138 protein-coding genes, 1 other RNA gene and 1 pseudogene are annotated in these 176,317 nt (G+C 41.2%); 46 read left to right on the top strand and 94 right to left on the bottom strand.

Going from position 1 to position 176,317, the window contains the following annotated elements; all coding sequences use genetic code 11:
* Positions 1–257: 257 nt before the first annotated feature.
* Positions 258–615: a transfer-messenger RNA gene (gene ssrA, locus N475_RS06710) on the top strand.
* Positions 616–840: 225 nt separating this feature from the next.
* Here the strand turns inward: ssrA and N475_RS06705 are convergent.
* From N475_RS06705 to N475_RS06635, 15 genes and pseudogenes are all read right to left on the bottom strand, one after another.
* On the bottom strand, positions 841–1,284 hold the full coding sequence (locus N475_RS06705) for a hypothetical protein (RefSeq protein WP_155732552.1): 444 nt from the start codon (positions 1,282–1,284) through the stop codon (positions 841–843).
* The gene (locus N475_RS06700) at positions 1,256–1,762 is read right to left on the bottom strand and encodes a hypothetical protein (protein ID WP_063364915.1); all 507 of its coding nucleotides are present in this window, start codon (positions 1,760–1,762) and stop codon (positions 1,256–1,258) included. The genes N475_RS06705 and N475_RS06700 overlap by 29 nt, the downstream gene beginning before the upstream one ends.
* Before the next feature lie 61 nt (positions 1,763–1,823).
* Positions 1,824–2,909: a 5-methylcytosine restriction system specificity protein McrC gene (locus N475_RS06695; RefSeq protein WP_063364914.1), complete on the bottom strand. Its 1,086-nt coding sequence runs from the start codon at positions 2,907–2,909 to the stop codon at positions 1,824–1,826.
* On the bottom strand, positions 2,906–5,524 hold the full coding sequence (locus N475_RS26025) for an McrB family protein (protein WP_227008416.1): 2,619 nt from the start codon (positions 5,522–5,524) through the stop codon (positions 2,906–2,908). The genes N475_RS06695 and N475_RS26025 overlap by 4 nt, the downstream gene beginning before the upstream one ends.
* A gap of 25 nt (positions 5,525–5,549) precedes the next feature.
* Complete coding sequence (locus N475_RS06685) at positions 5,550–8,792, bottom strand: type I restriction endonuclease subunit R (RefSeq protein ID WP_063364913.1); 3,243 nt, start codon at positions 8,790–8,792, stop codon at positions 5,550–5,552.
* A 64-nt stretch (positions 8,793–8,856) separates the two neighbouring features.
* Positions 8,857–10,299, bottom strand: coding sequence for a restriction endonuclease subunit S (locus N475_RS06680; RefSeq protein ID WP_063364912.1), 1,443 nt, complete (start codon positions 10,297–10,299; stop codon positions 8,857–8,859).
* Complete coding sequence (locus N475_RS06675) at positions 10,289–11,881, bottom strand: type I restriction-modification system subunit M (protein ID WP_063364911.1); 1,593 nt, start codon at positions 11,879–11,881, stop codon at positions 10,289–10,291. Before N475_RS06675 ends, N475_RS06680 begins: the two co-directional genes overlap by 11 nt.
* Positions 11,882–12,054: 173 nt before the next feature.
* On the bottom strand, positions 12,055–13,194 hold the full coding sequence (locus N475_RS25940; protein WP_063364910.1) for an HNH endonuclease: 1,140 nt from the start codon (positions 13,192–13,194) through the stop codon (positions 12,055–12,057).
* Positions 13,194–13,898, bottom strand: a complete 705-nt coding sequence (locus N475_RS06665) for an OmpA family protein (RefSeq protein WP_063364909.1) — start codon at positions 13,896–13,898, stop codon at positions 13,194–13,196. Before N475_RS06665 ends, N475_RS25940 begins: the two co-directional genes overlap by 1 nt.
* Positions 13,898–15,664: a MotA/TolQ/ExbB proton channel family protein gene (locus N475_RS06660; RefSeq protein ID WP_063364908.1), complete on the bottom strand. Its 1,767-nt coding sequence runs from the start codon at positions 15,662–15,664 to the stop codon at positions 13,898–13,900. Before N475_RS06660 ends, N475_RS06665 begins: the two co-directional genes overlap by 1 nt.
* A 269-nt stretch (positions 15,665–15,933) precedes the next feature.
* A complete protein-coding gene (locus N475_RS06655; RefSeq protein WP_063364907.1) occupies positions 15,934–17,646 on the bottom strand; it encodes an SWIM zinc finger family protein in 1,713 nt (570 codons plus the stop codon).
* A gap of 67 nt (positions 17,647–17,713) precedes the next feature.
* The gene (locus tag N475_RS06650) at positions 17,714–19,240 is read right to left on the bottom strand and encodes an alpha/beta hydrolase (RefSeq protein ID WP_063364906.1); all 1,527 of its coding nucleotides are present in this window, start codon (positions 19,238–19,240) and stop codon (positions 17,714–17,716) included.
* 620 nt (positions 19,241–19,860) lie between these two features.
* A pseudogene (locus N475_RS06645) lies at positions 19,861–20,807 on the bottom strand (IS30 family transposase).
* 242 nt (positions 20,808–21,049) lie between these two features.
* The gene (locus N475_RS06640) at positions 21,050–21,802 is read right to left on the bottom strand and encodes a hypothetical protein (protein ID WP_063356471.1); all 753 of its coding nucleotides are present in this window, start codon (positions 21,800–21,802) and stop codon (positions 21,050–21,052) included.
* A 707-nt stretch (positions 21,803–22,509) separates the two neighbouring features.
* Complete coding sequence (locus tag N475_RS06635; RefSeq protein ID WP_063356593.1) at positions 22,510–22,821, bottom strand: hypothetical protein; 312 nt, start codon at positions 22,819–22,821, stop codon at positions 22,510–22,512.
* An 847-nt stretch (positions 22,822–23,668) separates the two neighbouring features.
* Here N475_RS06635 and N475_RS06630 point away from each other — a divergent pair.
* On the top strand, positions 23,669–24,175 hold the full coding sequence (locus N475_RS06630) for a GNAT family N-acetyltransferase (protein ID WP_063356472.1): 507 nt from the start codon (positions 23,669–23,671) through the stop codon (positions 24,173–24,175).
* A gap of 80 nt (positions 24,176–24,255) precedes the next feature.
* Here the strand turns inward: N475_RS06630 and N475_RS06625 are convergent, their stop codons facing one another.
* The 5 genes from N475_RS06625 to N475_RS06605 form a co-directional block, all read right to left on the bottom strand.
* Entirely contained in the window at positions 24,256–24,819 is a 564-nt protein-coding gene (locus N475_RS06625; RefSeq protein ID WP_063356473.1) for a DM9 repeat-containing protein, read from the bottom strand.
* Between the two features lie 356 nt (positions 24,820–25,175).
* Complete coding sequence (gene rdrB / locus N475_RS06620) at positions 25,176–27,749, bottom strand: antiviral RADAR system adenosine deaminase RdrB (RefSeq protein ID WP_063364905.1); 2,574 nt, start codon at positions 27,747–27,749, stop codon at positions 25,176–25,178.
* A gap of 3 nt (positions 27,750–27,752) precedes the next feature.
* Entirely contained in the window at positions 27,753–30,401 is a 2,649-nt protein-coding gene (gene rdrA / locus N475_RS06615) for an antiviral RADAR system adenosine triphosphatase RdrA (RefSeq protein ID WP_063364904.1), read from the bottom strand.
* Positions 30,402–31,169, bottom strand: coding sequence for a hypothetical protein (locus N475_RS06610; protein WP_063356476.1), 768 nt, complete (start codon positions 31,167–31,169; stop codon positions 30,402–30,404).
* Positions 31,170–31,403: 234 nt separating this feature from the next.
* Positions 31,404–35,378 (bottom strand): hybrid sensor histidine kinase/response regulator transcription factor, encoded by a 3,975-nt coding sequence (locus N475_RS06605; protein ID WP_162269587.1) that lies wholly within the window; start codon positions 35,376–35,378, stop codon positions 31,404–31,406.
* Between the two features lie 368 nt (positions 35,379–35,746).
* Between N475_RS06605 and N475_RS06600 the strand changes: the two genes are divergently transcribed.
* The 3 genes from N475_RS06600 (at position 35,747) to N475_RS06585 (ending at position 39,698) form a co-directional block, all read left to right on the top strand.
* Positions 35,747–37,228 (top strand): hypothetical protein, encoded by a 1,482-nt coding sequence (locus N475_RS06600; protein ID WP_063364902.1) that lies wholly within the window; start codon positions 35,747–35,749, stop codon positions 37,226–37,228.
* A gap of 722 nt (positions 37,229–37,950) precedes the next feature.
* Complete coding sequence (locus N475_RS06595; RefSeq protein WP_063356480.1) at positions 37,951–38,232, top strand: helix-turn-helix domain-containing protein; 282 nt, start codon at positions 37,951–37,953, stop codon at positions 38,230–38,232.
* Positions 38,233–39,098: 866 nt separating this feature from the next.
* Positions 39,099–39,698 (top strand): hypothetical protein, encoded by a 600-nt coding sequence (locus tag N475_RS06585; RefSeq protein ID WP_155730868.1) that lies wholly within the window; start codon positions 39,099–39,101, stop codon positions 39,696–39,698.
* A gap of 318 nt (positions 39,699–40,016) precedes the next feature.
* On the opposite strand, the gene N475_RS06580 is transcribed toward N475_RS06585, so the two are convergent.
* Both N475_RS06580 and N475_RS06575 read right to left on the bottom strand, forming a co-directional pair.
* The gene (locus tag N475_RS06580; RefSeq protein ID WP_155730869.1) at positions 40,017–40,778 is read right to left on the bottom strand and encodes a substrate-binding periplasmic protein; all 762 of its coding nucleotides are present in this window, start codon (positions 40,776–40,778) and stop codon (positions 40,017–40,019) included.
* Between the two features lie 117 nt (positions 40,779–40,895).
* On the bottom strand, positions 40,896–42,395 hold the full coding sequence (locus N475_RS06575; RefSeq protein WP_063356484.1) for a DUF3612 domain-containing protein: 1,500 nt from the start codon (positions 42,393–42,395) through the stop codon (positions 40,896–40,898).
* Between the two features lie 245 nt (positions 42,396–42,640).
* Between N475_RS06575 and N475_RS06570 the strand changes: the two genes are divergently transcribed.
* Positions 42,641–43,135 carry an aldolase/citrate lyase/malate synthase family protein gene (locus N475_RS06570; protein WP_063356485.1) on the top strand — a complete coding sequence of 165 codons (495 nt, stop codon included), beginning with the start codon at positions 42,641–42,643 and terminating at the stop codon, positions 43,133–43,135.
* A 249-nt stretch (positions 43,136–43,384) separates the two neighbouring features.
* Entirely contained in the window at positions 43,385–45,526 is a 2,142-nt protein-coding gene (locus N475_RS06565) for a cation:dicarboxylate symporter family transporter (RefSeq protein ID WP_185843649.1), read from the top strand.
* 40 nt (positions 45,527–45,566) lie between these two features.
* On the opposite strand, the gene N475_RS06560 is transcribed toward N475_RS06565, so the two are convergent.
* The 9 genes from N475_RS06560 to norR form a co-directional block, all read right to left on the bottom strand.
* On the bottom strand, positions 45,567–45,950 hold the full coding sequence (locus tag N475_RS06560) for a DUF1294 domain-containing protein (RefSeq protein WP_155732551.1): 384 nt from the start codon (positions 45,948–45,950) through the stop codon (positions 45,567–45,569).
* A 43-nt stretch (positions 45,951–45,993) separates the two neighbouring features.
* Positions 45,994–48,165, bottom strand: a complete 2,172-nt coding sequence (locus N475_RS06555; RefSeq protein WP_063364899.1) for an exonuclease domain-containing protein — start codon at positions 48,163–48,165, stop codon at positions 45,994–45,996.
* A 53-nt stretch (positions 48,166–48,218) separates the two neighbouring features.
* Positions 48,219–51,542, bottom strand: coding sequence for a response regulator (locus N475_RS06550; RefSeq protein WP_063356489.1), 3,324 nt, complete (start codon positions 51,540–51,542; stop codon positions 48,219–48,221).
* Complete coding sequence (locus N475_RS06545) at positions 51,539–52,756, bottom strand: ABC transporter substrate-binding protein (protein ID WP_063356490.1); 1,218 nt, start codon at positions 52,754–52,756, stop codon at positions 51,539–51,541. Before N475_RS06545 ends, N475_RS06550 begins: the two co-directional genes overlap by 4 nt.
* Positions 52,757–52,840: 84 nt before the next feature.
* Positions 52,841–53,686, bottom strand: coding sequence for an alpha/beta fold hydrolase (locus N475_RS06540; protein ID WP_063356491.1), 846 nt, complete (start codon positions 53,684–53,686; stop codon positions 52,841–52,843).
* The gene (locus tag N475_RS06535; protein WP_063356492.1) at positions 53,686–54,276 is read right to left on the bottom strand and encodes a TetR/AcrR family transcriptional regulator; all 591 of its coding nucleotides are present in this window, start codon (positions 54,274–54,276) and stop codon (positions 53,686–53,688) included. The genes N475_RS06540 and N475_RS06535 overlap by 1 nt, the downstream gene beginning before the upstream one ends.
* 215 nt (positions 54,277–54,491) lie before the next feature.
* Positions 54,492–54,983 carry a bacterioferritin gene (gene bfr, locus N475_RS06530; protein WP_063356493.1) on the bottom strand — a complete coding sequence of 164 codons (492 nt, stop codon included), beginning with the start codon at positions 54,981–54,983 and terminating at the stop codon, positions 54,492–54,494.
* Positions 54,984–54,986: 3 nt separating this feature from the next.
* Positions 54,987–55,457, bottom strand: coding sequence for a bacterioferritin (bfr, locus tag N475_RS06525; RefSeq protein WP_063356494.1), 471 nt, complete (start codon positions 55,455–55,457; stop codon positions 54,987–54,989).
* 213 nt (positions 55,458–55,670) lie between these two features.
* Entirely contained in the window at positions 55,671–57,245 is a 1,575-nt protein-coding gene (gene norR, locus N475_RS06520; protein ID WP_063356495.1) for a nitric oxide reductase transcriptional regulator NorR, read from the bottom strand.
* 412 nt (positions 57,246–57,657) lie between these two features.
* Here norR and N475_RS06510 point away from each other — a divergent pair, with 412 nt between their 5' ends.
* Together N475_RS06510 and hmpA are read left to right on the top strand one after the other, a co-directional pair.
* Positions 57,658–58,872, top strand: coding sequence for an NnrS family protein (locus N475_RS06510; protein WP_063364897.1), 1,215 nt, complete (start codon positions 57,658–57,660; stop codon positions 58,870–58,872).
* A gap of 14 nt (positions 58,873–58,886) precedes the next feature.
* Complete coding sequence (gene hmpA / locus N475_RS06505; protein ID WP_063364896.1) at positions 58,887–60,050, top strand: NO-inducible flavohemoprotein; 1,164 nt, start codon at positions 58,887–58,889, stop codon at positions 60,048–60,050.
* Positions 60,051–60,129: 79 nt separating this feature from the next.
* Here hmpA and N475_RS06500 read toward each other — a convergent pair whose 3' ends face one another.
* The 4 genes from N475_RS06500 to N475_RS06485 form a co-directional block, all read right to left on the bottom strand.
* Positions 60,130–62,289 (bottom strand): alkaline phosphatase family protein, encoded by a 2,160-nt coding sequence (locus N475_RS06500; RefSeq protein ID WP_063364895.1) that lies wholly within the window; start codon positions 62,287–62,289, stop codon positions 60,130–60,132.
* Positions 62,290–62,451: 162 nt separating this feature from the next.
* Positions 62,452–62,970 (bottom strand): hypothetical protein, encoded by a 519-nt coding sequence (locus N475_RS06495; RefSeq protein WP_063364894.1) that lies wholly within the window; start codon positions 62,968–62,970, stop codon positions 62,452–62,454.
* Between the two features lie 26 nt (positions 62,971–62,996).
* Positions 62,997–64,112 carry a YHYH protein gene (locus N475_RS06490; RefSeq protein ID WP_063364893.1) on the bottom strand — a complete coding sequence of 372 codons (1,116 nt, stop codon included), beginning with the start codon at positions 64,110–64,112 and terminating at the stop codon, positions 62,997–62,999.
* Positions 64,113–64,261: 149 nt separating this feature from the next.
* On the bottom strand, positions 64,262–64,675 hold the full coding sequence (locus tag N475_RS06485) for a nucleotide triphosphate diphosphatase NUDT15 (RefSeq protein WP_063356501.1): 414 nt from the start codon (positions 64,673–64,675) through the stop codon (positions 64,262–64,264).
* A gap of 354 nt (positions 64,676–65,029) precedes the next feature.
* Here N475_RS06485 and N475_RS06480 point away from each other — a divergent pair, with 354 nt between their 5' ends.
* A complete protein-coding gene (locus tag N475_RS06480; protein ID WP_063364892.1) occupies positions 65,030–65,503 on the top strand; it encodes a hypothetical protein in 474 nt (157 codons plus the stop codon).
* A 41-nt stretch (positions 65,504–65,544) separates the two neighbouring features.
* On the opposite strand, the gene N475_RS06475 is transcribed toward N475_RS06480, so the two are convergent.
* A complete protein-coding gene (locus N475_RS06475) occupies positions 65,545–66,021 on the bottom strand; it encodes a hypothetical protein (protein ID WP_063356503.1) in 477 nt (158 codons plus the stop codon).
* A 175-nt stretch (positions 66,022–66,196) separates the two neighbouring features.
* Positions 66,197–67,063, bottom strand: coding sequence for a serine hydrolase domain-containing protein (locus N475_RS06470; RefSeq protein ID WP_063356504.1), 867 nt, complete (start codon positions 67,061–67,063; stop codon positions 66,197–66,199).
* Positions 67,064–67,300: 237 nt separating this feature from the next.
* Between N475_RS06470 and N475_RS06465 the strand changes: the two genes are divergently transcribed.
* The 4 genes from N475_RS06465 (at position 67,301) to N475_RS06450 (ending at position 69,774) form a co-directional block, all read left to right on the top strand.
* Positions 67,301–67,771 carry a low molecular weight protein-tyrosine-phosphatase gene (locus N475_RS06465; RefSeq protein WP_063356505.1) on the top strand — a complete coding sequence of 157 codons (471 nt, stop codon included), beginning with the start codon at positions 67,301–67,303 and terminating at the stop codon, positions 67,769–67,771.
* A 122-nt stretch (positions 67,772–67,893) separates the two neighbouring features.
* A complete protein-coding gene (locus tag N475_RS06460; protein WP_063356506.1) occupies positions 67,894–68,595 on the top strand; it encodes a CTP synthase C-terminal region-related (seleno)protein in 702 nt (233 codons plus the stop codon).
* A gap of 84 nt (positions 68,596–68,679) precedes the next feature.
* A complete protein-coding gene (locus N475_RS06455; RefSeq protein ID WP_063364891.1) occupies positions 68,680–69,324 on the top strand; it encodes a 2OG-Fe(II) oxygenase in 645 nt (214 codons plus the stop codon).
* Between the two features lie 120 nt (positions 69,325–69,444).
* Entirely contained in the window at positions 69,445–69,774 is a 330-nt protein-coding gene (locus N475_RS06450; RefSeq protein ID WP_063356508.1) for a hypothetical protein, read from the top strand.
* Here N475_RS06450 and N475_RS06445 read toward each other — a convergent pair whose 3' ends face one another.
* The 6 genes from N475_RS06445 to N475_RS06420 are packed head-to-tail and all read right to left on the bottom strand — an operon-like array spanning position 69,775 to position 76,992.
* A complete protein-coding gene (locus N475_RS06445; protein ID WP_063364890.1) occupies positions 69,775–71,067 on the bottom strand; it encodes a sensor histidine kinase in 1,293 nt (430 codons plus the stop codon). It abuts the gene before it with no gap.
* The gene (locus N475_RS06440) at positions 71,067–72,401 is read right to left on the bottom strand and encodes a sigma-54-dependent transcriptional regulator (RefSeq protein ID WP_063356595.1); all 1,335 of its coding nucleotides are present in this window, start codon (positions 72,399–72,401) and stop codon (positions 71,067–71,069) included. The genes N475_RS06445 and N475_RS06440 overlap by 1 nt, the downstream gene beginning before the upstream one ends.
* A gap of 59 nt (positions 72,402–72,460) precedes the next feature.
* The gene (locus N475_RS06435) at positions 72,461–73,663 is read right to left on the bottom strand and encodes an ABC transporter permease (protein ID WP_063364889.1); all 1,203 of its coding nucleotides are present in this window, start codon (positions 73,661–73,663) and stop codon (positions 72,461–72,463) included.
* Between the two features lie 13 nt (positions 73,664–73,676).
* On the bottom strand, positions 73,677–74,990 hold the full coding sequence (locus tag N475_RS06430; RefSeq protein WP_063364888.1) for an ABC transporter permease: 1,314 nt from the start codon (positions 74,988–74,990) through the stop codon (positions 73,677–73,679).
* Between the two features lies 1 nt (position 74,991).
* Entirely contained in the window at positions 74,992–75,714 is a 723-nt protein-coding gene (locus N475_RS06425; protein WP_063356512.1) for an ABC transporter ATP-binding protein, read from the bottom strand.
* 18 nt (positions 75,715–75,732) lie between these two features.
* Positions 75,733–76,992, bottom strand: a complete 1,260-nt coding sequence (locus N475_RS06420; RefSeq protein WP_063356513.1) for an efflux RND transporter periplasmic adaptor subunit — start codon at positions 76,990–76,992, stop codon at positions 75,733–75,735.
* Positions 76,993–77,226: 234 nt separating this feature from the next.
* On the opposite strand from N475_RS06420, the gene N475_RS06415 reads away from it, so the two are divergent.
* Positions 77,227–77,700 (top strand): SixA phosphatase family protein, encoded by a 474-nt coding sequence (locus N475_RS06415; protein ID WP_063364887.1) that lies wholly within the window; start codon positions 77,227–77,229, stop codon positions 77,698–77,700.
* Positions 77,701–77,846: 146 nt separating this feature from the next.
* Complete coding sequence (locus N475_RS06410; protein ID WP_063356515.1) at positions 77,847–78,041, top strand: hypothetical protein; 195 nt, start codon at positions 77,847–77,849, stop codon at positions 78,039–78,041.
* Between the two features lie 70 nt (positions 78,042–78,111).
* Here N475_RS06410 and N475_RS26250 read toward each other — a convergent pair whose 3' ends face one another.
* Positions 78,112–78,555, bottom strand: a complete 444-nt coding sequence (locus N475_RS26250) for an aminotransferase class I/II-fold pyridoxal phosphate-dependent enzyme (protein WP_319609853.1) — start codon at positions 78,553–78,555, stop codon at positions 78,112–78,114.
* A complete protein-coding gene (locus tag N475_RS06405; protein WP_319609854.1) occupies positions 78,479–79,552 on the bottom strand; it encodes an aminotransferase-like domain-containing protein in 1,074 nt (357 codons plus the stop codon). The genes N475_RS26250 and N475_RS06405 overlap by 77 nt, the downstream gene beginning before the upstream one ends.
* Positions 79,553–79,738: 186 nt before the next feature.
* Here N475_RS06405 and N475_RS06400 point away from each other — a divergent pair, with 186 nt between their 5' ends.
* From N475_RS06400 to N475_RS06390, 3 genes are all read left to right on the top strand, one after another.
* Positions 79,739–80,314 (top strand): GNAT family N-acetyltransferase, encoded by a 576-nt coding sequence (locus N475_RS06400; protein ID WP_063356517.1) that lies wholly within the window; start codon positions 79,739–79,741, stop codon positions 80,312–80,314.
* Positions 80,311–80,892 (top strand): FMN-binding negative transcriptional regulator, encoded by a 582-nt coding sequence (locus N475_RS06395; protein ID WP_063356518.1) that lies wholly within the window; start codon positions 80,311–80,313, stop codon positions 80,890–80,892. Before N475_RS06400 ends, N475_RS06395 begins: the two co-directional genes overlap by 4 nt.
* A 114-nt stretch (positions 80,893–81,006) precedes the next feature.
* On the top strand, positions 81,007–81,300 hold the full coding sequence (locus tag N475_RS06390; protein WP_063356519.1) for a hypothetical protein: 294 nt from the start codon (positions 81,007–81,009) through the stop codon (positions 81,298–81,300).
* Between the two features lie 66 nt (positions 81,301–81,366).
* Here N475_RS06390 and N475_RS06385 read toward each other — a convergent pair whose 3' ends face one another.
* The 4 genes from N475_RS06385 to N475_RS06370 form a co-directional block, all read right to left on the bottom strand.
* Positions 81,367–81,816 carry an Hsp20 family protein gene (locus N475_RS06385; protein ID WP_063356520.1) on the bottom strand — a complete coding sequence of 150 codons (450 nt, stop codon included), beginning with the start codon at positions 81,814–81,816 and terminating at the stop codon, positions 81,367–81,369.
* 284 nt (positions 81,817–82,100) lie between these two features.
* On the bottom strand, positions 82,101–83,213 hold the full coding sequence (locus tag N475_RS06380) for a response regulator (protein ID WP_063356521.1): 1,113 nt from the start codon (positions 83,211–83,213) through the stop codon (positions 82,101–82,103).
* Positions 83,214–83,284: 71 nt separating this feature from the next.
* Positions 83,285–84,880 carry a hybrid sensor histidine kinase/response regulator gene (locus N475_RS06375; protein ID WP_063356522.1) on the bottom strand — a complete coding sequence of 532 codons (1,596 nt, stop codon included), beginning with the start codon at positions 84,878–84,880 and terminating at the stop codon, positions 83,285–83,287.
* 181 nt (positions 84,881–85,061) lie between these two features.
* Positions 85,062–87,638, bottom strand: coding sequence for a TonB-dependent receptor (locus tag N475_RS06370; protein WP_063356523.1), 2,577 nt, complete (start codon positions 87,636–87,638; stop codon positions 85,062–85,064).
* Positions 87,639–88,135: 497 nt separating this feature from the next.
* On the opposite strand from N475_RS06370, the gene N475_RS06365 reads away from it, so the two are divergent.
* On the top strand, positions 88,136–89,179 hold the full coding sequence (locus tag N475_RS06365; protein ID WP_063364886.1) for a type III polyketide synthase: 1,044 nt from the start codon (positions 88,136–88,138) through the stop codon (positions 89,177–89,179).
* Between the two features lie 79 nt (positions 89,180–89,258).
* Here N475_RS06365 and N475_RS06360 read toward each other — a convergent pair whose 3' ends face one another.
* From N475_RS06360 to N475_RS06345, 4 genes are all read right to left on the bottom strand, one after another.
* Entirely contained in the window at positions 89,259–89,924 is a 666-nt protein-coding gene (locus tag N475_RS06360) for a GntR family transcriptional regulator (protein WP_063356525.1), read from the bottom strand.
* 211 nt (positions 89,925–90,135) lie between these two features.
* Positions 90,136–91,629 (bottom strand): aldehyde dehydrogenase (NADP(+)), encoded by a 1,494-nt coding sequence (locus N475_RS06355; RefSeq protein ID WP_063356526.1) that lies wholly within the window; start codon positions 91,627–91,629, stop codon positions 90,136–90,138.
* A 42-nt stretch (positions 91,630–91,671) separates the two neighbouring features.
* Positions 91,672–92,673 carry a 4-hydroxyproline epimerase gene (locus N475_RS06350; protein ID WP_063356527.1) on the bottom strand — a complete coding sequence of 334 codons (1,002 nt, stop codon included), beginning with the start codon at positions 92,671–92,673 and terminating at the stop codon, positions 91,672–91,674.
* Between the two features lie 11 nt (positions 92,674–92,684).
* Positions 92,685–93,599, bottom strand: coding sequence for a dihydrodipicolinate synthase family protein (locus N475_RS06345; protein ID WP_063356528.1), 915 nt, complete (start codon positions 93,597–93,599; stop codon positions 92,685–92,687).
* Between the two features lie 206 nt (positions 93,600–93,805).
* Here N475_RS06345 and N475_RS06340 point away from each other — a divergent pair, with 206 nt between their 5' ends.
* Entirely contained in the window at positions 93,806–95,044 is a 1,239-nt protein-coding gene (locus N475_RS06340; protein ID WP_063356529.1) for an NAD(P)/FAD-dependent oxidoreductase, read from the top strand.
* 27 nt (positions 95,045–95,071) lie between these two features.
* Positions 95,072–96,286: a M24 family metallopeptidase gene (locus tag N475_RS06335; protein WP_063364885.1), complete on the top strand. Its 1,215-nt coding sequence runs from the start codon at positions 95,072–95,074 to the stop codon at positions 96,284–96,286.
* Positions 96,287–96,329: 43 nt separating this feature from the next.
* Here the strand turns inward: N475_RS06335 and N475_RS06330 are convergent, their stop codons facing one another.
* Positions 96,330–97,055, bottom strand: coding sequence for a DUF4097 family beta strand repeat-containing protein (locus tag N475_RS06330; protein ID WP_063356531.1), 726 nt, complete (start codon positions 97,053–97,055; stop codon positions 96,330–96,332).
* 187 nt (positions 97,056–97,242) lie between these two features.
* Between N475_RS06330 and N475_RS06325 the strand changes: the two genes are divergently transcribed.
* A complete protein-coding gene (locus tag N475_RS06325) occupies positions 97,243–99,636 on the top strand; it encodes a hypothetical protein (protein WP_063364884.1) in 2,394 nt (797 codons plus the stop codon).
* A gap of 55 nt (positions 99,637–99,691) precedes the next feature.
* On the opposite strand, the gene N475_RS06320 is transcribed toward N475_RS06325, so the two are convergent.
* From N475_RS06320 to N475_RS06305, 4 genes are all read right to left on the bottom strand, one after another.
* Positions 99,692–100,105, bottom strand: a complete 414-nt coding sequence (locus tag N475_RS06320) for a hypothetical protein (RefSeq protein WP_063356533.1) — start codon at positions 100,103–100,105, stop codon at positions 99,692–99,694.
* 213 nt (positions 100,106–100,318) lie between these two features.
* Entirely contained in the window at positions 100,319–100,561 is a 243-nt protein-coding gene (locus N475_RS25725; protein WP_063364883.1) for a hypothetical protein, read from the bottom strand.
* Positions 100,542–101,489, bottom strand: a complete 948-nt coding sequence (lhpI, locus tag N475_RS06310) for a bifunctional Delta(1)-pyrroline-2-carboxylate/Delta(1)-piperideine-2-carboxylate reductase (protein ID WP_063356535.1) — start codon at positions 101,487–101,489, stop codon at positions 100,542–100,544. The genes N475_RS25725 and lhpI overlap by 20 nt, the downstream gene beginning before the upstream one ends.
* 11 nt (positions 101,490–101,500) lie before the next feature.
* Positions 101,501–102,580, bottom strand: coding sequence for a M24 family metallopeptidase (locus tag N475_RS06305; protein WP_063356536.1), 1,080 nt, complete (start codon positions 102,578–102,580; stop codon positions 101,501–101,503).
* 589 nt (positions 102,581–103,169) lie between these two features.
* On the opposite strand from N475_RS06305, the gene N475_RS06300 reads away from it, so the two are divergent.
* Entirely contained in the window at positions 103,170–104,807 is a 1,638-nt protein-coding gene (locus tag N475_RS06300; RefSeq protein ID WP_063356537.1) for an alkaline phosphatase D family protein, read from the top strand.
* Between the two features lie 201 nt (positions 104,808–105,008).
* Positions 105,009–106,262 (top strand): aromatic amino acid transport family protein, encoded by a 1,254-nt coding sequence (locus N475_RS06295; RefSeq protein WP_063364882.1) that lies wholly within the window; start codon positions 105,009–105,011, stop codon positions 106,260–106,262.
* Between the two features lie 39 nt (positions 106,263–106,301).
* Here N475_RS06295 and N475_RS06290 read toward each other — a convergent pair whose 3' ends face one another.
* Entirely contained in the window at positions 106,302–107,219 is a 918-nt protein-coding gene (locus N475_RS06290; RefSeq protein WP_063356539.1) for a diguanylate cyclase, read from the bottom strand.
* Positions 107,220–107,367: 148 nt separating this feature from the next.
* Positions 107,368–107,931, bottom strand: coding sequence for a lipid-binding SYLF domain-containing protein (locus N475_RS06285; RefSeq protein WP_063356540.1), 564 nt, complete (start codon positions 107,929–107,931; stop codon positions 107,368–107,370).
* Positions 107,932–108,415: 484 nt separating this feature from the next.
* On the opposite strand from N475_RS06285, the gene N475_RS06280 reads away from it, so the two are divergent.
* The gene (locus N475_RS06280; protein WP_063364881.1) at positions 108,416–109,270 is read left to right on the top strand and encodes a carboxylate/amino acid/amine transporter; all 855 of its coding nucleotides are present in this window, start codon (positions 108,416–108,418) and stop codon (positions 109,268–109,270) included.
* 34 nt (positions 109,271–109,304) lie between these two features.
* Here N475_RS06280 and N475_RS06275 read toward each other — a convergent pair whose 3' ends face one another.
* Positions 109,305–109,751, bottom strand: a complete 447-nt coding sequence (locus N475_RS06275) for a GNAT family N-acetyltransferase (protein WP_227008418.1) — start codon at positions 109,749–109,751, stop codon at positions 109,305–109,307.
* 405 nt (positions 109,752–110,156) lie between these two features.
* Here N475_RS06275 and N475_RS06270 point away from each other — a divergent pair, with 405 nt between their 5' ends.
* Entirely contained in the window at positions 110,157–111,701 is a 1,545-nt protein-coding gene (locus tag N475_RS06270; RefSeq protein ID WP_063364879.1) for a basic secretory protein-like protein, read from the top strand.
* Positions 111,702–111,927: 226 nt separating this feature from the next.
* Positions 111,928–113,097, top strand: coding sequence for a response regulator (locus N475_RS06260; RefSeq protein WP_063364877.1), 1,170 nt, complete (start codon positions 111,928–111,930; stop codon positions 113,095–113,097).
* Here N475_RS06260 and N475_RS06255 read toward each other — a convergent pair.
* Entirely contained in the window at positions 113,089–116,511 is a 3,423-nt protein-coding gene (locus tag N475_RS06255) for a PAS domain S-box protein (protein ID WP_063364876.1), read from the bottom strand. The two genes, N475_RS06260 and N475_RS06255, sit on opposite strands and share 9 nt — an antisense overlap.
* A gap of 295 nt (positions 116,512–116,806) precedes the next feature.
* Positions 116,807–117,157, bottom strand: a complete 351-nt coding sequence (locus tag N475_RS26265) for a MerC domain-containing protein (protein ID WP_063364921.1) — start codon at positions 117,155–117,157, stop codon at positions 116,807–116,809.
* Between the two features lie 417 nt (positions 117,158–117,574).
* Here N475_RS26265 and N475_RS06245 point away from each other — a divergent pair, with 417 nt between their 5' ends.
* The 6 genes from N475_RS06245 to vioE all read left to right on the top strand — a co-directional run bounded on the left by N475_RS06245 (position 117,575) and on the right by vioE (position 127,114).
* Complete coding sequence (locus N475_RS06245) at positions 117,575–118,960, top strand: MATE family efflux transporter (RefSeq protein WP_063356547.1); 1,386 nt, start codon at positions 117,575–117,577, stop codon at positions 118,958–118,960.
* A 736-nt stretch (positions 118,961–119,696) separates the two neighbouring features.
* A complete protein-coding gene (vioA, locus tag N475_RS06240) occupies positions 119,697–120,995 on the top strand; it encodes a flavin-dependent violacein biosynthesis tryptophan-2 monooxygenase VioA (protein ID WP_063356548.1) in 1,299 nt (432 codons plus the stop codon).
* A gap of 54 nt (positions 120,996–121,049) precedes the next feature.
* Positions 121,050–124,085 (top strand): iminophenyl-pyruvate dimer synthase VioB, encoded by a 3,036-nt coding sequence (vioB, locus tag N475_RS06235; protein ID WP_063356549.1) that lies wholly within the window; start codon positions 121,050–121,052, stop codon positions 124,083–124,085.
* A gap of 2 nt (positions 124,086–124,087) precedes the next feature.
* Complete coding sequence (gene vioC, locus N475_RS06230) at positions 124,088–125,377, top strand: NADP-dependent violacein biosynthesis oxygenase VioC (RefSeq protein ID WP_063356550.1); 1,290 nt, start codon at positions 124,088–124,090, stop codon at positions 125,375–125,377.
* On the top strand, positions 125,377–126,513 hold the full coding sequence (gene vioD, locus N475_RS06225; protein ID WP_063364875.1) for a flavin-dependent violacein biosynthesis monooxygenase VioD: 1,137 nt from the start codon (positions 125,377–125,379) through the stop codon (positions 126,511–126,513). The genes vioC and vioD overlap by 1 nt, the downstream gene beginning before the upstream one ends.
* Before the next feature lies 1 nt (position 126,514).
* Positions 126,515–127,114: a violacein biosynthesis enzyme VioE gene (gene vioE / locus N475_RS06220; protein WP_063356552.1), complete on the top strand. Its 600-nt coding sequence runs from the start codon at positions 126,515–126,517 to the stop codon at positions 127,112–127,114.
* Positions 127,115–127,201: 87 nt separating this feature from the next.
* Here the strand turns inward: vioE and trpS are convergent, their stop codons facing one another.
* Positions 127,202–128,200, bottom strand: a complete 999-nt coding sequence (gene trpS, locus N475_RS06215; protein ID WP_063356553.1) for a tryptophan--tRNA ligase — start codon at positions 128,198–128,200, stop codon at positions 127,202–127,204.
* Positions 128,201–128,757: 557 nt separating this feature from the next.
* Here trpS and N475_RS06205 point away from each other — a divergent pair.
* Positions 128,758–134,184: a glutamate synthase-related protein gene (locus N475_RS06205; protein WP_063364873.1), complete on the top strand. Its 5,427-nt coding sequence runs from the start codon at positions 128,758–128,760 to the stop codon at positions 134,182–134,184.
* 13 nt (positions 134,185–134,197) lie between these two features.
* Positions 134,198–135,988 (top strand): sulfite reductase subunit alpha, encoded by a 1,791-nt coding sequence (locus N475_RS06200; protein ID WP_063364872.1) that lies wholly within the window; start codon positions 134,198–134,200, stop codon positions 135,986–135,988.
* A gap of 50 nt (positions 135,989–136,038) precedes the next feature.
* On the opposite strand, the gene N475_RS06195 is transcribed toward N475_RS06200, so the two are convergent.
* Positions 136,039–136,971: a glycerophosphodiester phosphodiesterase family protein gene (locus N475_RS06195; RefSeq protein WP_162269586.1), complete on the bottom strand. Its 933-nt coding sequence runs from the start codon at positions 136,969–136,971 to the stop codon at positions 136,039–136,041.
* A gap of 209 nt (positions 136,972–137,180) precedes the next feature.
* On the opposite strand from N475_RS06195, the gene N475_RS06190 reads away from it, so the two are divergent.
* Positions 137,181–137,570 (top strand): hypothetical protein, encoded by a 390-nt coding sequence (locus tag N475_RS06190; protein ID WP_155732550.1) that lies wholly within the window; start codon positions 137,181–137,183, stop codon positions 137,568–137,570.
* A gap of 44 nt (positions 137,571–137,614) precedes the next feature.
* Positions 137,615–138,460, top strand: a complete 846-nt coding sequence (locus N475_RS06185) for an ADP-ribosylglycohydrolase family protein (RefSeq protein ID WP_063364869.1) — start codon at positions 137,615–137,617, stop codon at positions 138,458–138,460.
* A gap of 29 nt (positions 138,461–138,489) precedes the next feature.
* Here N475_RS06185 and N475_RS06180 read toward each other — a convergent pair whose 3' ends face one another.
* The 3 genes from N475_RS06180 to N475_RS06170 all read right to left on the bottom strand — a co-directional run bounded on the left by N475_RS06180 (position 138,490) and on the right by N475_RS06170 (position 140,425).
* Positions 138,490–138,852: a hypothetical protein gene (locus tag N475_RS06180; protein WP_063356560.1), complete on the bottom strand. Its 363-nt coding sequence runs from the start codon at positions 138,850–138,852 to the stop codon at positions 138,490–138,492.
* A gap of 85 nt (positions 138,853–138,937) precedes the next feature.
* Positions 138,938–139,300: a nuclear transport factor 2 family protein gene (locus tag N475_RS06175; protein ID WP_063356561.1), complete on the bottom strand. Its 363-nt coding sequence runs from the start codon at positions 139,298–139,300 to the stop codon at positions 138,938–138,940.
* Positions 139,301–139,384: 84 nt separating this feature from the next.
* Complete coding sequence (locus N475_RS06170) at positions 139,385–140,425, bottom strand: MBL fold metallo-hydrolase (RefSeq protein ID WP_063364920.1); 1,041 nt, start codon at positions 140,423–140,425, stop codon at positions 139,385–139,387.
* A gap of 190 nt (positions 140,426–140,615) precedes the next feature.
* Between N475_RS06170 and N475_RS06165 the strand changes: the two genes are divergently transcribed.
* Positions 140,616–141,224, top strand: a complete 609-nt coding sequence (locus tag N475_RS06165) for a TetR/AcrR family transcriptional regulator (RefSeq protein ID WP_063364868.1) — start codon at positions 140,616–140,618, stop codon at positions 141,222–141,224.
* Positions 141,225–141,908 (top strand): tRNA (adenine(22)-N(1))-methyltransferase TrmK, encoded by a 684-nt coding sequence (locus tag N475_RS06160; RefSeq protein ID WP_063364867.1) that lies wholly within the window; start codon positions 141,225–141,227, stop codon positions 141,906–141,908.
* A gap of 32 nt (positions 141,909–141,940) precedes the next feature.
* Here N475_RS06160 and N475_RS06155 read toward each other — a convergent pair whose 3' ends face one another.
* From N475_RS06155 to N475_RS06130, 6 genes are all read right to left on the bottom strand, one after another.
* The gene (locus tag N475_RS06155) at positions 141,941–142,453 is read right to left on the bottom strand and encodes a GNAT family N-acetyltransferase (RefSeq protein WP_063364866.1); all 513 of its coding nucleotides are present in this window, start codon (positions 142,451–142,453) and stop codon (positions 141,941–141,943) included.
* Positions 142,454–142,471: 18 nt separating this feature from the next.
* Positions 142,472–143,104 (bottom strand): LysE family translocator, encoded by a 633-nt coding sequence (locus N475_RS06150; protein WP_063356565.1) that lies wholly within the window; start codon positions 143,102–143,104, stop codon positions 142,472–142,474.
* A gap of 116 nt (positions 143,105–143,220) precedes the next feature.
* On the bottom strand, positions 143,221–144,567 hold the full coding sequence (gene creD, locus N475_RS06145; protein ID WP_063356566.1) for a cell envelope integrity protein CreD: 1,347 nt from the start codon (positions 144,565–144,567) through the stop codon (positions 143,221–143,223).
* A 72-nt stretch (positions 144,568–144,639) separates the two neighbouring features.
* The gene (gene creC, locus N475_RS06140) at positions 144,640–146,082 is read right to left on the bottom strand and encodes a two-component system sensor histidine kinase CreC (RefSeq protein ID WP_063356567.1); all 1,443 of its coding nucleotides are present in this window, start codon (positions 146,080–146,082) and stop codon (positions 144,640–144,642) included.
* A 3-nt stretch (positions 146,083–146,085) separates the two neighbouring features.
* Positions 146,086–146,754: a response regulator gene (locus N475_RS06135; protein ID WP_063356568.1), complete on the bottom strand. Its 669-nt coding sequence runs from the start codon at positions 146,752–146,754 to the stop codon at positions 146,086–146,088.
* Between the two features lie 163 nt (positions 146,755–146,917).
* The gene (locus N475_RS06130) at positions 146,918–147,535 is read right to left on the bottom strand and encodes a LysE family translocator (protein WP_063364865.1); all 618 of its coding nucleotides are present in this window, start codon (positions 147,533–147,535) and stop codon (positions 146,918–146,920) included.
* Positions 147,536–147,737: 202 nt separating this feature from the next.
* Between N475_RS06130 and N475_RS06125 the strand changes: the two genes are divergently transcribed.
* A complete protein-coding gene (locus tag N475_RS06125; RefSeq protein WP_081232377.1) occupies positions 147,738–149,600 on the top strand; it encodes a two-component system response regulator in 1,863 nt (620 codons plus the stop codon).
* Between the two features lie 33 nt (positions 149,601–149,633).
* On the opposite strand, the gene N475_RS06120 is transcribed toward N475_RS06125, so the two are convergent.
* From N475_RS06120 to N475_RS06095, 6 genes are all read right to left on the bottom strand, one after another.
* Positions 149,634–150,071, bottom strand: a complete 438-nt coding sequence (locus N475_RS06120; RefSeq protein WP_063356570.1) for a response regulator — start codon at positions 150,069–150,071, stop codon at positions 149,634–149,636.
* Between the two features lie 5 nt (positions 150,072–150,076).
* Complete coding sequence (locus tag N475_RS06115) at positions 150,077–151,450, bottom strand: sensor histidine kinase (protein ID WP_063364864.1); 1,374 nt, start codon at positions 151,448–151,450, stop codon at positions 150,077–150,079.
* Positions 151,451–151,525: 75 nt separating this feature from the next.
* Positions 151,526–152,515: an ABC transporter substrate-binding protein gene (locus tag N475_RS06110; protein WP_063356572.1), complete on the bottom strand. Its 990-nt coding sequence runs from the start codon at positions 152,513–152,515 to the stop codon at positions 151,526–151,528.
* 73 nt (positions 152,516–152,588) lie between these two features.
* Entirely contained in the window at positions 152,589–153,662 is a 1,074-nt protein-coding gene (locus tag N475_RS06105; RefSeq protein WP_063356573.1) for a sensor histidine kinase, read from the bottom strand.
* A 2-nt stretch (positions 153,663–153,664) separates the two neighbouring features.
* Positions 153,665–154,099, bottom strand: coding sequence for a response regulator (locus N475_RS06100; protein ID WP_063356574.1), 435 nt, complete (start codon positions 154,097–154,099; stop codon positions 153,665–153,667).
* The gene (locus N475_RS06095) at positions 154,089–156,068 is read right to left on the bottom strand and encodes an ATP-binding protein (protein WP_063356575.1); all 1,980 of its coding nucleotides are present in this window, start codon (positions 156,066–156,068) and stop codon (positions 154,089–154,091) included. Before N475_RS06095 ends, N475_RS06100 begins: the two co-directional genes overlap by 11 nt.
* Positions 156,069–156,237: 169 nt before the next feature.
* On the opposite strand from N475_RS06095, the gene N475_RS06090 reads away from it, so the two are divergent.
* On the top strand, positions 156,238–157,950 hold the full coding sequence (locus N475_RS06090) for a two-component system response regulator (RefSeq protein WP_063364863.1): 1,713 nt from the start codon (positions 156,238–156,240) through the stop codon (positions 157,948–157,950).
* Positions 157,951–157,982: 32 nt separating this feature from the next.
* On the opposite strand, the gene N475_RS06085 is transcribed toward N475_RS06090, so the two are convergent.
* The 8 genes from N475_RS06085 to N475_RS06050 all read right to left on the bottom strand — a co-directional run bounded on the left by N475_RS06085 (position 157,983) and on the right by N475_RS06050 (position 167,016).
* Complete coding sequence (locus N475_RS06085) at positions 157,983–158,318, bottom strand: zinc ribbon domain-containing protein YjdM (protein ID WP_063356577.1); 336 nt, start codon at positions 158,316–158,318, stop codon at positions 157,983–157,985.
* Between the two features lie 127 nt (positions 158,319–158,445).
* On the bottom strand, positions 158,446–159,510 hold the full coding sequence (locus N475_RS06080; RefSeq protein ID WP_063364862.1) for a lipocalin-like domain-containing protein: 1,065 nt from the start codon (positions 159,508–159,510) through the stop codon (positions 158,446–158,448).
* A 7-nt stretch (positions 159,511–159,517) separates the two neighbouring features.
* On the bottom strand, positions 159,518–161,941 hold the full coding sequence (locus tag N475_RS06075) for an ABC transporter permease (RefSeq protein WP_063364861.1): 2,424 nt from the start codon (positions 161,939–161,941) through the stop codon (positions 159,518–159,520).
* Positions 161,934–162,590, bottom strand: coding sequence for an ABC transporter ATP-binding protein (locus N475_RS06070; protein ID WP_063356580.1), 657 nt, complete (start codon positions 162,588–162,590; stop codon positions 161,934–161,936). Before N475_RS06070 ends, N475_RS06075 begins: the two co-directional genes overlap by 8 nt.
* A gap of 177 nt (positions 162,591–162,767) precedes the next feature.
* Complete coding sequence (locus N475_RS06065; protein WP_081232375.1) at positions 162,768–164,195, bottom strand: PAS domain-containing sensor histidine kinase; 1,428 nt, start codon at positions 164,193–164,195, stop codon at positions 162,768–162,770.
* Positions 164,195–164,650: a response regulator gene (locus N475_RS06060; protein WP_063356581.1), complete on the bottom strand. Its 456-nt coding sequence runs from the start codon at positions 164,648–164,650 to the stop codon at positions 164,195–164,197. The genes N475_RS06065 and N475_RS06060 overlap by 1 nt, the downstream gene beginning before the upstream one ends.
* A 3-nt stretch (positions 164,651–164,653) precedes the next feature.
* The gene (locus N475_RS06055; protein WP_063356582.1) at positions 164,654–166,153 is read right to left on the bottom strand and encodes a PAS domain-containing sensor histidine kinase; all 1,500 of its coding nucleotides are present in this window, start codon (positions 166,151–166,153) and stop codon (positions 164,654–164,656) included.
* Between the two features lie 107 nt (positions 166,154–166,260).
* On the bottom strand, positions 166,261–167,016 hold the full coding sequence (locus N475_RS06050; protein WP_155732548.1) for a substrate-binding periplasmic protein: 756 nt from the start codon (positions 167,014–167,016) through the stop codon (positions 166,261–166,263).
* A 198-nt stretch (positions 167,017–167,214) separates the two neighbouring features.
* Between N475_RS06050 and N475_RS06045 the strand changes: the two genes are divergently transcribed.
* Complete coding sequence (locus N475_RS06045) at positions 167,215–167,937, top strand: spermidine synthase (RefSeq protein ID WP_063364860.1); 723 nt, start codon at positions 167,215–167,217, stop codon at positions 167,935–167,937.
* Between the two features lie 29 nt (positions 167,938–167,966).
* Here the strand turns inward: N475_RS06045 and N475_RS06040 are convergent, their stop codons facing one another.
* Positions 167,967–168,473, bottom strand: coding sequence for a hypothetical protein (locus tag N475_RS06040; protein WP_063364859.1), 507 nt, complete (start codon positions 168,471–168,473; stop codon positions 167,967–167,969).
* 193 nt (positions 168,474–168,666) lie between these two features.
* Positions 168,667–169,539, bottom strand: a complete 873-nt coding sequence (locus tag N475_RS06035) for a LysR family transcriptional regulator (protein ID WP_063356585.1) — start codon at positions 169,537–169,539, stop codon at positions 168,667–168,669.
* A 105-nt stretch (positions 169,540–169,644) separates the two neighbouring features.
* On the opposite strand from N475_RS06035, the gene N475_RS06030 reads away from it, so the two are divergent.
* On the top strand, positions 169,645–169,989 hold the full coding sequence (locus N475_RS06030; RefSeq protein ID WP_063364858.1) for a MaoP family protein: 345 nt from the start codon (positions 169,645–169,647) through the stop codon (positions 169,987–169,989).
* Positions 169,989–170,972: an ATP-grasp domain-containing protein gene (locus tag N475_RS06025; RefSeq protein WP_063364857.1), complete on the top strand. Its 984-nt coding sequence runs from the start codon at positions 169,989–169,991 to the stop codon at positions 170,970–170,972. Before N475_RS06030 ends, N475_RS06025 begins: the two co-directional genes overlap by 1 nt.
* 131 nt (positions 170,973–171,103) lie before the next feature.
* Here the strand turns inward: N475_RS06025 and N475_RS06020 are convergent, their stop codons facing one another.
* Both N475_RS06020 and N475_RS06015 read right to left on the bottom strand, forming a co-directional pair.
* Complete coding sequence (locus N475_RS06020; RefSeq protein WP_063364856.1) at positions 171,104–172,501, bottom strand: FG-GAP repeat domain-containing protein; 1,398 nt, start codon at positions 172,499–172,501, stop codon at positions 171,104–171,106.
* A 91-nt stretch (positions 172,502–172,592) separates the two neighbouring features.
* A complete protein-coding gene (locus N475_RS06015) occupies positions 172,593–173,027 on the bottom strand; it encodes a DUF6326 family protein (RefSeq protein ID WP_063356589.1) in 435 nt (144 codons plus the stop codon).
* A 155-nt stretch (positions 173,028–173,182) separates the two neighbouring features.
* Here N475_RS06015 and N475_RS06010 point away from each other — a divergent pair, with 155 nt between their 5' ends.
* Positions 173,183–174,367, top strand: coding sequence for a helix-turn-helix domain-containing protein (locus tag N475_RS06010; protein ID WP_063364855.1), 1,185 nt, complete (start codon positions 173,183–173,185; stop codon positions 174,365–174,367).
* Positions 174,368–174,851: 484 nt separating this feature from the next.
* Here N475_RS06010 and N475_RS06005 read toward each other — a convergent pair whose 3' ends face one another.
* Positions 174,852–175,661: an immunity 49 family protein gene (locus N475_RS06005; protein WP_063364854.1), complete on the bottom strand. Its 810-nt coding sequence runs from the start codon at positions 175,659–175,661 to the stop codon at positions 174,852–174,854.
* Positions 175,662–176,018: 357 nt separating this feature from the next.
* A complete protein-coding gene (locus N475_RS06000; RefSeq protein ID WP_063356592.1) occupies positions 176,019–176,204 on the bottom strand; it encodes a hypothetical protein in 186 nt (61 codons plus the stop codon).
* Positions 176,205–176,317 lie beyond the last annotated feature (113 nt).

The raw sequence follows: 176,317 nt of genomic DNA, 5'->3' as shown, positions 1-176,317 counted from the left end.
TGATTTAGTTGCGCAGAACACATACGTTATCTAAAACGTTAATTACATCTGTGTAGGCCCCCAGAAAAATGACTAAAACGCAATCAATATTGCTCACTTTTAATCCAATGTTTTTTACCACAATTTTTACCACACGGATAATTAAGGAAAAAATGCGATTCTCGTTTGTAATGCAATGAATCCTATGTATAATGCGAGACACACGCTAATTATCGGAATCTGTCCGAGAAATTATAGTGAACTGAATACCAAATTCAGGGGCTGATTAGGATTCGACAGGATTCATGAAGCCTGAGGTGCATGTCGAGGGGCGGTTGGCCTCGTAAAAAAGCCGCATTTAAAGTAATCGCAAACGACGATAACTACGCTCTAGCGGCATAATAAGCCCGCTAGCACTCCTCCAAGAAATGCTTGTGGTTCTGGATTTGGAGTGTCACCCTACATAAGATCGCTACGGAAACCCTGGCCGGGGTTGAAGGGCTAAATATAAGCGGCCTCGCCTTTACTTATCGTGTTCGTCCGAGACTTAAAGGTTAACCAATAGACGATACTAAACATGTAGGACCGAGGGTCGACGCTTTCTGGACGGGGGTTCAAATCCCCCCAGCTCCACCACATTAAGTGTTATAAAACAGCCAGTTAGAGAACTTCTTTAACTGGCTTTTTTGTGTCTGCTGCAAAACATCCAATTTCCACCCACAACGGCCTTTGGGATCTCGCAATAGCTACAGTTTCAGATAAAACAACTCGACGCCTTATAAAAGTCTGCTGGTTTATATTCCATTTAAACGTTACCTATCGTTTACCCAAGTCAGCATCCAACCAATCACTGACCGTAGGTCACTCTCTAACTTCAAACTTATGAAATAATGCTCTGACATAATCAGGATTTGAGTACTTTGTGACAATTAAGTGTCCCTGCTCTTCTAGGTTCAGCCACAGGTCTATGGCAGCATGCAATCCAAAGTTATCCGTCTCGGGCGATATGCCCTGTAAGTAGCACTCAGGATTATCAATGAAATCATCTGCCAGCCATGACTCCCCTAATGTAAAGTCAAATAAGCTATCGTCAAAGTTATAAGCAGGTAGCCGCGTTCCATTCGCTATATGAGTAAGGAGCTCAACTTCAATTGTTTTGCCAAACCCCCTAATATCATTATTCATTATGATTGAGGTGCACGCCGCATAATAACCACGGCATTTCCAGTAGCTGTGAACCCAGCCACCCAAGATATGCAGCCGATGAATTGGCCGCTCATTTATACAACCTACCTCTTCCATCATCACGATTGCTGACTTGGAATCTGAGAACGTAAGATTTTTTATTTGGCCACAACGCATAGCAAGTAAGGTGACAGCCCTTACTTTTCAATGCCTCGACAAAGCCTTTACAGTACTCTGGGTGCTTATAGAACTGGTGTATCTTAAACACCTCATCAGTTGTGCCATAAAGCCAATCTATATTGACTGCAAACAAGTTTGCTGCGTCTTTCAACAATTCATCGGTAAGCTTTTCCAGCAATTTTGTCGGTGACGAGCAGTCAGATATTGTTAGGCCTCTACCAAAAAATGCCGGTATTTGGCTTTTTGCAACACCATGTGCCTCAAACAAGTCTAAAAATCGTTGCGCTGGGCATGTGCTAATCTCTACTTTTTGATTCAGCGTGCTTTTCTTTTTACGCCAGAGCTGGACTGTCGCATAAATAGCCATTGCTCCCGCAATAATACTGACAAACGAATCAGTGCCAGATAACCAGTCCATACATGTACTCCCCTGTTCAATGTCATTCCTTACGCTCTTCCTTGCAAGACTAGCTATAAAACTACCCCAACAACCCAATCAGCTGACGATTTATTTCAGCGGCTGACTCAGTCAAATCAACCGTGCAAAATCGTATATCATGCCCCTGTATGCTAACAACTTCATCATAATGTTCACCAATCGAAGGGTGTAATAGCATGCCCGATGAGGTCAAAGATAAAGGATCATTGGTACACTCTTGTGACCTTAAATAGGTATAAAGTTGATAGATATAACCGCTTTTGAATATTTCTCCACCATAATAATTATGTGTGGTTATTGATGTGTATTTTGTATCTATGATTAACCGCCGCTGGGCCACTGAGTTTTCAAGTTGCATATCTATTTGCATCGATGGCATAAGTTTATCAATTAGCTCTGATGCACCATCAATACGCCAATCTAGGCGCTTACCTCGTCTAACGGACCAATCCTTACCTAGCTTAGCGGTATAAAAGCCTGCTACGGCTTTTTCAAACAACTTTCTTACCCAATATGCTTGCTTGTCTGGAGATGGGTAAAGTTGATTGGCCGCCGACTCATTTATAAGCGCTAGATCAAAAGCCAGCGCAGCCAATTGTAATACCTTGCGATCAGCCATCTCATGCTTGCCAAACCGCTCATATTTAGGGTGATATTGTCTATCGAGCTTATCTGTTACGCCATACTGTTTCATTGACTTAACAAGGCTTACACAACTTTGCTTTAACTGTTTGCTTGAGACCAAGTAAAGCAAACGCTGTAGCGCCCCCAAAATAAAACGGTTTCTGGCCGTATCGACAGATAACGTCTCAAAAGCACAGCTCACTTTACCTTTTTTAAGTAAACCTTTTGAATACGTCTCTAGCGTATTAATACGACCTCGAACACGGTTTAATTCACCTGAGGTGCGTTCATAGCCATGACTTAACTGGCGTTTTAGCCTAGTGTTCACCTCACTACAAAACACCTCTGCAACCAAGTTCGCAACATCTTCATCAATGTCTTCTTTGTCACCTTTTTGATGCAGCAAATAGCGAAAATCAGACGCATATAGCATCAAAAGCCATAAATTTCTGACGGGTATCCCCGCAGCCGTATTGCACCTAACGGTTTCGACAATACTCATAGCGGTTTTAATAACGCGTCTTTTTGCTGCTTTGCTTTACTTGGCTCATCAAACCAATATTCAATCAATACTGGATATATCTGGGTTTCTACCACTAACTTAAACCAGCGACCTACATCTTCAATTTTACAGCCGCGCGCTGGGGTTACATAGCTATGGCCTATTTTAAATTGCTCACCCAAACTCTCGTCTGCAGCAATCACTTTATTTAGCGCATTGATACGGCGTTCAATTGCTTCTAAGCTGGTCAAGTCAATGTCTGTTTCTTGGTGCACCCAGTCACGCCATGGCTTGCCAAAAGTAGGTTCAAGATCAATAAATGAAAAACGCCTGCGTAGTGCTAAGTCAACCATAGCAAGGGATCTATCAGCCACATTCATAGTACCTATCACATAAAGGTTTTCAGGGATATATACAGGCTCGTCACCTTTAATACGGTAACTCAACTCCAAAGCTTCTCGCGGTGTGCGTTTCCCTTCTTCCAATAACGTCAGCATTTCACCAAAAATTTGCGCGGGATTACCTCGGTTAATTTCTTCTATTACCACAACATAATTATTTTTGGCATTTTGTTGCGCAAGCCTAACAAACTCTAAAAATGGTCCTTCACATAGCGACAGATTGCCGTCTTCGTTTGGTCGCCAGCCGATGATGAAATCTTCATAAGAGATATTTGGATGAAATTGCACCGCTTTTATAAAATCTTGCTGTTCCTGTCCAATTAACGCATAGCCTAAACGCTTTCCAAGCCATGTTTTTCCCGTTCCCGGCGGCCCTTGTAAAATGAGATTTTTTCTTTCTTTTAGGCAATACAACATGTCTTCAAGCGCATCTTGTGATAAAAAGCAGCCCTCCTCAACGATGCTTTCTACCGTATATTCTTTTCCTTTAAACGCTTCTTGCTGCTCATCATCTTCTAAAGATTCTTCGTAACTCAACCACTCATAGTTACCACCAGTGACAAAACGGATCTCATCTTCATCACGCAGCTTTTGCATATTGCTATCAATCGAAAACTCAGCGCTGTTGTTGTCAGGGAACAAAGCCTCTAACTCTTTTAGGTAACGTGCTTTGAACTCTACGCGTGAAAAAAACGCGCTGCGCTTTTCATGACAAAGGCCTTTAACTCGGGACAATACCTCTGTTTTCCATGTTAAACGCGTGTTTTCTTTCTTTTGAATTGGTTTTAGCGAAGCCAAAAGCGACAGCTCAGGGAATGAATGCACTGGAAATTCTGGCTCTGCAAACCTGATTTGTAAATCTTCTCTAATTGACAAGTAGTCACGACCGCTGCAACTTCTATCGGGGCCATTTCTTTGTGGTTTAATAGACAGTGTTGCCAAGTACGCTTTACTTTGCTTTTCAAGCGTCGGAAAGCTCCATGGCCTTACCCAATACAATCCCATCGACAAGTTCCAGCGTATGCCATGCTGGGCCGCCACTTTGTTGTATAAATTCACAAATACCGAATCGTCTTCGCTATTTTCATCAGCCAAACCTCTGGCAGCATCAAATAAGGCCCAAAGGTTATTGATGTCCTCTTCTCCTCTTTCTTCTTTAGAAGAAAAAAACCAAGACCTTTGATTATTCAATACAGGGATCGCTTCAAAAGACTCCGGTACTGGTATATCTAGCTGTAAAAAGTCAGCAAGCTCGTGAGCGATCTCTTTGCGGGTGTCAGGTCTTATATTACGATTGAATATGCCCATAACTGTAAATGGGTCAATATCTTCAAGATTTTTTCCCATGATATAAGATAGGTCGTATTTTTGTGCAACCGTCATCATCCAATCAATTAAAGCTGCTCTATTGTTTTTATAATCACTTAGTTCATTGGCAATGGCCTCATAAAAGCCAGTCCATTTAAATCTAATATCGTCTTCGGGTATGTCGCCAAATCGCTCTTTCCATGAGGCATGATTGGCAAACTTTTTGTAATTTTGTTCAGCATCTTCAAATGTAAACTTAATCAGCGCATCGGTGATCCACTCACCCGGCTCTACTCGCCATACTGTGGTTCTGCCTGTATAAAAATACCATTCTTTGGCTGGTGAATAGGTTTTTTGCCAATCGACTTGAAGCTGCCGTCCATCCTTTTTATTGCCTGTCACTACCCCAACGGCCTTGATCCCCATGACAGAAACCGTATTACCTCGAGTTTCAAAAGGTAAGTCTTTACGCCTTGTATACGCAGACTTGATAGCGATTCTATCGCCCACCTTGATGCTTTTTACATCTTGAGTGTACTTGTCTTCATAGCCGTTTTCCCAAATTCCTTGCTCAATAAAGCGCTGGGTTTGGTCAACACTTTGCTTGCCCCAACTCGCCCCCACAAACCAGCAAGGTCTGCTTTCGGCCAAGCTTTGTCTCATTTCTTTGACCAAAAGTGCTTTTAGTTCATTTTTAAATTCAGCATGTTGATTTATCTGAAGGATCAAAGTGCCAATGTAGGCCAAAGTATCGTCTTTGCTGTCCCAAGCTGGGTAAGATGCCGTTTTCACTAACTCTGGATAAATTCGCTCGACATGGGCGGCTAGCTCTGCATTCTCAATACTAAAACCATAACTAGTAAGCGTACTTTCAATCAATTGGCTGAGTTTATTTTTTGTTATCATTTCAATTCCTTTGCCTTCGCACTACTTAAGCCGCACGATGCTTTTTAAAATTTTCAGCCTGAGCAAAAATCTCTTTATAAACCTCGTCACGATTTACTGGTGGGTAACCAAATTTAGCCAGAAGCATGATCAAATCGACCTTTAAAGACGCTTTAATATCGTCTCGGTTGTTCCAGTCGGTATACTTGGCTTTATCATCCACCACTTCTTTCACTTCTTGAGCAAGCTCAATAAGTTTATCTTCTGGATAACTAAAGTCGTACTTAATTGCTAATGATTTTAGAATGTCGTAAAACGCTTTTTCTTCAAAACTGATCCCCAAATCATCATTTGAGTCCATTTCTGATTTTAAGCTGGTAAACATTGTGATGATTTCATCTGAAAAGTCTTCGAGTACTTCACTGACCAATACATCTTCTTCTTTGCGCTCATTGTATTTTTCAACCAAGGCTTTAAAGCGTTTGGTAAAATCCACCCCTTGGGCAAGATTTACCTTTTTCATTTCACCAATGGCTTTTGCTAGCATCTTTTGCAGTAGCATTATCTTGGTATTTGGCAGCTTAATTTTGCTGATTTTAGCAAGGTAATCTTCATCAAAAATATCTATCTCGCCATCATCGTTACCCAATTTAAAGATCTCTTCTACGCCATCACTTTTCAGTGCCTCGCTGATCATCTCTCGTACTTTAGCGTTCATCTGGGTCGTATCAGGGGCATCGCCTTTAGTTAACTTATAAATAATTGAGCGAACAGCTAAGTAAAAGTGAATATAATCCCGCTCTTTTTGTGAGAGCTTTTCACTACCACAACAAATGTCATAAGCGGCTTTTAAACGTTTAACTAACGCCATAAAACGCTTTTCTAACTTACCCACTGACAAGATAAATTCAGCCGCATTATTTAGACAGTTCAACTGTGCCACAGGTTCGCCAGTAAAATAGGGTGATGAATCGAACTTATGAAAAATACGAGAGAGTAAATCAAGGTGATCTTTAACCGCAATCACTGACTGATTAATGTCTTCAAAATTCGTTTCTTCTGATTTTGAAAACTGCGCGAGCGCCTTATTCATTGCTGTTTTAATACCAATGTAGTCAACCACTAAGCCTTTATGTTTACCCGAAAACTTACGGTTAACACGAGAAATAGTCTGAATAAGGTTATGTTTTTGTAATGGTTTGTCGATGTAAATGGTATCTAAGAATGGCACATCAAAACCGGTGAGCCACATATCAACAACAATGGCGATCTTAAAGTTAGATTTATCGTTTTTAAACTGTCGGTCTAGCTCTTTGCGGTACTCTTTAGTACCCAAAAGGTTGTAAAGCGTCTCTGGATCATCCTTACCTCGTGTCATCACCATTTTGACACGTTCCATCGGTTTGGCTAATTTACCTGCGCTGATGGCTCCCTTCTTCTCTTGCTCTGAATATTGCGCAATATCTTCAGCTTCTTTGATTTCGAACCATTCAGGGCGAATTGCTTCTAGCGCTTGATAAAACTGATAAGCAATTTCTCTTGAGCTACACACGAACATAGCTTTACCTTTAATGGTAGAGCCTTCTCTAATGCGCGCTTCATAATGTTCTACGAAGTCTTTAGCAAGGGTTCGAATACGATCAGGACCGCCCAATATCGAGTTCATGCTTGATGTGGCTTTTTTACTTTCTTCTATCTGATGTTCATTACTACCAGACTCTTCACACTGCTTGTAATAGGCTTCTATTTCTTCAAGCTTGGCATTATTAAGTAAAACTTTTGCCGCGCGGCCCTCATAGACAATACGCACGGTAATTTCGTCTTTCACCGACTCAGACATGGTATACGCATCGACCACCTCACCAAACACATCTAATGTGGCATCAATAGGTGTGCCGGTAAAACCAACAAAGGTGGCGTTTGGTAGTGAATCATGCAGGTATTTGGCAAAACCAAAGGTACGTTTTACACCTTGTTCAGTGATTGATACCTTTTGGTCTAAGTTAACTTGGCTACGATGCGCTTCATCTGAGATACAAATAACGTTGGTACGTTCGGTCAACAGTTCAATATCTTCAGTAAACTTATGAATGGTCGTTAAAAATACACCGCCACTTTGTCGGCCCTTTAGTAATTGTCTTAACTGATCACGGCTTTCAACACTAACAATATGATCATCACCAATATAGCTTTTGGCATTGGCAAACTGCTTCGATAACTGGTCGTCTAAGTCTGTTCTATCCGTGATTAGTACTATGGTTGGGCTTTCAAACTCAACGCTTTTCATTAAAAGGCGAGATAAAAATTGCATGGTAAAACTTTTACCACAGCCAGTAGCCCCAAAGTAGGTGCCGCCTTTACCGCTACCACCTTCAACCGTCCCGTCAACAGCAATCACTTTGCGCTCTTTTTTAATATTTTCAAAAAGCTTTCTCGCAGCGTAATACTGGGGATAACGACAAACAATTTTTACCTCACCTTTTGACTTATCAGGAAAGTAAATAAAGTTTCGGATCACATCGCACAAGCGTTCTTTATCAAACAAGCCTTGTAGCATGGTATGCAGTGCATTTATGCCGTCTTGCTCAACCGACTCATCACCTGTGACTTTTCGCCATGCGTAATAAAAGTCGTAAGGGGCAAAGACGTTCCCCATTTTATTATTTACACCATCACTGATGATACACAGGGCGTTAAATACAAATAGCTGCGGAATATCGCGGCGATAACGCGTGGTTAATTGCACATAGGCATCATGGAGTGAGGCTTGCTCTTCTCGAATGGCGCTTTTAAATTCAAACACCACTAGAGGTAAACCATTAATATATAAAATGCCGTCTGGAATACGTTTAGTGTTATCAGCAGACGGGCTTTCAATTTCTAGCTGATTGACAAATTTAAAAACATTGTGGCCGTCAATCACATCATCGTAGTCAATTAGCTGAATGTATAAATCTTTTTTAGACGCCTCACCTGGCTTGCTACCGGCTTCTCGCTTTAACAAAAAGCCATCACTTAACCATTTACAGAAGGTTTTATTGCTCTCATACAAATCACTGGCGGGTAGATTTTCTAGCTGCTTAATAATGCTATCGACTTCGCCTTGGGTGATATCATCTTTGGCGTAGCGACTAACAAGATAAGCTTTTAAATCTTCGGTGATTAATACCTGCTCTGGTGCGCGTGCGCCTTCAGCGAGTGACAGCTCTGCACCTGATGTGTACGGGTAACCTTGTTCGGCCAGCAATTCAATAATGGCAGCTTCCAATTGGGCTTCTGTAAATTTCATTTTTATTTTTCCCTAATACTTTTGGCCAGATTTTCTAATTTTCAAATGTAACTGGGCATCATTGCTATGTTGTCCCAGTTTTAGCGCTTTCTTGAGGCAGTTGTAATTCACCAGAGATTAGTTTTGGTAATAAGGTGTCCCTTAGCTTTTCAAGACAGGATATTTGAGCACGATTACTTACCTGTTTATCTGCATATGACTTAAACGTGCCTTCGATCTTAGTCGCTATACTGACAGGTGGAAGAAGTACTTTTTGCTCAGACAAAATTTTACGACTGAGTTCCGTTTGTCCTGTGCTTCCCTCTCCTAAAGCTTCTATACGCCGCTCGTTCGCTAACATTAGCTGTCCGAAGGTATAAGTCATTATTTTATCAATATTAGGGCGAACAACTGTAACATGTGAATCCACAACAGTTGGCTCTGGTAAATTATGAACTTGAGCTACCCTTCCTAAAGTACCTACACCAGTTGAATTAACTAAAACATCACCAATCAACAACTCTCTACCTGCAACTTTTCTCAACTCTGGATTATTTCTTCTACACAATAAAAAGTTGATTTCATGATTTCTGATACATTTTTGGTTGATAACTTGAATTCCACCTTCTTCGGTATATTTAGGTGAAATGCCTCGACGTAATTCAGTTGTTACTTCTGATAATTGAGATACTATCCATCCCTTCGGTATCCAGCCATTGATGCCGATTGATGGTTCATCGGTTTGTTCAAACTCGCTTGGGAAGAGATTGAGGATGTCGGCTGGTAGTGGTTTTATATCAGCTTTACTATTGGCTGAAGGCACTGCCGAATCAAACAATTGGCGTTGTTCGAATCTAGCTTGCGCTTTTTTCTGTAATGCTTCTGGGAAGTCGTTCACACCGACACCACTGGCAAGGGCGTTGTCGAATACAGGGTCAAAATCAACAAACCAGCTTTTAAATAACGCTTGCGCCATTTGCTCTAGGGTTTGGTTAGTTTGGCGGTTGAGTTCTATTTTATCGTCAAGTGTAATTAAATTATGGACTATGTTTTCACGTATATGACGCTCAGGCCAAATTACAGAGAGACTATTCAAACCATAAAGAGGTAACTTTGCTTGAACAGCCCCTACCGTAGCTTCTTTAATTTGTTGTTGACCAACATAAGAATTTAAATAGTAATAAAGATAATGAGCATCAGAGTTATCCAAACCGCTTAACTTTGCACAGTTTTCTGTTTGTGAAGCTAAGTGCAACGATTTATCAATAATACTTATAAGACCAATAGTACCTACTATTGAAATTATTACGTCATTCTCTTCAACAATATAGTTTTTTATTGATGGAAAAACTTCATTTGGTACATACTCTAGCATATCTTTTGGTATATACCTTGTGCCCATATCTCTTACCCTGATATACGGATGCTCTGACTTATGTGACTGTAAGGCGCTCCCTTTGGGTAATCGTTTACCGCCTTTAATTTTTACAAGCTCTCCCAGTTGTAATACAGGCCAATTACTTACCATAACCCAACACCTCCAAGTTTTGACGGATCGCTTTATCTAACGTTTCAGCTTGTTCCATTTGGCTATAAAGGGTTTGGCTAAGTTCTTTCATCTTCACTTCGAACGGGATGCCGTCATCTTCAATCTCGGCAGCACCAACGTAACGACCTGGAGTCAAAACAAAGTCATTAGCCTTAATATCATCTAACGTAGCTGCTTTGCTATAACCGGCTTTATCTTCATACGGTTCAAGCGGTTCCGCTTCAAGTGCGGAATGACCGGGAGTGTTGCGCCATGCATGATAAGTACGCGCAATTTCTGCAATATCTTCCGTAGTGAGCTCTTTATGAACACGGCTCACCATGGTGCCCATTTCACGGGCATCAATAAACAAGGTTTCACCTTGGCGGTTACGGTAGCCTCGTTCAGTATCTTCTTTTTTATTCTTAGTGATAAACCATAAACATACTGGAATTTGCGTGGTGTAGAACAATTGCCCCGGCAGTGCAATCATGCAATCAACTAAGTCTTTTTCGATGATTTTTTGCCGAATTGCCCCTTCACCGCTCGTATTTGAGCTCATAGAGCCGTTAGCTAGAACAAAGCCCGCAGTGCCGTTTTCACTCAATTTTGAGATCATGTGCATGATCCACGCATAGTTAGCATTACCGGTTGGTGGCACATCAAAACCATCCCAGCGGTGGTCGTCTAAAAGCTCTTTATCACCACGCCATTGCTTTTGGTTAAACGGCGGGTTTGCCATGATGTAATCCGCTTTTAAATCTTCGTGCTGATCTTTAAAGAAAGTATCACCCGCTACTTCACCTAAGTTGCCCGAGATACCACGTACCGCTAGGTTCATTTTGGCTAGCTTGTAGGTGGTGTTTGTGTATTCCTGACCGTAAATGGCAATGTTTTTACGATTGCCTTTGTGGCTGTCGATAAACTTAAGGGATTGCACAAACATACCACCTGAACCACAGCATGGGTCGTAAATTTTACCTTTAAACGGCTCTATCATTTCAGCGATGAGCGCTACCACTGATTTTGGCGTGTAGAACTCTCCACCGCCTTTACCTTCGCTTGCAGCAAATTTACCTAAGAAGTATTCATATACTCGACCCACTAAATCTTCTTCGGTCATGTCACACTCGCTGGCAGCGGTGTCAATGTTATTGATGGTATCGATAAGTGACGCAAGCTTACTGGTAACAAGCCCTAAACGACTAAAGTAGTTTTCAGGGAGTGCGCCTTTTAATGACGGGTTGTTCTTTTCAACGGTGTGTAATGCCGTATCAATTTTTACTGCGATGTCATCTTGCTTCATATTCTTTTGAATATACGACCAACGCGCTTCCTCTGGTAAATAGAACACGTTGTCTTGCATGTAAAACTCAACTTGCTCTACAAAGTCCCCCATATTTCCGTCAATTAACGCTTGGCGCTTGTCTTCAAACTTGTCACTGATAAATTTTAGGAAGATAAGACTCAGCACGACGTGCTTATATTCGGATGATTCAACACTGCCACGTAGCTTATTGGCAGTATCCCAGAGGGTTTCTTCAAAGTTAGCGTCTGATTTTTTGCTTTTCGCAGTTGTCATTTTTAAATTCTATCCTGAACTTCTTATAAAGTTTCAAATACACTTATGCGCTATGTAGTTGAACTATTTAGTAATGCTTTTCAAATTTGAGCGAGTGGTGTGTTTTAAGTGAAAACCAAACCACCTGTTTTTAATGGCAATATCATACCCTTTTTGCTACCCAAAATTGAGCCCTAACGGATGTATTTTTGCATCGCATAAAAGTTGGCGAGCCCGTCACTGGCTAACCATACATCCCAACCCAATGCTCTTAATGCTACTAGTTGTGAGTGCTCTATCACCACGGCAAACTTTTTACGCGGCCAAGCGAGGTCAATCGATACCAATTCATTGCCATGTTTTATGCAAATACCTAGCTCAGGCGTGGGTAGCCGGTATGTTTGGCACTTTAACAATAGGCCCTTGAGGGCGGAGTCTGCATACTGGAGAACGTCTGAATATTCACTGCAATCAAATTTATGTTGCTCACGTCTAAGTTGATTTATTAGTAAGCGATCCTCGTGGGAAACATACATATGGTCATGGTTAGGCTGCTTAGTATGGCAATCTGCACACAGGGCTTTTAAATTGTTTACAGCGTTGTCTGTTTTTACACCATTAATATGATGCGTATGCAGCAATCGCTTGTGGTTTGAGAGTGCTACTCCACACTGCTCACAGGTATAGTTTTGCTGTTGACGGTAATTTGCAGATACCAGCTCCCAGTCCTTGGTGTAGCTGCCGATAGATTTTTTTTGGGTGGGGTAGTGTTTAAAGTAGGAGCTGTAAGACTCGAAGAGCTCTGCGAGATTCAGCTCTAAAAACACCTTGTCTTTTGCCTCCCCTTTGAGATCAGCATAGCCCTTGTAATTTAGAATGCGTAAACAATTTTTGCATACCCCCAGCTCAGCTTTGCCCTCTATTACCTCACCTCGGTAATGCTGATGCCCCACCACAGGGTAACTGCCACTAATGTCATTGGTCACTTGATAACGCTCAAAAAAGCCTTTATTGCGCATGTCTTCAATGGTACCGCACTCGGCAACATGCAAACGCCTTGCTTGCGCTATCTTACCATTATTTATGACTTCTTCGATGTGGCTCCTTTGCTCTGGAATATAAAGCATAATTTGCCGCCCCTTGTACGACAGCAAATTATGTGTGTTCTCAATATCCGAAAGCTCAAGGTCTTCTCCAAGTACCAACCCCTCACCCAAGCCACTGTCTATTTCACTTAACTGTTCAAGGCTTGCGTTTAATTCAATGTGCCTGCTGGGCGCGCCCATCTTTAAAGCTGCACTTTCAAGCTGCTCAAAGTTTATGGAAATTTCCATTACTCTTGCGCCTCTAAAATGCGCTTAATCTGAATGTGCGCATTGGTGATGGCCCTAAAGCTCACTCGCCGTGATTGCTCGGCGTCTTCTTTGCCGTTATCAGTCAAAATTAATCGCGACGAAGAAAAGCCAACCGCTGCGATATTGCGTTTTATCCAAGCCGTTTCTTCTGGCACTAAGTTATATAGATAGGCTAAAACCGCCCGAGTTCTGCCTTGTGACAGCTTCATATTTTTAAAATAGGCTTCTTCTTCGGTGCTACCTTTGTTCCACTCGCTACTGGTGTGGCCTTCAATCCTGACTTCGTCAATTGAACTTCGAAATGGCTTGAGTACGTTTAAATATCGCGGGAAAAAGTCATCTAGTATGCGTGCAAATCGTGGTTTAAAGTCAATTTCGCCGCCGTCAAACAACACATCTGGTGATTGAAAATTAAAAGCCAGTGTTTCTTTGTCGATCTCAGCGCCCCATTTTGCTAGGTCTTTTTCAAACTCTTTCATCAGCGAGTCATAAATGGCGACTTGGTTTTCTTGATAAGCGACCGCAACACTCTTTATTTTTTCATTTTCTTTCATGGTATGGCGCATAAATACAATGGCGATAAATAAAAACACCATCATTAAGCCCGCCATCAAATCTGAAATAGACAGCCAATGCTCACCGCCCTCTTCTGATGCTTTGCGCTTACCAAAAATATGCTCCATTACACCGTCGCTCCTTGGTCAACCACCCGCTTCATTTGCTGTGTTAGCACTTGGTAGTCATCTGCAAATTTGCCAGAGATTTGACCCAGCGAATTAGCCATCAACTGCAGTGCCCGTGTGAGTTCTTCTTGCATCGACTGGTCAATCATTTTGAGCTGATTTTCAACGGTTTCATGTGTTTTAGTTAGTTGTTGGTTCGCGGCTTCTTCAATGGCCACAAACGTACGCTGGGTTTGTTGCATTTGCTCTTGAGCTACTTGCTCAACAATGCGTTTAATATGTTCGGTGACTTCATTATTGGTTGTAACAAAGGTATCCCTTGCTTGTTTGGTATCTTGCGCAAGCTCCGAATTTGCCTCTTTAAACGTGGTGGTCATGGTGCGTGCTTCAACGACCACTTTTTCAATTAAGTCACGCATGTTGTTGTTTAAATCAGAAACCGCATCTTTAATATGCTGCTGCATCTTGTCACTGCCATCGGCTAAGTGATCTGAGCTGGTTTGCAAGCTTTCATTTGTTCTGGAAGCTGAATGTGTAAACTCTGTGCTGGCAATATCCAGCGCTTTACCCATATTTTCTGAGCTACTGATCAGTTTGTTGCCAACAGCGTCAATACCTTGCTCAGTAGTACTAACAAACTTATCCAATAGCGCTTCTGAGCAGCTCATGTGTTTATTTATGTATTCATCAGAATGCGTTAATAATGATGTGTAATGTATGCTTGCTTCTTCTACCGCAGCTCCAATATCCTGAACTGTTTTTTCAACATGTTGCTGTATTTGAGGTACTGCTTCCACAGCTTTGTCGCGCATTTGCTCAAATGCGGCTAAATGCCTTTCTAGTTCAGCCAATTGGTGCTGATTGACTTCCATGACATCTGTGAGGGTATCCATAGACTGCGGAATAGATTTAGCATGTTCATTAATGCTTGCCACTGATCCTTCGGTTTTAACAATGGCTTCAACCCCGTGGCTGTACTGTGCTTTCATTTCTTCGAGTTGAATACGGTAGTTTTCTTGCCACTCAACGAGTTTAAACACTGCCTCATTAAGCTTTTTAAAGTTGTCGCCAAACTGCTCAGTGAGCTTTTGATTAAAATCAGCAATCACGCTATTTAAAGCGGCAATAATTTCTTCTGTCGCCGATTTAGACAATGTATCTGCAAAGTCTTGCAGTTTGATCCAAAGCTTATCTGCAAATTCTGTTTGCCTTTGCGACTGTGCCTCAAATTGCTCTTTTTGCAATGCTTGTGCTTGCTTAAAATTATCGTTGCCATCTGATCGCAATAATTTAATTTGGCCCAGCAAAGTGCTTTCTTCATTTCCGACTAGTGCATCTTTTAGCTCGCTGGTTGCAACCGTTTGCGCTTTGATGGCTGCTAAAATGGCCTCTGGCGAAGCGTCCGATACAGCTTCGACCTCACTTTGCGTAAAAATAGTGGTTTGAGCGAATTTAAAAATAATGGACAACAGCAAACCCAATAAACTGGTAATAAAGGCAGTTTTAAGCCCATCGAGTAATGCTGAAATACTTGAGTCTATTTGCGTATGATCAAAGTGGAATAAACCTAAAACTATACCTAGAAACGTACCAAAAATACCTGCTGTCGTTAATAGCGTAGGGACATAGTTTACAAACTCAGGATGTTTTTTATTTTTAGCATGCCAAAAACCAAATATGAAAATAGCCAAAAGCACACCACAAATAATAATGGTCACCATACCGGTGTTAGAATCGATAAAACTGCTAGTTACTGCCGATTGCATAAAAAGTCCTTTTCAACTCAAATGAAAATATTTATAGCCAAATGCGCAGGATGTTACCCAAATCAGGGTTTCAAAAACATTACAGTATATTACAGCAGAGTTAAAGTATAATTATCAACCAAATCTAAAGCACAACCACCTGAAAAATATAATTATTTAAGTAATTTAAAGAATAAAAGACGCCTCCTATTTTAATTGAGCAGAGCCAGTACAGTGTATATTATTAACTGGGTTTCTTGGCTAGCTCATTAAAAACACTCAAGCCGTTGTTACTTATACTCTCTCACTGCTTGTTCAAAGTGCTTATTAAACAATGCAAACATATTGCGTTTACGCTTATTACTATGCGCGAGACCACCAATTAATTGATAAAACGGCTTCAGCGCTTTGCTTGGCAGCTTTTTTTCTAGGCTTAGGAGTAGTTTGATGACTTCTTGGTATGCGTCATTATTGGTCCAATTGATTTTCTCTTTGACGACTTGTTCATATAAGTCAAGGGATTGTGTAGGTGATGAGTTAATCAGCGCATTAGCCAGTTTAATTTTTAACTCATCACTTGCATTGTAGCTTTCTATCAATTGGCACGCTGGTTTAAGGTTTTTCTGTGCTATATAAAACGCCAATAGGTTCTCAAAAGCGACTTTATTGTATGGTGTATTTAATTTTGTCGCGGCAATAAACTCTTGCTCAACCCGTGAGACAAATTCCTCGTCAACTATGTCGTGTTGCTTTTTAAATAAAACCAGTGCTTCATATTCATAAAAACTAGGACGGGCTTTAAATACTTGATTGGCCAACTTCCACGCGTTTTTCAGCTCCCCATGATGTAGCTTAATTTTTATCGCTAGCCTGTCACACGCGGTGGTATCAAGGCTGTCGTTTACTTTTCGTGCCTTTGCTAGCCAATGTTCAGCATCAAGGTCGTCGTTGTTATCAAGGCAAAGTTCTGCAATTTCTAAATAATCTCTGCTTGTTACGGCAACTTTTAGTTTTATGTTTACTTTGTCTTGCCAGCTATTCGCAGACCTCAGTAACACATCAACTACAGATTTGCTCACCCAACCACCTTGCTCCATTTGGGGCTGCTCAATGTACTGTTTGCACTTAATTAAAAATGCGCTATTGGTTTGAACTTCACTGGCAAAATTGGACTCGATAGATGGAAATACATCAAACTTGGGGTTAACCAAATTATCAAATAACCACCTTGCTTTTTCGTCTTCACTCCAAGGGAGAGCTGTAAACACCTTTGGCATGTGTTCATACAACGTGCCTTCTATACCAAAGCGTGCCCCACTGGAGTCATCAATTCTTAACAGTACTTTATTCAGACGTTCTAAAATATAATTGAGCAATTTCCACTGAACTGTGACTTCCAGTGTATTTAACAACGTCCAAATGGCGTCTAACTGTTTCTCTGCGTTCAAAAAATAGCGGTCTACTTCTCGCCATTCCCAAATATCCTGTAGCGGAAGTGCTTTTGTTATAATTGACTTTAACTCTTTATAGCTCACACTCCCCTTTGATAGCAGAGCTTTACTTAACATTTGCTGCCAAAGTAAGTCATCTTTAGCCAATAAATCCAAGTACATTTGCATCAAAACATCTGGATTCTTTGCATTTAGGGTGTCATTAACATACTGTTTTATTTGCTCTCTTTCTGAGTCTGAGTCCGCGACTTTGGTTGCACCTTCAGGTCTCAGTAAAGTCAATGATGTGGCTACTATATGCTTACACATTGATTGATAACGGGCAGCAGGACAATTACAAGCCCACCAATTAAGTGCTTCAGGATCTAATTCAACGTCGTAATCCGAAGACCCTTGCACTACTGCATGAATGGCTTCGTTTTTAAAAGACAGCTTTTTCACTTCATCTTTATTTGCTAACGCTCTGCCTTTTAAAAATATTTTTTCATCATCACACAGCTGTTTAATGTCGGATTCGGTAAAGGCTACTTTGATTGACGGTTTTGGACTCATATCAGATTCACAAATTAGTTATAAAATACAATTTTAACAAACAATAAAACTTATCATTTTTACTCAATTAACAAGGGTGCAATTCCCAGTATTTCTGATCTTCTAACACCATAGGTTTGAGCCTCCTTTGACTGGCAGGTTTGCGGTCAAAAAAGTAATGATATAAGTCTGTAATTAAATAGTTATGCTGAAATATATAAGAGTGATTCAATTTGACTTTATTCAACCACTTATTAGTTAATGGAGACGCATCAATAGTGTCCATTCCATCTACAACGGTTATTGGATCAGAAAACCCTAAACGATCGGAGTTATTGACCAATTTAGACACCATCAATGCTTTATCCTTCTCGCAAGCATAAATAGAGACGCCTTCAGACGAACTTAAATAACGAGCGGCGTATTGCTTTTTAAAAGCTTGTCGATCGATATCAGGCGCTGCCAAAGCAATTCGTAGCTTGGCCTGTAAGCCCGGCTCTGACTTCGCTAAGTATTTAATTGCTTCAGATAAACAATAGCTGCCCATACTATGGGCTAAAATATAGATGTTTTTAGCTTTAGAGTTAGAGATATCTTGAATTAATTTAGCGAGGTGCTCCCCCGCACCAACAGCCCTTTCTTTGTCACCTGCGTAGTCTTTTAACGAGCCAAACGAAGGCCAGCTAAAGAGCACAAACTCGCCTTTATATGCTAAATCAAACTTCAGCTGTGCCGAATGATATAAAGCACTTTCAAAAGACACATTGTAGCCATGTATGAAAATAAGCGCAGAATCTGAATCATTAAAGTCAGATAAAAAATCCCCCTCGTCCATAGGCTGTAAATCCCTAATCACAATGTGTTTAGATTTGTTTTCAGCCTCTACACCAAAAATGCTTAATGCTTTGTCAAAAATAGATGGACGCTCTATCCGACCGGAAACGTGATCAACAGGTATCGATAATTGCGCATGACCGTAATTCACAGTCTCTGATATCTTATTGGTATATTGCTGCAATGCAGTATCTAAAGTCTCACGTGTCGTTGCATACTTAACGTTAATAAGTGTGCTATCTAATTGCGCCTCCTCTGGCAAAAGCGCATCTAAGTCGACCTTGATGTAATCTTTATGTTTAATGACTTTGTCACCTTCAGAGTATCTATTTTCTGAAGGTAATTTGAAACTCGCTTCGTTTAAGAACTTTTGTCGATGTAATGCTCGTATTTCTTCTATTGAGCCAAATCCTGTAGCCATATCAAGCTCAGACCGAAAAGCATGCTCGACCATTTCAGAAGGTATATCGAATGTATTTTGATTATACATCTCTAATAACCATAGAATTATTGGCAGCTTGTAACTAACATGTTTGTGGGTATTCATGTAAGGTTTTGGTTTGACACTCTCAATAACCAATACGTCACTCAAGAGTTCCAACAATTCATATATATCAAAGCTATACTCACCTCTATTAGTGATGACTTTAAATGTATCTTCATCATAAAGAGCATAAAAATATCTATTGCTAGAACATAGCTTATACTCTCTAGGTAGAGTTTCAGGTAAAATACGTCTTAAAGACGCTAATGTCAGATTACCTAGCTTTTGATTGAGCATGTAGTTAAGTATCCTTGTATTGTAACGGTTTTAAAATTTTCTTATATACTGCCTGCGGCCGATAAAACTATAAATGTGGGCCCTTCTAAACATAACAATTAAGTTTCATTGATATGGAGTTCGGCAGACTTCTATAAGGTTGATAATCATTTTCACATACTACTTTCAACCCATATACCTCATCGCGCAATATGAAAAAATTTATTGATAATAATATGAGGTCATAAAAACAAAAAACAATACAACCTGTCGAGAATTAAGTATTTAAAACGCTAAATAGGGTTACCATACGAAATCCAGCCACTAAAAAACCTAACACTCAACATTAAAATCAACAACTTATGTTGCAATTCAAATTACACATTTATAATCACAGGTAATAAATTAATGAAGTACATTACCCATTAATTAGAGTCTGGTTAACAATTTAGGGCGTCCTTTATGATATTAACCCCTTTGAATCTGACGAGGTAAACAAGCTGGCCGATGAATATACCATTGCAGGACAAATAAATAATAATTAAATGGCGTAGTAGACCAGCCTAATTTTATATGGATAATATATTCATACCAAGATAATAAATCCCGAATTCAACTCCGAAGTGCGACACTCTTTAATATCAAGCAGCCATACCGTGTTCTTTAAAAATAATGGCTGGTTGCTTGAACCCTAAACACTTTCTGGGGCGGTAGTTAATCCTTGATTGAGCGAACTGAATATCTTCATCTGTAACTTGTCTTAAATCCACACCCTTTTTCACATATTGCCTCAATAGACCATTTGCGTTTTCGTTTGCACCTCGCTCTCAGAGCTATATGGGTGCGCAAAATATATTTTAGTATCCAGTGCTGCGCCAATCTGCGCATGTCCTGCAAATTCTCCTCCATTATCTGCTGTGATTGTGTGTACGCACTCTTTAAATGGCATAAGCATCTCTATTGTCGCCTTTGTGACTGCATCAGCCGATTTTGATGGCACTTTTTTCGCTAAATAAAAACGACTTTTTCGCTCTAAGATGGTCACTATCGCGCCAGTTCCATGTTTACCTAACACTGTGTCAATTTCCCAATCGCCAAATCGTTCTCGACTTTCAACAATCACTGGTCGCTCATCAATTGATACCGCATTTTTAATCGTTGGCGCCTTATCTTTTAAGCCTCTACGATATCGCTTATGTCCTTGTCTTAAATGGCGATAGAGCTTGCCACCTCGAAATTTATCTCGGGCTATATAACGATAAATCCACTCATGGCTGACGGTTTCACCTACGCTTGTAAGCACATTGGAAATTTGCTCAGGACTCCAATCGATACTAAGCAGAAAGCAAACATATTCCATGCGCTGAGGCGGTATCCGATACTTGCGAGCAGCCTCACGCCTTTTAACAAAATAAGCATGCGCATTTTGAGGGCAATATTGCCCATGCGTTTGATTTCTTTTCAGTTCACGATACACCGTTGCACGGTGGCACTTCACTTTTTTTGCTATTTCGGAGATTGAAATTCCTAGTTCCAAAAGGGCAGAAATCTGGTATCTTCTCCCCTCGGTCAACTGCTGATAACTCATAGTAGTATTGCTTGTTTCTTTGGCGAGAAGAGCGTACCACTTTCGGCAGTTGGCTTCCTCATCTACGCCTTTCTATGAGTGTCGCACTTATTATCTGAAATCAGGATTAGATAATTGACAGAATATGTCAACATAACCACAAAGCCTTAATCGAATTCAGTCTGCATTAGAATAAGTAGAGGCTTTATAACAGCCTCTACACAATCTAAAGTTTAGTAGTTAGCCTTTCTTAACACGCAAAGTTAATAAGAATAAACTGTATAATCTCGATCTGGTGCTGGGCTATGATCATAACCTAAGTCCCAGGCTTCAACAGCACGCGTAGTGCCACCTGCATTTTTGCAAATAATTTCAGATACAACGTATCTATATACATATTGTCCATCCGCTAAAACCGTGCCTTCGGTAGTAAAATGTGCACTGTTAAAAGCCAGCCCTTGTTTGCTTTCAATAACATTGGGGGCTTGCCCTACTAAATTCGAAAAAGTGCACTGACCATCTGGTGCATTATTATTTACGAAGGCTGCTGATACATAATTTATATTTTCATAATACCCAGCATGACTACCATTTACCCAACCTGATACTGCCACCTGACTTTCCCAGTTAATGGTCGGTGCAGCGGGGATTTTATGGTGTACCGTATAGGTTTTACTGTCACTATAACAAGTAATTTGTAAAGACTTAGGCATGCTCTCAAAACCACCGGGTAATGTGCCTGTAATAGCAGTATTCCCTTGTACAGGTAACTCTGCCAACACTTGCCATGTATTTTCATTTATTACTTGCGCATTGGGGCAGTTTACATCCGCATCCGTGACAAAAAACCGCGCAGAAAGGTGTAATGCACTGCGGCTTTGCACCTGAACTTCACTAATGGGACCATGTGTATATTGCGTACTAATACCTGCTTGCGCATCTGTATCGTAGATCACTTCATTGGAAACGGCTGACATAGAAACTACAGCACACATTAAAGCTATTTTATTAATCATCATAATTCCTTTTTAATTTTGGTTGAATGTGGCGCCCGTTCTGTTCAATTAATAGACATCACGTTCCTACTATATTTCCAAGTCACCGCCTGCCAATATAGTCTATATTGCTAATTTCAATTTTCCTCATAAGATGCCATGCAAGAATCATAAGTAAGCTCCATATCACTCACCGTCAAACTTTTGATCACCTGTATACGGTATGTATGTGTTAAAAGGGGTCTGCTTTAATAAAACAGGACTCTTTGATAATGCAATATAATCCAATTATTGAAGTGTGAAATGACAAAACGAACAAGCAGAGTTACGCGGCAGAATTTGAACAAGAAGCTGTGACATTGATAACCGAAGCAAGGCAGCACCGTCTTTAGGTATCACAGATAATGTCGACGACAAAGCTATCAATGCTGTCCTTGCTCTTGTCATTCCAACCTAAGCTCCACCTTGAACTGGATGTTTAAACAGTAGTCTAAAAGCTAATTTTAGGCGATTAATTTGTGCCTGTCCTATTTCGTTCCCATAAAGCATTAAAAATCCAGCTAAAGCAAAAAATAAAAATCCTATAAACATAGAGAAAATACAATTTGCTTTGCTAGATTCTTAAATTGTAACCTAAATAGGATAGCTTTGATGAAATCCACAATTCTTCCCTGGGCATATCACGCCGCCTTCATGGGTTTACCCCATGTAAGGCTTTGCTACATTTGCTATGGGTTAATAATTATGTATCTTGCTTGCACGTAGTGAGGGAGTGCAGAGCAATTAATAGCGCCATTTTGACTATCAATATACACATCTAGACTTTTACCCGCTGCAAGTGCGGCTAAAGCTATGGCATTACCTTTATCTGAAGGTGGACAAATCCATTTTCCATTTGAGCCTGATGTCTTGAAAGCTGTATTACCATTACACTGCGATGGGTAATCCATCACCCAAGTAACCGTGCCTTTACAATTGATATCCTGAGCGCTTGCCAATACAGGGAGTAAAGTAAGTAGGGCTATAAATAATTTTTTCATGGTACCTGCTTTAAATTTAACGCCTATATTACAAGGCAAAACTTGGTTGGCTATAATACGAAGTGTTGCAAAACCAGCCAACAGACCTTTGCCCACTTTTTTTGAACAGTTTGTTATATGCCGTTAAGGTACGCTTTATTAAAAGGGCCATAATAGATGCTACTACCTTTGGTCTTAAGCTCAATAATAGCATGATTACCCATAGCAGAGTGAACAACATAGTTTTTCCCATTGTACATAGCGCTACAACGATTAGAAAGCTTACTATGGGTCAATTTTGCTAGAACATATTAGCTTTAAGGTCCATTCAGCTTATTTCCATCAACAAGAGTTACCAATATGGGATTTCGCAACAGACGGACAACTTTCTGCAAAAATCAAATTTACTAGTAAAAAGTAAGACAAAAACAAAAGGGTGTTATAGGCATATAACGCATCAAGCTTGCGCATTTAAGGTCGCAGCAAGTAAAAGAAAAACTGGGCAGGCACTTTTTGAAAGATTAGAAAGGATAAGGTAAACATCTTCGGCCTCAACTCACTGTAATCAAGCTATGCACTCAAGGAGCTATCTTAATTCTGAAAAATTCTACGTTAGGAAAATTTTCGTATTATTAGGCATGTAGACGTTTCACTTTATAAAGGTCTGAACTACGATCAAACCTACCCGACTCTTTTGAATCAATTCACATAATTATACGAATGAGCTGTACAAAAATCGGGGCAGTTACATAATGATTAATTAATAACCTCGTTGACCTGTCTATGGCTTTATAGTTTACAGTTTGCTCTTTTCTTGAGGAGGGGCCCTTCCCTCGCTTTATCAACTTTGTATATTCAGGAGCAAACAATGAATATCACTATCCGAACTGAGCATGATGTAGATATAAAAGAGATTACATCTATCACCAAACAGGCATTTGCCAACGTTGAACATTCAAACCACTGCGAGCACTTTGTTGTTGGAGCCCTACGTGAAGCTGGCGTACTTACCGTGTCTTTGGTGGCGGAGTTTGAAGGCAAAATCATTGGTCATGTAGCGGTATCCCCTGTAGAGATATCAAACGGTTCATCCAATTGGTTTGGGTTGGGTCCGGTTTCTGTTTTACCTAAATATCAGGGTCAAGGAATTGGTTCCAAGCTTATTAATCAGGCGCTTTTAAATCTAAGGTCAAGCAATGCTGAGGGCTGTGTAGTGCTGGGCGATCCGAACTATTACGGGCGATTTGGCTTTAAAGCTGAGCCAAGCATGGTCTTAGAAGGTGTGCCAGCTGAGTATTTTCAATCTCAGAGTTTTGGTTGCGATATGCCTAAAGGCAATGTTACTTATCATGAGGGGTTTTACTGCACCAGTTAAACATAACAAATCGCGAAAAAGCCCCGTCAAGGGGTTAATGACGGAGCTTGATATGGATACGGTTAATTTTTACCACGATATTAGCGTGACCAGCTTGCTCTGTCGGTTAATACCGAGAAGTTGTCATCGCTCACTTTTAACAAGAATTCGCGGCCACCTTGACCGTAGTAGCAACCATGACCACGAACAAACTTACCCACTACAGTATGTTGGCCGTGTTTCCCTTTGCAAATAAACACATCAAACCCTTCATTGCCGCCTACCACAGCATTGGATCTAATGTTATTTGGTAGTGCGCCAGGCACATAAGGGCCATGTAAACGGCGGTCCCAAACAAGATTTCCAAACTTAGTGAGTAGCGACTTGTAGTTGTGGGTGCCGTATTCACGACCACGATAACTGATGTAACACTTACCGTTTACCGCTTTGCCTGGTAGGTTTGAATGACGGCAAACATAAACTGGCGAGCTTGGGTCATGCTGACCGGCGTATACGCCTGAGCCATCATTCGCTGTAGCTTGGCTTTTCAGTTTCCATCCGGTGTCATAGCGCCACGTGCTAGGATCAGAATAAGCTAAAGCTGAACCACTTATTACTAAAGATGCCGCTAAAAAACATAGACTTGATAGTGTGTTTTTCTTCATTTTTATACTCGTAAAATCATTTTGTAGAATCCAATTCACAGCCAGTAAATTAACTTACAATCAATTACTTAAGCTGCCCGAGTATTGTTAAAAGAGACCACTAGTTTGAACAAGAAAAACTAAGTGAAAGCAAGGTTAATTACGGTAAACCTACCTTAACAGTATGATTTTTACGAGTATATTATAAAAAGTAATGTCAGTTAATGTGCATGGCGCTATGCCTTTGAGACCAAAATTAACCTGAGCGTTAGCAAATAAGTGCAAATAGCCAGCATGTATCTCGGTTAAATAAAAAAGCCAAAGCAATCGCGGGCTTAGCCCGCAATTAAATTCATACTATTAGCGAACGATTGCAGCTATAAGCCATTTACCCAGTCGAGGTGATTACTGGTGAATATTTCCAACCCTTTACGTCGCATTCTTTCGATCCAGTCTTCGGCTTTATTCACGCCAACGTCGTGATATTCCACTGCCGCTTTTTGTAATAAACGGTGCTCGTTTTGAATTGTTGTCGGCATAAGGGCTGCATCATCCGTATTTACACAAACAGTGATTGACCCTTTTCTCAGGCCGTATCGGTTATATTCACTGCCTTTTTCGAGCAAAGTTTGATTGGGTGGATCCCACCTAAATACAGGGTGTTCATGGTAATGCTCAAAGCGCCCAATATAAATGTTGGATGTCGGGCATGCTTCTAAAATAACCCCCTGTGCGGCATATTTTTCCATTTGCATATCTTGAATAGCTTCGTACAAATTGAGCTCAGCTTTAGATACCGAGTCGTAAAATATGCCATCTTCAACCTTAAATGGTTCTTCTCCATGCTGTGGCTCACAATGTACGATGACTGTTTGCTCTCGAGCCTCATAATAATGGTCTTTTACAAGATGTGCAGTCGTATACTTTTTCCAAAGTTTAAACGCCACATCAGAAACTCCAAAAGTCGTTCGTTTGTCAAAGTCAATAATCCAGTCCTTATGTAATGGATTAAGGTGTTCAATATGGGGGGAAGAATCAGTACTTGCTTCAAGGTCGTGGGTTTCTGGACAGTTTCGCCTTAGTTTCCATGCTTCAAAAAGATCTCTGACCATATATTTGTGGTCATTGTCTTTGAATAAGTGCATCGACCAATAGTGAATTTTGTCTTGCAACAATTGCAAAACACCCGCAAATTCTGGTGCATGTTGTGTGACCTCTAACGCTTTTTGATAACACCAAACTAGGTTATCGAGGTGGTCACCCAAGCTAATGTATGCAGTTTTTTGTCGTGTCGCCCAGGCTATTGGCATAACACCTAGTGCCAAAGCATGACCTAGCCGATCACCCATTTTAAAATCGCAAAATAGCACCGCTTCATCAATGGCTCTCAAGCCACTTAGCAAATGGCTATAATCTTCACCAGAATGCACAGTTAAAAATGGTCGTACAAAGCGTTTACTATACATGCTTACAGTCGGGTGTTTGGCGCTTCTTATTACCCTTAATGCAGGCGCAAATGTTTCGATGGGCAATTCATTTTCATTTCCGGCAACATCATAACCTCTTATCGCTTTTCTCAGATCAATATTGCGACTTTCAATACCGCGACGTTTAAGATCAAATGCCCCCACTTCTGAGTCCGAAAAGTTCACAGAGCCCTTAAATTGTTGAAGTGCTGCGACTTGTCTTCTTAACTCTTGGCGAACTTGGCTTTGAAACTTATCCTCTCTTGCAGAGCGACCTTTTTTAATTGAGCGCGAAAAATGAATAACAAAGTGTATGTTCTCTGCCAACGCATGCTTTAAAGCTGCCTCGAGTCCTTTTTGTAGTCCTTTGGTAGACACTCCGCCTTTCTCGGTGACAACCAAACCGGGTGCCACACGAAACTCTCGATACGTTCTCTGATCTATGTCTGATACTAAGGCATCAAGGCGCGTATTATTTTGGTGCTGTGAAGAGCTTTGTTTACGCCCAGAAAACCCAAACGACTCAACAAACTGACCGAGGCCCGTGCCCCACACTATCATATAGTTTCTGAGTACATTCGAAACGCGTATAAAGCTGTCCGCCACCGCTTGGCCCGGCTCATCGATACTGAGTATGCCTAAACAAAAGAGTAACCAACGGACATCCGAACGCACTGGTTTACAATGAGATTGCAACATCGCTTGCTGTGCCAGTGTGCTGGCTTTATTTGTAGTCAAAAAATATAGCGCGTTACATGTATCGCTATCAAAGGAGAGGTGTTTTAAGTCAACACATAACACATCTGGGTCTCCACTAAACGCATACTCGACCAACCTACTCGACAATTGATAACTCCAAGCGGGCAACTCTGCTTTACTCAAAAGTCCACTTTCAAACAGAGTATACTCAGGCCGCGTTGGCCAACGCTTGTCTTTAATAGATTCACCATACAAGGCAAAGCTCAACATCGAAGGCCCAGTATGACCGTGACCACCCAAATGTACATGGTTGTCGGCAAAACGTTTTCCCGCCCGATCATTTGCTAATGCATGGGGACATTGCCACTCAACCACGCAATTTAAAATATCTTGAGGGCTGATTCCGTGATCTCTGGCAAGATCTGCATACGCTTGCGCAATGATCCAACTACCATCGGTTAGAGACAGTAATTCTAACCATTGTTCCAATCTATGAGGCTTTACTTCAAAGTGGCTGCCTTGCCACTCCAAATATGTGTTTGCAAGGCGTGAGAGCACAGATTTAACAGTTGTACTGTCACTATACCCAAATGCCTTTGCTTGATAAGTAATGTCTTCATTTCTGAGGTTACGAAAAATATAGGGTTGAAAAGCCCGCACACTGTTGTACAACCTCAGAACCTGCCCAGTTGAAGATTTCTCATCACTCAATTGCGCTTGTTTTAGCTCAATATCAGAAGATAAAAACGCCACATCGCATAATATACTGTCGTTTACTATCAGCATAAGTTACTCATTAAAGAGCCTGAATAGTGCAACTACAAAGTTGTTAACCTTGTCGCCTCGCACTTCTTCCATTTCAACGTAATCAAGTTTTTCAGGCACTATGAATTCTGTGAAAAGTGCATTTGCCTCTTCATATAGATCACCATCAATTTCTAGTTCATCCATAAAACGCTTTACAGTCGAAATTCGCGCGTCTATCCATTGTGAATTCTTTAAAAAGCTTTCAATACGCTTCGCTAACTTCGCTGAAACTTTGGTATTTCCTTGCAATAGTTTACGACTAACTACTTTTCCAAGTTTAATTCTTGGTTCAATTACAACGTCATTGCCTTTCTTAGTTTGTATCATCGTAAATATTGGGTGATTTTTAAGTGCCCTTATAAATTTGTAAGCAACACCGTCGTAGTTCCCTTGATCAGAAAATATTTTACTATTTCGGCTTAGTACACGATCGTAACGATTAAACGCATTATGACTTCTTAGCGTTTCTAAATTACTTGTTATCGCGACGCTCGCCTGAATTGCGGTACCATCAATCATCGCTGTATACGCTGCATTAATTAGCATATATTCAAAACGTTTGGCAAAATCGGTAAGGTGCTCGTCAGAGTTTCCACTTTGCTTTACAAAGTTCTCAAACTTAAATACATGAAATGCAGTAAATGTTTTGTTGAAGATATACGAAAATATGGGAATTAGCCGTTCACCACCAATGCTATCAAATAGTCCTTCATTTTCTATTTTCCAATCTTGGATTTCTTTATTCAGCCAGTTGGCTGTATACATTTTTCCTTCGAGCAATTCTTCTTCATAGTCTTCCTCATCCCCTTCGTCACTGTCACCTGTGATCATCTTGGTTGGTGCCATATTGAAGATGCTATAAAACGGTCTTCGATGAAGTATCTTTGACAGCGTATGTGTCGTTTTGTTTTCGTCTTCATACTGTGTGAATGAATATAAGATGATTTCAAAAGCACGACTTAAACACACAAATAGGTAGTTATTACCAAGCTTAGAATACATGTCACCATAGGTATAAATATCAAGTAACATTGTATTTAAATTGGTTCTAATGCCTTTATCTTCAGACTCACCTTTCATGTACTCTAATTCATCTGCTCTCATCGCTCTTGCTTTTTCAGCTAATGAAATAGCACCGCTGTGATGAAAAAACTCTAAAGGAGGCATGCTCTTTAAGGTTGTATCATGTTGACTAAATGCCGCTTCTAGCAGGGATCTATTTTCGACTTGCCACTGAGCGCCTTCTCCTAACGAATTTAACTGCGAAGACAAAAAGCGTCTATCAGCCCAGATCAAATGCTCTTTTTGGATCTGAAGCTTTGGATTAAAGCTAGGCAAGTCCATAATATCAAAAGCATCTTCTTCATTTAGGTTATGAAGTGTAAGCAATGAGTCAGCGTTGGTGTATGCCACACCGCTTTGCTTTTGTTCTGCCCAATTTATAAAGCTCTTCCACAATTCATAGCTCGTTGTTTGATCTCCATTGAGCGCTTTTTCTACATCATTTGGTGTAATCGCACGAATAAACTGGGTAAATTCTCGGGCAGATTCAGGGTTCGGCCATTTATGCAGCGCTTCTTCATTGAGACATAATGGGTAAAACTGCGAGAAGATATTTTGCTTGTGCTCACGATACGAGTGAACCTCTGTCCCCTCCTGCTGTTTACCCGTTATTATCTGTAAAGAAGGCGCGATATAACTGATCGGCAAGAGTGAAATCCGCATATGGTTTGGAAAGACCTTAGCCAAGTACGCCTGTGTCAGCTCTTTGGCAAACTCCACCCCTTTCTCTTTTTGTTCTGGGCTGTTTGTCGAGTCACGGTAAGCTTTTTCGTCAAAATGAATGTTGGTCATTTGTTCATAGAGGTTATAGTCACCACTCACCACCGGAATAATATAAGGGCAGCCTAGCAGTCTTCTAACCTCATCAACCACTTCATAAGCGCGCTCTAACGCCATGTCTACGTCGTCAATGGGTAATGCAAGTGCACTGCATCCTAGGATTTGAATGGCCGACTCAACAAATTGATGAAAGTACTTTTCAATATTAATACCCGACTTATACTGCAAAATCTTATCGACACCAGTACAGCCTTCAAACTCTTCCTTTTTACCCAGCGCATCAGCGAGAATTTTTAAGCGCTTATAAAAGTCACTTTTAAGGGCTTCGCTTTTTTGATTGCCATTGCAGCAATGGCTGCTGCTCAGTTTACTTTCAACCTCACTGTAAATTTGCGCGATAATGACATTTGCAAAATTATCATTATCCACCAACATTGTCGGGTCAATTGCATCCAAAAAGAAAATCTCTGACTCATGCGATTGCCCATCATTTGCAACAGCAGCCCGCCACATGTTTTTTACGTTACGTAAAAAAACTGTTTTGCCAGTACCTCGTTGGCCGGTTACTAATATCGCATTATGAGAGAGCCATGTTTTATTTTTGTTTTCGCTTCTAGCTTGCTTATATTGCTTCGCATCATTTAAAAATGAATTTAAGTTATTTACTAGCTTTTCTCTTGCTTCAAATTGCCAAAACTCGCGGTGTTTAATTGGCTGCGATTTGTCAGCGCCAACAAAGTCATCGCGATATTCTTCTTTTGTAAGATCTAATATGTATTTAATGGCCATTTATTTTTTTAATCCTTTTACCAAATCAAAGGCACTATTGTGTACTTTATAGTGGTCGCCAAGAATTTCTCTGTCTCGGCGGTCGATCATATTCTCTACCATTGAAAACAACCGCTTAAAAGTTTCAGCTTGAATGCGGTCTACTTCAAATGCGCCTGCATCATGGCGCGCAATTTCGTACTCGCGTTTTAACCTACGTAGATGATGAACCATGGTCTGATTACGTATAGATGAAGCGGTAAACCCAAATAATCTATTGCTCATATACGTCAACAAAAACCCAGCGACACAGGATATGCCCAGTAAGCAAATAAGCGGCTTGGTAAAGGCACACGTGAGTGCCACAACAAAAATTAAATTAAAAGACGCCAAAGCCAAAGATTGACGCTTACGCCAAGTAAACTCATCGCTTTCAACAAATGTATTGTCAGCACGTTTAAAGGGGTAAACTCTAAAGCTGACAAATGTAGCCAGCATCAATGATGGCAGTGCAGCGAGTACTATCCAATTAAAGTCATACCCATCCCACAATTGGTTTTGAGTAAAGATTTTTAAATGTGGGCTAAGTTCAGCAATGGCAAAAAAACCTAATAACGTAAATGCCCAAATTGAGAATAAAACCGCGAGTGTTCGCGTGGCTTTACTGCTTTTGTCTGCACGTTTATGCGCAGGAAGGTATATTTCGCGAATAAACCAGTTAATCTCACTGACAACTGGATCGCTGTTATCAATTTGATCGATATATCCTTGATAATTCACTATTCCCATTACCGCCTCAATACTTTTATACCGGCTTACTCAATTACAATTGTGACCAGTACGGTGTTAAATATTAAATTGCGTTACAAAATAATGTAATTTTAACATCCAAGCAATGGGCTGAGTCGAATATTAAAGGGTTCAATGATTAAATCTTAGTTATCTAAACAGTCTTGCGTTTATATTAATTCGGTGATTGCGCGCTATCTGCCAGTTAAATATCAATGTAAGCTAGCCAAATAATTACTTGAGCTCACTGTGTTTATCACGTTGCTTTTGTACAAAGGTTTTTGCAGTCATGCCAAACTGTTTCTTAAAACAAGCACTGAAATAAGATCCTGAGTTAAAGCCCACTTCGTCAGCAACTTGCGCGACATGTTTGCCATTGAGCAGAGGCGTTACTGATTTATATAGCCGATATGTTCTCAAATACTCATTAGCACCCATAGAGATCAAGGCTGTTAACTTGCGATGAAGCTGACGCTCACTCAGCGCCATTTCTTTTGCAAGTTCGGTAACTGTGGTATCTGCATTGCGGAAGTATCGCTCAACTACCGCGTCAAGCTTATCCAAAAAGTCATAAATGTGTGGCTGGTCTTTAAACTGCAACTTAGGTAAGGCTGGTAAACTCAAAGAATCCTTACGCGGTTCATACGTAAGGCGACTTCGCCATTTTTCAAGCATCGTCTCTTGGTGCTTAAATAAGTTGCTCACTTTTAACTCTAGCGCCTGCAAGTTAAATGGCTTTGTAATGTAATCATCTGCTCTGAGTGTTAGGCCTTCAATCTGTCGTTGCTCATTTAAATTGGCAGTGAGCAGAATAACCGGTATATGCGCCGTAAGTGTATGTTGTTTAACTGCTGATAAAAGTCCAAATCCATCCAGTTTTGGCATCATCACATCGGAAATAATCAAGTCAGGTATGTGAGACTGTGCAAGTGACAACGCTTGCTCACCGTCTCGTGCGACAACCACCTTATATATTTTACCGAACACGCTGTGTAAAAATTCAAGCATATCTGGTGTGTCATCCACAATTAAGATAGTCCGCTCAGCCTGCTGATTAATTGAGTTATCAGCCGGATTGCCATGCTCTTTAATTTCAATCACGGTATCTGGTTTTAGGTGTTGATCGACCACCTTAAAGTGGAGCGAAAAAACACTGCCCTGACCTTCAACGGACTCAACTTCCACAAAGCCGCCCAGTGCCTCTACAGTTGTTTTAACAACACTTAGTCCGATGCCAAGTCCGACATTATACTGGCTTCCCTGCTTGGTTCGGTATTCTGGTTTAAATACGTTTTCGAGTTCGTTTGATGCAATACCAATTCCTTGATCTCTCACACTCAAGGTACACGTTTTGTCATCTTCTTTTTGATTGGTAACTAACTTAAGTGTTATTGCGCCGCCTGGGGCGCTGTATTTTATCGCGTTGCTAAGTATATTACTGATGCACTGTTCGAGTTGATCTTGACTCGCAGACACCATCACATCTGGCTCTATATCAAGCGCAACTGGCAAGTTTTGCTGCTCCATCACAGGCACAAAGGCCTGAACTTGCTCTTGGCAAATCTTTGATAAGTTAAAAACTTGCTGTACCGATTGCATGTTTACTTCATGCTGGGTCTGTTCACCTTTGTGTTCTGACACCTGCATTAGCTGCTCAATGAGAGTTTTCAAACGCTTGGCGTTGCTCACTACGATGTTGGCCATTTTACTGCGCTCTTGAGCTTGTTCAGCTTTTAAAAGTTGTTCTGCTGGCCCTTGGATAAGAGATACCGGCGTCATTAGCTCATGAGAGAGTGTTTTCAGTAACAAAGTTCGTTGCGCCTCGGCATTTGCCAATGCAACGGATTTTTCTGAGAGTTGTTTGTTTTGTTCGGTAATTGCTTTGGTTTGTATTACTACTTCTTTCTCAAGCTTTCTTTGGATGCGTTTAAGTGCTGCAACTCGCAAGTGATAAATTGCAAATAAGCAAAGCATAAAAGTTAGAATGTAACCTACGTAGGCCCAAGTGGTTGCATACCATGGTGTTTTAATCGAAAAACTAAACTCTCCGGAGTTATTAGACCAATTTCCATTGCTATCCGTACTTTGAATTATAAGCTTGTAATCACCATAAGAAAGGCGCGGGACCATCAGCATTCTGCTATTACCCAGCTCAACCCAAGCTTGTGATATCCCCTCTAATTTATATCGAAACTGCTGTTTAGAGGCACTGGCAAAATTGGTATTAGCGAGATTAAAACGGATGCTAGCATGTTGATACGGCAAGTTATGCAAAGTCTGCTGATTTAAAAATGTGCGCGTACTGCCATCTCCAAATGTCATCTCAAATTCACTGACTTTGGGCTCTGCATCAAAATAGGAGAGTTTTTCTGGCGTAAATAACGTTAAACCTTCGGCGGATGCAAACACCAAACTACGCTCTGTGTTTGTGGCAGCACTTCCCAAATATCCTTGATGATAAAGTCCATCGCCTTTGTCAAAGTAACGAACCGCCTCACCTGTTTTGTCAGGGTTCCAAGAAAAGACGCCTAACCCATTTGCAAACCAAGCGCGGCCGTCAGACGTAAAGGCAATACTCACATTGGTGATATGTGCAAGTTCCTTAGGTAGTGTCAGCCAGCTGTTTTTAACTGTATCAAGAGCTTTTATGCCTGCATCTGTTTGCAAAAACAAGACCCCTTTTGGGCTCAAAAACAGATCATACACAGCAACCCTAGATATCACGCCTGCCACGTTGTTTTTCAAAAACTGCCCAGTGGTTAAATCCAATGACTGTAACCCAGAGGAGGTTGCGATCCACAAAACGCTGTTATGTTTTACAATACTATGTACTTGATCAGAAAGAAGCGCTGAGTGCGCTTGTGTTACTCTGTGAACAACTCCTGTTTGAGGGTTTAATTGGGTTAAACCATCAAAGCTATGGGACAACCAAATAGAAGACTCACTCTCAACCACAATCGCATAAATCGAGTCAGGAATGCCATGCTCAGCAAAAGAAACCTGATTGAGTATTTGCATTGTACTTGCATCAATATGCAGTAACTCTTGATAAAAGCTAACCCAAAGCGTGTTGTTTGCACCTTTTGCAATTGCCTGCGCCGAAAGATCTTGTGCAGACACACATCCATTAAGCTGACCATTAAGTTTATATTGGCAAAGCCCTGCCAACTGATCGACAACCCATATTTGATTGTCTAAATAAAGCACGTCGTTTATTTCAAACTGTTGTGTTTCACTTGGATGGTTAAATGCGAAGTTCTTAACTGCTTGCAAGTTGGAATGCTCAATAACAGCCCCTTCTGTGTAGCTGCCAAATGCACGAACTTGAGCGTCCGAAAAGATTGATAACAAAGGCGGAAAGTCCTCTGCCAAAGTGACCTGTTCACCTAGTTGTAAAAGCCCTGCATTTAACGATGCCGCAAACAGCGTTTTATTGTGCAAGGCGAGATCAAACACATACCCCACAGTGTCGAATTGGTGTTCATCTTCATAGCGGAGTTCAACTTTGTTGCTTTTGGGCAAATACTCCGCCATACCCACACCTTGAATACTGAGCCAAATCTTTCCATCATCGAGGCGCCAAACTTTATCAGCATATAACGGTTCATCATCGTCAGAGACAACAAACCTTCCTTGCAGGCTTGGAATATCCAAATGCAACAAACCTTCGTCAGAAGCAAGTAATAACGTAGACTCATCTACCTCAGTAATGGATAAAATACGCTGCCCAAACCCATTATCAGCTGAAGTATTTACCCCTTTTGCAAGTGTAAATGGCACAAATTCAAGCTGTCGATTTGCCACTTTATACAAGCCTGATTTAGCGCCAACCCAAATCAAGCCTTGGCTAGATTCATACAAGCTATAAATATTTAACGTGGATGAAGCACCGCTTATATTAACCTGCTCAAACCCCTCTGCATTTGGGTTTAATACTTCTAAGCCCTGTTTACCCGCAGCCCATAGCTGTTGTTGAGAGTCAAATAACAAATCTCTCACCCAAAGTGATTTGCTTAACTCGGGTGTTTGATGTACTGAAAACCCTTTTACCTGCGCACCATCGAATCGCGCGATGCCATGTTCAGTAGCAAACCACATAAAACCATGGTGATCTCGCGTGATATCAAACACACGATTGCTCGGTAAACCATCACCTACACTGAGAACATTATTTACGTTACTTCGGGCGTCTACTGCCTTACCTAGCAATAGGCAAATTACCAAAAAACACCGCACAAAAAGAGTCACTAAAGAGTCATTAAACATAGAGTAAATTATTGTTATGTTTGCTTATATTTTAAAAATCAGTTTTGATACGCAGAGCTTGTTTGACATAATAGCAACAAATGAGCAATTATCAAATGTCCCATTTTGGAGGCCAGAATGTCAGATAATTGCGTATTTATGTCTGTTTTGTGTTACCGCTCTTAATCGTACTCTCAATATAATTCTGACATACCCAACTAGATGCGCTGTTTTAAGTATCAAAGCACCATTTATTGGACAGCCAATAAGGCACAAATAGTAGTAAACAAAAGCAGTACATCACGAGCCTGCAACATAAATAAGGAATTACCATGTTTAATTCACCCATAAAAACGCTCAGTCTTGCCGTACTCTGCTCTGCCATTCTCAGTGGTTGTGGCGGTAAAGGCGGTTCAAACTCTCCAAGTATAGAATTAGACAGCAATAAAAAAGTCACCACGGAAGAAAACAAATACGCTCGTCGCGGACGTGTCATTGATGGCTATGTTCAAGGCGCAACCGTATGGATTGATTTGAACAATAACAAAACCAAAGATGCCAATGAGCCTTCAGTCATCTCAACAGATAAAGGAAGTTATATTCTTGAATTGACCGAAGAACAAGCGAAGTGTGCCTCTTACGTACCAACCTATGTTGACGTGCCTGTCGGCGCGATTGATGAAGATTTAGGTGAAGTTACAAAAGCCTATCAAATGGTGCTGCCACCCACGCTTGAGTCTTTAGATGATGAGGCACTTCAGCACATCACGCCACTGACTACAGTACTATGGCAATCTCTGGCTGAAACCCCAGAATTTAAAAATGCCACATGTGCTGAGCTGGTCAAAAGTAACAGCGTAAGAGAAGAGCTGCTTATTGTGTTAGAGCAAACAACTAAGCAAGTTGTTGAACACTATAATATTTCAGAAGAGCAGCTATTCAGTGACTACATTGAAAGCGGTGATGAAGCACTGCAAAAACTTGCAGAGTCGATTGTTAAAGGCTTACAAGCTAGCGTTGAAAAGTATTTGGAGCTTGCTAAAAAATATGTAGATGCACCTGAAATCAGAGTCATTCACTACAAAGGCACGCCACCAAATAACCCAGAAAGCGACGAGCTTGTGTGGTATCGGAAAATCCATATCTCAGACAAGCACGGCGGTACTTTACTGGATGAAACAGCCTTGATGGATGACGCCTTAAAAAACGTACTCTACATACACTACAACCGCCAATCACGTGTAATTGAACTCAGTGGCGGTCACTCTTACAGGCAAATTGTTGATGTGGTTTTAGATCACCCAGAAGATACGGGACACTGTTTCCATAGCGAGCAACTTAAGCTAACGATTAATGGTATTGAGTATGAAATTAGCAACGAAAAAATGGTTGAACGCGACTCTCAAGAGCAAGTCTGTGACTTTAGCGTGGACTTTAGCGACGCGAAAGGTCGAAGCCTGACCCTGTCTTACAATAAAGGGGCTGTCCACTACTTTGCCCAATTTGCACAAGACAACCACTTAGACACTAAACAAGGTCTGACCGATTGGTACAATCTGGGTGACAATTTCGATTTGCTCGACGTAATAGCAATTGTGTCTTACTTTGACAATGCAGGCTATGAACTTGATGCCGAGGTTACTATTCCGTTCTCTTGGTGGGAAAAGCGAGTCACTGACGACTCTGGAGAATATAGAGTGACCACATCACGCAGACATGATGGTAGTTGGACAAGGAAAACATATAAAGCTGATGGCACCTATGATTTAACTTGTAGCACAGATGGTGAAAACTGGACCTCTGAATGTAACTAGAAGTCAAGATTAGTAATACAGTCAATTCTCCCACAGCCTACAGCCGCACCTAGAAAACTACGTGCGGCTGTATTTTTTTAAAGCCACCCAAAAGTCTGGTAAAAAACTTCCCATGGCTTAAGTTACTACTTGAGTATTTACTCACCATTCATCCATTAATTTATAATCTTATTTTTACAAATCTGTGCCCTCTACTATTTAGCATATTGCATGAGTAAAATAAGTTACAGCATACACTCCACACGCTCGCACCTGTAAAGGGTCCTAAAATAAACAGCTCGAACGACTGCAAATTTTAATGCCAAATTAAACAGTTGCAAAATACAAAACAAAAAGCCTAAATTAAAAAACGAATAAATATCCAATTAGCTTTTTTTTCAAATGGATAGAGTTAAATAGAAAAGTTCAAAAGCAAACCCAGCTTTTATAAAAACTGACCAATACTATTGTATTAAATTAATTCAAAACCTAGCCACACAATAAATTTTAAATTTTTCGCACTCAAAAGGTTTAAAATTTGAATTTTAGTTGTTAATATCTGATTCAGATAATGAAATATTTAATAAAACTCAGGTATAGAATATATAAATTAGTTAAAATACTTCCGCCAAAACATTATTATATTAATATTTCCGAATATTAACGCTATTTCCTTGCCTAAAAACCAGGTTTAGTGATAACTTTTGTTAAATTTTGTTATCATAAGGTAATGTTGGAAAGTTATGAAACTGAGAATTCGACAACTAGGATTGTTTAATGGCTTATGGGGAGAAGCAGCCAAGTCGATACGTTCGATGCGTAAGGATGCTGGACTGACACAAAGTCAATTGGGTCAAAAATTAATACCAACCGTAGATCAAGCAACGATTTCAAACTGGGAAACAGGTAAAACCCCTGTACCACTCACCAGTTATTTTTTAATTTGCTTTATATGCGGATTTAGCCCAGAAGAAAAAACCAAGCAACTGCTTGAAAGTCAGCAACCAGAAAACAAACGGAATTAAGGAAGTATCTGATGTTTAGTTATGAAGCGTTGAATATGTTTTACACCTTTTTAGGGTATTCTTCTACTCCAATACTTCTTTTTCTAGTTCTAGTTTCTTGGCGTAATGTGAACTGTAGATACATACTGTCTGTATTACTAAGTATCGAAATAGTCGAGTCGCTAACTTTTGACGTCGTCTATAGTTGGGGTAACGAATACTATTTGTTCGCAGTATTCTCGGGCCTTATTTCATTCTCTTTGATTTTAGGAAGGAGATTGATAGCTGAGATGCTAAAAAATGATATATATTTCTTTGAGAAGATTTCAAAAGAATATAAGTTTTTAAAACAAGAAGGTGCATTACTATTTTGTTACGGAACATCAACTTTTATACATGCAATTACATATATAGAAGTTTCTCTTTATACAAACAGGTTTATCGAAAATTACATTATTCAAAAATACTTTTTCGGCCCGTCAATATCAATAATTCATATGACATGCTATATATTAATTATTAGTATTGTAATGAAAAATAAAACGGTACGGAATTTTACACTTGGAAAAGCAAGTTCTTAGAATAGAGGAGACAATATGGTTATTTTAGATGCAAATGTGTTGAAGAGTGTTGTTGGGGGCTTACATAGTACACCGGGAGGTCCTACTCCTGAAGAACCAAGTAAGTAAACCTATTGCTGAACTTTGGTAGTTTTGTTATCTAATTTTAACTAACCTTATCAACCTAATAATATGGTAGATGTATTGTACTCTGTTTTTTGTTTTCCCTTAAGTACTACTACAAGGTTGTTAGGCTGTGAAACTAGTTTCAATTGCAACTAGTGTTATACGTAACTATCGAATTCAGAAGCACTAGACTATTGCACTTTGCTTGAAAATACTTCTCTTGAAGCAATTTATCAATCAATCGGCTATATTAGTTTACCCGTACTATTTATAGCCTTAATTGTTGGATGGAAAAGCATCAACACTCGTAGCCTCATGATCTTATTGGTGATTGTAGAGGCTATTGATACAGCCATGATCGAGACAGCATATAGCTGGCGAAATGGGTATTATATCTGGATTTTTATATATAGCTTTTTATATATTTATGTTGTTATTGCACGTCGCCTTATCGTTAAAAACCTAAGCCAAATGAGCATTTTTTGCAAAGATGTTTATGAAAACTATTATTTTTCAAAGCAAGAAGGCGCTTTATTGTTTGTATACATTTTACATGTATTTATTTGTCTAATCGCACTACTAGAAGTCCAACTTTTTCAGCACTATATTATCGACAGCTTTCCTTATATTTTATACGCCTTTAGCCCATTACTTACGTTGCTCTGCCTTGCAGAAGCGCTGTTAGTTCTTAAACTCGCTACCCGTACAGTTCCCGTTGATGAGCACGTCATTAGAGTAAAAGAACGTCGATATATGAAAAAACAGCGAGTGGAAAGTGCAACTCAAAAAGATAAAAACTAATCTATATAGTACACAAAAACACTCCTCTATTGCGAGGAGTGTTTGTTTAATCACTTAAATTACGGTCTAGGATCAGTAGGCTTGTATACACCACTAGCACCACTTACCTTGTCACATAACTCTTTGCTTAGCTCCCGGTTTAACGCTTTCATATTTTAACTCCTTTAAATTTTTTGATATTTACCACTTATGTGGCCTAGTCCATATCACACTGAAAGAGTCAATTAATCAATCACTTTAAGATAATTGTCAGATTTAAATAAGATATTTTATATTTTTTTATCTAACCTTATTGAGTAAGGTGTGCTTCATCAATTGCTATTTAAGGTTATATAGAACGTGGTAGTCATCGATGATCTGCTCAATGATATCGCGATTTTTAATAATGGCTAGATTAAACCTTTGAAGTTGTTGCTCGGTTAAGCTCCCCGGCCTGATCATATAATGCACTGGGTTGTTATAAACACTAATGGCTGTTGGCTGAATATGTTCGGCATAATTGCCTTTTTGTATTAAGAACGCCCCGGTTAAGTTGTCTTCTACAACATATTCGACTCGCTTTTTAAGCACCAAGTTAAAACGCTCACGTGCAAGGTTGGTTTCAATCACGCAATCTGGGCAATTATTACGAAATACCGAAAAAGATTGGCCATACACACTGCCTCGGCTAACTGCCACAATGTTATTTTGCAAGTTTGAATACAGTGCGTTTCCTTTTAATTTGCCATTACTTAAAAAAGGCAGTGCATTCCTTTTATGGGCAAACAACAACATTACTTCTTGGCGGTAAGGCAAACTGAATTCGGCGTATTTTCTTCTAGATTGAGTGAAACTGGCAGCAGGAACAATATCGACATTACCCTCTTGAAGCTCTTTGAATGTGCGGCTCGAAGATGGGAGCACAACGTATTGTACGCAAAAACCAGCTTCACGAGTTATAAGTTCGATCAGCTGGATCTCTAACCCATGATATGCGCCTTCACTTTTAGACGAGTAAGGTGGCCAATCACTACTAACACTGACTTTAAGTGACTTTTCACAGGCAACTAATTTTGTGCAGAAAATAACAAACAAACTCATCAAAAAAATACAATAAAAAGTACCGCTTGTTTGCCTTTTTTCAGCAGGATTAATCAATGTTTACACACCTCTGACTATGTAATTAAAGTGGACCGTTTAAAAAGACTGACTGCAATGCTAATTTTCATAGCAGCTTGGTTGCCTTGGGCAAGCAGTGCCTCGTGTGCATATTACCCTAACATCGGTATTTATGCCGCGTTCAATCCAATTAATATTCAGTATTTTAGCCACACTCATTAATTGTTTTTTTAGATGCCAAGGTACCACACTCGCACCGCCTTGTTTAATGCATAAGTCTTGCAACTCTTGCACTAAGTCCTGCGCACTATTGCCTTGCGCATCTATCGCTGGGTTTAAGTCGATCCCAGCACACAACACATGGGCATTTTCCACTAGATCATTCACTTTGAGCGACTCACAGCAATATAAGTGAGGTTTACCATTCACGTTGAGTATAGACAATTGCGCACTGGCACTGAGACTCTGAGCCATAAACTTTCTAAATACAGCCCAGTGCTGGCAAGGATCTTCCACACTACGCATGTTACCCCACGGAAGAGGGATGCCATTTCCTCGATATACTGCCTTTAGTTTACCTGGTAAATAAGCATCAAAATAATGCCAATGAGGATACGGCGAAACCACTGTCATTCTGCGCATAGCCACCGAAGGTGAAATGTTTAAATGCTGATGGATATCTACTTCGTAGCCATAGGAGTCTAATAGTTGGCGGTAAGCGACTTTAGGGCATAGTAAAGCACCAGCAAAAAAGCTCGATTCAAAATCGTGCCAAGCAGTCAAAATATCCTGTGCATTCGGAGTCGTGTCTGTTGCAGGCAACACCGCACTGTTAAATCCACCTGTTCGTAATACGCAGCGCAGACCTTTTAATTCATGTAATACACTATGGCCAATATGTACTGCTAAGTCGTACTTTAAACGCGCGGGATTTTGTTTTAGACGCTTGTTAATATTAACCACATTAGGCTCGGTAAAATACGAGGTGATCAAGTGGTTAAATACATGACCGCTGTCATCCATAACCTCACTAGGTACTTCGTCGTACCAGCGCATTACCAAGCCCTGTTTTTTAAGTAATTGGGTCAAATCGTCAACATTTAAATATAGATTCTTGCCCCCTACTTCGTCTGCTGCACGCTCTAAGTCTGGAAAATGGTTTTGATGATGTTCTTGATGTGCACGAATTAAAAGATGGGCAAATTGGCGTCCGCTAATCCCCGTTTGAGACAACATTTCTGGGATAGCTATTTGCAGAATGTCTTTTGAGAATAAAAAGTTTGGCTCCAGCGCCATACCTTCAATGCCCCCTGAACGCCCTTTTTGTGGTGTTATGGCGTCGGCTTCTGGCTCAGTGTCTAAAAACCATGACAGTGGCTTTTGAAATACCTCAGCAAAATTCTCTAACATACCGCTACTCGGAGTACGTTTCCCTCGTTCAATCATCGATAAATACGACACTGATGGCGCAGATTGCGGGTCAACGCGAATACATCGAGCAGAAAGATCCTCCAAGGTTAGGTGATTTCGCTTTCGTAAATTCCGTATCTTGGTACCGAGAAAATGTGACTTGCGCATCAACTCTGAACTAGTTTTCATTTTGCCCCCGAGTATTTGAGTAACCATTTACTGGTTTTATTAGACAATGTTTATGACGACAGCCCTATCTTATTCACAACTAGAGGTCTGACCAGATTTTGTAAAATTTACACTGTAAAATTCTTTTTGTGAAATTTATTGATAATTTTTCATACACTGAAATTGTAGTCATTAATCAGCGAACACGTAATGCAGACAACCATCACGTAGTTCAACTTAAAATTTCGGTAACTGGGGATACATCAATGAAAGCACAACTTCAAACCAACGAATCATCGCAGACGCTTAGCGAAGAATGTCAAAAACTGATCATCGCTAAGCAGTTTTTAGATCAACACTGTCCACTTGAGTTTGGCTCGCACACACAAGTGAGTGCATATGTTGTGTATTACAATCATCTCATGGTGTTTTTTGCAGATGGCCAACACTGCGGTCTTAAAAATACCAAACAATTTGTTGCCTTGTGTGGTCATAAAGAGTCACCGTCTACCATCTTGCTGCAAAAAGATGATGGATTGCACATTGAACTAAGCTTTAACATCGCAGGCGAAACCGGCAAGTATGACAAAGCACATATCAACGATGTGCAATATGAAACTCCTTTTAGTGCGATTGATACACAAAATAGCAAACACACTAAACTGTGGATGAGCTTTATTGACGGCGTACAACACACGCTTGTAGATGAATCTCGTTGCAAGTGCTACCGCAGCAAAAACGGAGAAGACTACGAGGTCTAAAACTTTTTTGTCTAAATCACACCAATTTTTGGATGTGAATGATTATTTTGGCCACATGCTGTTTGGTGGCCAAATGTGAATACTTACTCGCATTAAAGCCATAAACGTTCAAAGCCCTCTGACACATCTAGTTTTTGTTATTCATGCATTCAGATTAATTTCAGCTAACCTCAATATAATCGCGCGAAATTTCACTTGTGACTGGCATATATGAATAAAGTATTCGATTGGTTAAAAAATATGAATTGGATGCTGTGGGCTTTGATCCTCGGCATTGCAACTGGGCTCATTTTTGGCGAACGTGTTGCCTTTTTAAAACCGATTGGCGAAGGGTTTGTCAGCCTTATGCAAATCACGATTTTCCCATATATTGTAGTCAGTTTAGTCGTTGGTCTAGGTAAGTTCAGTCCCGACCAAGTTAAAACGGTACTGGCTAAAGCCGCCATCACAATGCTTGCATTATGGGTTGTTGGTTTAGCTGCAATTTGGTGCTTTACACTCACTTTGCCTTCTCATGATGCGGGTACATTTTTCTCGCCTGCGTTGGTCGCTCAAGCTCCTGACGTCGATTTTGTGCAGCAATATATCCCTTCCAACCCGTTTGCTTCTATGGCAGAAGGCAATGTACCCGCCTTGGTCATTTTTTGTATCGCCCTAGGTCTTGCACTTATCTCCAACAGTCGTAAAAACCAGCTGCTCGATGTGCTAGAAGTTGTAGGACAAGGCCTCACCGTGATGTCTAAAAAAGTCATTAAGTTTTTCCCAATTGGGATTTTCTCGATGACCGCCAGCACCGCAGGCACCATTGGCAGCGAAGAGCTCAGCAACTTACAAATATACTTAGTGTTGGTTGTATGCCTAGGCTTTTATCTGATGTTTGCCCTACTGCCGATGTTAGTTGCAGCGCTTACTCCGGTTAAATACCGAGACCTTATCAAGGTGATGCGCAATGCTTGGATCACCGCGTTTAGTACAGGTAACGTGTTTATCGTGTTACCTGTGATCACTGAAGGGATTAAAGCTCACTTGCAGAAGATAAAACGCAGTGACGAAGAGTCTGATCATATCGCCGAAGTGCTTGTGCCAATTGCTTATACCTTTCCGAGCTTAGGTAAGCTCACCACCTTGATGTTTGTTACCTTTGCGGCATGGTTAACTGGTAACCCTATTTCACTTGAGCAAATTCCTAATGTAACCTTGTCTGCTATGCTCAGCTACTTTGCCAATGTGCATATCGCCATTCCTTACATGCTTGATAGCTTGAAAATACCCGCAGACAGCTACCAGCTTTATCTATCAATGTCCGTACTTACCGCTAAGGTAGTGTCACCTACTACGGTGGTTTACATTTTCGCTGTAACACTGCTGTGTATTTTTTATAACAAGCAGCAATTACACTTAAAACGCATTCGCTCTGTGTACTATCTCACTTTACTGTCAGTATTATTGCCTGCATTTATGGTTTTGAGCTTTACAACAAATAACCACTTGGCACAAAGTACAAAGAGTTCTGATGATGTGATTGCAAATATGGTGGTCTCAGATCAGGTGCCCAGCGATGTACTGAATCATGTACCAAAAGCTTATCAAAGTGGTGAGTTGTCTTTAACAAACATTGAAATTATCAAAAAACGTAACCTACTCAGGATTGGATACTTGGTCGACAATGTGCCATTTAGTTATTTTAATCAAAAGGGTGAATTAGTCGGATTTGATATTGGCCTTGCGCACAAGCTGGCGTCTGACTTACAAGTTAAAGTAGAGTTTATTCCATTTAAAAAGCATCAATTGGCTGAGTATTTAAACAAAGGCTACTTTGATGTGGCGATGTCAGGCCTTGAGATGAGTGTTGCAGATCTAAGCGCAGTACGCTTTAGTAACCCCGTTTTAGAGCTTCAGTTAGCACTTGTTGCTAAAGATCATCGCTTAAAAGAGTTCGCGACACGTGATTTGGTCCTGTCTAAGCCCAAGTTGAACTTAGCTCATGTTGAGTATCAACCATTAATGCGCGATGTTGCCAGTAAACATCAACAAATAACGATTAACCAACTAAATAACCACCAAGCGTTCTTTGAAAGCTCAAATGATAACGATGCACTGGTAATAAGTGCTGAAGCGGGGTTTGCATGGAGCATGTTCTATCCAGAATACGGGGTTGTTGTTCCAAAAGGTGCAGAGCTTAAATATCCAGTTGGGTTTGCTGTTGCAAAACGCAATGTTGATATTCTCAGCTATTTGAACACATGGCTTGCCATTCAACAAAGTAAAGGCACGATTCAAAACTCATACAACTACTGGATCTTAGGCAATGGTACACAAACAAAAGAACACCGCTGGTCGCTGTTAGACGAATTCTCTGAGCAAGCGGGCAGCTACATTGAGAGCCAATAGCTGACTTACCTCGAACTCACACTGCCGAGGCTTACGACTTTCAATAGATGTAAACCTTGGCAAACCATATTGCGCTCAAAACCGCCTGTAGACTCACAGCCAAGAGCAGCTTGAGTTGAAACGAAACTTTATTCGTTTTATGACGAGTGAAATGCATCACTAGGTAAGTGGCGCAGTGTAACGACATCGCCGAGAGTAAAATCAGTGTTTTTTCTGAGATCCGTTGTTTGTCTTTTTGGGCGTTGGTTTTATCTTTATAAAACCCATAAAACATCACTAAGTTGGTGATGGCTAGCCCGCCAAGCCCTGCTCCCAGCGCAATAGGATTTTGGCCTATCGCAGGCAAAATCAACATACCTAAAGCACACAAAGATAAAATTACGCCCAATTTGGCTAAAAACATCACTAAAGACTTAAATATCAAGCCAACTCTCTCCTATTTGCAGCTTACTATGTACACAGCCAATTTAATTAGCATCAATGCGCTTTTGGTTAATTAAATTAAATAGCTCAACAGTTGCTGCGGCATCGTTATATGCGCGGTGGTGACCTTTGAGCTCGATGGATAGGTCCTGACAAATTTTGCCAAGGGAATACGAAGCATGTCCAGGTAGCCACTTTCTTCCCAACTGCACGGTACAAAGCTTAGCGCGGCGAAACGGACGCTCTAATCGTGCAAATTCTGCTTTTATAAAACCAAAATCAAAATTTACATTGTGTGCTACAAAAATGGAATCTTGGGTAAAGGTATCTATTTCATCAATAACTTCGCTGAAAATAGGTGCATCTGCCACCATATCGTTATCTATTCCCGTTAATTCAGTAATATATTTAGGCACACGACGCTGTGGGTTAATCAGACTTTGCCACTCTTTTACTATTTCACCATCTTGCACTTTTATCATGGCAATTTCGGTGATTTTATCGTGCTCTTTTTTGCCACCCGTAGTTTCAATATCCACAATCACATAAGGTTGCCGTGGTTCTACACGCCACTCTACCGATTGCACATCAACATCAAAACCATGCCGAATAAGCTTTTGGATGGTAATAAGCTGATTGCGCCTAAGGCTGTCACCAGGAGCTTTTACCTCAACAAACTTAATGCCCTGCTCAAACACCATCAGATCTGGATAGCCGTCTTTTAAGCTTTTAAAGTCTTTACTCATTGCGCGTAAATGCGCACAAACCGCCTCGATAGGTGCATGCTTTGCAAACTCAAACAAACTAGAGAGCACATCAGGTTGCCAATGCATTAATCGGCAATGTGTACCAAAACGCTCAGAGGCCTGTTTAACTAGCCAACTTAACAATGCGTCATTATTTTTAAATGTACTCAAACGCTGTTCAATTTCTACCTCAAAAACATGATAAAAGGTATTATCTTTAATGCACTTAGGTGTATTTTCAAATTCATTAGAAAACGCATTTCTTTGATCTTCAAAAAGCTCATGCCAAAAGCTCAAACAAAATAGAGCTCGCCAAAGCATGTTTTCACAATGCACTGCTTGTATGCCTTTTCTTGCAAATTGATTGACTAACCCCTGCTCAACATAGCCTTTGTAGGCTTCATCCAAAGCCACTTTGGGGCCGCTATTTCTCAGCATATCGGTTAAGGCTGAAGTGCGTTTACTGGTAAATTTTAGACGGTAAAAATCCTCAGCAAAAAACAAAAGCTTTTCATCGCTCGGAGCTTCTATGACTTTTTCGATTTGCTGCTTACACCTAGCATGCTCACCTTGCGTATATAGCAAACGAATATACTTCTCTTGGGCACTTGGGTGGGCGCTTTGAATGAGCAAAGACTCACTTAACCCCATATCAAACTCAGCCACTAAATTGGCCAGTTTGTAGCATAAATGGTCATACTTAATCTGGGCCAATTGTCCAACAGGTTGCAAAGTACCATTGTCCGATAGCAACTTGGCCACTTCAAGCACTCTTTGTGCCTCCATATCCTTGAGCTCGGAGTACAATCGACTGTAATAAAATGCACTTTGCGCTTCTTGATAATCATCAAAGTGCGCGTTTGTTTGAGCACGTCCAGCATGTGTTTGCATCACGCCTAAATCACGCATAGAAAACTGGGCAAATGCCCCACCTAACTTACCAAAATACAAAAACAGCAAATATTCAAAATCCTGTTTAAATTGCGAGGTAAAATAGTGGGTATAAAGATGGCTTTGTAGTAAATTGAGCTGTTTAAAATTGGCTGAAACAAACTCAAACCAGACAGATTTTTTTGCTGATTTTACAGGTGGGGATGGTAGTTCATGCTCAGCAGCAATCGCTTGCAGTTGTGTTTTGTTTAACTCACACAGTAATTGCTGTGGCAATTGCACTTCACACGCCAGCGTTAACCACTGAGCATCATAAAGCGTACCAAATGTGCGCTCGTAGTCAGTGATTTCGCTGTAGTCTAGATCAGCTTCGCACACAAATTGACGCTTGCGGTTAATGACACGTACCAACAAGCACTGAGACTGCTCATCTAGCTTTCTAAAATCAAGTAACTTTGCTCTTTGCCCATCACTAAGTAGATGTTGGCTGGTTTGCTCAATATAACTCAACAGCTCAAAGAAGTGTGTGAGGTAGTATTTTTCTGGCAAAGTCTTCACGATAAAAAAACCTGTATACATAAACAGTGTTTTAATATGCCAAATTCACTACCAATTAGCCATCAATTTTTTATTTAGTCCTGCGTTACATCGGATTTAGCTATCTTATGGTCTAAATGTTCTCGTAAGCAGTTGAGCAAAGTGGCAGGTTGAATGGGCTTGGTCAAATAATCGTCCATCCCTGCATCACGACATTTTTTCTCATCGCCACTCATCGCATTGGCAGTGAGCGCAATGACCGTAATATTTTTATTCTCTTCCCCCGCCTGTCCATTTCTAATCGACTCAGTTGCAATATATCCGTCCATTTCTGGCATTTGGCAATCCATTAGCACGAGACAATATGGCGATGAATGTTGGCAATGCCTCAGCGTTGTTAGCGCTTCTCGGCCATTTGCCACAACGTCGACAAAGTCTATTCCTAGCTTTTTCAGCATACTGGTCGTCACAATTTGATTCACATGATTGTCTTCAGCCAAAAGAATACGAGGTTGTGGATCCCAAATAATATCTTCGCCAGACTCCGACTCTTTAAATGACTTCAGATAGTGAGAGGTAACAATTGGTTTGGCATTGGCTAACGCCTCGCCTCCTTCGCCTACTACAGACAATGCATTGTGTAAATCAGAGGTTGTGGCTGGTTTTGGAAAATACCCAGAGAAGCCCCGCTTGGCAAAAAATGCTGCATCCCCTTGATGACCCATGGATGTCATCATGATCAACTTGATGCTTTTTAGCCTCGGGTCCTTTTGCATTTCACTGCCAAGTTTAGCACCGTCCATTACTGGCATTTGCATATCCAGTAACGCGATATCAAATAGCTTTCTATCGGGGTCTTCCAATCGCGCTTCACATTGCGACAGTGCTTCAATCGCAGACGCAGCCTCAGTGACTTTTGCGCCCCACAGCTGTAGCTGCTCTCTGAGCACGGTGCGGTTAGTTTGGTTATCGTCAACAATTAAAAGTTCGAGTTTGCTGATGTCAAAATCTGGTAAGTGTTGGTTATTTTGCTCACCTATCTCTAACTCAATGTTAAAGTAGAACTCACTACCTCGGCCTTCATCACTGCGTACGCCAATACTGCCTCCCATCAGCTCGCAAAGCTTTTTAACTATCGACAAACCCAGCCCTGTGCCACCGTATTTACGGGTTGTTGACGAGTCGACCTGAGAAAAGGTTTCAAATAGTTTATGTTGCTTAGAAAGAGGAATACCTATCCCGGAGTCAATAATTGAGCAATCCAGTCTGAGTTTCTCTCCTGCTTTGGTAAGTTCAGCCCGAATAATAATTTCACCATCTTCAGTAAACTTAATGGCATTGCCAACAAGGTTAGATAGCACTTGTCTTAGTCGGCTCGGGTCACCCTTCACAACAGAGCTTTCGACTTTGACAATATCTAATACAAGCTCAATACCTTTGCGCTGTGCTTGCAAGGCAGCAGATTCAGAGAAGTCCCCAAATAACTCTCTTAAGTCAAAATCAAGTAGCTCTAACTCCATTTTCCCTGCATCAACTTTGGAGAAATCCAAAATATCATTAATGAGATTCAGCAAGGAGTTTGCACTGTTCATTGCCAACTGCGCCCTGTGTTTTTGTTCATCATCCAGTGGGCTATTTAACATTAAGTTAAGCATACCCAAGACCCCATTCATGGGAGTTCGGATCTCGTGACTCATGGACGCTAAAAAAGCACTTTTTGCTTCGCTGGCTTGCTCTGCTTCGACTTTGGCATCGGCTAAAGCTTTTTGTTGCCTGATTTGTTCAGTAATATCTTGCAATATACCAACATAGGCAATAAGCCGTTTGCGCTCATCAAGCACTGGGCCAATATGCATGTTATTCCAAAAGGTCTCGCCGTTTTTACGGTAGTTAAGAATTTTTTCTCGGTGTGGCTTTTGGCTTTGTATTGCTTCACGAATGGCTTTTAGAGCCGCTCGCGATGTTTGTTCACCTTGTAAGAATCGGCAATTTTTGCCAATCACACTATCGTCATACCCAGTAATTCGCTTGAATGCTGAGTTAATAAAGCTAAGGGGCATATCCTGTTTGTGGGCATCAGTGATTACGATACCCACATCACAAGACTCGATAGCATAAGCCAGGAGATCATTATGTTCTTTGGCTTGTTTAAGTGCCTCATGATACATTTTTTGGTCGGTAACATCCGTTAAAGACCCCGACATGCGAATGGCTTTGTTCTCATTGTTGCGAAGCGCTAAACCTTTTGAGCGATAGAATCGAAAGTCTCCACTCTCATTTCTCATTCTAAATTCAACGTCAAAACCAGAACCAGTATCAAGGTGCGCATTCAATGCACCAAAGGTATTTGACTTATCTTCAGGGTGAACATGCTTTTCAATGCTTTCAAATGTGTCTGGAAAGCCAACTAGATCATCGCCCTTATAGCCCAGTAATTCTCTAAATCTAGGCGAATAAAACATCCCGCCACGTTCAATATCCCAATCCCAAATGCCATCATTGCTGCCTTTAATGGCCAGTTTAAAGCGCTCTTCACTTTTTTCGGTAGCTTTTTGCGAGAGCTGTAACTGTTTGAATGGATTAAGTAAAAGTTGTCTACCAAAAAAGAATAACAATAAAAATGACAACAACAAGCTTATTACTACAGCTTTGGCAATCGCTGTAATAAACGTATTGACGTTGTTTTCAATAATTTGTTGATCAATATAAAACTTAATTGCAATGTCTGTATCTGCCAGCGTGCTCTCAAATAGTTTTAAATACTCTAGGCTTTCGTCTGCATTACTGTAATTTACCCACTGACCTGTTAAATCTACGGCGAGTTCGGTTTGCCCCATATCAATAGCAATTAACGATGTTAGGTCTGTTTTAAACTCAGAAATCAAAACACCTTCGGTGAAACCGTTGTATTCAATAGGTACGGCAATCACAAATACAAATTGTTCACCATCAAATTTTAATGCAACTGCTTGTCCGAGTTCACCAAGCAACAATTGGTCTAGCCAAGGTTCACTGGTGTAATTTTCACTATTGAGGGGAGAATTGGTAAAAACTTGCTCTGAAAGGATATTGTATAAATGCAAAGGCGCATGAGAGCCCAGCACCTTGTACTCTTTTAAAAAGTCAGATAACGACGCCCTCGAAATATCACTGCCCATTACCGCATTGGACAGCATCGGAATTTTCGCTAAGTCCTTGAGCAAAATAAGCCGTGTAGATATAAACTGTCCCAAATTACTTACTGCCAATCGAGCTTCTGTTTGGCGTGCTTGTAGTTGTAACTCCTTAACAGAACTATTTGCCCGCGTGCCAACCAAAGCCAAGCTAATTACAATGGATAACACTAAACTACAAAGCAAAAAGGCGTAAAATGCCTTGTCTGAAGACATGCTAAAAGCTTTTTTTAGCCACTCTCTCATGAATTGTTCACCAGTACTTTAGTACTTCCGTTTGACTGGAAATAAGCCATACATAGATCGTTAAGGCCCAGCGCTTCATGTGCATCAGGATTACTTGAACTCCACTTAGAAAAGGGTTGCTGATAAGTTTTAATAAGCCCAGAAATGGGGGTTTTTAAATTTTCAAGCGACTGTTTAAAAGCTTGGCGATCTTTATGCATATCGCCCGTTATTTTTATTTGTGCCAACGCCGCTAAGGAAACCTTTGCTAAATCATAGCCATGTATAAATCCAGTAGGCGCAAACAAAAAATCCCGTTCTGCAAACTCATTCGGGAACAGTACTTTTGCACGCTGCCATACGTCTTTGGCTGTGGGTGACATTGGCCTATGTTGAAAAGAAAAACAGCTTTGAATAAAGTGCAGGTCAATACCAGAGGCAAGATCAACTTTCGCCTTAGAGAAAAAGTCCCCCCCAGTTATGCCCCAGTGACTGATAATAGGCAGACGTTGATCATTAGGGTAATCAGCCATTGCACTCACAAGCTGCTTTCCTTCAATCGAATTTCCAACAAAAAGCAGACAATCACTGCCCTTGGATATCATTTCACGAATATGAATTTTCGCACTGTTGGCTTTCATTCCCCAATCAAACCAAGTGACATCAGGCTGAGCATTATTTAACGCCTCACCAATAGACTTGTAATTGGATTTACCCCATGGTGTTCTCTCTAATAACAAGTGAGGTTTTTTACACGCCCGCTTGGATGCGAACTCAACCAATTTAGGGCCTGCTTTCGTGTCGTCAACAGAGAGCCTGTATACCCAGTTTTCTCCTTGATCATACCTCGTAATTGGACCTCCGGCAGCCCAAGGCACTAAAAGAGGGATTTGGTTCTTGTTGATGAACTCTCGATGTTTAATATAAGGAGGAGAATGCAACCCACCCAGTACAAACAAACCAGATGGGTCTTTCAAAAAACGTTTAAAATGCAAAAAACTGCGATTACTATTGCCACGATGGTCCATGGATAAGAGTTTTAGTTCAAACCCCTGCGACTGCTTATTTACTTCACTCAGAGCCGTCAAAAAGCCCATTTTTATCGCAATTGCAGACGCCTTGTGCGTGCTGTAATCAGAATCATGATAAATGTGAAGCGTAGGTAAGTTTTTATCTTCTGCGAGCGCATATGCCGAAAAGCACAACCACAGCACGACCAAGCAATATTTAGCCATAAGTACCAATCGTTAATTTTGGATTTACTTAAATTTAGCCTATCTTGACAAACATTGCTTGGTAATTGCAATTCAATCAAAGTATTAAATGCCCACTAACTGCTCAACGGCTTGCCATGTTTGTGCACTGTTAATAATACGACCATGACCGTGGCCCGATGTAGTAGAAAGACTCGCATGTTCATGCAAACCAACCTGCTCTTGAGTATGGCCATAAGGCGCGTATTTATCATCTTTGTCATGTACAACAAGAAGCTGTCCCTGTTTTTCCATATGAAGCTCAGGTTGTAACTCTTTAAACGCCATACCATGTTCCGTTTCAACTTCATTTAACAGCTTTTCAAACAGTTGATTTGCAAGGCCCGTCGACAAGATCCTTTGTTGAAATGAATTGTAGAAATCAAAAGTCGGCGCAATCAGTACATGTCGCGCATCATGTGTCGCATTTAACGCGCCAATTGTCCCCATAGAGTGACTAACGATTCCTTTGACATTATGGTCGTCATACGCCGACATCACTGTTTTTAGACCCTTTATAAACAGGGGTAAATTTGCAAAACGGCCTTCACTTTTACCATGCCCATAGTGGTCAAAACCGACCACTTTATGGCCCTTTTCAACTAACTTTTGCATTAATGGGTAAAACTGAGTCACACTACCAGACCAACCATGAGTAAATATCACTGTTGGCCCCTTTCCTGCTTCAACGACATTGATTGCACCGTATTGCGAATCTAGTTTTCGTGTGCGCATAGACTCCGGAAGCGGTACTTGTTTACGGCTTGCAGATGGCGTTAACAATAGCTTTCGTGTGGCTTTCATACTGGTATTCGGTGCTACCTTTGCCATCAAAGATGACACTCCACGCGTTACTAGGTAGCTCATTGATTTTTTACTGTTGCTGTCTGAAAAATAAATTTTGCTACTCATTAGTTGTTAACTCCATATTTTTCTAAAAGTGAACTGAATCCGGTTTTAAAACGATTGCGTTTGTCATCTTCTAGGCTCAGCCAACGTAGGCTCTGACTGCCTAAGTAAAGTGAGTACAATTCAAAAACAAATTGTTGTGGACAGGTGTCAGACTTAAGCTCTCCATCTGCAACAGCCTGAGAAACAATATGCTGCAAGTAACTAAGCCAATTGCTGAGCGTAGATTCAATATGATCTCGAATTGCACCTGGTTGGTCGTCAAACTCAATAGATGCATTCATAAAAATGCATGTGACTGCATCAGGTTGATACCAATTCAGCCAATTTTGAGTAAGTTGATTTAACTTGGTAATACCGCGAGTTTCTTTATCACACGCCAACACAACATGCTCTCGAAATCGCTCAGCTGCGTATTCAAGTACATTTAATTGCAGTGTTTCTTTCGAATTAAAGTGGCCAAACAACCCCGACTTAGACATCCCCGTGGCGGTGGCAAGCACACCAATCGTCAAGTCGTTTAACCCTGTTTCGGAAGCAAGCTCCAGCCCTTTAGCTAAAATCTGCTGCTTAGTTTGTTTACCTTTGCCCATACCAACCACAAAAAAGAACGAACGTTCGGTTTATAATAGCGCGATACTTTTTGAGGTCAAGCTAATTGTGTGCAGTCATATCCGCTTAAGTAACTATTGGCCATGTGGCAAACCACCTATCCTTGCTGTTTTAACTAACATTGTTGTGTAATCTAGAGGCATAAAAAAAGAGCGCACTATGCGCTCTTTTACCTTGCTTAACACGCTAACTTCCGTTAGCTGCCAGATCCTGAGCCACCATTCATTTGGCTCTGAATATAATTCTGAATACCGATAAGATCTATTAAACCTAGATGTTGCTCTAACCAATAAATATGGTCCATTTCAGTGTCATCAAGCAACGTTTCTAATATTTCTCGAGTGACGTAATCCTGCTCTTCTTCACATACTGCAATCACTTTTTTGAGATGATCTTTTACTACAACCTCTGCAGCCAAGTCATTTTCAAGCATTTCTTTGACGTTACTGCCTACTTTTATTGGCGCACGAGATGCGGTGTCTGGCGTGCCTTCTAAAAACAAAATCCGCTCAGTAATGCGCTTTGCATGGTCAAGCTCTTCTTCATATTCATGAGACAGCTTGTCGTGCAACTTATCCATTCCCCAGTCTTCGTACATTTTGGAGTGTGCGAGGTACTGGTCCATTGAACTGAGTTCAAGCGTAAGTTGCTTGTTAAGTAAATCGATAACCTTTTGTACACCTTGCATAATTTAGTCCTCCATCTGCGATTGAAGATAGTTTTCAATGCCAGTGTTTTTGATTAAGAATTCTTGTGTTTCTAACCAATCCACATACTCTTCTTCATACTCTAGAATGTCTTCGAGAAGTTCTCTGCTTACGTAGTCTTGCTCTTTTTCACACAAGTCTATGGCTTCACGCAGAGCTGGCAATTGCTCATGCTCAAATGCAAGGTCACAGCTCATCATTTCTTCTGTGTGCTCACCAATGCGTAGCTTTTCGAGGTGTTGTAGATTAGGTAGGCCTTCTAGAAACAAGATCCGCTCAATTAAATCATCGGCTTGCTTCATATCCTTAATCGACTTCTTGTAGGCCTTTTCGTTCAACTCCTCTAACCCCCAATTTTTGTACATGCGTGCATGCAAAAAGTACTGGTTGATAGAAGTGAGTTCGAGTGTCAAAATTTTATTCAACGTGACAATTACTTGCTTGCTACCCTTCATAGGGCCCCCTAGTGGCAAATTCAGTTAGACGCTCTATAACACTAGTCCAAATGAAAGGCTTCGCAAGAATAAATAAAAATAACAAATTTGTTTATATATCCTTTTAAAATAAATAACTTATAAAAGAATTAAGAACAATTTTCATTGCCAATTACAGTTGAATTTCGGTCTCTATTACCACTTTAAATTGACTGTTGCGATTACCTATCTTCACTACTTAACTTTCTTGATGGTTTCAATACCTAAACGCTTAGCCAAACGTACTAAATTAGCACGGTCGATATCAAGAGAACGCGCCGCGGCAGCCCAGTTTAGATTTTCATTATTCAGCTTTTGTAAAATAAGCTGTTTTTGAAATTGCTCTGTTGCATCTTTTAAAGAGTTTAAGTCGGCATGGTTTGGCTGCGCAGGTTGACTTAAATTCGCACTCCTATCTTTTTCTGCGTATGTGATCTCACAGTGAGATGGCATTATTTTTATGATTTCTTTTTGCCAATCTGCATGCTTTGCTTTAAGCGCTGCTCGACTTAGTACATGCTCTAGCTCTCTCACATTCCCTGGCCAATCATGTGATTGTAATTGTGCGAGCAGTGAGCTATCTATCACCAATTGAGAAACGCCTAATTTTTTGCGCAGCTGCTCAACAAAATAACCTGCTAGAGGGACAATATCGGTTGCTCGCTCTCTAAGTGGCGGTACTTGCAACGGGAATACCCTTAACCTGTGGTATAAGTCAGCTCGAAAACGCCCTTCTTCCACCTCTTTTTGCAAGTCGCGATTTGTAGCTGCGACGATGCGCACATTAACATGATGGGGTTTATCACTCCCCACAGGCTGAATTTCTCCACTTTGCAATGCACGCAGTAGCTTACTTTGGATATGAAGTGGTAGTTCACCTATTTCATCCAAAAATAAGGTGCCTTGATCAGCCACTAAAAACTTACCTTCGCGATTGCTTTCCGCACCAGTAAACGCCCCTTTACGATGACCAAAAAATTCGCTTTCTGCGAGGTTTTCTGGCAGCGAGGCACAGTTAACTTGCACAAAAGGCGCATTGCAGCGACTTGAGTTACTGTGAACCTGTCTCGCGACGAGCTCTTTACCTGTGCCTGTTTCACCTTGGATCAACACGCTTAAATCTGAGTTTGCAACCAGATTAATATCTGACTTTAGACGTTCCATAGGCACTGACTCACCAATCATGGTGTGTGATTGATGACTTAGCTCATGCAACATAGCCAAACCGGATTGAGCGCGTTTTGCCAGTTTATGCGTATTAAACACCGCGCTGAAATGCGCACACACCGCAGATTGAATCATTGTCAGCAACGAGCGACTGTAGGCGTCAAATGCATTGGGCGTCAGACTGTCAAAAGTGACAACCCCTAGCAAGAGACCTTGTTCGTACAACGAAAAGCCCATGCAAGCATGCACCGGTAACTCACCATCCTCAGCCAGTAACATGCCATCATAGGGATCACTTAATGCACAATCAGAAGAAAAGACCACGGGTTGATCGGGCGATTTCGCGATACTTGCCAGCCTTGGGTGGTCGCAGAGCTTAAATCGTCGGCCCATAACTTCGGGGGCTAGTCCTGTAAAAGCCTGTGGGATCAGCACATCACCCTGTGCCTGTAAAACCACAATTGCATCTGCACTAATACATGTTTGCAATGCGTTTACAACTGCTTGGCTGTATAGGCTTATTTCTACTTCATTTGATTTAGGTAGCGCCATGGCCAAGTCATGGTTTAAAGCCAGTAGTTGAGATAGTCGCCTTTGATCCATGTCAAAATGACCCTTTAATGTTTAAATAACCCAATTTAAATTATGTCTATTTGACTCTAAATTACAACCAAAAAATCATAAGTTATTGTTTTTAAATAGCTAAAAAGTTGGCACAACTCCTGCCATTAATAAATCATCGTGTTTTTATAGTGAGTTACTTTTGATGCCTATCCAACGCCTTGATTTTTCAGTCACGTTTAACAAGCTTCTCACCCTTGCTAATTACTTTCTTGCTTTGAGCGTAATTGGTTTCGGATTAGCAATTATTGCAAGTTACCCACTCGCAAATGCACTCACTCTACCGGCACAAATCACCGCACACATAAGCAGCTTGGTCTTTGCCACCTTGCTCAAAATTAGTTATGTGATTCGCTGTCTGTGCCAATACAACTTAGGCATGGAGGTGCGTTAGATGTCATTGATACAGTTAGAACAACCACTTCCTAGCGTTCACCCTCTCAAGCCCTCAACTTGGCCTTTTTTAATGCTTGGGTTTAGACCTATGTTTTTACTCGCGGGTATTTGGGCTGTTTTGAGTATGCTTATTTGGACTCTCGTACTCAGCGGTTTAATGCCTTGGCATTTATCTATCGCCCCAACGCTTTGGCATGCTCACGAAATGTTATTTGGTTTTGCCAGCGCCGTTGCAATTGGTTTTTTACTTACTGCTTCTCAAAATTGGACTGGGATCCCTACGCTCAGTGGGAACTGGCTACTATTTTTGACTCTCGTGTGGTTTTGCGCTCGTTTGGTATTTTTATTCAATGATACATCACTGATATTTTTAGCGTTATTGCAAGCCACTTTTTGGTTACTCGCAATTTGTCACTTTGCCAATATTTTGCTCAAAGCAAAAAGTAAAAACAACTACCAGTTTGTCATCATCCTTTGCGCCATGGCCAGTTTCAACATCGTGTTTATATGGCTATTAGAGACGAATAGCTACGAACTTGTACAAGTGTTCTCTCACTTGGCAATTTTAGGTTTTACCTTGCTTATCAGCGTGATTGCTGGTCGAGTTGTGCCATTTTTTATCGCAAGAGGACTTAGCTTAGCTGAACAAGTAAAAACACCTAGGTTAGATAAACTACTGTTTTGGTCAGCCGTCGTCGGAATTAGTGGCTTTTTCTCTCATCATGTTTTGTCTAGCCAACTAAACCCCGGCTATGTATTAGTGTTTACAGCAATCTTACACCTTGTGCGCTGTGTATATTGGTTTACCTCTGGTGTATTTACGCGACCACTGCTTTGGTCGTTATTTATCGCTTATGTATTCATGGCACTGGGCTTACTTGGATTCGGTGGTTCGTATTTGAATTTCCCATGGTATGGCAAAGATGCATTACACCTTATCACAATTGGTGCTATGGGCCTGATGATACTATCGATCATGGCCCGAGTGTCTCTTGGTCATACTGCAAGGCCTTTGACCCCTCACCCATTAATGAGTATTGCATTTGGGCTTTGCGCACTTTCTGCTGTCACACGCAGTGTTTTACCAATTTTTATCAACCCCCATCACAGTTGGCTTGCCAGTGCACTCCTTTGGATTGCTGCATTTGTCATCTTTGTCGCTGTGTACACCCCTATTTTAATGAAAAAACGCCTTGATGGGCGTCGTGGTTAATTTGGAGAATTTCTATGCTATCAACACAAACAATAAAACTCGTTAAGGATACAATCCCTCTGCTTGCTAATGCAGGAACACAAGTGACTGACCACTTCTACAAACGCATGTTTAGCCACAACCCAGAGCTGCTAAACATTTTCAATGTCAGCAATCAAAAATCTGGAAAACAACAGTTTGCACTGTTTAGCGCATTAGCTGCTTATGCGACCCACATCGACAACCCTGCGGTGTTGTCAGAAGCAATCAACCGCATCAACCACAAACACGCCAGCTTGAATATTTTGCCTGAACACTATCCAATTGTTGGTACTCACCTTTTGGCAACTTTGGAAGAAATGTTCCCAAATGAATGTACCCCTGAAATCATCGCCGCTTGGGCCGAAGCATATGGTTTTCTTGCAGACTTATTTATTACGCAAGAAGAAGGTATTTATCAACAAAGTGAGCAAAAGTTAGGCGGTTGGCGCGGAAAACGCCGCTTTGCAATCTCCAAGATTGTGCAAGAATCAGAGGTGATCAAAAGCTTGTATTTAACCCCTGTAGATGGTCGCCAGGTAGCAACGTACTCTCCGGGTCAATACCTTGCAATTGAATGCCAAGTTGATGGGCAAGACAATCGCCAAATAAGACAGTACTCGCTGTCACAGAGTGCAAAATCAGATCATTACCGCATTTCAGTGAAAACCGATGGACTCATTTCTTCACACTTACATACTTTAGAGGTAGGAGACGAGGTTGACGCTTACCCACCAGCCGGAGACTTTGTGCTACAAACCAATCAAGCACCAAAAGTGCTGGTGAGCGCCGGTGTTGGCATTACGCCGATGATGGCTATGCTAGAGACGCTTGCTGAACAAGATACACAAGCACCTTGTTTATTTTTACATGCTTGTCGCAATCAAAATGAACGCGCATTTACACAGTCTATTGAGAACTTTAAAACACAGCTTCCGCAACTGCAGACGCATACTTGGATTGAAGCCGATGCCCAGCATGAGCACAGTGGGCTTATGCAATTAAATTCACTAAAACCACTACTGCCCATTGACGATGGCGAGTTTTACCTCTGCGGACCAAGCGGGTTTATGGCTTTTATAAAATCTCAGCTTATTGATCTGGGCGTGGATCAATCACGCATTTTATATGAAGTATTTGGCCCACACGAAAGCTTGTAAATTATAAATGAAAATAGACTCATTCAACTTGGTGAATGAGTCTATCTTTTACTCAATTTATTGCTTCAAAACTTCACACCTAGTCAAGTAATTGAATAGTAAAACTGTCGTAACGTGGACGACAATCAAACTTCGCATTTCGCTCACCACCAATTAGGTCGGCATCCCATTCAAGACCACATTCTTTATCATATGCAATGGCACTAATTTTGCTGGAATTTGCACTATTCGATAAGGTAAATGTCAGATAATCCCCACTTGTGCCTTCATCGAATTTAGCGTTTCGCTCGTTTGAAACCATATCTGCATCCCATTCAAATGCACCTTTCCCGCCTTGCGCGACGAGATAACCCGAAACTCGCTTAACACCACCCGACGATTCTACTTTATTCACTTTCAAAGTTAGAGGATCAGCGCGTCCTGCACAATCCCATTTTGCATTGCGTTCTCGATTGCGAAGCGTAGCGTCCCACTCCAGACCGCAAGTTTGACCATCTACCACTGTGGTAATAATCACTGAGTAGTCCTGCCCAGCTATGATATTTGACTCTGCGGTCAAATATTTTGTTGATACATTACCTAAAATGCGATTAATTTCGGTTCCCGCGCCACCGTTATAAAGCGTCCGTACCTCGTCTATTGATAATGCACGCCCCCACACAGCAAAGTCGTCTAGATCTGCTTTTAAGTTGTACTTGTATCGACCTGTGCCATCTTGTCCAATGTTCCAGTCAAGCGACGAGCTAATATCACCCACATCTTCGATACTGCCAGAGATAATATTTAGCTCACCAGTCGGGCTTCCTGCGTACAAAGTAGCGCTGCCATCACGGTCAAACGTTGCTACCAACAACCACCAACCGTTGAATGTATAATCTATCGGGTCGATGTCTTTGCGGTCGGCTGATGTTGACGCGATATTGATCCCTACATCATCCCCATTGCCTTCGTTCGCAAGCAACAACGTGCCTCTGTTACTGCCGCTATCCCAGTTTTTATTCCCAACTATCACAGGATCACCATGCTGATCTCCATTGACACGATACCAAGTCATTAGCGTAAAATCTCGAGCATGGGCAAAATCTAGCTCGGAGGGGTTACCTAGTGTTAAAAACTCCTTATCACCGTTTATGGCTACAAATCGACCAAATTTACCGCCAGAATTAACTTCAGGGCTACCACCACCCACGTGTGCATGAAGGTGGTTCCCAGATTTATCATGAAAGTCACCTTCAAATGGCAAGTATGTGATTAAATCCGTTTCGATGGCTTCTGGGGCTTTTTGTTGCACGCTGTTTCCTCGCACAACACCATCCATATTACTTGGTACAGATACGCCATGGTGTGCAAGTACTGTTGGTGCAGCATCATAATTTTTTGGAACACCTGTCAGGTAGCCTTGTTTGGCAGACTTAGAAACAACTAAAAACGGAATGGTGTAGTTGTCAGCCGCGTGGATCCCATGAGAAGAACCTCTTCCGCCATGATCTGACGTTACAACGATTTGCCAATTTTCATTGCCAAAATTAGGACGCGCTTTGATTGCTGCGAGAATACTGCCAATTTGCTTGTCTACATCAGCCACTTCATCTACGTAACCTGTGTCAGAAGCTGCAAAGCAACATGCATGACCTGCTGCATCCACATCGTCTAAAAATAGAAAAATAGAATCCGGAGTTGTACCACGGGGCCAGTCGTTAGACTGATAGGTTCCATTGATAATTGCCAACGTATTTGCCACATTGCCCGCGTCGTTTGAGTCTATTTTTAAATCTGCGTTGTTTGCAATTTGCATATCGGTTGACCAAGTCACCAAATATGCTGTATTGAGTTTGCTATTGTGCCTTTCAAGTAGAGATTGATAATGCGGGTATTGGTCGTACCGACCGGTGTGTACATCTGAGTTACCTGTAACACTACTTTTACTCGATGTAACTCCGGTCATGATACCTACATGATTAGGCCCGCTATTTGGTGCGGCATCTTTCATTGTTTGCGCGTAAAAGGCAAATGCGCCTTGGTAGCCTTCAGCCCATGTGCCTTGGATCAACTTGTCAAAGTTTGGGGTCACTGAATTTTCAATGCCATCTCCTCGCAAACCATCAACAGCGATTAATAGAGAGTGGTTACTCGCCATAGTCTGTGCCGAAGAGAGCATGGTTAACGCACCGGCAAAAAAATAACGTTGCGAAGGCTTAAGGCTCAAAGGCTTTTTAAGCCACGAAAAGTTCGATGTCATACATTGCTTCCTTTTATAAATTTAACTGGTCTAGTCCAGAATTTAAACAATGCATGTTGCAAAATGGTTATTTAACAATGACATCAATATGAAGGATTTAATAAGGTCAGAAAATATGACTTGAGTGCAAACCCGGTTGTCTGCGCTCAAGCCTAGAGGGGATTAAAATACCTTGGCATTTATTTGCTGTGGCGTAAGTACAAATTTCTGTTTGATACCTAGGCGTTTGAATTTAGCTGTTATAGCAAGCTTTTGCTCCCCATCTGAACCAAATAAGCTGCTATGAAACATCAGGTTTTGCCTATGATCTACATCTATAAACTTACCCATAACCACAATTTGGTCGATATGATCCCGGTTGCCATGATGGGCCACTTGTGGCGATACCATAATGCCCTGCAGTGGTTTTTTACGCTCATTTTGAGTCATCCATACCTTATCTAGAATAGCCAAAATAATCTGGTCTTTTTTTGCTTTAAACTCACTTACAGATAGCGAGCCGCTGTTGTCTATGTCAGCTTCAGCAAAGCTCAAAGCTGGCACCGAAATGACCATATAGTAGGCGCCAGAATCGTCAAAGTTTAATGTGCCATGTTCGGCAACCATTAAGTGGGCACTAGAGGCCGAACTAAACACCCAAATAGCGCCGATAACTACCCTTGCAATGATTTTTGAAATCATAACTCCCCCCTCATTCTCTGATTTAGCTACAGTTCACCTTTCACACAACGTTGAAAATATGGATAACTATCAGTTGCGTAGTAATGGTAAATGCCTTGAGGAAATTCAGGTGTAACACCAAATCGACCATTGCATTCGTCTAGATCTCCACTTCCAGCTACATATTCCCAGTCTTGCGCAAACGTACCCAGTGCGTATACAGATGTTGAAGGTCGGTTACTACTGACAGTTTCAACTAACTGATAACTGCCTGTCATCACTTTCAATTCTGACTGTGCATTCTCAGCCTCGCTGTAACCATAGCGCGCATAAATTGGAAAACCATCAGCCGCCCAGCCAATCAAGGTCATCGTAACTTCATTGCCACTTCTTAGCTCAATAAACCCTTCAGGCATACCATGGTAGTGATAAGAACCATCAGGTTGAACATGAGCATTGTTATCGTCAGTACCAAAATCAAAGCTAGTTTGTCCTAAAGCTTCAATGCTCCAATTCCCTGTGTTACCTACCAAGCTACAGCTATTGCCGGAGTCATCGCATGAGCCCGCTGTATTAGCGTCAATTTTAACTCCATTTAACACGTAACCTGTGGCCCCACTTGGCCCACCTAACGTCGTGGTACTGTCCGTTTTAGTTGGTGTTAACGTATAGCTTACTGATACATTTTTTTCGCTAATTGTATTTGGGTTTGCTTGATTTGGAAAAGTACCAGTTGCATGGTCTGGTATCCCATTCGCGGTTAATTGACGATCTGAACTATCACAGCTCCAATCAGCATTGCTCGTCGCCTGTACTGACGCTGAGTCATTGAATTCATTGTACAAATAATCACATAACACACCATCCGTAGAACCTACTACTTGCGCGGTGTCATTTGAGTCATCATCACTTGAATTGTTATCACCCCCACTGTCACTCGAATCACTGTTGTCCCCTGTGCCTTGATCTGTATTAGAGTCGGTAGACGTATCAGTAGATGTGTCGCTATTGGTCGTATCAGAACTACTATTGGGTTGATTATTTGCAGCGGCTTGGCTGGTATTGTCGTCGCTTGAACTGGAGCCACAACCGGACAATACCAACACTAGGGTACTAACTATTATTGTCGTTAAACGTTTGAAAAACACACTGGCACAATACATATTTCGCTCTCCTATAATCAAAAGCACTAAGTAAACTCAATAGTCAACTCTTGCTCTTTTTTCAACTATAGGGTGCCAATGTGCAAACACTGTGCAATTAAAAAATTTGTCTAAATAAAGTTTTAGATATTAAATTAATATCAATATTTTTAGCTAATTAGACTTTTCAGGTTGGTTTCTTTTAGCAGGTTTTCCATAGATAAAAACAGCGGTTTTGGTAGCGCATCTAATGAAAACCATTGCCACGCCTTACACTTTTCTGGTTCCATGATCACCGCTTCACCCACAGGGCAGTCAGCCGCCATAAACAAAGTTATATAGTGTTTATTTTCTCTATCAAAGATGTCATTGGTAAAGCCCACTTTATGAAGTGCTGAAATATGCAGACCAGTTTCCTCCAATACTTCTCGTTTGGCACATGACTCCACACTTTCCCCCATTTCTAGGTGTCCGCCAGGTGTTGCCCAAGTATTTTCCCCATGCGCACCTTGACGCTCACCTAGTAAAATTTTTCCATCTCGAATTAGTATTACTCCAACACCAACTCTAACTGCATTTTCCATATATGCTCCTCAGTCTTGGGCCAAACAAGAAAAAGTTCAACCGGGGTTTCCCTATCGCTTGTCTACTCCAGCGAATTAATAAGTACGAATATCGCCACGAGTTTAACACACAGAAAAAAGACTTACTCAAGAACTAGCTACACTATGTAGTTGATTTGCAATATTTAAATTATTAACCATACTTAAAGTGTGGCTACTTAATTAAAACTCAATCTATATAGAGTAAATAATCGACAAAAGCTGACTTAAGCACAATTACAATTTGATAATGATATTTATTTTCATTATCATTTATAAAAACTGCTGTAAACGAATAGCAAAGCTCAATTGGTCTAGACGGATTAGGGAAAGCATATGGTTGCTAAGAAACTTGCTTTAGTATCTTCTTCAAACTCAAAGTCGCTGGTTATTAAATACAACCAACTTTTAGAATGTGCTGAAAAAGCTTATTCTTTTGGACTACAAGACAAGGCCAGTAACACCTACAAACAAGCGTTTGACGTTAGCATTGAATTATTACGATCACCCACAGCAAATAAACTCTCCCCAAAACGCGTTGTTGAGATAAGTAGCTATCGCTTTCACAATTGCCCTATGTTAGAGGACTCTGACGAAGAGTTTTATTTAGAAACAGCTGCCAATGCTTTAGAAGAGTTAGTTCGTAATGGAAACAACACCGAATTGAGAAAAGCGGCATTACAAGCATATAAAGCGATTGCCTGTCTTGCTTGCGAGCTCGTCCGCTTTAATCAAAGTATTCGCTGTCAGGTACTCATTGACCACTATGTTCAAATTGAACATTATCATTCAAAATATTTAGCGAACTGACCTTTAGCGCCAGACGATAACCAAGAGGGTTATCGTTATTTCTAGTTAAAAATATAGGTGTATGCGCCAAGGTGGGTTTGATTACTACCTGACTTAGCAGGAATGCGGCACTCAAAATGATAGGCTGTGCCAATATCTCTGTAACTGCTACCAAGGCTGCCGGCTGAAACGGACTGTAGTAAAAAGCCAGAATAGCTAGATAGGGTAAAATCTTTAACTGTTAATGTCGGTTTATTCGCATAATGCTCCCAATGCCTACGAACCAAACTACAATAAACGGTGCGATGAGGTTTTTTCCATATTTCTATGCTACTCAATTGCATACCATTGTGATTTGGTATTGGACACCTTAATGTTAACTCATGTTGAGTTGACACATTGGTCACGCCCGCCTCTTCGTAGGCAATCTCTCCATACAGACTTACTTGTTTACATTGTGAAGGGTCAACAGTGACTTTAACCTGAGCAGTGGCAGCATAAGAAGCCAACAGCGAAGCAAAAACTAATGTATATTTCATAATTCATCCTTAAGTTTACCTTTAACAGAAACTCAATATCGCACAAAATAAACACAAAATATACATTTTAATAACATTTAGTTTCAATCATCATTGCAGTCATAAATGGGTGAGCGCTTAATAATAACCTTCGCGACTTCAGCTGCTTTATAACCAGCATACGTGATTTTGACATTCAGCGGCCTGTAAATGCTTTTGCCAGCTCTACAGCCTTATCTTCAACCACAGCCTGTGAGTGGGTTTGCTCAAAAACAGTAATGGTAATCGGGTTTATCTGCTCAAAGTGATAGGCAGCAAAGCAGCTCTGTGGCCCTTGGCCAGTGTGTCCAGATGTTTTAAGTTCGGGTTCGCAGTTTAGCATCACACCAAGTCCTACTGCGGGACTTTTCCATGGTCTTTGACCAACATCAAAATTCAATTTATACGGTGTCAGCATTCGATTTAACATGGGTTTTGAAATAAGCTGCCCACTCATGAGCAGATGTAAAAACTCCGCAGCATCATGCACACTGCCCGCTATCACACCATGATAGCACCACCGCGGATCGTAGCTTTGGTTACTCACGTTGAGTTTATCGAACTCGGCTGATGACTCAATCAGTGCGCTATTTGAAATATCAACAGACTTAAACAGAGTATCTAAAACCTCCGCGAAAGGCGCATCGTAACATTGTTCAATCTGCTGCTTTAAAAACAGATAGCCAATATTTGAGTAACGCCACCCTTCACCGGGATTAAATAACAAATCGTCAACTTGCACCTTAGCCAGCATTTCGTCGCATGGCCAAGGCGATTGCCCATTCGTAACCGCTTGATGATACTCTCGCAGCATAGCGTAATCAGTGAGACCTGAGGTATGTTGTAAAAGCTGTCGATAAGTATATGGCTTGCCTTTGAGCTTAGAGTCCAGTTCAATCTTTCCTTGCTCCACGCACTTCAAAGTCAAGGTTGCTATCACTGTCTTCGTAAAACTCCACCAAGGGACCTGTTTATCCCCTGCACTAGCAAAGCTGTATGCTTCGTTATGTAAACTATAAATCAAGAAGATCTCCATCACGAGTTTTGACTATTAGACATATTTAATATCAATAAATTAAATACTTGAGAAATTTATGTCTCAAAATTAGCCAATGAACTGCATCTCAATTTAGTACCAGACGCAAAGCCTATGAAAAAGCTTATAATATTCTAAAAAATCATATTAAGCGCTTTTATTGCTTACTTTAGAGTGTTAGTTTTTAAGGCCAAAAAATAATCTATTCAATTAGCAGGTCAAGCCATGGCACCTAATACCTCAACTAACAAAATTCTGGTTGTTTGCATGGGCAATATTTGCCGCTCGCCGACAATGGAAGCTGTCATCAAAGCCAAAGCCAAAACGCAGGGGCTTGCTCTTATGGTGGACTCAGCTGGCACGATTAACTATCACGAAGGCAGCGCTCCAGATAAACGTAGCGCTAAAGCTGGTCAAAAAAGGGGCTATAGTTTTGCGGGCATAACCTCTCGGCAAGTAGTCAAAAGAGATTTTGAGGAGTTCGATTTAATTTTATGTGCTGATAAAAACAATCTATCTGACCTTAAAGCGATTTGCCCCAGTGTTTACCAACATAAACTCCACCTGTTTTTGACGTATGCAGGAATGAGTGTAACTGAGGTTCCAGATCCGTATTACGGCGATGGCGACGGCTTTGAACTGGTGCTAGATCTTGTAGAGGCGGCATCAGATAAAATCATCAAAACGCTGTTATAGCCTATTACTCTCATTAACTTGAACAATTCTTCACAAATCTATTTATATCTGGATGGACGCGCAAACCGCTTTTACCCATAATAAAAACACACTACTATTTAATCGATGCTTAAGGAAAAGAGATGAAAACAATATCAATCGCCCTCATTGGAGACTACGACGCGTCCGTACCAGCTCATAAAGGGATCCCTCTTTCTTTGGATATTGCAGCAAACGAATTACGGCTTGAGGTTAAGGCAATATGGCTCGCTACAAACAAGGTTAATCATACTGATTTGAGTCAATTTGATGGTATTTGGTGCATTCCTAAAACACCGTATATAGATGCATCAGGCGCATTGAGTGCAATTCGATATGCTCGTGAAAATCTAATTCCTTTTTTAGGTACTTGTGGAGGCTTTCAGCATGCAGTGCTTGAGTATGCCCAAAACGTAATCGGCTGGGCTGATGCCACCCATGCTGAGTCTGCGCCTCACAGCCAGCGATCTGTTATTTCTGAACTGGCTTGTGCGCTCGTTGAAACAACGGAGTCGGTCAATCTATTCCCACAATCACAATTAGCTGCGATTTATGGGTCTTCAACAATCCAAGAAGGGTATCGCTGTCGCTATGGACTCAATGATGAATTTCGCAATGTATTGCTCAAAGGTCCACTTGTGGCTTCCGCCGACGACGAAACAAAAGAAGTCAGAGCCGTTGAACTAACTATACACCCATTTTACATCGCAACCTTGTTTCAACCTGAGCGCGCAATTTTGAATAACAAACGTTCACCATTAATTGAAGCGTTTGTTAATGCCTGTGCGCAAAATCAAGGTTTATAGCCTTGCTTGGACAGGGGCTGAAGTATCGCTTGCGTTTTCAGTCTTGATTCGGTAAAAAGCCTCCACAATATCTGGAGGTGTACCTTGTCTAACTTTGATTCTCAAACCGTATTCGCACAAATAGCTGATGATTTACGCGCAACAGGCCTAAGCATTATCGAAAATGCAATAGACCCAAAACTAATACAAGACCTAAATACGCGTATCGACATGTTAGCAGAAGAGAAGTTTCAAACCGCGGGCATAGGTAGACAAACTGATCATGAAAAAAATGCCAAGATCCGCCGAGATAAGATCCTTTGGTTAGACAGGAGCAATGATTTAGAGCTCGGATACATTCAAGCAATGGATGACTTAAAAGACTATTTGAATCGTCGCTTATTTATGGGCTTATTTAGTTACGAAAGCCATTTTGCCCATTATCAACAAGGCGCATTTTACAAGAAGCATTTAGATGCCTTTAAAGGCCGAGCAAACCGAGTACTTACAACTGTGTTTTACCTCAACGACGATTGGCAAGCTCATAACGGTGGTGAACTGGTCATTTATGACCCTAATGATCACGACAAAGAGCTGTGTCGTGTTTTGCCTAATCAGGGCACCTTAGTGACTTTTTTAAGTGATGAATTTCCCCATGAGGTATTGCCTGCCCACGAGTCCAGATATTCAATTGCTGGGTGGTTTAGGATCAATGCCAGCACAGCAGGCCACATTGACCCTCCAAGGTAACCACAATAAAAGACCAAATAGCTCTGCAACAAGGCGGAGCTAGACGAGTTCAGTTACAGTTTTTTACTTTTATTTTATCCTACCAACCATTAGTGTATAAAAAAACGATAGGAAATCGTCATGCGAATAGTCTTACTCACTGTGTTTAGTTTATGTACCCTTTCAGCATGTATCTTCGTACCCAAAGAAGTCCATTATTTTGATGAGCGCTGCCAAATTACAAAACGCAAACATGTGTTGTCTCAAGAGGAAATGGGTTATTTAGGTGGCTGCTCAGATAAAGCATGTGCTGCACTAATGGCTGGCGCTGGTATCGTATCAGCAGCGAGTTTAGTGGTCTCTGGTACGATTGTGATGACTCAAAACACCTTAACTTGGTTAGAACAAAAAAACGACTGCAAAGTACCAGAGAATACTTCAACTGATCTAAAAACTGCGCAGAATATCTGACTAGTTTGGCAATCCAACCTCAACGCTCAAGCCACCTGTCGGGCGATTACTTAAATTAATGTAACCATTGTGCGCCTCCACTATTTCTCTACAAAGCGCAAGGCCAAGTCCAGTACCACTACTTTTTGTAGAGTAGAATGGCACTAAAGCGCTGGTTAACACCGATTCCGACATCCCCTGACCTGCATCCTCTATAAATAATTTAGCGATACCATGCCCTTGCTCTACCGTTAGTGAGATAGCATTTGTCTGCGAGCCAGATTCGTGGGCATTCTTTAATAGGTTGATAATTAGCTGCTCTAGTTGACCTTTATCCGCTTTAAGCGTGTCGAGCTCACAGTGTATTTGAGTCGGCCATTGAAGCTGGATAGATTCAAGTAGTGGGCGTATTGCAATTGTCGATACATTAGGTGCAGGTAGCTTGGCAAAAGTCCCATACCCTTGGACAAATTCGGTTAAGTGAGAAATCCTCTCGTCAATGGTACTAAACACCCGGTGCAGTCGCGAGTCATCTAACTTAGTCGCAATAATTTTACCACTGTGAGACATCGACGAAATGGGGCCAAGCGAATTATTTAGCTCATGACTAATAACCCGGATAACCTTTTTCCATACCGCGACTTCCTGACGATTTAATTCACGCGTAAGCTGTTTAAAAATATAAAGATTATGGTGCTGATTATTAAGTAAAACATCTCCAACTGAAGCATGCCATACCTGTTCTTCAGCATCACTTTGACAAATGCTGATCAAACCATCTTGGGCTTTGTCTATGGCGGAAGAAATTTCCTTTGGTGCGACTTTTCGTAGATCCAAAATAGACTGGCCTTCTAGCACTTGCTTACTTGCCATCAAATGCTGTGCACTTTGGTTGGCAAAAACCACTACACCGTTGTCATTGATGAGTAATAAGGCTTGTGGTGCACTTTGCAGCATCTTGTCTAACATCATTTCTCTTTGATAGAGCCATTGCTTTTCTTTTCTCAATTGCTGCGCAGTCTGGTTATACAATTGGCACAACTGCCCAAATTCATCGTCTTTTTGATAGGCTAATTGGTTAGAAAAATCTCCATCTTTAAAGTTTAATAGTCCTACATTGAGCGCATTAAATGCTTTGATTAGATTCTTGAATGCCAACTTCATTAACAAGCAACTCATAAAACTGGCAAAAGAACTCACTATCAGCCAAGTTTGCATTGACAGTAAATAAATGACCGGTGAGCACGCAGTAAAAATGCTAACAAACATCACTACCACGGCTTTATATTTTAGCTTTTTTAGCGCCGTCGTCATTAGTAATCAATTCCATGTTTTTGTAATCGGCGATAGAGTGCTTGGCGACTCATCCCAAACTGTCTTGCCACTTTAGCAATCACACCTTGGCACTGATGCATGGCTTGTTGCAGCTCGAGTTTTGAAGGTTCCACTGCTAAGGGGTTAGTCGGCTGTACAGTCACATTGTCAATCAAACCGAAGTCTTGCGCTTGGAGTTCACCCTCGGGTTTAAGTACGCCAGCCCGTTTACAAGCATTTTCGAGCTCCCTCACATTACCAGGCCAACTATGGGCGCAAAGGGCCCGCTCTGCTTCTAAAGATAATGCACGCCCAGGCAAAAAGTGCCGAACCAAGGGTAAGATATCATCCACTCGCTGGGCCAAACTCGGTAAATGGATTTCTATCACATTGAGACGATAAAAAAGGTCTTCACGAAATTTGCCTGCGGCCACATCATTCAATAAGTTGGCATTGGTCGCAGAGATAACTCGCACGTTTACTCGCTGCGTATCGACCGAACCTAAACGCTCAAACTCGCCTGTTTGTAGAACCCTTAGTAACTTCATTTGTCCGGATAATGGCAGATTACCTATTTCATCTAAAAAAAGTGTGCCGTTATCTGCTGCTTCAAAACGGCCTATTCGCTTTTTGTTTGCGCCGGTATATGCACCTGCTTCGGCACCAAAAAGCTCTGCTTCTATCAAGTTATCTGGTAACGCCCCAGCATTGACTTTAATGAATGGTTGATTGACCAGTTTAGAATTAGCTTGAATGATCTGTGCTATTTTTTCTTTACCACTTCCGTTGGCACCAGTGATTAAAACAGACACATCTGACTTTGCCACTTGAAGTGCCATTTCAACCGCCCTTTGCATCGCTACGCTTTCATAAATTAACCCTACTAGCTCTGCATCTGCGCTGTATGTTTCTCGCTCAACTTGCTGCCTTTGTAGTTGCTGGTTGTCTGAGTTAGCTTTGCCAAGGGCAATCAGGTTGGCTACTGCTACGAGTAACTTGTCGTCATTCCAAGGCTTGGCGAGATAATCAGCAGCTCCCGCTTTAACCAAAGAAATAGCCATTTCAAGCTCAGTCCACGCGGTGAGTAAAATAATAGGTAGGTTTGGAGATAACTCACGAAGTCTGAAGAATAAAGCTTTGCCCTCTTCACCAGAAGTCGTGTCGGCAGTGAAGTTCATATCTTGGATCACCAAAGCAATACGCTGATAGCGTACGATTTGCTCAGCTTCGAAAGGACAGCTAGCCAAGACAACTTCATAGTCATGTAATTCAAATAACAATGACAGTGACTGTAAAACGGCTTGATTATCATCAACGATTAGTATTTTATCCATGTGCTTATTATTCATTATGTTACACCCTCTCGAGTGTAACATAATGCCGAGTCTTTTAATTATATGCTTCGTGTCGCAATGCTGGGAGAGATATTCGCAGCCCGCTTAGCAGGCTGATATACCGACAACAGACTCATCACGACTATGACTAGCGCAGTGTACAACACAATAGACCCATCAAGTGCAGGGATGCTGTATAACGCCATAAGCTGTCCTCCCATGAACATAGCAGCAACAGAGCCAACGGCGACCCCGAACAAAGTCACCACAGTATTTTCCACCAAAAAATATCTAAAAATTGCTGACTTTCTCGCGCCTAACGCTCGGCGTGTGCCAATTTGTTTGGTCCGCTTACTAATATTAAAATGCGTTAAACCAAAAATACCTAAGGCAGTGATAATGGCCAAAAATACAATGAGTGCCACCAGCATTCTTATCATAAGGGTATCGCGTTGATAGGTTTGTTGTTTTGCAGTATCTAAACCTTTAACACCAATGATGACTCTCTGTCGCTCATTTTCAAGAAGCGTAGGCTCAATCATCTTGATGATTTGTGCTCTTTTACTCGGTTGTGTTTTTACAATGACTCGTTGGTACATACTGCTTCGTTCTATCGGGATCAAAACCACGTTGTCGCCCATCTTTGAGTCCGGCCACTGACTTTTCATGGTTTCAACAATACCCACAATTTTCATCATATTGTCGCCACTATAAACAAACTCGTTTAGACCTTTCCCTTCACCAAACAGCTTATTTGCTACGGCGCGACTTACAATCGCCACAGATGGGAATTGACCATCAGAGCCGTCAGTCTCATCTTGCGCTTCAAAGTCTCGCCCTTCGCTAACTGTCAGGCCAAATGCACTCACCATACGATGATTCGCCTGAATATAGCCACTGTCAGCACGTTTACCTTGTAGTTCATCTGGGTGGTTGCTTATCGTCCAAGAACCACCACTACTAGACAGTGGAATTGAACTTACAGTCATCGCCTCAATGACACCGTCAATTTCTTTAAGCTTGAGCATATCTTCTTTGAATTGCTTCGCACGGTCGATATTTCGGTTATAAGTCAGCACTGTAAAGGCGATAATGCCCTGCTCGTCATAGCCAGTATCCTCTGTGAGTTTATCTAATCGATTCGATACGATAGAAAGTGCATTGCTAACAATCGCTAAGGTAATTGCAATTTGTAGTATCAACAATAGCGCACCTGCTTTGGAGCGCATCAGAGTATTTATGATTGGTTTAATTTCTAGCATGTGGAGCACTCCTTTACTGCACTTTTAAATGGGTAGCTGGTGAGGTTTTACACACCACCCAAGCAGGAAATAGCCCTGCGAGCAAACACGCCAAGATGGCTATGACTGGCGATAGTAACAACATGGTCCAGTCCATCTTTGCGATTCCCACATAAATTGACATCGTCTCTCTAATACCGATCAGGCCTATTTGGGCAAGGAGAATGCCAACCACGCTGCCTAACAGGCCAAGTAATGCGACTTCGACTAAATGCTGAAAGAAAATTTGTCTTTTACTTGCGCCAAGCGCTCTACGAACGCCTGCATCTGGTGCACGCTTTAAAAACTTCGCTAACAACATGCCAAGAATGTTTGCCAAGCATACTGCGAGGAACATGAAGCTTAGCCCTACTAAAATTTTATTATCTGGATCAATCACTTGATTATACTTCAACCAATCATTGACCGGCTTAACATTGTAAGCAAGTTGCTTACGATTAAAGCGACCTAGTTTTTGTTGTTGAATCATGTAGTCCATCAAAAATTGTTGATAGTTTTTGAGCTCATTTTCAGAGTTAATTTGGGTCCAAAATTGTAGCCAAACCATTTCTGAATGAAGAAATTGCGCGTACCCGCTAATGTCTTCATTTTTCCATGAATTCGTATTTCCCCAACTATGCAATTCGTACGCCTCTATATGACTGAAAGGAATGAACACTTGTTCCGCACGCTGGAAAGGACCATTGTTTACATCGTAAAATTTAATTGCAGGCTGCCAAGCTTTCGTCACTCCAATAACTTCGTACTGACGCTCATCAAGGTAAATTGATTCTCCTAGCACATCCGTTCGTTGAAATAACCTTTGCGCAAGTGCTTCACCAATAACCACAACTGGTGCGGCCTGCTCACTTTGTGTCTCGCTCCAAGCTTCACCGTGTAAAAATGACAAGCCAAACATATTGAAAAATGCTCTGCCTGTAATACGCACATCCTGAATAAACGGAATGCTTTCTGGGTTATCTAGATGTACTGCTGCACCAGATTTCATCATCGCCACACTCTGTGTTTGTGGCGAATTTTCCATTAGGTATTTAGCGTCCTGATAAGTTAACTGTGAAGGAATATCATCTGGTGTATTCCAAGTTTGACCATCATCCATTGTCTGTAATTGAACAGCATGCAATTGAGCACTTTTTTGCGGTATAGGATCAGCACTCATCATGTGATAAACAGATAATGATGTCATAGTGACACCAATACCAATGCCGATTGCAATCACCATGAGGCAACTGATAAGAGGCGTGAGCTTAATATTGCGCCACGCAAGGTCTAGGTAGTGTATCAACATCCTATACCTCCACCGATTTTTGCTCATTAACACGGGGGTTCTGAGCGCCTTGGTATAGAGTAAAATCAGCAACTTGGCCATCTACTATCTGAATGTTACGTGGCGTCCTTCTCGCGAGTTCCGCATCGTGTGTAACCATGACGATGGTAGTTCCTGCTCGATTAAGCTCTTCAAGCAAGGTCATAACTTGCCTTGCCATTAAGCTGTCTAAATTTCCGGTTGGTTCATCGGCTAGCAGAAATCTTGGCTCGCCAGCTAACGCTCTCGCGATGGCTACGCGCTGCTGTTGACCACCAGACAATTGCTGAGGTAAGTGCTTGGCCCGCCCAGCAAGCCCCACTTGCTCAAGGCACTGCTCTACACGTCGCTTGCGCTCTTTTGCTTTGATCCCTCGATATCTCAGCGGCACTTCGATGTTCTCAAATAAATTCAAGTCCGGAATTAAATTAAAGCCTTGAAAAATAAAACCAATTTTTTGGTTGCGCAGATCCGAGCGCTGATTATCGTTGAGTTTGCCAACATCGACACCGTCCAGCATATATTGACCAGCGGAATACGGCTCTAATAACCCTGCGATGTTTAAAAAGGTAGTTTTTCCTGAGCCAGAAGGGCCCGTTACCGCTATAAACTCCCCTTCATTTACAGTTAAGTTAAACTCTCTCAGTGCTTGTGTTTGTACCATTTCTGTTTGGTACATCTTGCTAATGTCTTGCATATGTAACATTGTTGTTGTCCTTTATTTTTATCTAATGAGCACTGAATCAGCTTGAGTAAACGCATCATATCCAGAGACAATGATTTCGTCACCCTCTTGTAACCCAGCTTTTACTTCAATATCTTTCAAACTGCTTGAACCCAATTCAATTGGTACCTTATGTGCCATGTTGTTGCGCAATCGATAAGCAATGTGGCCACCAACATTTAAAAAAGGCCCACGCTTAATTTTCAGCACATTCTCTTTGTTCTCGAGTTGTATACGTGCCAGCACACGCTGGTTTTGGCGAATACCTTTGATGCCATGCTGTACAAACTTCACTCGCGTAGTGACTTCTCGATTGTTTACTTCCGGTGAAATTGCACTTAACTCCCCTACCAGCTCCTGGGCTCCGACGCGCATAATTACCTGCATTGCCAGCCCCAACTCATTGGCATAACTTTCAGGTACTTGCAGTTCAACCTCATATGCTGATAGGTCTACCAGACGCATTAGTGCCTCATTTTGGATAACCGCCGCTTTATTTTGGACAAGTAGATTTCCGACAATGCCTTCTACTGTTGCTCTTACCTCAAGATTACGCACGCGGCGTTCTACTTCATCGACTACCAATTTTTGTCTTTCGTAACGGCTTTTCGCTGATGCGAGTTCAAACTTTAAGGTATCCTGTCCAAGCTCAGCTTCTTGCTGTGCATGGGCATAGTTCAGCTTTGCTCGTGCAAAGTCATCTTCAGCCTGTTCAAGATCAATTCGACTAATTAAGCTCGATTTAATGGAGAGTTGCGCTCGGCGGTTTTCTCGCTCTGCAGCATCCAGAGACACTCTGGCCAGATCCAAGGACTTTGTTAGTGCCAAGGCTTGGCGACGAGACTCTAGCTTTTGCCGTTGCCATTCACCTTCCAGCCGAGCTAATTCAGATTGCTGTTGTTTGAGTTCATTGCTGAGTTCAGGGCTGCTGAGCTCCACTATTAATTGGCCGATATGCACCTTGTCTCCGGCTTTGACGTGTAAAGTTGCTACACCAATTTCAGGGCTGTAAACAGTTGGCGCATGTGCGGCAACAATTTTACCGTTGGCGCTCACCTCTCTGACCAATGTCCCTAGTTCGACACGGGCGATGTCCAACGCCTGCCTCTCAATCGATAACTGCGCTTTAGCCTGAGTCATCACACCATATCCAACAGAGAGAAGTAGAAAAATAACACTCAGTCCTAGAAATATTTTTCGCTGCCAGATTGGGCGCTTGCCTTCAATCACAACATCTTGTCCGCGGGTGTCCTTAATCATGTTGTTTCCTATAAATAGATAACCTACTGAAAAGGAATACCAAGTTCATGCCAAAATTAAGATTTTGTTTTTATTGAACTTTACAATTTACATTCTAAGGAAATCTGTCCGCGGACAGAAAATGTGTCCGCACCGGACAGGTATGCTTTTAGTAAGCAAGGTTGATCATTTTAAGTGCGTACTTGCACGTAAAACGCTATAGTGACTAACAAAAATGAAATCAGGGTTTCGCTTATGCGTTTGTTCTTCTTTATCGTAGTGTGTGTGCTTTCATTGGCAGTGCAGGCAACTCCAGACAACATAGTTCTACTGCGCCATGCAGAAAAGCAAAAAGGAGTGAACCCTTCCCTAACGCCTCAAGGAATTGAGCGTGCAAAAAGATTTGCGGACATGATGTTACCATTAGAGCCATCAAAGCTTTATTCAACAAACTACAATCGCACCAAGGCAACGCTCGCACCATTGGCCGATATGATTGATACCCATATCTCTATTTACGATGCGGGTAACTTAGATGGTTTCGCAAGAGAGCTAAAGCAAAAATCAGGAACGGTTATTGTCGCAGGCCACAGTAATACAACGCCTGTACTGGTTAAACTACTCACTGGCAGAGACGTGAGTATCAGTGAAGACGAGTTTGACAAAGTGTTTATCATCACTAACCTCGCTCAAGAGCCACGCCTTCAAATAAAAAGCTCAGATAAGTAACCGCCTCGAAGCGCCTATTTCACCGCGGGTTGATGTAATAAAGTGTAATACTTCTGTGCCAGCTTTCTCCTTATCATGTACTCATTCAAACAAAAGCGACTGTGACATAAGGCGCAGTCGTAAAAATATAATGGAGTACAGATTACATGTCTTTTATTTCCCCACCAGGCTCGTACAAGTCAAGTTGCCGAAACATCATATTTGAAGGTATTCCTGGCGAAACTGAGTGCTATATCATAGCACTATGCCAAAAAGAAGATGGCAGCTGGGTGGAGAGTAGACTGAAATATGACATCGCAAATATAAACGGCAAACTCACTTGGTGTCCTGATTCAAAGTAATTCCCTTTTAAAACATGCAATCAATACGTCGATACTGGGCCTAGGCATGGGCCTTTTTTCTTTTCAACTTCTATAGCAAATCAAATAATGCGTTCAAACCTTGCTCTATGTCTTGCTCTGCTTGCCCAGCAAACCCTAGGCGTATATGGGTATAAAGTGCTCTTGGGCTATGGCAAAAGTTTTGTTCTGTGTGTGCATTTATTCCCGCTTGCAGTAGCTTCTTTGGCAATTGCGAGACATCTCTTTTTAAGTCAACCCAATAAGCCATACCCCCTTGGGGTTTAATATACTGAATATCATAGCCTTGTGCTTGAAACCCTCTGAGTGATTTGTCCATCACTTCACAGCGCTGCCTGTATAACTTAGTCATTCGACGTAAATGACGTTCAAAGTTACCTGACGCCATCCAATCTGCAATGGCTAGCTGCATCAAAACATCATTCTTGTGATTGATTATTTGCTTTAAAGCTGTTAATTGCTTCAATACAGGTTTTGAGGCTGTGACATAACCCATACGCGCCCCCTGCAAACATAATTTTTGAAAATGTTGCTAGATAAATGACTATTTGTGCAGGGTCATTAGCGGCCATAGGCTGAAGCGGTGGACAACTATAATGAAATTCATGATCATAGTCATCTTCAATAATAAAAACGCCATGCTTCACACATAGCTGATAGATTTCCATGCGTCGAGACACTGGCATGGTGACTGTGGTTGGGTATTGATGCAGCGGTGTTAAGTACAGCAACTTCACATCATTTTTTGACAAACAATGTGCCAAAGAGTCTGCGCACAAGCCATGCTCATCCTGCGCGATATCCACAATTGACGCTCCAGCGGCTTGAAATGCCTTTCTTGCTGGTGGATATCCGAGTGCCTCCATCGCGACACACTGACCGGGTTGAACAAATGCTTGTCCAATCAAAAACAACGCTTCTTGAGAACCATTACATACTAAAATATCATCACACGTTAATCCTCTTGCAGCCCGCAAATAGTGTAATAACTGTGTCTTTAAGACATGCTCTCCTGCCACGCTTTGATAATGCAGCAGCGACGCATTTGCCTGCCGACACCCTCTATTCATGCTTCGACGAAATTCATCAAAAGGAAAACAGCAAACATCAGGTAACCCGCCAGCAAAATTGTACTTATATTGAGGTATTAATGGGCTTTCTATATCGCCTACAGCATAAGCAAATTGAGGAGCAATTGGCTCTGTAACTTTAGCCTGTTGCGATATTTTCACGCTTTCGATTACGGGCAGTTGAGTATTGACCGTATAGCCTTTTCTCACCTCAGATAATAACCAGCCCTCTGCCACAAGGTTCTGCATTGCGGCCATAACAGTATGACGATTGACTTCAAAAAGCAGCCCTAACTGACGCGCTGACGGCAGCTCGTCGCCGGGCATCAATTGCCCTGCTTGTATCGCATCTCGAATTTGGTTAGCTAGTTGAACGTATTTTGCTTGCTGTGTACTGTCGATTAAAGGCGTTCCTGAAAACATGATTGCCAAGCGTAAAGTTAGACATGCGTTTAGGCTACAAAACTCTCATTCTCAACACAAGCTGGTATAGCAATTTATTCAATTCTGGTTGTTTTACTGTGACCAGAAGTCGATATGCTGAATATTATACCTCGTGAGCTTACCTTCACGTAGCTATATACAACTGTATGTAAGTAAGGAGTTTTTATGTTAGAAGCAACCATTTTAGAAACAAACAAAATACGACTAGAACCTTTGTCATATAGTCATTTAGAGGCATTAGAAAAAGTAGGAAAAGATGACGTTATTTGGCGCTGGGTACCGAGTAAATACTGCCAAAGCCCTGAAGTATTAAGAAACTGGTTCGAACAAACCGCACAGTTTAATGCCAAAGAACAGCTTGTTTTTGCCATCATCGATACAGCTACAAATTCAGTAACGGGAAATACACGTATTTTCCGACTTGATGAGACTAACCTGCAAGCAGAAATTGGTCACACTTTTATTGGTGTAGAGTGGCAACGAAGCCATGTCAATACACATGCTAAGTATCTATTACTAAGACACGCATTTGAACATTTAGGACTCGTAAGAATTGAGTTTCAAACCCATGAACAAAATCACAAATCTCGCAGTGCAATTGCGAGACTAGGCGCCCATTTTGAAGGTATACACTTAAAAAATCGAAAATTACCTGATGGCAGCTTTCGAAATACGGCAAGGTTTAGCATTACGGATGAAATGTGGCCAGAGATTAAATCACGATTGGAGGAATGGCTATGAGCTATCCGCCACAAGACTATATTGAACAAAATACCGAAAAGCTATTTGACCTCATTGAACAGCATCCGCTCGCTACACTGTTTTGCCAGTATGACAATGATATTCACAGCTGCCACATGCCGCTAAGCCTATGTCGCGATTCTAATACACTACTTGGCCATGCTAATCCTACAAATCCATTGAAGCATTTTGTGGGTAAGCAAATTCACTGTGTTTTCCATGGCCCTGACACGTACCTTTCTCCCGCTCAGGTCAAAGGAATAAAGCTGCCTACTTGGGATTATGCAACAGTCCATATTCAAGCGACACTCAAAGTAGTGGAAGAGTTTACCAATCAGGTTCAGCTATTAGAGCACATGTTGTTGGCTTTTGAAGACAAGTCTCAGCCATGGCAACTTAGCGCTGTGCCCCAGAAACAGCTAGTCGCTATGTGTAAAAACTTATTTTTCTTTGAACTGAATATTTTACAAATGAATGGTCAGTTTAAATTAAGTCAAAATAAACCCATCGAAACTCGCAGCGAGATAGCAAGCCTATTACACCCCTTCGCACCGAAAATGAGTGCCTTTTACTTGTGATACAAGAGGCGCTAGTAATGCGCTTCTATCACCCCACCTAGAAACCTTAACGCTGCCTACGCATTTATGATACTTTATCAACGGCGTATTTTTACACAATCAAAGTGGAGCACAATGTTGGAAGTATTAGCTCAAAAACCCTATAGCTGGACACTCCTGCGCGATGATAATGAATATATTTTCTCAGTTGCAGGCTCAGGCCGCTCGTTTATCTCCTATGAAGTTAGACTTATCACGAGAGAAATTCAGTTATATGAAGCATATGGCGAAGAGATTTTAGATGATCTAGCGCGCCAAGTGGCACAAAGCCCTGGCATGTTTAAATCGAGAATGATAGAAAACTTTGAACAAGATGAAAGAGTTAGTGAAGCGTACGCTTTGTGGCATAAGCAAAAAGCAACGAACTAAATTATTAGCAAAAAAGCCGCCCGAAGGCGGCTGGTTGGAAACTTAACAACAAGTCACTAGGAGAATTTAGCTATTTTCGATTAGCTTACCAGAACCAATCTCAATCTTTCTCGGTTTCATTGCTTCTGGAACTTCACGTTCTAAGTCAATAACCAACAGCCCATTTTCTAGCTCCGCGCCCAAAACTTTTATATGGTCGCCCAGTTGGAATTTTCGCTCGAAATTACGCTCTGCGATGCCTTGGTGGATGAATTTTCTTTCTTGTTGCGCATCTTTATTGCTTTTTTCACCCGTTACAATAAGCGTATTATTTTCCGATTGTAGCGATAGCTCTTGCTCTGAAAAGCCCGCTACCGCCATAGTAATTTGATACTTATCTTCATCCAGTGCTTCAATATTGTAAGGAGGAAAACCTGATTGCTTTTCCGAACTTCTTTGGGCGGAGTCCATTAATGAAGCTAAGTGGTCTAGGCCAATAAATGAACGATAAAGTGGTGATAAGTCTACTGTACGCATAATAATATCCTCGTTAAGCGATAACATTGCTATTTACCCTCTAAATGAGCGGTAAAATCCTTTAAAAACATATAGTTAATTTAATTTCAGGTCCCATTTGGCGACCTCATAAACATATCTATGGACACACCACTTGCTTTTCAAGAATCTATCATGGATTTATTTTAAATAAAAAGCTAACCATTTGATTTTAAACAGATTTAAATTAAATTTAATTTAAAGTGGCTACCAATGCATGATTGCATTGATAGCATTTGATAGATAAATAGGCCTAATGGCCAAAGTTAAAACAAGGTTGTATCTGATTTTGCCGCATGCTCCTTGAACAAGAAACGCAGCTCTTGAGGTGGCTTTTTCAAACTCCCTAAAATAGCGCTGATTTTTTCCGCATTGTCGCCAAATTCTTCGATTAACCCCACTAAGCTATCGCTAGAGCTGGCGATCAACTCGTCTAGGTCATTCTCATCTTGTAAATCAAATTGTGAGATCAAGCCAGAATCAAACAGCTGTGTCTTTAACTCGCGGCTAGACTGCGACTTGGCGCTTTTCAAATTAGCCAGTATCTCTTTGTTGGTTTTCTCGATAGACAAAATTTGTGCGACCATGTCCGCTCTGCGACTGAGATTGCTTATAGCCAACTCCAGCGCATCCATTACATGAGAGCAAATATCTGTCAGTTCACCGACATTTTTGACCAACAGGATGCTATTACCCCAATTGAACACCATAGGGCCATGTTCGAATTGGTGAATACGCTCAAAATCTTCATGGTGCAACAGCAGTTCCCGCTCAAGTTTGGCAACATTGCCTGAAGTGCTACCAAATTGTTCTCGCCCTTTAAAATGTACCACTGCACGCATATCAAGGTTTGCCATCGTGTTGATGAAAACTCTTTGTAAGGCGTTAAAGTCACTGCAAAAGTGTGTTGCTTGCATAAATAGACTAATTGACTTCATACACGCATTTTGCCGCTGTAAGTCTAATAATAACGACTCTTTTTCAGCAATATCTGCATGCGCTTCAAAATAGTCGTGGTCCGCTTCTAAAATATCAACCACTTTTGCTTTGAGCTTGTCGGGGTGAGTAGTTTTGCAAACATAATCATTGGCGCCGATTTCAAATGCTTTAAGTCTGCAATCAGAAGAGGACAGATTAGAGATAAACACAATCGGCGTATGGCTTAAATGTTCGACTTTTCTGAGCTCGCAACAAGTGGCGTAACCATCAATGCCTTCCATAACAATATCAAGCAATATGACATGGGGTTTCAATCGCGTTGCAACTGTAATACCCTCTTCGCCACTGCAAGCCACAGAGACATCATACTCACTAAAAGTTTGCTGTAATAATGCTCTGTAAGTTTTATCATCATCAATTACTAAAACACGTATCGTCATTTTAGGTCCTTTTTATACACTAGCCTAACCACAATATAGACCGAAAATTAAAAAACACGCGCCTCAGTTGATTAAGACACCGTTCTTTTTTTAAGCACATCTACAATCTGTACTTTACGATAAGGTTTTGCGATCACTCCATCGAACAAGCTGTTGAGCTCACGCTCTCGAAATATGTCCGCAGTCACAGCAAAGACAGGCATCGACGGAACATCAGCTTTTAACTTTTTCTGTGCTTCAATACCAGACATCCCAGGTAAATTGATATCCATAAAACAGATATCAAACTGTTTTAAAAATGGGCTTTCAAATAGACGCTCGGCACAGTCAAATATCTCAAAACGACATTCGATTTGATTCAAAATAGTCTGCATTAGCACTTGATTTAGAGGATTATCTTCCACCACACATACATGGCGGTCACATATGCTCTTCTCCTCTACATACGCTATTTTTTCCGTTGTATTTACCGTGTGCGCAGGCAAAGTAATTGATACCTTAGTTCCTTCACCTAACTTACTTTCCAGTCGAATAGTCCCGCCCATGAGCGCTAACAGCCCTTTACAAATACATAACCCAAGGCCTGTTCCCTCTTTTTTAACCGCTCCAACTTGGCGATATTTATCAAATAAAAGTCGTTGATCTTTATCACTAATACCTGCACCTTGATCGATCACCTTAATAACAAGTTGCTGGTCCACAAGTTGCGCACAGAGCCTAACTTCTTGCTCCTGAGCTGTATGCTTAATAGCATTACTCAGCAGATTACAAAGCACTTGAGTTATTTTTGTTTTATCTATATTTAAAGATATACCTTGTAACTCTGCTGATAGAATCAGTATTAATTTTACTTGCGCATGCTCGGCGCTAACCTTCATCATCGCAAGCACATCATTAATCAAAGTTGAGATCTCTATCGGCTCCAGTTGCAGATCCATTTTACCTGCATCAATTTTTTCAAGATCCAATACTGAATTGACTATGGCAAGCAACTGCTTTGAACCAAAATCTATGTTCTTTATGTGACTTTTTTGCGGTTCATTTAGAGCAACTTGACTTTCGGGCTGCATGAGTAATTCACTAAACCCGACTATTGCATTTAAAGGCGTACGTAACTCGTGGCTAATATTTGATAAAAATTCATCCTTAGCTTCATTGGCTTTGGACATGTCTTTAATTCTTTTTCTTAATTCAAGCTGTGCAATAACTTGCCTGCCTAAAATTGTTAAAGTATCCCTTTGCAGAGCACTAAGCTTCATTGGTTTGGTATTGATAACACACAAGGTACCTATAGCTTGGCCTGAAAAAGTTCTCAAGGGCGTACCAGCATAGAAACGAATTTTTGGCCCTCCGGTTACAAGGGGGTTATCAAAAAATCGCACATCCGCCGAGGCGTCGCACACTTCAAATACTTCATCTTGTAGAATTGCATGGCCACATAAAGCAAACTCTCTTGGGGTTTCTGTCGCGTCTAATCCAACTTTTGACTTGAACCATTGACGATGACTATCTAACAAACTCACCAAAGCAATAGGTGCTTCACAAATTTGAGATGCCAATTGCGTTAACTCATCAAAGCAGTGCTCCGCTTCCGTGTCTAGTACGTCGTAATCAAGCAGTGATTTCAGTCGTTCACTTTCATCACTGGGCAACTTAGCTGCTTCCACAAATTATCCACCTTTGTTTATTTCGTTTACCTTTATAAAGCTAGCAGCGACTTACACAACTGCATAACTTATCAGCTATGAATCTTAAGATTTTTGCTTTAAAACAAAAAAGGGCCACATAAACATGTGAGCCCTTTGGCGTTCTCTAAAGAGAGTGTGAACAACTAAAGTCGGGTTTGTATTAGAACTTAATATTCATACCGGCGTAAACATAGCGACCTAACGTATCGTAGGTGTAAGGGTCAGTATTTGAGTCATTGTTACCTGTATAGTACGGAGGTTGCTTGTCAAATAAGTTATTGATCCCCGCTGTCAGTTTCATACTGTCATTAACAAAGTAACTTCCTGAAATATCGTGATATACAATACTTGGAACGCTTGGTGCGTAGCAGCTACTCGGATTATCCAGACATGCAAAACTATCCATCGACGATAAATATCTCACCTTGTAATTTGCTGCCCATACATCAGATTTAACCGCTAAGTTAAAGCTCGATTTAATGTCTGCATAACTACCTAAACCAGAAGTAATAAGCCCTGTGTAATCAATGGTTTCTCCTGCCATCGTGATGGTACGCTCGTTCAAAATCGAAGTATCTAACCCAGCGCGCCAATTTAGACCCATTGCTTCAAAGTTATAGGCAATATTGATGTCATAACCTTGCGTGGTCTCGTCACCTATGTTTTGTAACTGGTTATTGAACGTCGCTTTACCATTCGCGATTTGTATATTTGCTGACTGGCAAACAGCGGAGCCTTGGTTAATTAAATTACCAGAGCTGTCGACACAGTTATCAACGATATATTGATTGTTTACTTCACTTATTGCATTGGTGATGGCTATGTCGTAGTAATCTACCGTCAGTGATAGACCTTCAATAAAACTAGGTTCATAGACAAGCCCAAATGTCAGTGTATCGGCCTCTTCAGGAGTCAGATTAGCGTTACCACCAACAATGACCTCGGCTTGACTATCAAGTAGAGGGTGCGATATTTGCTCAAAAGATGGAGACTTACCGCCATACAGCTCATCAACCGTGGGCGCTCTAAACGCTGTTGATTTAACCCCTCTAAACATTAGTTGGTCATTAAGCTTCCACGTAAAGCCTAACTTCCACGTTGAATCACTGCCAAAGCTAGAATAATCAAATGCACGAACAGCAGCACTTAAGTCTAAGTTTTGTGCAAATGGCACATCCGCCAATACAGGAATTGCAAACTCTATAAATGCTTCGTTAACATCATAAGAACCACTCGTTGGCTCTACTTTAGGATCATTAGCTAACCCTTGAGAGGTCAATGAATCCGGAGTATACCAAGCTTTTTCGGTGCGCTTTTCAACCCCGGTTGCAAACCCAAGGTAGCCTGCTGGTAACTCGAATAGCTCACCAGCAAGAGATGCGCTCAGATTTAGCATCTGACTACCACCAGTATTTTGCTCAGTGTAAATGTAGTCAGTCATATTATCCGCAGACCAAGAACTTTGATCTAACGGGTTAAAATTACCAAGTTCGATGTCCTCTGTCAGACTGCCGATATTGTGTAAATTTGACAGTTTGTCTACAGAGTCGTTACGACCAAAGTTAACCGCTACATCCCAACTCCAATCATTTGACAGTAACCCTTCGACACCGACAACTGTTCTTACGGTATCAACTACTTGGGCAAAATCCCGTGTACCTGTGTCAGTCATGCGGCGACGGTAGTGAATTGTGTCTCCATATTCAGCACCATGCTCTAGCAAATCATCGCCCATCGCTTCCGTATAGGTAAAATCAAACCATACCGGTTGTGCAGCCATTTGCTGTTCTGACCAACGTTTGGAGTACATTGCTTCAGTAAACAAGGTGGCATTGTCATTGAGCTCATAGTTTAGGTTGCCCGTTATGTTTAAACGCTGCATTGGTGTGTAAAGGTAGCTTTCGGCTGCGTAATTGTATGGATCAGTTGCAGGATTGTATTCTGCATAATTACCATCTTTATCGCCTTGCAGCTCTTTTCCATTTTCCAAATACAAATGGCCATTAGGGGTTATCGTAGAGCCACCGCAGGTAAGTTTAGATCCATTGTCCGTTTCAGTAATTGGGCACTTAGAGAAGTCTCTATCGGCTTGACTAGCAGATCCTCTTTCCATATATTGAATGCCGAATACCATATTGCCTCGGTCAAAGCTTGTGCCAACGGTCAAGTCAACATTGTGTTGCTCAGCATCTCCCTCTCCAGAGATCCCCGTTTGGGCATTAAGCTCTGCGCCTTCAAAATCATCTTTTAAAATAATGTTAACGACACCTGCAACTGCATCCGTCCCATACACCGCCGAGGCGCCATCTTTTAAAACTTCAATATGTTTAATCATGGCAACAGGAATAGTATTTAAATCTACGGTGGAAGCAGCCCCCGTACCTGAGTTAATCATTCTTCTACCATTGACCAAAACCAATGTACGCTGAGAGCCTAACCCTCGTAAATTTATACTGGCATTACCGCCCGAGCCATTGTTCACACCCGGATTGGTCATTGCGCCTGCAGCTGCAGTAATATCTTGTAAAACATCATCGATAGTGACTGCACCACTGGCCTGAATCGCGTCTGCACCAATAAAGGTTACGGGGCTAGCTGTTTCCATATCGGCGCGTTTGATTCGAGACCCAGTCACCTCAATTTTTTCAATTTTTGTGGCTGTGTCCTGTGCAAAGACAGGCACCGCCGTAGCGGTCGTAGACAGCGCAATTGCGATACTTAACGCAGTTTTTCTCATAGATACTTTCCTAAATTGGTGTTGTTATTACTTGCCATGGCGCTTGCCCAAGACATTAGGGCTGGAAAAATGAATGAAAAATTAATAAAAGCGCAATAAAAAACCACTTTTTAAATCGCGTCATTAAAAAGCCTTAAAACTGCTCTCAAAAAAACATTTAAACCAACAAATTCAAATAGATAGGAATTTTGAAAAGATAAGAAAAGGTAGGTAAAGAAGCGTTTTTGAATGTAAACCTATGTTACCCTGCGGGTAATCGGTGTATCTTACTCACTCTTTTATGAAGATATTAACAACAATAAAACACAAAATCGGGAAATTATTTCATGGGTTTGATTTTAAAACTTCAGAAAATTAAATTTTCTCAAAAACTTAATTACTTTCAGAAAGTTAAATACAAAAAATTACCAAAGTTAAAATATATTTTATATTTTGTGAAATAAAAGATACAGCCAGTAGGTCTTGCTTAGTGTCATTTAATTAAGGAGAAATAAATCATGACAACGCTAAGCAAACCAGCAACTTACTATCCTAACTATGAAGTTAACGCTGATGACATCATGACCGTTATCGAAGTTTGCCACCCAAACAGCCCATACAAAAAGCGGGCTTTTGAAATGATCCAAAACTCTCAAGTAGATAAGAGACACTTGATCATGCCCCTTACTGATGTCGTTAAACAGGGAGACTTTGGTGAACGAGCCAAAATCTATCAAGATGCCGCGATTGAAATGGCGGAAACAGTCTCTCGTGAGGCAATACACAACGCAGGCTTAGACGTTGACGATATCGATATGATTATTGCCACTTCTTGTACTGGCTTTATGATGCCCTCACTGACCGCACATTTAATCAACCGCCTCTCTTTACGACCAGACACAAAGCAAATTCCAATAGCTCAGTTAGGCTGTGTAGCAGGCGCATCAGCAATTGGCCGTGCATTTGAATTTTGTGAACACAGGCCAGACAGAAATGTATTAATAGTCTGCGTGGAAACATCTTCTTTATGCTTTCATAAAGACGCTGGACGACTTCAAGACTTTATCAGTAATTCTTTATTTGCCGATGGCGCAGCCGCAGTAGTGATGCGTGGCGACAATCAAACGTGGGGACTCAAACTCACTCACAATCAAAGTGTGACCATCGAAGATACCATGCCGTACATTGAGTACCAGCTTACAAATCAGGGCTTTAAATTCTCTTTAGACAAGGATGTTATGCACTCTATTCCGCATGTCGCTCCCTACTTGCAATCATTTTGTCAGGATAAACTGCAATTAGACGCGAACAATGTAGATAACACCATATTTCACACTGGCGGCAGACGAATTTTAGATGAATTAGAAAGGTGTCTTGCCCTTTCTCCGGATAAGGTAAGGCATTCTCGCGCTTGTCTTGCGGAAACAGGTAACACGTCCAGTGTTGCGGTGATTGACGTTCTGCGCCGCACGTTTGAGAACGCGCAATCAGGAGAAACAAGCTTGCTAGCGGCTTTTGGGCCTGGGTTTACGTCAGAAATGAGTGTCGGAGTATGGCAATAAGGGTTAACCCTCTTTGCTAACACGCTATAAAAGATAAAAGCCATTTCACTCATTGTGCCGAGCAAATGGCTTACTTAGCCTAAGCTTCTTCTTCAAGCCTAAGAAGTAGCGCTTTAATATCTTCTTTGGCACCTTTAATATGCTTTTGAAGATATACGCAAGCGCCGTCTGTATCTTTTTCTCGACACAGCTGAAGCAACGTTCTGTGCTCTTCAGGTGCTGTAACAATACCGCCTGCAAGCAAGATATGCATTCTTACATATCGCTCTGAATTCTTGCTGTATACCGCCACTAGCTCTTTAGTTTGAGGTCTTTCCGCTCTACTATACAACTTATCATGAAACTCAGCATTGAGCTTACCTGTGGCAAGTTGCGCATCGCCAGCATTCATGGCTTCTTCAAGATCTGCCAGAATTGCTTCTGCTTCTAAAAGATCTCGATTGGTTAACTTTTCGATGGAATGGCGTAATAACTCTGCTTCAAGTAACGCTCGCAAATCAAATATTTCATCGATTTGCTCGGCACTCAAGCGGGTTACCGTGGCGCCTTTGTGTGCCTCAAAATTAACCAGCCCTTCAGCTTCTAGTTGCAGTAGTGCTTCACGGACAGGGATTCTACTGACATTGAGTTCATCTGCTAATGCAGCTTGACGCAGAGGTTCTCCGGCTTTGATTTCGCCACTTAAAATTTTGTCTCGAATCGCTTCGGCAACAAGTTGAGTTCTAGTTTTATGTACGATCGCCATATGGTTAATCAAAAGTTTACAGTGGCTTACATTATACGTAGCAAAATAAAAATTGCACGTAAGGCAGGTGAACTTTCAATCGCCTTTAATGTAAAAAAGCCTCTTCACTGTAAGTGAACAGGCTTTACTCCACTGACAAATAAAAACACGCAACATTCTATTTCGCACCTAGCTTAGGTTTGAAATGAACTGCTCTCCTTACTTTTTAAGATTAACTTTGTATACACAAAGGTCTTAAAAAACGGGTCATGGCTTGTAATCCAACAGATGTTGACCTGACATCAGTTGAAGATGGGAATGGCCCACCATGATTCATTGAGGCACATACCTCTACACCAGTTGGCATTTGTCCAACTGCGATGCGACCGACTTTGTAATGCAGATCTGAAATCAGGTCTGCGTTTTGTGCTAACTCTTCTTCGGTACCATGTACGCTGGCAGTTAACTGACCCGCTAAGGCATCTACCGCTCTGGCAAGAGACTGCTCATTGTCGTATCTTACGATTAAAGCACAAGGGCCAAATACTTCTTCTTGTAACTGCTCGCTAGCAAGGAATGTATCAACATCACATGCGTATAAATGTGCATCCGCATGATAAGGTTTGTCTAGTTGACCTTTTGCAAGTCGCGTTACGTCACTATTACCTTCAAATCCAGCAATCGCTGAGATAAATGACTTTAAGATACCTGGGGTTAACAATGTATCTGAGCCTGCGCCTTTAACAGCTTCAATTGCTGCTTGCTCGAACTGTGCTTGACCAGTTGGGACAAACCATACCCCGGGGCTCGTGCAAAACTGGCCGTTACCCATCAACATCGACGCAACCAATTGCTGCGCTAACGCCGCGCCATCTTGCGCTGCTTTTTCTTTGAAAATAACTTGAGGGTTAACACTGCCAAGTTCGCCATAAAATGGGATGGCCTCTTCGCGCTTATTAATTGTTTCTATTAAAGCATTGGCTACATTAAAAGACCCTGTAAAACCAACCGCTTTTACAACTGGGTGCGCAACCAACTGGTGCGATACACTGTAGGCCTTGGCTTGTAGCATGGAGAATACACCTGCGGGCATACCACACTTTTTAATGGCACTGTCCATTGCTTGTGTCATCAATTCGCTGGTTGCGGGATGCGCATTATGCGTTTTTACAATAACAGGGCAACCTGCAGCTAGCGCAGCGGCAGTATCCCCACCAATGGTAGAAAAAGCATATGGGAAGTTTGACGCACCAAATACTGCAACGACTCCAACTGGTAAGAAATTTAACTCAGTACGAGGCTTAGGCAACGGCGTGCGATTTGCGTCTGCTTCATCCACATAATTCAGGTTTAAAGGTGCTAAATCCTGCTCTAGCGCGTTTGCAAAAGCGCGTAATTGCGTCATTGTACGCATGCGCTCGCCTTCAAGCCGTTGACGTGGCAAGTTGGTTTCTTGCATCGTTGTTTCTATAAGGATATCGCCGAGACTCATTATCTCTTCAGCGATAGTATTTAGAAATTCTGCACGTTGTTGGTTACTCAGCTTGCGGTATGTTTTAAATGCAGACTGCGCCGCCTCAGCGGCTTGCTCTAGCTGAGCTTCGGTCGCGTCATAAAACGTTGTTGGTAACTGTTCATTGGTGCCGGGACAAAAGCTTTGGAATGTCTTGCCCTCTTGATTGCCAAGCCACTGCCCAGCAATGTAACTTAATCCTGTGATTGCCATCTTCGTCTCCTGTAAACGATGATACCGATATATTTAATCCACTTAGATCACTTGAAAGCCATATGCATATGGGTCGTCATCATCCACTGTGATGCAATTTGCCCCTGTGCGTCTCGCCCAACCTTGAATACTTGGTAAGATTGCGACTTTTCCAACCACTTCAGTGACCCCTTCAACACGGCCAATAAATTGGCTACCAATGTAGCTTTCATGAACAAAGTCTTCCCCTTGCTGCAATCGGCCTTGCGCAAATAGCTGCGCCATACGAGCGCTGGTACCTGTTCCACATGGTGAGCGGTCAATCGCTTTGTCACCATAGAAAACCGCATTTGCTGCACTTGAGTCAGCATTTTTCGGGTCACCAGTCCATAAAACATGGGTTGCTCCACGCACAGTTGGATCTTCCGGATGCACGCAGTCTAGTTGCGCATTCACTGCTTTACGCAATTTTCGGCTCATTGCCACTAATTGGTCTGCGGTAGTATTCTGAGTGCCACTAAATAGCGCTTGAGGTTCCACGATAATGTAGAAGTTACCGCCATAAGCAATGTCTACCGTAAACTCACCTAAATCAGGCACCGCTACGAGCTGTTTTTCATAGGCCAAAAATGCAGGGACATTGAATAGCTTTACCCAGTTGACTTTGCCATCTTGCATTTCATAGTGGGCATTAACTCGCCCTGCCGGTGTATCTAACTTGGCAAGCCCAGGCTGCTTCGGGTGTAACAACCCACGCTCTAATGCAAAAGTCACCGTACCTATCGTACCGTGTCCGCACATTGGTAAGCACCCTGACGTCTCAATAAACAAAATGCTGATATCACCATCTTCTGTACATGGTGGATATAAAAATGAACCAGACATCATGTCATGACCTCGCGGTTCAAACATCAATGCTTGTCGGATCCAGTCAAACTCTTTTAAAAAGTGCTGTCGCTTTTCACTCATAGTGGTCCCCTCAAGGTGAGGGTGACCACTGGTGACTAAGCGCACAGGGTTGCCACAAGTGTGGCCATCTATACAAAAGAATGTGCCCCTGTTCATTGCGTCTATCCTTAGTCGAGGTTGTACTTACTTAAGTCAATGCGGTTATTTAGCGCTTCATCATATAAACGACTTACATAACGCTTTTCGTCTTCTGTAAGCGCTAAACGCGGTGAGCGTGTTTTCTCACTGCCGCGACCAGCCAACTGTTCTGCGTACTTGATGCATTGAACCAAAGTTGGAATGGTGTCTAATCGAAGTAATGGTAAGAACCAACGCCACAATTCGCGCGCTTCTTCGTATCGGCCTTGCTGAGCCAGTTTATAAATTGCCACTGACTCACGTGGGAATACATTTGTCAGACCAGAGATCCAGCCAGTAGCCCCTAGCATTAAACTCTCTAGAGCAATATCATCAACTCCGCCAAAGACAACAAAACGGTCGCCAAATGCTGAGAAGAGTTCACTAATACGGCGTGTATCTTCTGTCGCTTCTTTAACTGAAACAATATTTTCTTCTTGCGCCAAAATACCCATACCTTCGATTGAAACATCAACACCATAAGTAATTGGGTTGTTGTAAATCATAATAGGTAGCGCAGTAGCACGCGCCACTTGCTGATAGTGGTGAATCGCTTCTCGCTCTGTAGAGCGATAAACCATTCCTGGCAATACCATAAAGCCATCAATACCAATTGCTTGTGCATCTTTTACAAACTCTACTGCCAATGCTGTCGTAGTCTCTGCAACGCCAGACAACACAGGTACTCTACCCGCAACAACTTCTTTCGCAGCCTCTAGTATTTGTCTTTTTTCTTCGGCGCGTAGAGAGCAGTTTTCACCGACGGTACCCAATACGATAATGCCATGAACTCCCTCTTCAACCAGTGAGTTGATCATCGCTTTGGTGGTATCAAAGTTGATGCTTTCGTCGTCGTTGAACTGTGTTGTTACTGCTGGGTAAACCCCCTGCCAATTTACCTTCATGATTCTTCCTCTGTGATAATTCTTGCTTTTCATCATAGGTATATTGTATACAATAATCAATATGCTTTTTTTGATGTTTTGAAAAAACACTCGTTCAAACTACCTAAAAACAGCTTATATATATGTTTTTATTGATATTATTTATTTTAATTTTTTTAACGAACCTTGTGATTGGGGTTAATGCAATCTGAAAAATGAGAGATACAATGGAAAAAAACAATAAAATTGCAGTAATCGGTGCAGGTATTGTCGGTCTATGTAATGCCCTTCAATTACAACAACAGGGGTATCAAGTCACGTTATTTGATAAACATGGCATTGGAGAACAATGCTCCAAAGGAAATGCAGGACATTTTGCCACTGAACAGGTTTTTCCACTGGCTGATAAATCACTGTTGCCCAAGTTGCCAAAAATGTTACTCGACAGACTGAGCCCTTTACGAATCGATTGGCGCTATTTCACTAAAGCCATGCCGTGGCTTATACGATTTTGCTACAACATGTTAAACAGCAAATACCAACGCCATACCCAAGCACTGAAGACGCTTAACAAAGATGCGATAAATGCATATGCAAGATTGCTCGGTAACAGCTTCGAAGAGCACGTCACGCTGCGAGGAAGCCTGCTTACTTTCGAACATGGCAATATGGAAGAAATCCGCAAATTACAAAACAAGTTTTTAAATGAAGGCGTAAAAGTAGACATACTGAATCAAGAAGAAATCCAAACTCTTGAGCCACAATTAAGTATCCGAATCAAATACGCTCTGCTATTTACTGAAGTTGGCCACACAGCAGACCCGTTACAACTTAGTTTGTGCGTGTACAATAAATTTGTCGCCTCTGGCGGACAATTTGTACAACAACAAGTGACTGACATAACGAGTTCAAATCAGTCATGGAAACTGTCAACGCAGCAAACACAACACGACCAATTTGATAAAGTCATACTGTGTACAGGGGCTTGGAGTAAGAGATTATGCAAGCAGTTAGGATACAAAGTTCCTATTGAAGCAGAGCGCGGATACCATAACATGCTAACCGCCCATGCGCTCTCAAGACCTGTGGCATCGGCGGACCGGCAGTTTATTATGACCCCCATGAGTACCGGACTCAGACTTGCTGGAACTGTTGAATTTGCAGGGCTTGAAACACCTCCTATGTATGAAAGAGCAGCGTGCCTTTTAGAGCATGCTAAAAGTATGCTAAAAGACTTTGAAGATGTGCAACAAGGAGAACACTGGATGGGACCAAGACCGTCATTGCCTGATTCACTCCCCGTCATTTGTGAAGCACCTGATCACCCCAATGTCATCTTCTCTTTCGGCCACCAGCACCTTGGTTTGACACAGGCCGCTATCAGCAGTGAACTCGTCGCAAATTTGGTTGCAAAGCAGCCAAGTGCATTTGATATTAGCCCATACAGTATTGCGCGTTTTCAGTAATACTGAGCACAACATTTAGGATTATTTATGAAAGGTATAGGTTTTCAAACTAAGCAGGCAGCATTAGATAGCCTCCAAAATATGACCTCAGGCGCCGTCCCGATCACTGAAGACGAATTCAGTGTAAGAATGGAAAAAGCACAGTCATTCATGCGAGAGCAAAACATCGATGCACTTTATCTCAATGCAGGAACCAATTTAAAGTATTTTACTGGATTATCTTGGTCTGCCAGTGAGCGCCTAGTCGGTGCAATTTTACCTGCACAAGGTCAGGTTAGATTTATTGCGCCTTTTTTCGAGCTTGGCACCATTAATGAATATCAAATCATCAAAGGTGAAATTCATGCTTGGCAAGAGGAAGAATCTCCCTATTTACTCGTTGGTGATGTATTAAGAGAAATAGGAGTTAGCGATACAGCAACGCTGGCAGTAGATGAAAGTGCCGCTTTTTTCACCGTGGATGGTATTGCTAAAGCTAACCCTGGATTGAATATCATCAATGGGCACCATGTAACTGCACATTGCAGAATGCACAAGTCAGAAAATGAAATTGCTCTTATTCAACGTGCCATGGACATGACACTTGAAGTACACAAGGCGGCGGCATCGATTTTACACGAGGGAATTTCTACCTCTGAAGTTGAAGAGTTTATTGAGCAAGCTCACCAAAAAGTTGGCGCACCAGGCAACTATTTTTGCATTGTATTATTTGGCAAAGCTTCTTCCTTTCCTCATGGGGTTAAGGACCCACAAACACTGAAAAAAGGCGATGTCGTGCTGATTGACACTGGCTGTAAAATACATGGCTATTTAAGTGACATCACACGTACTTACGTATTTGGCGAGGCTACTGAGCGTCAAAAAGAAATGTGGCAGCATGAAAAGATAGCCCAAGCGAGTGCTTTCGAAGCAGCTCAGATTGGTGCAACATGCGGCGACGTCGATCATGCAGCACGAAGCTACTTAGCATCACAAAGCCTCGGTCCGGATTATCAATTACCTGGATGTCCGCATAGAACCGGTCATGGTATCGGATTAGACATTCATGAACTTCCGTATTTAGTAAAGGACAACCCACAACCCCTCGCGCCGGGAATGTGTTTCTCCAATGAACCAATGCTGGTGCTGCCTGATGAGTTTGGTATTCGACTGGAAGACCATTTTTATATGACGGAACACGGTCCAAAATGGTTTACCGAACCAAGTCATAGTATTGATGACCCATTTGGTATCGACAAATAACATCGCGTGGCCAACAGGTTTTTAATCCCGTTGGCCATATTTCTTATCGGTTTTTAATATCATACAGCTTAACTTTGCCTGAGCCGTCGTCAAGCAATTCAAACGCTTCTGCATTTGTCACGGTTATGTTGCCACTGCCATCATCCACTGACACTTTTCCCGTTACATTTTCTATAACGACATTACCAGAGCCATCTTCAACCATGACATCGCCTTCAATATCTTCGGCCAATAATTTTCCCGAGCCATCGTCAACTTTCAGTGCGCCTTTCACGCCCATTAACTCAATCGTGCCCGATCCGTCTTCTATTTCTAATGATGTTAAATTGTCGCGAATTTCGATTGAACCTGAGCCATCATCAATAAACTCGATACTGACATCTCGTGCTTTTATAGATCCCGAACCATCTTTAATTTTTGTCACTAATGCTCTCGGTAAGGAAACTGTTAAATGGATCAAAGTGTGATTGTTCTTCATATGACAGACATTGGCTTGTAACTTCGCAACGCTGCCCTTACCTTGTAAATCTAAACAATAGTCTGAGCTTGCTTCTGATTGGTAAATATCAGCTTTCACATTGATTTCATTGGTATCGGTACCAACCAAAGAAAGGCTGCCAGCGCCTGCATCAATTTTTAAACGCGTGATTTCTTGGGTCGATAGCGACAAGGTTTCGCTTTTAACAAACTCGTAGTCGCTTGAGTAAAATTGATGGGCCGAAACACTCGTTGCGCCAAGTGCCATTGCTGCAAACAAATAAGCTTTCATCTCTTTATCCTTTTTCATTCTAATTTTCAAAATAAGACGCGGCCCTATGGAAAAAGGTTTAAACCCATTTTAAAAATTTACATATTGGTTTGCGTTACGCATCTAATCGCCCTTAGAAAGAAAATATCTTGGATTTGCGATGCAATTATTGTATACAATATACATAAAAGAAAAATGAGAGTTTACTATGTATAAAAGCAGTTTAAGTTTAAGTTTATGTTTTGCAGCGCTCTTGTCTGGATGTGCAGCAACGTCGGCAATTAGCCCTAACTCAAATACCATTAAATCCCCATCACAAATGACCGTAGATATCGATGTATCGGGACGTGTCAGTACTCTCAACAACATCGACATTCAATTTGTTGGAAAACAAATTCCGCGTACTTATAGTGACGGCAAGATCGCCAATAGCCGAGGTTATGATTGGTGGGTAAGCAAGCACTTTGCATTAAAAAGTGATCTGCCAGAAGAAAAGGTCCACTTGTATCTTGAGCTACTGGAGATGTCTTACCCTCATTATGTTGAGTTATTTGGTATGGAGCCTAGTAACATTGAAAACCAGCGCATTGCCGTCGTATATGGCAGCTCCCGAGAGCGTGTGCGAGAAGCGATGCTAGATGATGGTTTTTTGCGAGGCGTGCATACCCATGCTGGTGGCGAAACCATGTTTTATAATCGAGCTGGATATAGCTTTCCGAGTCATCGCCAGCACCATCAAAGATACATTGTGATTCACGAGACAATGCATGCGTTCCATATGGCACTTAACGGGCACTCTACATGGGCACCGAACTGGATCACAGAAGGAATGGCAGATGCCATAGCAAGCCATACCTACGACCCAAAGCTCAAACAACTTAATGTGATGGTATTTGATAGAGCCCCAATGAACTATTTAACATTGGGGTTGGCGCAATATCACCAAGCTAATCAACCCAGTTTCGAACAAATCAATGACGATCCAAGTTTGAAGCGTGGTTTAAACTTTTTCATCGTACATTTTTTACTGAGCGACCCTACTCGCTATCATTATTTTAAGCGATACTTGCGTACCTTAATGGAAGCTAACCCAGATTCTGAAAGAACATTGCCAACGGCAAATAAGTTGCTAAAGGCGACTTTTCCTGACTGGCAACAACTTGAAAAGCAATTTTCTCAGTTCGTACAAACGGCTCAACCTAGCTTTTACATCGTTAAAGGCCCATGGGAGCAAAATGGTGCTGGCTATTTCCTCCGCAGTGATAAAAGCGAAAGCATGCACCGTCTAGATATCATCGCAAATAATAACAGCCAACAAACTGTCCTAGACTTTCCAGCACCACTTGCAAACCCATTGATTGCGCCCGTCAATAAAAACAGTCTCAGCGCCTTAATTGATTTTGAGCCCGAGCAAGTATCACGCGGTAAACTGGGATTAGGCTTATTAACTGAGCTTTCAGCAAGCAGCCAGCAAAAGCGTTTAGGATTGGTAAAAGAAGCTGACTTTAGTCAAGATAAAATGTTGGCAATATTGGTAGAGCAAGGTAATCAACTAACATTGCAACCGATTGGGTACGATATTCCTAAACAATTTGTCTCACTGCCCAATAACCTCGTTAATGCCATAAAGTCGCATCATCAACTAGCAATAAACTTATCGCAAGAAGGCAATACACTAAAAACAGTACTGAATGTCAAAGGGCATAGCCATGTCGTCGAGTTTCAGCTTACAGATCAGATAAGCGCCAATCTAGACCTTCAAAAACTGGCCGTGTTGGGCAATGGAATGAATCACAAGCTAACTCCGTACATTTTCGGCCACAAAAAAACCGCAAAGCGTCTTTCAAATTCAACAGCCAACCCTTGGCTGTATCAAGATGCAGCACTAGCATTGCGAGCGTTTAATACCTGCGAGACTTATTTCTCTAAATTGCAAACATGTAGACAAACACTCGCGCAAGTATTCAATAACTTGGCAGCCCCAGAACAACATCAGGCGCTTTCAAAACAATTAAACACCTTGCTCGCAAGCTGGCAAACGAAACTTAATGACCCGAATGCAACCACGCTCAGTGGTATCAATTTGTATCCAAGATTTGACGCCAATACGCCTTTTATCAATGCAGTAAATCCGAGCCGCCAAAGCGCGCAATTGATACTTACCAGCAATGGGTTATCTGAAAACTACACTTTGCAGCCAGGTAAAACTCGCATTGAACTACCAAAGAATGCATCTAATTATGCTTATCAATTAAACTGGCTAGATGTCGAACAACAGGGTGTACTCGAGTTTGAGCCACAACGCTTTGATGGAGTTTACTTAGATGCAGCACTAAACAAGCAGCAATTAAAAATAGCACTAACAGGTCCGTATTCGGGCGCGACAACAGGTCAATTGAATGTGAAGTTTTTGCCACATGAAGAACCCATCAGCACCCCGCTACTTTGGCAGAATTCGGTGGATATTTCTCCGTATGAGAACCGTACTTGGCAACCAGTGATACCCAGCTTATCCCAGCTGAAAAATGGTTTATTGGAAGTGACCGCAACACTTGATGTGGATGGTGAACCTATTAAGCTTACACAGCAAATTAAGCTCTAAAGTAATGCCCATAGCATTCTTAAATGTGTGCTATGGGCGACTTTTAACAGCATGCTCACTTGCAACTAAATGACATATTGATCTGGTACGGTTCGCCCATTGAATCTTCAGCAATACCGCCGCCAATCATCATTGCAGCTCCCACATCATCGACCGCATTGCGACCAAAAATAGCCATACCTGCGCCCGCTACTTCAACGGCATTTGCCAAATTTCGGTTGCGCAAGTACTCATCTTCAGGCATTGATCCCATATAAGTCACGTTTTCGTTTATTACATAGGCTTGATGACTACCACTTTCTTCGCAGAAATGATTAGCTTGGTCAATCGCTTCTTCAGCTGCTTTTTCTCTTGTTTCAGCTGTTAAGTTCACATAATGCCTACCATCTTCCGCTGGTCTTACGTTATTGTGGTGCGCACATCCAGTTGCTAAAACGGCTAAAAGTGATACTGCGATAATTTGTTTCATGTCTTTCCCCAATTTGTGTGTTGCAAAAAGAATAAGCGAACTCGATGTGCAATTCAGTCAGGGAATGTTTGAAAGTGTTAAGTTTGTTAGGCTGACTCTCACATTAATAGTGCATTGAATAATATCAAAGCGCCTAAAACTAGAGCCACCCATCTAGATTAATGGTGTGGCTCTAAAGTAAAGGTAAATCGGATTTTATTGGTGTGTTTGATTTTATAGATGCCAAATTGTTTTATCATCAGCGAGAATGTGAGACTGCTTAGATGCTTTAAAACGCGCATAAAAAGACTCGTCATATAAAACGGTGTTACTACAAACATCATGGCCATAACAGTATGTGATCAACAAATGCGCTTGGTGACACACTAATGTGTTACACAGTCGTTTATCATGCACAATATTGACTTCAAGCACTTTGCAAGTTTGGCACTTTTTTTTATTCTTGAACCAAGTCATATACAAGTTTTGCAGTCACCAAGTCGCTTAGTGCCGTCCCTACTGATTTAAATAAAGTGATCTCGTTATCCGCCCCACGTTGGTGGCGATTGCTTTTTGCCAGCTCAGAGAGTTCGGCTTTAACTTGCTCCGCGCTAAATACGTTTTCTTCAATGGGGATCAACAGCTCTCCCGCTTCATTAAGCACATTTGCGCGACTATCAACGTATACCTGGCTTCTCGTAACGGTTCTTGTGTCACACTCTCGATACTGTTTGTGATGATTTCCGATAAGGTCGATATGCGCGCCTTCAGAAACCCAATTGCCATCAAATAAAGGAGCATGGCTTCCTGTAGCGCAACTGATCACATCAGCAGAGCTCACTATTGCCTCAGACGCCGCTTGTGAATGTTCAAAATTCACTTTTGAAAACTGAGCGGCCATCAAAGACACTAGAGTTTGTGCTTTGTCCTGATTTCGAGCAATTATGGTCACTTTTTCATATGCTCTCACACTTAAATGCGCACCGATCATAAATGGTGCTAGGTTTCCCGAACCAAAAAAGACTAAGTGCTTTGCGTCTTTTTTGGCTAAATAAGATGCCGCCAAAGCAGAAACGGCTGCGGTTCGCCACAATGTCACTTCTGTACCGTCAACTAATGCCAAAGGCTCGCCAGTTTCTCTTGAGAACAGCATAATTTTGGAGTACAAACTCGCTTTGTTTTGCTGAAAGTTTTGCGGAAAATAAGTAAATGCTTTTACGCCAATGACTTCTTCATTCCATGCTGGTAAAACAGCAAATGCATCGTGGTTATTGGGATTATCATCCAACTCAAAAACTTGTCTCATTGGCATCCCAGCATTACTCGCAAATCCTTGTTGCAAAGCGGGAATGAGCTTATCAAAGCCAAGTGCTTGCTTCACTTGCGCTCGATTAATTTGTTGCATAGACATTGTCCTTATAGTTCGAAAGTCTGCGGAGCATTGGTAAGGCACTGATAACCCTGCTCCGTAACGACAATATCTTCCTCCAAGCGAACGCCACCAAAATTAGGGATATAAATCCCAGGTTCAATGGTTATGACATTGCCTGATTTTAAATGGTAGGAAGTATTGGGCTTTAAAAATGGTTGCTCATGTAAATCAAGTCCTAAACTGTGACCGAGGCCCTCTCCTGCATATTTTGCAAATGGGCTGTCGGCAAGCACCTGATGTGCTAACCTGTTCAGATCTTCACAATTAATACCTTGCTTTACATGCTCTAGTGCACGACGCTGTGCTTGTTGAACCGTATTGAATATCGATTTTTGCTTGTCCGTTGGCTTGCCATAAACATAAGTTCGCGTCATATCGGAACGATAGCCATTCACGACCGCACCAAAATCAATCAAGATAAAATCGCCATGCTTAAGGCGACGAGCACTAGGGCTACCGTGTGGCAAAGCACTGCGCTCTGCAAAAAGTAGAATTGTGTCGAATGAAACGCCTTCAGAACCCTTACGGCGCATTTTGTAGTCAAGTTCGAGTGCCAACTCTCGCTCTTCAACACCTTCTTTAACGAGTGACAGCACTTCTTCTAACGATTCATCGGCAATTTGCGCTGCTCGCTGAATAAAAGAGACTTCTTGCTCATCTTTCACCTCTCGTAAAGACTCAACCCAACCAGAAGCACTTTTTAAGTGTTTGTAAGGTAGGTCTGCACTAATAGCATGCCACTGTTCAACACTATAGTGGGCGGCTTCAAAAGCAACACTTTCAAAGCTTGGAAAGCAACGCGCAATACAGCGCCCGAGAGTTTCTGCATCTCTGTCTCGCAGCTCAACTTTAATGTTCTGAGTTTCTTCACGTGCGCGCTCATAATATCTGTAGTCAGTTATTAAATACGCCTCGTTTTTACTCACCAACAGCGTCGCTGCATTGCCGCTGAACCCAGTTAAATAACGGATGTTTTGACGACCGGAGATGATCTTCATATCCACCTGATGCTGAGTTAAAAACAATCGTAACTTTGCCATTCTCTGCTGATAATTAATGTTCAATGACTTCACCTTCCAATCTTTAACAATGAACACTCAATAGTGGGCTCATCCAACGAACAAAATATATTGTATACAAATAAATATAGCAAGCTAAAACCACGATATTGAAGAAGCGCTAAAAAAGTAACGTTGGTGTTTGTAAAGTTCGAAGGTATAACTGAACTATTAGGTCAATACTTTTGTATCAACCTAGTATTTTGATAAATCTAATCTAAGAATGACGTGCTTTTTCTAAACAGTAAAAAGCAAAACCACAATAATGCGATTACAAAAAGATAATTAAGCATAGGCCCCTACTGCAAAACTAAAAGTGCCGGTACACGGAGTGCACAAATTAAGCCCAGATGAGCTTTTAAGCTATGGTATCAACAACCTTACTAATAATTAAGTAATTCCACTTTGATCACTAAACTTTATGAAGAAAATCATCTTCGTATTTTCTGCAATATTTCAGCATGCATTTTTGATCAGAGCTTGACTAAGACTGTGGGGTCATCGCTGAGGGTTTAAATACCTTAAGTTGCATATAACACAATCACTTACTAACGTTAAAAATACATATTTACTGATTTCAAGGACAGGACTAAAAATGAGTAATAAACTCCGTCATGCATTTGACTCCGAAAAGCTAGTATCTTGCTTAAACGATGCAATTATCATCGGCCACGTCACCACTACCACAGCAAAGATATGGGTCAGAAGTAAGCACTGTGGCAAACACTACGTGATCTTGAGTGAGAACCCCATAAATCCACTTGAAACGAATATTGTACAAGCAGACACATATGCACAGTTAAAATCATGTTTTGAGGATCAAGCAAATGGCCAAGTCCAGCCGATAGTATTGAGCGACTCAACAGACAGAACCCACTGTGTTGAGTTTCAAGATTTACAAGCAAACACGCAGTATTGGGTCGCATTGGTTGGTGATCATACTATTCCAGCCAGGCGTCACTGGCGAAGTGGCTATGAAATTCCCGCTACCTTTAAAACACAAGATCACCATGCGCAAACTTTGACCTTTGGTTTTTTCAGCTGCCATGACCCGTATAAAAAAGGCCACGGGCCTGACGATATATTTTTAGATATACACAATAGATTATCTGAGTTGGATGGCGACTTCGTCATTGCAGGTGGAGATCAGGTATATGTCGACTCAAGTACCAAAGAGTTTGACATATGGCGTTGGGTAACCGACAACAAAGAGCAGTTAAAACCTTTCTATGAAGCTAACAACAAACAAGATTTGGTCAAAGAGTTCAGCTATTTTTATCGATTCATATATCGACTTTATTGGGCATCGCCGAATTTACAAAAGCTATTAAGATCATATCCCACATATATGATTTGGGATGATCACGAAATCATGGATGGCTGGGGATCTTTCACTGATGCGGAACTTAGCGATAAGCTAGATACTCTGTTTGAATGGGAAGACCGCCAATTCAACTTATTTATAGCCCATGCAATGTTTGAAGCCGCGACGCAGGTCTATCAAGAATATCAGCATAGTCATAATCCAACGACTCCTTCAGTTCCACATGTCCCCTTATCTCAAAGCCAATGGGACTATGGTTTTTCCCATGAGCTTGCAAGCTTTTACGTTTTGGACCAACGGGGACATCATCAATTCGACAATCCAAATGGCTATGATTTGTTAGGCTCATCCCAATTTGAACGAGTAAAGAGTTGGTTTGGTAATATTCCATCTACGACCAAGGCTATATTTATCGTATCTCCTGTTCCTATTGTACACTGGAGTAGTACCGTGGTTAATATGGCGGATGTCAGCGCGTATAAAGATGATTTCAGAGATGAGTGGGACCATGAAGCCAACCATGCTGAACGCAATGAGTTACTTGATTTAGCTTTTAATGCCTCACAACAGCTTGGTGTTCCTGTGGTATTTTTGTCAGGTGATGTACACTGCGCGGCTTCTTTTAAACTCAAACGCCACGCAAATAGTGGAACCGTATATCAATTTACAGCCAGTGGTGTAACCCGAAAGCCCGCGCCTTTTGTAAGCAAAGCTATTTCTTGTTCAACTGGCACGTTGGATGGATGCAATGTGGTGACAAAGTTTGAACGTTTAGCCTTCAAAACAGAGAATAACTTCGGAATTTTGAAGCTCTCTGTAAAAAATGAGCAAGTGAAACTCTGGGCGGAGCACATTTCAACGACCGATGAAGAAGATGAAATTTTAATCAAACAGGTGCGGCTCATTTAAAAAAAATACACCCGTTTTTCTATTGAGTATGGGAAAAGCCTGCCCCATACTCACCTTTTTGGTGCTTACAATGTGAACAGCCATTAACCTTAAAACCCTCATTATGTCTAATTTTCGAGCATTCAATTCGAATAAACATGCATAGCTAAGTGAATTTCTATATCATCCGCTCGATTAAAAAGACAACATAGGACAACAAGTATGAGTAACTCACAAGCGGGAGATGCCAGTAACATGGTGCCCGAAGGAAGCACTCGCTGGACTCAACATGACACTAACTGGGTTTTAAGCCTGTTTGGCACAGCCGTTGGTGCGGGCATATTATTTTTGCCAATAAACATCGGTATTGGTGGCTTCTGGCCTCTGATTATTATGGCTGTGCTTGCTTTTCCAATGACTTACCTAGCACACCGTGGCCTAGCAAGATTTGTGCTTTCTTCAAAAAAGAGTAACTCTGACTTTACCGACGTAGTTGAAGAGCATTTTGGAGCAACAAGTGGTCGGCTGATATCATTACTCTACTTCTTTTCTATTTTCCCAATCCTACTCATATACGGCGTAGGCTTAACAAATACTGTTGACAGCTTCATGGTCAATCAACTTGGCATGGAATCTTTACCTCGAGTGCTACTTTCTGGTGTATTAGTTGCTGGCATGATCGCCATTATGCTAGGTGGTGAAAAGCTATTGCTACGCGCTTTTGCCGTACTAGTATACCCGTTAGTTGGAGTGTTATTGTTTTTGTCACTCTACCTAATTCCCAACTGGCAAATTCCAGCGGTAACGACACCTGATTTTGCTTCACTGGGTGAAACACTGTGGCTCTCTGTACCAATCATTGTTTTTTCATTTAGTCATGCAGCTGCTATTTCTAGTTTTGCAAATACTCAACGTCGATATTATAAGTCAGAAGCAACACTCAAATCAGAGGCCATTCTACGCAATACTTCACTCATGCTGATTGCCTTTGTATTACTATTTGTTTTCTCGTGTATCTTCTCTTTGACACCAGATCAAATGGCACAAGCTAAACAGGCAAATGTATCTGTACTGTCTTACCTAGCAAACGTTTACAACAATCCATTTATTGAAACGCTAGGCCCACTTGTCGCCTTTATCGCTATCACCTCATCGTTTTTAGGACACTTCTTAGGAGCAAGAGAGAGCTTCAATGGCCTGTTAACAAAGCAAACGAACATCAGCTTGGCGGCCGCTGACAAGTTAGGTGTGGTACTTATGTTTATTTCTATTTGGGTGTGCGCGGTTATCAACCCAAGTATCTTAGACATGATGGGGGCAATTTCTGGTCCGATTATCGCCTTAATCTTGTTTGTAATGCCAACCATCGCAATTTATAAAGTGCCATCATTACAAAAATACAAAGGTAAATTGAGTACCTATTTTGTTTTGGCAGTCGGCCTGTTAGCAGTGTCTGCTTTACTGTTTAATATGTAAAACACATTGGAGGTGTGCGAATGCAATTCGCACACCTATTTAATCCAATATAACAGCTTGGCTACGGCCACTGTCTTTCGCTTGATAAAGGGCTTTATCAGCCATATTAATCAACGATTGAACGCTGTCATATTGACCATACTTGCCTATAGCAACACCCGCACTAACGGTAACAACATCAAATCGTGATTTACAATGGGGGAGCTCCAAGCCTTTCACCGCATCCACAATTGCATTGGCAATTTTCTGGGCGCCGTCTTTATCCGTATTTGGTAACAGCACTGCAAATTCCTCACCGCCGTATCTGAACACGCTATCCAGAGGCCGATTTACCATTTTCACCGCAACCTTTGCAACCGCCTTGAGTGCATCATCACCTTGTAAATGGCCATAATGATCGTTGTAAAACTTAAAATAGTCGATATCAAGCATTACAACGGCCAGATTTTGTTGCTGGCGCAAGTTCTGCTTGAATAGCCGCTGGCTTTCCATATCAAAATAGCGACGGTTAAAGACTTCTGTTAATCCATCAAAGAAAGAGTACTGTTTTAGAATATCAGTTTGTCTTTTGTATTTAAGGTGAGTTCGCACCCTGTTTACCAGCGTTCTTGCGACAATAGGCTTTCCTAAAAAGTCTACTGCACCTGCATCCCAGCACAGCTCTTGCTGGTTTTCATTGGTATTTGAAGTAACAAAAATAACGGGGATATCATTTAGCTCATCCATTGCCTGAATCTTTTTACACGCTTCTAACCCGGTCATTCCTTCCAAAATCCAATCCATGAGAATCAGGTCTGGTGGATTGTCTAAGCAATGCTGAATCGCATCTTCTGCTGAGAAAACGCAATCGACTTTACACAGGCCATCTAAGCAAGCGCTCAACACTTTTTGAGTCAGTGAAGAGTCTTCTACAATTAAAACTGAACTATCGCTGAGGTCATCAATATCCTTAAACATACGGCCCCCAAAAAATAATTGAATATATTTACCATGTTTATAACGAATAGTTGTGCAGCTAACAAGCTAAAAAAACTCATTAAGTGCACAAGTACAAAGTTATTAGCGCTTTATATATCTAGTATATTCTTTACACTGAATTTAGCGATTAATTTAGTTTACTATCTGGCCAAAATTTCGTGCCTTTTACGGTTGCTTGTAAAGCTAAGCCACTATTGGTCATGGTATATACAGACATATCGCCGTAGTACAACTCTCCTTGCATTGATGCGCCCTTTTCAGATGCTTTTGCAGCTGCATCAGCATTTCCGCCAAAGGTCCATCCGTTTTCAACAAAGGTATTCAGCGCTTTTTGAGTGTGGAAAACTAATACAAGTCGATAATCTTTCACACCCAAGCCAAGGCCCACACCGCCCTCAGCCATATTCATGTATGTAAATTGGCCAGATTGGTTATTGTGGACCACGCCGTAACCAGTCCCTGCTGACACCAATAACAAATTAACATTAGCATTGGAGAAAACGGCATACCCAACCGCTGATTTTATCTGTGCTCGTGTGTCTGGCTTTTCTGAGTACAACTGAGCCAACGTAGCATTTTTCATTTTTATAATATCAGCACGCTTTTGAGCTATATCCCCAGCGCCCATGGATGCGCAACCTGCCAGCAACGCCACAAACCAAAATACAGATACTTTAACCACATTGTTCATCGTTTTTCTCCCCTACAAATACTGTGAAATTAAATTGTGCTTGTTAGATCAATAATTACGGGAACTATGCATGTGCCAAGTTTAGCGCAAGATGAACGAATCCTTATTAAGCATATTTAAATATCCTTTGGCAGCCATGGATATTCGCCTAAGCATTGGGGGACGATAGCTTCAAGTCAAGGTAACAAATACGACGAGTTTACTGCGATGTTTAGAAAAATTTTTGAAAATAAAAAGGCCACCTGGGAATGGTGGCCTTCAACACATCATGGGTAATCATGAAAGGGATAAATGTGAAAACAACTTCATTGTAACCACTCAGTAGTAAATTAAAATCATATTATAACGGTCATTTACTTCGTTATTTTCGAATAATTGCATTATTTGTTTGCAGCTTTATAGAAAATGAACAAATACTCTATTGATTCCTGTCGATTTAATTTATAGGTAGGCATAAAATGGCACAAAAACTCAGTGACCCTCTATGCTACATTTATCGTTTGTTACCGCTCTTTGGGCTTTTTCTTTCAGTCTGATTGGTGTGTATTTGGCTGGCCAAGTAGATTCTTGGTTTTCGGCAGTTAGTCGAGTGTTTATTGCTACGCTTATTTTTTTGCCTTTTATTAAATTTAGGCAAATTTCACTACAAAATGCCACAAAGTTAATGGCTATTGGCGCCATTCAAATTGGTGCAATGTATGGCTTCTATTACCATTCGTTCTTGTATCTCAGTGTACCTGAAGTACTGTTATTCACAGTAATGACTCCTGTGTATATTGCTTTGATCAATGATTTGTTTGAAAAGCGCTTTCAACCTCATCATTTACTGGTCGCACTAGTTGCGACAATAGGTGCTATTACTATTCGGTATGAACACATCAATGAGCAGTTTTGGATCGGGTTATGCCTAGTCCAAGGTGCTAACTTGTGTTTTGCCTTGGGCCAAGTTTGTTATAAACGCTTACTACACCACACTCCCTTACCACAGCTTAGCTGTTTTGGATTTTTCTTTATTGGCGCACTGGTAGTATCAGGAGCTGGGTTTGTGATATTTGGAGATAGTAATAAGCTACCAACTACGCAGTTGCAATGGGGGGTTTTGTTATACCTTGGGTTAATTGCGTCTGGACTTGGCTACTTCCTTTGGAATAAAGGAGCGACACTAGTATCAGTTGGTACACTCGCGGCTATGAATAACGTACTGGTTCCAGCTGGGATTTTAGTTAACTTAGTGATTTGGAACAGAGATGAAAGCCTCACTAAATTGGCGATTGGCAGTGCAATTATTTTATTGGCACTGTACTTAGACCGAGTTTTTGAAGCTAAAAAATCACAATAATTTGTAAAGCCCTTTATTACACAAGGGCTTACTATCAATTTAGTCGTTTTAAAAATCTTATTTTACTATCAGAGCCATCACTCAACGGACGACACTCGACAATTTGGTAGTTGTTTTTTATAAGCATCATCAGCATGGACTTAAATTTGTTCATTGATTTAACCGAAATGCAGCTATAACCTCGAGATGCGCACCACTGTTCTTGCGCATCTAATAGCGACTGTGCAATACCACTACCACGATAGGCTGGAACAACTGCACCTAACCAACTATAAAATTGCTCATTGCTCAGCTCATAACCCAATTTGTACGCAATAGGTTTGCCATCGAGCTTTGCTACTAACAATAAGAAAGTAGCTCCTTGTATTCGACTTAACACTGTTTCTTTTGATTTCGAAGCTGTGAACTCCGGAATTTGCTCTTCAATGGAGATTAGCTCTTCTAAAGTGCCTTTTTCTATCTGCCAATTCATCTTTCTCATACTCTTTCAAACACATTTAGCAATCATTGCTGAGATTTATTTTTCAACTATTTGTTCCTGAAATAGTTTATTACCATTCAAGCAAGTTCAATAATTAAACAAAAAATATAGCGATACTATTCAATTATTTATGTAATAGGATACAAGAATAGCGAGAAAATGAGTAATGTAAAAAAATCTACAAAACCCCAACAATCAGCTCATTTCTCACACAAAAAACCATCAACCCAGTTAATTTGATGTAAAAAACCTTTGACAAAGTACAAATTACAACCAATTATTAAAACGTTCCAACTAATACAACAGTAACAACAACACCTGATTTATTGTGCTCACAAATATAATAATGATTGGAACAGCAAATTAAACGTCAATAAATTTGGAACGATACAAGGTTGCATAAAGATGAATCAAAGAAATAAAAAATGGGCTTTTGAACTTAAAAGTATTGCGTGCATAATGGCCTCAACATTGTCTATGTCTGCATATGCGGACACAGATCTAACCTCTGCTAATCCAAGTGCCATAACTGCATCTGGAGAAAATGGGACATTCGAAGGCCGAACTAAAGCTTTTGATAACGACAAGTACAGAAAATGGTTGACCTTTTCAGCTTCTGGCTGGATCAGCTACCAGTTTAATCAATCTGAACGAATCACCAGTTACACCATAACCTCTGCCAATGATGCACCGAGTAGAGATCCGCAAGACTGGCAGTTGCAAGGCTCTTCCGATGGTATAAATTGGCAAACATTAGATGTGCGTAACAATCAATCATTCAGTGCTCGCCACCAGACTAAACAATTTACAGTCGCCAATCCAAGTGCATTTAAATTTGTGCGCCTAAATGTTTCCGCCAATCATGGCGCAAGTATTTTACAAGTTGCTGAAATTGAAATGTTTGGATCTAGTATTGTCACGCCGCCAAATGAGTTACCAATTTCACAAAATAACTCATTAAACGCCCGTCAGTGGCAACACTTCGGCCCGTTTAATGTGGCCAATAAAGTCATTGCAACCACGACAGGATCTGGAGATGCTGACTTATACATGCGGTTAGGCTCTCAACCAACGACGCAAACTTTCGATTGCAGCAGCACATCACCCACAGCCAACGAGTCATGTGATTTGCAAGGAAATAACCTTTATGTATCGGTGTATGCGTACAGTAATACCAGCTACACAATCAATATAAATGAGCAAATTACGACTCCCCCAAATGGTGAATGGAAAAAGCCACAAGTCGATTTTATTGATGTCGACCCTCAAACACAGGGCTCAATTTTATTTAAGCGTATTATTTCTGACCCAGCGGCACATATGGCTAATAAGTGTGTCGAAGTTGCGAAAATCCTTTACCGAGATCCTGTAGAATCCAATCGATTCAGAAACCTAAGGTTTGAACTCAGAGCAAAGGATCACTGGGGCAACGAATTTGTCGCCTACAAAATGGGCCAGGACGGTTCTGGTGAAATGACTATCGTAGTGAGTACAACTCATTTAGCGAACTTATATCGTGACAACGGTAATTCCGATGCAGCAATTAGAGATGAGATTGATGGCATTCTGGCGCACGAAGTGACTCATGGATACAATAATTCACCATTGACCCATGACAGCTACGGAGATGGTAAAGCATTTTGGGCATATACTGAGGGTCTAGCCGATGCAGTACGGATTGGCGAGGGCCTGCACAAAACTCGACAACCCAATGTCAATGATCCTAAAAAGTGGCTAGGCGGTTACACAACCACAGGATTTTTCCTGCACTATGTAAGAGTTACGCATGATCCCGACTTTTTGTTTAAATTTAACAAAGCGGCCAAGGACTTGGGAAATTACTCTTGGTCATTTGATGCCGCATTTAGAAGTATTTTAGGCCGCGGTGTAGATGATATGTGGCAGGAATACGCAAACTTCATTAATAATGGAGGGCAGCTCCAGTATTAATGCTCTGAAGGCAACACTTCTTGCCTTTTATAACAGGCTGCGAGCCACTTTTTATTCCTCGTGTGGCTCGCTTTCTCTAAAAAACATGTCAAATAACTATTGAATCTAAATAAATAACCCTGCATGAATTCATATTTTTTTAGCGCATATAATCGTTCTACACTATGCTGTTGAGAGTGGTACATTTTACCTAGTTTTACCAGCTCACTGCAGGAGTATAAAAATCATGTCAGGCAACGCCAAGGTGCTCATAGTTGATGATGAAAAACCAGTGAGAGATATGATCTCTACCGCGCTAAAACCTTTTTTTTCTTGTGAACAAGCCGCTTCTGCGCAAGAAGCTTATGACATTCTTGAGCACTATACACCTCAAGTCATTTTAATGGATATCAGTATGCCAGGTATTGACGGACTGGTAGCATGCGAAAAAATAAAAAAAGAGATTTTAACAACTAACTGCGCCTTATTTTTGGTGTCCGGATATAACAATCTAGACATGCGGCTACGCGCTTTTGATGTAGGCGCCGATGACTTTATTGCCAAGCCTTTTCAGATGAAGGAATTGATTACTAAAGTACAAAAAGTCGCTGAGTTTATACAGTCTCAGGTTGAGCTAAAAGCCAGTGAGCAGGAATCTATAACCTTAGCGCTTTCTTCTATGCAGCAAGCTTCTCACTACAGCTTAGTTATGCAGTTTTTTAAATCTCTGAATCAGTGCAAAAATGAGCATCAAGTCATTAACCAATTCTTCGCCACTGTGAAACAATTGGGGTTGCTTACCAGTGTCATGATCAAAAAGGACGAAATCAGCTTTTACGGTCCAAGCGGTTGTGGAATTAGCCCAATAGAGCAAAACATATTTGAGCTACTGTGTACAAAAGGCCGTTTACATAGTTTTGGCAGGCGACTCATTGTAAATGAAAAACATGTGTCTTTTCTTATCAAGAACATGCCTGAACCCCCTGAGGAAAGCGGCGCAATTAATGATATTTCCGTCGCAATTATCGAAGGTTTAGAAGCCAAGCTACTTGATCTATTTCGTCAACAAGCCATGGAACAAATTGTAGTAGATATCACCTCAGGTATAGGAGAATTACATACCCTGTCAGAAGAGTATAAATGTTTGATTCAAGACGTTATGAACGATCTAAATCAGCAAATCACGTCTAGTTTTCACATTCTAGACTTAACCGAAGAGCAAGAGCTGTTTATCGCCAACCTCATCGCCAAAGAGGCTAAAAATCTCAGTTCGATCGAGCCTAAAATTAATTTACTCAAATCAAATCTAACCAACATAATCCAAAAAACTGATAAATATTTCGAAATGGAGCAGAAGGTTGCCCCAGAGTTAGAAACCCAATTGGATTTGAGCAACACAAAGCCGGAGCTATTCTGAGCATAATGTCGCTACCCGATTGAGTAACTCTTGCGGCCGAAACGGTTTGCGAATTATGTTGGTGTAAAGTGCGCTGTCAAAGTCGCTTACTTTCTCAATATCGACATAGCCACTTATCATCTGCACTTTTATGTGTGGATGAAGACTTTGGGCTTTTTTAACTAAGCTAAATCCATTCACATCAGGCATCAATACATCTGAAATCACAAGATCATACTTTTTGTCTTTAAGTGCCGCCAATGCATCAATACCGCAAGTTTTGATATCGACAGTATGACCAGCTTGGCGAAGCAATTTTGCAATAACATCGGCAAGTGAAGCTTCATCATCAACCACTAGGATTCGGCTGGGTGTCTGGTGCACATGCTCGTACTGAGGCAGTGCTTGGTCACTCAACTTAGCCTTAGACTTAACCGCTGGAAAATATATCTCAAAGGTGGTGCCATCTGGATTACTTTTTACATCTACACAGCCAAGACTACGTTGAATAAAAGCATATACTTGACTCAACCCCAAACCAGTCCCCTTATCTCCTTTAGTAGAAAAAAACGGGTCAAATATACTATCTAAATGCTGGTCAGAAATCCCCTCACCTGTATCAATAACCTCACATTTAACATGTAAACTAGATGACTGATCTATTCTATTATTTTGATACCAATCTAAACTTGTCCGAATAGTCACGCTTCCTGCCTCTTTGATAGCATGCACGCTGTTAATAACAAGGTTTAAAATCATGTCATCAAAATCATGTTTATCTAACTGTACGTCAGGTAAATCCGGAGACAAGTCGAAAAGCAATTTTACGTCGGCTTTCAGTGATTTCTCTAATAATTGGCGGCTATCTAGCAACGCATCGTTGAGTGAGAACACTTCGTTCAACGCACTTTCTTTTTTAGAAAAATTCAGAAGTTTTTGCGTTAAGTTGGTTGCCCGCTCCCCAGCTTTGATAATTTCCTGTACGTGGCTTTTTATTTCAGTATCTAAAGTAGGCTGCATAGTTATAATGTCGCTGTAGCCCAACATTATACCTATCAGATTATTGAAATCATGCGCGATACCGCCAGTGAGCTTACCTAACGCATCCATTTTCATCGAGCGCCTTAACTGCTCTTCTTTTTCTTTTATATTGGTAAGATCAACACAATTACCGATAAATCGCCTCACCCCATTGGGCATGATAGGAAGCTCACTGATAGATAAGTGCATTGGAAATACTTCGCCATTAGCGCGTTTGCCAATAACTTGTCGCCCAATACCAATCACTTGCTTGTGCCCAGTGGTAATGTAATTGAGTAAAAAAGAGTCATGATGCTTAGCAAACTCATCAGGCATCAACATTTTGACATTTTCCCCTATAACTCGATCTGCGTCATATTGAAATGCAACTTCAGCTGCTTTATTAAAAGTTAGAATATGCCCTTTATCATTAATGGTGATAACTGGGTCCACCATTGATTGCAGTACCTCGTCTTTTTCAGCCTCTTTAAGTTCAAGTGATTCGATCACTTCATGGAGCATTGTTATATCTGAAATTAGCGATGCATACCTTGCGTGTTCATTCCCTTCATCTGACAAAATAAAACTGTGCCACTCTGTAACTCGCTGTGTGCCTTGCTTGTCGGCGATTGCAATAAGCTGCTTTGCATTGTGCTCATTTGAAATAGTTTGCAATAAATAACGCTCTAGATCAGAGTAAAAATCGGCTGCTACCAATTCAGATAAGTTACTCCCAATTAAAGAGCTTTGGCTACTGCCAAATAGCGTAGACGCTGCTTGATTGCAAAATGCAATATTCAGAGATTGGTCCCATTCGATAATTGCCATAGGTGCATGACGCACTAACTCAGCCAGCCGTCGTTGAATTCGCTGAAGCTCATAATCGGTTTTCTTTTGTACTGTGATGTCTGATATGAAACCTGCCATCGCAAAACTACTTTTGTTTTGCTTGATAATAGGAAACAAAGTAATGGCGCAATAGTAGGTTTCACCACGAAATTTGTAATGTACTTCCTCCCTGATATAGCTGTCGCCAGACATAACAGATTGCATACGCTGCTCCAAAAACGTGGCAATGTTTTTCGGGCATGCCTTTAATAGCTGCTCTGCGTTACTGACTTTAGTGTCTAAAGTCAAAAAACGTTTCAACTGGCCATTGAGATAGGCAACTTCACCAGTTTCTTGAAGTAAGAATACACTTTCTGGCAAGTTTTCAATGATGGAAAACAGTTTCCGTTCGCTAAGTTGTAATTGCAGGGTTAGCTCAAATTCTTTCTGTTGATCCACAAAAGCAATCAAGTAGCAAGAAAGCCCCTGCTTTGCCATTGTGAGTTTAGTAATAGATAAATTGATCGCATGCCACTTTTCATTATTGAGCCAAAAACTTCTGACGCTTTTCCCCCTGTGGCTGTCAGCCTCTTTTGATAAAGAAACCAACTGTTTTAGGTCACAGTCATGAGATAGTTTAAACTGTTCACTAAATTGTTTTGACTTCGTCAAATCTTGCGATACACATTCTTTAGCGGTGTGATTTAAGTCTAAAATTTCACCCTGCTCATCGACAATCACGACCGCATCGGTGATCCCTTCAAAGAGTGCTTTGAAGTAATCTTTTTGTTGGCTTACAACAACATGGCTTTTTGCTAGATCGAGAAACAACATATTGCTTCTTCTGGCCAATTCACTGAGTTCATCCTTACCGCCAATATCAATAAACGTAATTCCTTTATCAGCATCAAAATTATCGAAGTGAGTAAAGATTTTTTGGAGTCGTTTTTGAATTGATACGTGAAAAATAAATGCCACAAGTAAGGCTGTCACTAGCATTATTACAAACAACGGAGTAAACGCATGCATTGTTGAGTTTTTAATGTATTTTTCAGCCGAAGAATAATTAGCCAAAATCAAAAGATGCGTCATGTGAAAGTCACTCGCCGTAGCAATCTCCCCCACAGGGCCTGATATGACATACAGCTTAGACTGATTATCAAATATATCTGTGGTTTTCGTGGTAGCTAAAATACTGGGAAAGCTTGCACTAGCACCTTCGTCTAGTTCCATGCCTTCGAGGACCATTTTTACATCTTTACCAGCATATTCAGGTAATGTTGAAACCAACACTTGGCCTTGCTTGTCATACATTACTGCCACTTCAACATCTGAGTGAGACTTCATTAAGTTGAGGTACTTTTGAATCTGATCAACACGGTTCTCTGATGCCATAAATTCAACTGCTGTTTGTGCTTGTACGAACAAACTCATGACTTCATCTATTCGAGTATCGAGGTGACTATCTACCGTTTGTTTGAGTGTAAAAACCTGTAAAGTAGCGACTTGCGCCAATAAACCAAAAACAACTACAACAAAAATTTTAAGGGCGATGGGCAATCTAACAAAGCTCTTCATCGGGTACATAACAGCCCCCATAAAAAGTGACAACAGCTTTTATACAAAGAGTTAATAGAGTTGTGGCAGCCTACCTTTTCAATTGCACAACTTATATGGGGGTTCAAGGAAAGAATAGAATAGGATGAAAGGTACACTTTGCCCCCTGAAGCATAAAGTCAATGCTCTGAGCATAGTACAAAGAAAAGAAATCACCCTATTTATCAATTCGTAGGCTTATTTTTTCCTTCTATTTTGGTGCTGACATTTCCTTTGTTCTAGCACTATTGATATTGACATTGAAGCGCCTTCAATTTTTATTGTGTTATGCCGTCGAAGAACAACATTTCGCTTGTTTGCATGCTTTTATGTTTTTCAAGTGAGAAAAGGCAACTATTAAACTGCCAATGATGGTTAATATTGTTTCGCCGGATTCGCCTAGTAGGTCATATCCAAAAAAGGCAGCTATTGAAAGTATTACTAACCCTGAGATTCCGAATGAAAAAATATGCCATTTACTATGTGTCTTACAACCCGAAACTAGAGCTAAAATACTCGTTAGCAGCACACCGCCAAGTAACAGCTGATGGAATACCTCACCTTGTACAAAGCTTTTTGACACAAATGGCAAAAACACAATTAACAATGGTAAAGCAATACAATGAATTAAACACATCACGGCGAGCCCAATAGAAACATTGTCTCCTACAAACTGAATTTGGTTACGCAATTTTCATCTCTCCAAACACCAAAAGATATAATATAACATACCAAACAAAGGTTATTACTTAAAAATTTATCCCTTATATTCACTACAAAGTGTCTTTCTAAAGAGCCACATAAGACAAGGTTAAGAAATGGCGAAATACATACTTATCAATAAAAATTAATAAAAAATACATCTTTCACTCATTTTTTTATGAAATAAATTATGTAGTTAGCAGAAAGTTTTGAAATTTTCTTCAGCAAACACACAGTAAAGATCCAGCCACAAAAAACATAAAATTAAAAATTTAAAACACAAATTTAACCTCGAGAAACAATTTTTCAGTAAACTATCCACAGCTTAAATATCAGAATACAAGGAAAAAGCATGAGTACGACCACAGCAGAATTGAGCGCAATAGAGGAACAATCGCAGTCTCCTTTGCTCACCGGGCCTATCTTTAAGCAATTTTGCTTTTTAGCAATCCCGACTATTTTAGGTATGGTCATAAATGGACTTTATACCTTTGTCGATGCCCTATTTATTTCTCAGGGTATTGGCGCACAAGCAATGGGAGCTGTGTCAGCGGTTTTTCCTATACAAATGATACTAATTGCAATTAGTACCATGCTAGGTAGTGGCATGGCATCTTTGGTCTCAAGATACTTGGGTGCAAAACGGCAAAGTGATGCCGATGAAGTATTTTCCGCTTCATTTATGTTAGCCATAGCCAGTGCCTTGGTACTCTGTACGATTACCTATTTAAATCTGGATACTATATTTACTCTGCTTGCAGTGCCTGACACGCTAAGAGAACAAGCCATGAGTTATATAACTCCCATTGTTATGTTTTGGGTTATCGGGTTTATTTGTAACCAAATTACTGAAGGGTTTCGTGCATCCGGTAATCCAAAAGCTATGATGCAAGTACTTTCGACAGCTTCGATTCTAAATATACTCCTAGACGCACTATTTATTTTTGTATTTGAATGGGGTGTCGCCGGTGCCGCATGGGCAACAATTTGTGCCTTGAGCATTGCGTTAGTCATTGCCATACAGCTACAAATGAAAGGCGAAAGCGCGGTGCAATTTAAGCGTAGTAAACTCTTGAGCCCCCTCCATGTTCATTTAAAAATGCTGAGCCTAGGATTACCAGTGCTGCTTTCTCATGGTGGTTTTTCGGTGATCTTAGCCGCTACTGTTTATTCAATTTCGACAGTATTTGCACAAAACTCTGAACCTCTAATTACAGCACACGGTATTTTAGTTCGTTGCTATATGTTTTTATTCTTACCCATAATCGGCATGATGGTTGCGCTTCAAACCTTGGCTGGATTTAACTATGGCGCAGGTGAGTTTAAACGCGTTAAAAAAGCCTACTTAGTAGCCTGCCTAGTAAGTACTGTGTGGGGTCTCATCGTTACATTTATACTTTCTTTCAATGCGCATTGGCTGATCGCTCTTTTTACCAACGATATGCAGGTGACAAACTTAGGGAAAGACATTGCTTTGGTTGCATTTGCAGGCTTTACCACTGCAGGATTCTGCATGATGTCGAGTGGATTGTTTCAAGGAATGGGTAGAGCCATCCCTGCAACTATGTTAGATGCTGCCCGCACTTATGTATTACTTTTACCGCTTATGGCAACTCTTCCAAAACTCTACGGTTCTGACGCATTGTGGTGGTCATTTCCCATTGCAGACGTGGTTGGCGGCCTTTTCGCGCTAAGCTTTTCAATTTTCACTCTAGAAAAGCTAATAAAAAAGAACTAAAAAATGATGAAGTTATAAAAAATTCATCTTAATTTTTCCGTTGCAAATAAACCAATACCGGGTTACTTATTGTTTTTCTACTCTAGGTAACCGGTACAAACCCGAATCAAATTCTCGTTAAAAGTGCAATCTTTCAGGAAGAATTTTTCTCATTTTCGTACCCACCTGCTAAAAAACTCATACACCTCTATAAATACCGTATTTTTTGCCATTATTCCCGCCATATCATGACTTTAGTCAATAGTCCCTAAGAACTACTTCGTCAATCACGTACACTTTATGAGCGGACTTGTAATGGGATGAAATTAGCGCTCCACATTTCCTACATATTTATCCCCAAATTGAAAACAAAAATTCATCATTCCATCACCTTCCATGCACATTAATTTATTCGCAAAAATTAAACTAACGCTAACTTTGCAATAGAGTGAATGCACAAATTGCAATAATAAGAACAATGAAAGATTTATTTCAGACCGAAAATATCATTATTTTAATAACATTTTACTGATCTATGTTAATTATGAGGAACAACAGTGGTATCATTTAATAAAACGCATACCGCGGGTTTGAATTATCGTAATCGATTGATTTTAGGGAATACGAATTTAATTTCATCGTGAACCAGTGAATAAACCGGCTTAAAAGTGACATTTGATATTTAATTAATGTTAATTATTAATGAAGTTTCATTTAAAGCTATAAGTTTTTAGGAAAACTCAAGGAAATATGGAACATGGCGATTAGAGAAAACACAATCTCAATCATAGGTGCAGGAATATCAGGCATTATTTGCGCGCTTACTTTAGCAAAATCAAAAGCATGCAAAAATAGTTCAATTAAGGTTTATGAACATAAAAAACGAGTCGGTGGTCGCGCACATGCAGTTAAAGTCAATGATCACTTTGTAGACCTTGGCGCAGGCCGCTTCTCTTCTCAACTTCATCACAATGTAAAAGAGCAAGTTACGTCTTTAAACTTGCCTTATGAAGCATTCCCTTTTACACAACTAAAGCGCCCACAAGCATTGCATAAAAGTTTAAAGAGTATTTTAAAAAATCTGAAACCTCTTTGTGATGAGCACCCAAATGACTCTTTTGAAGAGTTTTTAACAATCTACGTAGGTAGGCACCAAGCAAAAGAAATGATCAATGCGCTCGGTTATGATTCATTGTCATTACCAAACATCTCGCCGCATATTGCCTTTGACATCATTGAGAAGCACCCTGAGATCCAAGGCTTTTCAGAAAATGCTGGATATGAATGGTTCAATTTAAAAGAAGGCTTTTCAGCACTTACGCAAAGACTATACGAAGAGGCGCTATCTCATGGCGTCGAATTTCACTTTGGATACGAGTTGGCGAGCATAGACGCAAAAGGCAGCAACCCATCTCTTAAACTTGTCAAAGAAGACGACTCTGAGCTTACCATCTCAGAAGGCGAAATGATTTTGACTTTTCCACCAACAGCCATGAAAAAGCTAGATTGTGGTTTCCCAGAGGATTGGAGTGATTATACCTATGGCTCTATTCCACTTTTTAAAGGCTTTTTATTCTATGACACGCCGTGGTGGCAAGAGTTAGATCTAGCAGATCATGTTGTCATTACCAATAATCCAATTCGTAAATTGTATTTTAAGGATAACCGGTATGTATTTTTTTATACCGACAGCGACTACGCAGACTTTTGGCGAGATACAACTTTACGCGGTGAGGCTCACTACCTCAGCACAGTTAAAACACTAATGGCAGAGGCGCTACGTTGCCATGAAAGTCAACTCCCAGATCCACTTACACACACCTATAAGCATTGGACTCATGGGGTTGAATTCTCTCAAGAGTGCTGTCCCAATCATCCGATGACATTAACGCATAAAAAGTCGCATATTATTTCCGCGAGTGATGCGTACACACCACATTGTGGCTGGATGGAAGGTGGCATTATGGCGGGTAGAAGTGCGGCCAATACCCTATTGAAAAGGCTTGAATCAGAGCAATTTCAACGCCAACGAAATGAAGAATTAGCACACGTTTAATTGTCATCAACAAAGTACAGACTAAAGAAAAAGTAACTAGGAAGTTTGAAATAAATGAGTATTCTCGATTTTCCCCGAGTTCATTTTAAAGGGGTTGCACGTGTCAACGTCCCAACGGCAAATCGCAATATCAACAACACGTTAGATATTGCGACTAACACGGCAATCATGGATGGAACACCCTATGATGTGGCACAGCCACCAGCGCACTTCCATGACTATATTAAAGAGATGGGGCCTAAATTTAACGCACAAGGAAAAGCGGATGAGTCAGGGCTATTTAACCTCGCAGCTGGATATAATATGCGAGGCAACAACCACTTTAGTTGGGAAAACACACTTATTACCAGTGTTCAGCTTAAGCCAGGTGAATACATAACCGATGATCAATTGGTTGGTAATAAACTCTCCCTATGGGGACACTATAACGAATACTTAAGAACCTCTTTTAATCGCGCTCGATGGGTAGATTGTGATCCTACAAGGCGGGACTCTGCGCTTATTTATGCTGGGCAACTTACAATCACAGATCCTAAAGCCTCTGCAAATACAACGCATATATTGTCCGCAGATATAGATTGCACTCATGGCGTGCGATGGATGAATAAAAGCTATATTGCGCAGCCTATCTCTCACTTCATGTATGAAGAGATGAGCGAAGCGAGACTGTTTCAGTTTTCGATTAGAAAAGACAGTGACGAGTTTTTGTTTAATCAACTAGGCCTTGAATCAGAGTTTTTAGATACTTTACGAATTGCATTAGATGATCCAAAAGTACTCGGGTTAACTGTGCAGTATTGCGTGAGCAACTTGTCTCCTCCCGTAGCACCCAATATGCCTGTATTTTGCGATTTACATGGCACGATTGGTCTGTGGCGAGAAGAAGATATGATGACTTCCCCTACTGGCAGAATTTTGAGGCCGGACAACAGCGAGCAATACGCCCCCATCGCCGTTTCCATAGGCGAAGATTGGTTAAGCTTAAACGCGGCAATAGGCATTCCTCACGATAGTTATAAAGATGACATCCCAGTTCAAAATGGAATGCCACCTAAGCTCAGCGCAAAAGTAAATTTGGGTAATTTGTACCTCAAGTCCAGCTGCGGACAAATCATCGCGACTATTTCTGAGGAAGATTATAGAGACGGTGCGATAAACTCAGGTGTTATTGATATTCCTCTGCAGCAATTTGATGAACAATTTCATCAACAGTCTCTCAGGTTATGCTCAGAGACACATACTTGGTACGAGAGCGACTGGCACATTCAAGCTGAACAGCACATTTTGTCTATGGAAAGTCCCAACCATATTAGCGACAAGAGTAGTTCAGCGTCGGTTGCCATTCGCAGTTACTATCAAGGTAAGCCGATGCCAATTACCAAACTTGCATCCCACATCCGAGATGCAAAAACACTTAGCTGCGACCAATTTATTGCCACAGATTTGGATGGCAAAGGTTCAATCACGATAGAAAGCCTCAAACCTGGCAGTACAGAATTATTTTTAGGTGAGTATCACAACCCTATTCTGGTTCGTGTGCTACCTAGTGACTGGGAACTTATGGATACGCCCACAGAGCAAGTTGACTACGACTTCCTCTACAAACATGTCATGGCCTATTACGAACTTTTTTACCCATTCATGACTGAAGCTGTCTTTAGTATGGCTGACAAATGCAAATGCGAAACTTATGCTCGATTAATGTGGCAAATGTGCGACCCACGTAATAAAGAAAAAAGTTATTACATGCCAAGCACCCGTGAAATGCCACAAGCCCATGCACAGTTATTTCTAAAGTATCTATGTAATGTTGAACAATCCGCTTTGCCCAAAATCATGCCGATGCAAGAGCCGCAGTTTAAAGCAAAGGGAAACATCAAAAGTAAAGAGCAGCTCATCAAGGCACTGCGCGATGCTGTCGATCTAGAACTCTCTATCATGCTGCAGTATTTATACAGTGCATACTCGTTGCCAAACTATGGCGTTGGCGAACATTTCGTCAGCGCAGGTAGATGGAACCAAGTTCAGTTGGAGCTTGTCAATGGCACAGAAGACCGTCGTCGCAATGGTGGCTGGCGTGGCGCCCTATTAGAAATAGCCCACGAAGAAATGATTCACTATTTGGTTGTTAACAACCTTTTGATGGCCTTGGGCGAACCATTCTACCCAGGAAAACCGGTACTCGGTGAGGAAGCTAAAGCCAAATTTGGCCTCGACACTGAGTTTTCCTTTGAACCATTTTCGGAGCACGTAATCGCTAAATTTGTGCGCTTTGAATGGCCTGCTTTTTTCCCAACAGTTGGCAAATCCATTGCGGATTTTTATAACGATATCACTATAGCGATTGGCGAGTTACCAGATTTATTCTCAACAGAAAAAGTCAATTTAGGTGGCGAACATCATTTATTCTTGAACGAAATTATTAATAGAGAATATCCAGGTTATCAATTTGAAGTCTATGACAGAGAAACGGCAATTTTTGCTATCAACTTTGTAACAGAGCAAGGTGAAGGCGTGTCTGCCGACTCACCACAGTTTGAGGTAAGCCACTTTAACCGTCTTCGCGCGATATCAAAGACACTTACAAATAGCGAAATTCCATTTGAGCCTGCATATCCAGTGTTGAAAAACCCGGTTTTTGAGACGCGTAGTGGGTGTAGTCTCGTCACAGACCCTGAAGCCTGTGAACTAATGAAATTTTACAAAGGTTGCCATGAATTGATGTTTCAATTGATGATGCAACACTTCGCCATTAAACCACTGGGCAGCATGCGTCGCTCGCGACTGATGAACGGAGCAATTGATCTTATGACAGGTATCTTAAGACCCCTGTCAGTGCAATTAATGACCCTACCTTCTGGTGTGCCTGGACGCAATGCAGGCCCCCCAGTACCTGAAGCTATCGCAGCTGAAGTCTTCAACGATTTAGAACAAGGATGCATGGCCATATCAAGGCGATGCGAAGAGCTGGTGAGTATGGCCAAAAGTATGGTTTCAGCCAAACCACCACAAACACAAATTGAGTTATTAGAGTTTTTTCAAAATCAGATGCAAGAAATCGCAACTGGCAAACTTTCAAGGGAAGCGTAAATATGAAGAAGATAATTGTCATTGGCGGCGGTTTAGCCGGTGGCTTAACAGCCATTTACTTAGCAAAACGCGGATATGAAGTTCACATAATAGAAAAGCGTGGCAACCCTTTGCTAAGCCAAGCAGATTATATTGACCAAGTCAGCTCACGTGCAATTGGCGTAAGTATGACAGTGAGAGGGATAGAAGCGGTCGTTGCTGCAGGTGTTCCATTGGCTGAATTGCAAGAATGCGGTGTTGAAGTGTCAGGCATGTCATTTTTCATTAAAGGAGAGCCTAAGACGCGCGAGCTTCCACCACTTGATAAACTAAAACCACTTTCGCTAAGCCGTAGCGCGTTTCAAGTGCTGCTTAATAAATATGCGGAGTTGGCTGGTGTTCATTATCACTATGATCAACGTTGTATAGAAGTTGACCTTGATGGTTGTAGTTTGATGACCAAAGATAGCGAAGGTAACTTTATGACGCACAAAGGCGACTTGTTAGTCGGTGCTGATGGCGCCCGCTCTTGTTTGCGCGAAGCGATGCAATCGCACTGCCGACGCTTTGAATTTCACCAGTCGTTTTTCAAACACGGTTACAAAACCTTGGTCGTGCCTGATGCGTCAAAGGTAGGATTGCGTAAAGATTTACTTTACTTCTTCGGTATGGATTCTGAAGGCCAATTTGCTGGCCGTGCAGCTACTATTCCAGATGGCAGTATCAGCTTTGCAGTATGTTTACCTTACACCGGGCAAGTTAGCTTACATAGCGATGATAGAACGGCGATGAAAGCATTTTTCGACCAGTATTACCCTATGGTGCCAGAAGATATTCGCCAAGATATGTTTGAGCAGTTTATGATCAAACCGAGCAATGATTTAATCAATGTGCGCTCTTCCACTTTCCATTATAAAAATACTGCACTACTTATTGGTGATTCTGCGCACGCAACAGCACCTTTCCTTGGTCAGGGTATGAATATGGCGCTTGAAGATGCCTTTGTTTTAGACCAATTATTTGATCAATATGGCGACGACTTTGAGAAAATTCTCAGCGAATTTACGGAGCAACGTAAAAAAGAAGCTGATGCAATGCAAGACATGGCTCGTGCAAACTATGAAGTACTTAGCTGCTCAGATCCTGTCTTTTTCATGCGCGCGCGTTTTGCACGCTATATGAACCAGAAATTCCCTGACCATTACCCACCTGATATGGCAGAGAAATTATACTTTACTTCAATGCGTTACAGTGAGTTACGAGACAAGCAAGAAAAGCAAAATGTTTGGTACAAAATAGGGAGAATGAATTAATGAAGATTTTAGTGATTGGTGCAGGCCCTTCAGGCCTTATGTTTGCGAGCGAAACAAAGAGACTTAAACCTGAATGGGATATAAGAATCATTGAGAAAAACCATCCAGATGACAACGTTGTGGGCTGGGGTGTAGTACTACCGGGGCGCGCACCACACCACCCTGCTAACCCGCTTTCTTATCTAGAGAATCATGAAATATTAGATGCGCAGTATCTAGAAGACTTTAAACTTACTCATCATAACCAAAGTGCGCTAAAAAGTACTGGAGTTACGCTGTGTGGTGCAGAGCGAAAATCAATGGTTAGAGAGCTACGCCAAATGTGTATTGGTTTAGGTATTCAAATTGATTATGAGCAGCCAGTGCTTAGTGACGCCGAGCTTGCCTGCAATGAGTATGACCTAGTTGTTGTATCAAACGGCTTAAATCACACAACGACATACTATCGCGACGCCTTGAAACCAAAAGTTGAGTTCGGTAAAAACCGTTACATGTGGTATGGCACAACAAAAACTTTTGATGCAATGAACCTGATTTTCAAAGCACATTCAAAAGGCGTTTTTGTTGCTCACTCATACAAGTATTCAAGCAAAATGAGCACTTTTGTTGTTGAATGTAGCGAAGAGACATACAGAAAGTCAGGCTTGGATGAAATGACCACAGAAGATGCAGAGCGCTTCATTGCCTCTGTTTTCGAAGATGAACTAGATGGTAAAGCCGTCATTGCGCAAGAAGGATTAAAATGGCGTAACTTTATGACCTTAAGCCATGAAAAAGCCTACGATGGAAATGTTGCTCTACTAGGAGATGCGTTGCAATCAGGGCACTTCTCTATTGGTCACGGTACGACAATGGCAGTTGTTGGGGCGCAAATTTTGGTAAAAGCGGTTTATGACAACCCTGAGAACGTGTCAGCGGCGCTTGAAGACTTTAACCAGCATGTTATGCCAATCATGCAATTATTTGATCAACACGCGACCGTAAGTCGTTTGTGGTTTGAGTCAGTTGAAGACCGCATGCACCAATCAACAGGTGAAGTAGCGCAAGGCTTTGCCGAGCGTCGTGGTCAATTACCACCGCTACCGGCTGCCCTTGGTCAGGCATTGGAAAGAGCGTTAGATCGCGGAGAAAAGTAATATGGATCTAAATAAAGAAATGACGCCACCCATTTTGCCTTTGCAATGGAATAGCAGCTACATTTCTTACTGGTCACCTATGCAGCCTGAAGAGCATATTACTTCTGGTTATTGTTGGTTCGACTACGGTAAAAATGTGTGTCGTATTGACGGGTTGTTCAATCCGTGGAGTGAAGAGAAAACAGGACACAGATTGTGGATGTCAGAAATCATGTACCCTGGCACCAACGAATCATTTAAGTCCAAAGTAGCGTATTCTCGCGAGCATATGGATAAGCAAAGTGAGTTTTCAGAAGAAGTGTTAAATGATGAGATTGACCCATGTCATGAACTGATTTTAATGCAAGACGTATTACAAAAATGCGATGCACAATACCAAGGCACTTGCGAGGTATTAGGCTTTACTGCTGACATCTGGCATTTCCAACGACCAAACAGTAAGGGCCCAGCAACTTACTATTTAAAAGCAGGTACCAATGAACTGCTTAGAATGGTAACTGGTGATCCTAACGTCTTGGCGTCTGTGAGAGATTTCCCTAATTTCAATACCAGAGAAATTGACCCAGACATCTTCAAGCATAACCCCTTGAAGCAAGAGTAAAAATACCAAGTAGCATTGGGAATGAGGCGTGCCAGTCACAACATACCTTTGTGTTGTGACTGGTCACATACAGTGATGTACTTCCTTTCAAAACACATTTAATCCAAGCGCCGTTTTTACACGAGACAGCACTTGCTGTGACTTTTGGTTTGCCCTATCCGTCCCCGCTTTTAAAATCTGTTTTAACTGGGCAGGATCCGAAAGATACATTTCACGCTTTACGCGAATAGGCATTATGAGGTTAATTAAACAATCAGCCAAGATACCCTTTAATTTGCTATCGCCTAAGCCTCCTCTGCGATAGTGCTCCTTGAGCGCTGACACATAATCCTTATCTTCATGAAACGCATCTAGATAAGTGAATACAACGTTGCCTTCCACCTGTCCGGGGTCGCTAACTCGAATATGGTTCGGATCGGTATACATCGCGCGAACCGCTTTCACTATTTCGTCATCACTACTTCCAAAAGTGATCACATTACCAAGTGACTTAGACATCTTGGCCTTACCGTCCACACCGGGCAACCTGGATACATCGCTAAGCAAAGGCTTAGACTCCACAAGTACTTGCTGCTGTGCAACGGCATTTAGCTTACGTACAATTTCATTTGTTAGTTCCAGCATTGGTAGTTGATCTTCACCTACAGGCACCAGCGTCGCGTCAAATGCCGTAATATCCGCAGCTTGACTAATTGGGTAGTTTAAAAACCCCGCTGGAATGGACGCCCCAAAACCTTTACTGGCAATTTCTGCTTTTACAGTTGGATTACGCTCTAATCTAGAAACGCTAACTAGGTTGGCATAATACATACTCAATTCAGCCAATGCTGGTAAGGCTGACTGCAAACAAATTGTTGTTTCTTCGGGGTTGATACCTACGGCTAAGTAATCGGCCATCACATTAAAAATGTTGTCTGCTATCTTTTGCGGGTTGTGGCCATTGTCGGTCAGCCCTTGCATATCAGCAATTAAAATAGTTTGGTTGTGCTGCGATTGCAGTGAAATTCGATGCTTTAAAGAGCCAACATAGTGCCCTAAATGTAAAGGTCCTGTTGGTCTGTCACCTGTTAGAATAGTGTGTTTCATTGCTGTCTCCTTGTTAAAGTTTGCTACCGAAAGAGACAAATACTGTGTCAACTATTACCTTTCGGCAGCAGTTGAACACATGCGTTCAAGCGCCGCTCTAATTAGAGCGCCACCAAGGCAATGTGATGTGTACTAGGTTTGATAAAATATTCATAACGCCAAAAAAGTTAACACAGCATTTGACTCCCTTCAAGACTAATTTTCAATCTTAGACCATCGTATAAGGTGCCATTTAGATAAATTGAAAAATACGAGAGATGGTCTCACCGCCGCACATCAAAAAAATACTAATTCAACTGCATGAAAATTATTCAATCATGTAGAAAGGCCCAACACAAAACCATATTTACAAATAAAAACAGCAACTTAAAAACATATAAGCTCATTTCAAACTTACTATTCAGTCAAATCCAACAAACCAAGCTGAATACAAATATTTATCATTTGCATATAAATTCACAAAAAGATAAGTTGAAAGGCCTGCTTAAAAAATGTGTAGCTCACTGTGTAAACAAATATCACAGTAAGCACACCCGTTTTACTGAATTGGGTACACTATGAAACGATATTTATTCGATAGAGACCTAGATAAGTCTAGCTGTGGTGTTGGTTTCATCACTCACAAGCAAAGCTTACCAACTCATCAACTGATTAAACACGCACATCAGGCGCTGTGTAGAATACCGCATAGAGGCGGAATGAATGCTGAAGGAATTGGCGATGGTGCTGGTGTAAATATTGATTTATCTCTCACATTTTTTAGAAAAGTCACCGAGCTGCCTAACCTAAAGCTGGGCGAGTTTGGGGTTGCCAATTTTTTTCTGCCAAATGACCCTACCAACAGTGAACTAGCGATGTCACTAGTGCTTGAACAACTGGCGAAATATGAACTTTCTGTTATCAAGGTTCGCACCGTAGAAACGTCGCCTCAAGCGATTAATGCAGCAAGCCAACACGCTCAATTGGCTATCAAACAAGTCATATTTTTACGTCCAAACCACATAACAGAACAAGCGCTATTCGAGGCACTCATCCATGAAGCTTTAGAAGAAATTGAGATGCATGCATTCACTCAATCTCAATTTTCAGGGTTGTACCCGCTGTCGATGAGCTCAAGAACGCAAGTATTAAAAGGACGATTAAATAGTTGGGAGATCATCCCTTATTTTAATGATCTCAGCGATCCCGAACAACAAATCCATACTCTTTTCTTTCATACTCGGTTTTCAACAAATACAGCACCAAACCCCATTTATGCACAACCATTTAGACGCATGGCGCACAATGGAGAGCTCAATACAGATCGTAAAAATAGGTTAAGTGAAAATGCCATTGCCAAATACAAAAACAAACGTTTGATATTCCCCACAGGGCAATCCGATTCCGCGAGGCTAGACCAGACCTTAGCGCGCCGAGTGATCGAAGATAAAATGCCTATAGACGTTGCCGCATTAGCAATGATGCCGCCCGCCTGGGAAAACGATGAAAGCCTGCCCACCTCAGTGAAAGCGATGCTTGAGTATTTTTCGCTTTATGAAGAAAAAAACGATGGCCCCGCCGCTTTTATTTTTGGTGATGGTGTAAAAGTAGGTGCTAGGTTAGATCGATTAGGGTTAAGACCACTTAGGAGCGTTGAAACAAATGATTATCTTGCCGTAATGAGCGAGGCTGGTCAAATTGACTTCGCACCATCAGAGATAATCAGCCGTGGTCGTATCGAAGCTGGTGGCATGGTCGTCTTTGATCACTGTACAAAACAAATTAAATACACTCGCCAAATTCTAGAAGAGTTGGCCACACAGCAAGACTATCCGAGCTTACTTAAACAAGCACGACTCACACTGGCAGAATTGCCTGAAATCTCGCTAGACAGTATTGGCAAAAACCCGCACCTTAACATTACAGCTCAGCATGTTGCTTACAGCATGAATCAGGAGAGCTTTAAGTTTATGTTGGATCCCATGCTACAAGACGGATCTGAAAAAATCTCCGCTATGGGTTATGGTTTAGCGCCCAATGTCCTGACACGTGAAGAAGGTGGTGTCTCACGCTATTTTAGCCAGCGGTTTGCGCAAGTTACCAATCCACCCCTAGACAGTATACGCGAAGCTGATGGTATGACACTCAGAGTTGCACTTGGGCCAAAGCCTAATATTAGCCCCACTAGCCATCGTCAAATAGTGCTCGACTCACCAATTTTAAAGCCTCATGAATTGGCAAAAGTGACCTCGCAAACGGCACTTAGAGTCGAAACCCTATCTATGTTGTTCAGCGTGGATGTCTCTCAAACAGATCATCAGCCTCAGCTGTTAGATTCACTTAAAACACTTGCTAGCCAAGCTGAAGTGCTCGCTAAATCAGGCTGTGACATCATCATACTTAGTGATCAACAAATCAGTCATCAGCAAGCCGCAATTCCTGCTTTACTTGCTGTGGCCAGCATTAACCAAAAGTTGATTTCTGAGGGGCTCAGATTTAATACCAGTATCATTTGCCACACCGGACAAGCTGCGAGCACCCATGATATCGCCTGCTTACTTGGCTTTGGCGCCTCAGCCGTTTGCCCAATCACGGTTTATAACCGCGCAGTAGAGTTGTTTCATTTAGAAGCGGACATTATGCAAGCATTGGACAAGTATCAAAAAGCGGCAGAAAAAGCCCTGATGAAAACGATGGGTAAATTCGGTTTGTGTACGGTTGAGAGTTATATTGGGGGTGAGTTTTTTGAAGCTAATTTTATCGATACACACGACCCCCTTCTTAAAACAATTTTCCCGAACATCCACTCCCCGGTAGGCGGTGCAAGATTTAAGGATATTGCTCAAAGTGCCGTCAACTGGCACAAAAAGGTCTTTGAAATTCAAGCAGAAGATCAAATCCCAGTGCTTGGTCTATTCAAAGAGCGAGCTCAGGGCGCTGGGCACAGTTTTGGCACCACCGCAGTGCGTGAGTATATCAATATGACGGAAGAGCGGATTCAGTACGTTGATGAATCACAGCTTGAATCTCGAGATACGGGAGTAATTTTACCCCAAGATGACGGATACAAAGATCTGGGTTTTGAAGCGAGAACACCGGAGCAAATAGCACAGTTCAAAATCACCTCAGCTTACAGAGCTTTCAGTGAAAATTTGATGCATGAACGTTATCATAGACCTGCGGCGCTCAGGGATGTACTCGCACTCCCCCTAGATTTCACTCAATTAAGCAATGCCGACGAATTTGTACAAGCGCTCTCTTATATTAATGCCTCCGGTTCGGCGAGTGTGCATGTAAGAGGGTTAGTGGTTGAATCAATCTCACAGCAAAAATGGTTGCTTTACCATCAAGCAAAGTCCGACTTCGTTCATCAACAACTTGCTGCAGCACTCGTCAAACTGTTTCAATCTGAAGTGTATGAAATAGTGCCTGCGCTAGACAAAATACTCATCGAAACACGTACTAACTCAACGCTCGATACACTGTGCTCTCGACTCGTAACTGCTTGCGACCCAATTGAGCTGGAAAAAGTACAAACCGCTCATGAAATAACCGCCACTTTCGCTTCTGGCGCAATGAGTCATGGTGCCCTTGTCGAAAAGGCACATGAAGCTGTTGCACAAGGGACCAATATTGCTGGGGCAATGAGTAATTCAGGTGAAGGGGGTGAAAATTCACGGAGATACAACACGATTAAAGCAAGCAAAATTAAACAATTTGCTTCGGGCAGATTTGGTGTCTGGACCGGATACCTAGCTGATCCTGCACTAGAAGAAATCGAAATTAAAATCGGCCAAGGTGCAAAGCCGGGAGAAGGTGGTCAACTTCCTGCACCTAAAGTTAATGTGGTTATAGCCGCAGCTCGAGGGGGTACTCCTGGCGTTGAATTGGTTTCACCCCCTCCTCACCATGATACCTATTCAATCGAGGATTTAGGCCAACTTATTCACGATGCCAAAGCTGCTCGCGTTCGAGTAATCGTTAAACTCGTCTCTTCTGAAGGGATTGGCACTATCGCAATTGGTGTGGCGAAAGCAGGCGCAGATGTGATTAATGTTGCGGGTAATACAGGTGGTACTGGTGCAGCTCAGGTTACTAGTCTCAAACATACTGGTCGAGCCGCTGATATTGGTATCGCAGAGGTCCATCAAGCTTTAAGCGAGAATGGATTAAGGGATAAGATCACGCTGCGTTGTTCAAATGCTCATCAAACGGGGAGCGATGTTGTCAAATCGGCGATGCTCGGGGGAGATTCATTTGAGTTCGGTACCACTGCATTAATGATGCTCAAATGCGTGATGGCTAAAAATTGTAATCTCAAGTGCCCTGCTGGCCTGACCACCAACCCGGAGGTATACAGAGGTGATCCAAGAGCCCTAGCCCAATATTTTATGAACGTTGCTCATGAAGTACGGGAAATCCTTGCAAGTATTGGCTTTGCATCATTGTCAGACATTAGAGGTCGCTCAGATCTACTGCACCTAGTTTCCCACCCAGCTATGGTTGGAAAGCTAGACATGACCGCTATGCTCAAACCAGCAAATCACGTCACCATTAAAAACCCTGTCTATCTTGAAGCTAATTTTGACCCTGATGATGAGTGGCTCAAAGAGCTCGAAGTCCAATTCTTTGAAGCGAACAACGATTATTTCGAGACCGCCACACGTACGCTCAACAACTGTAATAAAACCGTGGCAGGACAACTGGCTATCGATATTGAGCGCAAACTCAATTACCAGATGAGTTTAAGCCAAATCGAATCTCACCCGGCAGTTGTGAAACTGAGTAATGGTCGAGTCGTGCTCAAACCATCCAGTATTCATATTAATACTCGAGGTTCAGCCGGCCAAAGTTACGGCGCATTTAACAATACGGGTATGGTTCTGCGCCATCAGGGAACCTGTAACGACGGTGTAGGAAAAGGCGCGAGTGGCGGCGCAATTGTTATTACCAGCGAGGGGCAACCTCTTACTCAAGATGCTTTGATTGGTAACTTTGCACTATTTGGCGCCACCGGTGGGCAGCTCTATGTACATGGCCAAGCGGGAGATAGGTTTGGAGTCAGAAACTCAGGTGCAATCGCCGTAATTGAAGGCGTTGGTGATTTCTGTTGTGAATACATGACCAATGGCGCAATTATCAACTTAGGCAATTATGGCAAAGGATTTGGTAATGGTATGAGTGGCGGAACGGCTTACCAGTATGACCCAAGCGGTCAGATTGTAGAGCTGTGTTCAAAGGACTCAGTCACTGCAATCCCATTTGACGATGGTAACCTAAGCCTTGGCCAAGAAGTAGCGCTGATACAACATTTGAAAGACCATGTTGAAGCCACACAATCAGCTTTTGCCCAACAATTGTTAGATTCATGGCCAGAAGTCAGGCAGCATTTTTATGTTCTAATCCCTAACGCGCTTTATCAGTATCACTGTGCCAAAAATATTATAAAGCAGCTTGATAGGCGCACGATGCTTGAAGAACTGTCTCTTGCTTGGGGTGAGAAGGCAATCAAGTGTATTCAAAAAGCTTACTCAGACTATCAAAACGACAGTGTTTGCTTGTTTAAGGGTCAGCTTCCAGATTATGGAGATAGAGACTCAACTCTCATCTATCAATACATTACCCATGCGGGAATACTTCATCGAGCTGAGCAACTTACCAAAAAGCAACATAACCAAGGCTTTAGCGAAGTCACTGCTCAATACTTGTTTGACACCCTAGATCACAAGCTCAGTGAGACTTTGGCAAAAGATGCCAAGGAAGCACTTGCAAGCTTTGATGACGACGCACTGAGCTGTTTGGTCGCTCAAAAAAGAGTCCAAGACTACAAAGATGCACTGTCACTTCGTGAGGTTTGGGATACCTATGCACTTGGTACCAGTGTTTGGATAATTCATAGAGACCAACAAGTTAAGCGTGCTCTTGAGCAATATCGCGATCTCGAAGAGTTGCTTGCAACTCATTATTGTCACGTGCTGTCAGAAGCCGTTAAAACAGCAGTGTAAGTAGGAGAACAATATGGAACAACTAAAAAGTAACAAAAAAGTCCCTTTTTTACCGCAAGATATCCCTTTCAATGACGACCAAAGGCAATGGTTAGGCGGTTTCTTGGCTGGTTTGCACACACGTCTGTTAGTTAAAGAAGAGCACGTTACAACCACCAGTACAACGAGTCCACAAGTCAAACCGCTTACCATTATTTACGGTTCCCAAACAGGTAATGCGGAAAGCGTAGCTGAAGAGGCTGCTGATATTGCAAGAAATCACGGATTAACGCCACAGGTTCAAGATATGGACGATGTCGACCTTCACCAGCTGTGCAAAGCCGAGCGATTACTGGTCGTTACCAGTACTTATGGTGAAGGCGAAATGCCAGATAACGCTCAAGCTTTGTGGGATTGTATTTCAGCAGACGATGCCCCAAGATTTGATAACACTTTTTTCTCTGTACTGGCATTGGGAGATACCAATTACGATGACTTCTGTTTGGCAGGCATCCAATGGGATGAAAGGCTTGCTGCTTTAGGGGGGACACGTATCGCGAACCGAGTTGATTGCGACGTTGCCTATGAGTCTGCAGCTCACGAATGGATAGCTGAAGCCTTGCCCACTATTGCGCAAAAAGGCAGCCGTGGTGACATTGAAGTTATGCCAGCAAACGCTCCCTCGGCGAATAAAAAAGCCAAACCGAAATATACCAGAGACAACCCCTTTGAAGCACAGCTGCTGAAAAAATACACCCTGAATAACCCAAGCTCAGGTAAAGAGACCTGTCACTACGAGCTATCACTTTTGGACTCCGGAGAGTCATACGATGCTGGTGATGCAATTAACTTACTGCCTACCAATCGTCCCGAGCTAGTCGATGAACTTATAAGCTTGTTAGGTGCCAGAAAAGAGCAACATGAACAATACGATGGGCACACACAAGAACTGCAAAAAATATTTACTGAAGACTTAGAAATACGTATTCCAAGTAAAGAGTTTATTACTGAGGTCGCAGCGCGCAGCGGTGATCAGGAGTTTATAGCAAAGTTAGAAGAAAGCACACAAGCGTTGAACGACTTTGTCTGGGGGCTAGACAGTATTGACTTACTTAAGCGTTATGCGCCCAATTCATTTACTGCCAGTGACTTTATTAGATTGGCAAAACCATTGGCACCGCGCGCATATTCCATATCTTCGAGCATCAAGCACCACCCGAATGAAGTACATCTGACGATAGCAAGTGTTAGATACGAGCAAGCTGGGCGCGTTCACAATGGTGTTTGCTCAACATTTTTAGCCGACCTTTGCGAGTCGGGTAGCAAGATTAAGTGCTATTTTGCACCAAATAAACATTTTAGTGTGCCACAGGACCCAACATCGCCAATTATTATGATTGGCCCTGGTACCGGAATAGCCCCATTTAGAGGGTTTTTAGAAGAGCGTCTCTCGACTCAAGCCACTGGCGAAAACTGGTTGTTCTTTGGTGATCGGACAAAAGCCAATGATTTCTTGTATCAGCAGGAACTTGAAGATATGCAACAGCAGGGGTTGTTAACTCGTTTAGACCTTGCATTCTCGCGTGATCAGCAAGAAAAAATCTATGTGCAAGATAAAATGCAAGAGCAAGGAGCCTTACTATTTGAGTGGTTAGAACGCGGTGCCTACATTTATGTTTGCGGAGATGCATTCAGAATGGCGAAGGACGTTGATAAAGCACTCCACCAAATCATCGAAAAACAAGGCAATTTAAGTCCAGATCAAACTCAGGAATATATCGCCAATCTTAAAAAACAGAAACGCTACGTACGAGATGTATATTAAACGAGATGCCAAACAGGTTTATACCTGTTTGGCATCTGAATGAAGTGGTCTTATTGTGAGGGTACTTGTGACTCTCCAAGACCTGTCATATCACCCGTAAATAGACCGATGCCCTGCTCTCTAAAGTCTGAATCTTTCGAGTACGGCTGAGACTTTTGGTAGAGATAAACTTCACTGCCGTTTTGCTGTGCCCTTGCTGCAAATTGTTCCGGCCACCCCCATAGAATGCGCCCAAACTGCTCAGGTATAACGAGTGTCGTATTTGAACATGAGCCTGGATAGTAACGCGACCACCCAATAAAGATATACTTAACTAAACAACGTTTACCCACTTCTTTTGAATAAGTCATTTGTGCGGGGAACTCTTCATTAATCGCCTCAGCAATACTTTGCATTCCGATAAAGCTTAAGCGGCTTCGTTGCTCTGAACTCAGTTTATTAAGGTACGACCCTAAAACTTCAATGGCTTCTGGGCCTGCCGTTTTCATATTAAGCAAAAATGCGTGTTGAGGAAAATGTGCCAATACCTCATCAAGCGAAGGAATTAAACCAACGCCTTTACCTCGAAATGGATATACCTCCTCTTCACCGATGCGATAACCATATCCAGCATCCAGAGTTTTAAGATACTCCATTGACTGTTCAGATGTGACCCCTTCACCATTTGTTCGGCAATCTAGCGTCCAGTCATGAAATACAGCTATTTGCTTATCTGCTGTAACATGAATATTCAAATGCACTGTATTAGCGCCCAATTCAAACGCTTTTGCAATCGCCGGTATGGTATTTTCGATGTAAGGGTGCTTCACTTCAGTCAGTCTATCTGCGGTGCATGATGTATTTGTCACACCTCTATAGTCAGTTGGTTGTACTAATCCCTTGTACGATATGATTTTCCCTTGATGATCGAGTTCTATATCGGGTTGTCTTGCAATTAAAATAATCAGTATTAAGACAGATATACGTACAGCCCAGTGCTTCATGAAACTCCTCAAAAAATAAGCTTTTAAGTCTGATATTTTACCAAAGCCCTTAAACATAAGGAATTGCCAAAATAGGCAATGAAGGTAGAAATATATTTATACTTCATCAAATGAGTAAAGTTTGGGCTTTCTTTTTCTGTATTTGCATGATAAACCTGTCAATTCAGGGCAGTAAAACTGCTAATCGTCGCAGTTACTAAAATTTACATATGATAAAAAAGAGTGCATTGTTTATTTTGTTGGTTGGATCTTTATCCTTAGTGTTTTGTTATTTTGATAAGCACTCAAAGTGCATTATTGAATCGGACACAGCAACAGTAAAGCAAATTTCTCATGCGCTTTATATTTATCATAAACAACTGGGTCATGACCTAGAAAAACTAAGCTCGTTGCAACTCTTGGTAGATATGCACCCAGCCTTGCTATACCAAGTTCCACTCGACAAATGGAACTCCCCCTTCGAGTATCGTTTTATAAGTCATAGCCCTCTTACATTTATGATTTTTAGCTCAGGTTCTGTGAATGAGAACCAAGTATTTACTTTTTATATATTTAAAGAAACACACAATGGACTGACAATGACTATGGTTGAAAGCTAGCTAGTCAATTTTATGGTCATTGTTTAATATCTTGAGGATCCAACATGTTGTTAGAAATTGCCATTGGTGACGCGTATGGCGCAGGCTTTGAGTTTGCTGACAGAGAGAAAATAACTCGAGTTAACAACCTAACCGCCTACCATGAGCACGGACTTGGTATTGCCCCAGGGCACTATACAGATGACACGCAAATGTCGTTAGCACTGGCTGAACTCATCATTGACGGAGAATCATGGAATAAGCAGGCAATCACTCGCAGATTTGTTGACTGCTTCAAACGAGATCAGCGCCTAGGCTACTCAAAGGGCTTTTATGCATTTTTGGACTCAATCTCTTCGGCTGACGAATTTCTAACGAAGATTAAACCAAACAGTATCGCGAATGGAGCAGCCATGCGATCTGTACCAATAGGCCTTTTTTCTACGGTACAAGAAGTACTTCAAAAAGCACAAACGCAAGCTTCTATTACTCATAACACCCCAATTGGTATCAACTCTTCGCAGGCCGTAGCACTTGCAAGTCATTACTTTTACTACAACTTAGGCCCGAAATCGCAGCTTGGAAAATTTGTGCAATCTCACACAAGTATAAACTGGAATACACAATGGCAAGGTGAAGTTGCCTGCTGTGGTTTAGAAACCGTGAATGCATTACTAACCGTATTGCAATCTGAAGACAGTTATTCTGAATTGCTCACTCAGTCTGTGGCATTTGGTGGTGATGTCGATACCATCGCAGCCTGTGCGCTTGGGATCGCGAGCTTAAGTGATGAATACAGCAACGATTTACCGTTGTTTTTATACGATGATTTAGAAAACAACAAGTATGGTAAAGACTATTTAGTTAAACTAGATGAGAAGCTTTTTAGTGCTGTACCTAAACTAAAATAGACAGTCTAGGAAGTCCCACCTTAGGCTTCCTAAACCTTTTTGAGTAAAGGCACGATATTGCTGCCAAACGGCACGAACACTTGGACTAAGTATTTATCGAGCACATTAAGCTCTCTTTCGCACATTGCTTGAAAGCTTAAGTTTGCAGAGCCTCTTCCGTGGTTTAATACTAAGTTTCGTCTAAACCACAACTTCAAATTAATTATCAAAAGCCTATCTTCATCATTGATACAAATGTCCATCAGCTTTTTTGCAGCTCGAATATACGCCGCTAGGTTATCAACACTTGCGGGGCTGTGCCTTAGCACCATGGCATGCACTGCAAATTCTGCATTGGCATCTTGATATGCACGCTTGTGCGCATCTTTCGCTTGGAGGTCAGAGTTAAGCATAAGCAAAGGCTGGGTTTACATTTACTGTAAATGATAATCAATATCAAAAACACTGTAAACCCAATTTTGTATGCTGGATAAATATTTAACCCATAAAGGTTACGCGCTTAATCAACCCATTTTCTACTTCATATGCAGCGATGACTTTTACACTATGATCAATCTCTTTATTTGCCTGCGACGAAGATTGTGCAAGTTCATGATCTACTAAAAAATTACCCTGCACCATTCGATTCAAAGAAGTGGCATTTAGGTAGCTTAAACTGGCGAATTTACCACCATAACGCTCAATTAGCGCTTCTTTGCCTTTAAACACTAATGTATGTGACTGGTATATTTCTACATCATCGCTGTAAGTTGCCGCAAACGCATCAATATCTTGGTTGTTATATGCTTCGAGTTGTCTGTCAACAATTACGATGGTTGCTTGTTCTATTTCTGTATACATAAAAAAGGTCCAAAAACATAGTCTGTTATTTGGACCGTAATTATATACATTCGATGCTACGCTGTTAAGCGAGTTAATTATAGCTTAGCCTTTAGACATTAAAGATTTCCACCAAAAGGCATTGTTGTGAGGCTCTCCAGCTGTGATCACCTCTCCAACCACAGGTGTGTTGATTGTCACCTGTTTTTTCTGAGCTTCTGCGGTAACACGTTCCAATGGTTCATACCAAGAATGAAAGGCCAAATCAAAAGTACCATTATGGATCGGAAGCATAACCTCTGCGTTGAGATCAAGGTGTGCTTGAACGCTTTGTTCAGGTGTCATATGAATGTCGGCCCAGTCTTTGTCATATGCACCCGTTTCTATGAAAGTATAATTAAACGGACCATAACGGCGACCAATTTCTTTGAACCCATCAAAATACCCTGAGTCTCCGCTAAAATATATACGCTGTTCGTTGGCTTTTATTACCCAAGATCCCCATAGTGTTTTATTACCGTCACTGAGCCCTCTTCCAGAGAAATGCTGAGTTGGCACAAAAGCTACCAGAGATGTTTTGTCACTATGCTCCTGCCACCAATCAAATGATTTTACCTTGTTTTGGTCAACACCCCACTGTGCTAAGTCACCTTCAACCCCAAGAGGGACGAAAATCTCTTTTGTTTTCTTCGCTAGTGACAAAATGCTCTCTTTGTCTAAGTGGTCATAGTGATTATGAGAAATGAGAATTCGGTCTATCTGTGGCAGCTCATCCAATGCTATGGGTGTTTCATGAAAACGCTCAGGGCCCGCAAAACTAAATGGTGACGCACGTTTTGAAAATACAGGGTCTAGTAGCCAGTATTCACCATGCACTTTAAGCAATACTGATGAATGACCCAATTTAATCATGTGAATTTGATCATTGGAAAGCTGTGCTAGCATATCATTGCTCTGCTGAACTAGAGGTAGTGGGGTTTTTGGCATTGGGTCTTGTTTAGACTCCGTGATAAAACGCCAAAAGATACCCAATGTCTTTTTTAGGCTAGGCTGCTCTACTTCGCCAGTATTGTAAAACTTGCCGTCTTTATACTGCAAAGAGCCATACCCATCTTCGCTTACTTGCGCATCTAAATTAGAAACCATTGCACATCCTCCAACTGTTAAACCAAAAATCACCGCGACCAGTAAAGATAATTTGTATCTAGCTTTCATATATCACCAGAAAAAGTAAACTACACTGTGCAGTTTTTCACGTTATCAACTAAAAGTAAACTACCTAGTGCAAGTTTTTTTAAAATCCGCTAAACTAGCCGCACTTAAGTAAGGAGTTCATATGAAGCTGTCAGAGAAAAAGCGTCTACAAATTATCCAAGCTGCCGAACAGCTGTTTTCCGAAAATGGCGCTCAGCAAACCAGTATGGATCTAGTTGCACAAACAGCAGAGGTTTCAAAGCGCACGGTGTACAACCACTTTGATTGTAAAGAAGCGCTACTTTACGCTGTAATTGAAAACATGCTTAACCTTGTTGAACAGGGCCATACCTTGGTTTATACGCCACAAACGTGTATTCGTTCACAACTCATGGATATTGCTGCGGCAGAAGCCCAACTACTTACATCAGATGCATTCTTACGAATTGCTCGAGTCGCGTTTTTAGAGTTATTGCAAAACCCTGATATGGCCGCACATTTAAACAATACAAAAGTAGGCTGTATGCGCTATTTAGAGGAATTCTTAACAGCGGCACAAGATGATGGGGTGATAAGTGTTGAAGACATTACTTTTGCGGCAAAACAATTTGTATTTCAATTGAAGTCGTTTATTTTTTACCCTCGTCTATACGGGTTTGCATTAGAACCTCATATGACACAAGACTTTGTTATAAAGCAAACTGTTGAGACATTTTTAGCACGGTATCAAGTTGCTCAATCAGGTGCTTAAATGAAGTTAGGAAAACGCCTTTTACAAATTAGTGAGCTTGTTAGTAATGACTACACACACATTTGGGACTGTTGTTGCGACCATGGCTTGCTTGGAGCCAGATTACTGGATCAAAATCTAGACGCAAAAATCCATTTTGTAGATATTGTTACGCATTTAATCGAAGAACTAGATAAAAAACTGGACACTTTTTATAAACATAAAAGTGAAAAATGGCAAACCCACTGTCTAGATGTTGCTAAATTGCCACTCGCAAAGTATCCGGGCAGACACCTAGTCATAATTGCCGGTGTAGGAGGCGATTTATGTAGCGATTTTGTACAAAAGATCACTCGTCAGCACCCACACCTAACCATAGATTTTATACTTTGTCCTGTGCATCATTTATTCACGTTGCGTAAATCACTGAACACACTCAAACTGAGCTTAAAAAACGAGCTGCTGATCAGTGAAAACAAACGTATTTATGAATTAATCTATGTGTCATCAATTGAGGAAGAAAAGGCGGCTGTTAGTCCTATTGGTGAGCATATTTGGCATTATCGAGACGACCTTGAGCGCAAAATTGCTGAGCAGTATTTAAATAAAACAATCTCTCACTACACTCGTATTAGCCAAGGTAATACCGATGTATCTGACATCCTTAGCGCTTATCAGCAAGTTACTTTAAAATCGACCCGCTAACGTAGATTGCCTTTACTAAAATAGGAGAATGCTTAAGCATTCTCCTTTGGCAAGCTGTAGATATCTCGATAAAGCCCATCAGGGAACAGTTTTCTCTCTATTTTAACGCCACCAAGGCGCTCCACCAACATACGCGCAGCGATGTTTTCATCATTCATATAGGTTCGAACTTCTTTAAATCCAAGCTTTTCATAAGCATGACTAATTGCCGCATGCGAGGCCTCTTTCGCATAGCCGCAGCCTCGAGCCTCTGGTAACAACCACCAAGTAAGTTCTGTTGGCCAATTGTAGCCTCGCCAAAAGCCACAAGTACCGATGTATTTATTGGTGGCTTTTTCTTGTATCACCCAAACCCCAAAACCACACAAATACCATGACCCAAGATCTGCTTTAAGTCTTGCTAGTACTTGTGCAGGCTCTATTGGTCCACCATACAATTGAGAAGCTGCACCATCAGTGTAAAAGTCTAGGTAAGTCTCCAAACATGCTTCTGTCGGTGTCACCAAGCGTAATCGTTCGGTTTCTATTTGCGCGATTTGAGTCATTTAATTTCCTGCATATTATTATTTTGATGTCGCTAGTCTCGCTGACAATGCTAAAAATAGCACGCCTAATAGGCCATCAAAGTGACGGCCGAGTTGAAACTTACCAGCGATTACTTTACTTAACTGACTAAAAGAAAAAGCAAAAATGAGATTAATCAATAAAACTATGGTGCTGAGCAATACACCAAGAACCAGTATTTGTGGCGTCATTGGGGAGTGCGAGGTTGTAAACTGAGTTAAGAACACACTGAAAAACAACAGTGCTTTTGGGTTCATCAAGTTGTTAAGAAAACCTTTTAGCACCAGTTCTTTACTATTTTTTACTTGGCTGATAGTGCAATCGGTTGATACTTCATTTTTGCACCACCACTTTTTTAACATAGTCGCCCCCAACCATGCTAAATACAGTGCGCCAAGTAATTTAATCCCCATGGCAATAGGCGGAAATTGCTGCATTAATTGACCAAGGCCAAGTGCCACAGCAATAGTTTGGACAAGACCCGCAATAAATATTCCTAGCGCGAGGCGAGCGCCAGATATAAACCCTTGCCCTGATGAATACGCCGAAATTAACAGCAAATCAGGACCAGGTGATATAGCTAAAAGTACGGTTGTGACAATAAATAGTGGCAGTATTGTAAGCTCAGGCATAACTCATTCCTCGGTCTTTTAATTGCTAAAAAACCGTCAATACTGCCACACAAGAGTGCTAAATAAAATGCATCTAAATTATTAATTTACCGCGAGTATATCTAGTATAAACCAATTTAGCTGGGCGCATTGCTAGCAGGACTAACCTCTTGCGCCGTCACTTCTTTGCGACTACTACTATACCAATTTATTCTTCGAGTCAGGATCATCACCAACGACAATACAATAAAGCATATTAGACTGCCCATTAGTAACGCGTAATCCTCCGCTCCAAGCATGCCATAGAGCAACGAATACAGTAGAGTTAGGCCGATAAAGAAATACCCACCGAGCACTTTGCTTTTTAGTACACCGGTGACATACCAGCTCAATAAGCCTGTGGCAGCCAGTGTGGAAATCATATAAGCAACTCCAAAGCCAAGGTGTTCACTTAGTGAAATCAAAAGCAAGTAGAAAATAGCCAGTGCAAGACCAACAAATCCATATTGAACTGGATGAATAGGTTCCTCTCTTACAAGCTCTAACAGGAAAAAACTCGCCATTACCAATAAAATGACCATAAGCGCATAATTCACAGCACGATGACTTTTTAGGTAGTGATCAACAGGGTCCACCAGCGAAACGCCCATGGTACGTTCAGTCAAATCACTACAAATACTGCGCAAGATACAGTTCTCAAAAGTGCTCTTCATATTGGTAGAAAAAAAACTCGCCTGCCAGTTCGCAGTAAACCCTTCATTACTAATATCAGAGTTTACTGGTAAGTAAGCACCTTCGAAACTGGGGTGAGGCCAGTTCGCAGCCATACTTATACGTGATTCTCTACCTAGTGGCGAAATAGATAGCTTTTCCATGCCCTGTAAGTAAAGATCTGCTACGAAAGATAATTCAGAGTCCTTTAGTAATTGAGATAAATTCAATGGGGTATGAATGCCATCCGGTAATTTTCTCAATTGTGTACCCGGCAGGATTTTAACCTTTTCATCGGCAACTTTAACCACTGAGTCTAATCCAATACCCCGGATATCAGAAATACCAAAAGCCAAACTAATCGAAGTCACACGATGCTTTTTTAGAAACTCAAGCTCAGAGGTTTTAAACACGCCTGTTAGCGTGTTGTTAGAGCGATATAGCGTCGCTTTGTAGATGCTGCGATATTTTTCAAAAGTATCTAGTTTACTGTGAATTTGCAGCGTATCAGGGAGTAAAAATGTTTGTTCTTTAACGATACTTACAGTCTTTTCGCGTGTTATGTCTCGTTCATATTCAACATAGATAAACGGGCCCAAGAGTCGCTGCTGTGCACTGCTGCTCATTGCGATATCTTGCTTCACTTGCTCTTGCATCTCGCTTCGTTCATAAATTAAGTCTTTAATCATGACCATTGGGATCATCAATATAATAATCAGTCCAATAAGGATGCCAAACTTAACGCCTATTCTTTCTTTATTTTGATTGTTCATCACTAACTCCTTAGGTTTGCCAAACACTGTAGCAACCTATAATGGGCAGCCTATGGAGTTTGTATGGAGAGTTTATGTAGACTTTATGGCGAGGGTGACAACAACTCCACTTTTCTCATTTTGGACCTTTAAATAACCAAAATGGAGTTTGGCTATTTGCTCCACAAAATTAAGTCCCAGACCTGTGCTTTTATTGCCTGTTGCCCTTGGTAAGGAATAAAACCGTTCAGTCAATCGCGGGAGTGCATATTCTGGAATTACCGGGCCATCGTTATATACCTCAAAACAAATATGCGATGACGACTGTCTTACTGAGACCTGAAGCTTTCCCCCTTGCGTTGCAAAATCCAAAGCATTTTCAAATATATTAAGAAGCGCTTGACGAAGCAAAAACTCATCCCCTTCAAAAGTTAAATCTGATTCTGAATTAAAGACATAACATAAGGATTTCTGTTCTACTTTTACGCTGATAGCATCCACAACGTAATCAATAAGCTCTGAACAGCGCAATCGTTTGGGTTTTTCTAATTGTGGTAATTTTTCCAGTCGAGTCAGCTCTAGTAACTTATCTATAAGTAGTTGCATTCGCTCAGACTCTCGCTCAATATTTCCAGCGAACTGATTGCGCTTTTCATCATCCAAAGGCAACTGCAATAATTCACTGGCGCCTTTGATGCCAGAAAGCGGGCTCTTGAGTTCATGCGTCAGAGTTTCAACATAAGACTCTACGTATTGCTTACCGTCTAATTGCGAACGCATTTGCGTCAATGCTTCGCTTAACTGGCTGTATTCATAAAATATTCTAAACACCGGCTTAGCTGCTTTTTCTCCCTGACCCATTTTATACGCATAAACCGACAACTTACTCAGTGCTGAGTTTATTCGCCAAGCAATCAAAGCTCCGACACATAATACCAGCACACTCATAACAGCCAACCAGTTAAACACGCGTTGCTGAGACAGTTCGATAAATGGCTGTACAGAGCGATTTGCTTTCGCCACTGTCAGGCTTCCAATGGTTTTTCCTTGATAAATAACCGGCGCTGCAACATGCATGACTGTGGACAAAGGATCATCAGGATCCACCGCCGTCGAACGAGCCCCATACATCCCTCGTAATGTGAGATATACATCATTCCATCTCGAAAAGTCACTGCCTATGTCCTGTTGCCAAGAATCTGCAACAACGATCCCTTTTGAGTCAGTCACGTAGATCCGATGCGACATCGCTTTTTTATCTACCCCCCAAATAGCTGCATCAACACTTCGGTTGCCAAACTTCTGTATCAAGGTCGAAATTTGACTTGTTTCTAACGTGCCACTTGCCAATTCTTCGGCAACAAGTACAGCGAGTAAATTAGCCATATCAACCAAAGTTTCTTCGGTCGTTTGACGCACGGTTGGTTTAATCTCTTTTATCAACGTCGAACTAACAAAGTAGGTCGTCATTATGACAATAACGAAGTACAGTAAAAACAGACGTAGTCCGAGCGGGATCTTTGGCCAGCGCTTCACTCTCTATTCCTTGTCAAAATAATAGCCAAAGCCACGTTTTGTTTTCAAACTTTCGGCCATATCTACCTTTTGTAACTTATTGCGGATCGATTTAATGTGAGAGTCTACGTTGCGTTCGTATGCCTCTTCAATCGGCATATTGGAAAACTCCATCAGTTGCTGTCGGCTTAACACTCTAGGAGAGGATTCTAACAATGCATTCAATAATCTAAACTCAAGTGCTGTAAGTCCCAAAGCGATAGGACCTTTGTAATAATCATAGTTTTCAATTCGTAAGGTATCGCACGACTGTTCAGAAGCAACAATTGTTGGCTGTCTCACTGATTTGAGCCGCAGTTTAACTCTAGCTAACAATTCTCTTGGGCTAAATGGCTTAGTTACGTAATCATCAGCGCCTATCTCTAGCCCCACAACGCGGTCAATTTCGTCAGAGCGCGCTGTCAAAAATATAATTGGAATATTAGAGAACCCCCTTATTTGCTTACACAGTTCAAAGCCATTGCCATCGGGTAGCCCCACATCCAGTATCAATAAGTCTGCCGTTTTGCTTTTTAAGTACGTAAGTCCTGCGCCTGCCGTGTTAAACCAGTGAGCTTTGAAGCCATCCATTTCCAGTACATGAATGAGGGTATCTGCAATCGCAGATTCATCCTCAATAATGACAATATTCACGTTGATTCCTCAATATAATCTGAGCTGATGTGGTCCCGATCATCTATTTCAGTCCGATGGGCCAATAAAAGCTTTTTTATATATTAACAGCGACTATGTCATGACATAAAGCGTAATTAACATTATGAATAATATAATGATATGCCTGAATCGAATTGAGGCTTTATATAACACCAAGTTGAATGGCAACTTCTCTTATGACAGGTAAAACTGACACCACCAATAAGGCTGCCATCGCATAATTAAATACTTTCCGATACTTTTCTTTGGTTAAAATTCGCTTTAGAACTGAACCACAGAGTAACCAAGTACCCACACACGGAAATGCAGCAACGAAAAACACCAATGCTATGGTGATATTTTGCGTATAGTAGCCATCCCCCATAGATGTAAATGCAGCTATGGCCCCCGTCGCCACTACCCATGCTTTGGCATTAACCCACTGGAATAGTGCCCCATTCAGAAAAGACAGTGGTTTGGCTTCATCCGTATCAATGGGTGCGCCCGCAGACTTCGCAATAACCCAAGATAGATACAACAAATACGACACACCGACACATTTAATAATCAAATGTAAGCTAGGAAACGCAGTGAAAACTTGACCAAATCCAAAGCCGATTACCAGTAACATCACACTAAAACCTGCGCAAATTCCAGCTAGTAAGGGTAATGTCTTTTTAATTCCAAAATTAAGCGCTGAGGTCATGACCATAATATTGTTTGGCCCCGGTGTAATAGATGTTGAAATAGCAAATAAAATAACTGCTAATAAATATTCCATACTTTCTCTGCTTCCTTCTTGTGACGTCTTAATTGTAAATTGAGCCCTTATGGAACAAGGCTTTTATTCAATGTACAACGATGTGCTGTCACTGGCCAATGCCCTTTCGCTATATGACTAACCAACAATGTCCCGAAAACAACCTCAAGCCACAACTTATCATTGTTTCTTCCTGTTCATTTAAGGCTTTTGGACTAAAGTTATGCTGTATACCCTACTAAACAAAGAAGTATACAGCGCCATAACACACCTTTGGTTGGTCAAAACCATTGTAATTATGGGAAAGGAGCGTATGACTTATACCAAATTACTCGTCGTCGACGATGATGTGATAGACAGGAAAACGATCATAAGGACCCTGTCTTCAGAGCAAAATAACTATGACATTGTAGAGGCGGATAGCGCTGATGATGCTTACGCCTATCTAGAAAAAATGCATTTTGATGTGATCTTAATGGATTACAACATGCCCCAAATTAATGGGGTTGAGGCGATTGTAAAACTCAGAAGTCAGCCACAGTTAAAACATACAGCCATCGTGATGATAAGTAATTTATACAATGAACCACTGGTGCTTGATTGCATCAACGCTGGTGCTCAGGATTTCTTATTAAAACAAGAGGTCACAAGTACTCAGCTTACTCGCTCGATTTTACAAGCTCGCAAAAGACACGAGTTGGAGCAACAGCTTTATGATAGCTACCGACAGGTCAAACAACTGGCTGAAAAAGACACCTTAACTGGACTTCATAATCGATTTCACTTTGATGAAATGTTAAATCGACTACTGCTTGCAAGACAACGCAGAAAACGTGAGATTGTTGCGGTAATGATGTTGGACCTAGACAAGTTCAAGCATATTAACGATAACTTTGGTCATGAAGTTGGTGATCAACTATTAATTGCTGTCGCAGGTCGAATAAAAGAAGTGCTTAGAGAAAATGAACTATTGGCACGCCTTGGAGGTGATGAGTTTGCCTTTGCTTGCGCAGAGCTCACCTCTATTAGACAGATAAAAACCATTGCTCAACGTGTGCTGGATACTTTTCATGTCCCCTTTGAAATTGATGGTCACGCAGTACACTGCTCCGGTAGTATCGGTATTGCGGTGGCTCCTATCAATTCAGAAAATCGCAAGGAGCTTATGAAACTCGCTGATATTGCTATGTACCGCGCAAAAAATGGTATCAGTGACAAGATTTGTGTCTTTCAAGACAACATGCAAGAAGCTTTCTTACTTAAATACCAAATCGAATCAGAGCTTAGGCAGGCAGCCAAAAGCCAACACTTTGAGCTTAGTTACCACCCTGTTATTGAGAGCCAATCAGATACGATTACCATGATTGAAGCTTTAATACGCTGGCCGTTGGCAAATACAACGCAACTTCCCGATGAGTTTATTCCCATTGCGGAGGAAGCGGGCTTGATCCAAACAATTGGCCAATGGGTGCTTGAACACGCGCTTGACCAATTTAAAGACATGTTATGCGATGATCACTATAAGTTTAGATTGTCTGTAAATGTATCTGCTTGCCAACTTTGCGACAATGGTTTCGTCAACACCGTACAAAGCGCCCTTGAGCAAGCGTCAGTAGCACCTCAAATGTTAGTGCTAGAAATCACCGAAGCGGCGCTACTACAAGATGACCAAACAATTAACAACACCCTTATGGCTCTATCTGAAATCGGAGTTGGACTCGCTCTAGATGACTTTGGTTCTGGCCTTTCTTCAATTTCACACCTTTTGCACTACCCGTTTGAAATTGTAAAGATTGACAGCTCCATTGTGCAAAACATTGCGCAACCTGACTCAAAGCAACATGATATGCTGCAAGGCTTATCTTTCATGTTAGACAAGCTCAATATAAACGTAATTGGTGAGGGGGTCGAAACAGCAATGCAAGCAAAGGCGTGTAGCGGCATGGGCATTACACTGCAGCAAGGCTTTTTGTTTTATCAACCCATGAACGAGGCAAAAGTTAAAAGCATTTTAGAAGATGAATCTAAAGCTAACCGCTTGTCCTTGGTGCACGATGCTGTAAATACCAACAAAAAGGAAAGCTAAAACATCAAGTATTGACCTAAGAGCGTCTTGGGCTCACGAATTAAAGTGAGCTCCAAGGAACGGTTTCAATTGGTTCTTAAGTTGCGCAACGTCGTAACGACCTTTCACTATGTAGGCTTTTACAACCGGATGAACTTTCACTCTATCAAGGTCCTCCTGCCTTTCAGAGCTACTGAACATAATAACAATGGGGTCAAAGTTACAATCCGCTTTTAACTTTTTGAATTCTGTCAAAAATTCAAAGCCATCCATCAAGGGCATATTGATATCTAGAAATATAAAATTAGGCGGGTACGCATCGGGGTATTTAGCCATATTTTCCTTGTAATTAACAAAAAAGTTGAGTGCTGAAACACCTTCAGTACACTCAAAAATTTCGCTAATCGGTATTTGAGTCTGCCTCAACTGGCGAATTAAGATGTAGCGATCATCTTCACTATCATCGACAATCAAAATCGATATTGGATTCATAGAGTTTATTTCCTTTTAATTTCTATACAAAAATAGGAGCCCTCTGTCGAGGTATCAAAAGAAATGCTACCTTGCATTTTTTCGACATGCTTTTTCACAATGGCAAGTCCTAATCCTGAGCCCGATGCCAAATTAGGATGAAATCGCTTAAACATCTGATAAAGATCGTCGTGATACTGCTTAGGTATACCGACCCCATTGTCTTCAACGTTAATTGTTAGTAACTCACCGTCACAAACTATACTCAATTTTACGAAAGGTTTTTCTTTGTGTTTGTCTTTGTACTTAAAGCCATTTGAAACTAGGTTTTCAATTATCTGCTGGTATCTAATTTTATGTCCACGAATAATAGGGTTTACAACATCTATATTGACCAAAAAAGTACTGCCATCTTCATCAAAAAAAGTTCTTCGTTTGTCTGTTATCTCCGCAACTAGCTCTTTAATATCAAACTCAGCTTCTTCATCATTGAGTAAATCAATCTTAGTCAATGAGAGTACATCGTCCACAAGACTCTCTAGCTTGGTAACTTGCGATTGAACTCTAAGCACATTACTTTTGGCTTCTTCTATGTCCCCGCTCTCAATATCCAGTAATATAAATTCGGTTAGTTTTTTTGACGAAGTAAGTGGCGACTTCAAATCATGGGAGGTACGATATGAAAACTGACTGAGTTCTTCGTTGGCTTTTTCTATGCGTCCGATATTTTCCGTCAGTTTAAGCCGCATTATATCGAGATGTTTACTAAGCACTCTAAATTCCGTGGGATATTTAATACGTAACTTACCTTCTAGTTCTAAAATGGAAAGACGCTCAGAGAATTGATTTATTTCACTCAATGGCTTTATCACGAAGGAGCGGTACAACAGAGAAGTCACAAAAAACATCAATACAAGTATAAAACCACACACCATAAATACAGCGAACGCAACTTCCTTAAGCAGTTCGCTCGCCTCTTCAAGGGGGTAGAGACCGTATATATGCCAATTCCATGGTGAAAATGAATATTGTGAGTATATATAACGCTCACCATTGAGTTTAATTAGGTTCAAGCCAGCATTAAGACCTGAAAAGCTCGACTCTAAATCTTTGTCATCAATATGGATAAAGTAATTTTTATTGTACAAGTACGCGTCATTTTCCTTGTCAAAAATAATGAAACTACCTTTGTAAACGTTACTTTCGATGTTAATTTCTGCAATAATTTCATCCTGATATGCCGCAACATAGTTACTGAGCTGGTCCATTTTATTTCTCAGTAGCACTTCATGTCTCGCTTTAACATGCAGCTCAACAAAATCTTTTGTATGGATGTCGTTGACCAACTGCAATTTATCGTAGGTACTTTCTTTAACAAACTGATATGCAATAACTCCCACCAAAATGGGTCCTATCACCACCAAGGGAAATGAAGTTATTAATAGTAAGTCACGCAGCTTCATGGGTTATTGCGCTCAATGAAAAACATTGCGACCAGCAATACTTAATAAGTCGTATGGAATAACAATACCTAGTTGTGTTGCAGTTCGAATATTAAATGCTAGTATTTTTCGCGGCGCTGCTTGTACCTTTATCATTGCAGGGCTAACGCCTGAGAAAATCTCTCTTATAATGCCGGCAGTTTGCTCAGCAGTGCTTTGTATGTCAGGTATAACCGTAAAAAGTGCGCCTTGTTTAACTGAATTTAAATTAGCACCATACAACACAGGTTTTAACATAGACATTTGGTGAACAAAGTCCGACCTTTCACTAAAAGGGCCATTTACGGACCAAAAAAAATCAACTTGAGGTGCGATAGACGCAGCCGCTTCAAGTGCTTGATGATATGTTTCGTCAAGTTCTACTTCGTTTCTATCACGATACTTAATCACTCGTTTCGTAAAGTTAATAAGTTGGTAGTTTGTGGCAATAGACTCAAGCTTATCTATGTCAGTGAGTGCCGCAGGATATGAAGTTGCAATTACACCAATGTTGGTCTGCCTAGCTTTAAGCAGTTGGTTAACTATTTCTAGCTTCGTGCCCCTGCCCACAGAGTAAATAGAGCCAGTGATAAAGTTTATTGGGGACGATTGACTCGTTGGCACTAACCCCGCGCCATGTGGGTCTGCTACCGTTACAAAAACCATTGGTATACCCTTGCCAGTCAAAAGCTTCTTGCCAATTTTAGAAGCGAGCGTACCGTTGGTGATCAAAAGATCAAAACAACCGCATTCGATTTGCTCTAATATGTGACTGGTTATCTTCTCGCTTTGACCATCTCCGTTAAAAACGGCTATGTCTAAATCCATATCCAATCGGTGTAGCTCTTCAAATATATGCTGGGTTTGTTTAGTCACGATTGGGACGGGCAGAGTTTCTACAATCAGTATTTTTTTGGGGCCAGCAAGCGCGAGTGTACTTGCCATAATAAAGCCACACGCCCATAACCATTTAGATAAAAACATAAATAATCCTTCACCGTTAGATAAACAAAAGCTCATCTGTGCATCAAAAAGGACGCGGTAGTCGTAAAAGTCACTAAATGCCCTTCCCGATACTGAAGTTAAGACAGCTCCCCTCGCCCTCACTGTCGGCAATCCAAATACTGCCTTTGTGCTTATTAATGATCCGTTTTGCCGTTGCCAGCCCCAACCCGCTTCCCTGATAAGTATCAGAACTGTGCAACCTTACAAGCGGGTCAAACACTTGCTTTCTATAGTTTGGGGGAATACCTATTCCGTTATCTTGTAGAGAAAAATACCAATGTGTTTCATCATTATGATGTGTAATCGAAATGTGTGGTTGCTTGTTGCAATATTTTAGAGAGTTTTCAATTAAAATTTGAAACAGCTGTACGATAAAACAAGGGATTGCGTTTATAGTTGGCTGCTTACCAAAGCTAATTTTCGCGCTGCGACTACTTACCTCAGATGATAAATTCGTTAATGCTTGTTCAATACACAGGTTAAAATCTGTTGGCTCAACAAGGGGTCCTGTTTGTAAGTCTAATTGCGTATAAGAAACCAACGCGTTGATCAGCTGATACATTTGCAAAGAAGATTCGGACATTAGGTGGAGCTTGCCTAAAACTTCTTTTGGTATGTCATCACTAAATTTATTAATGATTAGTTGGCCCATTTTTAAAACCGCATTTGCCGGTTGCTTCAAGTCATGTGCAAGAACATGTGCAAATTGAGCCAGCTCTTTGTTTTGCTCTGCAATCTTTCGTTGTAACTGCATGGATTCTATCGCGTTGCCAATTGCCCTACTCAATGAGTAATGAGTCAAACCGCTTTTGCAGATGTAGTCTGAAGCACCACTTTTAATTGATTCAACGGCAACTTTTTCACTGCCCTGCCCAGTTAGCATCACAATGGGGATAAAAGGTTGAGACTGTTTAATTTGGTTCAAAGTATGTAAACCGTCTGAACCGGGCAATGAATAATCAAGCAACACAGCATCAACTTTGACCTCATTGAATATTTCTACGCCATACTCTCCAGATTCTGCTTCTTGGATACTCCAATTCGCATTATTTTCCCGTAACAAACGCCTGATGACATATCTGTCATCTTCGCAATCGTCGATCACTAGAATGGTCTTAGCATCCATGGTTAATCTCCTTTGGGGAGGATAGCAATTTGAAACCAATAATCTTTTAACTTTTGTATTGCCTCAAAAAGTGAGTCTAGCTTTACGGGTTTTTGAATGTAAGTGTTGGCACCAAGCTCATAGCACTCTGCAATGTCCTTTTCATCATCAGAAGTCGTTAGGACTACAACAGGAATATTACTGAAACGCCGATCCTGTTTTATTTTTTTGAGTACATGCCTGCCATCTAACCCTGGCAAATTGAGGTCGAGTAAAATAATGGCTGGTTTGAGATGTTCCTCTGACCATGGCTCGTTTAAATATTCCAAAGCCTCCTGCCCATCTTCACAGCGCTTCAGTGGATTGGACAAATTCCCGTCTTTCTTAAACGCTCTAAGCGTTGCGTAGTAGTCGTCGTCGCTATCTTCGACAATTAATATCAGTTTATCATCCTGCATTTTCTAGCTTCATTTCCATTAGAGTAAAGTAAAAGCGCGTCCCTTGTCCTAATTCCGATTCATACCAAATGCGACCACCATGCCTTTCGACTATTTTTTTGGCAATAGTCAAACCTGCACCGGTACCCTCACCAAACTTTTTAGGACTATTCAACCTTTTAAAAATCTTAAAAATATCGTCTCCAAATTGGGTATCAATCCCAATACCATTGTCAGCTACACAAAAAGCGTTGACCGATTGTCTATAACTAACAGAGACTTCTTTCTTATTTGATAAGTTATATTTATAGGCGTTAACAATTAAATTGTACAATAGCTCTTCTATACGTACTCGATTACCCATCACTTCTGGCAATGGACACTCCACAGAGACCTCTACGTTGTGCTCAGCCAAACTTTCTGCCAAGCGGCTTTTAGTACTATTAACCAGCCCTTCCATGTCTATAACTGCCATCTCGGGTTCTTCTCGCCCAAGTCGCGAATAGTGCATTAAGTCGGAGATTAATTTCTCCATCTTAGATCCCAAGTAAATAAGGCGATTTAGCTTGTAGACACCTTCATCGTCTAGCTGCCGTTCATAATCTTCTTTGAGAAAACAGGCGTGGTTTTGAATAGCGCGAAGAGGCTCCTTCAAATCATGAGAAGCGATGTAAGCAAAGTTATCTAGCTCAGTGTTAGATTTTGAGAGCTGTTCAATAAGTCGTTCTTTTTCTTCGGCCAACCGAACGGGTATTGATACATCTTTCAAAACACAACAGAAAATTTGCTGTTTTTGGCTCGTAAATTGAGTAATCCCCAAGTCTAGTGGGAATACTTCACCACCTTGCCTGACTCCGTAAACTCGCTTTACCTCTCCCAATTCAATTGAACTAGTAGTCTGTTCTCCACTACCTAATAAACTGGGTAAAAACTCTGTTTTAAATGGCTCGGGAAAAAGCTCATAAAGTTTAGTACCAATGATTTTTTCCCTGCTTATCCCAAATATTGACTCTACAGCGCCATTTACACTACGGACTTGCCCTTTGCCATCAATCGTGACAATACCGTCTATGGCATTTTCTAGCGTGGCTTTATATTCATTGTCTTTGTCTCTAATAATTGAGTCTGCAATGAGTGACTTTAAAAGATAGAAAATGGCCACCCCGGCTAGCAAAGATATAAGTATTCCATTTAATAAAGCGATGTAATGAATATTGGAACCATCGTGCGCTTGCTTGCTTTTCTTGGGCCATACTGCTATCTCCCACTGCACACCATACAATGCAAAACTATGTGTGTAACCAGTTTCATTGTCAAAGCTCAGACCTGCTTCTGTTTTGCTATACATCACTTCTTTTTCTGAATGTACTTCGATATTGTAGTCTTGAATAAATTCATGTGGGAGTAAGCTATCTACTAGCAAAGAGATATCAAAAACCCCTAAGATAAACCCATCGAAACGGTCGTCAATAAAAATAGGAAAGTACGCCAGAAACCCCTTCCCCCCTTGCACCAGCTTAACCGGCTTGGAAAGTGTGTAAGATTTTAGTTCTTTGGCTCGATCTAGCGCTTTTTTTCGATTTTCCTCAAAGGTAAGATCTAAATTGACCGCATTTTCATTTCCTTTTAGCGGCACAACCCACTTTACGATGTAATCTCGATTTACCCACTCGACCGCCCTTAAACCTGCATGATCATTGACATAATCCAGCGCATCGAGCTGCCACTCTGAAAAAGGTGGGCCTTTGCGTGTTACCCAACGATTTCTCATCCTTTCTAGCGCATTGATAATTGCAGGCATAGAATTAATAAATTGATGTTCAATTAATTCTGATTTTGCCATTGATGTGCTTTTGATTAAGCTGTTGTCTTGGTCAATAGAGAGTCCCCATATTCGTATAGAAATGAGCACACTTACTACCACACCACCTACCACAACCAATATTGCTAGGTTTAAACGTTTTTTCGCGTTGCTGATAGATTTGGTCAACTAACATTCCTTATTAAGCAGCTTGAACTAAAAAGATCACATACAAAGTTAGTAACAAATTACCCTAATTGCTAGCTGAAACCTACCGCATGAACTAGGCTCCTTAGGAGCAATCACTTTAAGCATTCAACCTAATGAGTAGGAGACTAGGCAACAAGGAGCAACAGTCATGAATGTATTACTGGTTGATGACCAAAAAATTGACCGAGAACTGGTAAAAGAGGCTTTAAATTGTTCTGGCCAATCATTTGATATAAAAGAAGTAAACTGTGCTAAAGATGGTATTAACGAAGTTCAGTGCAAAAACTACGACGTCATCTTATTAGACTATCAAATGCCTAGGCAAAACGGACTTCAGGTTTTGGTAGAGCTAAAATCTCAAAAAATCTGTGAATGTTCAGCCATTATCATGATCACCAACGATCGAGACGAAGAACTACTCGTTAATTGTATAAATGCTGGTGCGCAAGATTTACTTTTAAAAGATGAGGTTACGTCAACTCAATTACTACGATGTATAAAACAATCACAAAAAAGAATTGAGCTTGAAAATAAGCTTTCACAAAGCTACCAACAAGTAAAAGACCTTGCTGAGCGAGACCCATTAACAGGGCTATTCAATCGTAATTACTTTGAAAATGCATTAAATTCGCTCTTGGTCAACATGAGAAGCCTTGAAGGTTACATTGTCGTCATGTTGCTAGATATTGATGGCTTTAAGATGATTAATGATAGCTTGGGTCACTCTGCAGGGGATGCTGTTTTAAAAGAGTTAGCCGACAGAGTACGTTATTCATTTCGTGAAAGTCCTTTATTCGCAAGGCTTGGCGGCGATGAGTTTGCGTTTATGTTTTCGGGAGTCCGCGACGCTGATGCTGCCCACTTAATTGCCGAGAGAGTTATCTCAAGTTTAGAAGAGCCATTTTCATTCCTCGAACATCAAATTTATAGTACTGCGAGTATTGGCATTACCCTTAGCGCTTCAAAAACCACAACCGAAGATCTCCTCAAACAAGCTGATATTGCCATGTACAAAGCTAAAAATGGCGGAAAGAATCAAATTTGTTTTTTTGATGAGTCACTAGAGAAGGAGTTTTTTAGGCTATTTCAAATTGAAGGTGAGCTTAGAGAAGCCATCAATACGCAAAACTTTGATGTTTACTTTCAGCCAATAATCTATAGCCACAACAATGCAGTGAAATCGCTGGAGGTGCTTGTTAGATTACCCGTAGCAAAGTCAGGCGCGAGCCCTGCCGAATATATACACACTTCTGAAAAGTCACGATTAATCGAGTCGTTTGGCCGTTTAATCATTCGAAAAGCACTCGCACAATATTCACAGCTATGTAGCAATAATCCTAACCAAACAGTCGAACTTGCAATTAACTTATCTCCTTTGCAGATCCATGACTTGAACCTACCAACTTTTTTGCAAGAACAGGCAAAAAGCTATCAAGTTGATTTAACAAAGGTAATCATTGAAGTAACAGAAACGGCACTACTCGAAAACAATGACTCAACTATGGACACGCTCAAATCGATAAAGTCAAAAGGATGTAAGATAGCACTTGATGATTTCGGTACCGGGTTTTCGTCGATATCACACCTGCTAAATTATCCCATTGACATTGTAAAGTTTGATAAAAGCCTTATAGAAAGGACCCTACTCGATGAAAAAGCCAGGCTAATGCTCATAGGCTTATCAAATATGCTTTCGAGCTTGTCTATTGAGACTATTGCAGAAGGTGTAGAATTTGAAGCTCATGTAAATATCTGCAAACATGCGAATGTTTCTTGCCTACAAGGGTACTACTTTTCAAAACCTTTACCTTTTGATGAGGTTCAAGCAGCTTTGAGTAATAAAGGCGAGAGTAAAAATTAGCCTTTTTACTCTCACATTAGGCGTCTAATCCACTAAGCTTTTTTCACAAACTTAGCTGTTACCATCATTTCACCAACCCCATCCACTTTGCAGTCAAGTTCGTGATCTTTTTTATCAAGAACGCGCCTTACCAGTGCTTTGGTGCCAATTTTAATAACTTGAGAGCTACCTTTTATTTTTAAGTCTTTCACTACGGTGACCTTGTCGCCGTCCACAAGCAAAGTACCATTTGCATCTTTTACTTGTGGCGTATCATCTTCTTCAATAGCTGACGGGTCCCACTCAAAGGCACATTCTGGGCAGATCAATTGATTTTGATCTTGATAAACATATTCAGAGCTACATTTAGGGCAAGGAGGACAAGACATACTTTACTGCCTATATAAATTTCTTTGTCGCGCATGATAATCCCTCAGCCCCTTGTGCGCGAGTAGAAATCTCTATTTTCTTCAATTTTTCTGTTATAGAAACAACCTTGCGCCACTTTAATGTGTACTAGTATCCAACGAGTTCGCCATAACCCAAAGCCTCAAATCCACCTGTACTTTTTACTCTGCCTTCCCAGTAAGGAATACTTAGTTTATTTCGAGAATCGGGATTAATACTCTGGATCTCGATTGGCTCAAAACCATCTACTTTTAATAGCCAAAGTTTGGGATAAAACTTGCCATCTAACTTAATACTTTCTAGCACTTTAAGTGATACTTGTTCATTGCTGTAGGCTTTACTGTCTCCGCTTGAACTAATTGAAGTTGCACTGCAATACTCATAGTTTTGATCATCACCACGAATGCAAAAGGCCATCAATCCGCCGTCTGATTCTTCTTTAGCTTGCAAGCTAAACCAATCCCACCCAGCTTGGTTTGGATCTATAAACGCAGAGGACCATTCTCTATCAAGCCAGGCACGCCCTTTAACTTTATATGTTTGCCCTGCAAACTCAACGCTACCACTGGCCTGTAAAAATGGATAACTGTAATACATAGAAGCATGGCCATCGTGTGTTTTTTGACTATAGCCATTTTCTCCATGTAGTACCCTAGGACTATGATCAAGTTGAAGCTTAACCCCATATCCTGAATCGCTCGCTTGTAAACTCAGTGGTAGATACGATTCTTCTATGCTTGTTAACTGCCAATCTTGGATCTGTGCTGTAAATGGCGCTGCATTGACGGTTACTGAGCCCGCACGCCCAGACCGTTCAAACGAAATGTGGTTTTCATTAGTTTGCAATGCAAAGTGAGCAAAATAAAACTGCCCATCCCACCATTTGCTGTTGGTATGACTCGATAGGTTTGGCGTACTCACTCTAAATAATGTCCACTGCGCCCCAAATTGCTGCTTTGACTCACTTTCAAGGTTCGCAGTGATATACCACCATTCAAGCCCTTGCTCCGGATGAATACCGTGATCTTTTGGAAATACTAGCTCTGTATCAGGATTAACTGCTTTACCAATATGCTCTGAGAAGGAAAATTGAGGCTGTGATTTAGACGGTTGCTCACTGCACCCCATTGCCATTAAAGCAAAACCGATTAAACATATTATTTGGTTTTTCATACCACCTCTACAAGCTTGAAACACTATCAGCTACGTTGCGTCGAATTAATTTAATCAAGGGCGCAGCACTGGCGATTAATGCTAAAAGCAACACGACCGCGCAAAAACCCAAAATATTAGGCCAACTTAAAACAAGCGCCATGCTCCAACCAAATGCAATTGGCATTACGTAAGTTAAAAGTACCCATCCTAGTAATATTCCCAGTGGAATAGCCAATAATGTCGTGACACCTAGTATCAAGCATGCTTGCAGTAATTTGCTCCAAAACAGCTGCTTCCTCGTTACTCCTAGGGTTTGCAAAATGGCCATAGGCTGTAACTGCTGGCGGCCCAGCGTCAAAAAGCTCACCCAAATACCAAACAGCGCTATTAACATAATGAATAGATTAAGTGCGTGCGTGACCTTAAAGGTATTTTCAAACAGCTGCTTAGCGAATGCCTTAAAAGTCTTATTTACACTCACTTGGCTGCTTTCAAGGCCGTAAGTATCCTTTAATTGCTTGGTGACCTCGTCAATGTCTTGCTCTGGTTTTAAAGTCAATGAAAACCCAAATGCCTCGTAGGCGAATTGTGCATTTGTTATCGTTGAGGTGGTGACTAAAAGCGCAGTACTTTGTTCGCCATAGTCATAATAAATCCCGCTGATTTGACACTCTATTTGTCTTTCGCCTTGGCTCAGCTCCACAGTATCCCCAATATTAATCCCATTAATACGCCATCCAGGCTCATTCACCAAACAGCGGGCCAATTGTGTATCGGTTGCCCCCGCGATATGCTGTGGCCCTATAAGCTCTCGATTAAGTAAAGTGATATGGCTATGATAAAGAGCACTGTTACCAAAACTAATGAGCTTTACACCTAAGCTTTTGGTCTTTGTATTTATCTGAGCGGGGGCCTGCCAATAAACCCCCACTTTATCGAATAAACCTGACTCTTTAAGCTCACGCTCCATTTGTTCAGTGACCACAAGTGGTCGAATATATAAATCCGCACTGAGACGCTTCTGTAAGTGGCTGTCCAATGCCGTGCTAAAGCTGTGTACCATAACTTGCATACCTATGGCTGCCCCCATTGCCATTAAGGTTGCTAAAACCGCGCTTAATAATTCATTGATTTGAGTTTGGCTGTCCGCTTTTACCCATAGCAATAGTGGGGATTGCGTGGGCCACTGGCAGCTAAAAGTTCGCTTAAGAACACGAGGTGTAATAACAAAAAACACCATTAACACACAAGCACACAACATCAGAGCCGAAAACTTACTATCTGCGTATTGCCATAGCACTAAAGCACCAATCACACTCAATACAAATACGCCGATTGCAGCCATTCTTTTATAACTGTCAGTAATGGCTTTTTGCGACCCTAAAAAGCAAATCAAAACCAAGGTATTCAAGGCAAAACCAAGTAACACCATAGAATAATCCAAACCGACAATTAAGCTCCTATCTAGCTGATAAAAGCTACGCAATACGCGACCCACATCTGTGACAAGCAAGTTCGCCAACGATACGCCCAGTAACGCCCCAAAATACGCCGAAATGAACCCCAAACACAGTAGCTCGACAACCACAGCTTGAGTCAACCTGCGCTGCTGACAACCTAAAACATAAAGTTGGCGCTGCAACTTTTTGCGGGCTGAAAACGCAAGTTTAATGGCATTAAAACTTAAGAAGGCACCAACTATATAGCCCAGAAAAGCCAAGGCCTGAAGGTTAAAAAAGAATGGCCCAGAAAGCGTATCAAAACTTTGATCAGAAGCGCTTTCCAAACGAGCTGTTTGCGCAATTTCAAGCGCTAGAAATTGCGCTCGGGCTTCATCCATTCCAATCACTTCAATAAAGCTCAATGCGCCATTGGCATTCAACAGTTTATCTGCCAAGCTAATATCCATAAGTGCCTGATAACCGAGCCCAGCCATAGGGCTAATACGATATTGAATTCCATCGATTGTTAGCGTTTTCTGTGGAGCGTCCGGCTCCAGCCGTGTAATCACTTTTGGATCTAAAAATACAGTTTCAAATAATCGACCTTGTTGGTTCTTGCGCCCTTCAGATTCGTTATCACCACCACCTTGAAATTGCACCCACTTCAATAAATCAACACCGCGAATACTTAGCCAACGCTTGTCTTCTAACTGAACTCGGCCTTCAAGGACAGGCTCCATTTTTAAGTTTGACTGACGAGATAAGTTTTGCCAGACAGTGTGAGAGAGCTGCTTTTCCCCTAATTGAGGTTTAATAAAATGGGTAACGGGATTTTCTAGCAATGCACTGCTTTCATTGTATCTTTGTGACGCTTCTAAATTTAATCCATAAATCGCACTAATCAGTGCACTGCCTAAACTAAAGCCAAGCACAAATAACAACAATAATCCTTTATGGCGCAAATAAAACTGACCATAAGTGAAAAAAATAAGCCGCAACTCAGTCATATAACTTTCCGTTTTTAAGCCTTAGCTGCGTTTCAAATTGCTTAGCTAATCTTTGGCTGTGCGTCACCATTACCAAATTAATATTACGCTCTTTACACAAAGCTTGTAGCAGATCTACCACTTCTTGACTTCGTTCACTGTCCAAATTACCGGTTGGCTCATCCGCCAAAATGACTTTCGGGTGGTTGATAACGGCTCTAGCAATCCCTACTCTTTGCTGCTCACCACCACTAAGTTGATTGGGTAGAGCACTCAATTTATCTTTTATACCGAGTCGTTCAGCGAGTGTTTCTAGTTGTTTGTGCTCAACTTTAAAACCATTTAAGCGCGCCTGAAAGCTGATGTTGTCTGCCACAGTCAATGCCTCTAGTAGCTGATAATGCTGAAATATCACCCCTATTGTGCGCCGATACAATGCAAGTTGATTGTCATTAAAATGAGAGATTAGGTGTCCATTGACGGTAATCTCACCGTCAGTCGGCACAAGTAAACCTGCAAGCAAGTTTAGCAATGTCGTTTTACCTGAGCCGCTATCTCCCACCAATGCTACCTGTTGGCCTTCATTGATAGTAATGGATAGATCGTCAATAATTTTTCTTTGAGTAGTGCCATCTGTTCTGGAAAAAGTTACTTGCTTTAGCTGGATCATTGCGGTCTCTAAAGTTACTTATTGACGCTAGTGTGCACTAAAATGTAACTCGTGTTCCAGAGGTAAGGCCATGAAAATTACAACCAAATGTGAATCATGGTAAAACTACGTTGATAGTAAACAGGATAAATAAACCTTTTACAAATTAAAAATTACGACATTTGATGAGGTTAAATGCTATTTAATTTTGGCCCTCTTCGGCCACAAAACATCAAACTTTGCACCGCCTTCATGATGTTCATTTAATGTGACGTGTCCTTCGTAATAGTCCAAAACTTTTTTAACTAGTGCAAGCCCCATACCACTGCCTTCAACCACATCTCGAGACTGAAGTGTTTGGAACATTTCAAAGATTTTTTTACTGTAGGCTATTGGAATTCCTGGGCCATCATCAATAAATGAAATTTGATGCCCATTGGATTGAGCCTTAATTTCTATGTTTATAACACCACTGTTTTTATGATGATGCTTAATTGCGTTGCCGAGCAAATTCATCGCTACAATTTGAAACGCTACTCGAGGGAGCTGCAATTTAGGCCCAGTGATTTTAAGCGAGAACTTTTCGGAACTATCGATTACAGAAAACGCAGAGTGAATAATATCATCAACGAGCGCCCACTCCTCATCTTCAAGTCGTTTTTGCACTCGTGAATATGCTAACAGGTCATCCAGCAGCCTCGCCATGCGAATACTGCGGCTTTTAATTAACTTGAAACTGTCTTTTGCGCCTTCGGGTAGTTGCTCAAAGTGATCTTCTTCTATCCAACCAACGAGGTTTTTAATGGCATTAAGTGGTGACTTTAAATCGTGCGATGCACTGTAAGCAAACCGTTCCAGATCTTGGTTGGACTTAGTCAGTTTTTTAATCAGATCTTCACGCTCAGTTACATCTGTACAAATCCCAAAAATATAATCTTGCGCATGTTCGTCGGTGAATCGCTTTTTTTGCGTAAATAACGTGCGAAGCTCTCCATTTGGAAATTGGATTTTTTCGACGGTTTCACTGTAACCACACGTAAACGCTTCACGGTCTTTAGCCAAAAACTCTTGAGCCTCTGCGGGGTCATAGTCTTCTATGGTTGTAGAGCCAATCACTTTGTCTCTGTAGTTCTCAGGGTAGAGCGATAAAAATTGCTGATTAGCACGCACAATTCTAAACTGAGTATCTTTTACAAAAACGTAGTTTGGAATACTCTCAATTACCAAATCTAAAAATGCTGCATTAAATACAATTTTAGATGCAATCGATTGTTTTATCGGGTTGTGTTCGGGCAATAACCCCATCAAATCGCGAGCCATTGCGCTGTTAATTTTAACTGTTGTAAGCGAGCCAAAATTTGATAGAGCTGGTTCTTCGATATTGTCACTGCACGCAATACACAATAAAGGCGTGTATTCCGATAGTGCTTTAACATCTGTATCTGGCAATAAGAGCTCACTCATAAGAATACAGTCTGGCTTGATGCGCTGCGCCTTTTGTAACCCTGCTGAAGGTGTTGCAGACAAGTACAATGTGTGATTTATACCTGTATCTTTTAAGGCATGGCTAAACACTTCAATGCTGTCAATGTCGTCAGTTATCAGTAAGCAGTTAAAGTTTTGCACTAGTCATATCCGTCAGTTGTAGGGAGTAAAGCAACATCAAACCAAAAATCTTTGAGCTTCTTAAATGCAACCGCTAAATCGTCAAACTCCACAGGCTTTTGAATATAAGCAGATGCCCCAAGCGCATAACAAGACTCAATGTCTTGAGGATCGCTCGAGGTGGTCAGCACCACGATGGGTATTGAACACATTTTTGGATCGGCTTTCAATTCACGTAACAACTGTCTGCCATCCAAACCTGGCATATTCAAATCCACCAGCGCTAAAACGGGCCTTTTTAAATGCTCTTGCGTTTCGTACTTGCCCCCTTTATATAAAAAGTCTTTGGCATCTTGACCAGACTGACACCATTGAATCGGGTTCATAAAGTGACTTTTTCTTAAACTGCGCAGTATCGCTTCAAAGTCATCTGGGTTGTCATCTACCAACAAAAGCAGACCTAGGTCTTTGTCCATCTGTCAGTCTCCTAGCTTCAAGGTAAAATTAAAGCAGCTACCGCGGCCGAGTTCCGATTCAACCCAAATCTGCCCATTATGGCGCTCAACAATTTTTTTAACGAAAGTGAGACCAACGCCAGTGCCACGCACGGAGTCATCCTCTTCATTTAGCCGTTTGAAAATTCTAAAAATATCCTCAAAGAATCGACTATCAATGCCCTGCCCATTGTCTTTTACATAGAATACGCGAGTTTCCAGCGTGTTATGGACAGGCTCAATACACGACTTTACGCCTATTTCGATCTCTTTGTTTGCTGATTTATTGTACTTAACAGCATTAGAAATCAGGTTACGAAAGAGCTCTGAAACTTTGGGTTTATCGCAAGTAATACAAGGCAGCGTCTTGGGTATGGATAGACTGACACTTTGCGCGGTTTCTTCTGGAAGTGTTAACTCGGCCACACTATCAATCAGTGCATTCAAGTCAACATGTTCAACTGCCAAGTCCTGACGCCCAAGCCTTGAATAGTACAACAGGCTGTCTACGAGCTTTTCCATGCGTGTGCACAAAAACCGTATCCGCTGAATTCGCCGTACCCCTTCATCGCCCATAGCATTACCATGATCTTCCTCTAGAAATAGCGCATTGTTTGCGAGGCCTCGCAAAGGTTCCTTTAAATCATGGGAGGCTATGTACGCAAATTGGTCTAGCTCTGAGTTGCTAATCTGGAGTTTGCGAATGTAAGAATCTATGGCGGCTTCCGCCGCTTTGCGCTCGGAAATGTCACGTACTGTGCCAACAAACATGGTTTTGCCCTGCACAACCATTTCATTGACGCCTAATTCCATGGGAAATAAATGCCCACTATGGCGTCTGCCAGTTATCTCTCGACCTATACCAATAATTTTTTTATCACCTGTCTGATGATAGTTTTCTAAGTACATATCATGTTCTGATTGATAAGGCTCAGGCATCAACATCTTTACGTTTCTACCCACGACATCACTGGCTCGATACCCAAAAATAGCTTCAGCCGCTGCATTAAAACTATGAATGGTTCCTCTCATATCTATGGTAATGAGTCCATCAAGCACGGTATCCATAATCGTTTCAATATGTTCGATGTAGGATTTAATCGACTGGTCAGCTTCTTTTCGCTCTGTAATATCCCGCACGGTTGCCAAGTAAACTGTTTTATCCCTAACCTCTAGTGCACTGACTGATAACTCCACCGGAAAAACTGTCTCGGCTTGATGTATTGCCAGTACCTCCAAGCTTGAAGAAGGTTGCTGCATATCGCCTACATGTTGAATGCTCTGCACATACTTGAAATAGAGAGGTCGGTATTCTGATGACAATAAAGAAGTGATATTTTGGCCAATAACTTGCTGTTTTGTATAACCAAATATTTTAGAAGCCGAAAGGTTAAAGCTAATAATTTCGCCACATTCATCCGTCATGATAAACCCGTCTTTGACGCTGTCCATCACCGTTTGCAGCTGCAAGTCACCGATTTCCATCCTACTTTGTTAGCTTCCCAACGATTATCCTGAATGAAAAGTGTAGTCAAAGGAAACCATTGCTGCTCGCTATTAGCTTAAAAAATAAGTTCCTTTTTTGCGCATGCTTAGTTTGGCATTTGCCATTTTTGAATGATTTTTTGATATCGACCAGAGGTCTTAAGCTTATCCAACGCCGCACTTATTTTTACTGCTAGTTCGTCTGGAAAGCTTTGATTGGCTGCTAAATGCAGTTGCGACGGAAAATCTTTCAGTGTCAGTTTGTACTCTAACTTGTCAGGATTTAGCCCTAAAGCATCTAACTCTCGTTTTATGGTTTGTGTATTGGTGAGTATTAAATCTGTCCGCCCTTTGTATAATAGCTGCCAAAGATTCGCATAATGGGAGACTAAAACAAGGTCATGCTCCTCTGAAAACCCGGCTCCACGTAAATACTCTTCGCTGTAGTATCCGCGAATGGTACTGATTCGATATTGTTTCGCATGTTCAAGATCTGTCAGATTTAGTTTGTTTTCTTTCAAACCAATCAGCGACGCAGAGATTTGACACATCGAGCCTAAAAATTTGTACCCTTGTTCACGAGAAGGCGTTTTTAACCAAGCTAACATCACTACATTATTTTTAGTTTGTAACTCGTGATGTGCTCTGGCCATGGGTAAAATTTCTATTTTGGCTTCTAAGCCACTTTCTTGTTGCAATGCGCGGGCAATTTCAACTAGACCACCATCTGCTTTTCCAGCATCGTTGATGAAATGATAAGGCGGTAAGTCTTCTGCGATAAAACGAATGAGTTGTGCATTGGAAGACATGCTCACAATTAACGTTATCCAGACCAACAGTGTACTAACAAAACGATACTTCATTACTTATTTTACACACCTAGTCACATAGAGTGACGGTTATTGCAGAAAAGGATAATACCAACGTTACTTATTTAGCACTTTAGTATTTTTATTACTCAATCTATTAATAGCATATCACTATAAAATAGGCACTGATATTACAAAACGACAAATTAATTACTAGAATATACCCTGTCTTATCACTGTTCCGAAATTAGTATGTCAAAAACAATAGACCAACATGAACAATTATCTCAAATTGTGCAACTGAATAATCAAGGCAAATTATACGAAGTATACCAAAACAATGAGTTACGCTGGTTTTGTATTGATGGGTGTGTACAAAGCGCGATGTCGCTCTCGCAGCCAGATGCTTTGATGTTTCCGCATATGTTGTTTATGACACTCCCTTTAAATGTAATGAAAAACCCAGCTCGCGCATTGGAGCTTGGCCTTGGTGGTGGCGGGATCCTAAGACACCTTAGTGAACACTACCCAGCGTTAGGTATTGAAGTTGTGGAGTATGACAAAACGGTCATTGATCTATACGAAGAACATTTTAACCCGCAACAACTTCACCACACTATCCATTGTATGGATGCGTGCCATTTTATAAACGACACCACCGCAGAGCCTTTTGATTTGATTTTTGTGGATGTTTTTGACTCATCAGAGCCCGTGCCTTTTATGTTTGAAACGTCTTTCTATCAAGACATAAAAAAACATCTGACTAAAAACAGTTGGGTAGTTCTAAATACCGTACTTTCTACCCAAGAGCACCTAGAAACGTTACACAAGATACTGATTGATGTTTTTTCAGGAACCACAATCTATGGGTTTAAGGCAGAGCAATTTGCCAACTTTGTTTGGCTTATCAGTACGGACAATAAACCACTGGACCCTATTTGGCGCTCCCAAGCACTATTTGAGTTACGTGTATAAGAATTAAGCCATTACTGCATAGTCAATTATTAAAGCTGATGATTGTGCTTTTTTATCACCGCAATTTTGTAGGTGGCTTTTAGCATGACTCCCACTGCAACAATATTCAAAACAATGCTAAACCAAGCTTCAAATACGAGTAGCTCAAGATGAAAGTTACGTAAGTAGTTTGCCAATTGGTCGACAATCTCAATTGAGATCCCAATCACTATAAGCATAAAGCCATAGTATTCAGAGGTTTCGTTTAATAACGTGTGTTCTTCTAGACGTGTGTCTTGTTTGCTGTCCCGAGCACGTTTTGACAAAATCTTTCTGCCATCCATCACCGCGCCAAACCCAATCAATAAAATGGTGATGGTTGATTCGTTGTCAATGACATTTTGATAGCCATGTTCATCCATATGACCAAACAAGAAACGTAGGTCTTCTACCGTAATATTGGTTACGAGCAAACAAATAAGAATTAATGGAAAAAGAAGAAACCATCTATTTAGTACAACCATGTAAATTAGCTGGCTTGTTTTGGATTTAGGCATGTCACGCTCTGTTTGGCGGTAAAGTTACTCAGTCTGGCGGAAGATCTTAGCTATTTAAATGAGATTGACAAGTATAACCAGCACTAATCATTACAAAGTTGTAGAGCCCATCCTTAAATTATTTTTACAGGTTCAACACATATCATGAGACTTCGCATATTGAAGAATGCGAAGCCACAGCTTAACGTATTTTCTAAGGTGCCAGAATTGATGGAGCCTCTGGCTCTTCTTGTCTTAGCATTCGACGTATTTCATGTAATTTATCTGCATGTTCGTTGTCTTTGTGAAATGCCACATACACTTCTCTTGAGAATGTAGGTAAGTCGTCTAAACAATATAAAAGATTTTGCTCAATAAATGGACGAACCAATACATCGGGCAAGTATGCACTGCCACCACACTGCAAAATTAGATCCAGTGCAATACGTGCAGTACTTGTGCGGACAGAAGGCGTAGCAATCTCTTTTAGCTCTTTTGCATGCCATGCATTAAAACTAGTCCCCCAATCAACCATAATGTAGCGCTTTACCTCTTGCGGTTTTTCTACCTCATTGGCAAAGGTAGAAACGGGGATCAATTCAAATGTATGTAAACGTTCAATCTTTAATTCGTCCACTTTCGGTGGGTCAAATAAAATAGCCACGTCTAAGGCTCGTTCAATTAGCTGTCGAGAAATCTGCTCTCGTGACTGGATCTCGGCCACTAAGCTCAAATTCGGCTGTCTGGCATATATTTTTGAGATCGCATCATGAATATAGGTATCCCAAGTATTCGGTGTACCTGCAATACTAATTTGGGTCAATTGCTCTCCCGTTAATGCGACATCTTGTTTTGCCATCCGCAACGTTTGCAACATCGATTCAGCATGACTCACTAACCGCTCTCCTGCTGGCGTAAGCTGGATGTTGTTTCTATTACGAACGAAAAGCTGTACTCCAAAGTATTGTTCTAACTGACGGATTCGTGAACTCACAGCTGCTTGAGTAAGATAAAGATTTTCTGCTGCCTTACCAAAATGACGACAATCTTTTACCTCAATAAATGTTTTTATCAGTTCAATATCCACTTGTTACCTCTTATCGTAACGATAAAATTATATTGTTGTACACACACTTAAATCCCCAGCATACTCCGTGAAAATACGATCTTTTGTCAATGAGAGAGTGTGAAGATGGAATTATTACATGGCTTTGTGAAAACAAGTAACTTCTATGATGATATCAACTTCCCAAATGGTTTTAACCGCAGTGGGCACTTTACAATTCAAGAATCGGAATTGTTAACCCAAGTAGGTAGAAGACTTTTTGTACTCGAACAAGGTATAGATGTACCGAACAATCAAGTAGAGCAAAACTTTTTACAGACCTGCAATCACGAAAAGGACAGCGAGACAAAAGTCGAGCGCTTGTGGCAAAAGTATAAAAAGCTGACGCAAAAGCGAGCAATACATACGCTTAGCGCCACAGCAAAATCAACCAATCAAGACAATTACAGTGAAACAGAGGATAGCTATTAGTGCGAGGCTGGATAATTTACAAAGAAAATGCGAGTTTACTTCGTCAAGAGTCTTATGAAATACATAGGCTTGTAGAAGTTGCGAAAGAAGAGAACATTGAACTCGAAGTATTTTCTCCAGATCAATTTGACTTAACCGTAACAAGAGAAGATGAAAAAAGTATTCTCATCGACGGTAAAAAACAGGCATTGCCTGATTTTGTAATGCCAAGAATGGGCGCTGGCACCACTTATTTCGCGCTAGCGATTATACGCCACTTAGAGCGCTTGGGTGTTTACTGTGTAAACAGCTCTCACTCTATTGAGACAGTTAAAGATAAGCTGTTTGCGCAACAAATATTGGCTGAAAAAAACCTTCCGACTCCAGACACAATGCTGGTCAAGTTTCCGGTAAATGTAGCATTAGTAGAGAGGCAGATTGGATTTCCTGTAGTTGTGAAAACACTTTCGGGCTCGCAAGGAAGTGGTGTCTTTTTGTCTAAGTCAAAAGGCGAATTTGACGACCTTATGCAGCTGATTGAGGCGACTAACCCTAAGGCGAATATCATTCTGCAACAGTTTGTAAAAGCGAGCCATGGTAGAGATCTACGCGTATTTACCATTGGTGGTCGTGCTATTGCTTGTATGGAGCGAAACTCAAACGGAGAAAACTTCAAGGCCAACGTCAGTGCCGGTGCAAAAGGAAAGCCTCACCCTATTACACCTGAAATAGAGTGGTTAGCAACACAAACTGCAAACGTTTTAGGACTTGATGTTGCAGGCATTGATTTGCTGTTTGATCAGGAGCACTTTAAGATTTGTGAAGCAAATTCATCCCCAGGTTTTGAGGGTTTGGAAAACGCTGTTGATATCAACGTGCCAAAAGAGATATTTCACTTTATCAGAATAAGGTTAGGTATATTTGATAGGACGCAACCAAAGTTGAATGACAAACCAAAAGCTGCCAAACCAAGCGAAGCTAAACGAGCAATTCAATCCAATTAATTCGCGTATATTGCCCTGTATCAAAGAAGCACTAAAGTGCTTCTTTTTTATTGTCTCGTAAACTCAAAGGCGTGCCCTTAAATGCTGGGCGATTTCGCAATATTTGAGATAGATACCTGTTTAAATACTGCTTATTTTATACTGATAGCTTCGAGTCTAAAGCCTTCTTTTTTATCTTTGACCTTCAATACAATTTCTTCTTTATTATCTTGGTTTAGGTCATGACTATAAATATCGCCTGAAGATTTTGGCAGTGAGCACTTAATTCGCTTGGCTCTGCGTGACAACGCCCTTTTTTCATCACCAAAATACAATTTTATCTCATTGGTATCAGTTCTAATCAACAAATCAGTTAGCCCATCACCATTAAAGTCTTTGAAAATAACACCTTTTCCAGTGCCGCTATTTGATTCGTTCATATTCATTGCCAATTCAAAGCTTTTCTTTGAGGCTGCTTTTTTTGAAAACTGATTGTTGGTTTTCCCCTTATAAATACTGATAGTGCTATCAAGCATCACTTCTTTATTTTCCATCGCAGCACTGGCGATAGAAATAATATCCATAAAGCCAATATCAAAAGAGATAATCGCTAAGTCATTTAGCCCGTCTCCATCAAAATCACTGATGTCGGCAATGGAGCTAGTCTCTTCCAATGTGAGTGTAATATCTGGGTTGCCTTTAAAGACCAGTCCATTACTCGTCTGCTCAGAAAAGAAAACCCTGTGAATGCTTTCACTGTCTAGATTACTGTCCTCATCAGCGCCTTCAGAGAGGCTTTCTACAATATGAATGTCTGGAAAACCATCATTGTTAAAGTCTCTTAACTTTTCTATTTGCTGCTTGCTTTTATCATCAATCGAAATGAGTGTTTTCAGTTTTTTATTTGGGCCTTGATTAGTCGCCAGAAAATACTGTACTGCTTTTTGATCATAAAACATCAAGTCATCGATACCATCTCCATTTATGTCGGCTAGTATAGGAAAGCGCGGCAATGTATGACTGATCACTAAGTTTTGTTCTTTTTCTTGAGTGACTGTTTTTGCACTTAAAGGAAGTGTGGTAGACGTAAACTCACCACTCTTTTGCTGGATATAAATGGTTTGAACTTCAATACCGGGCAAATAAAAGTCGGTTAAGCCGTCACCATTTGCATCTAACGTAAACGTTTGATATTTAAAATTAGAAAAAGTATCAGGCTTAAACACCGAGTCTGCTTTCAACAATTTACGAGTTTTTGTTGCGCCAACATGAAAAATGCCTTGCTCTGTTAGCACAAAGGCTTGGGTACCTTGGTGATTTGCAAGTTTACCAAGGCTATACATGATCGGCTTTTCAGGTAACGCTAACAAAGTTGTTTGTTTACTATTCAGATCGATTTTTTGTAAATAAGCCGATTCATCATTACCAGCAACAAAGGCTGAATCAGTGTCTGGCATGATGAGCTTACCATTCGCATTGTATTGCAAGTCGATGAAGTCGTATGCGTAAGTCAAACTACTGAATAAAGCAAAAGGGAGTAATTGTTTCATATTTAAAGTCCTTCAAAATATGTCTTATTTAGTTGTAATATATAGATAAATTTTATGCCGCGATTTAGCAAAACCTACTTTGTTGCTAGTTTTAATCCATAATCTCACTCTTTGGCCATTTCCAAGCGTGCCAAATCGTCATTAAAGACAGCAAAACTTCTAGTCCTGTGAGATAGAGATAAAAGCCCCACACAGTTTCCAAGTTAAGGGACACAAGAAGCACAACAAATAAACTGGGAATGATGATATTTAATCTTCGATTGATGAGAGGTTTTAATACCAAAGTCAAAAAGACCATCACACTAGGAATGGACATTAATAGTGCGACTGCAAAGAATTCAAATTGAATCCCCTCTTTGTCTGCACTGACGAGCAACGCTTCGGACATAATTCCAGGTACAAATACTTGAATATAATCACCGTAGACATAGCAAAACATCACTGCTATCCACAATGCCGAAATCTTCAATTTTACATTTATTCGGTAATCTTCAAATGGTGTCGAAATACCTTTTGCTGTATTCATATTAGCTCCGTTAGTTTAATTTAATCCCTTGGTTTGGGAATAGTTGACGGAACTAAACGATATAACTTATAAATAGTTAGGTCGTCCGAGACTATAAGCGCGGACACTTTTTTATGTTTAAGCCTTCAAAGACAGAGCTATAAAAGGAACAGAACTTGGCCGACCCTATCGAAACTATTCTGACTATGATTATTGTTGGCCAAGTGTGTATCAGTGTGCCCATTCTCTTATCACGAGTTGCGAAGCATGCGATGAATTTGCCATTGGCACTATTTTTACTCGCCAGTGGTATTTTGGCATTAAATTCTACTATTTCTTCGGTGTTACCTGATTACTATGCACTGTACACAGCTGTTGCATTTCCAGCCCTGTTTTTACTTTGTCCCTCATTATGGTTTTACGTAGAAGGGCTGACGGCCGATACACCTTGGCAGTTAAGCAAAAGGCTACTGAAACATTATGGATTAATAGCCCCAGCCATATTGATTTCGATAATGATGTTGTTTTTACCCAAAGAAGTTCATACTGCCATTTTCATACATGATAAGGATATAAAGGACCCGTTTGTTAGCACATTACTTATGGGTATTTTAGTCATGATGTTGTTGTGGCTAGTACAGTGCGCATATACCTTATTAAAGATTGTACGGAAGTTGGGTCAATACCGTAACAGGTTAAAAGACGTTTTCTCAAATCACGACCATAAAGAGCTTAAATGGATGAATTGGCTACTTTTTATTGCTGTAAGTGTTTGGATGTGTTCTGTAGTGACGGTATTTTTCTCAAGTTTGTTTGAGCATGCTTTATTTACTAGCACAACAGAGATGTTCCTTTCTCTGCTGTTAATCTGGTGTCTGACCCACTTTGGCTTACAACAAAAGCCTGCGCTAGCAATGTTAGATGACGGTGTAATAAAGAAGTTGATTAAAGATCACGACAATTCTACTGATGATAAGGATGGCCCAACTAAAAAATATAAGCGCTCCGCTTTAGATCAAACACAATCAGCACGTATCGCAATAAAGATAAATTCGGCAATGGAACAGGACAAACTCTATTTAGATTCTGATTTATCACTGCAAAAGCTTTCAAAGCACCTTAATATTTCACCAAACTATATTTCTCAAACACTAAATGAAACGCTCTCCATAAGCTTTTTCGACTTTGTTAATCAATGGCGCATTGAGGCTGCCAAGCCCCAAATATTGGCCAATAGCAGCACTGTACTCGATATTGCATTGGAAGTAGGTTTTAACGCTCGGTCATCTTTTTACAAAGCATTTAAACAAACAACAGGGAAAACCCCTAGTGAGTTTAGAAAGGATCATGTGAGTAGTTAAAACCCTATACCTAATACCGTTCTAATTTATGTCGATATCCAAAAACAGATTGCTCGACTATTGCTGATAGTGAACTTCCATAAGTTATTCATAGAATTAGAAACTGTCCTGAAAAGGTTTAGATTATGCTTTACTTTGGGAAGCCTTACAAATAGATAGCTTATAGCGATGTGCTTTAATGCTTAAGTTGCGTGTTGAATTGTTTGCACAAAAGACCTTTTACAATTTAGCTACGCGCCATACAAGGATGGGCAGGTTATGTTGAACATAGTATTTGCGTAAGTGCAATGCCAGCGAAGTAATAAAACGTTTGAAGTAAATAGATAAACTCAGAGTAAACCACAAAGCAGAGATGGAACAACCCCAAATGCAGCCCTATTTAAATCAAGTATTTTCCGTGGCATATATGGATACTCTGTGTACGTCATCTTGGTTTCGCATTATATTCAGTGCACTCACTAAAGCGGGTGCACTTCAACCAAAATTAGTCTAACGTCGGCAATGGCGCACCAGTCATGGGTAAGGTGAAATCTTTTTTCACTATCCATTGAGGTACATAAGGTGTTTCTGGACACGTCCAACCCTGCTGATCGTACGCCAGGCTCGCTGCCGCAGTGAGGAAGAACGCCATCCCATGACCCAGCTCGGGCTCTTCTACATTGTAATGAGCATAATGTGCCTCAATTCCGGCAATAAAAGCACGTTCATAATGCGCCTGATCACCATTCAAAATAGCAATGAGTGTATCCGCAAATGGTAAGTATAAGTTATAAACATAACGTCTGCGTGGTGGCTCAATGTTGTCCGGCGCTGCTGCTAATGTCAGCGCTTCAACCAGCTTAGGTAAGTCTGCTCCCGAGCGAAAGGCACCTTTTACCAATTCTACAAGGGCAAAATCAAATCTGTCAGGTTTCGCGCCCGCCATGTTTAACTGAGGCGCACCAAACTCACACATCAACCCCAGCGCATCGAAATCACGAAACGCCAGAGTCATACAAACATGCGTAAGCCAAATCTGCATAGTTGCAGCCCCCAAACGACTGTCGCCAATAGAGCGAAAAACCCCTTCTCTGATTGAATAAATATGTAATTCACCCGGCTGCATGGCCAGATGATAATGCGCACATAAGAGATCCAATCCATCACGTGCAGCCGCCAATACCAACTCCGTTGGTTCCTGACGCACCAAGTTATTATTGATGATTAGATGAAGGCATTGGTTAGAAAAGTCGGACACCATTCTACCTTTTGGTTCGCCTCGGGTGTAATCTAGTTTTTCTTTCTCATCAAACATATCCCGCCAGAAACGCACATAACTTCCAGCTGTATAGTTCAGCAGATTTTCCCGGCCACTCAGTGGCCATCGCTCGGTAAAGTGGCATTTTAATGTGCTCATAGCTTTATTTCCCCGACTTTATAGTTTGTGACCTTGTAATTGGAGTTAAACTGGCGGTCGTTGTCAAACTCTTACGTAACTTTGCGAAACTCAATGTCACCCTTAAACTGCTCTAGAGTATGCCCCTGAGCAAGAACTTCCGGGCTCTTGTTCCAGTTTCAAATGACGTTCACGTATAAAATGAAAGCCTCAGCAAGGATTGGGGTTCTATATTGGTTAATTTTTATTATTCCGACATTTAGTCTCTTATTACTTTTATTTTATCAATTTTTCCACAACAAAATTCCCTCCTAGAAAATATAAGAGCCAAAGCCATGGGTTAGTTTGAAAAATAGCTGTAAAGAAATCTGCCTCTGGTCTACCCCACAAGACATACTGAAAAGAGGTACCGATTACAAACACCACAACAATTAATAACAGCTGTTTTATATTGTTTGTCATTTCATCACCTAAATGGACCTAAAAACGGCCTTGTTTCCTAAATAATTGAACTTCTGAACTTTTGCGTGATCAGATCAAAAAACATAACGCAACTCAAGCCACCATGACAAAGA

The sequence above is a fragment of the Pseudoalteromonas luteoviolacea DSM 6061 genome, assembly GCF_001625655.1.
GTDB classification, from domain to species: Bacteria; Pseudomonadota; Gammaproteobacteria; order Enterobacterales; family Alteromonadaceae; genus Pseudoalteromonas; species Pseudoalteromonas luteoviolacea.
Note: the sequence above shows the minus strand (reverse complement) of the source record. Positions and strands in the feature narration are given on the sequence as shown.

Bases quoted from the DNA above. Each gene is read 5' to 3' on its own strand.
- N475_RS06295 (WP_063364882.1), top strand. From the start codon at position 105,009: ATGAGTAACTCACAAGCGGGAGATGCCAGTAACATGGTGCCCGAAGGA.
- N475_RS06125 (WP_081232377.1), top strand. From the start codon at position 147,738: ATGCTGTATACCCTACTAAACAAAGAAGTATACAGCGCCATAACACAC.
- N475_RS06280 (WP_063364881.1), top strand. From the start codon at position 108,416: ATGCTACATTTATCGTTTGTTACCGCTCTTTGGGCTTTTTCTTTCAGT.
- N475_RS06535 (WP_063356492.1), bottom strand. From the start codon at position 54,276: ATGGGCAAAGGTAAACAAACTAAGCAGCAGATTTTAGCTAAAGGGCTG.
- vioC (WP_063356550.1), top strand. From the start codon at position 124,088: ATGAAGAAGATAATTGTCATTGGCGGCGGTTTAGCCGGTGGCTTAACA.
- N475_RS06675 (WP_063364911.1), bottom strand. From the start codon at position 11,881: ATGACAACTGCGAAAAGCAAAAAATCAGACGCTAACTTTGAAGAAACC.
- N475_RS06445 (WP_063364890.1), bottom strand. From the start codon at position 71,067: ATGACGACGGCGCTAAAAAAGCTAAAATATAAAGCCGTGGTAGTGATG.
- creD (WP_063356566.1), bottom strand. From the start codon at position 144,567: ATGAACAATCAAAATAAAGAAAGAATAGGCGTTAAGTTTGGCATCCTT.
- N475_RS06390 (WP_063356519.1), top strand. From the start codon at position 81,007: ATGTTGGAAGTATTAGCTCAAAAACCCTATAGCTGGACACTCCTGCGC.
- N475_RS06185 (WP_063364869.1), top strand. From the start codon at position 137,615: ATGTTGTTAGAAATTGCCATTGGTGACGCGTATGGCGCAGGCTTTGAG.
- N475_RS06340 (WP_063356529.1), top strand. From the start codon at position 93,806: ATGGAAAAAAACAATAAAATTGCAGTAATCGGTGCAGGTATTGTCGGT.
- N475_RS06635 (WP_063356593.1), bottom strand. From the start codon at position 22,821: ATGAAAAAATTATTTATAGCCCTACTTACTTTACTCCCTGTATTGGCA.
- N475_RS06420 (WP_063356513.1), bottom strand. From the start codon at position 76,992: ATGATTAAGGACACCCGCGGACAAGATGTTGTGATTGAAGGCAAGCGC.
- N475_RS06650 (WP_063364906.1), bottom strand. From the start codon at position 19,240: ATGCTCAATCAAAAGCTAGGTAATCTGACATTAGCGTCTTTAAGACGT.
- N475_RS06655 (WP_063364907.1), bottom strand. From the start codon at position 17,646: ATGAGTCCAAAACCGTCAATCAAAGTAGCCTTTACCGAATCCGACATT.
- N475_RS06015 (WP_063356589.1), bottom strand. From the start codon at position 173,027: ATGAATACAGCAAAAGGTATTTCGACACCATTTGAAGATTACCGAATA.
- N475_RS26265 (WP_063364921.1), bottom strand. From the start codon at position 117,157: ATGTGTTTAATTCATTGTATTGCTTTACCATTGTTAATTGTGTTTTTG.
- N475_RS06475 (WP_063356503.1), bottom strand. From the start codon at position 66,021: ATGAAATATACATTAGTTTTTGCTTCGCTGTTGGCTTCTTATGCTGCC.
- N475_RS06170 (WP_063364920.1), bottom strand. From the start codon at position 140,425: ATGGTTTCTAATTTAGATGCGCAAGTAAGCGAAGATGGGTATGGCTCT.
- N475_RS06385 (WP_063356520.1), bottom strand. From the start codon at position 81,816: ATGCGTACAGTAGACTTATCACCACTTTATCGTTCATTTATTGGCCTA.
- N475_RS06255 (WP_063364876.1), bottom strand. From the start codon at position 116,511: ATGTACCCGATGAAGAGCTTTGTTAGATTGCCCATCGCCCTTAAAATT.
- N475_RS06005 (WP_063364854.1), bottom strand. From the start codon at position 175,661: ATGTTTGATGAGAAAGAAAAACTAGATTACACCCGAGGCGAACCAAAA.
- N475_RS06000 (WP_063356592.1), bottom strand. From the start codon at position 176,204: ATGACAAACAATATAAAACAGCTGTTATTAATTGTTGTGGTGTTTGTA.
- N475_RS06355 (WP_063356526.1), bottom strand. From the start codon at position 91,629: ATGGCAATCACAGGATTAAGTTACATTGCTGGGCAGTGGCTTGGCAAT.
- N475_RS06480 (WP_063364892.1), top strand. From the start codon at position 65,030: ATGGTTGCTAAGAAACTTGCTTTAGTATCTTCTTCAAACTCAAAGTCG.
- N475_RS06380 (WP_063356521.1), bottom strand. From the start codon at position 83,213: ATGACGATACGTGTTTTAGTAATTGATGATGATAAAACTTACAGAGCA.
- N475_RS06350 (WP_063356527.1), bottom strand. From the start codon at position 92,673: ATGAACAGGGGCACATTCTTTTGTATAGATGGCCACACTTGTGGCAAC.
- N475_RS06660 (WP_063364908.1), bottom strand. From the start codon at position 15,664: ATGCAATCGGCAGTAACTAGCAGTTTTATCGATTCTAACACCGGTATG.
- N475_RS06440 (WP_063356595.1), bottom strand. From the start codon at position 72,401: ATGGATAAAATACTAATCGTTGATGATAATCAAGCCGTTTTACAGTCA.
- N475_RS06680 (WP_063364912.1), bottom strand. From the start codon at position 10,299: ATGGTAAGTAATTGGCCTGTATTACAACTGGGAGAGCTTGTAAAAATT.
- N475_RS06370 (WP_063356523.1), bottom strand. From the start codon at position 87,638: ATGAGAAAAACTGCGTTAAGTATCGCAATTGCGCTGTCTACGACCGCT.
- N475_RS25940 (WP_063364910.1), bottom strand. From the start codon at position 13,194: ATGGAAATTTCCATAAACTTTGAGCAGCTTGAAAGTGCAGCTTTAAAG.
- N475_RS06500 (WP_063364895.1), bottom strand. From the start codon at position 62,289: ATGACATCGAACTTTTCGTGGCTTAAAAAGCCTTTGAGCCTTAAGCCT.
- bfr (WP_063356493.1), bottom strand. From the start codon at position 54,983: ATGCAAGGTGTACAAAAGGTTATCGATTTACTTAACAAGCAACTTACG.
- N475_RS06180 (WP_063356560.1), bottom strand. From the start codon at position 138,852: ATGCTTAACTCTGACCTCCAAGCGAAAGATGCGCACAAGCGTGCATAT.
- N475_RS06365 (WP_063364886.1), top strand. From the start codon at position 88,136: ATGACAACGCTAAGCAAACCAGCAACTTACTATCCTAACTATGAAGTT.
- N475_RS06360 (WP_063356525.1), bottom strand. From the start codon at position 89,924: ATGGCGATCGTACATAAAACTAGAACTCAACTTGTTGCCGAAGCGATT.
- lhpI (WP_063356535.1), bottom strand. From the start codon at position 101,489: ATGCAACAAATTAATCGAGCGCAAGTGAAGCAAGCACTTGGCTTTGAT.
- N475_RS06335 (WP_063364885.1), top strand. From the start codon at position 95,072: ATGAAAGGTATAGGTTTTCAAACTAAGCAGGCAGCATTAGATAGCCTC.
- N475_RS06465 (WP_063356505.1), top strand. From the start codon at position 67,301: ATGGCACCTAATACCTCAACTAACAAAATTCTGGTTGTTTGCATGGGC.
- N475_RS06200 (WP_063364872.1), top strand. From the start codon at position 134,198: ATGGAACAACTAAAAAGTAACAAAAAAGTCCCTTTTTTACCGCAAGAT.
- N475_RS06405 (WP_319609854.1), bottom strand. From the start codon at position 79,552: ATGTTTTCAGGAACGCCTTTAATCGACAGTACACAGCAAGCAAAATAC.
- N475_RS06485 (WP_063356501.1), bottom strand. From the start codon at position 64,675: ATGGAAAATGCAGTTAGAGTTGGTGTTGGAGTAATACTAATTCGAGAT.
- N475_RS06540 (WP_063356491.1), bottom strand. From the start codon at position 53,686: ATGAGTAGCAAAATTTATTTTTCAGACAGCAACAGTAAAAAATCAATG.
- N475_RS06300 (WP_063356537.1), top strand. From the start codon at position 103,170: ATGAGTAATAAACTCCGTCATGCATTTGACTCCGAAAAGCTAGTATCT.
- N475_RS06205 (WP_063364873.1), top strand. From the start codon at position 128,758: ATGAAACGATATTTATTCGATAGAGACCTAGATAAGTCTAGCTGTGGT.
- N475_RS06320 (WP_063356533.1), bottom strand. From the start codon at position 100,105: ATGAAACAAATTATCGCAGTATCACTTTTAGCCGTTTTAGCAACTGGA.
- N475_RS06665 (WP_063364909.1), bottom strand. From the start codon at position 13,898: ATGGAGCATATTTTTGGTAAGCGCAAAGCATCAGAAGAGGGCGGTGAG.
- N475_RS06270 (WP_063364879.1), top strand. From the start codon at position 110,157: ATGAATCAAAGAAATAAAAAATGGGCTTTTGAACTTAAAAGTATTGCG.
- N475_RS06195 (WP_162269586.1), bottom strand. From the start codon at position 136,971: ATGAAGCACTGGGCTGTACGTATATCTGTCTTAATACTGATTATTTTA.
- N475_RS06110 (WP_063356572.1), bottom strand. From the start codon at position 152,515: ATGTTTTTATCTAAATGGTTATGGGCGTGTGGCTTTATTATGGCAAGT.
- vioE (WP_063356552.1), top strand. From the start codon at position 126,515: ATGGATCTAAATAAAGAAATGACGCCACCCATTTTGCCTTTGCAATGG.
- N475_RS06545 (WP_063356490.1), bottom strand. From the start codon at position 52,756: ATGGCTAAATATTGCTTGGTCGTGCTGTGGTTGTGCTTTTCGGCATAT.
- N475_RS06160 (WP_063364867.1), top strand. From the start codon at position 141,225: ATGAAGTTAGGAAAACGCCTTTTACAAATTAGTGAGCTTGTTAGTAAT.
- trpS (WP_063356553.1), bottom strand. From the start codon at position 128,200: ATGAAACACACTATTCTAACAGGTGACAGACCAACAGGACCTTTACAT.
- bfr (WP_063356494.1), bottom strand. From the start codon at position 55,457: ATGAAGGGTAGCAAGCAAGTAATTGTCACGTTGAATAAAATTTTGACA.
- N475_RS06570 (WP_063356485.1), top strand. From the start codon at position 42,641: ATGAAAGCACAACTTCAAACCAACGAATCATCGCAGACGCTTAGCGAA.
- N475_RS06460 (WP_063356506.1), top strand. From the start codon at position 67,894: ATGAAAACAATATCAATCGCCCTCATTGGAGACTACGACGCGTCCGTA.
- N475_RS06695 (WP_063364914.1), bottom strand. From the start codon at position 2,909: ATGAGTATTGTCGAAACCGTTAGGTGCAATACGGCTGCGGGGATACCC.
- N475_RS26025 (WP_227008416.1), bottom strand. From the start codon at position 5,524: ATGATAACAAAAAATAAACTCAGCCAATTGATTGAAAGTACGCTTACT.
- N475_RS25725 (WP_063364883.1), bottom strand. From the start codon at position 100,561: ATGACTTGGTTCAAGAATAAAAAAAAGTGCCAAACTTGCAAAGTGCTT.
- N475_RS06640 (WP_063356471.1), bottom strand. From the start codon at position 21,802: ATGATTAATAAAATAGCTTTAATGTGTGCTGTAGTTTCTATGTCAGCC.
- N475_RS06430 (WP_063364888.1), bottom strand. From the start codon at position 74,990: ATGTTGATACACTACCTAGACCTTGCGTGGCGCAATATTAAGCTCACG.
- N475_RS06285 (WP_063356540.1), bottom strand. From the start codon at position 107,931: ATGAACAATGTGGTTAAAGTATCTGTATTTTGGTTTGTGGCGTTGCTG.
- N475_RS06120 (WP_063356570.1), bottom strand. From the start codon at position 150,071: ATGAATCCAATATCGATTTTGATTGTCGATGATAGTGAAGATGATCGC.
- N475_RS06075 (WP_063364861.1), bottom strand. From the start codon at position 161,941: ATGACTGAGTTGCGGCTTATTTTTTTCACTTATGGTCAGTTTTATTTG.
- N475_RS06705 (WP_155732552.1), bottom strand. From the start codon at position 1,284: ATGATGGAAGAGGTAGGTTGTATAAATGAGCGGCCAATTCATCGGCTG.
- N475_RS06595 (WP_063356480.1), top strand. From the start codon at position 37,951: ATGAAACTGAGAATTCGACAACTAGGATTGTTTAATGGCTTATGGGGA.
- N475_RS06625 (WP_063356473.1), bottom strand. From the start codon at position 24,819: ATGAAGAAAAACACACTATCAAGTCTATGTTTTTTAGCGGCATCTTTA.
- N475_RS06395 (WP_063356518.1), top strand. From the start codon at position 80,311: ATGAGCTATCCGCCACAAGACTATATTGAACAAAATACCGAAAAGCTA.
- N475_RS06130 (WP_063364865.1), bottom strand. From the start codon at position 147,535: ATGGAATATTTATTAGCAGTTATTTTATTTGCTATTTCAACATCTATT.
- N475_RS06400 (WP_063356517.1), top strand. From the start codon at position 79,739: ATGTTAGAAGCAACCATTTTAGAAACAAACAAAATACGACTAGAACCT.
- N475_RS06190 (WP_155732550.1), top strand. From the start codon at position 137,181: ATGATAAAAAAGAGTGCATTGTTTATTTTGTTGGTTGGATCTTTATCC.
- N475_RS06020 (WP_063364856.1), bottom strand. From the start codon at position 172,501: ATGAAACAATTACTCCCTTTTGCTTTATTCAGTAGTTTGACTTACGCA.
- N475_RS06080 (WP_063364862.1), bottom strand. From the start codon at position 159,510: ATGAAAAACCAAATAATATGTTTAATCGGTTTTGCTTTAATGGCAATG.
- N475_RS06415 (WP_063364887.1), top strand. From the start codon at position 77,227: ATGCGTTTGTTCTTCTTTATCGTAGTGTGTGTGCTTTCATTGGCAGTG.
- vioD (WP_063364875.1), top strand. From the start codon at position 125,377: ATGAAGATTTTAGTGATTGGTGCAGGCCCTTCAGGCCTTATGTTTGCG.
- N475_RS06450 (WP_063356508.1), top strand. From the start codon at position 69,445: ATGCGAATAGTCTTACTCACTGTGTTTAGTTTATGTACCCTTTCAGCA.
- N475_RS06495 (WP_063364894.1), bottom strand. From the start codon at position 62,970: ATGATTTCAAAAATCATTGCAAGGGTAGTTATCGGCGCTATTTGGGTG.
- N475_RS06105 (WP_063356573.1), bottom strand. From the start codon at position 153,662: ATGGATGCTAAGACCATTCTAGTGATCGACGATTGCGAAGATGACAGA.
- N475_RS06325 (WP_063364884.1), top strand. From the start codon at position 97,243: ATGTATAAAAGCAGTTTAAGTTTAAGTTTATGTTTTGCAGCGCTCTTG.
- N475_RS06610 (WP_063356476.1), bottom strand. From the start codon at position 31,169: ATGGGAATAGTGAATTATCAAGGATATATCGATCAAATTGATAACAGC.
- N475_RS06575 (WP_063356484.1), bottom strand. From the start codon at position 42,395: ATGAAAACTAGTTCAGAGTTGATGCGCAAGTCACATTTTCTCGGTACC.
- N475_RS06100 (WP_063356574.1), bottom strand. From the start codon at position 154,099: ATGCAGGATGATAAACTGATATTAATTGTCGAAGATAGCGACGACGAC.
- norR (WP_063356495.1), bottom strand. From the start codon at position 57,245: ATGGATCAAAGGCGACTATCTCAACTACTGGCTTTAAACCATGACTTG.
- N475_RS06600 (WP_063364902.1), top strand. From the start codon at position 35,747: ATGTTTAATTCACCCATAAAAACGCTCAGTCTTGCCGTACTCTGCTCT.
- N475_RS06070 (WP_063356580.1), bottom strand. From the start codon at position 162,590: ATGATCCAGCTAAAGCAAGTAACTTTTTCCAGAACAGATGGCACTACT.
- N475_RS06150 (WP_063356565.1), bottom strand. From the start codon at position 143,104: ATGCCTGAGCTTACAATACTGCCACTATTTATTGTCACAACCGTACTT.
- N475_RS06630 (WP_063356472.1), top strand. From the start codon at position 23,669: ATGAATATCACTATCCGAACTGAGCATGATGTAGATATAAAAGAGATT.
- N475_RS06550 (WP_063356489.1), bottom strand. From the start codon at position 51,542: ATGAGAGAGTGGCTAAAAAAAGCTTTTAGCATGTCTTCAGACAAGGCA.
- N475_RS06685 (WP_063364913.1), bottom strand. From the start codon at position 8,792: ATGAAATTTACAGAAGCCCAATTGGAAGCTGCCATTATTGAATTGCTG.
- N475_RS06425 (WP_063356512.1), bottom strand. From the start codon at position 75,714: ATGTTACATATGCAAGACATTAGCAAGATGTACCAAACAGAAATGGTA.
- N475_RS06700 (WP_063364915.1), bottom strand. From the start codon at position 1,762: ATGGACTGGTTATCTGGCACTGATTCGTTTGTCAGTATTATTGCGGGA.
- vioB (WP_063356549.1), top strand. From the start codon at position 121,050: ATGAGTATTCTCGATTTTCCCCGAGTTCATTTTAAAGGGGTTGCACGT.
- N475_RS06055 (WP_063356582.1), bottom strand. From the start codon at position 166,153: ATGGAAATCGGTGACTTGCAGCTGCAAACGGTGATGGACAGCGTCAAA.
- N475_RS06090 (WP_063364863.1), top strand. From the start codon at position 156,238: ATGAATGTATTACTGGTTGATGACCAAAAAATTGACCGAGAACTGGTA.
- N475_RS06175 (WP_063356561.1), bottom strand. From the start codon at position 139,300: ATGTATACAGAAATAGAACAAGCAACCATCGTAATTGTTGACAGACAA.
- rdrA (WP_063364904.1), bottom strand. From the start codon at position 30,401: ATGGCCATTAAATACATATTAGATCTTACAAAAGAAGAATATCGCGAT.
- N475_RS06345 (WP_063356528.1), bottom strand. From the start codon at position 93,599: ATGAAGGTAAATTGGCAGGGGGTTTACCCAGCAGTAACAACACAGTTC.
- N475_RS06030 (WP_063364858.1), top strand. From the start codon at position 169,645: ATGGAATTATTACATGGCTTTGTGAAAACAAGTAACTTCTATGATGAT.
- N475_RS06040 (WP_063364859.1), bottom strand. From the start codon at position 168,473: ATGCCTAAATCCAAAACAAGCCAGCTAATTTACATGGTTGTACTAAAT.
- N475_RS26250 (WP_319609853.1), bottom strand. From the start codon at position 78,555: ATGGGTTATGTCACAGCCTCAAAACCTGTATTGAAGCAATTAACAGCT.
- N475_RS06490 (WP_063364893.1), bottom strand. From the start codon at position 64,112: ATGTATTGTGCCAGTGTGTTTTTCAAACGTTTAACGACAATAATAGTT.
- N475_RS06510 (WP_063364897.1), top strand. From the start codon at position 57,658: ATGTCATTGATACAGTTAGAACAACCACTTCCTAGCGTTCACCCTCTC.
- N475_RS06245 (WP_063356547.1), top strand. From the start codon at position 117,575: ATGAGTACGACCACAGCAGAATTGAGCGCAATAGAGGAACAATCGCAG.
- N475_RS06155 (WP_063364866.1), bottom strand. From the start codon at position 142,453: ATGACTCAAATCGCGCAAATAGAAACCGAACGATTACGCTTGGTGACA.
- vioA (WP_063356548.1), top strand. From the start codon at position 119,697: ATGGCGATTAGAGAAAACACAATCTCAATCATAGGTGCAGGAATATCA.
- N475_RS06165 (WP_063364868.1), top strand. From the start codon at position 140,616: ATGAAGCTGTCAGAGAAAAAGCGTCTACAAATTATCCAAGCTGCCGAA.
- N475_RS06085 (WP_063356577.1), bottom strand. From the start codon at position 158,318: ATGTCTTGTCCTCCTTGCCCTAAATGTAGCTCTGAATATGTTTATCAA.
- hmpA (WP_063364896.1), top strand. From the start codon at position 58,887: ATGCTATCAACACAAACAATAAAACTCGTTAAGGATACAATCCCTCTG.
- N475_RS06330 (WP_063356531.1), bottom strand. From the start codon at position 97,055: ATGAAAGCTTATTTGTTTGCAGCAATGGCACTTGGCGCAACGAGTGTT.
- N475_RS06565 (WP_185843649.1), top strand. From the start codon at position 43,385: ATGCTGTGGGCTTTGATCCTCGGCATTGCAACTGGGCTCATTTTTGGC.
- N475_RS06435 (WP_063364889.1), bottom strand. From the start codon at position 73,663: ATGCTAGAAATTAAACCAATCATAAATACTCTGATGCGCTCCAAAGCA.
- N475_RS06060 (WP_063356581.1), bottom strand. From the start codon at position 164,650: ATGGACAAAGACCTAGGTCTGCTTTTGTTGGTAGATGACAACCCAGAT.
- N475_RS06580 (WP_155730869.1), bottom strand. From the start codon at position 40,778: ATGAGTTTGTTTGTTATTTTCTGCACAAAATTAGTTGCCTGTGAAAAG.
- N475_RS06275 (WP_227008418.1), bottom strand. From the start codon at position 109,751: ATGAGAAAGATGAATTGGCAGATAGAAAAAGGCACTTTAGAAGAGCTA.
- N475_RS06410 (WP_063356515.1), top strand. From the start codon at position 77,847: ATGTCTTTTATTTCCCCACCAGGCTCGTACAAGTCAAGTTGCCGAAAC.
- N475_RS06045 (WP_063364860.1), top strand. From the start codon at position 167,215: ATGTCAAAAACAATAGACCAACATGAACAATTATCTCAAATTGTGCAA.
- N475_RS06260 (WP_063364877.1), top strand. From the start codon at position 111,928: ATGTCAGGCAACGCCAAGGTGCTCATAGTTGATGATGAAAAACCAGTG.
- N475_RS06290 (WP_063356539.1), bottom strand. From the start codon at position 107,219: ATGTTTAAGGATATTGATGACCTCAGCGATAGTTCAGTTTTAATTGTA.
- rdrB (WP_063364905.1), bottom strand. From the start codon at position 27,749: ATGCTGATAGTAAACGACAGTATATTATGCGATGTGGCGTTTTTATCT.
- N475_RS06555 (WP_063364899.1), bottom strand. From the start codon at position 48,165: ATGTATACAGGTTTTTTTATCGTGAAGACTTTGCCAGAAAAATACTAC.
- N475_RS06050 (WP_155732548.1), bottom strand. From the start codon at position 167,016: ATGAAGTATCGTTTTGTTAGTACACTGTTGGTCTGGATAACGTTAATT.